Annotated in this window: 201 protein-coding genes and 2 pseudogenes (1 of these 203 only partly in view); 98 read left to right on the forward strand and 105 right to left on the reverse strand. The window is 73.5% G+C overall.

The window, feature by feature from the left end:
- Positions 1-94: 94 nt before the first annotated feature.
- The 6 genes from AB0K03_RS05735 to AB0K03_RS05760 all read right to left on the reverse strand — a co-directional run bounded on the left by AB0K03_RS05735 (position 95) and on the right by AB0K03_RS05760 (position 9,576).
- A complete protein-coding gene (locus AB0K03_RS05735; RefSeq protein WP_364680997.1) occupies positions 95-2,485 on the reverse strand; it encodes a nitrate- and nitrite sensing domain-containing protein in 2,391 nt (796 codons plus the stop codon).
- Between the two features lie 136 nt (positions 2,486-2,621).
- The gene (locus AB0K03_RS05740) at positions 2,622-3,410 is read right to left on the reverse strand and encodes a cellulose binding domain-containing protein (protein WP_364681000.1); all 789 of its coding nucleotides are present in this window, start codon (positions 3,408-3,410) and stop codon (positions 2,622-2,624) included.
- 17 nt (positions 3,411-3,427) lie between these two features.
- A complete protein-coding gene (locus tag AB0K03_RS05745; protein ID WP_364681002.1) occupies positions 3,428-3,862 on the reverse strand; it encodes a DUF742 domain-containing protein in 435 nt (144 codons plus the stop codon).
- Positions 3,855-5,873: a nitrate- and nitrite sensing domain-containing protein gene (locus AB0K03_RS05750; RefSeq protein WP_364681005.1), complete on the reverse strand. Its 2,019-nt coding sequence runs from the start codon at positions 5,871-5,873 to the stop codon at positions 3,855-3,857. Before AB0K03_RS05750 ends, AB0K03_RS05745 begins: the two co-directional genes overlap by 8 nt.
- On the reverse strand, positions 5,870-8,503 hold the full coding sequence (locus AB0K03_RS05755; RefSeq protein ID WP_364681007.1) for a LuxR C-terminal-related transcriptional regulator: 2,634 nt from the start codon (positions 8,501-8,503) through the stop codon (positions 5,870-5,872). The genes AB0K03_RS05750 and AB0K03_RS05755 overlap by 4 nt, the downstream gene beginning before the upstream one ends.
- Before the next feature lie 5 nt (positions 8,504-8,508).
- Positions 8,509-9,576 (reverse strand): hypothetical protein, encoded by a 1,068-nt coding sequence (locus AB0K03_RS05760; protein WP_364681010.1) that lies wholly within the window; start codon positions 9,574-9,576, stop codon positions 8,509-8,511.
- Between the two features lie 353 nt (positions 9,577-9,929).
- Between AB0K03_RS05760 and AB0K03_RS05765 the strand changes: the two genes are divergently transcribed.
- The 3 genes from AB0K03_RS05765 (at position 9,930) to AB0K03_RS05775 (ending at position 14,641) form a co-directional block, all read left to right on the forward strand.
- Positions 9,930-10,808: an IniB N-terminal domain-containing protein gene (locus AB0K03_RS05765; RefSeq protein ID WP_364681012.1), complete on the forward strand. Its 879-nt coding sequence runs from the start codon at positions 9,930-9,932 to the stop codon at positions 10,806-10,808.
- A 67-nt stretch (positions 10,809-10,875) separates the two neighbouring features.
- Positions 10,876-12,846 (forward strand): GTP-binding protein, encoded by a 1,971-nt coding sequence (locus tag AB0K03_RS05770; protein ID WP_364681015.1) that lies wholly within the window; start codon positions 10,876-10,878, stop codon positions 12,844-12,846.
- A gap of 343 nt (positions 12,847-13,189) precedes the next feature.
- On the forward strand, positions 13,190-14,641 hold the full coding sequence (locus AB0K03_RS05775) for a GTPase domain-containing protein (protein WP_364681018.1): 1,452 nt from the start codon (positions 13,190-13,192) through the stop codon (positions 14,639-14,641).
- 126 nt (positions 14,642-14,767) lie between these two features.
- On the opposite strand, the gene AB0K03_RS05780 is transcribed toward AB0K03_RS05775, so the two are convergent.
- The 4 genes from AB0K03_RS05780 to AB0K03_RS05795 all read right to left on the reverse strand — a co-directional run bounded on the left by AB0K03_RS05780 (position 14,768) and on the right by AB0K03_RS05795 (position 18,456).
- A complete protein-coding gene (locus tag AB0K03_RS05780; RefSeq protein ID WP_364681020.1) occupies positions 14,768-16,009 on the reverse strand; it encodes a saccharopine dehydrogenase NADP-binding domain-containing protein in 1,242 nt (413 codons plus the stop codon).
- Between the two features lie 39 nt (positions 16,010-16,048).
- Positions 16,049-16,579: an N-acetyltransferase gene (locus AB0K03_RS05785; protein WP_364681023.1), complete on the reverse strand. Its 531-nt coding sequence runs from the start codon at positions 16,577-16,579 to the stop codon at positions 16,049-16,051.
- Positions 16,580-16,621: 42 nt separating this feature from the next.
- A complete protein-coding gene (locus tag AB0K03_RS05790) occupies positions 16,622-17,203 on the reverse strand; it encodes a maleylpyruvate isomerase N-terminal domain-containing protein (RefSeq protein ID WP_364681026.1) in 582 nt (193 codons plus the stop codon).
- Between the two features lie 179 nt (positions 17,204-17,382).
- On the reverse strand, positions 17,383-18,456 hold the full coding sequence (locus AB0K03_RS05795) for a lytic polysaccharide monooxygenase (RefSeq protein WP_364681028.1): 1,074 nt from the start codon (positions 18,454-18,456) through the stop codon (positions 17,383-17,385).
- A gap of 236 nt (positions 18,457-18,692) precedes the next feature.
- On the opposite strand from AB0K03_RS05795, the gene AB0K03_RS05800 reads away from it, so the two are divergent.
- Positions 18,693-18,896: a hypothetical protein gene (locus AB0K03_RS05800; protein ID WP_364681031.1), complete on the forward strand. Its 204-nt coding sequence runs from the start codon at positions 18,693-18,695 to the stop codon at positions 18,894-18,896.
- A gap of 341 nt (positions 18,897-19,237) precedes the next feature.
- Entirely contained in the window at positions 19,238-20,695 is a 1,458-nt protein-coding gene (locus AB0K03_RS05805) for an amino acid permease (protein ID WP_364681719.1), read from the forward strand.
- A gap of 90 nt (positions 20,696-20,785) precedes the next feature.
- Here the strand turns inward: AB0K03_RS05805 and AB0K03_RS05810 are convergent, their stop codons facing one another.
- Positions 20,786-22,006: a hypothetical protein gene (locus AB0K03_RS05810; protein WP_364681034.1), complete on the reverse strand. Its 1,221-nt coding sequence runs from the start codon at positions 22,004-22,006 to the stop codon at positions 20,786-20,788.
- 211 nt (positions 22,007-22,217) lie between these two features.
- Here AB0K03_RS05810 and AB0K03_RS05815 point away from each other — a divergent pair, with 211 nt between their 5' ends.
- From AB0K03_RS05815 to AB0K03_RS05830, 4 genes are all read left to right on the forward strand, one after another.
- Complete coding sequence (locus tag AB0K03_RS05815; RefSeq protein WP_364681037.1) at positions 22,218-22,655, forward strand: CBS domain-containing protein; 438 nt, start codon at positions 22,218-22,220, stop codon at positions 22,653-22,655.
- A gap of 88 nt (positions 22,656-22,743) precedes the next feature.
- A complete protein-coding gene (locus tag AB0K03_RS05820) occupies positions 22,744-22,983 on the forward strand; it encodes a hypothetical protein (protein ID WP_364681039.1) in 240 nt (79 codons plus the stop codon).
- 184 nt (positions 22,984-23,167) lie between these two features.
- On the forward strand, positions 23,168-24,547 hold the full coding sequence (locus AB0K03_RS05825) for a hypothetical protein (RefSeq protein WP_364681042.1): 1,380 nt from the start codon (positions 23,168-23,170) through the stop codon (positions 24,545-24,547).
- 60 nt (positions 24,548-24,607) lie between these two features.
- Positions 24,608-25,657 (forward strand): aldo/keto reductase, encoded by a 1,050-nt coding sequence (locus AB0K03_RS05830; protein ID WP_364681045.1) that lies wholly within the window; start codon positions 24,608-24,610, stop codon positions 25,655-25,657.
- 3 nt (positions 25,658-25,660) lie between these two features.
- Here the strand turns inward: AB0K03_RS05830 and AB0K03_RS05835 are convergent, their stop codons facing one another.
- Together AB0K03_RS05835 and AB0K03_RS05840 are read right to left on the reverse strand one after the other, a co-directional pair.
- The gene (locus AB0K03_RS05835; protein ID WP_364681046.1) at positions 25,661-27,244 is read right to left on the reverse strand and encodes a serine/threonine-protein kinase; all 1,584 of its coding nucleotides are present in this window, start codon (positions 27,242-27,244) and stop codon (positions 25,661-25,663) included.
- Positions 27,245-27,285: 41 nt separating this feature from the next.
- Complete coding sequence (locus AB0K03_RS05840; RefSeq protein WP_364681049.1) at positions 27,286-27,489, reverse strand: hypothetical protein; 204 nt, start codon at positions 27,487-27,489, stop codon at positions 27,286-27,288.
- Between the two features lie 126 nt (positions 27,490-27,615).
- Between AB0K03_RS05840 and AB0K03_RS05845 the strand changes: the two genes are divergently transcribed.
- The 3 genes from AB0K03_RS05845 (at position 27,616) to AB0K03_RS05855 (ending at position 30,434) form a co-directional block, all read left to right on the forward strand.
- Entirely contained in the window at positions 27,616-28,845 is a 1,230-nt protein-coding gene (locus tag AB0K03_RS05845; protein WP_364681052.1) for a sensor histidine kinase, read from the forward strand.
- Positions 28,833-29,492, forward strand: coding sequence for a response regulator transcription factor (locus AB0K03_RS05850; RefSeq protein WP_364681054.1), 660 nt, complete (start codon positions 28,833-28,835; stop codon positions 29,490-29,492). The genes AB0K03_RS05845 and AB0K03_RS05850 overlap by 13 nt, the downstream gene beginning before the upstream one ends.
- A 156-nt stretch (positions 29,493-29,648) precedes the next feature.
- Positions 29,649-30,434 carry an ATP-binding protein gene (locus tag AB0K03_RS05855; RefSeq protein WP_364681057.1) on the forward strand — a complete coding sequence of 262 codons (786 nt, stop codon included), beginning with the start codon at positions 29,649-29,651 and terminating at the stop codon, positions 30,432-30,434.
- A 9-nt stretch (positions 30,435-30,443) separates the two neighbouring features.
- Here AB0K03_RS05855 and AB0K03_RS05860 read toward each other — a convergent pair whose 3' ends face one another.
- Together AB0K03_RS05860 and AB0K03_RS05865 are read right to left on the reverse strand one after the other, a co-directional pair.
- A complete protein-coding gene (locus AB0K03_RS05860) occupies positions 30,444-30,704 on the reverse strand; it encodes a DUF3040 domain-containing protein (RefSeq protein WP_364681059.1) in 261 nt (86 codons plus the stop codon).
- A gap of 60 nt (positions 30,705-30,764) precedes the next feature.
- On the reverse strand, positions 30,765-32,180 hold the full coding sequence (locus tag AB0K03_RS05865) for an alpha/beta fold hydrolase (RefSeq protein ID WP_364681061.1): 1,416 nt from the start codon (positions 32,178-32,180) through the stop codon (positions 30,765-30,767).
- Positions 32,181-32,227: 47 nt separating this feature from the next.
- On the opposite strand from AB0K03_RS05865, the gene AB0K03_RS05870 reads away from it, so the two are divergent.
- Together AB0K03_RS05870 and AB0K03_RS05875 are read left to right on the forward strand one after the other, a co-directional pair.
- Positions 32,228-32,818 (forward strand): HD domain-containing protein, encoded by a 591-nt coding sequence (locus AB0K03_RS05870; RefSeq protein ID WP_364681064.1) that lies wholly within the window; start codon positions 32,228-32,230, stop codon positions 32,816-32,818.
- A 247-nt stretch (positions 32,819-33,065) separates the two neighbouring features.
- Positions 33,066-33,533 (forward strand): hypothetical protein, encoded by a 468-nt coding sequence (locus tag AB0K03_RS05875; RefSeq protein WP_364681066.1) that lies wholly within the window; start codon positions 33,066-33,068, stop codon positions 33,531-33,533.
- A gap of 60 nt (positions 33,534-33,593) precedes the next feature.
- Here AB0K03_RS05875 and AB0K03_RS05880 read toward each other — a convergent pair whose 3' ends face one another.
- Positions 33,594-33,917: an STAS domain-containing protein gene (locus AB0K03_RS05880; protein ID WP_364681069.1), complete on the reverse strand. Its 324-nt coding sequence runs from the start codon at positions 33,915-33,917 to the stop codon at positions 33,594-33,596.
- A 277-nt stretch (positions 33,918-34,194) separates the two neighbouring features.
- Here AB0K03_RS05880 and AB0K03_RS05885 point away from each other — a divergent pair, with 277 nt between their 5' ends.
- From AB0K03_RS05885 to AB0K03_RS05895, 3 genes are read left to right on the forward strand one after another with little or no spacing between them, the layout of a single operon-like run.
- Positions 34,195-35,121 (forward strand): ABC transporter ATP-binding protein, encoded by a 927-nt coding sequence (locus AB0K03_RS05885; protein ID WP_364681072.1) that lies wholly within the window; start codon positions 34,195-34,197, stop codon positions 35,119-35,121.
- Positions 35,099-35,887, forward strand: coding sequence for an ABC transporter permease subunit (locus AB0K03_RS05890; protein WP_364681074.1), 789 nt, complete (start codon positions 35,099-35,101; stop codon positions 35,885-35,887). The genes AB0K03_RS05885 and AB0K03_RS05890 overlap by 23 nt, the downstream gene beginning before the upstream one ends.
- Positions 35,871-36,947 carry a helix-turn-helix domain-containing protein gene (locus AB0K03_RS05895; RefSeq protein WP_364681077.1) on the forward strand — a complete coding sequence of 359 codons (1,077 nt, stop codon included), beginning with the start codon at positions 35,871-35,873 and terminating at the stop codon, positions 36,945-36,947. Before AB0K03_RS05890 ends, AB0K03_RS05895 begins: the two co-directional genes overlap by 17 nt.
- 15 nt (positions 36,948-36,962) lie before the next feature.
- Here the strand turns inward: AB0K03_RS05895 and AB0K03_RS05900 are convergent, their stop codons facing one another.
- The 8 genes from AB0K03_RS05900 to AB0K03_RS05935 all read right to left on the reverse strand — a co-directional run bounded on the left by AB0K03_RS05900 (position 36,963) and on the right by AB0K03_RS05935 (position 48,372).
- Positions 36,963-37,313 carry a (2Fe-2S) ferredoxin domain-containing protein gene (locus tag AB0K03_RS05900; protein WP_364681720.1) on the reverse strand — a complete coding sequence of 117 codons (351 nt, stop codon included), beginning with the start codon at positions 37,311-37,313 and terminating at the stop codon, positions 36,963-36,965.
- Between the two features lie 138 nt (positions 37,314-37,451).
- The gene (locus AB0K03_RS05905; protein ID WP_364681080.1) at positions 37,452-40,322 is read right to left on the reverse strand and encodes a M36 family metallopeptidase; all 2,871 of its coding nucleotides are present in this window, start codon (positions 40,320-40,322) and stop codon (positions 37,452-37,454) included.
- A gap of 173 nt (positions 40,323-40,495) precedes the next feature.
- Complete coding sequence (locus AB0K03_RS05910) at positions 40,496-41,173, reverse strand: response regulator (RefSeq protein WP_364681082.1); 678 nt, start codon at positions 41,171-41,173, stop codon at positions 40,496-40,498.
- Complete coding sequence (locus AB0K03_RS05915) at positions 41,170-43,653, reverse strand: DUF4118 domain-containing protein (RefSeq protein ID WP_364681085.1); 2,484 nt, start codon at positions 43,651-43,653, stop codon at positions 41,170-41,172. Before AB0K03_RS05915 ends, AB0K03_RS05910 begins: the two co-directional genes overlap by 4 nt.
- Positions 43,654-43,656: 3 nt before the next feature.
- A complete protein-coding gene (locus AB0K03_RS05920; protein WP_364681088.1) occupies positions 43,657-44,502 on the reverse strand; it encodes a potassium-transporting ATPase subunit C in 846 nt (281 codons plus the stop codon).
- Between the two features lie 5 nt (positions 44,503-44,507).
- Positions 44,508-46,640 (reverse strand): potassium-transporting ATPase subunit KdpB, encoded by a 2,133-nt coding sequence (gene kdpB, locus AB0K03_RS05925; protein WP_364681090.1) that lies wholly within the window; start codon positions 46,638-46,640, stop codon positions 44,508-44,510.
- Entirely contained in the window at positions 46,637-48,283 is a 1,647-nt protein-coding gene (kdpA, locus tag AB0K03_RS05930) for a potassium-transporting ATPase subunit KdpA (protein ID WP_364681093.1), read from the reverse strand. The genes kdpB and kdpA overlap by 4 nt, the downstream gene beginning before the upstream one ends.
- Positions 48,283-48,372, reverse strand: coding sequence for a potassium-transporting ATPase subunit F (locus AB0K03_RS05935; protein WP_364681095.1), 90 nt, complete (start codon positions 48,370-48,372; stop codon positions 48,283-48,285). The genes kdpA and AB0K03_RS05935 overlap by 1 nt, the downstream gene beginning before the upstream one ends.
- A gap of 248 nt (positions 48,373-48,620) precedes the next feature.
- Between AB0K03_RS05935 and AB0K03_RS05940 the strand changes: the two genes are divergently transcribed.
- Positions 48,621-50,576, forward strand: coding sequence for an amino acid transporter (locus AB0K03_RS05940; protein WP_364681098.1), 1,956 nt, complete (start codon positions 48,621-48,623; stop codon positions 50,574-50,576).
- On the opposite strand, the gene AB0K03_RS05945 is transcribed toward AB0K03_RS05940, so the two are convergent.
- Genes AB0K03_RS05945 through AB0K03_RS05955 form a run of 3 tightly spaced genes read right to left on the reverse strand, consistent with a single transcriptional unit; the run spans position 50,564 to position 52,896 of the window.
- Positions 50,564-51,355, reverse strand: a complete 792-nt coding sequence (locus AB0K03_RS05945) for a MerR family transcriptional regulator (protein WP_364681100.1) — start codon at positions 51,353-51,355, stop codon at positions 50,564-50,566. The genes AB0K03_RS05940 and AB0K03_RS05945 overlap by 13 nt on opposite strands.
- Before the next feature lie 18 nt (positions 51,356-51,373).
- Positions 51,374-52,135: an ABC transporter permease gene (locus tag AB0K03_RS05950; protein WP_364681103.1), complete on the reverse strand. Its 762-nt coding sequence runs from the start codon at positions 52,133-52,135 to the stop codon at positions 51,374-51,376.
- Positions 52,132-52,896 carry an ATP-binding cassette domain-containing protein gene (locus AB0K03_RS05955; RefSeq protein ID WP_364681106.1) on the reverse strand — a complete coding sequence of 255 codons (765 nt, stop codon included), beginning with the start codon at positions 52,894-52,896 and terminating at the stop codon, positions 52,132-52,134. The genes AB0K03_RS05950 and AB0K03_RS05955 overlap by 4 nt, the downstream gene beginning before the upstream one ends.
- Positions 52,897-52,979: 83 nt before the next feature.
- Here AB0K03_RS05955 and AB0K03_RS05960 point away from each other — a divergent pair, with 83 nt between their 5' ends.
- Positions 52,980-53,183 (forward strand): SDR family NAD(P)-dependent oxidoreductase, encoded by a 204-nt coding sequence (locus AB0K03_RS05960; protein WP_364681109.1) that lies wholly within the window; start codon positions 52,980-52,982, stop codon positions 53,181-53,183.
- A gap of 24 nt (positions 53,184-53,207) precedes the next feature.
- Positions 53,208-53,753 carry a hypothetical protein gene (locus AB0K03_RS05965; protein WP_364681111.1) on the forward strand — a complete coding sequence of 182 codons (546 nt, stop codon included), beginning with the start codon at positions 53,208-53,210 and terminating at the stop codon, positions 53,751-53,753.
- Here AB0K03_RS05965 and AB0K03_RS05970 read toward each other — a convergent pair.
- The 4 genes from AB0K03_RS05970 to AB0K03_RS05985 are packed head-to-tail and all read right to left on the reverse strand — an operon-like array spanning position 53,737 to position 57,528.
- Positions 53,737-54,615 carry a universal stress protein gene (locus AB0K03_RS05970; RefSeq protein WP_364681114.1) on the reverse strand — a complete coding sequence of 293 codons (879 nt, stop codon included), beginning with the start codon at positions 54,613-54,615 and terminating at the stop codon, positions 53,737-53,739. The two genes, AB0K03_RS05965 and AB0K03_RS05970, sit on opposite strands and share 17 nt — an antisense overlap.
- A 41-nt stretch (positions 54,616-54,656) precedes the next feature.
- A complete protein-coding gene (locus tag AB0K03_RS05975) occupies positions 54,657-55,451 on the reverse strand; it encodes an ABC transporter permease subunit (protein WP_364681117.1) in 795 nt (264 codons plus the stop codon).
- Positions 55,452-55,457: 6 nt separating this feature from the next.
- Positions 55,458-56,348, reverse strand: coding sequence for an ABC transporter ATP-binding protein (locus AB0K03_RS05980; RefSeq protein ID WP_364681119.1), 891 nt, complete (start codon positions 56,346-56,348; stop codon positions 55,458-55,460).
- A 28-nt stretch (positions 56,349-56,376) separates the two neighbouring features.
- Positions 56,377-57,528: a site-2 protease family protein gene (locus tag AB0K03_RS05985; protein ID WP_364681122.1), complete on the reverse strand. Its 1,152-nt coding sequence runs from the start codon at positions 57,526-57,528 to the stop codon at positions 56,377-56,379.
- Positions 57,529-57,757: 229 nt separating this feature from the next.
- Here AB0K03_RS05985 and AB0K03_RS05990 point away from each other — a divergent pair, with 229 nt between their 5' ends.
- Genes AB0K03_RS05990 through AB0K03_RS06000 form a run of 3 tightly spaced genes read left to right on the forward strand, consistent with a single transcriptional unit; the run spans position 57,758 to position 59,847 of the window.
- A complete protein-coding gene (locus tag AB0K03_RS05990; protein WP_364681125.1) occupies positions 57,758-58,999 on the forward strand; it encodes an FAD/NAD(P)-binding oxidoreductase in 1,242 nt (413 codons plus the stop codon).
- Between the two features lie 7 nt (positions 59,000-59,006).
- The gene (locus AB0K03_RS05995; protein WP_364681127.1) at positions 59,007-59,321 is read left to right on the forward strand and encodes a TusE/DsrC/DsvC family sulfur relay protein; all 315 of its coding nucleotides are present in this window, start codon (positions 59,007-59,009) and stop codon (positions 59,319-59,321) included.
- Between the two features lie 13 nt (positions 59,322-59,334).
- The gene (locus tag AB0K03_RS06000) at positions 59,335-59,847 is read left to right on the forward strand and encodes a DsrE/DsrF/DrsH-like family protein (protein ID WP_364681129.1); all 513 of its coding nucleotides are present in this window, start codon (positions 59,335-59,337) and stop codon (positions 59,845-59,847) included.
- On the opposite strand, the gene AB0K03_RS06005 is transcribed toward AB0K03_RS06000, so the two are convergent.
- Positions 59,840-61,189: a HAMP domain-containing sensor histidine kinase gene (locus AB0K03_RS06005; RefSeq protein WP_364681132.1), complete on the reverse strand. Its 1,350-nt coding sequence runs from the start codon at positions 61,187-61,189 to the stop codon at positions 59,840-59,842. The two genes, AB0K03_RS06000 and AB0K03_RS06005, sit on opposite strands and share 8 nt — an antisense overlap.
- A complete protein-coding gene (locus AB0K03_RS06010) occupies positions 61,179-61,871 on the reverse strand; it encodes a response regulator transcription factor (RefSeq protein ID WP_364681135.1) in 693 nt (230 codons plus the stop codon). Before AB0K03_RS06010 ends, AB0K03_RS06005 begins: the two co-directional genes overlap by 11 nt.
- A 170-nt stretch (positions 61,872-62,041) precedes the next feature.
- Here AB0K03_RS06010 and AB0K03_RS06015 point away from each other — a divergent pair, with 170 nt between their 5' ends.
- Entirely contained in the window at positions 62,042-62,326 is a 285-nt protein-coding gene (locus tag AB0K03_RS06015) for a hypothetical protein (RefSeq protein ID WP_364681137.1), read from the forward strand.
- A 25-nt stretch (positions 62,327-62,351) separates the two neighbouring features.
- Here the strand turns inward: AB0K03_RS06015 and AB0K03_RS06020 are convergent, their stop codons facing one another.
- Both AB0K03_RS06020 and AB0K03_RS06025 read right to left on the reverse strand, forming a co-directional pair.
- Complete coding sequence (locus AB0K03_RS06020; protein WP_364681139.1) at positions 62,352-62,738, reverse strand: helix-turn-helix transcriptional regulator; 387 nt, start codon at positions 62,736-62,738, stop codon at positions 62,352-62,354.
- Positions 62,739-62,747: 9 nt separating this feature from the next.
- Positions 62,748-63,638, reverse strand: a complete 891-nt coding sequence (locus tag AB0K03_RS06025) for an alpha/beta hydrolase (RefSeq protein ID WP_364681142.1) — start codon at positions 63,636-63,638, stop codon at positions 62,748-62,750.
- 145 nt (positions 63,639-63,783) lie between these two features.
- Between AB0K03_RS06025 and AB0K03_RS06030 the strand changes: the two genes are divergently transcribed.
- Together AB0K03_RS06030 and AB0K03_RS06035 are read left to right on the forward strand one after the other, a co-directional pair.
- Positions 63,784-65,238, forward strand: a complete 1,455-nt coding sequence (locus AB0K03_RS06030) for a wax ester/triacylglycerol synthase family O-acyltransferase (protein WP_364681145.1) — start codon at positions 63,784-63,786, stop codon at positions 65,236-65,238.
- Positions 65,239-65,267: 29 nt separating this feature from the next.
- Entirely contained in the window at positions 65,268-66,770 is a 1,503-nt protein-coding gene (locus AB0K03_RS06035) for a long-chain fatty acid--CoA ligase (RefSeq protein WP_364681148.1), read from the forward strand.
- A gap of 49 nt (positions 66,771-66,819) precedes the next feature.
- Here AB0K03_RS06035 and AB0K03_RS06040 read toward each other — a convergent pair whose 3' ends face one another.
- Positions 66,820-67,671, reverse strand: a complete 852-nt coding sequence (locus AB0K03_RS06040) for a universal stress protein (protein WP_364681151.1) — start codon at positions 67,669-67,671, stop codon at positions 66,820-66,822.
- On the reverse strand, positions 67,668-68,543 hold the full coding sequence (locus tag AB0K03_RS06045; protein WP_364681154.1) for a universal stress protein: 876 nt from the start codon (positions 68,541-68,543) through the stop codon (positions 67,668-67,670). The genes AB0K03_RS06040 and AB0K03_RS06045 overlap by 4 nt, the downstream gene beginning before the upstream one ends.
- Before the next feature lie 193 nt (positions 68,544-68,736).
- Between AB0K03_RS06045 and AB0K03_RS06050 the strand changes: the two genes are divergently transcribed.
- The 9 genes from AB0K03_RS06050 (at position 68,737) to AB0K03_RS06090 (ending at position 77,983) form a co-directional block, all read left to right on the forward strand.
- A complete protein-coding gene (locus AB0K03_RS06050; RefSeq protein WP_364681156.1) occupies positions 68,737-69,159 on the forward strand; it encodes a hypothetical protein in 423 nt (140 codons plus the stop codon).
- An 88-nt stretch (positions 69,160-69,247) separates the two neighbouring features.
- Entirely contained in the window at positions 69,248-70,264 is a 1,017-nt protein-coding gene (locus AB0K03_RS06055) for a hypothetical protein (protein WP_364681158.1), read from the forward strand.
- Positions 70,265-70,282: 18 nt separating this feature from the next.
- Positions 70,283-71,173: an ABC transporter ATP-binding protein gene (locus AB0K03_RS06060; protein WP_364681161.1), complete on the forward strand. Its 891-nt coding sequence runs from the start codon at positions 70,283-70,285 to the stop codon at positions 71,171-71,173.
- Positions 71,170-72,792: an ABC antibiotics transporter gene (locus AB0K03_RS06065; RefSeq protein WP_364681164.1), complete on the forward strand. Its 1,623-nt coding sequence runs from the start codon at positions 71,170-71,172 to the stop codon at positions 72,790-72,792. Before AB0K03_RS06060 ends, AB0K03_RS06065 begins: the two co-directional genes overlap by 4 nt.
- 64 nt (positions 72,793-72,856) lie before the next feature.
- Positions 72,857-73,714, forward strand: a complete 858-nt coding sequence (locus tag AB0K03_RS06070; protein WP_364681167.1) for a slipin family protein — start codon at positions 72,857-72,859, stop codon at positions 73,712-73,714.
- A 160-nt stretch (positions 73,715-73,874) separates the two neighbouring features.
- Positions 73,875-74,534 carry a CBS domain-containing protein gene (locus AB0K03_RS06075; protein WP_364681169.1) on the forward strand — a complete coding sequence of 220 codons (660 nt, stop codon included), beginning with the start codon at positions 73,875-73,877 and terminating at the stop codon, positions 74,532-74,534.
- A gap of 84 nt (positions 74,535-74,618) precedes the next feature.
- Positions 74,619-76,211, forward strand: a complete 1,593-nt coding sequence (locus AB0K03_RS06080; protein WP_364681172.1) for an oleate hydratase — start codon at positions 74,619-74,621, stop codon at positions 76,209-76,211.
- A gap of 122 nt (positions 76,212-76,333) precedes the next feature.
- Positions 76,334-77,197 carry an alpha/beta hydrolase gene (locus AB0K03_RS06085; protein WP_364681174.1) on the forward strand — a complete coding sequence of 288 codons (864 nt, stop codon included), beginning with the start codon at positions 76,334-76,336 and terminating at the stop codon, positions 77,195-77,197.
- Between the two features lie 75 nt (positions 77,198-77,272).
- Positions 77,273-77,983 (forward strand): GAF and ANTAR domain-containing protein, encoded by a 711-nt coding sequence (locus tag AB0K03_RS06090; RefSeq protein WP_364681177.1) that lies wholly within the window; start codon positions 77,273-77,275, stop codon positions 77,981-77,983.
- 14 nt (positions 77,984-77,997) lie between these two features.
- Here the strand turns inward: AB0K03_RS06090 and AB0K03_RS06095 are convergent, their stop codons facing one another.
- The 3 genes from AB0K03_RS06095 to AB0K03_RS06105 form a co-directional block, all read right to left on the reverse strand.
- On the reverse strand, positions 77,998-79,224 hold the full coding sequence (locus AB0K03_RS06095) for a hypothetical protein (RefSeq protein WP_364681180.1): 1,227 nt from the start codon (positions 79,222-79,224) through the stop codon (positions 77,998-78,000).
- An 83-nt stretch (positions 79,225-79,307) separates the two neighbouring features.
- Positions 79,308-83,660, reverse strand: coding sequence for a S8 family serine peptidase (locus tag AB0K03_RS06100; protein ID WP_364681182.1), 4,353 nt, complete (start codon positions 83,658-83,660; stop codon positions 79,308-79,310).
- Between the two features lie 138 nt (positions 83,661-83,798).
- On the reverse strand, positions 83,799-84,989 hold the full coding sequence (locus tag AB0K03_RS06105) for an EAL domain-containing protein (protein ID WP_364681185.1): 1,191 nt from the start codon (positions 84,987-84,989) through the stop codon (positions 83,799-83,801).
- A 200-nt stretch (positions 84,990-85,189) separates the two neighbouring features.
- On the opposite strand from AB0K03_RS06105, the gene AB0K03_RS06110 reads away from it, so the two are divergent.
- On the forward strand, positions 85,190-87,124 hold the full coding sequence (locus AB0K03_RS06110) for a bifunctional diguanylate cyclase/phosphodiesterase (protein WP_364681188.1): 1,935 nt from the start codon (positions 85,190-85,192) through the stop codon (positions 87,122-87,124).
- Between the two features lie 3 nt (positions 87,125-87,127).
- On the opposite strand, the gene AB0K03_RS06115 is transcribed toward AB0K03_RS06110, so the two are convergent.
- The 4 genes from AB0K03_RS06115 to AB0K03_RS06130 all read right to left on the reverse strand — a co-directional run bounded on the left by AB0K03_RS06115 (position 87,128) and on the right by AB0K03_RS06130 (position 90,848).
- Positions 87,128-88,051, reverse strand: a complete 924-nt coding sequence (locus AB0K03_RS06115; RefSeq protein WP_364681191.1) for a hypothetical protein — start codon at positions 88,049-88,051, stop codon at positions 87,128-87,130.
- Between the two features lie 34 nt (positions 88,052-88,085).
- A complete protein-coding gene (locus AB0K03_RS06120; protein ID WP_364681194.1) occupies positions 88,086-89,672 on the reverse strand; it encodes a protein kinase domain-containing protein in 1,587 nt (528 codons plus the stop codon).
- 106 nt (positions 89,673-89,778) lie between these two features.
- Complete coding sequence (gene lepB / locus AB0K03_RS06125; RefSeq protein ID WP_364681197.1) at positions 89,779-90,513, reverse strand: signal peptidase I; 735 nt, start codon at positions 90,511-90,513, stop codon at positions 89,779-89,781.
- A complete protein-coding gene (locus tag AB0K03_RS06130; protein WP_364681200.1) occupies positions 90,510-90,848 on the reverse strand; it encodes a helix-turn-helix transcriptional regulator in 339 nt (112 codons plus the stop codon). The genes lepB and AB0K03_RS06130 overlap by 4 nt, the downstream gene beginning before the upstream one ends.
- A gap of 246 nt (positions 90,849-91,094) precedes the next feature.
- Between AB0K03_RS06130 and AB0K03_RS06135 the strand changes: the two genes are divergently transcribed.
- Complete coding sequence (locus tag AB0K03_RS06135) at positions 91,095-91,733, forward strand: VanZ family protein (protein ID WP_364681202.1); 639 nt, start codon at positions 91,095-91,097, stop codon at positions 91,731-91,733.
- A 15-nt stretch (positions 91,734-91,748) separates the two neighbouring features.
- Here the strand turns inward: AB0K03_RS06135 and AB0K03_RS06140 are convergent, their stop codons facing one another.
- Together AB0K03_RS06140 and ppdK are read right to left on the reverse strand one after the other, a co-directional pair.
- Positions 91,749-92,321 (reverse strand): DoxX family protein, encoded by a 573-nt coding sequence (locus tag AB0K03_RS06140; RefSeq protein WP_364681205.1) that lies wholly within the window; start codon positions 92,319-92,321, stop codon positions 91,749-91,751.
- A gap of 171 nt (positions 92,322-92,492) precedes the next feature.
- Positions 92,493-95,159, reverse strand: coding sequence for a pyruvate, phosphate dikinase (ppdK, locus tag AB0K03_RS06145; RefSeq protein WP_364681208.1), 2,667 nt, complete (start codon positions 95,157-95,159; stop codon positions 92,493-92,495).
- Positions 95,160-95,378: 219 nt separating this feature from the next.
- Between ppdK and AB0K03_RS06150 the strand changes: the two genes are divergently transcribed.
- Positions 95,379-96,032: an SRPBCC family protein gene (locus AB0K03_RS06150; RefSeq protein WP_364681211.1), complete on the forward strand. Its 654-nt coding sequence runs from the start codon at positions 95,379-95,381 to the stop codon at positions 96,030-96,032.
- Between the two features lie 13 nt (positions 96,033-96,045).
- On the opposite strand, the gene AB0K03_RS06155 is transcribed toward AB0K03_RS06150, so the two are convergent.
- The 5 genes from AB0K03_RS06155 to AB0K03_RS06175 form a co-directional block, all read right to left on the reverse strand.
- Entirely contained in the window at positions 96,046-97,494 is a 1,449-nt protein-coding gene (locus tag AB0K03_RS06155; RefSeq protein WP_364681214.1) for a DUF4389 domain-containing protein, read from the reverse strand.
- 103 nt (positions 97,495-97,597) lie between these two features.
- On the reverse strand, positions 97,598-97,846 hold the full coding sequence (locus AB0K03_RS06160; RefSeq protein ID WP_364681217.1) for an SHOCT domain-containing protein: 249 nt from the start codon (positions 97,844-97,846) through the stop codon (positions 97,598-97,600).
- A 93-nt stretch (positions 97,847-97,939) separates the two neighbouring features.
- Positions 97,940-98,902, reverse strand: a complete 963-nt coding sequence (locus AB0K03_RS06165; protein WP_364681220.1) for an Acg family FMN-binding oxidoreductase — start codon at positions 98,900-98,902, stop codon at positions 97,940-97,942.
- A 29-nt stretch (positions 98,903-98,931) separates the two neighbouring features.
- Positions 98,932-99,933 (reverse strand): Acg family FMN-binding oxidoreductase, encoded by a 1,002-nt coding sequence (locus AB0K03_RS06170; RefSeq protein WP_364681223.1) that lies wholly within the window; start codon positions 99,931-99,933, stop codon positions 98,932-98,934.
- Positions 99,934-99,987: 54 nt separating this feature from the next.
- Complete coding sequence (locus tag AB0K03_RS06175; protein WP_364681227.1) at positions 99,988-100,884, reverse strand: universal stress protein; 897 nt, start codon at positions 100,882-100,884, stop codon at positions 99,988-99,990.
- 148 nt (positions 100,885-101,032) lie between these two features.
- Between AB0K03_RS06175 and AB0K03_RS06180 the strand changes: the two genes are divergently transcribed.
- Complete coding sequence (locus AB0K03_RS06180) at positions 101,033-101,728, forward strand: CBS domain-containing protein (protein WP_364681230.1); 696 nt, start codon at positions 101,033-101,035, stop codon at positions 101,726-101,728.
- A 53-nt stretch (positions 101,729-101,781) separates the two neighbouring features.
- Here AB0K03_RS06180 and AB0K03_RS06185 read toward each other — a convergent pair whose 3' ends face one another.
- Both AB0K03_RS06185 and AB0K03_RS06190 read right to left on the reverse strand, forming a co-directional pair.
- Complete coding sequence (locus AB0K03_RS06185) at positions 101,782-102,084, reverse strand: hypothetical protein (RefSeq protein WP_364681232.1); 303 nt, start codon at positions 102,082-102,084, stop codon at positions 101,782-101,784.
- 127 nt (positions 102,085-102,211) lie between these two features.
- Complete coding sequence (locus AB0K03_RS06190) at positions 102,212-103,213, reverse strand: Acg family FMN-binding oxidoreductase (protein ID WP_364681235.1); 1,002 nt, start codon at positions 103,211-103,213, stop codon at positions 102,212-102,214.
- 199 nt (positions 103,214-103,412) lie between these two features.
- Between AB0K03_RS06190 and AB0K03_RS06195 the strand changes: the two genes are divergently transcribed.
- The 4 genes from AB0K03_RS06195 (at position 103,413) to AB0K03_RS06210 (ending at position 108,232) form a co-directional block, all read left to right on the forward strand.
- Positions 103,413-104,279 (forward strand): universal stress protein, encoded by an 867-nt coding sequence (locus AB0K03_RS06195; protein ID WP_364681238.1) that lies wholly within the window; start codon positions 103,413-103,415, stop codon positions 104,277-104,279.
- Between the two features lie 102 nt (positions 104,280-104,381).
- Positions 104,382-106,847 (forward strand): glycogen/starch/alpha-glucan phosphorylase, encoded by a 2,466-nt coding sequence (locus AB0K03_RS06200; protein ID WP_364681241.1) that lies wholly within the window; start codon positions 104,382-104,384, stop codon positions 106,845-106,847.
- Between the two features lie 89 nt (positions 106,848-106,936).
- Positions 106,937-107,377: a universal stress protein gene (locus AB0K03_RS06205; RefSeq protein ID WP_364681244.1), complete on the forward strand. Its 441-nt coding sequence runs from the start codon at positions 106,937-106,939 to the stop codon at positions 107,375-107,377.
- A 165-nt stretch (positions 107,378-107,542) separates the two neighbouring features.
- Positions 107,543-108,232, forward strand: coding sequence for a CBS domain-containing protein (locus AB0K03_RS06210; RefSeq protein ID WP_364681246.1), 690 nt, complete (start codon positions 107,543-107,545; stop codon positions 108,230-108,232).
- 70 nt (positions 108,233-108,302) lie between these two features.
- On the opposite strand, the gene AB0K03_RS06215 is transcribed toward AB0K03_RS06210, so the two are convergent.
- Positions 108,303-109,184, reverse strand: coding sequence for a universal stress protein (locus AB0K03_RS06215; protein ID WP_364681249.1), 882 nt, complete (start codon positions 109,182-109,184; stop codon positions 108,303-108,305).
- 357 nt (positions 109,185-109,541) lie between these two features.
- Between AB0K03_RS06215 and AB0K03_RS06220 the strand changes: the two genes are divergently transcribed.
- From AB0K03_RS06220 to AB0K03_RS06250, 7 genes are all read left to right on the forward strand, one after another.
- On the forward strand, positions 109,542-109,670 hold the full coding sequence (locus AB0K03_RS06220; protein ID WP_364681252.1) for a hypothetical protein: 129 nt from the start codon (positions 109,542-109,544) through the stop codon (positions 109,668-109,670).
- A gap of 29 nt (positions 109,671-109,699) precedes the next feature.
- Complete coding sequence (locus tag AB0K03_RS06225) at positions 109,700-110,005, forward strand: 2TM domain-containing protein (protein WP_364681255.1); 306 nt, start codon at positions 109,700-109,702, stop codon at positions 110,003-110,005.
- Between the two features lie 22 nt (positions 110,006-110,027).
- The gene (locus tag AB0K03_RS06230) at positions 110,028-110,540 is read left to right on the forward strand and encodes a DUF2202 domain-containing protein (protein WP_364681258.1); all 513 of its coding nucleotides are present in this window, start codon (positions 110,028-110,030) and stop codon (positions 110,538-110,540) included.
- 16 nt (positions 110,541-110,556) lie between these two features.
- On the forward strand, positions 110,557-111,054 hold the full coding sequence (locus tag AB0K03_RS06235) for a cyclic nucleotide-binding domain-containing protein (protein WP_364681261.1): 498 nt from the start codon (positions 110,557-110,559) through the stop codon (positions 111,052-111,054).
- 65 nt (positions 111,055-111,119) lie between these two features.
- Positions 111,120-111,266, forward strand: a complete 147-nt coding sequence (locus AB0K03_RS06240; protein WP_364681264.1) for a hypothetical protein — start codon at positions 111,120-111,122, stop codon at positions 111,264-111,266.
- 19 nt (positions 111,267-111,285) lie between these two features.
- Positions 111,286-111,918: a hypothetical protein gene (locus AB0K03_RS06245; protein ID WP_364681267.1), complete on the forward strand. Its 633-nt coding sequence runs from the start codon at positions 111,286-111,288 to the stop codon at positions 111,916-111,918.
- A 63-nt stretch (positions 111,919-111,981) separates the two neighbouring features.
- Positions 111,982-114,675 (forward strand): cation-transporting P-type ATPase, encoded by a 2,694-nt coding sequence (locus AB0K03_RS06250; RefSeq protein ID WP_364681270.1) that lies wholly within the window; start codon positions 111,982-111,984, stop codon positions 114,673-114,675.
- On the opposite strand, the gene AB0K03_RS06255 is transcribed toward AB0K03_RS06250, so the two are convergent.
- Positions 114,670-115,041: a hypothetical protein gene (locus AB0K03_RS06255; protein ID WP_364681272.1), complete on the reverse strand. Its 372-nt coding sequence runs from the start codon at positions 115,039-115,041 to the stop codon at positions 114,670-114,672. The two genes, AB0K03_RS06250 and AB0K03_RS06255, sit on opposite strands and share 6 nt — an antisense overlap.
- A gap of 275 nt (positions 115,042-115,316) precedes the next feature.
- Between AB0K03_RS06255 and AB0K03_RS06260 the strand changes: the two genes are divergently transcribed.
- Genes AB0K03_RS06260 through AB0K03_RS06270 form a run of 3 tightly spaced genes read left to right on the forward strand, consistent with a single transcriptional unit; the run spans position 115,317 to position 117,696 of the window.
- Positions 115,317-116,258 (forward strand): TerC family protein, encoded by a 942-nt coding sequence (locus tag AB0K03_RS06260; protein WP_364681275.1) that lies wholly within the window; start codon positions 115,317-115,319, stop codon positions 116,256-116,258.
- A gap of 13 nt (positions 116,259-116,271) precedes the next feature.
- Positions 116,272-117,375, forward strand: coding sequence for a hypothetical protein (locus AB0K03_RS06265; RefSeq protein WP_364681277.1), 1,104 nt, complete (start codon positions 116,272-116,274; stop codon positions 117,373-117,375).
- Positions 117,376-117,402: 27 nt separating this feature from the next.
- Positions 117,403-117,696 (forward strand): winged helix-turn-helix domain-containing protein, encoded by a 294-nt coding sequence (locus tag AB0K03_RS06270; protein ID WP_364681280.1) that lies wholly within the window; start codon positions 117,403-117,405, stop codon positions 117,694-117,696.
- Positions 117,697-117,771: 75 nt separating this feature from the next.
- Here AB0K03_RS06270 and AB0K03_RS06275 read toward each other — a convergent pair whose 3' ends face one another.
- Positions 117,772-118,641, reverse strand: coding sequence for a universal stress protein (locus AB0K03_RS06275; RefSeq protein WP_364681283.1), 870 nt, complete (start codon positions 118,639-118,641; stop codon positions 117,772-117,774).
- A 102-nt stretch (positions 118,642-118,743) separates the two neighbouring features.
- On the reverse strand, positions 118,744-121,944 hold the full coding sequence (locus AB0K03_RS06280; RefSeq protein ID WP_364681286.1) for a TIM-barrel domain-containing protein: 3,201 nt from the start codon (positions 121,942-121,944) through the stop codon (positions 118,744-118,746).
- A 203-nt stretch (positions 121,945-122,147) separates the two neighbouring features.
- On the opposite strand from AB0K03_RS06280, the gene AB0K03_RS06285 reads away from it, so the two are divergent.
- On the forward strand, positions 122,148-122,609 hold the full coding sequence (locus AB0K03_RS06285) for a peptidoglycan-binding protein (RefSeq protein WP_364681289.1): 462 nt from the start codon (positions 122,148-122,150) through the stop codon (positions 122,607-122,609).
- Positions 122,610-122,625: 16 nt separating this feature from the next.
- Positions 122,626-123,645, forward strand: a complete 1,020-nt coding sequence (locus AB0K03_RS06290; RefSeq protein WP_364681291.1) for a carboxypeptidase-like regulatory domain-containing protein — start codon at positions 122,626-122,628, stop codon at positions 123,643-123,645.
- A 7-nt stretch (positions 123,646-123,652) separates the two neighbouring features.
- Here AB0K03_RS06290 and AB0K03_RS06295 read toward each other — a convergent pair whose 3' ends face one another.
- Genes AB0K03_RS06295 through glgX form a run of 4 tightly spaced genes read right to left on the reverse strand, consistent with a single transcriptional unit; the run spans position 123,653 to position 130,037 of the window.
- Positions 123,653-124,258, reverse strand: a complete 606-nt coding sequence (locus AB0K03_RS06295; RefSeq protein ID WP_364681294.1) for a DJ-1/PfpI family protein — start codon at positions 124,256-124,258, stop codon at positions 123,653-123,655.
- Positions 124,259-124,269: 11 nt separating this feature from the next.
- A complete protein-coding gene (locus tag AB0K03_RS06300; protein WP_364681297.1) occupies positions 124,270-125,772 on the reverse strand; it encodes a GMC family oxidoreductase N-terminal domain-containing protein in 1,503 nt (500 codons plus the stop codon).
- Positions 125,769-127,940, reverse strand: a complete 2,172-nt coding sequence (locus AB0K03_RS06305) for an AGE family epimerase/isomerase (protein ID WP_364681300.1) — start codon at positions 127,938-127,940, stop codon at positions 125,769-125,771. The genes AB0K03_RS06300 and AB0K03_RS06305 overlap by 4 nt, the downstream gene beginning before the upstream one ends.
- Positions 127,941-127,964: 24 nt before the next feature.
- On the reverse strand, positions 127,965-130,037 hold the full coding sequence (glgX, locus tag AB0K03_RS06310) for a glycogen debranching protein GlgX (protein ID WP_364681302.1): 2,073 nt from the start codon (positions 130,035-130,037) through the stop codon (positions 127,965-127,967).
- A gap of 107 nt (positions 130,038-130,144) precedes the next feature.
- Here glgX and AB0K03_RS06315 point away from each other — a divergent pair, with 107 nt between their 5' ends.
- Positions 130,145-130,933 (forward strand): hypothetical protein, encoded by a 789-nt coding sequence (locus AB0K03_RS06315; protein ID WP_364681304.1) that lies wholly within the window; start codon positions 130,145-130,147, stop codon positions 130,931-130,933.
- A 110-nt stretch (positions 130,934-131,043) separates the two neighbouring features.
- On the opposite strand, the gene AB0K03_RS06320 is transcribed toward AB0K03_RS06315, so the two are convergent.
- Complete coding sequence (locus tag AB0K03_RS06320) at positions 131,044-131,415, reverse strand: hypothetical protein (protein WP_364681307.1); 372 nt, start codon at positions 131,413-131,415, stop codon at positions 131,044-131,046.
- A gap of 296 nt (positions 131,416-131,711) precedes the next feature.
- Here AB0K03_RS06320 and AB0K03_RS06325 point away from each other — a divergent pair, with 296 nt between their 5' ends.
- The gene (locus tag AB0K03_RS06325; RefSeq protein WP_364681310.1) at positions 131,712-131,933 is read left to right on the forward strand and encodes a hypothetical protein; all 222 of its coding nucleotides are present in this window, start codon (positions 131,712-131,714) and stop codon (positions 131,931-131,933) included.
- Between the two features lie 360 nt (positions 131,934-132,293).
- Here AB0K03_RS06325 and AB0K03_RS06330 read toward each other — a convergent pair whose 3' ends face one another.
- Positions 132,294-132,956, reverse strand: a complete 663-nt coding sequence (locus AB0K03_RS06330) for a helix-turn-helix domain-containing protein (RefSeq protein ID WP_364681312.1) — start codon at positions 132,954-132,956, stop codon at positions 132,294-132,296.
- Between the two features lie 366 nt (positions 132,957-133,322).
- Here AB0K03_RS06330 and AB0K03_RS06335 point away from each other — a divergent pair, with 366 nt between their 5' ends.
- From AB0K03_RS06335 to AB0K03_RS06345, 3 genes and pseudogenes are all read left to right on the forward strand, one after another.
- Positions 133,323-134,471, forward strand: coding sequence for an FAD-dependent monooxygenase (locus AB0K03_RS06335; RefSeq protein WP_364681315.1), 1,149 nt, complete (start codon positions 133,323-133,325; stop codon positions 134,469-134,471).
- Between the two features lie 269 nt (positions 134,472-134,740).
- Complete coding sequence (locus tag AB0K03_RS06340; protein ID WP_364681318.1) at positions 134,741-135,292, forward strand: DUF4241 domain-containing protein; 552 nt, start codon at positions 134,741-134,743, stop codon at positions 135,290-135,292.
- A 20-nt stretch (positions 135,293-135,312) separates the two neighbouring features.
- A pseudogene (locus tag AB0K03_RS06345) lies at positions 135,313-135,423 on the forward strand (VOC family protein); the annotation flags it as partial.
- On the opposite strand, the gene AB0K03_RS06350 reads toward AB0K03_RS06345, so the two are convergent.
- The 9 genes from AB0K03_RS06350 to AB0K03_RS06390 form a co-directional block, all read right to left on the reverse strand.
- Positions 135,392-135,580: a hypothetical protein gene (locus AB0K03_RS06350; protein ID WP_364681727.1), complete on the reverse strand. Its 189-nt coding sequence runs from the start codon at positions 135,578-135,580 to the stop codon at positions 135,392-135,394. The pseudogene AB0K03_RS06345 and the gene AB0K03_RS06350 overlap by 32 nt on opposite strands.
- A gap of 36 nt (positions 135,581-135,616) precedes the next feature.
- The gene (gene pflA, locus AB0K03_RS06355; RefSeq protein ID WP_364681320.1) at positions 135,617-136,423 is read right to left on the reverse strand and encodes a pyruvate formate-lyase-activating protein; all 807 of its coding nucleotides are present in this window, start codon (positions 136,421-136,423) and stop codon (positions 135,617-135,619) included.
- A complete protein-coding gene (gene pflB, locus AB0K03_RS06360; protein ID WP_364681322.1) occupies positions 136,420-138,657 on the reverse strand; it encodes a formate C-acetyltransferase in 2,238 nt (745 codons plus the stop codon). The genes pflA and pflB overlap by 4 nt, the downstream gene beginning before the upstream one ends.
- Positions 138,658-138,795: 138 nt before the next feature.
- Positions 138,796-139,806: an alcohol dehydrogenase AdhP gene (adhP, locus tag AB0K03_RS06365; RefSeq protein ID WP_364681325.1), complete on the reverse strand. Its 1,011-nt coding sequence runs from the start codon at positions 139,804-139,806 to the stop codon at positions 138,796-138,798.
- A gap of 56 nt (positions 139,807-139,862) precedes the next feature.
- The gene (locus AB0K03_RS06370; protein WP_364681328.1) at positions 139,863-140,456 is read right to left on the reverse strand and encodes a hypothetical protein; all 594 of its coding nucleotides are present in this window, start codon (positions 140,454-140,456) and stop codon (positions 139,863-139,865) included.
- Positions 140,457-140,467: 11 nt separating this feature from the next.
- Positions 140,468-141,883: an NAD(P)(+) transhydrogenase (Re/Si-specific) subunit beta gene (locus AB0K03_RS06375; RefSeq protein WP_364681330.1), complete on the reverse strand. Its 1,416-nt coding sequence runs from the start codon at positions 141,881-141,883 to the stop codon at positions 140,468-140,470.
- Positions 141,880-142,176 (reverse strand): NAD(P) transhydrogenase subunit alpha, encoded by a 297-nt coding sequence (locus AB0K03_RS06380; RefSeq protein WP_364681333.1) that lies wholly within the window; start codon positions 142,174-142,176, stop codon positions 141,880-141,882. Before AB0K03_RS06380 ends, AB0K03_RS06375 begins: the two co-directional genes overlap by 4 nt.
- Entirely contained in the window at positions 142,173-143,315 is a 1,143-nt protein-coding gene (locus AB0K03_RS06385) for an NAD(P) transhydrogenase subunit alpha (protein ID WP_364681335.1), read from the reverse strand. The genes AB0K03_RS06380 and AB0K03_RS06385 overlap by 4 nt, the downstream gene beginning before the upstream one ends.
- Before the next feature lie 154 nt (positions 143,316-143,469).
- A complete protein-coding gene (locus tag AB0K03_RS06390) occupies positions 143,470-144,057 on the reverse strand; it encodes a DoxX family membrane protein (RefSeq protein WP_364681338.1) in 588 nt (195 codons plus the stop codon).
- Positions 144,058-144,254: 197 nt separating this feature from the next.
- Between AB0K03_RS06390 and AB0K03_RS06395 the strand changes: the two genes are divergently transcribed.
- The gene (locus AB0K03_RS06395; protein ID WP_364681341.1) at positions 144,255-145,301 is read left to right on the forward strand and encodes an NAD(P)-dependent alcohol dehydrogenase; all 1,047 of its coding nucleotides are present in this window, start codon (positions 144,255-144,257) and stop codon (positions 145,299-145,301) included.
- Positions 145,302-145,339: 38 nt separating this feature from the next.
- Here the strand turns inward: AB0K03_RS06395 and nifJ are convergent, their stop codons facing one another.
- Positions 145,340-148,894 (reverse strand): pyruvate:ferredoxin (flavodoxin) oxidoreductase, encoded by a 3,555-nt coding sequence (nifJ, locus tag AB0K03_RS06400; protein WP_364681344.1) that lies wholly within the window; start codon positions 148,892-148,894, stop codon positions 145,340-145,342.
- Positions 148,891-150,528, reverse strand: a complete 1,638-nt coding sequence (locus AB0K03_RS06405) for an NAD(P)-binding protein (RefSeq protein ID WP_364681347.1) — start codon at positions 150,526-150,528, stop codon at positions 148,891-148,893. Before AB0K03_RS06405 ends, nifJ begins: the two co-directional genes overlap by 4 nt.
- Positions 150,529-150,729: 201 nt before the next feature.
- On the opposite strand from AB0K03_RS06405, the gene gap reads away from it, so the two are divergent.
- Both gap and AB0K03_RS06415 read left to right on the forward strand, forming a co-directional pair.
- The gene (gene gap / locus AB0K03_RS06410; RefSeq protein WP_364681350.1) at positions 150,730-151,743 is read left to right on the forward strand and encodes a type I glyceraldehyde-3-phosphate dehydrogenase; all 1,014 of its coding nucleotides are present in this window, start codon (positions 150,730-150,732) and stop codon (positions 151,741-151,743) included.
- A 4-nt stretch (positions 151,744-151,747) separates the two neighbouring features.
- Positions 151,748-152,359, forward strand: a complete 612-nt coding sequence (locus AB0K03_RS06415) for a CBS domain-containing protein (protein WP_364681353.1) — start codon at positions 151,748-151,750, stop codon at positions 152,357-152,359.
- A 48-nt stretch (positions 152,360-152,407) separates the two neighbouring features.
- On the opposite strand, the gene AB0K03_RS06420 is transcribed toward AB0K03_RS06415, so the two are convergent.
- From AB0K03_RS06420 to AB0K03_RS06440, 5 genes are all read right to left on the reverse strand, one after another.
- Positions 152,408-155,113, reverse strand: a complete 2,706-nt coding sequence (locus AB0K03_RS06420) for a GNAT family N-acetyltransferase (RefSeq protein WP_364681356.1) — start codon at positions 155,111-155,113, stop codon at positions 152,408-152,410.
- On the reverse strand, positions 155,110-155,994 hold the full coding sequence (locus AB0K03_RS06425; RefSeq protein ID WP_364681359.1) for a universal stress protein: 885 nt from the start codon (positions 155,992-155,994) through the stop codon (positions 155,110-155,112). The genes AB0K03_RS06420 and AB0K03_RS06425 overlap by 4 nt, the downstream gene beginning before the upstream one ends.
- A 304-nt stretch (positions 155,995-156,298) precedes the next feature.
- Positions 156,299-157,651, reverse strand: coding sequence for a nicotinate phosphoribosyltransferase (locus AB0K03_RS06430; RefSeq protein ID WP_364681362.1), 1,353 nt, complete (start codon positions 157,649-157,651; stop codon positions 156,299-156,301).
- A gap of 4 nt (positions 157,652-157,655) precedes the next feature.
- Entirely contained in the window at positions 157,656-158,828 is a 1,173-nt protein-coding gene (locus AB0K03_RS06435; protein WP_364681365.1) for a hypothetical protein, read from the reverse strand.
- Between the two features lie 33 nt (positions 158,829-158,861).
- The gene (locus AB0K03_RS06440) at positions 158,862-160,217 is read right to left on the reverse strand and encodes a wax ester/triacylglycerol synthase domain-containing protein (RefSeq protein WP_364681368.1); all 1,356 of its coding nucleotides are present in this window, start codon (positions 160,215-160,217) and stop codon (positions 158,862-158,864) included.
- A 164-nt stretch (positions 160,218-160,381) separates the two neighbouring features.
- Here AB0K03_RS06440 and AB0K03_RS06445 point away from each other — a divergent pair, with 164 nt between their 5' ends.
- On the forward strand, positions 160,382-161,308 hold the full coding sequence (locus AB0K03_RS06445) for a universal stress protein (protein WP_364681371.1): 927 nt from the start codon (positions 160,382-160,384) through the stop codon (positions 161,306-161,308).
- Positions 161,309-161,324: 16 nt separating this feature from the next.
- Positions 161,325-162,323 (forward strand): zinc-binding alcohol dehydrogenase family protein, encoded by a 999-nt coding sequence (locus AB0K03_RS06450; RefSeq protein WP_364681374.1) that lies wholly within the window; start codon positions 161,325-161,327, stop codon positions 162,321-162,323.
- Between the two features lie 25 nt (positions 162,324-162,348).
- Here the strand turns inward: AB0K03_RS06450 and AB0K03_RS06455 are convergent, their stop codons facing one another.
- From AB0K03_RS06455 to AB0K03_RS06465, 3 genes are read right to left on the reverse strand one after another with little or no spacing between them, the layout of a single operon-like run.
- Positions 162,349-162,864, reverse strand: a complete 516-nt coding sequence (locus AB0K03_RS06455; protein WP_364681377.1) for a flavodoxin — start codon at positions 162,862-162,864, stop codon at positions 162,349-162,351.
- Between the two features lie 10 nt (positions 162,865-162,874).
- The gene (locus AB0K03_RS06460) at positions 162,875-163,768 is read right to left on the reverse strand and encodes a fructose-bisphosphate aldolase (RefSeq protein ID WP_364681380.1); all 894 of its coding nucleotides are present in this window, start codon (positions 163,766-163,768) and stop codon (positions 162,875-162,877) included.
- Positions 163,769-163,809: 41 nt separating this feature from the next.
- Positions 163,810-165,306 (reverse strand): AAA family ATPase, encoded by a 1,497-nt coding sequence (locus AB0K03_RS06465; RefSeq protein WP_364681383.1) that lies wholly within the window; start codon positions 165,304-165,306, stop codon positions 163,810-163,812.
- 169 nt (positions 165,307-165,475) lie between these two features.
- Here AB0K03_RS06465 and AB0K03_RS06470 point away from each other — a divergent pair, with 169 nt between their 5' ends.
- The 6 genes from AB0K03_RS06470 (at position 165,476) to AB0K03_RS06495 (ending at position 170,050) form a co-directional block, all read left to right on the forward strand.
- The gene (locus AB0K03_RS06470; RefSeq protein ID WP_364681386.1) at positions 165,476-165,745 is read left to right on the forward strand and encodes a DUF1876 domain-containing protein; all 270 of its coding nucleotides are present in this window, start codon (positions 165,476-165,478) and stop codon (positions 165,743-165,745) included.
- A gap of 10 nt (positions 165,746-165,755) precedes the next feature.
- Positions 165,756-166,262, forward strand: a complete 507-nt coding sequence (locus tag AB0K03_RS06475) for a cyclic nucleotide-binding domain-containing protein (protein ID WP_364681389.1) — start codon at positions 165,756-165,758, stop codon at positions 166,260-166,262.
- 64 nt (positions 166,263-166,326) lie between these two features.
- On the forward strand, positions 166,327-167,232 hold the full coding sequence (locus AB0K03_RS06480; RefSeq protein ID WP_364681391.1) for a universal stress protein: 906 nt from the start codon (positions 166,327-166,329) through the stop codon (positions 167,230-167,232).
- A gap of 52 nt (positions 167,233-167,284) precedes the next feature.
- Entirely contained in the window at positions 167,285-168,286 is a 1,002-nt protein-coding gene (locus AB0K03_RS06485) for an Acg family FMN-binding oxidoreductase (protein ID WP_364681393.1), read from the forward strand.
- Between the two features lie 5 nt (positions 168,287-168,291).
- Positions 168,292-168,594: a hypothetical protein gene (locus AB0K03_RS06490; RefSeq protein WP_364681395.1), complete on the forward strand. Its 303-nt coding sequence runs from the start codon at positions 168,292-168,294 to the stop codon at positions 168,592-168,594.
- Positions 168,595-168,877: 283 nt separating this feature from the next.
- Positions 168,878-170,050 (forward strand): acyltransferase, encoded by a 1,173-nt coding sequence (locus AB0K03_RS06495; protein ID WP_364681397.1) that lies wholly within the window; start codon positions 168,878-168,880, stop codon positions 170,048-170,050.
- Between the two features lie 7 nt (positions 170,051-170,057).
- Here AB0K03_RS06495 and AB0K03_RS06500 read toward each other — a convergent pair whose 3' ends face one another.
- From AB0K03_RS06500 to AB0K03_RS06520, 5 genes are all read right to left on the reverse strand, one after another.
- Positions 170,058-172,301, reverse strand: a complete 2,244-nt coding sequence (locus AB0K03_RS06500) for an ATP-binding protein (protein ID WP_364681399.1) — start codon at positions 172,299-172,301, stop codon at positions 170,058-170,060.
- Positions 172,298-173,998, reverse strand: a complete 1,701-nt coding sequence (locus AB0K03_RS06505; RefSeq protein WP_364681401.1) for a S8 family serine peptidase — start codon at positions 173,996-173,998, stop codon at positions 172,298-172,300. The genes AB0K03_RS06500 and AB0K03_RS06505 overlap by 4 nt, the downstream gene beginning before the upstream one ends.
- Before the next feature lie 133 nt (positions 173,999-174,131).
- A complete protein-coding gene (locus tag AB0K03_RS06510; protein WP_364681403.1) occupies positions 174,132-174,515 on the reverse strand; it encodes a response regulator in 384 nt (127 codons plus the stop codon).
- Between the two features lie 40 nt (positions 174,516-174,555).
- Entirely contained in the window at positions 174,556-175,734 is a 1,179-nt protein-coding gene (locus AB0K03_RS06515) for a response regulator (protein WP_364681405.1), read from the reverse strand.
- A complete protein-coding gene (locus AB0K03_RS06520) occupies positions 175,731-177,254 on the reverse strand; it encodes an ATP-binding protein (protein WP_364681407.1) in 1,524 nt (507 codons plus the stop codon). Before AB0K03_RS06520 ends, AB0K03_RS06515 begins: the two co-directional genes overlap by 4 nt.
- Positions 177,255-177,429: 175 nt before the next feature.
- Between AB0K03_RS06520 and AB0K03_RS06525 the strand changes: the two genes are divergently transcribed.
- Together AB0K03_RS06525 and AB0K03_RS06530 are read left to right on the forward strand one after the other, a co-directional pair.
- Positions 177,430-179,601, forward strand: a complete 2,172-nt coding sequence (locus AB0K03_RS06525; RefSeq protein ID WP_364681409.1) for an ATP-binding protein — start codon at positions 177,430-177,432, stop codon at positions 179,599-179,601.
- On the forward strand, positions 179,598-180,791 hold the full coding sequence (locus AB0K03_RS06530) for an HDOD domain-containing protein (protein ID WP_364681410.1): 1,194 nt from the start codon (positions 179,598-179,600) through the stop codon (positions 180,789-180,791). The genes AB0K03_RS06525 and AB0K03_RS06530 overlap by 4 nt, the downstream gene beginning before the upstream one ends.
- On the opposite strand, the gene AB0K03_RS06535 is transcribed toward AB0K03_RS06530, so the two are convergent.
- Entirely contained in the window at positions 180,751-181,953 is a 1,203-nt protein-coding gene (locus AB0K03_RS06535) for an HD domain-containing phosphohydrolase (protein ID WP_364681412.1), read from the reverse strand. The two genes, AB0K03_RS06530 and AB0K03_RS06535, sit on opposite strands and share 41 nt — an antisense overlap.
- Positions 181,954-182,451: 498 nt before the next feature.
- On the opposite strand from AB0K03_RS06535, the gene AB0K03_RS06540 reads away from it, so the two are divergent.
- The 3 genes from AB0K03_RS06540 to AB0K03_RS06550 all read left to right on the forward strand — a co-directional run bounded on the left by AB0K03_RS06540 (position 182,452) and on the right by AB0K03_RS06550 (position 185,268).
- On the forward strand, positions 182,452-183,447 hold the full coding sequence (locus AB0K03_RS06540; RefSeq protein ID WP_364681414.1) for a right-handed parallel beta-helix repeat-containing protein: 996 nt from the start codon (positions 182,452-182,454) through the stop codon (positions 183,445-183,447).
- Positions 183,448-183,521: 74 nt separating this feature from the next.
- Entirely contained in the window at positions 183,522-184,484 is a 963-nt protein-coding gene (locus tag AB0K03_RS06545) for an arabinan endo-1,5-alpha-L-arabinosidase (RefSeq protein ID WP_364681416.1), read from the forward strand.
- A complete protein-coding gene (locus tag AB0K03_RS06550; RefSeq protein WP_364681418.1) occupies positions 184,474-185,268 on the forward strand; it encodes a PmoA family protein in 795 nt (264 codons plus the stop codon). Before AB0K03_RS06545 ends, AB0K03_RS06550 begins: the two co-directional genes overlap by 11 nt.
- Here AB0K03_RS06550 and AB0K03_RS06555 read toward each other — a convergent pair.
- From AB0K03_RS06555 to AB0K03_RS06575, 5 genes and pseudogenes are all read right to left on the reverse strand, one after another.
- Positions 185,225-186,436 (reverse strand): Gfo/Idh/MocA family oxidoreductase, encoded by a 1,212-nt coding sequence (locus tag AB0K03_RS06555; protein WP_364681419.1) that lies wholly within the window; start codon positions 186,434-186,436, stop codon positions 185,225-185,227. The genes AB0K03_RS06550 and AB0K03_RS06555 overlap by 44 nt on opposite strands.
- Positions 186,433-187,821 carry a mannitol dehydrogenase family protein gene (locus AB0K03_RS06560; RefSeq protein ID WP_364681421.1) on the reverse strand — a complete coding sequence of 463 codons (1,389 nt, stop codon included), beginning with the start codon at positions 187,819-187,821 and terminating at the stop codon, positions 186,433-186,435. The genes AB0K03_RS06555 and AB0K03_RS06560 overlap by 4 nt, the downstream gene beginning before the upstream one ends.
- The gene (locus tag AB0K03_RS06565; protein WP_364681423.1) at positions 187,818-189,104 is read right to left on the reverse strand and encodes an enolase C-terminal domain-like protein; all 1,287 of its coding nucleotides are present in this window, start codon (positions 189,102-189,104) and stop codon (positions 187,818-187,820) included. The genes AB0K03_RS06560 and AB0K03_RS06565 overlap by 4 nt, the downstream gene beginning before the upstream one ends.
- A complete protein-coding gene (uxaC, locus tag AB0K03_RS06570; RefSeq protein ID WP_364681425.1) occupies positions 189,101-190,528 on the reverse strand; it encodes a glucuronate isomerase in 1,428 nt (475 codons plus the stop codon). The genes AB0K03_RS06565 and uxaC overlap by 4 nt, the downstream gene beginning before the upstream one ends.
- A gap of 1 nt (position 190,529) precedes the next feature.
- A pseudogene (locus AB0K03_RS06575) lies at positions 190,530-191,802 on the reverse strand (Gfo/Idh/MocA family oxidoreductase).
- 176 nt (positions 191,803-191,978) lie between these two features.
- Between AB0K03_RS06575 and AB0K03_RS06580 the strand changes: the two are divergent.
- From AB0K03_RS06580 to AB0K03_RS06605, 6 genes are read left to right on the forward strand one after another with little or no spacing between them, the layout of a single operon-like run.
- Positions 191,979-193,019, forward strand: a complete 1,041-nt coding sequence (locus AB0K03_RS06580) for a LacI family DNA-binding transcriptional regulator (RefSeq protein WP_364681427.1) — start codon at positions 191,979-191,981, stop codon at positions 193,017-193,019.
- 16 nt (positions 193,020-193,035) lie between these two features.
- Entirely contained in the window at positions 193,036-194,382 is a 1,347-nt protein-coding gene (locus AB0K03_RS06585) for an extracellular solute-binding protein (RefSeq protein WP_364681429.1), read from the forward strand.
- 12 nt (positions 194,383-194,394) lie between these two features.
- A complete protein-coding gene (locus AB0K03_RS06590; RefSeq protein ID WP_364681431.1) occupies positions 194,395-195,366 on the forward strand; it encodes a sugar ABC transporter permease in 972 nt (323 codons plus the stop codon).
- Positions 195,366-196,196: a carbohydrate ABC transporter permease gene (locus AB0K03_RS06595; RefSeq protein ID WP_364681433.1), complete on the forward strand. Its 831-nt coding sequence runs from the start codon at positions 195,366-195,368 to the stop codon at positions 196,194-196,196. The genes AB0K03_RS06590 and AB0K03_RS06595 overlap by 1 nt, the downstream gene beginning before the upstream one ends.
- A gap of 5 nt (positions 196,197-196,201) precedes the next feature.
- Positions 196,202-196,822: a hypothetical protein gene (locus tag AB0K03_RS06600; RefSeq protein WP_364681435.1), complete on the forward strand. Its 621-nt coding sequence runs from the start codon at positions 196,202-196,204 to the stop codon at positions 196,820-196,822.
- Positions 196,762-197,499 (forward strand): DUF429 domain-containing protein, encoded by a 738-nt coding sequence (locus tag AB0K03_RS06605; protein WP_364681437.1) that lies wholly within the window; start codon positions 196,762-196,764, stop codon positions 197,497-197,499. The genes AB0K03_RS06600 and AB0K03_RS06605 overlap by 61 nt, the downstream gene beginning before the upstream one ends.
- A gap of 80 nt (positions 197,500-197,579) precedes the next feature.
- Here the strand turns inward: AB0K03_RS06605 and AB0K03_RS06610 are convergent, their stop codons facing one another.
- Positions 197,580-197,987 carry a hypothetical protein gene (locus tag AB0K03_RS06610; RefSeq protein ID WP_364681439.1) on the reverse strand — a complete coding sequence of 136 codons (408 nt, stop codon included), beginning with the start codon at positions 197,985-197,987 and terminating at the stop codon, positions 197,580-197,582.
- Between the two features lie 101 nt (positions 197,988-198,088).
- Between AB0K03_RS06610 and AB0K03_RS06615 the strand changes: the two genes are divergently transcribed.
- Entirely contained in the window at positions 198,089-198,814 is a 726-nt protein-coding gene (locus tag AB0K03_RS06615) for a spermidine synthase (RefSeq protein ID WP_364681440.1), read from the forward strand.
- Here the strand turns inward: AB0K03_RS06615 and AB0K03_RS06620 are convergent.
- On the reverse strand, positions 198,787-199,569 hold the full coding sequence (locus AB0K03_RS06620) for an alpha/beta hydrolase (RefSeq protein ID WP_364681442.1): 783 nt from the start codon (positions 199,567-199,569) through the stop codon (positions 198,787-198,789). The two genes, AB0K03_RS06615 and AB0K03_RS06620, sit on opposite strands and share 28 nt — an antisense overlap.
- Before the next feature lie 114 nt (positions 199,570-199,683).
- On the opposite strand from AB0K03_RS06620, the gene AB0K03_RS06625 reads away from it, so the two are divergent.
- Positions 199,684-199,944 carry a hypothetical protein gene (locus tag AB0K03_RS06625; RefSeq protein WP_364681444.1) on the forward strand — a complete coding sequence of 87 codons (261 nt, stop codon included), beginning with the start codon at positions 199,684-199,686 and terminating at the stop codon, positions 199,942-199,944.
- A 48-nt stretch (positions 199,945-199,992) separates the two neighbouring features.
- Here AB0K03_RS06625 and AB0K03_RS06630 read toward each other — a convergent pair whose 3' ends face one another.
- Positions 199,993-200,934, reverse strand: a complete 942-nt coding sequence (locus AB0K03_RS06630) for an LLM class F420-dependent oxidoreductase (RefSeq protein WP_364681446.1) — start codon at positions 200,932-200,934, stop codon at positions 199,993-199,995.
- A gap of 79 nt (positions 200,935-201,013) precedes the next feature.
- Here AB0K03_RS06630 and AB0K03_RS06635 point away from each other — a divergent pair, with 79 nt between their 5' ends.
- The gene (locus AB0K03_RS06635) at positions 201,014-201,637 is read left to right on the forward strand and encodes a helix-turn-helix domain-containing protein (protein WP_364681448.1); all 624 of its coding nucleotides are present in this window, start codon (positions 201,014-201,016) and stop codon (positions 201,635-201,637) included.
- On the opposite strand, the gene AB0K03_RS06640 is transcribed toward AB0K03_RS06635, so the two are convergent.
- Both AB0K03_RS06640 and AB0K03_RS06645 read right to left on the reverse strand, forming a co-directional pair.
- Positions 201,591-202,214, reverse strand: coding sequence for a GNAT family N-acetyltransferase (locus AB0K03_RS06640; protein ID WP_364681449.1), 624 nt, complete (start codon positions 202,212-202,214; stop codon positions 201,591-201,593). The two genes, AB0K03_RS06635 and AB0K03_RS06640, sit on opposite strands and share 47 nt — an antisense overlap.
- 41 nt (positions 202,215-202,255) lie before the next feature.
- Complete coding sequence (locus AB0K03_RS06645; protein WP_364681451.1) at positions 202,256-202,720, reverse strand: nitroreductase/quinone reductase family protein; 465 nt, start codon at positions 202,718-202,720, stop codon at positions 202,256-202,258.
- A gap of 128 nt (positions 202,721-202,848) precedes the next feature.
- On the opposite strand from AB0K03_RS06645, the gene AB0K03_RS06650 reads away from it, so the two are divergent.
- The 3 genes from AB0K03_RS06650 (at position 202,849) to AB0K03_RS06660 (ending at position 205,509) form a co-directional block, all read left to right on the forward strand.
- Positions 202,849-204,276 (forward strand): hypothetical protein, encoded by a 1,428-nt coding sequence (locus AB0K03_RS06650; protein WP_364681453.1) that lies wholly within the window; start codon positions 202,849-202,851, stop codon positions 204,274-204,276.
- On the forward strand, positions 204,273-204,698 hold the full coding sequence (locus tag AB0K03_RS06655) for a nitroreductase family deazaflavin-dependent oxidoreductase (RefSeq protein WP_364681455.1): 426 nt from the start codon (positions 204,273-204,275) through the stop codon (positions 204,696-204,698). Before AB0K03_RS06650 ends, AB0K03_RS06655 begins: the two co-directional genes overlap by 4 nt.
- A gap of 118 nt (positions 204,699-204,816) precedes the next feature.
- Positions 204,817-205,509: a DivIVA domain-containing protein gene (locus AB0K03_RS06660; RefSeq protein ID WP_364681457.1), complete on the forward strand. Its 693-nt coding sequence runs from the start codon at positions 204,817-204,819 to the stop codon at positions 205,507-205,509.
- Positions 205,510-205,733: 224 nt separating this feature from the next.
- On the opposite strand, the gene AB0K03_RS06665 is transcribed toward AB0K03_RS06660, so the two are convergent.
- The 3 genes from AB0K03_RS06665 to AB0K03_RS06675 form a co-directional block, all read right to left on the reverse strand.
- Positions 205,734-206,615, reverse strand: a complete 882-nt coding sequence (locus AB0K03_RS06665) for an LLM class F420-dependent oxidoreductase (protein ID WP_364681459.1) — start codon at positions 206,613-206,615, stop codon at positions 205,734-205,736.
- 70 nt (positions 206,616-206,685) lie between these two features.
- Entirely contained in the window at positions 206,686-208,248 is a 1,563-nt protein-coding gene (locus AB0K03_RS06670) for a GAF domain-containing protein (RefSeq protein WP_364681460.1), read from the reverse strand.
- A 302-nt stretch (positions 208,249-208,550) separates the two neighbouring features.
- Positions 208,551-209,288: an HAD family phosphatase gene (locus AB0K03_RS06675; protein WP_364681462.1), complete on the reverse strand. Its 738-nt coding sequence runs from the start codon at positions 209,286-209,288 to the stop codon at positions 208,551-208,553.
- A gap of 50 nt (positions 209,289-209,338) precedes the next feature.
- Here AB0K03_RS06675 and AB0K03_RS06680 point away from each other — a divergent pair, with 50 nt between their 5' ends.
- The 3 genes from AB0K03_RS06680 to AB0K03_RS06690 all read left to right on the forward strand — a co-directional run bounded on the left by AB0K03_RS06680 (position 209,339) and on the right by AB0K03_RS06690 (position 212,555).
- Complete coding sequence (locus tag AB0K03_RS06680) at positions 209,339-210,337, forward strand: ATP-binding protein (RefSeq protein ID WP_364681464.1); 999 nt, start codon at positions 209,339-209,341, stop codon at positions 210,335-210,337.
- 63 nt (positions 210,338-210,400) lie between these two features.
- The gene (locus tag AB0K03_RS06685) at positions 210,401-210,562 is read left to right on the forward strand and encodes a hypothetical protein (protein WP_364681465.1); all 162 of its coding nucleotides are present in this window, start codon (positions 210,401-210,403) and stop codon (positions 210,560-210,562) included.
- Positions 210,563-210,581: 19 nt separating this feature from the next.
- Entirely contained in the window at positions 210,582-212,555 is a 1,974-nt protein-coding gene (locus AB0K03_RS06690; protein WP_364681467.1) for an ATP-binding protein, read from the forward strand.
- 5 nt (positions 212,556-212,560) lie between these two features.
- Here AB0K03_RS06690 and AB0K03_RS06695 read toward each other — a convergent pair whose 3' ends face one another.
- Positions 212,561-213,724 (reverse strand): DUF309 domain-containing protein, encoded by a 1,164-nt coding sequence (locus tag AB0K03_RS06695; protein WP_364681469.1) that lies wholly within the window; start codon positions 213,722-213,724, stop codon positions 212,561-212,563.
- A gap of 144 nt (positions 213,725-213,868) precedes the next feature.
- Between AB0K03_RS06695 and AB0K03_RS06700 the strand changes: the two genes are divergently transcribed.
- From AB0K03_RS06700 to AB0K03_RS06725, 6 genes are read left to right on the forward strand one after another with little or no spacing between them, the layout of a single operon-like run.
- The gene (locus tag AB0K03_RS06700) at positions 213,869-217,528 is read left to right on the forward strand and encodes a nitrate reductase subunit alpha (protein ID WP_364681471.1); all 3,660 of its coding nucleotides are present in this window, start codon (positions 213,869-213,871) and stop codon (positions 217,526-217,528) included.
- The gene (gene narH / locus AB0K03_RS06705) at positions 217,528-219,195 is read left to right on the forward strand and encodes a nitrate reductase subunit beta (protein ID WP_364681473.1); all 1,668 of its coding nucleotides are present in this window, start codon (positions 217,528-217,530) and stop codon (positions 219,193-219,195) included. The genes AB0K03_RS06700 and narH overlap by 1 nt, the downstream gene beginning before the upstream one ends.
- On the forward strand, positions 219,188-219,808 hold the full coding sequence (gene narJ / locus AB0K03_RS06710) for a nitrate reductase molybdenum cofactor assembly chaperone (protein ID WP_364681475.1): 621 nt from the start codon (positions 219,188-219,190) through the stop codon (positions 219,806-219,808). The genes narH and narJ overlap by 8 nt, the downstream gene beginning before the upstream one ends.
- On the forward strand, positions 219,805-220,545 hold the full coding sequence (gene narI / locus AB0K03_RS06715; RefSeq protein ID WP_364681477.1) for a respiratory nitrate reductase subunit gamma: 741 nt from the start codon (positions 219,805-219,807) through the stop codon (positions 220,543-220,545). Before narJ ends, narI begins: the two co-directional genes overlap by 4 nt.
- Positions 220,546-220,549: 4 nt before the next feature.
- Positions 220,550-221,734: an MFS transporter gene (locus AB0K03_RS06720; protein WP_364681479.1), complete on the forward strand. Its 1,185-nt coding sequence runs from the start codon at positions 220,550-220,552 to the stop codon at positions 221,732-221,734.
- 11 nt (positions 221,735-221,745) lie between these two features.
- Complete coding sequence (locus AB0K03_RS06725) at positions 221,746-222,078, forward strand: LuxR family transcriptional regulator (protein WP_364681481.1); 333 nt, start codon at positions 221,746-221,748, stop codon at positions 222,076-222,078.
- Between the two features lie 4 nt (positions 222,079-222,082).
- Here AB0K03_RS06725 and AB0K03_RS06730 read toward each other — a convergent pair whose 3' ends face one another.
- Positions 222,083-222,760: a VOC family protein gene (locus tag AB0K03_RS06730; protein ID WP_364681483.1), complete on the reverse strand. Its 678-nt coding sequence runs from the start codon at positions 222,758-222,760 to the stop codon at positions 222,083-222,085.
- Between the two features lie 111 nt (positions 222,761-222,871).
- The gene (locus tag AB0K03_RS06735) at positions 222,872-223,408 is read right to left on the reverse strand and encodes a hypothetical protein (protein WP_364681485.1); all 537 of its coding nucleotides are present in this window, start codon (positions 223,406-223,408) and stop codon (positions 222,872-222,874) included.
- A gap of 90 nt (positions 223,409-223,498) precedes the next feature.
- Here AB0K03_RS06735 and AB0K03_RS06740 point away from each other — a divergent pair, with 90 nt between their 5' ends.
- Positions 223,499-225,007 carry a phthalyl amidase gene (locus tag AB0K03_RS06740; protein ID WP_364681487.1) on the forward strand — a complete coding sequence of 503 codons (1,509 nt, stop codon included), beginning with the start codon at positions 223,499-223,501 and terminating at the stop codon, positions 225,005-225,007.
- Here AB0K03_RS06740 and AB0K03_RS06745 read toward each other — a convergent pair.
- Positions 224,934-225,731 carry the 3' portion of an NAD(P)/FAD-dependent oxidoreductase gene (locus tag AB0K03_RS06745; RefSeq protein ID WP_364681489.1) on the reverse strand. 324 nt of this gene lie beyond the right edge of the window, so 798 of the gene's 1,122 nt are visible here — the last part of the coding sequence; its start codon lies beyond the right edge, outside the window — the gene reads right to left on this strand; it ends in the stop codon at positions 224,934-224,936. The genes AB0K03_RS06740 and AB0K03_RS06745 overlap by 74 nt on opposite strands.

A 225,731-nucleotide genomic window follows, 5' to 3' on the forward strand; every position in this document is an offset into this window, starting at 1 on the left:
GCGGTGGGCCTTGTCCGGCCGGCGGTGGGCCTTGTCCGGCCGGCGGTGGGCCTTGTCCGGCCGGCGGTGGGCCTTGTCCGGCCGGCGGTGGGCCTTATCCGGCCGGCGGTGGGCCGGGGGGCTGGATCTCACCGGTGCGCCCGGCGCGCCAGCCCTTCTGGTAGCTGGCCAGGCGGTTGCGAGCGGCCTCGGGCGAGTAGACGGGAGCCGCAGTCTGCGACGGTCCATCCGTCTCCTCGCGCAGCTGCGGCGCCAGGTGCTCCTGCGGGCGTCGTACGGGAAGCGGCGGCCGCCCGCTGCCCGAGCCGTTCGACGCGGGATTGCCGACCGGCGCCGGCGCGGTGGCGGCGCTCGTCACCGGCACCGGGGCGGACCGGGTGCGGACCGGGGCGGCCGGCTGCTCGACGGCCTGCGCCGGGACGCGCGCCGGGATCGCCGCCGTCGGCTCCTCCTCGAGCGGCATCGCGAAATCCGGCTCGACCGGGCGCCGCAGGTCGTCGGCGGCGTCCGGTTCGCCCGTGCCCCGCGCCTCCTGCCCCGGCGCCAGAGCGGTCGCGGGCAACAGCACGACCGCGAGCACCCCGCCGTACGCGGAGGTGCGCAGGGTGACCTGCATGCCGCCGCGCTTGGCCAGCTCGGCGACCACCCAGAGGCCGATCTGGGCGCCGCCCTTGAGCCCCGTGAGGTCGGGAGTGGGCGCGGTGGCGAGCAGCGTGTTGGCCTGCTCCATCGCCTCGTGCGTCATGCCGACGCCGGCGTCCTCGATCTCGATCACCACGCCGTGGTGCGCCTGGGTGCAGCTGATCCACACCTCGGAGTCCGGCGGGGAGAAGACGAGCGCGTTGTCGAGCAGCTCCGCCAGCAGGTGGGTGATGCCGGTGATGGCCGGGCCGCTGACCGCCACGTCGGGCGTGCGGCGCAGCGTCACCCGCTGGTACTGCCGGGTCTCCGCGATGGCGCCGAGCAGCACCCGGCGTACCGGCACCGGGCGGGAGAACCGCCGCCCGGTCTGGCCGCCGGCCAGGATGATGAGGTTCTCCAGGAACCGGCGGGTCTGGGTGAGCTGATGGTTGATGTCGAACAGCTCCGCGAGGATCTGCTCGTCACCGATCCGGTTCTGCAGCTCCTCGATCACCTTGAGCCCGTGCTGCAGCGGCCGCTGCGGGCGGCGGGCGACACCCATCAGCATCGCCATGCCGGCGGCGCGCGTGGTGGCCTCCTCGACGGCGGCGTCGACCGCGGCGTGCAGCGACTTGTTCAGCACCGTCGCCAGGTGGCCGATCTCGTCGCGGCCGTAGTCGCGGTTGGGCAGCTCCAGCGCGACGTCCACTTTCTCCCGTCTGCGCAACCGGGTGATGATCGCGGGCAGCCGCTCGTCGACGACCGCCACGGCGTCCTTGCCCAGCTGTGCGAGGCGCACCGACAGCGCCTGGTTGACCAGGATCTGCGACTGCCGGACGGCCGACACGATGGCGCCCACCGCGATGAGCAGCGCCACCGCACTGCCGATGGCCGCGGCCAGCAGCTGGTTGTTGCCGGTCCGCAGCGCCTGGATGGACACCCGGTCGGCCTGGGTGACCGTGAGCGCCACCAGCTGATCGGACACCGAGGCGGCGGCCGCGTCCCACTGGAGGCCGGTCAGCTGCAGCGACCGCGGCGCCTTGCCCTTCCACGCCCCGGCCGAGATCAGGACGTTCTCCGCGGCGGTCAGCGTCTTCCACTCGTTGCCGGCGGTCATGCGCTCGTACTGGGCGCGGGCCTCCGGCTCCAGCTGCGGCACCGCCGTCTCGAGCATCGTGTGGTATGCCCCGACCATCGTCACGAACCGCAGGTGGTCCTGCTGGCTGAGGGCCTGGGCGCCCAGGGCGCCGGAGATCAGCGAACTGGCCCGCGACATCATGTCGCCCGCGCGGAAGGTGTCGGTGGCGGTGATGCCGCCCTGCGTCGCCGTGGCGTCCGGCACGACCCGCGCCTGCGTGTCGAACAGGTCGATCGCGGAGTCCACCAGGTCGTTGTAGAAGTCGGTCGTCTGCTGCCGCAGCGCCCGGCCCGAGTCGATGGTGCTGCGTACCCCGGGCAGCCGGTCCAGCCGGTCCGAGAAGGCCTGCCAGCGTACGTCGATCGAGCGCGGCGCCTTGCTCAGCACGGGGTCGGCGGCCGTGCGCAGCTTCGCCACCAGATCGTCGGTCTCCTGCCGTTGCGCGATCAGTGACTGCAGGTCCCGGGCCGGATGCGACAGGTAGTTGATGCTGTCGCGGCGTTCGTGCTGGATGGCCGCGAGAGTGCGGACTGCGGGGATCGACACCTGCCGCACGCCGTTGGCCACCTCGCGGTCGTAGTAACCGTTGAACACGAGGTAGGACGACGTGGCCAGCCAGAGGACGAGGGCCGCGACGCCCGGCACGAGGATGAGCCGGGCGATGCGCCGCTTGATGGGCTTCTCCGGGCCGCGGAGAGCCTCGTCGGTTTCGGGTTTCTTGGTCACTGTGCTCGCGATCTTCAGTCGTCGGGGAGGGGTTCGTCCGGCGGTACGGGTTCGTCGGCTGGGCGGGTTCGTCAGGCGGGACCGGCTCGTCGGCGGGACGCCGGTGGGCCGGTAGGGCAGTCAGTGGCCGGGCCGGTCAGGCTGGTGGCGGGTCGTCCGGTCCGGCGCACCGGGCACCGTCGATGCGGCAGTCCTGCGGCGCGGCGTCGATCAGGGTCGCGCCCAGGACGTCGAACTCGACCACCACGGAACCGCCCGCGGGCACGGTCCGCGTGGCGTCGACCGGCTCGAACGTCCACGTCGAACCCGCCTGCCGGGCCGTCGCCCCGGACACCCCGGACACCTGCAGCGTCGGCCGGGGCAGGGTGAGCGTCAGCACCCACCCGCGCTTGCGGGCCGGGCCGGGGTTGGCGATGGTGACCTCGGCGCCGTACCCGAGCAGGCCCGTCCCGCCGCCGGGGAACCGGTACCGCGCCGCGAGCGGCGCCGCGGCCGAGGCCGACGACGGGGTCGCGGCCCCGGGTGGCAAGGGCGGAACAGCAGATCCGGGTACGGGCACAGCCGAGGCCGACGATGCCGAGGGTGACGTCCCGCCCGTGGTCACCGCCGAGGTCGGCGGCACGGTCGTGGACCCGGGAAGGAGGGTCGACGGCGCCGGCTCGGCCACCCGGGCCTTGTCCGGCGCGCGTGGCGGCAGCGACGCCAGGTCGCCGGGGCCGCGGATCACCGCCGCGACGACGACCGCGGTGCCGGCCACGGCGAGCAGCACACCCGCCACCATCCAGCCCACGGCGCCGCGGCGGCTGCGCCCGGCCGGCCGTACCTTGGGCTGCGGGCCCGACTGGGCGGCGATGGCCAGGCGCATCAGGGCGTCGAGCAGCATGACGGAGGGGGAGCGGCGTTCACGCCGGCTCGCTTCTGCCATCGGGGGCTCCTCCTCGGTCACAGCGTCAGCAACCCTTCGTGCAGCCGCTGCATGACGGCCAGGGACAGGTGGTCTTCCTCGGGCTGCTGCGGGACCCGGACCAGCCCGGCGCCGCGCAGGTCGTCGAGCAGCACCTGGACGGTCCCGAGCGGCAGCCTCAGGTACGCGGCGATCTCGGCGACGGACAGCGCCCGCGCACACAGCCGCAGGATCGCCGACTCCTCCGGGGAGAGCGCCGACGCGGGTGCCCGGTCCTGGGTGCGCTGAACGAGCGTGCTCATCGTGAAGCCGTGATCGCCGGGATGTGTGCGGCCGCCGGTCATCGCGTACAGGCGAACCACCGGGCCGGCGTTCTCGTCGTACCACGCGTCTTCCGGGCCGCCGCCGGGAAGCACCGGCGCGGTGCGAGCGCTGGCCATCGGCGGTGTGGGGTGGGTGCCGGCGCTAGTCATCAGTGCCCACTGTGGTCACACCGGCTTGCAGTCCCGGGTCCTGAGCGGATGTTGCGCCGGGATCCTGCTTGGCTTGCGGCGCCCGCTTGCCGGCGGGTGCGCTTCCGGGAGCCGGCCGGGCCGATCGGCGGGGGTTCTTGGCGGGTGCGGCGCCGCCGGCCGGACCGGTCGCCGAGGCCTTCTTCGCGGTGGCGCCGCTGCCCGGTGTGGCTGCCGGGCCTGCCTTCTTGGCGGGGGTTGCTCCCGGAGGAAGCCGTTGGGCCGGGATCTTCCTGGGACGCGGGGCGGGCGACACCTCCGGCGCCGGGACCGCGGGCGGCGGCAGGGCGGCGGTCACCTCGGTGGTGTCGGTCGTCTCGTGCAGCAGCGCGGCCGGTAGGCGTACCTCCGCGTGCAGTCCGCCGCCGTCGGCGTTGCGCAGGGCCACGGCGGCCCCGCACCGGTCGGCGAGGCGGCCCGCGGCGTACAGGCCGTCCCACGCGCGGGTCGCGGGGGGCACGGAGGTGGTGAGGATGTCGGCCGCGGTGCGCAGGTCGTCGTCCGTCATGCCGGGGCCGTGGTCGGCGACCGTGAGCACGTAGCCGTCCGCGTCCCAGGCGCCGCTCACCCGCACCCGGGTGTCGGCCGAGGAGAAGGTGGCGGCGTTCTCCACGAGCTCGGCGAGCAGGTGCATGACGTCGAGGACCGCCGTACCGGTCAGCGCGGCCGGCTGCACCTGGGCGGTGGAGACGCGCTCGAAGCCGGGCACCGCTGCCGCGGCCGCGCGGACCACCTCCGTGAGCGGTACGGGCGCAGTCCACCGGCGCCCGGGGGTGCCGCCGGTCAGCGCGATGGTCTTCTCGATGTTGCGCCGCACCCGGCTGGCGAGGTGGTCGATGCGGAACAGCTCGCCCAGGATGCCGTCGTCGTCGATGCGCCGCTGGAGAGCATCGAGCAGGCGCAGCTGCCGATGCAGCAGGGCCTGGTTGCGCCGATTCTGCTCCAGCACCAACTCGAGCCGGTGTGCGTCCGGCGCCGGGGTGGAGGCAGTCGTCACGCTCCGGCCGCGGGCCCCGGTGGGATTGCGCCGCAGCCGGACGAGCACGGCGATCACCGCGATCAGTCCGACGCCGGCGAGCAGTCCCGCGCCGGCCACCGTCGCCACGGCACCCGGCACGGCGTCCTCGCGGGCCCGCCGCACCGCCGAGACCTCCACGTCACGCAGCCGCGTGCGGTACGCGTCCAGCGCCGGTGGCGGCGTCGCGTCCCGGGCGGGGGTCCCGGCGATGAGGCGGTCCTCCCACGCCGCCAACGTGGTCGTCTCCGGCTCGGCGGCCAGCTTGTCGTACTCCTCGCGGGCGCTCGCGGGAAGCCCGTGCGCGCCCTCGGCCAGCAGCGTCCGGCGGGTCAGCGCCAGCCGTACGACCGCGGCGCGCACGTCGGCCGACCGCGCGCCGCGGGGGTCGCCGATCAATGCGGCGTCCTCCTGGGACAGGGTCTCCCGGGCTCGGCCCAGCCCCAGCAGCGCGGAGCCGGTGCGGGTGTCGCTGTCCGGCCACAGCCACGGCGCGCCCGCGAACGCGGAGGCGACGATTCCGGTGTATCCGTCGAGCACAGCGGTGACATCGGGGCGGCTGCCGTCCACTGTGGCCCGCAGACTCCGGCGCTCGTCCAGACGGCGTACCAGGTCGTCGGTGACCTCGGCCGACCGCGCCCCCGCAGGCCTGCGCCACATCGAGCCGGATGCGACGTCCTGGAGCCGGGTGCAGGCGTCGTCCGTACGCCGGCGCTGGGCGGTCAGGGCGTCCCGGGTCACCACACCGGCCAGGAAGCCGGCGGACAGCCGTCGTTCTTCCTGCAACTGGACGATCACCGCGTCGACCGGCTCACCCAGCTGCCGGGTGGCGGCGTGGGTGCGAACCACCCGGGCGGCGTCGAGGGTCAGCGGCACCGCGGCCGCCGCCCACAGCACGACGAGCAGCGCGCCGGCGATCCACGCCCACAGCCGCGCGCGGGTGCTCGTACCGGTCACGACAGTCTCCCCTCGGGGCCGTACGGTGCCTCCTGATCGGCCGGGACTCGGACGATCAGCCGCAGCTGAGCGAGCAGCTCGCCGCGGTCGGTGCTGCCCAGCCGCTGCCGGATGCGCGCCATGTGGTGCTCGACGGTCTTCGCCGAGATGTAGAGCCGGTCCGCCACCTGCTTGTACGTCAATCCGGCCAGCACGAGGGCGGCGACCTCCTCCTCCCGGTCACTGAGCACCGGGCGCGCCGTCTGACCCGGCCGGCCGCGGCGTCCCGATGCCGCGAGCCCGTCCGCGGGGGACTGCCGCGCCTGCAGTGAGCGGGCGCAGTCCAGCAGCACGGTCATCGCCTTGCGGTCCGTGGTGCGGATCGCCGCCTGTCCCGCGAGCCGGGCGCCGTCCCAGCTCAGCCCCAGCTCGGCCAGGCCACGGGCCGCGGCCTCGACGACGTCCGGCTCGATGCGGTCGGAGAGCATGTCCAGCCAGCACTGCCCGGCGGCGGCGAGCGCGCCCGCGTACGCGCTGTCGTCCCGGCGCTCCCGCAGCGCGCTTACGTGTCGCTCGACTGCGGGCCGCTCGTCGGCCAGGATCGCCGCGTGCAGCCGTGACCAATGCAGCGGTGCGCTCCACAGCACCGGCTCGCCGAGCCGGGCCAGCAGGTCGTCCGCGGCGAGCAGGGCCGGCTGCACCTGCCGGGTCTCGCCCAGCCGGGCCGCGGCGACGGCGATCTCGCCGAGCGGCAGCAGCGTGAAGAGGTCGACGGGCTGGCCGATGAGTGCCTGCCGGGCCTGCGGCCAGGAGGCCTGCAACCCGGCGATGTCGCTGGCGCGGCGCGCCAGGCCGGCGCGCAGGGCGGCGGCGTACACCAGGTCGCGGCCGGGCGCGCCGGCCGGTCCGGGGTCGGCGGCAGGGTCCGTGGGTACGCCGGCCAGCGCTGCCTGTTCCGCGGCGGCGGCGAGCCGGCCCTGCGCCATCGCCGTCCAGGCCAGCAGGAGGCGGTGCCGTCGGACGAACAGCGGGCCACCGAGGCCCGTCTCGACCGCACGCTCGAGCACCGCCTGTGCCGACTGGAACTCGGCGCAGTGCAGGGCCACCAGCGCGGCCAGCGCCGCGGGGCTGTCCGGCAGGAGCACGGCCGAGCCCGAGGGCTCCAGCAGCTGGGCGGCCTGCACCAGCGCGGACAACGCCGCCATCGGAGACCCCTGCACCGATTCGTACGCCCCGCGGGCCATCCCGGACGCGGCGGTGCTGAGCAGAGTCGGCGGCCCGGCCGACGGATCGTCCGGGGTGGCCGTCAGCAGCATGCCGGCCGCTTCCCGGTGCCCGGTCGCGATGAGGCCGACCGCGCCGAAGCCGGCCGCGAGCCGAGGCGTCGCCCACCGGTAGAGCTCGACCGCCCGGGCCAGCTGATTGCGGTGCGCGAGCGTCGCCGCGGCCACACAGGCGGCGTCCGGTCGCTGGCTCTCCGGCCCGGTGGCCAGCACCTGGTCGGCGAGCAGCGACGCCAGGTCGAGGTCGCCCGCCAGCGCGCTGGCCAGGGCCCGCCGGGCGCCGGCCGGACGACCCGCCCGCGACGCGGCGTCGAACAGCTGCGCGGCCAGGGCGGGATCGCCCTGCAGGGCCTCGTCTCCGGCGGCCAGGAACGCGTCGCCCAGCCCGGCGGCCTGGGCTCCGGGTGCCAGGGCCACCGCCGGCTCACCTTCCGGCGCCTCGGGACCGGCCTGCGGCAGGAGCGCCAGCAGCGGGCGCATCAGGGGCAGCACCGAGCCGCCCCGGGCCAGCTGCCATTCCGCCATGCGCCGGCGGATGTCGACGCGTTGCGCGACCGGCCCGTGCGCCGCCAGGGCCTGGCGTGCGACCGGGACCAGCGCGCCCGATGTGGCGAGCATGCCGGTCGCCTTCGCGGTGGCCAGCAACGCCGTGGCCTGCTCCGCGTCACGGTCGAGCAGGGCCGCGACCACGGTGAGCGAGAGCCCGGCGCCCGCCTCGACGGCCAGCAACACGGTGAGCGTGTCCGCGTCCAGGCCGTCGAGGTCGGCTGCGAACGGCGCCAGGGCCGCCTCGGGCGCCCGCTCCGGTGGCGTGCCGACCGGTCCGGAGCCGGTGGCCAGGCCGGTGATCAGCCGGTCCAGGTAGCGCGGGACGCCGCCGCTCTGCACGAGCAGGAAGCGGATCCACTCCGGTGGGACCGGGTGCTCCCAGACCTCCGCGCAGCGGGCGCGCACGTGCGCCTCGCCCAGCGGGGCCAGCGACACCGGGGTCTGCCGCCGCCGCAGCACGTCGGTCAGCGCCGCCAGCCCCGCGGGCCGCGGCCACGGCCGGTACGCGACCACGACGCGGGCCCCGGGCCGGTCGGCGAGCCGGACGAGGTCGCGCAGCCGGTCGTCGTCGACCAGGTGGGCGTCGTCCACGAGCAGTACGGGGTCGTCCGGGTCGCCGCCGGCCGGCTGCCACAGCGTGCCGACGGGAACCCCGGCGGCGCGGTAGCCCGCGGCGAGCTCGCGCAGCAGTGCCGTCTTGCCGTATCCGCCGGGGGCACAGACGGCAACGCTCAGCGGCGCGGACGGGTCGGCGTGCACCTGACCGATCAGGGCCGTCGCCTCGGGGCCGAGCAGTGTCGTGGATTGGGTTTCGACCATCGGGCTCATCGCCGCCCCGCCGGTGCCTCGGTGACGCGTACGGGCGGTCGCGGCGGCGGCATGGCCCCGACCGGCCCGGGTGGCAGCGGCTCCATCGCGGTGACCAGCGGCGCCTCGGCCGTCGGGTATTCCGGGAGTGCCGGGCCGGTGGCGGTCTCCGCCAGGCGGGTCCGGGGCCGCAGCGCCAGTGCGGCGCCGCACGCGACCGTCAGCCGCGGGTCGCCGAGCTGAAGGACGGGTGCCGGGAACGCCTGAGCGAGAAGATCGGTGAGCAGCGGATGGCCTGCCGCCGAGCCGGCGAGGAGCACCGCGGCGACCTCCGCGGCCTCGAACGCGCACGCCGCCGCTGTACGGACGGCGAGGTCCACCGCGGCCCGCAGCACGGCCCGCTGACCGGCAGGATCCGCGGCGTCCAGGACCGAGCCGGCGAGATCGGCGCACCACACCGACGTGATGAACTCGTACTGCCCGGTGGCGTGCGGGTGGATCAGGGAGATCTCGAGGCCGGCACCGCCGAGGCGCAGCACGAGCAGCGCGGCACCCGTCGCCGGCAGCCGCCCGGCCGCCTGGAACCCGGTGACGACCGCGCCGGCACGAGGCACCAGTGCCGGATCACCCAGTCCGATCTCCTCGAGGGCGGCGCGCACGAGACCCAGCCGGTACGGTCCCCAGCCGGTCGGATGCGCCACCGCGATGCGGTCCGGCGCCCTGCCCTGCAGCTGCCACAGCCGGCCCGCCACCCAGCCCACCATTCCGGCCAGGAGCGTCTCGGGCCGCACCGGCTCGCCGGCGAGCCGGACGGCCGTGTCGCCGCCGATCCGGTGCAGGAAGCCGGAGGCCCGCTGAGCCGCCGCGCCGGCGGTGCCGTCGGACGCGACGAGATCGCCGCCCGGCGACAGCGCGAGCGACGTCGCGACCACCGCCGCGGCGGCGCCCAGTGTCACGGGCTCGGCCGGGCCCCACGCCGTCTCGGCGGCGGACTGCGGCGCACGCCCGCGGGGCGGAGCACTCCGCCGGCACAGGGCTGCGGCCACAGTGGTCTCCCCGATCTCGATCCCCAGCAGGTACGGCACGAAGCTCACTTTCCGCCACCGGTGGCCGGCACCGATGGCGATCAATGGTGGATGGGCAGAACCCTAACGTTCGTACCAGACCGGGCATCGAAGATCGTCCCCCAACTTCGCCCTCGCGAATCCCCTAAGCCCCTAACGCTGCCCCGTGGGGAAACACCGGGTGCCGGACATCAGGAGGGGGTGTGCGCCCCGATGCCCCCGGAGCGATCCGATCTCTACCGTGAGCCCACGCCGGGTGACGATCCGGCCTCCCGACGCGGCCCCGGCCACCGCCGGCCCGCTGCCGGCTCGCCGCCGGTCCCCGGCCGCTGACGACCACGACCCATACGACCACCATGTAGGAGCAGGCCACCATGGATTCTTCCCCGACGTTGCAGGACTTCGTCCTCAACCTGATCTACGACCCGGTCGCGCGCTCGGCCTTCGAGCACGACCCGGAGGGCGTGCTGCAGGACGCCGGGCTCGAGGACGTCACCGCTGCCGACGTGCAGGAGGTCATCCCGCTCGTCGTCGACTTCGCCCCGCTCGCGGACGTCGCCGCGGTCACCGCGCCGCTCGGCGTCTCCGAGGTCACGAGCGAGGTGGCCGACGTGGACGTCACCGGCGCCGTGAACCACCTGCAGCTCATCACCGCCCAGCTGTCGACCGCGCACCCCGCCACCGAGCTGTCCGTGGCCGGCGCCGGCGCGGTCGTGGTCGCCGGCGACGGTCTGCTGCCGCAGGCCGCCGCCATCGGGGTCGGCGGCGTCGTCGGCGTCGAGGTCGAACAGGGTGCCACCGTGCACACGCCGAGCGTGCCCGCCGTGGACGACGCTCTGTCCGTCGTGCACGACCCGGGTCTCGGCTTGGACGCCGGGGTCTCCACGTCGACCGGAGTGGCGGCGACAGTCATCACCGACAGTGATCACCTCATTGCATCGACCGGGGTCGACGCGGGTGCCACTCTGGACACCACCGTCCACACCGTCACCGGCGTGACCTCGGCGATCGACGTCGCGCACGTCGCGGACCTTGACGTGGCCCACCTCAACCCGGCAGTCTCTTCGGTCGTCGGCTCGGTGACCGGATCCGACCCGCTCGGTGGCGTTTCGGACGACGCGGTGCACAGCGTCACCGGTATCGCCGACGGGGCCACCCACACGGTGGGCGGCCTGGTCGACGGGCTGGGACACCACACTGCTCCGGACGCCGGCCACGACGCTCACGGCGCCGTGACCGACCTGCTCTTCTGAGCACGGCGGGTCGGGCCTGATAGGCCGGCGTGGGCCAGGCACGACTCGGATGCGAGGGGCAGCAACGATGCAACGCTGGGAGATGGGGGCAACGGCGCCGGTCGCCGCCCCCATCTCACCGGTGCAACCCGACAGCCACGGGGACCTGCGCCCCGCGGCGCAGACGCCGGCCCAAACGTCGCTCTGGCTGGACGTGCTCGACGCCACCATCCAGATGAGTGCCGCGCACCACCGTGGCGACCTGCAGGAGTGGCTGTCCGGCCGGCGCGCTCAGCTGCTGCACCCGGACCTGCGAGTGCTCGTCACGGGTGCCGCCGGGCAGGGCAAGAGCCACCTGGTCAACGCCCTGATCAACGCGCCGGTGTGCCCGGTCGCCGGCGCCGCGCCCGCCACGGTCGCCACCGTCGTCCGGCACGGCGACACGCCGGCCGCCCAGCTCGTGACGCGCGCGGGCCCCACCGCCGCCTGGACGGCGCCGCCGGCCCCGCACGGGCGGATCGATCTGCCCACGGAGCGGCTGCCCGACGCCCTCGCCGAGGCCGTGCTGGCCCGGCCGCCGGCCGCCGCGCCGCTCCTGCACGCCGAAGTGGAGGTTCCGCGGGCGCTGCTCGCCTCCGGCCTGGTGCTCATCGACACCCCCGCGTTGCCCGGCCTGCCGGACGACGGCCGCGACGCCGTCGCAGACCTGCGCGGGCTGGTCACGTACGCGTGCGCCGACCTGGTCCTGTTCACCTGCGAGGCCACCCGCGATGTCACCGAGGCCGAGGTCGGCGTCCTCGCCGACCTCGCCCGGCTCTACCCGCACGTGCTCGTGGCGCTCACGAAGACCGACGTGGCCCCGCGCTGGCGCGACACGCTGGCGCACACCCGCGACCGGCTGGCCGCGGCCGGCGTCCCGGCGACCGTCATCGCCCTGTCCAGCACCCTGCGCGAGCACGCCGTACGGTCCGGCAGCCATCCGCTCAACGAGGAGTCCGGCTACCCGCACCTCATCAACCACCTGCAGCACTCGGTGAGCACCAAGCAGGACGAGTTCGCCCGTGCCACGGTCTCGCTGATCGCCCGCCTGGTCGCCGAGCGCATTGCGAAGCCGCTGCGCGCCGACCTCCGGCACAGCGCCGAGCCGTCCGATGCCGTCGCCCAGCTGCACGACGCCCAGCGTCGGCTCGAGGACCTGCGCCGCATCACCACGCGGTGGCAGAACTGCCTGGCCGACGAGAGCGGCGACCTCATGTCCGACATCGAGCACGACCTGCGCGAACGCAGCCGCGCGGTGCTCGCCGAGGCCGAGAAGACCCTCGACGGTGTGGACCCGGCGAGCGGCTGGGACGAGTTCGAGCCGTGGCTGCGCCAGGCCGTCCAGGAAGCGGCGGAGGCCAGCTTCGCCTGGCTGGCCGAGCGGGGGGAGTGGCTCGCGCACCGCGTGGCCGAGCAGTTCCCCGAGTACGCCGATCAGGTCGTCCCGCCCTGGGTCGCCGGCACCGTGGACGAGGTCCCCGACCGGTCCGGCAACCTCGACGCGCCGCCCGTCGAGCGCTTCACGACGACGCAGAAGCTCTTCACCGGCCTGCGCGGGTCGTACGGCGGCATCCTCATGGTCGGCCTCGCCACCAGCCTGGCGGGGATGTCGCTGATCAACCCCATCTCCATCGGCGGCGGCGCGATCTTCGGCGGCCGTACGATCCGCGAGGAGAGCAAGTCCCTGCTCAAGCGGCGGCAGGCCACCGCGAAACTCGCGGTGCAGCGGCACATCGACCAGATCTTCCTCGGCCTCGCCAAGGACGCGAAGGATTCCGTACGCCGCCTGCAGCGCACCCTGCGCGACCACTACAGCGGTGTCACCGAGGACATCCACGAGGCCATCATGGAGTCCCTGCGCAGCGCCAAGGCGGAGGCCGACCGCGAACTCGCCGCGCGCGCCCAGCGGGCCCGGCGCATCGAGCACGAGCTGGACCGCCTCGCCGAGCTGTACACACAGGCGGTGGCGCTCGCACCGGCCCGCAACCCGGCCATCACCCCCGGAACGGCGTCGGCGTGACCGCGCCGCGCGGCCGCGCCGCGGTGCCCGGAGCGGCTTTCGGCCCGGCCGCGCCGCGCCCCGCAGCGGGCCCGCGCTTTCTGGGTGGGCCGCGCTCCGTCGGTAGGCCGGGCTCCGTCGGCGGGCCGCGCTCCGTCGGTGGGCCGGGCTCCGTCGGCGGGCCGCGCTCCGTCGGTGGGCCGGGCTCCGTCGGCGGGCCGCGCTCCGTCGGTGGGCCGGGCTCCCTCCGCGGGCCGCGCTCCGTCGGTGGGCCGCGCTCCCTCGGCCGGGGGCACTTCCTTGCTGGGGCGCGCTTTTCAGGCGGGGTGCGCATTTCCGTCGCCGCGGCCCGGAGGGCGTCGGCGTGACCGAGCCGGGCGACCTGCCCACCCGCGTGCACGACCTGCTCGGCGAGGCGATCCGGATCTACCACGACAACCCGGCCGCGCGGGGGTGGCTCTACCGGCAGGCGGAACGGTTCGCCGGCCCGCTGCGGCTGGCCGTCACCGGAACGCCCGGCGCCGGTAAGTCCACGCTGGTCAGCGCGCTGGTCGGGCAGGGCGTCGCGCTGTCCACCGACGGGGAGGCCGGTCACCGGACGTGGTATTCGGACGGGCCGCAGCCGCGGGCGCAGGTCCGTCCGCTGCAGCGCGCACCGTACGAGCTGCCGCTGCACCGCGACGACCACGGGCTGCGGCTGATCGGCGTACCGGGGGATGCGCTGGAGATTCTTGTCGAGTGGCCGAGCCGGTCGCTGCGGCACACCCACCTGCTGGACACCCCCGGTCTCACCGCTGCCGATGCGGGGTGGCAGACGGCCGCGGAGCTGTGGCAGGAGGTGGACGCCGTGCTGTTCCTCAGCCGTACGCTCTCCGCGGCCGACCTGGGCCGGGTGCCGCCCGTGCGGGGCGGCTGGGCCGCGGCCACCGCGGCGCTGCACGTGATCGCCGTGCTGTCGCGCGCCGACGAGACCGTCGGCGGCCGGGTCGACGCCATGCTCGCGGCGAAGCAGATCGCCCGCCGGCGGCGGCGCGAGCCGGATGTGACGGTGATGTGTCAGGACGCGCTCGCGGTCTCGGGCCTTGTCGGGTACGCCGCCCGCACCCTGCGCCAGGACGAGTTTGACGCCGTGGCGACGCTGGGCACCCTGCCTCGCCCGGAGCTCGAGCCGTACCTGCTGTCCGTGGACCGGTTCCGCGCGGCCGGCGACGCGGTGGCTCTGCCGGCCGACCGCCGCGAACGGCTGCTCGGCCGGCTGGGGCTGACCGGGATCCGCCTGGCCACGACGCTGGTGCGTTCCGGGGCGCACGACACGGCGGCGCTGGCCGAGGCGCTGCAGCGGCACAGCGGGCTCGCGGAGCTGCAGGCGGCGGTCGCGGACCTGTTCTCGGCGCGCCGGGACGTGCTCAAGTCGCGGGTCGCGCTGCTGGCCGTGGAACAGATCGCGCACCGCGAGCCGGGGCCGCAGTCGGCGTACCTGCTGGGGCAGGTCGAGCGGGTGGTCGCCGGGGCGCACGAGTTCGAGGAGCTGCGCCTGCTGGCCGCCCTGCGCACCCGTCGCGCCGGCCTGCCGGGCGAGCTGGCGATGGAGGCGCGCCGGCTCGCCGGCGGAGACGGGCCGACGGTGTTCGAGCGGCTCGGCGTGCCCCCGGAGTCACCGATCGAACACCTGTGGGAGCACGCCGGCGCGGCCGCCGAACGGTGGCGGCACGAAGCCCAGCAAGCAGACCCGGCGGGCCGGCGGGCCGCGCAGGTGGTGCTGCAGAGCTGCGAGGCCATGCTCCAGCAGCTGACCGAGGGCGTTCCCACGACCTGAGAGCCGGGTCGCCCTCCAGGCTCCCGGACGACGCCGCTCAGTGCCGAGCCGACCCGCACGTCGCGGCGGAATCGGCCCGGTCCGGGCCGCGGCAGGTCGGTGCCGGGCCGTGGCAGGCGCGCCCGGTTACCGGGCGGCGTCCGTCAGCGCGCGGGCCGTGATCTCGACCCCCGCTGCCCGGAGCCGGTTCACCAGCGCGTCTCCGATGCCGGTCGCGGGCGTCAGCACCCCTCCCTCCGAGGGCGGCAGCGCCTCGCGGTCGTGGACCAGCGCGAGCGCCGCCTCGCCGAGCATCAGCGCCGTGGCCGCGTACCCGGGATCGCCCTCGGCCCGGAACCGGGCCGTGTAGCGCGCCCCCGTCGTGGTCCGGGTGAAGACGTCCACCGTGAAGTGTCCCTCGCGGCGGGTGCGTTCGTCCGGGCCCTCGCCGGGCTTGGGCAGCAGCCGGTCCAGCAGGAAGCGGGTGGGTGGCAGCCGCAGTCCGGCGACCATCGCGATCATGCCGATCTTCGTGCCGGCGGCGAGGATCGGGGACAGCGGCGACGTGCCGGTGCTCATCGCCTCGCGGTAGCGGAAGCTGCGGCCGTACGCGTAGCCGCGCAACGCGTTGCTGCGCCGTACGACGCGGGTGTTGTAGGAGGCCATGATGAACGGTGCGAGGCTGCCCCGCAGCGACGGGTCGACCTGGTCGCCGCGCAGCGACACCATGTCGTCCTGCCGGCCGAGGTCCGGTTCCGCGGCGCGGTCGGGGGTCAGCGAGTACGGGCCGGCCGCGACCCGCCGCAGCTCCCGGTCCTTGGCCACCGTGTCGAGCTGGTGCCGCATCGAGTCGATGGTGCCGCCGCTGAAGCCGCCCTTCACGGCGGTGACCACGAGCGTCGTGTCGGTGAGCTCGCCGGCGCCGTCGGCCTGGGCCCGCGCGTGCAGGACGTGTACGCCGATGTCGGACGGGATGGAGTCGAAACCGCACGAGTGCACGATCCGGGCGCCGGTGGTGCGCGCGAGCTCGTGGTTGGCGTCGATGCTCTCGCGCACGAACAGCACCTCGCCGGTCAGGTCGACGTAGTCGGTTCCCGCGGCGGCGCAGGCGTGGACGAGGGCCCGGCCGTATTTCGCGTACGGCCCGACGGTCGAGATCACGACCCGGGTGGAGGCGGCAAGCTCGGCCAGCGCGGCATCGTCGGCGGCGTCCGCGACGATGATCGGCCACTGCACGCCCAGCCGGCGGCGTACGGCCTCCAGCCGTTCGGCGGACCGCCCGGCCAGCGCGATGCGGGTCTGATCGGGCGCGTGGCCGGCGAGATGTTCCGCGACCAGCGCGCCCACGAATCCGGTGGCGCCGTAGACGACGATGTCGTGTGCCCTCATGGGCGTCGATTCTGCGGCATGGCGCCGCCGCGCGCGATCTCAGCGCAGCCCGACGCAGTCGTACTCCCAGAACGTGGCGGAATAGACCAGCGTGCCCGTCATCCACGGCTCGTACGCGGGCAGCAGCATGACCTGGAACGCCGCGTCCGGGATCCGCAGCGACGGTTTCCGGAACCCGCGCTCGCCGCCCGGCGTGAAGCCGAGGCGGGAGTAGTACGCCGGGTCGCCCTCCAGGAAGAGCAGCGGCACCCCGCGGGCCGCCACGGTCTCCGCCGCGGCCGCGACCAGCGCGGAGCCGAGGCCCTGCCGCTGGTGGCCGGGCAGCACGGCGAGCGGGCTGAGCACCTGGACGTCCACCAGCCGCGGCGGTGCGTCGAGCAGGCTGCGCGTACACATGACGTGCCCGGTGACCCGGTCGGCCTCGACGGCCACCAGCGACAACGCGTCGGGGTCGTCGCGGCGCAGGCCGTCGACGAGGGCTGCCACCACCGCACCCTGGTCGCCGAACGCGCGACGGTCGACCTCCAGGACGGCGTCGTGGTCGGACGGCTCCTCGCGGCGTATCTGCATGCCGCGGACCGTAGGGGCGTGACCGGTCGCCCGGCCACCGAATTACGACTCGGGGATGGCGGCGGACAGCACCCATGAGGTGCGGCGCGGCCGTCCCTGCAGAGCGATCCGGCCCGTGCACCACAGCAGCACCCGCCCGGGATCGCCCGGCGGCGCGTCGGGGAACAGGCGGTTCAGGACCGCGGCGGCGAGATCGTCCGGAGGCAGCCAGGTGAGGCCGAGGCCCTGGGTGATGTCGTACGTGTGGACGAGCGTCTCGGTGACGCCCAGCGCGGCGAACCCGCCGGCGTCGGCCGGACCCCAGTGCCAGGCCCGGGCGTCGGCGGGCGCCGCGGACACGACGGTGGCCAGCAGGTGACCGGCGGCGGCGATGACCTCGAGGATCTCCGCCGGTGGGGTGCCGGGCCGGACCTCGAGGTCCAGCGGCAGGTAGCGGCGCGGCTCGCGCGCCGCGAGCTGCATCGCGTACGCGGTGAGGTCGTGCGCGATGTGCGCGGCGGTGGTCCGGCAGGTCCAGGTCAGCGAGCCGGCGGCGGCTTCCCAGCCGGCCGATGTGTACGGGCTCAGCACCCGCAGCGTCTCGGCGACGGCCGCCTCGACGTGCCACCCGGTCATCGCGGTCATGGGGGCAGTGTGGCAGGGGAGTGGGGGACGAGGAGGGCGCCTCGTCCCCCGGGGACGGTGTGGGTTAGGGAGCCGGGTCGCGCGGTTGGTGCGTGGTGATCTCCTCAGGTCTCGGACGGACGGTCATGGGAGCGCTCCCATCGACGAATGTAACAGTCTTCACACGGCTGTGACAGAGGTCAGGTGGTCGCGGTGCATGTCAGGCTGGGCGTTCCCGGTGTGCCCGAGCCGATGAAGCCGAACGTGGTGCGGGATCCCGCGGCCACGGACCCGTTGTAGCCGGCGTTGGTCGCCGTCACCGTGGTCCCCGACGCGCTGACCGTGGCGTTCCACGAGTTCGTCACCGCCTGGGCGGAGCCGTACCCGAGGGTCACCTTCCACGACTTGATCGCCGTCGACCCGGCCGTCACGGTCACGTCGGCCTGGTAGCCGCCCTGCCACTGCCCGGTCACCGCGAAGCTCGCCGTGCAGCCGGCCGACGAGGCGGGAGGCGTGGTCGGCGGCGTGGTCGGCGGAGTCGTGGGAGGCGTGGTCGGGGGTGTGGTCGGCGGCGGGGTCGTGCCGGTGCCGCCGAACGAGACGTCGCTGCAGAAGTAGTACGACTGGTCCAGGTGGCTGGCCTGCCAGATCGTGTAGACCATGGCCCGTCCCGTACGCCCGGACAGCGCGACCGGGACGTCGATCTGGACGCCGCCGCTGACCTGGGTCCACCGAGCCGCCGGGGTGTTGCCGATCTGGCTCACCAGGTCGAGGTCGGACCATTTCAGCGCCTGGGTCACCGGGTTGAAGCCGGGCTTGGTGACGTACACCCGGATGTAGTCGGCGCCGTGGCTGGCGCCGTCGAACAGCCGCACGTTGAAGCTGTTGCCGACCGTGGTGGCCGTCCAGTCGCCGACCGCGTCCATCGCGTTGTAGCGGCCGCTCTGGGTGTGGCCGGCGCTGCACAGCTGGCCGTCGGGGATGGCGGCCTGGTGGTTGCCGGCGACACCCTCGCGGAACAGGCCGTTCCAATTCCACATGGCGTTCGGGTCGGCCTGCCACGCCTGCCAGCACATGGGGTCCTGGGTGGCCATGGCCGGGTCCTGGAACTTGCTGCCCCAACGTTCGTAGCAGCCGTAGTTGCGCGATGCGGGACCGGTGACGTTGCCGTGCGCGGCGGCGGGGCCCGACGGCAGGACCACGGCGAACGTCCCGGCGGCGAGCAGGCCGGCGAGCGCGCTGATGAGAAGTCGTGCGCGGAGGAATGAGGACATGCGGGCTCAGCACTCCTGAACTGGAGAGAAAGCGGTTCGGGGAAGGACGGGGACTGCCCTGGTCGCCCGTCGGCCGCGCGGCTCCGGCGGCTGTGCCGCACCCAGCCTCGCCACCCGATCCACAAAAGTCAATGTCCGTAACTTTCGATCCGCCGTCCGGGCGGGGGATGGGCGGGCGCCGGACGGGGTAAGCAGACGCAGGACACGCCAACCCGCTCACCCTGGAGACGAACGCCATGCTCTTCGCACTTCTGCGCCGATACGTCCTGATGGCCGTCGCCGTCCCGCTCGCCGCCGCGGGAGCCCGCAAACTCAGCGACGTGGTGGAGGCCAAGCGCGGCCCCAGCCGCGGCACCCGCCTGCTGCGCAAGGGCGCCGACACTCTGCAGGGCCAGTTCGGCCGGCAGAAGAAGCGCCGCCGGTTCGCCTTCGGCCGCTGATCAGCCGCTGACCAGCGCTGACCAGTGCTGACCAGTGCTGACCAGTGCTGACCAGCCGCTGACCAGCCGCTGACCAGCGCTGACCAGCCGCTACGGCTCCGCCGGCGGCCCGGCCCGCGGCGCCCGGGAGCCGACCGGCCGGGTACGTGCGGGCCGGCTGCGGCCGCCATCCGGGTCCGAGCCCGCGGCGAACCCGGCGGTCGCGTCGCCGGTCCACCGGGCCTGCGACGCGACCGCCCGGCCTCGGCCCGCCACAGCACATCCCTGACGTTACGGGTGCGTCCCGCGGGGGTACTCCCGCCCCGCCGGTGCCGCGGGACGAGGGAGACGACGTGTCGGTCATGCGTACCAAGCCGATCGAGGACGTCATCGCCCAGAGCGGCGACGACGAGGAGGGCGGCGGCCGCCGGCTGCGGCGCCGGCTCGGCCCGGTCGACCTCATGGGATTCGGCATCGGCATCGTCATCGGTACGGGCATCTTCACGCTCACCGGCATCGAGGCCCGCGACCACGCCGGTCCCGCCGTCATCGTGTCGTTCGTCCTGGCCGGCGTGGCGAGCCTGCTCGCCGCCCTCTGCTATGCCGAGCTCGCCTCGAGCGTGCCGACGGCGGGCAGCGCCTACACGTACGCGTACGCCACCATGGGCGAGATCATCGCGTGGATCATCGGCTGGGACCTCGTGCTCGAGTTCGCGCTGGGCGCCGCGGTGGTGGCCCGCGGCTGGTCCGGGTACCTCGCCGAGCTGCTGCACCTGCCGGCCTCGCTGTTCGGCGAGTCCAGCACCGTCAACGTGGGCGCGATCCTCGTCACCGTGCTGCTCGGCGCCGTCGCGACCGTCGGCATCCGGCAGTCGTCGCGGGTCACCAACGCGCTGGTGCTGGTGAAGGTGAGCATCTGCGTCTTCGTGGTGATCGTCGGCGTGTTCTTCGTCAAGGCCGCCAACCTCACCCCGTTCGTACCGCCCGCGCAGCCGGCCGGCGACGACACCTCCGGGCTGGCCCAGCCGCTGTCGCAGGCCCTGTTCGGCATCGAGCCGTCCATGTTCGGCATCGCCGGCGTCCTGACCGCGGCGGCCGTCGTGTTCTTCGCGTACACCGGGTTCGAGGCCGTCGCCAACCTCGGCGAGGAGACCCGCAAGCCGCGCCGCGACCTGCCGCTCGCGCTCTTCGGCACGCTGGGCGTCTCCGCGCTGCTGTACGTGCTGGTGTCGTTCGTGGTGGTCGGCATGGTCGACTACCGGCAGATCGACCCGGGCGCCCCGATCGCCTCGGCGTTCTCCGCCGTCGGCGCCGGATGGGCCTCGTCGCTGGTGTCGATCGCCGCGGTCGCCGGGCTCACCAGCGTCATCCTCGTCGACATCGTCGCCATCGGGCGGATCGGCTTCGCCATGTCCCGCGACCGCCTCCTGCCGCCGGTGGCGGGCGCGGTGCACCCCCGCTGGGGGACGCCGTACCGGATCACGATCGTGGTCACGGCCGGCGTCGCGCTGCTCGCGGGCTTCGTCCCGCTGTCGTCGCTGGCGAACCTGGTCAGCATCGGCACGCTGTTCGCGTTCGTGATCGTCTCGGTGGCCGTACCCGTCCTGCGGCGTACCCGCCCGGGCATGGACCGGCCGTTCCGGGTGCCGTTCTCGCCGGTGCTGCCGGTGGTGTCGGCGCTGGCCTGCCTCTACCTCATGACGAACCTGTCGGTGGAGACCTGGCTGCGGTTCCTGGCCTGGCTGGCCATCGGCATGGCGATCTACCTCGGGTACGGCCGCCGCCGCAGCCGGGTCGCCGAGCGCGAGAAGGTGTCCTGACCCGCCGCCGCAGCCGGGTCGCCGAGCGCGAGAAGGTGTCCTGACCCGCCGCGCATCGCCGGAGCGCCGGCATCACGACGATCGCCCGCGCTAGCGGGAGTCTTCGCCGCGCGGGGCTCCGGGGCTTCCCGGGCGGGAGCCGGCCGGCGCTGAGAGGTCGATGCGCCAGCTGTTGCGGCCGTTGCTGTCGACCAGCTCCACGTGGCTGATCTCCACCGGCCGCCGCGGGCCCGGCACCTCGGGGCCGGCGGCGCGGACCCCGTCGTCGCGGGTGTCGACGACGATCTCGTCCCAGGCGGGCGGGGCCAGGCCGGCGGCGGGCCGGCCGGGGACGTCCCACTCCTGCGGGAGCTGCGCCACGGCTGCGCGGAACGCCTCCCGCACCGCGCGGCCCTCGCGGGCGGCGGGGTCCAGCGGGCACAGGTACGCGGCCAGCGCGGCGCCGAGCCCGTCGTGCTCGCGCAGCGCCTCGTGGCAGGCGGGCATCGTGGCGATCCGGTGCACTGTGCTGTCCTCGTGGCAGAAGTAGACGAGCCGGCCGAGGAAGCCGGGCCGGACCTGCGGACCCGCCATGTGCAGCGGCTCGGCGGACAGGGACCAGCCGTGGTGGCGTGCCTCGGCGGCGACCGCCCGGCGCCGGGCCTCGTCCTGCGGCGCGGCCATCAGGGCGGCGATCGCGCGCCGGACGTCCTCGTCGAGGAGCACCTTGTCCAGGGGCGGTGCGGACTCCTCGCCGCGGGCGACGAAACGGTTGATCCACACCGTACGGTCATCGTCCGGACGACTCGTCCCGGAGAGCCGGATGCGGGCGTCCACGGCGGCCAGCAGCGCGCCGCGCCGCCCGGCGGCGTCCAGCTCGCCGGTGTCGCAGACCTCCAGGTCCAGATCGTGGTGGCCCGGTCCGATCGGGTCGGCGGTCAGCGTGATCCGCGGCGTGGCCAGCACGCCGCCGCCCGGTGCGGTGTCCACCTCGGCGCTGATGTCGGCCAGCGGGCGGATCACCGACCGCGCGATCTGCTCGCGCAGCGCCGGCAGCTCCCGGTCGGTGACGGCGGCCAGGAAGAACGGCCACAGCAGGAACGGCACGGGCTCGCCGGTGACGATGCGATGCCACTCCGGGGTGGAGTCCCGGAACGTGTCGGCGGCGGCCGCCTCCGGGGAGATCTTCTCCGTCCGCCAGAACTCGTCGGCCGTCCCGCCCGTGGCGCCGTGCCGCACCGTGCGGTGCAGCAGCAGCCAGCCGCCGGTGGGACCGTGCGGCACCCAGACGAACCGCGTCGTGACGGTCTTCGACCCGCTGCCCCGGCTCATCCGGTCTCCTTCGCCGACGCTGTGACTCACCGGAGCAACTTAGCGCCGGTGGGCGGCTCCGTCACCGATCGGCCACTGTTGATCTCCGCCGGTGTCGATGTGGATCTCTTCCAGCGGGTTTCCGGCGATGATCCGGCGCGAGCCGTACGGGAGAGCGTTCTCCCGTTTTAGGGTGAGCACGCCGGAACTTCCGCAGGACCCGGGAGGACAGATGCGCATCAACGACGTACTGCGCGACAAGGGCGACCGAGTCGTCACAGTGACCCCCGACCTCACCGTCCAAGGGCTGCTCACCACGCTCGCCGAGCACCGCATCGGCGCCGTCGTGGTGACCGCCGACGGCACCACCGTCGACGGCATCGTCAGCGAACGCGACATCGTCCGCGCGCTCGCCGAGCGCGGCGCCGCCGTGCTCGCCGAACCCGTCTCCGCGATCCAGACCACCCGGGTGCACACCGTGGCACCCGACGCCGACATCGCCGAGGTGGAACGGCTGATGACCGAGCGCCGGTTCCGCCACGTCCCGGTCGTGGCGGGCGGCCGTCTCGCCGGCATCGTGAGCATCGGCGACGTGGTCAAGAAGCGCATCACCGAGCTCGAGGTGGAACGCAGCGCGCTCAGCGGCTACATCACCGGCGAGCGGGCCTGATGATCGACGACACGGACCTGCGCCACCTGCGCCGCTGCATCGAGCTGGCGGCGCAGGGACGGTCTACACCTCCGGCGAGCACTGCCCGATGTTTGCCGCGGCGCACGGGTGGGTCGGCCTGGGCCGCATCGTGTCCGCGACCTCGTCGCAGCAACTGACCGGCTGGCGCGCCGAGCTGGGCCGCGCACCCGGGCCGGTCCGGCCGTTGAGCATCCGCGAGGTGGTCCCCGGCGCGGTGGTCGACGGCCCGGTCCCGGATCTCGGCGAGGAGGTACGCCGCCTGCACGCCGCGATGCCGGCGCCGGCCCGGACGACCGGCGCCGGGTGACGTCAAGGGGCAGGACGCGTACCGGACGCCGCGCGACCTCCCCGCGGTCCCATCGATGTCCTCACCGCCGGAGCCGCGACGCCGGCGTCGTTCTGGGCCCGGCTCGCCGCCGCGGAGAGCCCGCCGGGACGCGGCCGCAAATCCGATGGTTGATCAAGGTATTACAGGGGTACGCGGCCGTGCCGTGACGGACTTCAAAGACGTAGGAGCCCCCGCTGCCACGCGTGTGGTCTGCCCCGACAGCCCCGGACTCGCCTTCCTGGCAGCTGCGGCCCGGGCGGTACGCGGCCGGGACTGCCGCGGGCTGGACCGGGTGCCGACGCTCGGGCAGCGGCGGCCGGTGCGGGACGGACTGCGCTCGGAGACCCTCGTGTACGACGCGGCCGAGGAGGTGCTGCCGGTCGGGCTGGCCGCCCGGCTGGACGCCGACGCGGTGGCCGCGTGGATCACCGGGCACTACCCGGCGGACGACTACCCGGCCGTGGTGCTCGGCTCGGCGCACGGCGCGGCCGTGCATCTGGCGGCGGCGCTCGGCGCGCCCTGGCTGCCCAGCGGTTTCACCGTCACGGTGCCGTGGCCCGGCGGCAGCCCGGGGGACTGGGAGGGCGCCATGGACTGGGGCGGGGTGATCGCCGACGCGATCGTCGCCGCCAACCCGGCGGTCTCCGTACGCCAGGTCCACGACCCGTTGCTCCGCGGGCATCTGTGCGGGACCACGATCACCCTGCACGTGCGGTGGCGGACGCTGCCCCCGGCGTACCGGAGCTTCCTGGCCCGGCTCCGGCCGGGCGCGGGCGCGCTGATGGTGCGCGACATCCGCACCTGGCCGACGTTGGATCTCGCGCCGGGACACAGCTTCCAGCTGGGCAGCCCGGTGAGCGGGTGGGCGCCGGACGACTACACGATGGACAATCCACTGTTCCGCCGGACGCTCGCCGGGCTGGACGAGGGTACGTGGACCAGCCCGTACCTCGATGCTCCCCGGCGCTGCGCCGACCAGGCCGGGGAGGCGGGGTTCGATCACGATCTGCGCCGGCACACGGCCCCCGTGCACCGTGTCCTGTACGCGCGTCCGCAGGCGTTGAGCATCTTCGTCGCCGAGGTGTACCGGCGGTCGCTCGCCGGGCGTGCCGGCGGGCGGCACTGCGCCGTCACGTCCGGCACGCTGGTCGACCCGGGACGCGTGCTGGCCGCGGGGCTGGTGCCGTACTGGTGCGAGTCGGCGTCGCGGCAGGCGGCCGACGCGGCGGAATGGTGGCTCGCCGGCTCGGCCGCGTTCGACGCGGTCACGGTCGTGCCGCAGCCGCCCGGGCTGCGGTGCGAGGCGCACGCGGGTGCGCGGCAATGGCGGTCGGTCGCCGCGTTCGGGCGGCAACAGTCCACGGTGGACCCGGTCGCCATGGGCCGGTATCCGCTGTTCCCCCTGCCGACCTCGCACGCCACCTCGGCGCTCGCCGAGACGACGACGGGCGCCGACGTGGCCGAGCCGCTGCGGCTGACCACCGGCGACGTGCTGGATGCCCTCTTCGACACCGGGCCGACGCTCGGACTGCTGGTCAGCTGAGCGCACTCCGGACTGCCCGGGACGGCAGCGGGCCGGCCGGTCCGGGCATAGGTTGAGAGCATGGAATATCGCCAGCTCGGCCGGTCCGGCCTCCGCGTCTCCGTCCTCACCATGGGAACCATGACCTTCGGCGGAAAGGGCGACTTCGCCGTCGTCGGCGCCACCGACGTCACCGAGGCCCGCCGGCAGGTGGACCGCTGCCTCGACGCGGGCGTCAACCTCATCGACACCGCCGACGTGTACTCCGAGGGGCTGTCCGAGGAGATCGTCGGCGAGGTGCTCGAGGGCCGCCGCGACGACGTGCTCGTCGCCACCAAGGTGCGGATGCCGATGGGTCCCGGCCCCAACGACGCCGGCCTCTCCCGGCACCACGTGATCGCCGGGTGCGAGGCCAGCCTGCGCCGGCTGCGTACCGATCACATCGACCTCTACCAAGTCCACGAGTGGGACGGGCAGACGCCGCTGGAGGAGACCCTCGAGGCCCTCGACCTGCTGGTGCAGCAGGGCAAGGTGCGTTACGTCGGCGTCTCCAACTACGCCGGGTGGCAGCTGATGAAGGCGCTCGGCACGGCCGAGCGGATCGGCGCGCCGCGCTTCGTCAGCCAGCAGATCTACTACTCGCTGCAGGCCCGCGACGCCGAGTACGAGCTCATCCCCGCCGCCGTCGATCAGGGCCTGGGGGTGCTGGTGTGGAGCCCGCTCGCCGGTGGCCTGCTCTCCGGCAAGTACCGGCGCGGCCAGCAGCCGCCCGAGGGTTCGCGCCAGCTCACCGACTGGAACGAGCCGCCGGTGCACGACCAGGAGCGGCTCTACGACACCGTCGAGGTGCTCGTCGCCGTCGGCCGGGACCGGGGTGTGTCGGCGGCGCAGGTGGCGCTGGCGTACCTGCTCGGCAGGCCCGCGATCACCTCGCTGATCATCGGCGCGCGGACCGGGAAGCAGCTCGCGGACAACCTCGGGGCCGCCGAGCTCACGCTGAGCGCCGAGGAACGGGCCCGCCTGGACGAGGCGAGCGCGCTGCCGCTGCTGTACCCGTACTGGCACCAGGCCAAGACGGCCCGTGACCGGCTGTCCCCGGCCGACCTCACCCTGCTCGGACCGCACCTCTGAGCATCAGGCCGGCCCTCGGTCCACGAACGTGAAGGAGGTCCGCGCGTCGTCGTCATCCTTGCGGACGACGACGCGCGAGCTCTCCTGCGACCACTCGAGAGTGCCGAAGGCCGGATTGGCGATGTGGTACGCCGCGCGGCCCCGCGCGTCCTTCTTCCCGGTGGCGGTGAAGGTGAAGGCGGTGGCGTCGGTGCGACGGCAGGGGGCGGTCACCAGCACGCCGTCGGCCCCCGGGTTGACGCGCACGCCGAGGCACATCTCGCCGAAGTCGCCGGTGAGCCACTTGATCTGGTAGCCGGCGCCGTACGGCACGAGCGTGAAGTGACTCTCGCGCTCGGCACCGCCCACCTCGCCGGTCCGGCTCACCTCGCCGCCGTTCGGGAAGATCCACACGTCGTCGTCGACCTCGACCAGGTGCAGCACGCCGCGGCGCCCGGCCGCCAGGGGGCCCGGCGTTCTCGGAGCGGTGGTGGCCGCGGTGGCGTCGGTGCGCACCACCGCGGCGGGCTCACCGCCGTCCCCGGTCAGGGCGTTCACGGCGAGGCCGGCGCCCGCGAGCACCGCCAGCGCCGCGCCGGCCACGGCCGCCCGTCGCCGCCCGCGTGGCTTCCCCGCGATCCGATCCGGCGCCGGCGGGATCGCGTGCCGCTGGTCCGGCGCCGGCGGGATCGCGTGCCGCTGGTCCGGCGCCGGTGGGATCGCGTGCCGCTGGTCCGGCGCCGGTGGGATCGCGTGCCGCCGGTCCGGCGCCGGTGGGATCGCTTGCCGGGGGGTGTCGTTCACCAGCGTGTCCAGCACCTCGCGCGCGGCCGGGCGGTCGGCGGGGTCCTTGGCCAGGGTCCGTTCGACCAGGCCGCGCAGCGGTGCGGGCACGCCGGCCAGATCGGGCGGCTGGGTCATGATGCGTACGGCGGTGCCCGTGGCGGAGTCGGCGGCGAACGGCGTACGCCCGGTCGCCGCGTACGTCACGACGGCCCCGAAGGCGAACACGTCCGCGGGAAAACCGATGCGGCCGTCCGGGTCCGGCTCGAAGCGCTCCGGGGCCATGTACGCCACCGTGCCGATCATCTGGTCGGTGGCGGTGTGCCGGCTGGTCGCCTCCAGCGGCCGCGCGATGCCGAAGTCGATGACCTTGACGCCGCCCAGGCCGAGCAGGACGTTTCCCGGCTTGAGGTCGCGGTGGACCACCCCGGCGCCGTGGATCGCGGTCAGCGCGGTGGCGACGCCGATCGCGAGGCTCTGCAACGCCGTGCCGCTCAGCGGGCCCGACTCGCGCACGACCGTGGCGAGGCTGGGCCCGTCCACGTACTCGACCACCAGGTACGGCGGGTCGTGGCCGGCGTCGGCGTCGAGCACCTCCGCGGTGCAGAACGGCGGCACCTCCCGCGCCCGGTTCACCTCACTGCGGAAACGCGCCCGGTACGCCGGATCGGCGCCGAACTCCGCGCGCAGGGCCTTGACGGCGACGCGGCGGCCGTCCGGGGCGCGGCCCAGGAAGACCGTGCCCATCCCGCCCTGCCCGAGCCGGCCGAGCAGCTCGTAGCCGCCGAGACGGCCGGGGTCGCCGGGGCGCAGCGGCATGATCATCCGAGCCTCCCACCGGTGTCCGCGGCACGCGAGGAGGGACCCTACCGCGGACCCCGGCGCCGGTAGTGCTGGACCACCAGCCCGGCGGCGCAGGCGAGGGTGACGACGCCGAACGCGGCGCCGATGACGACGTGGTTCCCGGAGCTCGAGGCGATCGCGTTGGCGACGGCGCTGAGCACGAGGCCCACCCACAGCAGCGGGCGCAGGACACCGGTGTTCTCGTGGTTCTCGCTGTTCTCGGTCATATCCGGAAACCTACGGAGCCCCCGGGCCGGCGACGATCCCGCCAGCGCGCCCTTCGGGGTACAGCTGGCTGTACTTCTGACCGTACCCGTGGGCGCGCCCGGCCCCGCTGGCCTAGGGTTCTCGCCGTGAGATCGCCGATGCAGGTCCGGGCCCGTGCCATGCGCGAGGCCCTGGAGCACCTCGTCGGCGGCCTCGGCACGGCGTTCCTGGCGCTGGCGGCGGCGCTGTGGCTGCTCCTCGTGGCCATGGGCTGCCTGGTCGGCGTCGGGCTGCTGTTCGTGCCGACGGCCCTGCGCCTGCAACGGTTCGCCGCCGACCGCGAGCGCGCCCGGCTGTCGCGGTGGGGCACCGAGATCGTCGGGCCCGGCCCCGCGCCGGCGCGCTGGCGTGACGCGGTCCGCGACCCGTCGGTGCGCCGCGAATGGCGGTGGCTGGCCTGGCACGCCACCGTCGGCCTGATTGTGGGCATCCTCGGCATCACGCTGCCGCTCAACGCCGTCCGCGACGGCACGTTCCCGCTCTGGTGGAAGCTGCTGCCGCCCGGGGACGCCACCTCGTCGCTGGGCTTCCCGCTGGTCACCGACTGGGTGGGCGCCTTCGGCGTGTGGGCGCTGGGCATCGCCTGGATCGCCCTGGCGGTCGGCTTCGGCCCGGCGCTCGCCCGGTGGCAGGCCCGGCCGGGGCGCCGGCTGCTGACCCTGCCCGCCGACGTCGACCTCTCGCTGCGGGTTGCGGAGCTCACCGCGACCCGCGCGGCGGCACTGGACGCGCACGCCACCGAGCTGCGGCGCATCGAGCGTTCGCTGCACGACGGTACGCAGAACCGCCTCGTGGCCGTCACCGTCCTGCTCGGCGCCGCCCGCCGCGCCCTGGCCCGCGACCCGTCCGGCGCCGAGGAGATCCTGGGCCGGGCGCAGGACGCCGCCGAGCAGGCGCTGGCGGAGCTGCGTACGGTGGCCCGCGGGATCCTGCCCCCGGTGCTCGCTGACCGCGGCCTCGCGGGCGCGCTGGACGGCCTCGCCACCACCAGCGCCGTGCCGGTGCGCATCGACGTGGACGTGCCCGGCCGCTGTGCCGCGTCGGTGGAGGCCACCGCGTACTTCGTCGTCGCCGAGGCGCTGACGAACGTCTCCAAGCACAGCGGCGCCGACCACGCCACGGTGACCGTGCGCCGCCGCAACGACCGGCTGGCCATCGACGTCAGCGACGACGGCCACGGCGGCGCGGACGAGGACGGCGGGTCCGGCCTGACCGGCATCCGCCGTCGCGTCGACGCCCTCGACGGCACCCTGACCCTGACCAGCCCGCCCGGCGGGCCGACCACCCTGACCGTGGAGCTGCCATGCGGATCGTGATCGCCGAGGACGACTCGTTGCTGCGCGAAGGGCTCGCGCTGCTGCTGCGCGCCGAGTCGCTGGACGTGGTGGCCACCACCGACGGGCCCGAGGCGTTCCTGGCGGCGGTGGACGAGCACAAGCCCGACGTGGCGATCGTCGACGTGCGGATGCCGCCGACGCACACCGACGAGGGGATCACCGCCGCCGTGGAGGCGCGCCGGCGGCAGCCCGGGCTCGCGGTGCTGGTGCTCTCGGCGTACGTGGAGCAGGCGTTCGCCACCGAGCTGCTCAGCGGGGGAGCGGCCCGCCTCGGCTATCTGCTGAAGGAGCGGGTGGGCCGGGTGGAGGAGTTCCTCAGCGCGCTGCACCGCGTGGCCGAGGGCGGGACGGCCATCGACCCCGAGGTCGTGGGGCAGCTGCTCACCCGTACCCGTCCGGACGCGGCGCTGAACCGGCTCAGCCCGCGCGAACGCGACGTGCTCGCGCTGATGGCCGAAGGCCTGGGCAACACGGCGATCGCCGAGCGGCTCTTCGTCACCGAGGGCGCGGTCCACAAGCACATCCGCAACATCTTCTCGAAGCTGGACCTGCCGCCGGACGACCGCGCCGACCGGCGCGTGACCGCGGTGCTGCGCTATCTGGAGGACACCCAGCGGCGGGCGTGACCGCATCGAACTGCATCATGCCGCTTCCATCACCGCGTGCCACTTGTCCCTGGTCAGGGTGATGAAGCGGTTCGATGGTTGCCGCCGGGCAATGACCTGAGAAGACTCGCCGGGGTGGCCGCTGGTTCGGCGGCGGCCCCGACGAAAGGGCTGACGATGGAGGTGATTCCTCCGTACCTGTTCGGGCCCGCCGACCCGGACCGTGCCGGGCTGTCGGTCATCTGCGACCTCGACACCGGCATCCTCGACCTCGTCGTCCGGGGCCGCTTCGGCCGGCGCTCCGCCGCCGACACGTTCACCGGCTTGCGCAAGTGTCTGGCCGAGCACCCCGCGGCGATCGTCGTCGACCTGCTCGACTTCGACGACCCCCTCGCCGCCAGCGCGGCCATGTGGGTGGCGATCAACCGCAAGGCGGCCGCGCTGCACCCGCCGGTCCGCTTCACGGTGGCCGTCGCGCCCGGGACGCCGCTGCGGGACCGGTTCGCGCGGCTCGGCGTCGAACGCTACTTCCCGGTGCGGTCCACGCCGCAGCAGGCCCGCACCGCGGTGGCCGGCTCGGTGCCCTGGACGCAGCGGCTCCAGCTGATCCACCTGGCTCCGGACGAGCTGTCCGCCTGCGCGGCCCGCAACCTCGTCGGCGCGGCCTGCGAGGCGTGGCGGATGCCGGACCTGCTGCACCCGGCCCGGCTCATCGTCTCCGAGCTGGTGACCAACGCCGTCGAGCACGCCGGCACGGACGTCACCGTCACCGTCTGGCGTCGCGGCACCGGCCTGCACCTGTCGGTCCGCGACGGCGACCCGCGGCTCCCGCGGCTGCTCGACCCGTCGCCGGGCGGACGTGGCGCCGGGCTGCGCGTCGTCGGTGCCCGGGCCACCGCGTGGGGCGCCATGGCGACCCGGGACGGCAAGCTCGTCTGGGCCACCCTGCGCACCGCGCGGTGACGCGGCCGCTCAGCCCGCCGCCGGCAGGCGGCGGACGAGGACGATCAGCACCGCCAGGGCGAACAACAGCAGCGTCAGCACCGCCCCCGTGCGGCCGAAGAGGAACGCCACCATCGGCAGCGTCACGTAGAGCAGCATGCTGAGGAGCAGGATCGTCGGCAGCGGGCGCTCCGCGGGCGGCCCGCCCATCCGCGACGCGAAGCCGGGATCGTCACCGGCCAGGCCGCGCTCGATGTCCTGCAGGGCGTGCCGGTCCTGATCGCTGAGCATACGATCACCTCTTAACGGCGGCGTGCCTCACGCCCATCCTCACAGGACGCGGAGATCGATTCAATCGATCGGCAGCGATGCGGCGACCGGCCACGCGATCATCAGCGCGCCGGCCGGCACGGTCGCCCACCACGGCACGCCGGCCCGCCAGGCGAAGCCGCCCAGCAGCAGATACAGCACACCCAGCCCCGCCACCAGCGGCGTGACCAGCGCGAGGAACCCGGGCGCCAGGCCGATTGCCGCGGCCACCGGCAGCGGCGCCGAGACCAGGGCCAGAACCATGACACTGTACGGGGGCCCCGCCGCGGCGTGCGCCCCACCGAGCAGCAGGGCCACTGCCGCGGCCAGCAGGACGACGAGCCACGCGTGCGAGCCGTACGGGACCACCGACGTCAGCCCCGCGTGCACGGGCACGACCACGGTCGCCGTGCCGGCCACCGCGAGCGCGAAGCATGCGGCGAGCGCTCCGGCCCGTGGCCGCCGTACGGAGACTCGACGGCAACCGGCGGCGGCGAGCACAGCGCCCGCGCCGGCCGCGTACCCGATCAGATAGCCGGACACCGTGGACGGCAGCAACCGGGACGTCAGCGCGCCGCCGGCCAGACCCGCCACGGGAGCCGTGAGCGTCGCACCGGCCAGCCACCGCAGATCCGCGCCCCGCGGCGGCCCCGGCACGGCGAACGCGGACCGGCGGCAGAGGGACACGATCGCCAGCAGGAAGCCCACCAGCAGCAGGCCAGCGGGCGACAACCGATCCTTCGCCGCGATGACGTGGTGCTCCGGCCGGTGGCCGAGGACGTCGTCGAACCAGCGCGCGGCCTCCCGGTGCGTACGGTCGGCGAACAGCACCCCGGCGTGCTCGACGAGCGGCACCCGGACCAGCCGCCGGTCCTCCGGCTGCGCGGTGAACGCCTTCTCCGTCGCGTCCCGGATGCCGGCCGGCTCCAGTCCGCCCACGATCAGCAGCAGGCGCCGCGGACCGGGCCGTACGGGCGCCGCGTCGTCGCCCAGCGAGATCGCCACGGTCGCGGCGACGGCCGGGTCGGCGGCACCCGCGCGTACCACGGCCGCGGCACCCATCGAATGGCCCAGCAGCACGACCTTCGCCGGGTCGACGTCGGCCCGGCTGCGCACGTACCCGATCACAGCGGCCATCTCGGCGTCGATCTCGCCGGGCCCGCTCAGCGGGCGCGCGTTGCCGGCATGGCCGGCGAGATCCGGCAGCGCGACCACGAACCCGCGCCGCGCGAGCGTGTCGGCGAACGGCCGCATGAGCCGGCCGGAACCGGCATACCCGTGCGCGACGACGACGGCGGGCCGTCGCGGCGCCGGGCCGGCGGCACGGACCACCTCCACGGGTACGCCGCCGACGGACGTGACCTCGCAACGCAGCCCGCGGGTCGCCTGGTGCAGGCCGGAGGTGCCGGCGCCGAGCAGGACAAGGCCCAGGAGCAGCATTGCCCGCCACTTCCACACGCGCGCCACCGTAGCCGGTCCGAACCAGGCCTGGAGAATGGTTCCCCGTGCAGATACCCACGGACGACGAGATCCGCGCGCTCCACGAGCGCTTCGCCCCCACCCGCGAGGCCCTCGAGGTCGTCCACACCCACAGCGTGATCGTGTGCCGGGTGGCCGAACAGTTCCTGCCCGGCAGCGCCCTCGACGCCGACCTGGTCCGGGCCGGGTGCCTGCTGCACGACATCGGCGTGTACCGCCTCTACAGCCCGTCGGGAACCCTCGACCACGCGAACTACATCCGGCACGGCGTCCTCGGCCACGAGATGCTCCGCGACCTCGGCTTCCCCGAGATCCTGTGCCGGTTCTGCTCGCACCACACCGGCACGGGAATCACCCACGACGACGTCACCCGGCGGGACCTGCCCATACCGCCCGGCGACTACCTCGCGGACACCGGCGAGGAGGAGCTCGTCATGTACGCGGACAAGTTCCACAGCAAGAACAGCCCGCCGGTGTTCCTCACCGCCGCGTCCTACCGGGCCTCCGTACGCCGCTTCGGGGAGGACAAGGTGGCCCGCTTCGCCGAGATGGTGCACCGGTACGGCGAACCGGAGCTGACCGCGCTCGCCGCCGAGTACGGGTACCCGATCGTCTAGGACTCCGGCCAACCTCTCACCGATCGAGTACGCCGTAAGCGTTCGACGGCTCCCTCGTCAAGGGAGCTGGCACGCCCACGGCGGCAGCGGTAGCCCCGTGTCGCCGGCCTCGCAATTGCACAACGCTGAGGAGGCGACCTCACCCCACACGACCCCTCGCCACCTTCACCGCGGAGCCCGGATCGCGCGGACGGCCGGTCGGAGCCTGGCCTTCTGCGCCGTCCTGATCCCGGCGTCGCTCGTCACCGTGCTGCTGGCTTCGACCGGCCGGTCCGCGACGGCCGTACGGTGGTGCCGCCGGCTGCGCGTACGCGTGCTCGGCCGCTCCGACGTGGACGTGCCCCGGCATCCGAGGGCGGGACGTGTCCTCGGCCACGGGGTGATCAGCACCCTGCTCGGCGTCGCGGCCCTCGTTCCGCTCGGTGTCGAGGCGCTGTCCGTGCTGCGCGGGGCGCTGTACGGCTTCGTCGACCCGGGGCCGTACGACCACTCCTGGGGTGGCCCCGGCAAGGCGGGGGCGTGGGCCGTGCACTTCCTCGCCGGCCTGCTCCTCGCCCCGGCCGGGGTGCTCGTGATGGCGGGGATCGCGGCGGTGCAGGACAGGCTGACGCTGCGACTGCTGGGTCACCACGTCGGGCGCTGGGCGACGGTGGCCGCGACCGTCCTGACGGTGAGCGCGGTGACGCTCGCCGTCGCGTGGTCCCGGCAGATCTGATGGCGTCGTGCAGCGCCGGCCCTCGGCCCCCTGCCGTTGCGGGGTCGGCGGCTGACGTTGTCAGGATCTCGCTATCAGGTTCTCGAGTCCATGGCGGTGCAGTTGATCGCGCACCTCCGGTGCGGAGTGGACCACTGCCACCCGCGCCTCGGTGACGGCGGCCTTGTCGCATCCGGACCGCAGCGCCTCGACACCGTCCTCGGAGATCGAGGGGACGGCGCTGAGGTCCACGACGATTCGTTCCGGCCGGGTGGCCGCCAGAACCATGACGAAACGGTCGAGCAGCAGGCGGGCAGCCTTCTCGGAACGGAGCTCACCCTGCGGCTCGATCCCGATCGTCATGGCCGGCTCGGGCAACCGCCGCGTGTTGATCACGTAGGTCATCGGACATCCTTTCAGCTCGGTGGCCGCTGTGCCGGGCGACCGTCGTACCCCTCGCAGTTCCCAGCGTTTGTGACGATCAAGAATCAGAACCTCCGCACTCCTATGACAGACCGATTCGGCGAGTGCCCTCCCGGTGCCGGACGCGCGAAGCGCGTGTCCTCTCGGACAGCTGACGACGGACCGAGCCCTCTCATGCCGGATGTCAGCAACGAGCGGGCCCCGAAGCGGCCGGACCCCGACCTGGATCCCGCGGCATCCGATCGCCACGATAGGGCTCATGACGCCGGACACCGCCGTGCTGACCGAGGGCCTGACCAAGTTCTACGGTCCCCGTCGCGGCATAGAGGACCTCGACCTGGCCGTGCACGCCGGGGAGGTGATGGGGTTCCTGGGGCCGAACGGGGCCGGAAAGACCACGACGATCCGCCTGCTGCTGGACTTCCTGCGCCCGTCCCGGGGCAGTGCCCGGATCCTGGACCTGGATCCGCGCCGCGACAAGGCGGCCGTGCACCGCCGCGTCGGCTACCTGCCGGGGGAACTGGTGTTCCCCGGCCGCGAGCCGGCCCGCGACCTGCTGCGTTTTCTGGCCGACCTGCGCGGCGGCGTGCCGTGGGCGCGGATCGGTGACCTGGCTGACCGGCTCCAGGTGGATCTGTCGGCGCCGGTACGCACGATGAGCAAGGGCAACCGGCAGAAGGTCGGGCTGATCCAGGCCTTCATGCACGAGCCGGACCTGCTCGTGCTGGACGAGCCCACCAGCGGCCTGGACCCGCTGATGCAGCAGGAGTTCCTCGCCATGGTCCGGGACGCCCGCACCGGCGGGCAGACCGTGTTCATGTCCTCGCACGTGCTCGCCGAGGTGCAGGAGGTCGCGGATCGCGTGGCGATCGTCCGGGACGGGCGGCTGGCCGCCGTGGAACGCGTCGAGTCCCTGGGTCGCCGTGCCGTGCGCAGCGTGGAGATTCACTTCGCGGATCCGGTGGCGGCCGCCGAGTTCGACAGCCTGCCGGGGGTGAGCGGGGTGTCCGTATCGGGCCCGGTGCTGCGGTGCACGGTGGACGGCCGGCTCGATCCGCTCGTCAAGGCGGCTGCGCGGCACGAGGTCGTCGACCTGCTCTCCAGCGAGCCCGATCTCGAGGAGACGTTCCTGTCGTTCTACTACCACTCCGAAGGAGACCGTGATGGTGCCCGCGCTGATGCGTAAGACGTGGCGCGACGACCGTCGCGCGGTTCTGGGCTGGGCGGCCGGCGTCGCCGCGTTCACCACCGTCTACACGGCGTTCTACCCGCAGTTCCAGGGCGCCGCCGAGCTGAAGCAGGACGCGCTGCCCAAGGGGATGCTGGACTTCCTCGGCGTCGCGGACTTCCTCTCGCCGGCAGGTTACCTGCAGGCGAGCATCTTCAGCCTGATCGGCCCGCTGCTGGTGCTGATGTGTGCGACCACGATGATCGCGCGGACCATCGCCGCGCCGGAGGAGGGCGGGGGGATGGAGCTGCTGCTGGCCAACCCCGTGTCCCGGAGGACATTCGCGGTTCAGCGGCTGGCCGCCGCCGGCGCCGCGGTCACCGCGGTGGCGGCCGTCCCGTGGCTGCTCCTCATGATCATCGTGCCGGCCGTCGGCATGGACGTCCCGCTGTCGTCCGTGGCGGCCGCGGGCGCCGGCCTCGTCGCACTCACGTGGTGCTTCGGCGGTCTCGCGTTCCTCGTCGGCGGCGCAACCGGCCGGCGCGCGATCGTCCTGTCGGTCACGGGGATCATCGCCGTGGCGACGTACATGGCGAACGCCATCAGCGGCATGGCTCAAGGCTGGGGCTGGCTGCGCTGGTTGTCGCCGTTCCACTACTTCATCGGCACCGACCCGCTGCGTACCGGGTGGCATCCAGGGCACCTGCTCGTGCTCGTGGTGGCCGGGGCGGTGGCCGTCGTCGCCGGGGTGATGCTGTTCGACCGCCGTGACGTCGGTGTCTGAGCGGGCCGCGACGACCGAGGGCTGGCTCCCGGAGGCCTGCGCCGGCCTGCTGACCGGGCCCGGCGGCAGCGTCCGGGTCCGGGCCGCCGCGGCACTCGGGGCCAGGGTCGCCGACGCCGGCCTGCAGCTGCGGGAACTGGTCGAAGCGGTCATGATGGCGTCGATCGGGCACTGGGCGTCGGCCGCGCCGGCAGCCACCGACGTGCCGGACGCAGTGCATGGACGGGCGGCCGCGCTGCTCACGACCGCCCGGGAGACGCTCGCGGCGGCCGTCGACGGGTACAACCACCGGGCGCGCGGGGAACTGGACCGGCGCGACAGCGCCCGGGCCGCGTTCGTCACCGACCTGCTGACCGGCCGCGCCGACCCGGGCGACCTCGCCGAGCGCGCGCACCGCTACGGCATCCGGCTGTCGGCGGCGCACACCGTGCTGGTGGCTCGCGCGCCCGGGCTCACGGTCGAGGCCGCCCGCCGCGTCGACGCCGCGCTCGCCGCGCGGTTCGGGGAGGGCAACACCCTCACCACGCTGCGCGGCGACGACCTCGTCTGCATCAGCGCCGGCGGCCTGCGGGGGATCAGCGGGGAGCTCTCCCGGCTGCTGCTCGCCGAGATGGGTACGGCCGGCTGGCAGCTCGCTGTGGGCCGTACCCATCGGGGTCTGCAGGGCCTGGCCGCCTCCCTGGACGAGGCCCGCGGCGCGCTGGACCACGCCGTCAAGCTCGGGTTCACCGCGCCCGTGCTGTACGCGGCGGATCTGCTCGTCTTCCCGGTCCTGCTGCGCGACCGGGAGGCGATCATGGACCTGGTCACCACGGTTCTCGGACCGCTGACCGGGGCGCGCGGGGGAGCCGGACCCTACCTCGACACGCTCACGGCGTTCTTCGACAGCCAGGGCAACCACACGGCCACAGCCCGGCGGATGCACCTCTCGGTGCGGGCGGTGACGTACCGCCTGGACCGGATTCGCGACCTGACCGGCTACCACCCGGGCGAGCCGACGCAGCGGTTCACGCTGCAGGCGGCCGTGCTGGGAGCGCGACTGCTGAGCTGGCCCGGATGACCGGGCCCGCGGTGGTCAGGCGAGCTGCTCGCGGATGCGGCGCGGCGGGGTGACCTCGTACAGGTCGAGGACCGGCGGCAGGCCGGCCAGGCCGGGGCCGCCCGCGCGGATCCAGGCGGCGATGTCGGCGTCGGCGTCGTGGTCGTTGACCAGGCCGAGCCAGACCGGCCGGCCGCCGGCGCGGCGGCCCGCCGGGGACGGCTGGACCACCATGACGTTGGCGTGGGCGCAGGCGTCGAGGCAGTCGCTGACCCGCACGGTGGCTTGGTCCGCGACCGCCGCCCGGAGCCGGGCGAGCTGGCCGGCGTGGTCGAAGCGGGGGACGGTCCGCGCGGTGCCGCAGCAGCAGCCGCGGCACACCGTCACGGTGCAGCCGTCCGGGCCGGCGGGGGAGGGGCGACGGGTCACGACCGCAAACGATAGCGCCGGCCCCGAGCCCGGCGCGGCATGCGGTGGGCCCGGGCCGCGCCGGTCACGTCATGTGACCGGCGCGGCCCTGGGCCTTCAGCCGGCGGTGCCGTAGACGCCGACCTCGACGGTGTCGACGTAGTAGCAGCCGCTGTAGTTGCCCGGGCAGGTGCCGCCTTCCTCGGCGACCTGCGTGCCCAGCATCGTGTAGCGCAGGTAGTGCACGCCCGATGTGCTGCCCGCCGCCAGGGACAGCGGGTTCATCTTGTCCCGGTTGTCCTTGCCGAAGTGGCCCTGGGAGGCCACGGTCCAGGTCGTGCCGTCCGTGGACGTCTCGAGGCGGTAGTCGCCCGTCGACGAGCTCGGGTCGTCGCCGCAGCTGCCGGTCGGGTTGACGGCGATCGAACCGACGGTCACCGCCGCCGGGAGCTTGACCACGATGTGGCGCGGTTCGATGCCGCTGCCGGAGGCCGTCGCGTCGGTGCTCCAGCCGGTGCGCTGCGAGGCGTCCAGGGCGGCCTCGGGACCGCAGCCGATGAAGCTGTAGTCGTCGCCGTTGGAGTCGATCACCGAGCTGCCGCCGGCCGTGGTGGCCCAGTTGCGGCGCAGCGACCAGTCGGCCCGGTTGGGTCCGCGCCGCACCGGCAGGTCACGGAGCTGCGGGTCGTAGCCGGGCTTCGCGGCGGTCACCTCCGGGTAGGTGCCCGGCAGGACGTTGCGGATCGTGTAGTGGCCGGCGTCGTCGGTGACCGCCGTGTACGAGCCGCCGAAACCGGAGTCGTGCCCCGGGAAGGAGACCGTCGCCCCGGCCAGCGGCGCGTGCGTGTCGGTGTCGGTGATGTTGCCCTTGACCGAGGTCAGCGGCGCGCCGGGCGCGGGCGGCAGCGAGAAGTCCTCGACCGGCGTGTAGTCGTCCGCGTCGGTCGAGGCCGCGAAGAAGCCCATGCCGCGGGCGGCGAAGACCTTCCAGATGCGGTTCTGGTGTACGCCGCGGAAGACCACCCTGTCCGCCATGACGATCGAGTTGCGCATGTCGAGGAACGTCGGGTTCGCCGGCGACAGCTCCATCGCCCGGGTCACCAGGGACTCGGCGATCTTGGAGCCCAGCGCCGTACGCAGGTCCCACAGCGTCTCGCCCCAGATCTCGCCGTCGGCGTGCGACTCCGGAAAACCGATGATCTTGCCGTAGTCGCCGTACGTGTATCCACCCGGACCGGCGTCACCGGCGCCCGGGCACAGGGACGCGTCCGCGCCGACCGCGCAGTCGAGCGGCTGCGTACGGATGAGGTTCTGGTTGCGGCCGACGTAGCGGCCGACGAGCACCTCGCCCGGCGCGCCGGTGTCCTTCTGCAGGCCCTGGGCGGCCAGGTAGTCGAACGCGTACCAGTCGCTCCACGCCTCGCCCATCGCGTAGCCCTGCGCGCCGGTGAGCGTCGAGTTGCCGTCGGCGTCGATCACGAGCCGGTTGGACACGCCGTGGGTGTACTCGTGGTAGACGACGTCCGCCTCGTCGCCGGAGTTGCCCGGCAGGAACGGGTCGTCGGGCCAGCTCGGGTCGGAGAACAGGTACATCTGCATGCGGCCCGGCACGCCGTCCGGGGTGGGCAGCATGTTCGCGTTGTCGGTGTGGAAGAAGTCGGGGAAGCCGTCGGCGGTGTCGGCGCCGTCGAGCGCGTTCACCTCGATCGGGTCGCCGTCGGCCTGGTCGTAGTTGCCCGCTGCCCGGGTGAAGCCGATCGGGGACTTCTCCAGGTGGTCGTGGAAGTTGTTGGTGTACCAGAAGAGCTGCGCGGCGTTCTGCTTCGCGTTGTCCCGCCACGAGTACGCGACCTTGGGGTTCCACGAGCACTGCAGGCTGGGCGTGCAGGGTGCGCCGACCTCGGCGGTGAAGTCCTTGAACGGGAACCGCCAGGTGCCGGGCGCGTTCGGGGCGACCTCCTCGCCGGCGTCGGCCTCGTCGTTGTCGTTGAGGTCGAGGAACACGTGCGAGGACCGGCCGGACAGGGTCGTGGCGTCCGGTGTGATCCACTTCGCGAGCGAGCGGGGGTGCTGCTGCCCGCCGGCCTCCGCGCCGGGGTAGTTGGTCCAGGCCAGCGCGTTGGGCGCGTTGTCGGAGACGAGCAGGGACTGCCGGTACAGCACCCGTCCCGTGGCCGCGTCCAGCACATGCAGGTAGCCCTCGCGCATGGTGAGCGTCTGCCAGGCGAGGCGCATGCCGCCGGGTGTCGCGAAGGCCACCAGCTTCGCGCGGTCGCCGGAGGTGAAGACGGTCGCCCGGTCGGCGCTCGTCCCGGCGGTGGCCACGGTGGTCCGGGAGCTGCCGCCGGCGTCGCGCGCGGCGGCGTCGCGGGCCTGCGCGGCCGAGAGCTTCGCGGCACCCAGGCCGCCCGGGGTGCTCGCCACCGGCGAACCGGTGACCTGGATCAGTCGGCCGTCCTTGGCGACGTCGGCCCGTACGCCGTTGCCGAAGACCACGACGCCGTCGGCCAGCTGCTGGAAGCTGAGGTGGTGGGTGCCCGCCACGTCGACGTAGTCCTTGCGCAGCCGCAGCGCGGCGACCTCGTCGGCGCTGAGCCCGAAGATCTCCGGGTGGGCGGTGAGGTAGTCCTTGGCGATCGTGACGGCGGGCTTCGGGCTGGGGCCGGTGAGGAACCCGTCCAGCCGGGCGATCCGGCGAGCGGTCCGGGTGGCCGGGTCGATGTCCACGATGCCCTGCACGCCGAGGGACTCGTGGAGGGCGGCGACCGCGGCCGGCGTCGGCGTGGCCTGCCGGGTCGGGCGCCCGTCCGGGGTGGCGGCGCGGCGGGCGTCGAAGAACGGCTTGCGCGCGGGCTCGTGCCGTAACCGGGGCGGTGCGGGATCACCGGGCGGGGCGGGGGAAGCGAAGGCGGCGGGGGTGAGGGCGATGCTCAGCGCGGTGACGACGGCACAGCTGAGTGCGCGCCGAGCGGCAGGAGTGGGTTTCACGCGGCTCCCTACGGTCAGTCCTAAGGAGAGGGTTCGGGATCCCACGCAGCAGCATACTCACGAAAATCGATGGCACCAGCCGTCGGCGATGAATACACAATCGTCGAAACAGTGATTCCGTGGTTTAGAGAAATCCGCGAAAGACGAATGCGAGAATGGGCCGGTCGCCGGCGTCAGGGGCGGAAGCGGTATCCCATTCCGGGCTCGGTCAGCAGGTGGCGCGGGTGCGCCGGGTCGAACTCGAGTTTGCGGCGCAGCCGGGCCATGTATTGGCGCAGGTAGTTGGTCTCGGTGAGATACTGCGGTCCCCAGACGTCCTGCAGCAGCGCCCGCTGGGTGATCAGCTTGTCGGGGTGGCGCAGCAGATGCTCGAGCAGCTGCCATTCCGTCGGGGTGAGGTGGACCTCGCTGTCACCGCCGGTGACGGTGTGCGCGGCGAGGTCGACGGTGTGCGTGCCGATAACCACCGCCGGCGGGGCCTCGTCGGCCGGCTGGGCGCGACGGGTGACCGCCCGGATGCGGGCTAGCAGCTCGTCGACGCCGAACGGCTTGGTGACGTAGTCGTCGGCGCCGGCGTCGAGGGCGTCCACCTTGTCGCGGCTCTCGGCGCGCCCGGACAGCACGATGATCGGGACGCCGGTCCAGCCGCGCAGGCCCCGGATGACGTCGGTGCCCTCCATGTCGGGCAGGCCGAGGTCCAGCACCACCAGGTCGGGAAGGTGGTGCGTCGCGGCCCGCAGCGCGGAGGCGCCGTCGGCCGCGGTGTCCACGTCGTAGTGGCGGGCCCGCAGGTTGATGCTCAACGCCCGGACGATCTGCGGCTCGTCGTCGACGACGAGGATGCGGGTCATCGGGCGGGCGCCGCGGGGAGCCGTACGATCATGGTGAGCCCTCCGCCGGGCGTCTCCTCCGGCGTCAGGTCCCCGCCCATGGCCTCGGTGAGCCCGCGCGACAGCGCCAGGCCCAGGCCCACCCCGGTGTGGTTGTCCCGGTCGCCCCAGCGCTGGAACGGCAGGAAGACGTGATCCCAGCGGTCGGCCGGGATGCCGGGGCCCCGGTCGATGACGCGTATCTCCACGGATTCCCCCAGGGCGCTGGCGGTGATGACGGGTGGATCGCCCGGCGGGCTGTGCCGCAGGGCGTTGGCGGTGAGGTTGACGAGCACGCGTTCGAGCAGGCCCGGATCGGCGTGCAGGTAGGGCAGGTCGTCCGGGATGTGCACGCGTACGGTGTGCCCGGCCGGGCCGAGGTCGTCCAGCGCGCGGGGCACGATCTCCTCGGCCCCGACGTCGATCGGGGCGACGCCGAGCGCACCGGCCTGCAACCGGCTCATGTCGAGCAGGTTGGTGACGAGCCCGATGAGCCGGTCGATGGACTCGTCGGCGGTCTCGAGCAGCTCGGCGCGGTCGTGCTCGTCGAAGTGCACGTCGGCGCTGCGCAGGCCGGCGACCGCGGCCTTCGCCGAGGCGAGCGGCGTCCGCAGGTCGTGGCTGACCGCGGCCAGCAGCGCGGTACGCAGGCGGTCGGCCTCCGCGAGCGGCCGGGCGGCGGCGGCCTCGGCGCTGAGCCGCTCCTGCCGCAGCGCGACGGTGGCCTGGGCGGCGAACGCCTCGACGATGCGCCGGTCGCTGGCCTGCAGCGGTTTCCCCTTGAGTAGCACGACCAGATTCTCGTCGGCGACGACCTCGGCGTCGGCCTCGGCCGGCGACGTGCAGACCGGATGCCCGACCTCGGCGACGACGGCGCCCCGGTCGAGCACGGTGACCGCGTCGAGCCCGAGCGTCTCGCGGAGGCGCTCGAGCAACGCCGTCAGGGGCCGTTCGCCGCGCAGGACACTGCCGGCGACCGTGGCCAGGGTCTGGGCCTCGGCGCCGGCCTGCGCCGCCTGCCGGGTCTTGCGCGCGGCGGTGTCGACGACCCAGCTCACGGCGACCGCCACGACGACGAAGACCACCAGGGCGAGCAGGTTCTCGCCCTGGGCGATGGTGAACTCGCCCACCGGCGGGGTGAAGAACCAGTTCAGCAGCATCGAACCCGCGACGGCGGCGAGCAGCGCCGGCCACAGCCCGCCGATGAGCGCGACAGCGACCACGGCGGCGAGCAGCAGCAGGATGTCGGCGGCCAAGGAGAAGCCCGAGCCCAGCCGCAGCAGGGCGGTGAGCAGCGGCAACCCGAGCAGCACCACCAGGAATCCGGCGATCCGCCGGGACCGGGAGAGCGCCGCGGGCGGCCGGCGGGCCCGGCGGCCCTTCCCGGCCCGCTCGTGGGTCACCAGGTGCACGTCGATGGAGCCGGACAGGGCGGTGGTGGTTACCCCCACGCCCGCGGAGAACAGCTGGGCGACGCGGCCCCGGCTCGAGGCGCCCAGCACGATCTGGGTGCCGTTCACCGCGCGGGCGAACTCCAGCAGTGCCCGCGGCACGTCGACGCCGAGCACCTGGTGGTAGGTGCCGCCGAGGCTCTCCACCAGCACCCGCTGCCGGGCCAGCTCGGCGGGGTCGGCGCCGGCCAGGCCGTCGTTGCGGGCGACGTGCACCGCCATCAGATCCGCGCCCTTGCTGCGGTCGGCGATCCGGGCGGCCCGGCGGATCAGAGTGTCGCCCTCCGGGCCGCCCGTCAGCGCGACGACGACCCGCTCCCGCGCCTCCCACGTGGTGTCGATCCCGTGGTCCGCGCGGTACTTGCCGAGCTGGTCGTCGACCTTGTCGGCCAGCCACAACAGGGCCAGCTCGCGCAGCGCGGTGAGGTTGCCCGTACGGAAGTAGTTGCCCAGCGCGGCGTCGATCTTCTCGGGCTGATAGATGTTGCCGTGAGCCATCCGCCGGCGTAGCGCCTCCGGGGTCATGTCGACGAGCTCGACCTGCTCGGCGGCGCGGACCACGGCGTCGGGGACCGTTTCGCGCTGCTCGACGCCCGTGATCTGCGCGACCACGTCGTTGAGCGACTCCAGATGCTGCACGTTGACCGTGGTCAGCACGGAGATGCCGGCGTCGAGCAGCTCCTGGACGTCCTGCCAGCGCTTGCCGTTGCGGGAGCCGGGCACGTTGGTGTGCGCGAGCTCGTCGACCACGGCGACCTGCGGCTTGCGGGCCAGCAGCGCGTCGACGTCCATCTCGGTGAACGCGCTGCCGCGGTGGCGCAGCGTTCGCCGCGGCAGCACCTCGAGACCATCGAGCATCGCGGCGGTGTGCGCACGGCCGTGGGTCTCCACCAGGCCGACGACCAGGTCGGTGCCCCGCCCGGCGCGACGGTGCGCCTCCTCGAGCATGGTGTACGTCTTGCCCACGCCGGGGGCGGCCCCGAGGTAGATCCGGAGTTCACCGCGTGCCATCGTCTACTTTCCGTCGAGCGCCAGGTTGAGCTCCAGCACGTCGACGCCGGGCTCGCCGAGGAAGCCCAGGGCGCGGTCGTCGGTGTGCCGCCGGATCAAGGCTCGCACCCGATCGGGCCCGAGGCCACGTTCCCGCGCGATCCGGGGCACCTGAAGTTCGGCGTACGCCGGGCTGATGTGTGGGTCGAGGCCGCTGCCGCTCGCCGTGACCGCGTCGGCGGGCACCACCGGCCGGGCCGGGGCGTCCCCGCGGACCGGCGTGATGAGCGCGCCGAGCGCCCGGTAGTCCTGTCCCGGCGAGGCGGGCTCGACGGTCACACCCTCGTACGCGGCCAGGAACGGCGTGCCGGTCTCGTTGACCGAGACGACCCGGGTGACCGGCCCGGTCAGCCCGTCGCGGCGGAAGACGGCCAGCACCGCGCCGACACCGCCCGCCGTGCAGTACGGCCGCCGCCCGTCGACGCCCTCGAGCTCGCCCACCGCGCGACTGCGCGAGCAGACCTGGGTGAGCAGGCTCGGACGGGCCGCGGTGTCGACCACGTCCTCGGGCCCGAGGTTGCTCGCCGCCGTGGCGGTCGGGTCGTACCCGTCGCCGGCCGCGGACGGGCGGCTCTGGAAGTAGCGCGGGTCGGGGCGCCCGTCCGCGCCGGTGAACGCCTGGCCGATGAGCCGGCTGCCGACGGGGGCGCCGCCGGCCGTGACGAGGGAGCCGTCGGCCCGGCCGGACAGGCCGGGCAGGCGGCCCACTGCGACCATCGCCAGCGGGTACGCCAGCCCGAGCAGGACGGTCAGGGCGAGCAGGGCGCGCAGCGCCGCGAGGTGCTGGGCCAACCAGGAGGGCAGTCGCATGGTGATCAGATCCCGGGGATGAGCTGGACGAGCAGGTCGATGAGCTTGATGCCGGCGAACGGGGCGAGCACGCCGCCCAGGCCGTAGATCCACAGGTTGCGGCGCAGCAGCGCGCTCGCGCCGGCGGGGGTGTAGCGCACGCCGCGCAGCGCGAGCGGGATCAGCGCGACGATGACCAGCGCGTTGAAGACGACCGCGGACAGGATCGCCGAGCCCGGTGAGTGCAGCCGCATCACGTTGAGGGCGCCCAGCCCGGGGTACACCGCGGCGAACACGGCCGGGATGATCGCGAAGTACTTGGCGATGTCGTTGGTGATCGAGAACGTCGTCAGCGCCCCGCGGGTGATCAGCAGCTGCTTGCCGATCTCCACGATCTCGATGAGCTTGGTCGGGTCGGAGTCGAGGTCGACCATGTTGCCGGCCTCCTTGGCGGCCGACGTGCCGGTGTTCATCGCCACGCCGACGTCCGCCTGGGCCAGCGCGGGCGCGTCGTTGGTGCCGTCGCCGGTCATCGCGACCAGCCGGCCGCCCTCCTGTTCCTTCCTGATCAGGGCGAGCTTGTCCTCCGGTTTGGCTTCGGCGAGGAAGTCGTCGACGCCCGCCTCTTCGGCGATCGCGCGAGCGGTCAGCGGGTTGTCGCCGGTGATCATGACGGTGCGGATGCCCATCCGGCGCATCTCGTCGAACCGTTCCCGCATGCCCGGCTTGACCACGTCCTTGAGGTGGATGACGCCGAGGGCGCGGGCGGGGTGCCCGGCGACGTGCTCGGCGACCACGAGCGGGGTGCCGCCGGTGCCGCTGATCGCGTCGACGAGCTCGCCGACCTCCGCGGTCGGGTGGCCGCCGTGCTGCCGGACCCACTGCATGACGGCCGCGGCGGCGCCCTTGCGGATCCGCCGGTCGCCGAGGTCCACGCCGCTCATCCGGGTCTGCGCGGTGAACGGCACGAACGTCGCGTCGCCGATCAGGCCGGTCTCGCGCTCGCGCAGCCCGAACCCGGTCTTCGCGAGGATCACCACCGAGCGCCCTTCGGGCGTCTCGTCGGCCAGGCTGGACAATTGCGCGGCGTCCGCGAGGGTCGCGGCCGCCACCCCTTCCACGGGTACGAACTCAGCGGCCTGACGGTTGCCGAGCGTGATCGTGCCGGTCTTGTCCAGCAGCAGCGTGGCGACGTCGCCGGCGGCCTCCACGGCCCGGCCGCTCATCGCGAGCACGTTGCGCTGCACGAGGCGGTCCATCCCCGCGATGCCGATCGCCGACAGCAGCGCGCCGATCGTGGTGGGGATCAGGCACACGACCAGCGACACCAGCACGATGCCGGTGACGCCGTCGTCGGTGATCGCCGCCGTGTCCGGGGCCGCGGCCTGCCACTGCTTGGCGGACACGGCCAGCGGCTGCAGCGTGACCACCGACAGCAGGAAGATCAGCGTCAGGGCGGCCAGCAGGATGTTCAGGGCGATCTCGTTCGGCGTCTTCTGCCGGTCGGCGCCCTCGACCAGCGCGATCATCCGGTCGACGAAGCTCTCGCCGGGCTTCTGCGTGATCCGTACGACGATCCGGTCGGACAGCACCCGGGTGCCGCCGGTGACCGCCGACCGGTCGCCGCCGGACTCGCGGATCACCGGGGCCGACTCGCCGGTGATCGCCGACTCGTCCACGCTGGCGATGCCCTCGATCACGTCGCCGTCGCCGGGGATGGTCCCCCCGGCCTCGACCACCACGACGTCGCCCTGCCGCAGCTCCGGCGCCGGCGTGAGCCGCTCGACGCCGCCGACCAGCCGCCGGGCGACGGTGTCCTGCCGCGACCGGCGCAGCGCGGCGGCCTGCGCCTTGCCGCGCCCCTCGGCCACCGCCTCGGCGAGGTTGGCGAACACCACGGTGAGCCAGAGCCACACCGTGATGATCCAGGCCAGCGCGCTCGGATCCGTGACCGACAGGACGGTGGTGAAGAGCGCGCCGACCTCGACGACCAGCATCACCGGGTTGCGCCACAGCGTCCGCGGATCGAGCTTGGCCAGGGCGTGCGGCAGGGAGCGCCACAGCAGGGCGGGGTCGAGCAGGCCACCGCCGATGCGGCGGGCGCAGGCCGGGGCGGGCGCGGGGACGGCCGGTCCCTCGCGCAGGATGGGTGTGGTCATGAGAGGCCCTCCGCGAGGGGTCCGAGAGCGAGAGCGGGCAGGAACGTCAGGGCGACCAGGACGACGGTGACGCCGGCGAGCATGCCGACGAACAGCGGCCGGTGGGTGGGCAGCGTGCCCTCGGTCTCCGGCGCCGCCCGCTGCCGGGCCAGCGACCCGGCCAGCGCCAGCACGAGGACGATGGGCAGGAAGCGGCCGAGCAGCATCGCCAGCCCCAGCGCGGTGTCCCACCAGGGCGTGTTGACGGTGATGCCCGCGAACGCCGAGCCGTTGTTGTTGCCGGCGCTGGCGAACGCGTACAGGACCTCGGAGAGGCCGTGCGGGCCCACGTTGAGTGCCGTGGCGTTGTTGCCGGTCGCGAAGGCGGCGGCCGTGCCGGCCAGCACGAGGGTGGGGGTGACGAGGAAGTACAGCGAGGCGAGCTTGATCTCGCGGGCGCCGATCTTCTTGCCCAGGTACTCCGGGGTGCGCCCGACCATCAGGCCCGCGACGAAGACCGTGATCACGGCGAGGATCAGCATCCCGTACAGGCCGGCGCCGACGCCGCCGGGCGCGACCTCGCCGAGCATCATGTGGACCATCGGCATCATGCCGCCCAGCGCGGTGTACGAGTCGTGGAACGAGTCGACCGAGCCGGTGGAGGTCAGCGTGGTCACCGCGGCGTACGTGGCCGAGTTCGCGACGCCGAAGCGGACCTCCTTGCCCTCCAGGGCCGCCCCGGCCGCCTGGGGCACGGTGCCGGCGCCGTGCGTCTCGAAGCCGACGGTGAGGGCGATGGCGGCCACGGCGAGGATCGCCATCACGGCGACGATGGCGTACCCCTGGCGGTTCTGCCCGACCATGCGGCCGAACACCCGGGGCAGGCAGACCGGGATCAGCAGGATAAGGAACAGCTGCAGCCAGTTCGTCCACGCCGCCGGGTTCTCGAAAGGGTGCGCGGCGTTGACGTTGTAGAACCCGCCGCCGTTCGTGCCGATCTCCTTGATGGCCTCCTGCGAGGCGACCGGGCCGCCGGGGATGTGCTGGACGGCGCCGGTGAGCGTGGTGACGTCGGTGCCGCCGGAGAGGTTCTGCACCATGCCCGCGGCCACGAACACGACCGCCGCGAGCAGGCTCAGCGGCAGCAGGATCCGCAGCGTCACGCGGACCAGGTCGACCCAGAAGTTGCCCAGCTCGGGCGTGCCCCGGGCGGCGAGGCCGCGGACGAGCGCCACCGCCACCGCGATGCCCACGCTCGCCGAGACGAAGTTCTGCACCGCCAGGCCGGTCATCTGCGCCAGGTGGCCCATCGTCGACTCACCCGCGTACGCCTGCCAGTTGGTGTTGGTCACGAAGCTGACCGCGGTGTTCCACGCGACGTGGCCGGTCACCGGCGGCAGGCCCAGCGACAGCCACAGCCTGTCCTGCACGCACAGGAGCAGGTAGAGAAAGAGGACGGAAACCGCCGAGAAGGCGAGGACGCTGCGGGCGTACACGCCCCAGGTCTGACCGGCGGCCGCGTCCACGCCGATGAGCCGGTACAGGCCGCGTTCGGCGACGGTGCTGCGGGTGCCGGTCACGACCCGGTGCATGTAGTCGCCGAACGGGCGGTAGACCACTGCCAGGGCGGCCACCAGGGTGATGACGAACAGCCAGCCGGGCATCAGAACTTCTCCGGGAAGAGCAGGGCGGCGACCATGAAGGCGGCCAGCAGCAGCGCCACGGTCAGGCCGGCGAGGTTGACGGCGCTCACCGGCGTTCGACCGCCCGTACCAGCACGGTCAGCGCCGCGAACAGCGCCACCGTGAGACCGACGAATATGAGATCAACCATGGGACCCAGCACAGCGTCCGCGCCGCCCCGTGTCACCGGCGTTCACGCGATGATGACGCGCCCCCGCCCGGTTTTTGACGCGTTCTTAACGCCCGCGAGCGGGCACGCGGCGCCGTCGCGGATGAATACTCGCGGCAGGGACCACACATCGCCCCCGGGAGACCTCGCGTGACCGCAACGACCCGCGCACCAGCCGAGCAGCACGGCGTACGGGAATGGCTGCTGCAGGGCCTCAACGAGCACTCCCAGCGCCACCAGGGCCCGCACGCGCAGGCCCCGGAGCAGGAGAAGGCGCACTCGTGGTGGAAGGTCATGTGCCTGACGGGCGTCGACTACTTCTCGACCCTCGGCTACCAGCCCGGCATCGCCGCCCTCGCCGCCGGCGTGCTCTCGCCGATCGCCACGTTCGTCCTCGTGCTGGTCACCCTGCTCGGCGCGCTGCCGGTCTACCGCCGGGTCGCCACGGACAGCCCGCACGGCGAGGGATCGATCGCCATGCTGGTGCGGCTGCTGTCGTTCTGGAAGGGCAAACTGTTCGTCCTGGTGCTGCTCGGCTTCGCCGCCACCGACTTCATCATCACCATCACGCTGTCCGCGGCCGACGCCACCGCGCACATCGACGAGAACCCGTTCTGGCCGGCGTCGCTGCAGGGCCACGAGATCATCGTCACGCTCGTGCTCGTCGCCCTGCTGGGCGGGGTGTTCCTCAAGGGGTTCACCGAGGCCATCGGCATCGCGGTCGGACTGGTCGGCGTCTACCTGGCGCTCAACGTGGTGGTCATCGCCGACGGCCTGATCCGGGTCCTCACCCACCCCGGCCGGGTCGAGGACTGGACCACCGCGCTGACCACCCAGCACGGCAACCCCGTGGCCATGGTCGGCATCGCCCTGCTCGTCTTCCCCAAGCTCGCGCTGGGCCTGTCCGGCTTCGAGACGGGCGTCGCCGTCATGCCGCACGTCAAGGGGCGCCCCGGCGACGACCCCCGGCGGCCCGCGGGGCGGATCCACGGCGCGAAGCAGCTGCTCACCACCGCCGCCGGCATCATGAGCGTGTTCCTGATCAGCAGCAGCGTGGTCACCACCGTGCTGATCCCGCAGGCCGCCTTCGAGCCCGGCGGCCCGGCCAACGGCCGCGCCCTGGCCTACCTGGCGCACGAGAACCTCGGCGCGGCCTTCGGGACGGCGTACGACCTGTCCACGATCGCCATCCTGTGGTTCGCCGGGGCGTCCGCCATGGCCGGTCTGCTCAACCTGGTCCCGCGTTACCTGCCCAAGTTCGGCATGGCGCCGTCGTGGGCGCGGGCCGTACGCCCGCTGGTCCTCGTCTTCACCGCGATCGCGTTCCTCATCACGGTCATCTTCCGGGCCGACGTCGACGCGCAGGGCGGCGCGTACGCCACCGGCGTGCTGGTGCTCATCACCTCGGCGGCCACCGCCGTCACCCTCTCTGCGCGACGTCAGGCGCAGCACGGCCGGACGATCGCGTTCGGGGCCATCGCGCTGATCTTCACCTACACGACGATCGCGAACATCGCCGAACGGCCCGACGGCGTCAAGATCGCCGCCTGCTTCATCGCCGGCATCCTGGCGGTGTCGCTGTTGTCGCGCCTGTACCGGGCGTTCGAGCTGCGGGTCACCCACATCGAGACCGACACCGTCGCCGAGACGTTCCTGCGCGAGTGCGGTCGGCGCAACGTCCGGCTCATCGCCAACGAGCCGGACAACCGCGACGCGCGCGAGTACAGCGACAAGATCGCCCAGATCCTGGCCGACAACGACATGGCCGACGACAGCGACGTCATCTTCATCGAGGTCACCGTCACCGACGCCTCGGACTTCGAGACCGAGCTCCATCTGCACGGCGAGGTGCTGCACCACCGCTACCGCGTCCTGAGCGTCGAGAGCTCCTCGGTGCCCAGCGCCATCGCCGCGCTGCTGCTACACATCCGGGACGCCACCGGGCGCCGCCCGCACATCTATTTCGAATGGACCGAGGGCAATCCCGTCGCCAATTTCCTGCGCTATCTCATCTTCGGCCAGGGTGAGGTCGCGCCGGTCACCCGGGAGATGCTGCGCCAGGCCGAACCCGACCGGAGGCGCCGGCCGCACGTTCACGTCGGCTGACTCCGGGCCGGTGACTCCACCCGCTCCGACCTGTTCCAGCCCGACCAGCCGCGCTCGCGCATCAGGTCGCGCAGCCGCTGCGCCCGGGGGTCGGCCTCGTCGGCCAGCGCGTCGAGCAGGTCGAACGGCAGCTCGTCCTCGCCCTCCGGAGGTTGCGCGATCTCACCGGCGGCGTCCGCCTCCTCGGCCAGGGCGGCCATGATGTCGGCGGCCTCCGCCGCGAGCCGGTCGTCGACGGGGTCGCTGTCGAGCAGGTCGGACAGCACGCGGTAGAGGCGCACGATGCGCGGGTCGCCGAGCTGGGCGACCTTCGCGGGGATCCAGTCGCGGACCCGGTCCGGCCAGCGTGCCGTGATCAGGATCCACCCGTCCCGCTCGGCCTCCACCATCCGCTCGGACGCCCCGATCTCCCGGAGCATGCCGAGGTACGAGACCACTTCCTGCGGGAGTGCCGCGCTGTCGCCGGACGTGAGCTGGGCTATCTGCTTGCGGCTGGTCTCCAGCCGCTGGATCTCCTCGGACAGGCGCCGGTCGATCTGGTCGATCGTCGCGGCGAACGCGGTCGCGCCGGCGGCCAGCATCGTGCCGATCCGGGAGAGCGGCACGCCGGCGTCGGCGAGCGTACGGATCTTGATGAGCGCCACGACCGCCGTGGCGCCGTACCGCCGGTAGCCCGAGGCGTCGCGCTCGGGCTCCGGCAGCAGGCCGATCTGGTGGTAGTGCCGGACCGCGCGCACCGTGACACCGGCGTACGCCGCCAGTTGACCGATCGTCAGCATGCTCTCGATCCTGCCCGCTCAGGAGGCCCGGCGGCGGTAGGTGCGGGCGGCGAACAGCAGCGCCAGGACGAGGATTCCGGCGCACCAGGCCAGGGCGGTCCAGATGCCGCTGCCGACCGGCCGCTGGGCGAACAGGTCCCGGATCGTGTTCACGATCGACGTCACCGGCTGATTGTCGGCGAACGCCCGTACCGGGCCCGGCATGGACGCGGTCGGCACGAAGGCCGAGCTGATGAACGGCAGGAAGATCAGCGGGTACGCGAACGCGCTCGCGCCGTCCACCGACCGGGCGGTGAGGCCGGGGATCACCGCGATCCAGGTCAGCGCCAGCGTGAACAGCACGAGGATGCCGGCCACCGCCAGCCAGTTCAGCACGCTCGCCCCGGTCCGGAAGCCCATCGCGACGGCGACGAGCACGACGACCACGACGGAGATCAGGTTGGCGACCACGGACGTCAGGACGTGCGCCCAGAGCACGGCGGCGCGTGCGATCGGCATGGACTGGAACCGTTCGAAGATGCCGCCCTGCAGGTCGAGGAAGAGCCGGTACGCCGTGTACGAGATGCCCGAGGCGATGGTGATGATGAGGATGCCGGGCAGCAGGTAGTTCACGTACCTGCCCGAGCCGGCCTGGATGGCGCCGCCGAGGACGTACACGAACAGCAGCATCATCGCGATCGGGGTGACCGCGGTGGTGATGATGGTGTCCGGGCTGCGCGCGATGTGCCGCAGGGACCGGCCCAGCAGGACGGCGGTGTCGCCCACGAAGTGCTTGTTCATCGCTGACCTCCGTCGGTGCGGGCGCCGACCAGGCTGAGGAACACGTCCTCCAGGCTCGGCTGCTTCTCGACGTACTCGACCTTCGCGGGCGGCAGGAGCTTCTTCAGCTCGCCGAGCGTGCCGTCGACGATGATTCGGCCCTCGTGCAGGATCGCGATCCGGTCGGCGAGCTGCTCCGCCTCGTCCAGGTACTGGGTGGTGAGCAGCACGGTCGTGCCGCCCTCGGCGAGTTCCTCGACGGCCTGCCACACCTCGAGCCGGGCCTGCGGGTCGAGCCCGGTCGTCGGCTCGTCGAGGAAGACGACCGGCGGGTCGCCGATGAGGCTCATCGCGATGTCGAGCCGGCGCCGCATCCCGCCCGAGTACGTCGCCACACGCCGCGCTCCGGCCTCGGCCAGCGAGAAGCGCTCCAGCAGGGCGTCCGCGATCGCGCCGGCGTTCTTCAGGTGCCGCAGCCGGGCGACCAGGACGAGGTTCTCGCGCCCGGTGAGGATCTCGTCGACAGCGGCGAACTGCCCGGTCAGGCTGATGGACCGGCGGACGTCGGCGGCCTGGGTCGCGACGTCGAAGCCGTCGACCCGGGCGGTGCCGGCGTCCGCCCGCAGCAGGGTGGACAGGATCCGTACCAGGGTCGTCTTGCCGGCCCCGTTGGAGCCGAGAAGGGCGAAGATGCTGCCCCGTGCGACGTCGACGTCGACACCGCGCAGCACCTTCAGGTCTTTGAAGGATTTCTCGAGGCCTTGCACGTGGATCGCGCTCATGGCGGTCAGCATGGAGGGTTGACGCTGCGTCAGGGTCAAGCCCTCGCGTCGCTCACCTCTGCCGGGTACGGCATCGTGGGGGCATGGCGAAGATTCTGATCACCGGGTCGAGCGAGGGCATCGGGCGGCACACGGCGGCGACGCTGGCCGGCCAGGGGCACGAGGTGGTGCTGCACGGCCGCACCGAGCGCCGGGCCGAGGACGCGCGCGCCGCCGTGCCCACCGCGGCCGGGGTCGTCGTCGGGGATCTGACGTCCCTCGAGCAGACCCGGGACGTGGCCCGCTAGGCGGGCGCGCTCGGGCCGTTCGACGTGGTGGTGCACAACGCCGGAATCGGCGGGGGACAGGCCGCCCCGCAACGCACCGGCGACGGGCTCGAGCGGATCTTCCAGGTGAACACGCTGGCGCCGTACGTGCTGACGGCCCTGCTGCCGGCGCCGGCCCGGCTGATCTACCTCACGTCGGGGCTGGAGGCCGACGGCCGCGTACGCCTGGACGACCTGCAGTGGCAGGACCGCGACTGGGACGGCATGCAGGCCTACAGCGACTCCAAGCTGTACGACATCATGCTCGCCTTCGCGGTGGCCCGGCTGCGGCCCGGCACCCTGAGCAACGCGGTCGACCCGGGCTGGATCCGCACCCGCATGGGCGGCCCCGGCGCGACGGACGACCTTCCCGAAGGCGCCGAGACGCAGGTGTGGCTGGCCACCTCGGACGAGCCCGCCGCGACGGTGACCGGCCGCTACTTCAAGCGCCGCCGGGAGCTGCGCGCGAACCCGCAGGCCTACGACGAGGAGCTGCAGGACCGGTTGCTGGCGATCTGCGCCGACCTCACCGGGGTCACGGTGACGAGCTGACCCCGGTGTCGTGACGGGAGGGTTTCCCGGCCGCCTCGGCGGGATGCGAGCCGGGCAGGAGGTTGCGTACCACGATCACCGGCGACGGGGCGTGGTGCAGGAGGGTCTGGGTGACCGATCCGAGCAGCCCCTGGTACGGCCGCTGCCCGCGGGCTCCGACCACGACCAGCCCGGCGTCCCGCGACTCGCCCCGCAGCGCGGTCGTCGGGTCGCCCTCGACCATGCGAACGCGGACGGGTACGTCGTACAAGTCCGCCCTCGCGTCGACCAGCTTCCGCAACGCCGCCTCCTGCGCGACGGGGCCGCTGTCGTCCCCGTCCGCCGGCGCCCAGGCGTGGACCACGACCAGGTCCGCGCCCCGGCAGGCGGCGGCGTCGAACGCGAAGTCGAGCGCCTGCTCGGAGCCGGCGGAGCCGTTGACCCCGACCAGGACCGGGCCGGCCGGCGGCGGCGCCGCGCGGGTGACCATGACGGTGCACGGCGCCCGGGCGGCGAGCTGAACGGCCGGCGCCTCGCGCGCGAGGCACACCTCGGACTGCAGGCCGCCGTCGCCGATCACGATCATGGCCGCCGTCCGTGCCTTGCGCAGCAGCACCGCCACGGCGAAGCCCTCCAGGAACTGGGTGGTGATCGCCGAGCCGGGTACGAGCCGGGTGGCCTCGGCGACCGACGACCGCATGAGGTCCCGGGGTGCCGGGCGCTGGTCGTCGTCCGGCGTGCCGGTCAGCGTGGGCACCCAGTTGAAGCAGTGCACCAGGTGCAGGGGGCATCCGTGCATCGCCGCCTCCCACGCGGCGGCGGCCACGGCGTTGCGGCTGGCGGCCGAGCCGCTGATCCCGACGACGATCGGCAGGTCCGTCATGATCCGTCTCCTCCTGGTGGATGTGCTCCTCGAACTCCTCGTCAGTGCGCCACGGCGATGTCGCGGCGGGCGAACACCGGCATGGCCAGCGCCACGACGACGACGGCGAGCGCGGGCATCACCAGGTACGAGACCCGGAACCCGGCGCCGACCGGCCCGTCGCCGAGTACCTGGTAGAACGGCGAGAGCCGCTGCCAGGGCTGCAGCGAGGTGACCAGCTCGCCGGCCACGTACAGCAGGTACGCCGCGACCGCCGCCGCGGCGCTCACCCCGATCGCCACGCCGCGGCGCCCGGTGACCGCGCCGGCGGCGAGCGCCAGGCAGCCGAACTCGAACGCCTGGAGCACCGTGGCGAGCGTCGCCCACAGCAGGGCCACCGCGCTCACCCCCATGCCGAACAGCGCCGAGCCGAGGAGGATGGCCGCGTACAGCACGACGCCGAGGGTGAACACGCCGGCGAACAGCGCGGCGGCCTGTTGCAGCAGCAGCGACGCCGTGGTCACCGGCGTCACCAGCAGGACGTCCAGCGTGCCCGCCTCCTCCTCGCCGGCCACCGCGCGGGCGCCGCGGCCGATCGCGTACGTCAGGAACAGGACCGGGACGAGCGCGCTGAACAGCTCGGCGTTGATGAAGCCGGTGCCGGTGCCGAAGTCCTCCAGGTTGAACAGCTTGCGCATCGCCTCCGGGTAGTTCGCGAGGAACTGCTGGAGGTCGGGCATCTTGCCGATCGACGGCCACAGGGCCGTCTCGAGCAGCACCATCAGCGCCAGGCCGACACCCCAGCCGATCAGGGGGCGGCGCTGGTCATGAAGGGCCTTGGCGAAGACCGTACGCATCGCGGATCACCCCTGGGCGTCGTAGTAGCTGAGGAACACGTCCTCGAGGTCGGGCTCGTGCGTGACGATCTGCTCGACGCCGTACGGCGCGGCCACCCGCAGCAGATCGGTGGTGTGCCCCTCGACCACCACGTGCGCCGTGGCGCCGGAGACCGCGACGTCGCGGGCGGCGGCCACCCGGCGGAGCGCGTCGGCCGGGGGAGCGCCGGTGAAGGTGAGGTCGATCCGGCGGACCGCCTGCGCCTTCAGCTTCTCCACCGCCTCCACCACGGCGAGGTTGCCCCGTACGAGGATCCCGACCATGTCGGCGACGGCCTCCACTTCGTACAGGTTGTGCGAGGAGAGGAAGACGGTGCGGCCCTCGTCGCGCGCCTCGCGGACCAGCGTGAGGAACTCGCGCTGGATGATCGGGTCGAGCCCGGCGGTGGGCTCGTCGAGCACCAGCAGGGCCGGCGAGTGCATGAACGCCTGCACGATGCCGACCTTCTGCCGCGTGCCGTGCGACATGGCGCCGATGCGGACGCTCAGGTCCAGGTCCAGCCGCTCGGCCAGGGTACGGATGCGTGCCTCGTCGGGGCCGCCGCGCAGATGACCGAGATAGTCGAGGTAGGTGGCGGCCGTCAGCCGCGGATAGCCGGCGAAGTCGCCCGGGAGGTAGCCGATCTGCCGCTGGGCCTGCTCGCGCTCGCGGACGACGTCGTACCCGCCGATCGCGGCCCGGCCGCCGCTGGGGCGCAGCAGCCCGGCCAGCAGCCGGATCGTGGTGGTCTTGCCGGCGCCGTTCGGGCCGAGGTAGCCGAACACGGCATCGCGCGGGACGGCCAGGTCCATGGCCCGCAGTGCCGGCCGGCCGTGGTAGTTCTTGCTCAGCTGCCAGGTCTGGATCGCGTTCTCCACGACGTCCTCCCGGACGGGTCGGTTCGGGTCAGCCGGTCGCGCCGATCCCGTGGCTTCCGGCGGCGGAGCCGGCCAGCTGGGCCACGCCCAGCAGACGGCTGACGTCGCCCGCGGTGAGGACGCCGCACGGCCGGTCCCCGTCGACGACCACGAGCATCCGTGCCGACGTGAGCGCGCCGGCGACGTCGAGCAGCGCCTCGTCCGGGCGGGCGAGCCGCAGGCGCGAGACCGGCGCCATGACGTCGGCCAGGCGCGTCTCCGCCCGGCGCTGCGGCGGTACGGCGCCGAGGGCCGCCACGCTGACCAGGCCGGCGAGCCTGCCGTCGACGCCGGTGACCGGGTACGCGCGGTGCGGGCACAGCCGCGCGGTGCCGATCACGAACTCCGGGATGGTGTGCCAGGCGTACCCGCAGACCGCCGGGGTGGACATGGCGGCGCGGACCGGGAGGCCGCGTAGGTGCTCGGACAGGGCCGCGGCGGCGTACTCGCCCCGGGCGGCGAAGCTGAGGTACCAGCCGAGCAGGACGAGCCACAGGCCGCCGATGAGCCCGTACGCGAGGAGCAGCAGGGCGCCGGCACCGGCCATCAGGATGCCGAGCACGACGCCGGCCTGCGTCGCCGTCCGCCGTGCGGCGGCCCGGTCGCCGCGCAGGGCCCACAGGGCCGCGGCGAGGATCCGGCCGCCGTCCAGCGGCGCGCCGGGGAGCAGGTTGAACGCGGCGAGGACGAGGTTGGCCCCGGCGAGCCAGGTGAAGGCGGCCCGGGGCAGGTCGGCGCCCGCCATCCGGGCCGGCACCGACGCCGCGGCGAAGAGGCCGGCCGCGACCAGGCTGGCCACCGGCCCGGCCAGCGCGGTGAGCAGCTCCGCGCGCGCCCGGCGGGGCTTGTCGTCCAGCGTGGAGACGCCGCCGAGGGCCCACAGGGTGATCGACTCGACCTTGATCCCGAAGTGCTGGGCGGTCACCGCGTGGGCCAGCTCGTGCGCGACCAGGGCGCCCAGGAAGAGCACCGCGGCCCAGGTCGCGGTCAGCCAGTACGTGGCCGCGGCGTACCCGGGGACGACCGTGGGCAGCAGGCTCACGGCCAGACCGTCGGCGAGCAGGAACAGGATGATCAGGACCGACCAGTGCGCGCCCACCGGGATCCTGCGGACCGTGCCGAGGCGGATGGTCTGCCGCACGGCGACCACCTTCTTCCCGCAGTGCCGACGCCGGGGCGTACGTCTTCGATCCAGCCTGTCGCAGCCGCTGCGGTGCCGACAGGGCCTTAGGTCCCGCGGGGCCGTCGCGCCTGCCGGAGGCCGATCCCGGGACGAAGGTCCCCACCGGCCGGGGACCTCATTCCCTTCAGGCGCCGATCACGCAGGCATACCGTGGGGGGTATCTAGAGGAGAGGCGGAGGTGGCTGTGATGCGACAGCTGCTCGTGCTGGGCGCCGGTACGGCGGGGACCATGGTGGTCAACAAGCTGCGCCGCCGGCTCGCCCGTACGCAATGGGGCATCACCGTGGTGGAGCCCAGCGACCAGCACTTCTACCAGCCCGGCTACCTGTTCCTGCCGTTCGGGGCGTACACCGCCGACCAGGTCGTCAAGCCGACCAGGCGGCTCGTCGCCGACGGGGTGGAGCTGGTCCACGCCGAGGTGGAGCGGGTCGTGCCGGACGAGAACCGGGTGCTGCTCACCGACGGCCGGTCGCTGCCGTACGACTACCTCGTCATCGCCACCGGGGTGAGCCCGCGGCCGGACCAGACCCCCGGCATGCTGGACGGCGGCCACTGGCGGGAGAAGATCTTCGACTTCTACACGTACGACGGCGCGGTGGCACTGGCGGCGGCACTGGACCGGTTCGACGGCGGCCGGCTCGTCGTGCACATCACCGACATGCCGATCAAGTGCCCGGTCGCCCCGCTGGAGTTCGCGTTCCTCGCCGACGACTACTTCCGCAAGCGGGGGCTGCGCGACCGCGTCGAGCTCGTCTACGCCACCCCGCTGCCCGGCGCGTTCACCAAGCCGATCGCCGCGGCCCGGCTGGGCTCCATGCTGGACGAGCGCAAGATCGTCGTCGAGCCGGACTTCCTCGTCGAGCGCGTCGACGGCACCTCGCTGGTCTCCTACGACGAGCGCGAGATCCCGTTCGACCTGCTGGTGACGGTGCCGCTGAACATGGGCGCGGAGTTCGTGGCCCGCTCCGGCCTGGGCAACGAGCTGAACCTCGTGCCGGTGGATCGGTACACGTTCCTCGCGCGCGGCCACGACGACATCTTCGCCGTGGGTGACGCCAACGACATCCCGACCTCGAAGGCCGGGTCGGTGGCGCACTTCGCCGTGGACGTGTTCGCCGACAACTTCGTGGCGTACGCCGCCGGGCGGCCGATGACCGGCCGGTTCGACGGCCACGCCAACTGCTTCGTGGAGTCGGGCGGCGGCAAGGCCCTGCTGATCGACTTCAACTACGACACCGAGCCGCTGCCGGGCCGCTACCCGCTGCCCGGGGTGGGCCCGTTCCGGCTGCTGACCGACGCCGCCGTGAATCACTGGGGCAAGCTCGCGTTCCGCTGGATGTACTGGAACGTGCTGCTGCCCGGTCGCCCCGTCCCGTTGCCGGCGCACATGTCGATGGCCGGCAAGCACGTACCCACCGCAGAGGAGTGAGGCAGCCATGCCCGTCACCACCATCGCCGGCCGCGAGATCCACGTCGACGAGGAGGGTTTCCTGACCGTCTACGACGAGTGGGACCCGGACCTCGCCAAGGAGCTCGCCACCGGCATCGGCATCGACCTCACCGACGCGCACCGCAAGGCGATCGACTTCCTGCGCCAGGACTACGCCGCGCAGGGCGAGACCGCCACGCTGCGCCGCGTCTCCACCGTCGGCGGCATCCCCACCAAGGAGCTGTTCGCCCTGTTCCCGAAGAAGCCGGCGAAGAAGATGGCCTACATCGCCGGCCTGCCCAAGCCGCACGGCTGCGTCTGAAACGGAGCTGGCCATGACCACCGAAACCGCGCCGGCCCTCGTGCCGAACTTCGACGACGACGAGGCCGCCGGGCGCAAGCTCGCCATCATCTGCTCCAAGGGGAACCTAGACATGGCGTACCCGGCGCTGGTGCTCGCCAACGCCGCGCTCGGCGAGGGCGTGGAGACGCACCTGTTCTTCACGTTCTGGGGCTTCGACATGATCACCAAGGCCCGGATGGGCGACTTGAAGTTCACCATGCTCGGCAACACGGCGACGCACATGCCGCAAGGGCTGGGCGGCCTGCCGGGCATGACGGCGATGGCCACCCACCGGATGAAGAAGCAGATCGCCGGCATCGGCGTGCCGGAGGTGCCCGAGTTCCTCGACCAGATCGTCGCCTCGGGCGGTCACCTGTGGGCGTGCCGGATGTCCGCGGACATGATGCACGTGACCGAGGAGGACCTCTACGACGGCGTCGAGGCGATCATCAACGCCGCCGACTTCATCGAGAAGACCAACGGCGCGCAGCTGCTGTTCATCTGACCGTGCGCCGCAGCGGCAGCTGGATGGTGACGGTGACGCCACCGCCGGGCGGGGAGTCGAGGGTGGTGCTGCCGCCGTGGGCGGCGACCAGCTCGCGGACGACCGTCAGCCCGATCCCGGTGCCCGGGATGGCCTGGGCGTCCCGGCCGCGCCACATGCGATCGAACGCGTGCGGCAGCTCGTCGGGCGGGATGCCGGGACCGGTGTCGGCGATCCGCAGCACCGCGTGGTCGTCCCGCGCCGACGTGGCCAGACGGACCCGGTCGCCGGGCCGGCAGTAGCGGACGGCGTTGGCCAGCACGTTGGTGACGGCCTGGTGCAGCCGGTCCGGGTCGGCCCGCACCGGGGCCGGCCCGGACAGCTCGCTGGTGACCTGCAGCCCGGCCGCGGTGAGCAGCGGCTGCTGGGCGGCCAGCGCGGCGCGGGCGATCTCCGTGAGATCCGTGTCGACCGGCTCGAGCGACACGGTGGCGGCCTCCGCGGCGGACAGGTCGGCGAGATCCCGCACGATGCGGCTCAGCCGCAGGCTCTGGTCGTGCAGCGCGGCGAGCCGCGCCGGATCGGCGGGGCGCAGGCCGTCGCGCAACTCCTCCAGCCCCGCCTGCAGCCCGGCGAGGGGCGTCCGCAGCTCGTGCGCCACGTCGGCGGCGAGCCGGCGGCGGGTCGCGTCGGTGCGGACCACCTCGTCCGCCATGGCGTCGAAGGCGTGCGCGACCTCGCCCAGCTCGCCGGGGGCCGTGAGCCGTGCCCGGGCCGTACGCTCGCCGCCCGCGAACCGCCGCGCGACGGTGGCCACGGTGATCAGCGGGCGGGTGAGCCGGCGGGCGACGTACCAGCTGACGGCGACGGCGGCCAGCAGCGCGACGACCGCGGCGCCCGCCACCCAGGACCAGGCCACGCTGCGCCCGGAACCGCTCGAGGTGGTGAATCCGAGCCGCACGCTGCCCACCCGGCGGCCCGCGTCGGTGACGGGGGCCTCCAGGACCGTGCCGCCGCCGCGCCCGCCCATCATCCCGGGGCCCATGCCGCGTCCGGGCCACACCATGAGCCCTTGCGAGTCGCGGACGGACAGCTGCGCGCCGGCCGCGTCGGCCAGGCGGGACGCCTCCGCCAGATCCGCGCCGGGCCAGCCGCCGGCCCGCGCGTACGCCCCGGCGGCCGCCGCCGCGACCCGGTCCGCGACCTGCTGCCGTTGCTGCTGCTGGGCGCTGGCCAGGCCGCGGTCGGTGGCGACGAGCGCCGCGACGGTCAGCGCCGCCACCGAGGACAGCGCGACGAGCAGGAAGGCGGCGAGCAGTCGCCGGCCCAGCGGGCTCGACAGGTACGGCCGGTCACCGGTCACGCGGCCACCCCATCCGGTAGCCGACCCCGAGGACGGTCTCCACCAGGCCGCCCGCCCCCGGTCCGAGCTTGCGGCGGAGGTTCTTGACGTGCGAGTCGACGGTCCGCTCGTACCCCGGGAACTCGTAGCCCCGGATCCGGTTGATCAGCTCGTAGCGGGAGAACACCCGGCCGGGCGCGGCCGCCAGGGCGGTGAGCAGGCCCCACTCGGTCGGCGTCAGCTCGAGCCGTTCCCCGTCCAGCTCGGCCGAGTGACGTGTCTCGTCGAGGCGCAGCCGGCCGCCGCCGAACGTGTCCGCCCGCGCCGATCCGTCGCCGCCCCGGGTGCGGTGCAGCACCGCCTCCACCCGCAGCACCAGCTCGGTGGGGGAGAACGGCTTGGTCACGTAGTCGTCGGCGCCGCGGCGCAGCCCGTCGATGCGGTCCTCGACGGCGCTGCGCGCGGTGAGCACGACCACGGGCACCGCGCGGCCCTCCCGGGCGGCGGCCAGCACGTCGAGGCCGTCCACATCGGGCAGCCCCAGATCCAGCACCACGAGCTCCACGAGGTCCCGGGTCAGCAGGCCGATCGCCTCGGCGCCGGATCCGGTGGTGTGCACGGCGTACCCGGCGCGCTCCAGGTAACGGCGCAGCAGGTCACGCAGCTCCCGGTCGTCCTCCACGACCAGCACGGTGCCCGCCATGACCCCACCCTGCCCCGCCACCGGGACGCCGGCCAGGGCCGATGGTCTTGTCCGTGGGCGTGACGGTCCCGCCGGCCCGGGGCCGAGGACACCCGCAGCAGGGGGCGGCCGACTCTGCCGGTGTTAGCAGTCGCGGGCTAACGTGCTAATCAGGACAAGGGGAGGTTGCCATGACGACCACTACCACCGCCAAGCCGGCACGTGAGGCCCCTGCGGTCAAGCCGGTCACCCGTCCGGAAGCACGGCGTGAACGCACCCGGCGCATCGGCCGCGAAGTCGGGACGCTCGCGATCGACGCCTACGAGCGGGGCGTCGCGGACTTCGTCGCGTTCGAGAAGGACGCCGCGAAGATCGCGCCCTACCCGTGGGCCAAGTCGATGCTCACGCTGAGCGCCGAGCTCATCGAGGATGTCGGAGCCGCGTACGTCAAGACGGCACGGCACGCACTTCGGTGAATGATCCGACCGGCCCGGGGACCCCTCAGCCCCCGGGCCGGTCCCCGTCCGCCCGCCGGTCGCCGCGGCGCCGGCGGGCGATCGTCGTCTCCGTCAGGGCGGTGTAGACCTCGACCAGCGCCTGGCGCTGCCGGGCGGTCAGATTGGGATCCTGCGCGATCGCGGCGAGCACCGCGGGCGGGGCCTCCGGCGTGGCCTGTTCCACCAGCGCGTCGGCGGTGGTGCGCAACGAATCCGCGATCGCGTGCAGCACCCGCTCGGACGGCGCGCGCAGCCCTCGCTCGATCTGCGACAGGTACGGCCCCGAGATGCCCACCATCGTCGCCAGCTGGCGCATCGGCAACTCGGCCAGCTCGCGGCGCCTGCGGATGATCTCGCCGAGGTTGAGCGGCGGCCGCTGGTTCTCCGTCACGGCCGCAGCCTAACCCCGCCCCGCCACGCCGTCCCGCCATCGGGCCGCCAGCGCGCCGATCTCGCCGGCGATGGCGGGCTGCAACGCGGCCGGAAGGTCATGGCCCATGCCGGGATGCACGACGAGGCGTGCGCCGGGGATCGCGCGCGCGGTCGCCAGCCCGCCGCGCAGGCGTACCAGCGGGTCCGCGGCGCCGTGGACCACCAGGGCCGGCACCCGCAAGCGGCGCAGCGCCGGGCGCCGGTCCACAGCGGAGACGATCGCGGCGAGCTGGCGGCGTACCCCGTCCGGGTCGTGCGACCGGTCGTAGCTCTGCCGCGCCACGTCGCGCAGCCACTGCTCGTCGTGCGGGTACGCGGGCGAGCCGATCACCCGGAAGACGTCCACGATCTGCTGCGCCGCGGCCTCCCGGTCGGCGGCCGGGCGCCGCAGCAGAGCCACCGTCGCCCGCGGCCGGGGCCGCCCGATGCGCGGCGAGGGTGTGGACGAGATCGAGGTGAGGGAGCGCACCCGGTCCGGATGGCGGGTCGCCACGGTCTGCGCGATCATCCCGCCCAGCGACACCCCGGCCACGTGCGCGCTCTCCCAGCCCAGGGCGTCCAGCACCGCGACGGCGTCGTCCGCCATGTCGGCCAGCGCGTACCCGGGCCCGCGGCGCAAAGCCAGGTGCAGCGGCGAGGGCGGCCCCAGTTCGCGAAGGTGGGTGGACAGGCCGACGTCCCGGTTGTCGAAACGGGCCACCCGGAACCCCCGGCGGACCAGCTCGGCCCGGAAGTCCTCCGGCCAGAACAGCATCTGCAGGCCCAGGCCCATGACGAGCAGCAGCGGCTCGCCGTCGGGCGGGCCCTCCACCGCGTACGCGACGCGCACCGCACCGTGCTGAGCGATCCCTTCGAGCATGCCTCCAGCCTGCCGCGGGGACCGTCGCCGCGCCGAGGGCCGTACGCGTCCCGGGCGCGGGCCGTCCGACCCTGGCGCGCGGACGAGCCGTCATCAGATGGTGACTGGAGGCGACCATCGACCGCCCTCGACCGAGGAGGAAGCCGTGGAATATCTGAGCCCGCTGGACGCGTCCTTCCTCGACGCCGAGGACGGCGACCCGCACGCCTCGCTGGCCATCGCCTCGATCGCCGTCCTCGACGGCCCCGTACCGAGCCAGGCGGAGTTCGCCGCGCTCATCCGCGGCCGCCTGCCGCTGGTGCCGCGGTACCGCCAGAAGGTCCGCCGGGTGCCGTTCAACCTGGGCCGGCCGGTCTGGGTGGACGACCCCGACTTCGACCTCGACTTCCACCTGCGCCGCACCGCGCTGGCCGAGCCGGGCGGCGACGCCGCGCTCGAGCAGGTCGTGGCCCGCGTGATGAGCCAGCGCCTCGACCGGGAACGGCCGCTGTGGGAGGACTGGCTGATCGAGGGTCTGCCGGAGGGGCGCTGGGCGCTGCTGTCCAAGGTGCACCACTGCCTGATCGACGGCGTCTCCGGCAACCAGCTGTACCGGCTGATCTGCGACAGTGGATCCCGTACGCGCCACCCGGCCGAGGACCACTGGCAGCCGCGCCGGGGCGCCGACGCGATCGACCTGACCCTGGACGCGCTCGGGCAACTGGCCCGCACGCCGTTCGATCAAGCGCGCGTGATGGCCGGTGCGATGCGCTCACCCGCCGCCGTGGCCCGGTGGCTGCTCGCGACCACGCGCGGGCTGGGCACGCTCGCGGCGGGGTTCCTCCCGACCGCGCCGACCTCGCTGGCCGGCCCGATCGGCCGGGCCCGGCGCTACGCGGTCGCGCGTACCGCCCTGGCCGACATCGCCGCGGTCTCCGACGCCTGCTCGGTGACGATCAACGACGTCTACCTGGCCGCCGTGGCCGGGGCCTTCCGGCGGCTGATGCTGCAGCGCGGGGAGGAGCCCGCGGCTGACGCCGTACGCACCCTCGTGCCCGTCAACGTGCGCGCCCGCGACCAGGAGGGCCTGCTGGACAACCGGCTGTCCTCGATGCTGCTGCTCCTGCCGGTCGAGATCGACGACCCGGTGCGCCGGCTGCGGGCGGTGCACGAGCGCATCGGCGAGCTGCGCGCCAGCGGCGAGGTGGAGGCCGCCGCGGCCATGGTCGCGCTGGCCGACCGCGAGCCGTTCGGGCCGGTGTCCATGATCATTCGGACCGCGCTGCGCGTTCCGCAGACGGCGATCACCACGGTCACCACGAACGTGCCCGGTCCGAACCGGCCGCTGTCCGTGCTCGGCCGGCCGATCCGCGAGATCCTGCCGTACGTCCCGATCGCCGAGCGGCTGCGCATCGGGGTCGCCGTCTTCACGTACGGCGGCCAGGCGGCGTTCGGCATCACCACCGACTTCGCCTCGGTGCCCGAGGCGGACGAGTTCGCCGGGTTCGTGGTCGACGAGGTCAAGACCCTGCGCGACACCTGCCGCCCGGCCCGGACGGAGGCCGCCCAGCCGCGTCCTGCGCGCCGCCGTGCCGCCGCGCCCGCCGCGGCCTCGTCCTGATCCGCCCGTCGACCCGGAAGGAGCCGGCGATGCTGAACCTCGCTGTCATTCTGCGTGAGTCGGCGACGAGGCGTCCGACGGCGCCCGCGCTGACCTACGAGGGTGCCACCATGACCTACGCCGAGCTGGACACCCGCTCCGACGCCGTGGCCGCGGGTCTGATCGAGCGGGGCGTCCGCCCGGGGGACCGGGTGGCGCTGCAACTGCCGAACATCCCGGAGTACCCCGTCGCGTACTACGGGATCCTCAAGGCCGGTGCCGTCGCCGTACCGCTGAGCGTGCTGCTGAAGGCGCGGGAGGTCGCGTACGAGATCGCCGACGCGGGGGTCCGGCTGCTCATCACCTGGGTCGGTGCGGCGGAGGAGGCGGCCAAGGCCGCCGCCGACTGCGGCCTCACCGCCGTGCACGTCGTCGGGCTCGCCGGAGACCCGGCCCGCGCGTTCGCCACCCTGCAGAAACCGGTGAGCGGCCGGCTGCCGCTGCACGAGACCGAGCCGGGGGACACCGCCGCGATCGTCTACACCTCCGGCACCACCGGGCGGCCCAAGGGCGCCGAGCTGACCCACTTCCAGCTCTACATGAACGCCGACATCCCCGGCCGGCTGTTCCAGATCAACCCCGATGACGTCATCCTCACCGTGCTGCCGCTGTTCCACGTGTACGGCATGTCCAGCGCCATGAACATCGGCATCCGCTTCGGCGCCTGCCTGTCGCTGGTGCCGCGGTTCGACGCCGGGCGGGTCCTCGCCGCGATCGAGCGGGACGGGGCGACCATCTTCGACGGCGTACCCACGATGTTCGCGGCCCTGCTGGCCCACCCGGAGCTGGACCGCTACGACACGTCCACGCTGCGGGTCTGCGTCTCCGGCGGCGACTCGATCCCGGCCCGGGTGCTCGACGCCTTCGAGGCGCGCTTCGGCGTGCCCATCCTCGAGGGGTACGGCATGACCGAGACCGCCTCCACGATCACCTTCAACGAGGGCCCCGACGCCCGGCGCGTCTACAGCGTCGGCAAGCCGGTCTGGGGCGTCGAGGTGCAGGTGTGGGACCAGAGCGGGCACCCGCTCCCGCCCGGCCGCGACAACGTCGGCGAGCTCGTCACCCGCGGCTACCACACCATGCGCGGCTACCACGGCCGTCCGGCCGAGACGGCCGAGGCGTTCCGGGAGGGCTGGTTCCACACCGGGGACCTCGGCTACGCCGACGACGACGGGTACCTGTTCATCGTGGACCGCAAGAAGGAACTGATCATCCGCGGCGGCTACAACGTGTACCCGCGGGAGATCGAGGAGGTCCTGTACCGCCATCCCGCGGTGGCCGAGGCCGCGGTGGTCGGGGTGCCCGACGAGCGGCTCGGGCAGGAGGTCAAGGCGTTCGTCGTGCCGCGCCCGGGCAGCAGCCCGTCGGCCCAGGAGATCATGGAGTACTGCCGGGAGCGGCTGGCCGCCTACAAGTACCCGCGCGTCGTGGAGTTCCGCGACTCGCTGCCGCTCAGCGGGGCGGGCAAGGTGGCGAAGAAGGAACTCGTCTAGACCGTACGGCGGTGGGGCGTCCGGGCCGGCCAGCCCGGACGCCCGTGCGTCACGCCTCGATCCGGTCGTGCACGACGGCCACGGAGCACGGGGCGTGGTGCAGCAGGTGCTGGCTGATGGAACCGAGGACCATGCCGCGCAGGGCGCCGCGGCCGCGGGACCCGACCACCACGAGCTGCGCGGACGTGCCGTACCGCGTCAGGGCCGCCGCCGGGTGCTCGGCCAGCACCTCGGTGCGTACGGGCACCTGTGGGTACTTGTCGCGCCAGGGCGCCAGCACGTCCTCCAGCTGCCGGGCGAGCACGTTGAGCGCCGCCTGGACCACCTCGGGCTTCTCCACCCAGAACCCCCGCAGCGGCGGCCGGGCGCGGACGACCAGCAGTTCCGACCCGCGGGCGGCGGCGGTCTCCGCGGCGAAGCCGAGGGCGAGCTGGGCGGACGTCGACTCGTCGACGCCCACGACGATGCTCCCGGTACGCGCCGGGTCGCCGCGTACCACGACCACCGGGCAGTGCGCCTGCGCGCTGACCGCCAGGCTGACCGAGCCCAGCAGGTTCGCGACCGCGCTGTGCCCGCGGCTGCCCACGACCACCAGACCGGCCTCGGCGGACCGCTCGATCAGCGTGGTGGCGGCGGAGGCGTGCACGACCGAGGTCTCGATGTGCACCCCGGGATGCGTGGTGGCCGCAGAGGTCACTGCGTCGCGCAGCGCGTCCTGGACCGCGCGGTCGGTCTCTCCCTCGAGCCAGCCCGCCGGCGTGGGAACGCCGGCGACCGGCTCGTACGCGTAGAGGAACTGCACCGGCGCGCCGGTGCGGGCGGCTTCGTCGAGCGCCCAGACCGCGGCCGCCTCGGCCGCCGGCGACCGGTCGTAACCGACGATGATGCTGCGGGCTGTCATGACCGTGCTCCCTTCACGATCTGGACGGGGCAATCGGCGTGGTGCAGCAGCTGAAGGACGGTCGAACCCATGACCGCGCCGGCGAGGGCGCCGTGTTCCTTCGCGCCGACGACGGCCAGCTGAGCCTCGTGCGAGGCCCTCGTCAGCGCCGCCGCCGCGCTGTCGTGCGACAGCAGCGTCCGCATCGCGACGTCCGGGTACTTGGCGTGCCACGGTGCGACGAGCTGGTCGAGCCGGGCGCGTTCCAGCTCGTCCTCCTCCGGAGTCGCGATGTCGGTCGCCGGCACGCTGCTGCTCAGCCACAGCGGCACGGACGGCAGGTACGACCGCACGACGACGAGCGCCGCACCCCGGCCCGCGGCCGCCTCGAACGCCGTCTCCAGCACACGCTCGGCGGCGGGTGAGTCGTCCGCCCCGGCCACCACGGGCCCCTCGGTGGCGTCGCTGCGGCCGCGGACGATCACCACCGGGCACACCGCGCGGGTGGCGACCCGCTGGCTCACCGAGCCGAGCAGCAGACCGCTGAAACCTCCCCGGCCGCGGTTGCCGAGCACCATCAGCTCGGCGTCCGCCGCGATCTCGAGCAGCCGCGACGCCGCATGCCCCATCAGCGTGTCCATCGTGATCGGTACGTCCGTCGCGACGGCACGCGCCTCGTCGAAGCCGGTGGTGGTCACGGCCTCGGCCAGCTGATGGGCCAGGTCGACGTACCGGTTGCCGTGGTCGGAGCGGGCCTCGCGCCGCTCCCAGTCGTACGCGTGCACGATCCGCAGCGGCACCCCGCGCCGCTGCGCCTCCCTCGCGGCCCACCGGACCGCGGCCCGGCTGGGGGCCGTCCCGTCGGTCGCCACGATGATCGGCCTGGTCGTCATGTCGCTGCCTCCTCGGCGGTCGCGGGACTTCCCCCGATCGTCGGACCGGACGGCGGTCACGGGGCAGGGCAGAAGGTCCCGTCCGGGCGGGCGGGCCACGACGGGAGATCGTGCGCCGCGGGCGCAATCGGGCGTGGGCGTACGGGACCAAGGGCTCTGGGACGGCGGGCCGCCGGGGCGCTGGCATGGGACCATGACCCGCGCCCCCGTGCGCTCCGCCGGTGAGGATCTGGTGTTCCTGGCCCGGCGGGCCGATCTGACGTTCCGGTTCCTCACCGCGCTCGCCGAGCGCTACGCGGGCGTGCCCCCGGCGCTCGCCGCCCGGCAGGGACGCCAGTGTGCCGTGCTGCGGGAGCTTCTCCGCCGCCGCTACCCCGAGGCCACGGCGGACCCGGTCCCGGCCGACGACGCCTGGATCCGCGACCGGGTCTCGGTCGGGCCGGACGCCGGCGCCGACGCCGTCGACGCGCTGCTCGCGGACACCGTACGGGTGCTGGAAGCGGCGCTGCCCCGGATCGCGGACGCCGAGATCCGGGCGGCCTACCACCGGCTCTATGCCGACACGCTGCGGCAGGAACGCCTGGTCCGGTCCTGGGTACGGCACACCGCCGCGTGACCTGCCCGGTCGTCCGGGTCCTTCGTCCCTGCCGATCAACCCCGTGGCCGTGCTGCCGTCGAGGGACCGGCGGCGAAGGGAGCGGGACATGTCAGCGTGGACGACGGCCTCGTGGGCCGGGAGGCTGATGGCGGCGACGGCCGCCGGATCGCTGGTGGTGGCCGCCGGCCCGGCGGGACAGGCGGCGCCCCGCGCCGCCCGGCAGTACCGGGTGACCGATCTGGGCGTCACCGGTCAGGTCCTGGGCCTCGCCGACGCCGGGTACGCGGCCGGCAGCGGCGAGTTCACGCCCGGCCTCCTGCACCCGTTCCTGTGGCTTCACGGTCGGCTGCGCGACCTCGGGGAGTTGACGCCGACGGACGACGGCAGGGGTGAGGCGACGGACGTCAACAACCGTGGCCAGGTCGTCGGCTACAGCACCGTCGGCCGGAAGTCGCCCCCGGTCGACCGGCGCGCGTTCCTCTGGCAGGACGGCAGGATGACGGCTCTCGACCTGCCCGGGACGGACGCCCGGGCCGATGCCGTCAACGACCGCGGGCAGATCGCGGGGACGTACACGGTGCAGGGTGTGAACCACGCCTTCCTGTGGTGGCACGGCGTCGTCACCGATTTGGGCCGCGGCGACGCCGCCGGCATCGACGAGTGGGGACGCGTCGTCGGGGCGCGGCCGGGCCGGCAGGGTACGCCCGTGCCGTGCGTCTGGTATCGCGGGCACGTCACCGACCTGCCGCTGGGACCGGCGACGTCGGGCCGTGCCACCGCGGTGAACGACAGCGGCTGGGTCGTGGGCGATGTGATGTCCGAAGGGGACGGCGAGGTGGTGGAGTCCGCGTACCTGTGGCGCGGGGGAACGGTCACCGACCTCGGCCGGATCGGGGTGGGCGGCTCGACCGCCACCGGCGTCAACGACCGCGGGCAGATCATCGGCGTGACCGGGCTGACCAATTTCTCCGACCCGATCCCGTTCCTCTGGCAGCGCGGCCGCATGACGGACCTGCGCGACCGCGGCGTCGCGCAGGGCGGCGCGCGGACCATCGACGACCACGGGTGGCTGGGCGGCTCGGCGACCATCGGCGGCGAGTCCCGCGCCGTCCTCTACCGGTGAGCGGGCGAGGTGAGCGAGATGACCCCGACGATCACGGTGACCGGTCTGACGAAGACCTTCGGGACCGTACGGGCGCTGGACGGGCTGGACCTCACCGTCGCGGCGGGCCAGGTGCACGGGTTCCTCGGCCCGAACGGCGCCGGGAAGACCACCACACTGCGGATCCTGCTCGGGCTCCTGCGCCGCGACGGCGGCCGGGTCAGCGTGCTCGGCGGCGATCCGTGGCACGACGCGGTGGCGCTGCACCGCCGGCTGGCGTACGTGCCGGGCGAGGTGAACCTGTGGCCGAACCTCACCGGCGGCGAGGTCATCGACCTGCTCGGCACGCTGCGCGGCGGTTTCGACCCGGCCCGGCGCGCCGAGCTGCTGGACCGCTTCGCGCTCGACCCGGCGAAGCGGTGCCGCGCGTACTCCAAGGGGAACCGGCAGAAGGTCGCCCTCGTGGCGGCGTTCGCGTCCGATGTCGAGCTGTACCTGCTGGACGAGCCGACGTCCGGGCTGGACCCGCTGATGGAGACGGTCTTCCAGGACGTGGTACGCGGTCTGCGCCGCGCGGGCCGTACCGTGCTGCTGTCGAGCCACCTGCTGCCCGAGGTGGAGGCGCTGTGCGACAGCGTGACGATCGTGCGCGCCGGGCGGGCCGCCGAGTCGGGGACCTTCGCGCAGCTGCGCCACCTGCGGCGGACGATGATCGTCGCGGAGACGGCCACGGGTATCGACGGTCTCGGCGGCCTGCCGGGGGTGCACGACGCGCACTACGAGGACGGCCGTGTGCACCTGAACGTGGACGAGGACCAGCTCGCCGCGGTGCTGCGACGGCTGGCCGATCTGCGCGTACGCACCCTGGTCAGCTCGCCGCCGAGCCTCGAGGAGCTGTTCCTGCGCCACTACGGGGCAGGTGTGCCGTGAGCCCGCTCACCGGGACGGGGGCGCTGGTGGGGCTCGCCGTACGCCGGGACCGGGTGACCGTCCTGGCCTGGGTGGCCGGTCTGGCGTTCTTCGCCGCCGCCACCACGGCGCTGTGGGCCGCGGACTTCGGCGATCCGGCCGACCTGCTGCGCGAGACCCGGATCACGGCGACCAGCCCGGGGATCCGCCTGCTCGGCCTCGCCTCCGGCGCGAGCGTCGGCGCGTACGCGATGGTCCGCAACTTCGTCCTGCTCGCCGTGCTGGCCGCGCTGATGAGCATCTTCTCGGTGACCCGGCACACCCGGCAGAGTGAGGAGACCGGCCGGACCGAGCTGGTCCGGGCCGCGGTCGTGGGTCGTCACGCCGCCCTGGCCGCCGCGCTGATCGTGACCGTGGCCGCCGACGTCGTCCTGGCGTTCGCGCTCGGCGGGGCGCTGCTGCTCACCGGACGGCCGGTGGCCGGATCGTTCGCCGCGGGCTGCGCGGTCGGGGCCGTCGGCATCGCGTTCGCCGGGATCGCCGCCGTCACCGGGCAGCTCTCCGGCAGCGCCCGCGGCGCGAACGGCCAGGCCGCCGGCGTGCTCGGCGCCGCGTTCCTGGCCGCCGGCGTCGGCAACATGGCCGGCACGGTGGACCCCACCGGCCTGCGGGTGACCAGCGCCTGGCCGGCGTGGCTGTCCCCGATCGGCTGGGGCCAGCAGGTACGCCCGTTCGGCGGCGACCACTGGTGGCCGCCGGCCCTGCACGTCGTCGTGCTGCTCGGCGCCACCGCCGCGGCCGTGCTGCTCACCGAGCGGCGCGACTTCGGGCTCGGCGTGCTGGCCCAGCGGCCCGGCCCCGCCCACGCCGGCCCGGTGCTGCGCCGTACCACCGGGCTGGCGTTGCGGCTGCAGCGCGGCGCGCTCCTGGGCTGGTCGGCGGGCCTGCTCGGGTTCGGCCTGATCATGGGCGGCCTCATCGGCCAGGTCGCCGACGCCACCGGGACCGCCCGGGACTGGTACGTCCGGATGGGCGGCAGCGACGAGATCGTCGACGCGTACCGGGCGTCCATCCTGCAGATGGCGGCGATGGCCGCGGCCATGTACGCCGTGCAGGTCCTGCTCCGCCTGCGCGCCGAGGAGGCCGGCGGGCCGCTGGAGCCGGTGCTGGCGACGGCGGTGAGCCGGCTGCGGTGGACGGCCGGGCACCTGGCGGCCGCGGTCGCCGGCGTGGTGGTCCTGCTCCTGCTGTTCGCCGTCGGCGCGGGAGTCGCCGCGGGCGCCGTGCTGGGCGATCCGGCCGGACAGACCGCGACGCTCGTCTCCGCCGCCCTGGTGCAGATTCCCGCGGTTCTGGTGATCGCGGCTGTCGTGGTCGCCCTGTGCGGCGCACGGCCAGGGGCCGCCGCCGCGGTGTCCTGGGCGGCGCTGGTGGCAGCCATCGTGATCGGCCCGCTCTTCGGACCCACCCTGCGCCTCCCGCAATGGGCGCAGGACCTCTCGCCGTTCACCCACGCACCCCGGGCGCCGGCGCTTCCCGTGCCCGCGACGCCGGTGCTCGTGCTGCTCGCGGTCGCCGCCACGCTCACCCTGACCGGTCTGCTGACGCTGCGCCGGCGCGACCTCGTCCTGCCCGCCTGACCTGCCGGTACGGGCGGGACGTCCGGCCCTGCCGGCGGGCGTACGCGAGTCGCACGGTGGAGGTATGAACACACTCACCGTCACCCTGATCGTCATCGCAGCCGTCGTGCTGCTCGTGCTCCTGCTCGCCGTACGCATCGTCAAGCAGTACGAACGCGGCGTGCTGTTCCGGCTGGGCCGGGTCGTCGGGGTCCGCGACCCGGGCCTGCGGCTCATCATCCCGATCATCGACGTGCTGCACCGCGTCTCGCTGCGGATCGTCACCATGCCGATCCAGTCGCAGGGCATCATCACCCGCGACAACGTCAGCGTCGACGTGTCCGCGGTCGCGTACTTCCGGGTCGTCGACGCCACCAAGTCGGTCGTCGCCATCGAGAACGTGCACGCGGCCATCAACCAGATCGCGCAGACCACGCTGCGCAAGGTCGTCGGCCGGCATTCGCTGGACGAGACGCTGTCCGAGACGGACCGGATCAACGCCGACATCCGCGAGATCCTGGACGTCACCACCGTGGAGTGGGGTGTCGAGGTCACGCTGGTCGAGCTGAAGGACATCCAGCTGCCGGACGCCATGAAGCGCGCGATGGCCCGGCAGGCGGAGGCCGAGCGCGAGAAGCGAGCCAAGATCATCAACGCCGAGGGCGAGTCCCTCGCGGCGGCCGCCCTCGGCGAGGCGTCCGACACGATGATGGCCCACCCGCTGGCCCTGCAGCTGCGCAACCTGCAGTCGCTGGTCGAGATCGCCGTCGACAAGAACTCCACTGTGGTGTTCCCGGCCCCGCTGATGAGCACCATCGGCGAGCTCGGCAACTTCCTGACCCGTGAGGCTCGGGCCGCCGGCACGCGCCCGCCCGCGTCCGCCGCGGCGCCGGCCCCCGCCGCCACCGCGCTGACCAACGGCTCCACCGTTGCGGTCTCCTGACCCGGCCACCGGCCCGGCCCTGGCGGGCAGCGCCCACTAGGGCCGATCGGCCCTGGCCCCGGCCGATCGGGGCGACCTAGCGTCGGATCGCGAGCAGCCGGCGAGCACGTGCAGGACGCGGGCCGGGACGTGCGCGACGCGTTCAGAGCGGAGGTCCGTGATGAAGACGTGGACAGTCGACGACGTCATGACCGTGAAGGTGGTCTGCGCGCGGGTGGACACCCCGTACCGGGAGGCGGTCGACCTCGTCATGGGCCGCCATGTCGACGCGCTGCCCGTGGTCGACGAGCAGGACCACGTCGTCGGCGTCGTGTCCGAGGCCGACCTGCTGCACAAGATCGAACGGTCCGGCGTGGACGACCGGCCCCGGCTCTTCGAGAGCCGCCGGCACCGGGAGGAGCGGGCGAAGGCGGCCGCGCACACCGCCGGGATGCTGATGACCAGCCCCGCGGTCACCGTGCCCGCGGGCACGCCGATCGCCGCGGCGGCCCGGTTGATGGTGGCGGTGGGCGTGGAGCACCTGCCCGTCATCGACGACCGCGGGCACCTGGCCGGCATCGTGTCCCGCGGCGACCTGCTCAAGGTCCATCTCCGGCCGGACGCCGACCTCGTCGCCGACGTGTGGGAGATGCTCCGGCGGGTGCCGGGTGCGGACGAGAAGTCGGTGGAGGTCTCCGTCCACGACGGCGTGGTCAAGCTCAGCGGCCGCCTCGAACGCCGGTCCGCCACGCTGACCGCGGTGGCGCTGGCCGCGCAGATCCCCGGCGTCGCGGACGTCGCCGACGAGCTGGGCTACGAGTTCGACGACTCCGCCGTCTGACCGCGCGCGCCGGGGACGACCGGCCCGCCCGTACGAGCTGAGCGCCTCTGACCGCCGCCGGGCCCCCCGCCGAGGCTGGGAGGCGTGACGAACATCGACGAGACCCATGTCTGGATCGCCGGCGGTGGCATCGCCGGCATGGCCGCAGCCGCGTTCGCCGTCCGCGACGCCGGCGTACCCGCGGCGCACGTGCACATCCTCGAGGAGCTGGCGGTGGCCGGCGGCTCCCTCGACGGCGGCCGCTCACCCGGGGGCGGCGCCTCCTGGGTCACCCGCGGCGGCCGGATGCTCGAGGAGGAGGCGTACCGGTGCACCTGGGACCTGTTCTCCTCGATCCCCTCGCTGGAGGACCCCGATGTCAGCGTGCGCGACGAGATCGTCGCGTTCAACCGGGACGTACGGACCGAGGCGAAGGCCCGGCTGATCGGCTCCGGCGGCGAGGTCCTCGACGCGTCCGCGTACGGTTTCGACGCGCTCGACCGGCTGCAGCTGACGCGCCTGCTGGCCGTGCCGGAACGCGCGCTCGGCGCCCGCAGCATCGAGGACATGTTCGGGGAGCACTTCTTCACCACCAACTTCTGGAAGATGTGGCGCACCACCTTCGCGTTCCAGCGCTGGCACTCCGCGGCCGAGCTGCGCCGCTACTTCCTGCGCTTCGTGCAGGAGTTCGACCGCCTCCACACCCTCTCCGGCGTGCGCCGGACCAAGTACGACCAGTACGACTCGATGGTGGTGCCGCTGCAGCGGTGGCTCACCCGGCGCGGCGTCGACGTGCGCTTCGGCGTCCGGGTCGTGGACGCCGAGTTCAGCGACGACGCCGGCGGCCGGCGGATCACCCGCCTGCACGTCGACGATCCGCACGGGCCGTCGGTCGTCGAGCTCGGCCCGCACGACCACGCGCTGCTGACGCTCGGCTCGATCACGGCCGACAGCACGTACGGTGACAACGAGACCGTGCCCGAGCTGATCCGCGACCGCCGCGACGGGGGCTGGCAGCTGTGGGAGCGGATCGCCGGCCGCGGGGCGGACTTCGGTGACCCCGCCGTCTTCTACCGCGACGTCGACGAGCACAAATGGGAGTCGTTCACGCTGACGATGCACGGGGACGCGCTGCTGCGGCGCATCGTCGCGGACACGGGCAACGAGCCGGGCACCGGCGCGCTCATGACCTGGGTGGACTCCGGATGGCACCTGTCGATCGTGGTGCCGCACCAGCCGCACTTCCCGGATCTGCCGCCGGGCACGTTCACCCTGTGGGGTTACGGCTTCGAGATCGACGGTACGGGCGACCACGTGCGCAAGCCGATGGCGAGCTGCACGGGCCGGGAGGTGCTGCGCGAGCTCGCCGGGCATCTGGGCTGCGACGACATCGCCGGGGACCTGCTCGCCACGACCGATGTCACGACGGTGCTGATGCCGTACGCCTCGTCGCTGTTCGCCCGTCGCCGCCCGGGCGACCGCCCGAAGGTCGTGCCCGACCGCTCGCGCAACTTCGCGTTCCTGGGCCAGTTCACCGAGCTGCCCGAGGACGTCGTGTTCACGGTGGAGTACTCCGTGCACGGCGCCATGCACGCCGTGTACCGGCTGCTGGGCGTCGAGCGGCCGATCCCGCCGATCTACCACGGCCTGCTCGACCCGAAGGTGGGCGTCCACGCCCTCGAGGCGCTGCACAGGTAGTAGCGGGCCGTCGGACCGGGGGAAGAGGGGCCGGGCGGCCCTTGCGATGTTGAGCTACCCTCGGAAGATCCGGTACGCCAGAGCAGACTGCGCACGCCGGCGCCGCGAAAGGCGGCAGCGTGATGACGATCCGTCCGGACGACCGCCCCCGGCCCGGGGATCCCTCCCGCGGGGCCTGGACACCCGGCGCCGCCCATCCGGGACGCCCGCCCGAGCCCCATGAGGCACCCCCGCACTGGCTGCTGTTCGGCACCGATGCCGGCCGGGCGGTCGCCGAGGCCGGCCTGAGCGCTGTCGGCCGTGCCATCCTGCGGGCCGCGCCGCGCGGGGACGGCCACCCCGTCGTGGTCCTGCCGGGCCTCGGCGGCGGCAACTCCTCGACGATCGTGCTGCGGCACACGCTGCGCCGGCTCGGGTACGCCGTCCACGGCTGGAGCCTGGGCCGCAACCACGGCCCGACCGCCGACGTGATCGAACACGTTCCCGCCCTGGTCAGGGAGCTGGCGGACCGGTACGGCCGGCGGGTCAGCATCGTCGGCTGGAGCCTCGGCGGCATCTACGCGCACGCCGCCGCCCGGGCGAACCTGGACCGGGTCCGGCAGGTGATCACGCTGGGCAGCCCCATCCGGATGACGCACCCGGCGCAGACCCACGCGATGGGCTACTACAACCTGCACGCCCACCGGCACGTGCCCGAGCACCTGCTGCCCCCGTCGGAGGTGGACCAGCCGCCCCTTCCGGTGCCGGCCACGTCGATCTTCTCCCGCTGGGACGGCATCGTCTCGTACCGGGCGTCGATGCACCCGCCGTACGAGCGGCACGAGAACATCGCCACCGTGAGCAGCCACTTCGGCCTCGGGCAGCATCCCGCCGTGCTGTGGGCGGTCGCCGACCGGCTGGCCCAGCGGGAGGGGACCTGGCAGCCGTTCGAGCCGCCCACGATGCTGATGCCGCTCTTCCCGCCGCCGCCCCGAGCGGACGACTGACCGGAACCGGCGAGGCCTCCGCCTCTACCGGCGTGCCTCGCGGCCGCGGGACCGTGGTCGTGGGAGGGCACGGCTGTGGGCGTACACGAGGAACTGGCGGAGGCTTTCGCGAACCTTGCGCGGGATCTGGCCGTCCTCGGCACCGACGACGTCGCCCGGTGCGTGACGATCACCGCGCCGCAGCTCGTCCCGGGCTGCGAGGACGCGGCGATGTGCCTGCTGGACCGGCACGGCGGCACCGTGCCCCTCGCCGCCACCGGTGAGCGGGCCGCGCTCGCCGACCGGATCCAGCACGAGGCCGGCGACGGCGCCTGTCCGGCCGCGATCCGCAAGGGTGTGGCCCGGGCGGTCCCGGACCTGCTGGACGCCGAGGGGTGGCCGGTGACGGGCCGGCGCGTCGCGGACGCGACCGGCATCCGGTGCCTGCTCGCGCTGCCCCTCGTCGCCGGCACGGATCTCCTCGGCGCGCTCACGCTCTCCGGCGGGACGCCCGGTGTCCTCACCGCGCGCGGCGCCCCGGCGGCGCGGATCCTCGCCGTGCACGCCGCGCTGGCCCTCGCCGGCGCGACCGCCCGCCGGCGCACCGCCGAGCTCACCGAGGCGCTGCAGTCCAGCCGGTTGATCGGCATGGCGCTGGGCGTCGTCATGGCCCACCGCCGGTCGACGCCGGAGCAGGCGTTCGACGTCCTCCGCCGGGCCTCCCAGCGGAGCAACCGCAAGGTGCGGGAGGTGGCGGCGGAGATCGTCGAGACGGGCCAGGTGCCCGGCGGTCACCGGACGCGGTGACGGGATCGCTCACCTCACCGGCCGGTGAGCGCCGAGATCCGGCCTCCGGCGGAGCGGACCTGCACCAGCAGGGTGGTCGCGTGGCCGGTGAGGGCCACGCCGATCGGGCGTACGCCCCGGGCGTCCGGGCCGGCGCCGATCGTTCGCACGGTCCAGCGGCCGGCGGCCCGGGACGCCACGACTGCGGCGGCGCGGTCGGGTGCCGACCACGCGGCCGCGAGCCGTCCCGGCGCCGCGGCGAACACGGGCTCGCTGCCCGCGCCGGGGAAGACACGTACGGTGCGGGGGCCGGCTGCCGGGGCGCCGACCAGGACGGCGCTGTCCGGCTCCTCGTCGACGGCCATGCCGAGCCGCCGCCAGGCCACCCAGGTGCGCGGGCCGCTGGTGGCGATGACCGGGGACACCGCGGCGGGCTCCGGCGCGGCCGGGACGCTGACCCGCTGCGACCAGCGTCCGTCCGGGGTGGCGGCGCCGTACCGCAGCTCGTCGTTCTGGACTCCGGTGACCGCGCCGGCGATGTCCCGGGACCAGACCAGCATCGCCCCGGCGGGCGCTCCCGACCGGCCGGTACGCAGCGCCAGCGACGGGCGGCTCTCCTGCTGTGCGGGGGAGGCGGCGGTGATGCGCCGGGCGCTCAGGGCCCCGCCGATGGTCTTGGCCTGGAAGAGCGTGGTGGCCGGGGCCGACGACTGCGGATCGGGCAGCGCCTGCGCCCACACCGCCCACCAGCGCCCGCCCGAGGCCACCAGCGAGGCGCCCTGCACGCCGCTGGCCACTGCCGAGCCCTCCAGGCGGGACAGGGTGCGGGGTGCCGACCAGGCGCCCGCCGCCGAACGCCGGCCGAGCCGTACCTGGTCGTAGCCGTTCCCGCCGAGGAAGAGCACCCAGGCGCCGGTGCGGTCGGCCGCGGTCGCGAGGACATCGCCCCGGTACGGGCTCGGCTCGCGTGACCACCGCCGGCCGCTGCCGTGGAAGTACCACATCCCGGCGTCGGCGCAGGTGCCGCCGGAGAAGGCGGCGAATCCGTGCAGCTCGCCGCGGGGACCGACGGCCGCCGTGGCCGTGGAGAAGTCCGGGGCGCACGGTGGCTCCAGCACGGTCACCGGCGTGGACCATCCGGAGCGGGCGGCGATCGGCGCCGGCGGAAGGCTCCGGACCGCACCCGGCGCGGGCGCCGCGGCCGACACTCCGGCGAGAAAGGCGGTCGTCAGGGTGGCGAGAAGAGAATGCCGGATGAACATGGTCATCACCTCGTTCGCAGAGCAGGGATCGATCGCACCGCCGGTGGCGGACCGTCGTACGGTCCGCCACCGGTCTTGCGTGCTCAGCCGATCAGGTCCGGGCGCTCGGTCACCCGGATCGCGTTGATGATCGTGGCGCCCCTGCGGCTGACCAGCCGCAGGTTGAGCTGGCCGTCCGTCACCGTGACCGTCAGGTTCCGGTCGAGGGCGGTGAAGCTCCCGGCGCTGCCGGCCACGTCGAGGGCGGGCAGTTCCAGCCGGTCCTCGGCGATGACGTCGAAGAGCCGGGTGTTCGGCAGCCGCTGCTGGAGCTCGGCGAACTTCAGCTCGACGCGGTACGTGCCGTCCGGCACGTTGTCGAAGCGGTACTCGTACGCCCGTTCCCGCTGGTCGCGGTAGAGCTCCTGGTCGGCCGTCCCGGCGATGGGCCGCCGGGTGGAGCCGACCTGGTCCAGGTTCGCCAGGTAGCCGTATCCGCCGGGCGCGTACGCCCGGTCGGCCTCCCACCGGTCCTGCAGCGTGTCGGTGTACGCGCCGCCGCCGGCATTGAGGGCGGCCTGGTAGCGCGGCACGACGAGCTTCACCGCGACGGCGAGCGTCGGGTCGCGACCGCTGTCGCTCTGCACGAACACCGTGGCGCCGTAGCGTCCCGGTGCCAGCCCGGTGGTGTCGACGGCGACCGTGAGCTGCTGTGTCTGTCCCGGTGCCAGCGTGCCGCCGGCGGGCGTGACGGTCAGCCACGGCACGTCGGTGAAGTTGGGCAGCCCGCTGTCGATCAGCGAGACCCGCGACGGCGATCCCTGGGAGACGTACCACAGGTTGCCGCCCGGGTCCGTCTCCAGGCCCGCGCCCGTGTAGGCGTTGGTGTCCGGTGGCGCGAGCGTGCTGAGCGTCTCGCAGGTGTCCGGGTTCAGCGAGTAGATCCGGTCGCTGTCGCTGTTGGTGGCCATCCACAGCCGGCCGAACGCGTCGTTCCAGGCCAGGCCCGAGATCGTCGGGTCCGCCGGGGAGCAGCGTCCGATCAGCGCACCGGCGTCGGGATGCCCCGGCCCCTGGACGTGGTAGATGATCCCCTCGTTCCAGCCGCCGATGTAGAAGCTGTCGTCGTCGGCGCGGTAGGCCAGCCCTCGCTGCGAGGTGGAGGTCCAGCCCGCTCCGGTGATGTGCCGCTCCACGGCCCCGGTACGCGGGTTCCAGCAGTAGATGCCGTTGTCGCCGCCGACCGCCACCTGGCAGACGAGTTGTGCGTCCGGCACGTACGCCATGTCGGCCGCCCACTCGCCGGACCACGGGGTGGCCCAGGCCTCGCCGCGCGGGGTGCCGTCGGTGGTGTAGCTGCCGTTGCGGCCGCCCGGCGGGTCGGAGACCCAGATGACCGAGCGTTCCTGCCCGATGCCCCAGCCCAGTTGCTGGCCGGTCGCGGGCCACGAGCTCAGCACGTCGCCGGTGGCCAGCGTGCCGGTCGCCGGCGGGACGCCGGACGTCAGGCCGCGGCTGGTCCGGGCGTCGGCGTCGAAGCCCGGCTTGCGGTCGGCGCGGGTACGGGCCGGTGCCACGGCCGCGCCGCCGCCGGACTCCTTGATCGCCCAGTCGGTGGTCGCGGAGCCGGTGTTGCCCAGCGTCAGGGTCCGCTGCCGCTGCTGTCCGGCCGGCGCGACGATCTCGAGCTCGCCGGGCGTCACGGTCACACGGGCGGTCCGCAGCGCGAAGTCCTTCGCCACGATGCCGCCCTCACGATCGAGCGTCACCTGCGCCTGCGCGGTCTGGTAGTGCTCCCGCTCCACGCGCAGCGTGGCCGTCCCGACGTGTATCCGCACCTGGTAGCGACCGTCGCCGCCGGTCCGCGCGGTGCGGTCGGCCTGTCCCGCCTGGACGACGGTGACCTGTGCACCGGCAACCGGGGCGTTGTCGTTGGCGTCGGTGACCGTGCCGCCCACCAGGCCCGTGCCCGGCACGGTGATGAGGATCGCGGTGTCGTCGGCCAGCACCGGCTGGTCGGAGGAGTACTGCAGGGCCGACGTGCCCCGCTCGTTCTCGATGCCGACGGTGGCCGAGGCGCCGCGCTCCGCCGGGTCGTCGCCGATGCCGCGGTACTGCAGCAGCACCCTGCCGTCCTCGAAGAACACGATCTCCGCGGTCACCCGGGCGCTGGTGCCCACGCCGAGGATCCATGCGTCGCGCCACTCGACCGCGAAACGCCGGTCGGGGGCGGTGCCGGTGAGCCCGGTCCGCACGGTGGCGCCGTCGCTGACCACCAGGTCGTCCCAGAAGGCGTACACGGCGCCGTTGGGCTCGTCGGTGCTGGGGATGGGCTGGTTGCCCAGGAACGGCACGGACGACGTGAAGCTGACGAAGCCGTTGGTCGTCACGTACCCGGAGACGTGCTGCTGGTCGTACAGGGTGACCGGGAAGGGCAGGGTCAGCGGCGCGCTGGCGTCGTCGCCCTGCAGCGGCAGCACAGTGCCGGTGTCCACCCAGTCGGGTGTGACCGTCGTGCAGATGTGCCCGATGTCGTCGGAGCGGTGCGGCATCGTCGCGTCCGCCGTCACGTCGCCCTCCACGTGGACGTGGAGGTGCTGGGCCAGCAGGCACTGGCCGCGTTCGACGGCGAGGTCGTACTCGCCCTCCGGCACGTCGGTGATCCGGTATTCGCCCTGCGCGTCGGTGGTGACCGGCGGCAGCGGCGTGTCCAGGACCCGTACCGTGGCGCCGGCGACGGGTGCGCCGGTGTCGTCGCGGACGTGCCCGCTGATCACGTGCCGGGCTGAGACCTCGAGGTCGAAGTCCTGCGTCGTGGTGGCGTTCTCGGCGATGTCCACGCTCTCGTCGTGCGGGCGGTAACCGAACGCCCGTGCGGTGGCGGTGTACCGCCCGACGGGCAGGTTCGCCAGCGCGTACCGGCCGTCGGCGCCGGTTTGTGCCGTGCGCGTCTGCGGCCCCTGCACGGTGACCGTGGCGTCGGCCAGCGGCCGGCCCGCGGAGCTCACCGTGCCGGCCAGGCCGCCCACGGGTCCCCGCGGCGAGCGGGTGACGGCCTCGTACGCGTCCAGCCGGCCCTCACCGAAGACGTTGTTGTCCTGCGGGGTGCCGCCGCACTGCTGGTTGTCGGTGTCCACGGCGGTCTGGTCGAGCAGGGCCGTGGTGCCGGCGACGTCGCCGCGCAGCGCCCGGGCCGCCGACCACATGAGGGCGACGGTGCCGGTGACGTGCGGCGTGGCCATGGAGGTGCCGGACCACGACTCGTAGCGGCCGCCGGGCACGCTGGAGCGGATGTTGTCGCCCGGCGCGGTGACGTCCGGCTTGGTACGCCCGTCCAGGGTCGGCCCGCGCCCGGTGAACCAGGTGGCGGCGTTGCCGGAGTCGAAGGCTCCGACCGCGTACGTGTTCTCGTAGTCGCCGGGGGAGAAGGCCGTGTTGCAGAGGCCGTCGTCGTTGCCGACGGCGAAGGTGGAGAAGATGCCGGCGGCCCGCCAGGTGCCGACCATGTCGGCGTAGAACGGGTCACCCTGCACATTGGAGCCCCAGGAGTTGTTGATGATGTCCGGGGCGAGGTCCGGGCGCGGGTTGTTGCCGGACAGGTCCGTCGGCGCCACCATCCACTGGCCGGAGGCCAGAAGTGCCGACAGGGAACAGTCGTTGGTCTCGCAGCCCTTCGCGGCGATCCACTTCGCGCCCGGTGCGACGCCGATCTGGTTGCCCGCGCCGTCGTCGCCGAGGATCGTGCCGAGCACGTGGGTGCCGTGACCGACGTTGTCGCAGGGCGTCTCGGACGGGTCGCCGCAGACCTTCGAGGGGTCGAACCAGCTGTACTGGTGGTCCTGGGTCGTCGGGGTGCCCGGCGCGGCGGCGCCCCGGTACTGCTTCGCGATGGCCGGGTGGTCGTACTGGGCGCCGGTGTCGATCGTGCCCACCACGACGCCCTCGCCGCGGACGCCGTACGTGCGCCACACCTCGGGGGCGCGTACCCGGTTGATGTTCCACTCGGTGGCGGAGGTGCCGGCCGGCTTCTTGGCGATCGGCTGCACCACCCGGTAGCTGCGGTCCGGCACCACGTCACGGACCTCCGGCCGGCGGCGCAGCTCGGTCTGCAGCTCCTTGGTCCCGGTGACCTTGATGGCGTTGGTGATCCAGTACGGGGTGTACGCCGCCTTCCGCTCGTCGAGCAGGCGTCGTAGCCCCGCCTGGCTCGTGTCGGCGTTGGCCTTCGCCGTCCGGTAGACGTAGCCGGTGCGCCCGGCGTGATCCGCCCGCGCCGGCGCGCCGCTGAGATCGGGCCGGCTCTTGAGCAGCACGAAGAACGTCGACGTGGGGCCCGCCCGGGTCGGGTCCGGCGGGGCGGCCGCGCTGGGCTGTCCCGCCGTGAGCGGCATGGCCAGGAGCGCTGCCAGGGCCGCGGTCCAGGCCCACCGCCGCTTCGGTTGTGCGGTGAGTTCCATTTGCTGTCCCTTCCGCTCGTAACTTCCAACCCAGGGTTGGGACGTCACGGAGCGGACTGTAGGGACCAAAGACCGGTAAACCCGCCGATCTACTCGGTGGGTCGGAAAGGTGATTGAGGGTGCAAATAGGGCCCCCGGTCAGACCGGGCAGACGGCGTACGTGTCGCGCAGGTCTTCCGGTGCCATCGCCCGGCCGAAGTGCCATCCCTGGCCGAGGTCCACGCCGATGGTGCGCAGCGCGGCGGCGTCCTGCGCGGTCTCCACGCCCTCGGCCACGACTTTCGCGCCGGTGGCGCGGCCCAGCTCCACCAGCGCGTGGGTCACCACGGGCAGGACGGGGTCGGCGGCGACGCCCGTGACGATGCTCCGGTCGAGCTTGATGACGTCGGGAGCGGTGACGACAATGTGGCGCAGGGACGAGAAACCGGCCCCGACGTCGTCGATGGCCAGCCGCATGCCGGCCGCGCGCAAGGGCCCTAGGGCAGCCTTGAGCTCGTCGTAATCCTCCACCGGGTCGTGCTCCGAGAGCTCGAGCACGATGCGGTGCAGCGGCAGCCGGCCGAGGAGGTCCGTGCACTCGGGCGTCAGCAGCGTCGCGGGGGAGACGTTCATGGTCACGTACCCGCTCACCCGGGCGATGTGGCCGGCGGCGCGGTGCAGCGCGAGCAGTTCGAGGCGGTGGCCCTCGCCGATGAGGTGCGCGTCGGCGAAGCAGCGGTCCGGCGGCAGGCCCCACGCGGCCGGGAAGCGGCTCAACGCCTCCGCGCCGGCCCGCTCTCCGGTGGTGAGGTCGACGACGGGCTGCAGCAGCACGGCCGGGCCGCCCGTCTCGATCACCGGGAGGATCCGGGCCGCGATCTCCTGCGCCCGGGCCCGCCGGCGGACGTCCGGCTCGATGAGCAGCGAGGCGGCGTGCGACAGGACGTCCATCAACGCCTTGTCGCGCTTGGTGAGCTGTTTGTCGGCGAGGAAGCCGGCGGCGCAGAAGGTGCCGTACACGGTGCCGTCGCTGAGCACGACCGGTACGGACACGAAGCTGCGGATCCGCGGCATCCGCGCCGACGGCAGCTTCATGGCCTCCGGGAAGTCCTTGACGTCCGGCATGACCGGGGGCAGCTTCCCGTCCATGATCGCCTGGCAGAACGAGGTCGCCTGCGGTTGCGTGTTCCCGTCGCGGAACACCAGCGGCACGGACGACTCGACCACCTCGAGGTGCTGCGTGGTCCCGTCCATCCGGGTCATGAACGCCAGGCTCAGGCCCAGCGACTGCCGCGCGGTCTGCAGCAGCTGAGCGATCTGCTCGGCTGTCTCGGTGCGGTTCCTGCGCACGGCGTCTCCTTCGCGGCGGTGTCGACTCCCATCGACCGTGGCACCGCCCACCTGAGAAGGGGCTACCATATGCGGCGAAACGGACTTTCTGCGCGATGGTTCCTGCTACCGCGTTGCACCCGTCCCGGGCGGAGCCCGCTACCCGGGAACCGCACGATGAGGCACTGCCGAGCCGGTCGGACGAGCGGAAGGGGCCGATCATGTCGCCGACCCGAGCCTGGCGCGGCTCGCGCTGGGTGACCGGACTGCTCGGCACCCTGCTCGCCGTGCTGTCCGGGGCCGCCGTGTGGGCCAGCTGGCGGCAGACCGACACCGTCGCCGACGTGGTGGCCTCCAGCGCCGAGACCGACGCCTACCAGCAGGCGGCCTACCTCGCCGCCGACGAGATGGCGCTGCTGCAGGCCTCCTTCTGGGATCCCGGCGGCCCGGCGCGACGCCGGATACCCGAGGTCAACCGGCAGGTCGACGAGGCGATGGCGCGGATGGTCGCCGTCGACGACAGCTCGGACCGGCAACGGTCCCGGGTGCTCAAGCAGCAGCATCTCAACCTCGGGCCGGACATCGCGTACTACCTGCAGCAGATCGACCGGCACGACCAGGCGGGGGCGCGGCGCACGCTCAAGACCGTCATCGAGCCGTCGTACGCACGGATCACCAGCCGGCTCATCGCGGTGCAGAGCGAGCGGCTCGCCGAGGCCACCCGCAACCAGGCCGCCGCCCGCGACTTCTCCCGGCGGCTGCTCGCCGGCAGCATCGTCGTCTTCGCGCTCGGGCTGGCGGTGCTGAACCTCTTCGGATGGTCCGTACGCGCGCACCGCCGCCAGATGACCGCGCTGGCCGCCATCGACGCCCTGACCGGCCTGCCCAACCGGGTGGCGTTCCTCGCCGCGGCCGGGCTGGCACTGCCGGAGACGCCGGACGCCGACGGCGCGAAGGCGCCGCCGCCCACGGTGCTGCTGGTCAACCTCGACGGCTTCCGCGCGGTCAACGACCAGCTCGGCCACGGCATCGGGGACCGGCTGCTGATCGAGTCGGGCCGCCGGCTCACCGGCGCGGTCCGCGAGGGCGACTTCGTGGCCCGGCTCGGCGCGGACGAGTTCGCCGTCCTGCTGCGCGGCCGCTCGGACTCCGACGAGGCCCTCGCGGCCCGGCTGACCGCGGCCTTCGACGAGCCGTTCGCGCTCGACGACTTCACGGTCGACCTGGAGATCAGCATCGGCGCCGCCACCGCGCAGCCGGGTGACCAGGTGACCACGCTGCTGCAGCACGCCGACATCGCCCTGCACACCGCGAAGCTCGACCACACCGGATTCCACCGCTACACCTCGGCGGCCGACGACACCGCGGCGGCCCGGCTGAGCCTGCTCGGCGACCTGCGCCGGGCGCTCGACGACTCCGGCCAGCTGATCCTGCACTACCAGCCGCAGATCGACCCGGCCGACGGGTCGATCGCCGGCGTCGAGGCGCTGGCGCGCTGGCGGCACCCGGTCAAGGGCATGGTCAGCCCCGGCGACTTCATCCCGGTGGTGGAGAACACCAGCCTCATCCACCGCTTCACCGACCGGGTCCTGTCCCAGGCGCTCGCCCAGGCCCGGATCTGGCACGACAGCGGGTACCGGCTCTCCGTCGCGGTCAACATCTCCGCGCACAGCCTGCTCGACGCGCGCTTCTGCGATCGGGTGGCCACGCTGCTGCGCGAGGCCGGCGTGCCCGGCGAGATGCTCTGCATCGAGATCACCGAGAGCTCGGTGATGCGCGACCCGGCGGTCGCGATCGAGGCGCTGCGGCGCATCCGCTCCCTCGGGGTACGCACCTCGATCGACGACTACGGCACGGGCTACTCCTCGATGAGCTACCTCAAGCTGCTCCCGGTGAACGAGCTGAAGATCGACCGCTCGTTCGTCTGCGACATGGCCACCGACGCGAGCAGTCACGCGCTGGTGTGCTCCGCCGTCGAACTCGGCCACAACCTCGGCCTCACCGTGGTCGCCGAAGGGGTGGAGGACGCCGCCTCGGCCGACGCCCTGCGCGAGGTCGGCTGCGATCTCGCGCAGGGGTACCACTTCGCCCGGCCGATGGACGCCGACGCGCTGACCCGGCTGCTGCGGACCGAGGTGACGCGGCAGCCGGCGTGACGATCAGTCCACGTCGTTGGTGAGCAGCCCGTACGCGGCCGGGTCGAGCTGCGCGGCGTCCTTCGGGACGGCGGGCACGGCGGTGCTGCCGTACCCGGTGACGTTGATGACCAGCGGCGCGCCCGGCGCCTCCGTGGGGGCGTCCGACGGGATCGCCGAGGGCGCCGCCGAGGCGGGCGCCTGCAGCGCGCCGGGCACGTGCACGGTGATCCTCGTGAGCCGGCCCTGCCCGTCCAGGGCGGCCTCGAACGGCATCGCGCTCGCCCGCGGCCCGTAGAAGTAGTACGGGTCGTTCGCGAACAGGCCCAGCTCCGGGTCCACCTTCGTGCCGTCCAGCGTCCCGGTGACCGAGGTGCCTGTGCTCTCGGCTGACACGACGGCCCCGACCAGCGCCGAGACCCCGGTGACGTCGGGCTGCCCGGCGCTCGGCACCGGGGGCAGGGACTCCATGCCGCTCAGGTCGTCCTCGGCGGCGGCGGCCCGGAGGCGCTTCTCGTCCGCGTGGACCCAGTGCTTGCCGTCGAGCTGCGCCATGACCTTCTTGGCGGCCTTGATCTCGGCGGCCTGCGCGGCGGTGGCCTTGCCCGCGTACTCCTCGTAGAGCTGCCCGTACCGTTCGTAGCCATCGGCGTGGATGCGGTAGCGCATGTAGAACTCTTTGCCCGAGCGCAGGACCGTGGGGCCGTACGGCTGCTCCATCAGCGAGCCCTCCGGCAGGTGCACGGCCCCGCTGACGGTGCCGCCCTCCTGGGTCCGCGTGAACGTGTAGTTGCCGTCCTTGAACCCCTGCAGTGACTGCTGCAGGACCGGCTTGCCGTCGGAGGCGGCGCCGGCCTGCCCGGTAGGGGTGCCGTTGGCGCAGGCGGCGAGGGTCAGCGCGGCGGTGACGGCGGCCGCCGCTGGGGGGACGATCTTCCGGAGGACCATGGCGGGCACTGTAGGCGAGCGGATCAAGCGGTCCTCAGCGGACCTCCAGCTCGTACAGCGAGTAGCCGTACGTGCCCGAGCGCTGGGTGCCGGACACCCGGACGTAACGGGCCGGAGCCTTCCCGGGCCTGACCGTGACGGTCCCGCCCTCGCCGGCCGCGGTGCTGTACACGCGCTTCCAAGTGCTGCCGTTCGTGGAGATCTCGACGCGATAGGCGGTCGCGAACGCGTGCTCCCAGCGCACCGTGATCTCGGAGATCTGCCAGCGCCCGCCGAGGTCCACGGCGATCCATTGCGGGTCGCTCCACCCGCTGCTCCACCGGCTCTCCGGGTCGCCGTCGACCGCCTGCGACGGGCCCCACGGCGGCCCCTCCATGCTGGACGCGGTGGCGGTGCGGTGCAGCGCCAGGTTGCGCCCGGACGGGTTCGCCGACGCGCGGGGCGCCGCCGGCGAGCGTTTCGTAGCCGGCGCCGTCGACGGTGCGGCCGGGGAGGTGCCGCGGACTGCCGCCGTGGCCGGGTTCGGGGCCGTCGGCCTCCTGCTCGTCTCGGCGGGTGTGGGCCGCGGGACTGCGGCGCCGGTGTTGTCCGCGACCGCGGCCGGCGGGGCCTGCGCGGTGTCCGGCTCCGCGCGCACGACCAGCCCGGCGATGGTGACGCCCGCGACGATCAGCACGACGGCCAGCGATGCGAGCGCCCACCGCCGGGTGCGCCCGGCCCGGGCCGGGGGAGCGGCCACGGCCACTCGCCCGGCCCGGGCCGGGGGAGCGGCCACGGCCACGGGTACGGGACCGGCCGCCGCCGCGGGCCGCTCGTCCAGGAGCAGGTCGAGCAGCTCACGTGCGCTCGGACGCTCGGCGGGGTCCTTCGCCAGCGCCCGCCCCACGACGTCGCGCAGCGGCTGGGGCAGCCCGTCCAGCCGCGGCGGCTGGGTCAGGATCCGCGCGGCGGTCGCACCGGGGGAATCGCCCTCGAACGGCGTACGGCCCGTGCCGGCGTACGCGATCACGCATCCCCACGCGAACACGTCCGCGGACGGTGCCGCCGGATCGCCGGGCTCCGACGAGAACCGCTCCGGCGCCATGTACGCGACCGTGCCGACCATCTGATCGGTCCGGGTGTAGCGGCTGTGCGACGCCAGCGCCCGGGCGATCCCGAAGTCGATGACCTTCGGGCTGCCCGGCGCCAGCAGCACGTTCTCCGGCTTGAGGTCGCGGTGCACGACGCCCGCGCCGTGGATGCCGCTCAGCGCGGTGGCCACGCCGACGGCCAGCGAGTGCAGCGCCGCCGCGCGCAACGGCCCGCGCTCCTCGACGACCTCGAGCAGGCTGGGCCCGTCGACGTACTCCACGACCAGGTACGGCGGTTCGTGGTCGAGGTCGGCGTCGAGCACCTCGGCGGTGCAGAACGGCGGCACCTGGCGCGCCCGCTCCACCTCGCTGCGGAACCGGGCGCGGAACTCGGGGTCCCCGGTCAGCGCCGCGTGCACCAGCTTGACCGCCACGTACGTGCCGTCGGCGTCCTCGGCCAGATACACCACGCCCATGCCACCGGCCCCGAGCCGCCCGGTGAGCCGGTAGGGGCCCAGCAGCTCGGGATCGTCGCGGCGCAGCGGACTCACGCGGTACGCGGTGTCCAGTTCAAACTCCCCGGGAGGCGCGGCGGCGGAATGGGAACTGGTATATCAGGCCGCGGCCGATCGATCCACTTGGGCTGGTGGGGGCGGGTCAGTCCCGTATCGGCCAGATGCGGCCCACCACGCGCGCCTCCACGGTGTCCTCGTCGACGGTGCCGTACTCGCGGGAGTCGATGGACACGATCCGGTGGTCGCCCAGCAGGTAGAGCTGGTGCTCAGGAACGGTGACCGGGGAGCAGTCGGTGCGGTCCTCCTCAGGCCCCAGCGTCAGGTACGGCTCGTCCAGTGGGCTGCCGTCGCGCCACACCCGCCCGTCGCGGCACTCGATGGTGTCGCCGGGCAGCCCGATGACCCGCTTGAGGTTGGTGTGTGCGCGCGCTCCGGGCTCGATCGCCTTGGTGAAGGCGACGAGGTCGCCACGGCGCAGGCCGGTGGCCCGGAACGTGATCCGGTCGAGCAGGACCCGGTCGGAGATCTGCAGCGTCGGTTCCATCGACCCGCTGGGGATGTAGCCGACGCTCATCACGTACCGGCTGACGACGACCCCGGCGAGCAGGCCCACCACGAGCACCAGGACGGTGCCGCGGGCGAACCGGAGCGGGCGGGGCAGCTCCCGGGCCCGGCGCCGGCGTTCGCGCCAGACCGTCCGCAGCCCGCCGGCGGCCCAGCGGACGGCCTCCCAGTCGCCGCGGGTCTCGCCGAACTCCGCCAGCGCCGCCTCGCCCCACTCGCCGCCGCGTTCCCGCCGGCCGCGGACGGCCCTGGCCAGGACGGCGTACGCCACCCGCCGCAGCGCGGACTCGCGGACCCGCACCGGGGCGGTCACGCGGCACCCCCGGCCGTCCGCGTCTGCGGGATCGGACCGGCGCGCCGCGGTGCCTCGGCCGGTCGCCGTGCGGCCAGCCGCTGCTCGGCGAGCGTGACGCCGTCGGCGGTGAGGCGGTAGATGTGCCGGGGCGGGCGGCCGGGTTCCTCCGACGGCTCCCAGCCGGTCTCGAGCAGCCGCTGCTCGCTCAGCCGCATGAGGATCGGGTAGAGGGTGCCCGACGCGAGCGCGGTCTCCTTGCTCAGCTCGTACCCGTACCGCCAGCGGGCGGGATCGGCGAGCAGCGCCTCGAACAGGCGCAACGTCTGGGGTGACGCATGGGGCGGTCTCGGCATGGCCAAAACTCTACATAACTCGACTTAACCCGTCCAGGGAGTCGGGAGGCCGTACCGCAGGAGCATGGCGTTGTCGTGGAAACGGTCTGCGACGGCCGGATCGTGCGGAGCCGCTTCATCTTCGACCGGCTGCCGTTCCAGCAGGCCCGCGCGGCCCGGGGATGAGCGGGTACGCGCCGCTTTATCCCCGCCTTACGCGCCGCCCTGAAGGATCGGTCGTTCCCCACGGACCGCGAGGAGGCGGCGATGCGAGATCAGCTCGACCTGGCGCTCGCCCGGCCCGGCGCCGTCGTGCTGCTGGTGTGCTGCGCCGCGGCGGCCGCGGCGCTGTTCCTGCCGCTGGCCCGGCTGCTCGGGTGGCGGCCGGGATGGACGCTGCTCGCGCTGCTGTCCCTGGCGCCGATCCTCGTCTTCACGGTGCCCGTGGAGGCGCCGGGCTGGCAGGACGGGGCCGTGCACCGGCTCGCCGATTACGTGCGCTCGTACCTGCACGCGGCGACCTTCCACGCCGAGCTCGACGCACCCAGCGCGCCCGACGAGCGGACGGCCAACCTTCTGCTGTTCATCCCGTTCGGCTTCTTCGGCACCCTGGCCGCCCGGCGCGCGGTCACGACCGCCGTGGCGGGGGCGGCGCTGTCGTTCGGCATCGAGGGGTGGCAGGCGGTCAGCGGCGTCCGGGTCGCCACCGCGGCCGACTGGCTCTACAACAGCGGCGGCGCGCTGATCGGCGCGGCCGCGGGCCTGGTCGTCCTGGGCCTGATCCGGGTGGCGACCGCCGAGCAGAAGCAGCAGAAGCCGCCGCCCGCGCCGGGCCCGGACGAGACCACCGTGGACCTCATGCACACGACGAACGGCGGCACCCGGGTCGGGGTGCCGCCGTTGTGATCGAGCGGTGAGTGCTTACTTGAGCCAGGGCAGGCGCTGCACGATGCTCAGCTTGCTCCAGAGCTTGCCGAGGCCGAGGGTGTCGCCGGCCGCCGTGAGGGCCAGGACGATCAGCACGCCGGCGTAGACCAGGTGGTCGTCCATGAAGGGGTTGTTCTCCGGGGGCAGGACCGCGGTCCACATCGCGACCAGCAGGACCGAGCCGGCGACCGCGGCGATCCGCATGCCGACGCCCGCGATGAGCGCGACGCCGATGCCGGCCAGGCCGAGCATGAACAGCCAGTCGGCCCAGGCCGCACCGGCGAAGCCGTGGTAGAAGCTCTCGAACGGGCCGCTGACGGCCTTGCCGAGGAAGCCCTTGGTGGGGCTGCCGCCGTTGATCCAGGCGTTGGCCGACGGGGTTCCGTGGCCGAGGCCGAACAGTTTGTCGAGGAACGCCCAGAGGAAGATCCAGCCGAGCGCCAGCCGGAGGTAGGCGAGGACGTAGCGGGTCGCCTTCGCGGCGGTGGTCTCGCGAGCCGGGGTGACGGCCGGGCCGGCCGCCGGGGTCTCGGTGCGGTGGGGGGTGGGGTGGGTGGCGGCGGTCATGGCGTCCACGTCCTTCCGGTTCTCTTTGACATCTCCATCAAACGCCGGGGGCGGCGTCGTCGTGAGGGCCGCGGTGCCGCAAACGGAAGGACCTTGGACCTGTCCGATCCGGGACCAGCGACGGCGGCGGGCCCGGGCTGGTGCGCCCGGGCCCGCCGCCGTTCCCGCCGGTCAGCGGGTGTCGGAGCCGCCGGCGCCGGACACGGCGGCTCGGCCGCCCTCCAGGCGTGCCACCGGGACCCGGAACGGCGAGCAGGACACGTAGTCCAGCCCGGCGTCGTGGAAGAAGCGCACCGAGGCCGGGTCGCCGCCGTGCTCGCCGCAGACGCCCACGGTCAGCTCGGGACGGGTGGCCCGTCCGCGCTGCACGGCGATGCGGACCAGCTCGCCGACGCCGGCCGTGTCGAGCGTCTCGAACGGCGACGAGGCGATGATGCCCAGCTCCAGGTAGCGGCCGAAGAACGCGGCCTCCACGTCGTCACGGCTGAAGCCCCACGTCATCTGCGTGAGGTCGTTGGTGCCGAAGGAGAAGAACTCGGCGGCGTGCGCGATCTCGCCGGCGGTCAGCGCCGCCCGCGGCACCTCGATCATCGTGCCGATCCGGATCGGCGGGGCGCCCTCGACGCCGGCGAGGACCGACTCGGCCTCCCCGCGTACCGTCTCGAGCTCCTGGACGGCGCCGACCAGCGGAACCATGATCTCCGGGCGGGGGTCGCCGCCCGCGGCGACCCGCAGCGCGGCCGCTTGCGCGATCGCGCGCACCTGCATGGCGAACAGGCCCGGCACGACCAGGCCGAGGCGTACGCCGCGCAGGCCCAGCATCGGGTTCTGCTCGTGCATGCGGCGCACGGCGGCCAGCAGGGTGGCGTCGCGTCCCGGGTCCTCACCCAGCGCCTCGGCCCGGGCCACCCGGGCGGTGAGCTCCTCCAGCGCGGGCAGGAACTCGTGCAGCGGCGGGTCGATCAGGCGTACCGTCACCGGCAGCCCGTCCATCTCGGCGAACAGCTCGACGAAGTCGTCGCGCTGCAGCGGCAGCAGCGCCGCCAGCGCGGCCTCCCGGGCCTCGTCGTCCTCGGCGAGGATCAGCCGCTCCACCAGTTCCCGGCGCTCACCGAGGAACATGTGCTCGGTACGGCACAGCCCCACGCCGGTCGCGCCGAAGCGGCGGGCGCGCGCGGCGTCCGGGCCGGTGTCGGCGTTGGCGTGCACGCCCAGCCGGCGCACCTGGTCGGCGTGGGCCATGAGCCGCCCGACGGCGCTCAGCAGCGGGTCGCCGGCGGCCGTGAGCTCGCCCTCGAAGAACCGGACGACCGGCGAGGGCCGCACCGGCACCGAACCGGCGTAGACGCGCCCGCTGGTGCCGTCCACGGAGACGGTGTCGCCGGCGTGCAGGACGGTCCCGTTCACGCTGACGGTCTCCGCCTCGGTGTCGATGACCAGCTCCTCGGCGCCGCAGACACAGGTCTTGCCCATGCCGCGCGCGACCACGGCGGCGTGCGACGTCTTGCCGCCGCGGCTGGTCAGGATGCCCTGGGCCGCGATCATGCCGGGCAGGTCGTCGGGGTTGGTCTCGCGCCGCACGAGGATCACCGGCCGGTCCGCGGCCGCCGCGTGCGCGGAGTCGAAGACGATCTCGCCGACCGCCGCGCCCGGGGAGGCCGCGACGCCGGTGGTCAGCGGGGCGGGGGCCGCCGCCGTGTCGAAGCTCGGGAACATGAGCTGGGCCAGCTGCTCGCCGGTCACCCGGCGCAGCGCCTCGTCCAGGGTGATGAGCCCCTCGTCGACCAGCTGCGCGGCGATGACGAACGCGGCCGCGGCCGTACGCTTGCCGACCCGGGTCTGCAGCATCCACAACTTGCCGCGCTCGATGGTGAACTCGATGTCGCACAGGTCGAGGTAGCGGTGCTCGAGCTTGTCCATGATGGACAGCAGCTCGCGGTAGCTGACCGGGTCCAGGGCCTCCAGCTCGTGCAGGCCCACGGTGTTGCGGATGCCGGCCACCACGTCCTCGCCCTGGGCGTTGGAGAGGTAGTCGCCGTAGACGCCGCGCTTGCCGGTCGCCGGGTCGCGGGTGAACGCCACGCCCGTGCCCGAGTCGGCGCCGCGGTTGCCGAACACCATCGACATCACGTTCACGGCGGTGCCCAGGTCCTGCGGGATGCGTTCCTGGCGGCGGTACAGCACGGCCCGCTCGGCGTTCCACGACTGGAACACCGACGCGATCGCCAGGTGCAGCTGCTCGTGCGGCGCCTGCGGGAAGTCACGTCCGGTGTGTTCGGCGAAGGCCTTCTTGTACGCCTGCACCAGATCCTGCAGCTCGGCCACGCCCAGGTCGGCGTCGGACCGTACGCCCGCCCCCGCCCGGGCCGCGCTCAGCTCGGCCTCGAACTTCTCACCCGGCACGCCGAAGACCGTCTTGCCGAACATCTGGATCAGCCGCCGGTACGAGTCCCACGCGAACCGTTCGTCGCCGCTCTGCGCCGCCAGCCCCAGCACGCTGGAGTCGTTCAGTCCGATGTCGAGGATCGTCTCCATCATGCCGGGCATGGAGAAGCGGCCGCCCGAGCGCACGGACAGCAGCAGGGGGTCGCGCGCGTCGTCCAAGTTCTTGCCCATCCGCTGCTGCACGAGCCGCAGATGCTCCTCCACCTCGGCGAGCAACCCGGCCGGCAGGGACCCCGTACGCAGGTACTCACGGCACGCCTCGGTCGTGATGGTGAAGCCGGGCGGCACGGGCAGGCCCATCCGGGTCATCTCGGCCAGGTTGGCGCCCTTGCCGCCCAGCAGATCCTTGAGGTCCTTGTTGCCCTCGGCGAAGTCGTACACGTACCTGGTCATCCGGCTCACCCTCACTCGTTCGGTCGGCTGGTCCACCTGTGGTCGTACCGCCGCGCAGGTCCCGGCCAGTAGGGCCGCCCGGCCCGTAGCGGCCGGACACGGGCCGGACGGCCCTGCCCACCGGCCGGGACGGCCCGCTCCGGCGCCCCGCGCACCCGGGCCCTTCGGCCCTGCCCGGGACCGGGGCGGCGAGCGGAGGCTCTGGATCGAGGAGGCGTCATGAACAGGCACACATCGGGCCGGCACCTCGGGAGCGCGGCCCTGGTCGCCGCGTCGACAGCCGTGCTGTACTCACCGCCGGTGCGCCGGTGGAGCCTGCATCACGGCGCCACGCCGGAGGAGGCGCGGCGCGCGCTGCCCGGCGACGAGCTGCTCCCGGACCCGGATGTGGTCTCGACCCGGGCGATCACCATCACGGCCGGGCCGTCAGCGGTGTGGCCCTGGCTCGTGCAGATGGGCAGCGGGCGCGGTGGCGCGTACACGTACGACTGGATCGAGAACCTGTTCGGGCTGGACATGCACAGCGCCGCCGAGATCGTGCCGGAATTCCAGCACCTGGCGGTCGGCGACGTGCTGCCGCTGGGCCCCGACGGGCCGGGGATGCGCGTCGAGATCTGCGACGTGGACCGTACGCTCGCGTTCCGCTCCGAGGACGGCGCCTGGGTGTGGATTTTCGACCTGCGCGAGTACTGGCTCGGCACCCGGCTGATCAGCCGCAACCGGATCAGCCTGCGCGCGATGTCGCGTCCCGGGCGGCTCGTCAGCCGGCTCGTGGTGGAGCCGGGCAGCCTCGTCATGGAACGCCGGATGCTGCGAGGCATCAAGGAGCGCGCCGAGGCCTACGCCCCGGCGCGCCCGGTCATGCCGGTCTGAACTGTTCGGATTCTCAGGTGGAGGCCACCACGGGGGAGCGTGGCGCCGGCTGCGGCGGCGTTCCCGACGGCGGCGGGGGCGGCGGCGGCCCGGCGTGTCGGCGGCCCAGCCCGGTGCCGCCCAGGACGATCAGCAGGACCGCCAGGACGCCGAGGACGATCCCGCTCACGAGCAGCCCGGCGCCGAGGCCGGTCAGGTCGGGCACCTGCGCGGCGCCCCGGACGTCGGCGGAGACACCGGTGGAGCCGTCGGCGTTGGCGAGCACCACGGTGAAGTCGCCGTCCGTGACCCGCCAGGTCATCTGCGCCCGGGTGGCGCTGCTCGCCGAGGCCAGCCAGAAGTCCTGCGCGCCCGGCGCCGGCACGGAGCGCACCGCGCCCGTCGTGCGCTCGTACCGGGCCGTGGAGCCGTCCACGTCGGTGATCCGGTCACGGGCCGACCCGGCCAGCCACCGGTCCACGTCGGCGCGACGGCCGATCCCGACGAACACCGGCCGGCCCGTGAAGCTGTCGGCGGTGACGCGCACCCCGCCCACGTCGGCGAGCAGACGGGTCCACTCGTCGGCGTTGTCGATGGTGATGTCCTCCGTGGTCACCGCGGCGGTGGTGGTGCTGACCTGCAGGGCCGGCCCGGTCACGTACCCGGAGCTGTCCCGGGCGCTCTGGAAGGCCAGCAGGCCGACGCCGGCCACCCCGGCGCCCATCGCGGGCATCAGCAGGACCACGCCGGCCAGCAGGGCGATCACCGAGCCGGCGACCGACCCCTCGGCCGCGGGCCGGTGCGCCACGGGGGCGTCCGGCGGTCCGTCCGGGAGGTCACCCGGCTCCCGCTCACCCTGATCCAGCCGGAACGGCGGGTACGGCGTCAGCAGCGCAAGATAGGCGACCACCCGCAGGTTCCAGCGGGCGATGCCGACGAGCAGGTCGTACAGGCCCCGGGGGTAGCGGCCGGTGAACAGCAGCGCGAACCCGACGATGAGGACGGCGGCGCTCACCACACCGAGCGGCACGCTCCCGGTGGTCCGGTCGTTCTCGTAGATCATGAAGGCGGCCCCGGAGAACGCCCCGAGGATCGCGAGGTGCGGGATCGCGAACAGCCACGCGACCAGCGGCAGCCACCGCTGCGGCCGGGCCGGCTCGTCGAGGTGCAGCCGGGCCGGGTAGTCCGGCACGTCGGCCAGCGTGAACGGCGGGTACCGGTCGGTGCCCAGCGCCTGGTAGCCGTAGTAGTTGACGCGCCACGACCAGCGCAGCACGCCGGTGTTGTACGCCTGGATCGCGTGCGGATACCTGCCGGTGAACAGCACCGCGAAGTAGGCGACGAGGGTGAGCACGAGGAAGCCCACCCAGAGCACGGCGAGGATCAGGATGTGCGGGATCAGCAGCAACCACTTGACGAGCCACAGCCACCGGCTCGGCGGCTCGTCCCGGCGTGCCTCGACCCGCAGCGGATAGCGGTTCATGACACCTCCTGCAACGGTCGTCTCCAGCAGACCGCCGCCGCCGGTGTCCCCGGCAGAGCCGCACGTCCCGTCCCCGCCGGTCACCCGGCCGGGACGCGCGCCGCTACCGCCGCGCCGCCCGCAGCGTGTGCAGGCGCTGCTCGTACTCCGCGGTGTCGATGTCGCCGCGCGCCAGCCGGTCGGCCAGCACCCGCTCGGCGTCCGCGACCGGGTCGCGGGGCGCGGGCGGCGCGGTGTCGTGGCCGGAGAGCGGGCGCACGATGACGACGACCACGAGCGTCGCCAGCAGCGCCACGGTGAGCAGCATCAGGATCCAGCCTCCGGCACCCATGCCGTTTCCGTAGAACATCATGGTCCCGGTCCCTTCTGTGTGGCTGCGTCCATGCTGGTCCACGGTCCCCGCGGCGGCACGGGCCGAACGACCCGTTCCCGCGGGGACGTCCGCTCAGCCCACGATCAGGTCGTCCAGGTCGCGGCGCGGGGTGGGGCGGCCCGGGTCGCCGTACCCGATGCGCAGCGCCATCTGCGGCGTGCCGGAGCGGCGCAGCGACTGGCGCAGGTGCTCGCGGGCCGCCGGCACCTCGATGGGCTGCGAGATCATCGAGCTGGCCAGCCCGGCGTCCGTCACGGTCAGCAGGACCCGCTGCAGGATCTGTCCGGCGGCGATCTGGTCGACCGGCCGGTTCCCGTTCGTGCCCAGCACGGCGATCAGCGGCTCCGCCTCGTAGTCGTGCCCGGGCGCGCGGCGGCGCTCGGTGAAGGGCCGCTGCGGCAAGAGGTCCTGGGGTTCGGGGACGGGCGCGCCCGCGGTCGCCGGCACCCCGTCGGGGGCGGCGTCGGCGTGCGTCCAGGTCGCCATCTCCGACCGGTACGCCGGGTCGCGCCGCAGCACCCGGTCGGCGCTCTGGGCGATCTGCGCGAACCCGCTGAGCGCGGTCATCCCGACGAGCAGGTCCAGCCAGCCGCCCTCGGCGTGCGCGGCGTCGATGATCCGGATGCGGGCCTCGGACGGCACCGGGTCCGGCCAGAACGGACGGCGGTTGCTGTGGCGGCGCGGAACGGCGGCGAACAACTCCTGCTCGGCGTACGTCGGCGGCCGCGGCACAGCGGGGGTCAGGCGCGCCATGATGTGCGGCTCGGACGCGTACGGGCGCAGCTCCACGCGTGCCGGCGTGCCGTTGACCGCGAGCGCCAGCTGGGCGTTGTACGCGGCCGCCCCGCAGGCGATCCGCACCGCCCAGCCGGTGCTGTCGGCGATCGCGAGCTGTCGCGCGGGATCGCTGAGCACCTCGATGCCGCCGTCGCGCAGCTGGAACAGCCAGGGCTGGCTGTTGTGCAGCGACGGCGCCCGGACCGCGGCCGCGGCGGCGAGCCGCAGCGTGGCTGCGTCGTACGATGCGGTGGTCATGGCTGGTGCTCCTTCGCGGCCGCAGCCGCTCATGTCTCGCTGATCTCGATGACGTCCTCGGCCCGGCGGCGCGGCGCGGGCGGCAGCGGCTCGGTGGTGTCCCTGTAGCCCAGGCGCACGACGACGTACGGCACGCCGACGCCGGCGAGCAGGTCGGTGAGCAGCCGGCGCGGCCACTCGACCTCGATGGTGTCGCTCAGCGGCGCGGTGGCCAGGCCCTCCGCGGTGGCGCCCAGCAGCAGCGCCGACAGGGCCTCCCCGCCGCGCAGCAGATCCTCCGGCCGCTCGGTGAGCCCGAACAGCACGACGTACGCCGCACCCAGGTCGAAGCCCTCGCCGACCGGCAGCCCGGGGGTCTCGCCGGGCGCGTAGTCGCGCACCGGCACCCGGCGGGGTCCCTGCTGGACCGCGGTGGCGGCGGGCACGCCGTCGCCGCTGCCCTGCGGCCGGTGGGTCCACCGCTGCAGCTCCGCCCGGTACGCCGAGTCGTGCAGCTCGGCGTCCGCGGCGTGCGCGGTGGAGGTCGCCAGCATCGGCATCTGGTCGCGCCGCACGACGTGCAGGTACGCCCCCTCGGCCTCGACCGAGCGGCGCAGGTCGTTCAGGGTCTGCTCGGGCACGCCGCGCTCGGAGAACGCGCGCCGGTCGGTGCGCCGGCGGGGCACCGCCCCGGCCAGGCGCTGCGCCTCGTGGTCGGGCGCGTGCCGGCCGGTCACCGTGACCAGCGCGAGCAGGTCGGGGTCGCCGCCCTCGGGATGACGGACGACGTGCGCCGTCCAGCCGGCGGCCGCCAGGGCCACCCGGGCGTGGTGCAGCGCGGCGCCGCAGCTGAGCATCAGCAGCCGGCCGTCGGGGTCGGTGGCGCTCAGGGCGCGGGAGGTGTCGGCGTACAGCGCGAGCGTGTCGCCGCTGAGGCGCCAGCGCCAGGGCTGGGTGTTGAAAACGGACGGGGCGTGCAGGGACACGCGGGCCGCGGCCGCGAGCGCCTCGGCGGCCTCCGATCGGGCCGGCCGGTCGTTTCGGGTGGTCATGGTGGGAACCTCCTGCCTTCTTCTCCCACGGTGCCGGGGCGTCGACCCGGCAGGTCAGGGCCGAAAGTCCCGCGATGACGGGTCCTTGCCGCGGGTACGCACCACCAACACCGGGCAGTCGGCGTGGTGCAACAGGTACAGGCTCGTCGAGCCGAGCAGCGTGCCGGCGACGGTGCCGTGCCCGTGGCTTCCCACGACGAGCAGGCGCGCCTGCTGCGACGCCGCGACCAGGGCGCTCGCGGCCGGCTGGTGCGACACGCTGACCGTGGTGCCGACCTGCGGGAACTTGTCCTGCCAGGGTCCCAGGACGGCGTGCAGGCGGTCCCGCTCGCCGTCGTCGTCGAAGTACGCGGGGGCGGCCGCCGGGGCGGCGCCGACCCACGGCGAGACGGCCGGGGTGAAGCTGTGCACCACCCGCAGGTCGCAACCGAGCGCCTCCGCGGTCTCGTACGCCTGCTGCAGCACCGTCTCCCCGCGCGCGGAGAGGTCCACCCCGGCGGCGACCGGCCCGTCGCGGAGGTCCCCCCGGCCCCGTACGACGACGACCGGGCAGGAGGCGTGCACGGCGACGCGCCGGCTCACCGAGCCCAGCAGCAGACCGGCGATCCCGCCCCGCCCCCGGCTGCCGACGACCACGAGGCTGACGGTGTCGGAGAGCTCGACCAGGTGCGACGCGGGGTCGCCGATCAGCGCGTCCGCCTCGAGCCAGATGCCCGGCGCGACGGCGCGGGCCTGGTGCAGGGCGGCGGTCGTGACCGCGTCGGCCAGCTGCCGCGCGGCGTCGGCCGATCCGCTGCTGCAGCCCTGCCGCGAGGAGTCGTAGTCCCAGTCGAAGCAGTGCACGATGCGCAGCAGGACGTTGCGCCTGGCGGCCTCCGCGGCCGCCCACCGGACCGCCGCGGCCCCGGCCATCGTGCCGTCGGTGCCCACGACGATGTCGTTCCGTGCCATGGCGTGCTCCTTTGTGCCTGCTTCCCTCATCGTCGCCGCGCGGCGCGCCGGGGGACAGGGGCAGCCGGTCCCGCCGCCACGGGCCGCACGGCCCTGACGGCTGTCACCCGGCGGCCGTAGCGTCGGACGTGGAGAAGAAGGAGGGGCCATGAGACTGTGGCGGGTCGACGACGTGATGACCAGGGATGTCGTTGCGGTCCAGACCGATACGCCGTACCGGACGGTGGTGGATCTGCTGATCAGCCGGCGGGTGAGCGCCGTGCCGGTGGTCACCCGCTTCCAGCGGGTCGTCGGGATCGTGTCGGAGGCCGACCTGCTGCACAAGGTGGAGGCGGCCGGCACCGACCAGCCGCGGCTCGTCGTGGGGCGCCGCCGCCGCGCCGAGCAGGCCAAGGCCGCGGCCAGGACGGCCGGTGACGTGATGACCAGCCCCGTGGTGACGGTCCTGCCGTCGCTGTCCGTGGCCGCCGCGGCTCGCCGGATGCACCACGCCCAGGTCAAGCGCCTGCCGGTCGAGGACGAGCTGGGCCGGCTGGTCGGCATCGTGACCCGTGGCGACCTGCTGAAGGTGCACCTGCGTACCGACGAGGACATCCGCCGCGACGTGGTCGACGAGGTCCTGCCGCACGCGCTGGGCACCCCGGACTCCACGGTGCGCGTGGAGACCAGGGACGGCGTGGTGACGCTGCGCGGGCGGGTGCACTTCCGCTCGGCGGCCGAGCGGATCGCCACGCTGGCCCGCCAGGTCCCCGGCGTCGTGGACGTCGCCGACGGGCTCACGTACGACGTGGACGACAGCATGATCGTCGGCTCCGACCTGGGCACGCCGTTCGGCGTCGCCTGAGCGGTGCACGACGAACGGGAGGCCGGCAACGGTGCCGGCCTCCCGTTCGTCCGTCAGTCCGCCCAGCGGCGGTCGCGGAGTTCGCGGCGCGCCTGATGGCGGCTGCGGCGGCGCTCCGTGCGCTTGATGTGACTCCACTCGCGGTATCCGTCGTCGTCGTACCGGCGGAACCAGTTCGTGGCGGTGGCACCCCAGTGACAGCGGCCGCCGAGCGGATCGCGCGACATGCTCTCCGGGGTGACCTGCTCCGGCAGGGTGCACGGGCCGTACCGATGATCGTGGCGGGGAACGCACGTCACCATCGGCTCGTCGGCCAGCTGCACCCACCGGGGCCGGGTCTTGTCGGTCCTGCTCATACGGGCACCTTCCGGCTCCGTGACGCCCCGGGCCGGGGCCGTCATCAGATCGGGTGCACCGTGATCACCTCCAGGTCGCGCCGAGACCGCCGCAGGAACGGTACCGCGGCCCCGCCACCGCCATCGATCACCGGATCGGGACGTCCGGGACGGCGACGATCACCTCGGACGCCGGCCGGCGCGGCACCGGGGGCAGGTCGAGGTCGGCCGCGCGGTGGCCGAGCCGCACGACGAGGTACGGCTCGCCCGGCCCGCCGAGCATCCCGCGCAGCAGGTTCCGGGGCCAGCTGACCTCGACCGCGTCGCTCAGCGGCGCGGTGGCCAGCCCGCGGGCGGTCGCCTCGAGCAGCAACGCCGACAACGCCTCGCCGCCGCGCAGCAGGTCCAGGGGGCGGTGCGCCAGCCCGAACAGCAGCGCGTACGCGGCGCCGCGGTCGGTGCCCGGGCCGGGCTCCAGGTCCGCACCGCCGTCGGGGTCGAAGTCGCGGACCGGCACCGGGCGGCGGGTCGGGTGCACCGAGGTCGCCGCCGGGACCCCGTCGCCACTGCCCGGCGGGCGGTGCGTCCACTCGTCCAGTTCCGCCCGGTAGTCGCGGTCGGACGTCTCGGCGTCGGCGGCCAGTTCCTCCGAGGCCGCCAGCAACGGCACCTGGTCGGGGCGGACGAGGTGCAGGTACGCCCCCTCGAGCCACACGAGCCGGCGCAGGGCCGTCAGCGTCTGCCGCGGGACCGGCACGTCACCGAAGGGGCGCCGGTCCGTCCGGCGGCGCGGCATCGCCTCGGCGAGCGTATGGGCGTGCGGATCCGGCCTGCCCCGCTCGCCGATCTGCACGACGGCCAGCAGATCCGGGTCGCCGGGATCGGGCAGCCGGCGCACGACCGGCGTCCAGCCCTCGGCGGCCAGCGCGGTCCGCGCGTGGTGCAGAGCGGCGCCGCAGCTGAGCAGCAGCAGCCGTCCCTCGGGGTCGGTGTCGGGCAGCTGCCGGCTGTGGTCGGCGCGCAACGTGAGGGTGTCGCCGGAGAGCAGCCACTGCCACGGCTGGGTGTTGAAGACCGACGGCGCGAGCAGCGCGGCGCGGGCAGCCCTGCCGAGAGCGGTACGGACAGCGGTACCGGACGTGGCCATCATCGCCGCCTCCTTGGTTCGTTCTTCCGGTGTTTCGCGACGTTCTGCCGTCAGCCTCGCCGTCGCGGCTTCCTGGAGATCAGAGTCGTCCGGCCCCTTCCGGCGGGACCAGCGGTGTGCCCGCGCGACCGGGCCGCGGGCAACGGTCCTGACGGACTTTCGGCCCTGGGCTCACCGGCGTCGCGCGAGCCAGGCTGGAACCATGACCGGACATGCGGCTCGACTCATCCTCGGCTTCGACGGCTCCCCGGCGGCGACCGCCGCGATCGACGCGGCAGCGGCGCTGTTCCCGGGCGCGCAGGCCGGCATCGTCCACCTGTGGACGCCGCCGTTCGCCAGCGACACGCTGCGGCGCCGGCTCTGGAGCGGCACGGCCGGGGTGGACCGGTTCGTCGAGGCGGTCGAGCGCGAGGGCGCCCGCGAGGCCGAGCGCGTCGCCGGCACCGGGGTCGTACTCGCCCGGGCCGCCGGGTGGCAGGCCGAGGCGGTCGTCGAGCGTACGTACGGCGGCGACGGCGTGCAGTTCGCCGAGCTGGCCGAGAAGCTCGACGCCGAGCTCCTGGTCGTGGGATCGCGCGGGCTCGGCGGCACCAAGGCGCTGCTCGGCAGCGTGTCGGACATGGTCGTGCACTACGCCCGGCGGCCGGTGCTGGTGGTCCCGCACCCGCTGCTGGAGGCCGAGTCCGCCGCGCTGGCCGCCGGCCCGATCGTGACCGGCTGGGACGGCTCCGCCGGGGCGCACGCCGCGCTGGTCGCCGCCGGGCGCCTGTTCGAGGGCCGGGAGATCATCCCGGTCACCGTGGAGGACGGCACCGGGCACGGGCCCGAGGTGAGCGGCCGCGCCGTCACGGTCCTGCACCGCGACGGCCTGCTGCCCGGCACGGGCCGGTCGACGGCCGGGGCGCTGTGCTCGTACGCCCGCACCCGCGACGCGGCGGTCGTCGTCGTGGGCTCGCGCGGGCGGTCGGCGGTCGAGGAGATCGTGCTGGGGTCCGTGGCGATGGCGACGCTGCACCACGCGTACCGGCCGGTGCTCGTCGTGCCCCGTAGCACGCCACGCGGGCGGTAACAGAGGTTTCACCGCAAAGCGGTGTATCGGTGGCCGCCACCATCGATACTCGGAGACGGTCGCCGGGGTGGCGACGTACACCAGCGGGGAGAAGGTTCGTTCGTGACCGACGTACGTCCGGCAGGGGAGAAGCAGCGCGACTGCACCACGCCCGGCGAGTTCCAGCGGGAGTTGCTGCGCAACCTCTACTACCAGCGCGGCACGGCCATCCAGTCGGCGAGCGCGCAGGACGTCTACCAGGCGCTGGCGATGACGGTCCGGGACCGGCTCGTGGAGCGCTACATGCGCACCACCGCCACGTACTACGAGACGAATCCCCGCTTCGTCTACTACCTGTCCGCCGAGTACATGCTGGGCCGGCAGCTGCGGCAGAACCTGCTCTACTCCGGCACGCTCGGCAGCGCCAGGGCGGCCCTGGACGCGCTCGACCGCGACGCCGACGAGGTCGGCGGCCTGGACGTCGAGCCGGGGCTCGGCAACGGTGGCCTGGGCCGGCTGGCCGCCTGCCTGATGGACTCGCTCGCCACCGGCGACATCCCGGCGGTCGGGTACGGCATCCGCTACGACTTCGGCATCTTCAAGCAGGAGTTCGCCGGCGGCGCGCAGGTGGAGCGGCCGGACGACTGGACGTACTACGGCAACCCGTGGGAATTCCACGCCCCGGACGACCAGCAGCCGGTCGGCTTCTACGGGCACACCGAGCCGGCCGGCGGTCAGCGCGCCCGCTGGACGCCCGGCGAGGTCGTGCTCGGCGAGCCGAGCCACATGCTGGTTCCCGGGTACGGCACCGGCACGGTCAACATCGTGCGGCTGTGGAAGGCCCGGGCCGGGCGCGAGTCGTTCGGCCTGTCGCTGTTCGGCGCGGGCCGCTACGGCGAGGCCGTCGAGCAGATGGTCCGCTCGGAGAACATCAGCAAGGTGCTCTACCCGGACGACAGCACCGCGCTGGGCCGCGAGCTGCGGCTCAAGCAGCAGTACTTCCTCGTCTGCTGCTCGCTGCGCGACATCGTGCGCCGCTTCCGGCTGCGCAACCAGGGCTGGGACACCTTCACCGACAAGGTCGTCATCCAGCTCAACGACACCCATCCGGTGATCGCGATCGCCGAGCTGATGCGGGTCCTCGTCGACGAGGAGGGGCTGGACTGGGACCGGGCCTGGCAGATCACCCGGCGCACGTTCGCGTACACCTGCCACACCCTGCTGCCCGAGGCCCTGGAGACCTGGCCGGTGCCGCTGATGCAGCGGCTCCTGCCGCGGCACATGGAGATCATCTTCCTGATCAACCACCTGTTCCTGCAGGAGGTGGCGGCCCGCTTCCCCGGCGACGTCGACCGCCTGCGCGCCCTGTCGATCATCCAGGAGGGCGACGAGCAGCGGGTACGCATGGCGCACCTCGCGGTGGTCGGCAGTTTCGCGGTCAACGGGGTGGCGGAGCTGCACTCGCGCCTGCTCACCGAGACGACGCTGCACGCCTTCGCCGAGCTGTGGCCGGAGCGCTTCCACAACGTCACCAACGGCGTCTCGCCGCGGCGCTTCATGCTCATCGCCAACCCGGGGCTGACCGACCTGATCACCTCCCGGCTGGGGGACCGGGCGTGGCTGCGCGACCTCGACCGGCTCGCCGAGCTCGAGAGCGCCGCCGACGACGCGGCTTTCCGGGACAGCTGGCGCGCCGTCAAACGCCGCAACCGGCAGGACCTCGCGGTGCACGCGCTGACCGCGACGGGCGTGAGCCTGGACCCGGACGCGCTCTGCGACGTGCTGATCAAACGGTTCCACGAGTACAAGCGCCAGCTCCTGCGGGTGCTGCACGTGGTCACCGTCCACCATCGCATCAAGGCCGGGGACCTGAGCTCGGTCGTACCCCGGTCGGTGATCTTCAGCGGGAAGGCGGCCCCCGGCTACCAGGCCGCCAAACAGATCATGCACCTGGCCAACACGGTCGCCTCCGTCGTCAACGCCGACCCGGACGTCGCGCCGTACCTGAAGGTGGCGTTCCTGCCCGACTACAACGTGAGCCGGGCCGAGCTCATCATCCCGGCCGCCGACCTGTCCGAGCAGATCTCGCTGGCCGGCAAGGAGGCCTCCGGAACCGGCAACATGAAGCTCGCGCTCAACGGCGCGCTCACCATCGGCACCCTCGACGGCGCCAACGTGGAGATCCGCGACCGGGTCGGCGCGGAGAACTTCTTCCTCTTCGGCATGGACGCGGCGCAGGCGGCCGAGCTGCGCGCCGGTCCGTACGATCCGCGCGCCCACTACGAGGCCGACCCGGAGCTGCGGGCCGCGGTCGACGCGATCGCCTCCGGCCCCTTCGCCGGCCCCGGCAGCGCCGCGGTGGTCGCCGATCTGCTGGGCCGCGACGAATACCTGACGATGGCCGACTACCGCTCGTACGTCGACTGCCAGGACGCCGTGGCCCGGGCCTGGCGCGACGAGGACGGCTGGACCCGGGCGTCCATCCGCAACGCCGCGCGCAGCGGCTTCTTCTCCTCCGACCGTACGATCCGCGACTACTGCCGCGACATCTGGCGTGTCGACCCGCTCCCCGTGCCGGAGCAGGGCTGACGGTCGCCCGGCGACGGGCCCTCCGGCCCTGACCGCCGCCCGCCGCCCGGCTCACACTTCAGGTGAGAGCCGGTACGGAGGTGAGCGGCATGACCAGGGAGTTCGAACCCGGCACGCGGCACGACATCGTGGTCGGCGTGGACGGTTCGCCGGCGTCGGTGACCGCGTTGCGGTGGGCCCTGACGCAGGCGCGGCTGACGGGTACGGGGATCCACGCCGTCACCGCCTGGGAGTTCCCGCCCGTGTGGGGCTGGGGACCGCCGGCGGTGCCGTACACCGACATCGAGGTGACGGCGAAGGAGATCCTCGAGACGGCGCTCGACGAGGCGTACGGCGACGACCCCGGCGTCCCGCTGCACCGCAGCGTGGTGGCCGGGCACCCGGCACAGGTCCTGCTCGACGCGGCCCGCGAGGCGCCGCTGCTCGTGGTGGGCAGCCGGGGACACGGCGGGTTCGCCGGGACGCTGCTCGGCTCGGTGAGCCAGCGCTGCGCCCAGCACGCCCGTTGCCCGGTCGTCATCGTGCGCTGACGCCCCACCCGGACCGGACGGCCGTCCCGGCCGTCCGGTCCGTCGTCGTGGTTGCGACCGATGTGCCCGGCGTGCTCGAGGTCCCGGGGGTATGGGACTGTCGGCCCTGACCCGCTCGTCCCGGTCCTCCTACCGTCTGAGGTGACGCGACAAGGAGGTCTCGTGATGAAGAACTGGCATGTGGACGACGTGATGACCACCTCGGTTGTCACAGTTCCCGAGGACGCGCCCTACCGGACGGTGGTGGACCTGCTGATCCGGCATCGGCTCAGCGCCGTGCCGGTGGTAGACGACTTCCAGCGGGTGACCGGCGTGGTGTCGGAGGCCGACCTGCTACGCAAGATCGAGTACGCGGGTGGCGAGAAGCCGCGGCTGTTCGAGGGACGCCGCCGGCGTGGCGAGCGGGTCAAGGCCGACGCCCGGACCGCCGCGGACCTGATGAGCATCCCGCCGGTGACGGCCCTGAAGGGTACGCCGATCGCGGCCGCCGCGCGGCTGATGGATCGCGAGGGCGTCAAGCGGCTGCCCGTCATCGACGACCTCGGCCGTCTCGTCGGCATCGTGTCCCGCGGCGACCTGCTCAAGGTGCACCTGCGCCCCGACGACGACATCCGCCGCGACGTCGAGGAAGGCATCCTGCGCATCTACCTCGCCGACGACGCGCTGACCGTCAAGACGATCGTGCAGGACGGTGTCGTCACGCTCAAGGGTCACGTGGACCGCTGGTCCACTGCGGACATCGCGAAGCGGCTCACCCGGCAGATCGCCGGCGTGGTCGGCGTCGTGGACGAGCTCGAGTACGACTACGACGACAGCAACGTGCTCGGCACCGGCATCGCGTACGGCATCGCCTGAATCGCCGGGCCGGAAACGGCTGGTGACGGCCGTGGGGGTGGCCGTCACCAGGATCGGGGCGCGGCGCCGGTCACGGTGCCGCGCGGACCACGGCGACCGGGCAGGCCGCGTGGTGGATGAGGTGCTGGCCGACCGAGCCGAGCAGCAGGCCGGGGAAGCCTCCGTGCCCGCGGCTGCCGACGACGACCAGCCGGGCCCGCCGGGACCAGCCCAGCAGCGCCCGTGCCGGGGTGCCGCGGTGCAGGTCGCGCTGGACCCGGACGTCCGGCCACCGGTCCGCGGTCCCGGCGAGGGACTCGGCCAGGAGCCGCTCCTCCTCCGCGCGCGCCGCCGCCAGCTCGTAAGCCAGCGGCACCAGCTCGCCGGCCGCGACCGTGGGCGGCAGGCCCCAGGCGTGCACGGCGACCAGGTCGACGCCCTGCAGCGAGGCCTCGCGCGCGGCGAACTCCAGCGCGCGCTGCGACGCCTCGGAACCGTCGATACCGACGACGACCGGGCCCGCCGCCTCACGCCGGCGCCGGGCGATCAGCACCGGGCAGAAGGCGTGCGTGGCCGTCTGCACCGCCACCGATCCGACGACCAGCCCGCGGAAGCCACCGGACCCGCGGTCGCCCACGACGAGCAGGTCGGCGTGCCGGCTCTCGGTCAGCAACGCCGGCACCGGCAGATCGGTGATGATCTCGGTGGTGACGTCGGTGCCGGGCGCCACCTTCACGGCCAGCCGTTCGGCGTCGGTGAGCAGGCTGCGTGCCTCGTCGCGGAAGGCGTCCAGGGCGGGGTACGGCGACGCCGGCGGCACGCCGAGACGGGCCAGGGGCCACAGGAACGCGTGCACGATCCGCAACGGCCGGTGGCGCAGGGCCGCTTCGGCCGCCGCCAGTTCCACGGCGTCGTTGCTGCGGGGCGAGGTGTCCACCCCGACGACCACGGGAGCGCCGGTGACGCTCTCCATCGCGTTCACCTTCTCTCCGTCCGGTGTGGACGAGACGCCACCGGGGCCTCGTTCCGCAGCGGCCGGACCAGGTTCCCGTCCTGACGACGGTGGGTCTGGTGGCGCTACGGCCATCCGCTGTCTCCTCGGCCCGGTCGCTGGGTCCGGTCCCCGGTGGCGTCAAGGCCAGCATCGCTCCGCCCGGGCGCGGGCGACAGGGCCGATGGTCCCCACAAGGCGGCCGTGCCCCGGGCCCGTCCGGCGGACGGAGGTCCCGCCCGCACCGGACTCCCGACTCTGTCCGCGGGCGCGGAGCACCGGAGACCATCAAGGCACGGGACGCGTGGTTCCCGCGCGACGCCGAGGGAGTTGAGTGCGATGTCGTGGCTCATCGTCGTGATCCTGGCCGTGCTGGCCCTGCTCATCGTGGCCGGACCGGTCCTGGAGGACCTGATCGACCGCATCCTGCCGCCGCAGCGGCGCACCGCCCGTCACGGCCGGCGCTGAGACGCCCACCGCCTCGAAAGGAGGACGCCATGAGCACCACCTTCCACCCCACCGGGATCACCCCGGAGGACGACACCGCCGAGCTGCGGCAGCTCGCCGTGACCCGGTTGCGCAAGAAGCGCGAAGTGCAGGCGCACGTGCTCGCGTACGTGCTGGTGAACCTCTTCCTCAACGGGATCTGGCTGGTCACCATGCCGGGCGGCTTCTACTGGCCGATCTTCCCGTTGTTCGGCTGGGGGATCGGCGTCGCCTTCCACATCTGGGACGTGTACGCCCCCGAGAACCCGCCGGAGGAGCGCATCCGGCGTGAGATGGACCGCCTCAGCCACGGCTGAGCCCGACCCACCGGAGGACCCGATGCCGACCGCCACCCCGAGCGAGGCCTGGCGCGACCGCGCCGGCTTCTGCGCCCCCGACCGGGCCGTCGCGCCGAGCGGCCCGGTGACCGCCGGGCAGGTGACGCTGCTGCTGGAGCTGGCTCAGCGCACGAAGCTGGGCCACGACCTGCTGGCTGCCTTCGCCGACCGGTACGCCGCCTTCCCGCGGACGGCGCCGGCGCAGACCCGTGAGCTGACCGCCCTGCGCGAGCTGCTCGACCGGCACGGCCTCGCCGATCCGTCGGCGGGCCTCGGCGCCGGGGTGTTCGCCGACCCGGGGGTGCAGGCCCGCTACGACCAGTGCCTGGCCGAGGGCCGTACGGGGCGCGCCGCGGCGCTGGCCGTGGTCCGGCGTGCCGCCGCGGAGGTGGTCCGGATGCTCGAGGACGTCCTTCCCGGGCTCGCCGCGCCCGACGTGCGGCAGGTGTGCCTGCACATCCTGCTGGCCGCCCACCGGCAGATCCGGGTCGCCCAGGCCTGGAGCTCGCATTAGCGCACGGAGGACACCGATGGCCCCCCTGACCGTCTTCGACCGTCTCGCCCTGCACCCCTTCGTCGGCGACCTGCCCACGAACTGGCTGCAGAAGCTGGCCGCACTCGGCCGCCCGGCCCTGCGTCATCCCGGGTACCGCCTTTTCCACGAAGGGGCGCCGGCGAACACCTTCTGGCTGCTCACCTCCGGGGCGGTCGCCCTGGACTTCCAGGTGCCCGGCCGCGGCAGCATCGTCATCGAGCGCATCGAGTCCGGCGCGCCGGTGGGCTGGTCGTGGTTGCTGCCGCCGTACCGGTGGTCGCTGGGCGCGGTGGTCGCCGACGAGTGCCACGCCATCGAGTTCGACGCCCCGCAGGTGCGCCGGCTCATGGCCGAGGACGCCGACCTGGGACGTGAGCTGGCGATGCGGTTCCTCGGGGTGCTCGCCGACCGGCTCACCGCGGCGCGGGTACGGCTGGTCGAGCTGTACGCGTACCCCTCGGGCCCGGAGCAGGCGGAAAGGCCCGTGACCTGAGGTCCTGCGCCCCTCCAGGCGGGGTCCGCGGCGGCGTTGGATGGAGGCGGGAAGAGGAGGAAACCATGACGAAGCGTCGGATGATCGCGCTGGGCGGGTCCACTCTGCTGCCGTTGACCGGGCTCGTCCTGGCCGTGGTCGGCTCGGCCGTGACGGCGGCGGTGGAGACGATGGCGCACCACCCGGTGGGCGCCGCGCCGCGCCGCCGCTGAGACCTCACGGGTGAGCGGCATGACGACGTCGGCGGCCGTGCACGTGCTGAACCGCGCGGGCGTGTTCCGCGCCTGGTTGCGTACCGTCACGGTGGCGGAGTTCCTCGGCTTCCTGGCGCCGGCCTTCGCGGGTGCGCTGCTGGCCGACGCGGACGCCGCCGTGGCGATGCCCGTCATCCTGGCCGCGGGCGCCGTCGAGGGCGCCGTGCTGGGCACCGGCCAGGCCCTCGTGTTGCGCTGGGCACTGCCGCGGTTCCCCCGGCGCCGCTGGGTCGCCGTGACGGCCGTTGCCGCGGTGGTCGCGTACCTGATCGGCATGTCGCCGTCGACCTTCTCCGGGGTCTGGCAGAGCTGGCCCGTGGCGGTGACCGCCGCCGTGGCGGTGCTGCTCGGCCTGCTGCTGCTGTGCTCGATCGGGATCGCCCAGTGGACCGTGCTGCGCCGCTTCATCGGCCACGCGGGCTGGTGGATCGCCGCCACCGCCGTCGCCTGGCTCGCCGGGCTGGCGGCGTTCCTGCTCGTCACCATGCCGCTCTGGCACCCGGGGCAGGCGATGATCCTCGTCGTCGCCGTCGGGATCGCCGGCGGTCTCGTCATGGCCGCGACGATGGCGGCCGTCACCGGTGCGGCGGTGCGACGCCTGTTGCCGTAGGGCCGCACCGTGCGGGCCCATCGGCCCTGTCCGGCCCGCGTACGCGGTGGAAAGCCTGGAATCATGACGCAGACGACGACGGTACCCACCCCGGTCGACGAACGGCGTCCCCCCGTCGAACTCTTCCGGGATCTGCGGACCGGTCCCGCCGGGCTCGGCACGAGGGAGGCCGCCCGGCGGCTGACCGTGTACGGCCCGAACGAACTCTCCCGCCGGGAGCGGCGACGCTGGCCCCGCGAGCTGCTGGCCCAGTTCACCCAGCCGCTCGCCGTGCTGCTCATGGTGGCCGCTGGGCTGGCGTGGCTCGGCGGCACCTCCGCGCTCGCGCTGGCCGTGGTGGCGGTGATCCTGCTGAACGCGGCGTTCGCCTTCGCGCAGGAGATGCAGGCGGAGCGGGCCGTCGAGGCGCTGGCGGCGTACCTGCCGGTGTCGGCGCGGGTGCTGCGCGACGGGGCGCTGTGCGACGTGCCGGCCCGGGAGCTCGTGCCCGGCGACGTCATGGTGGTCGCGGAGGGGGACCGCATCTGCGCCGACGGCCGGCTGGTGGACGGCGCGCTGTCGGTCGACCTGTCGGCGCTCAACGGCGAATCGGTGCCGGCGACGCGGTCGGCGGACGCGGAGGTCGTGGCCGGCCCGCTGCTGGAGGCCCGCGAGATGCTGTTCAGCGGTACCGTCTGCACCGCGGGGGAGGGCCGGGCGGTGGTCACCCGCACCGGCATGCACACCGAGATCGGCCGGATCGCCGCGCTCTCGCAGCGCGGCCGGGGCGAGCCCAGCCCGCTCGAGCGCCAGGTACGCCGGGCCACCTGGATCATCGCCGTCGTGGCGGTCGCCGCCGGGGTCGCGTTCCTGCCGATCGGGGTGGTGGCCGGGCTCGGCTGGGCCGCGGCCATCAGCTTCTCGATCGGGCTGATCGTGGCCAACGTGCCCGAGGGCCTGCTGCCGACCATCACGCTCGCCCTCGCCGTCGGCGTGCGGGAGCTGGCCCGCGTCGGCGCCGTCGTGAAGCGGCTGTCCGCAGTGGAGACGCTCGGCTCGACGGCGGTCATCTGCACCGACAAGACGGGGACTCTGACCGAGAACCGCATGCGGGTGGCCCGGGTGTGGCTCTACGGATCCGAGATGGACGCCGCTACCGCGCGCGGCGACGGGCGGGCGCGCGAGCTGGCCACGGCCGCGGCCCGCTGCACGACGGCCCGGGTGGCGGGGGACGGCGCTCCGCACGACACCGGCGATCCGATGGAGCTGGCGCTGCTGCGTTTCGCGGACCAGCTCTCCGTGCCGGTGCACGCCGCCGAGCGCGACGCCGAGCGCACCTTCCTGTACGCGTTCGACAGCCGTCTCAAGCGCATGTCCACCGTGGACGGCGCACGGGTGCACACCAAGGGAGCCGTGGAATCCGTGCTGCCGCTGTGCGACCGGGTCGTCGGCCGGGACGGGCGCAGCGTGCCGCTCTCCGCCGAGGTGCGGACGGGTTTGCAGGCCGCGGTCGACCGGTATGCCGCCGCCGGCCTGCGGGTGCTCTCCGTGGCCTACGGTTTCGTCGGCGCCGGCCGTACGGCGCCCGAGCGCGACCACGCGGAGACCGGCCTCACGCTGCTCGGGCTGCTGGCGCTGGCCGACCCGCTGCGCGCCGGGGTGGCCGGAGCCGTGAACAGCGCCCACCGGGCCGGGATCCGTATCCACGTCATCAGCGGCGACTACGGGCCCACGGCGGCCGAGATCGCCCGGCAGGCCGGCATCGGCGGCGGCCGCGTCGTCACCGGCACGGAGCTGGAGGCGATGAGCGAGGCGGAGCTCGACCGGCTGCTCGGCGGGACCGAGGAGATCGTCTTCGCCCGCTCCACGCCGGAGGGCAAGCTGCGCATCTGCGAGGCGCTGCGGGCGGCCGGGAGCATCGTGGCGATGACCGGCGACGGGGTCAACGACGCCCCGGCCCTGCGGCACGCCGACATCGGCGTCGCCATGGGCCGCTCGGGCACGGACGTCGCCCGGGAGGCCGCCACGATGGTGCTCACCGACGACAACTTCGCCACCATCGTGCGGGCGGTGCACGCCGGGCGGCGCGTCTTCGACAACGTCCGCAAGTTCGTGCTGTACATCTTCGCGCACGCCGTACCGGAGGTCGTGCCGTTCCTGATCTTCGCGCTCTCCGGCGGGGCCGTGCCGCTGCCGCTGACCGTGCTGCAGATCCTCGCCATCGACCTGGGCACCGAGACGCTGCCCGCGCTGGCGCTGGGCCGCGAGCCGGCGGAACCGGGGCTGATGCGCCGGCCGCCGCGCTCGCCGGGGGCCGGTGTCATCGACCGCCGGCTCCTGCTGCGCGCCTGGGGGCTGCTGGGCGTCGTGTCGGCGGTCCTGGTCATGGCGGGGTTCTTCTGGTCGCTGTGGCGGGCCGGCTGGCAGCCCGGCGCGGCGACGGGACCGAGCTCCGCGTTGCACGGCGCCTACCGCGAGGCCACCACCATGACGTTCGCGGGCATCGTCGCCTGCCAGATCGGTACGGCCTTCGCCGCCCGCACCGACCGCGCCTCGCTGCGCTCGATCGGGCTGTTCACCAACCGGCTGCTGCTGGGCGGGATCGCGTTCGAACTGGTCTTCGCCGCGGCCGTCATCTACCTGCCGCCGCTGCAGGCGCTGTTCGGGACCGCGTCGCTGGGCCCGGCGCACCTGGCCTTCCTGGCCCCGTTCCCGCTGCTGGTGTGGGGAGTGGACGAGCTGTACCGCCGGCGCCGGGCGGAACGGTGGACGTCATGAGGGCCGGTGCGGCGGCTGCATGTAGCCGGCGTGGTCGAGCAGCTGGGTGCCCCACGTCAGCAGCACCATCGTGATGAAGGCGCCGAGGAGCAGCTGCCCGAGGGGCGTGTCGCCGAGGACGATCGTGACGACGCCGAGCACCAGCGCAGCGCCGGCGAAGCCGATCTCCACCCGGCCGATCAGCGTCCGGACGGTGATCCCGCCGGCCACCACGAACACACCGGCTGCGACCGCCAGCGACAGCGCCGCCATGGTCGCCACGTTCGCGACGTACGGCGCCCGGCCGCGGACCAGGAGCGTCGCGTACGGCGTCAGGATCACTCCCATCATCAGCGCGGCGACGGCGTCGCGCAGGCTCAGCCTCATGACCGCCATCCCTTCCGGGTGTCCCCTTCCAGCCTGCTCCGGGCCCGCGTCCGCGGTAAAGGGCCGGAGGTCCCCGGAGGTTGAAGTACGACATGTGTTTCGGGTATTATTGGTCGTACATCGAGGGGGAGTACCCGAGCTCGACGCGGCGTCGTCAGTACGGAACCGGCCATCCGGGTCCCGGCGCCGCGGCCACCGCCGGTGGTCCGGGGAGACCGTCGACCATGTGCCGCGCAAGCCCCTGCCCGGGGTCGCGGCCGGTCGGAGGGAGTCCCGTGTCCGCACCCTGGTGGGCCTGGCTGGCGGTGCTGGTCGCCGTCGCGCTCATGCTGGCGATCGACCTGTTCCTGCACCGCGACAACCACGTCGTGGAATTCCGCGAGGCCGCCGTCTGGTCCGCCGTGTGGATCGCCGCCGGGCTGGCCTTCGGTGGCTTGCTCTGGCTGTGGCAGGGCGGTGAGGTCGCCGGCACGTACTACGCCGGGTACCTGATCGAGAAGGCGCTGTCCATCGACAACGTCTTCGTCTTCGCCCTCATCTTCACCGCGTTCGCCGTCCCGGCCGGTGTGCAGCACAAGGTGCTGTTCTGGGGCGTGGTCGGCGCGCTGGTCTTCCGGCTCGTGTTCATCTTCGTCGGCGCGGAGCTGCTCGAGACGGTCTTCTGGACGGCGTACGTGTTCGGCGCTTTCCTCGTCTACACCGGATACAAGATGGCCTTCCGGCACGGCGAGCAGACACCACCGCACCAGAACCCGGTGGTACGCCTCGTCCGCCGGATCGTGCCGACCGACCCGGCGTACCACGGCGCTCGGTTCTTCACCCGCATCGACGGCAAGCGGGTGGCCACCCTGCTGTTCGTCGTGCTCGTCGCGGTCGAGGCCACCGACCTGATCTTCGCCGTCGACTCGGTGGCGGCGATCCTCGCCATCACGACCAGCACGTTCCTCGTCTGGACCGCCAACGCGTTCGCCATCCTCGGCCTGCGCAGCCTCTACTTCTGCCTCGCCGGGCTGCTGCGGCGGTTCGTGCACCTGCACTACGGGCTGGCGGTGCTGCTGGTCTTCGCCGGCGTCAAGCTGATCCTCTCCGAGACGCCGGTCGGCAAGCTGCCCGTCCCGCTCACGCTCGGGGTCATCGTCGCCACCATCGGCGCCTCTATCGCCTGGAGCCTGCTCTCCACCCGCCCCGCCCGCCGATCGACATCCATCCGTACGTGAAGGAGGAAGCCCGATGCCGTCCACCGTCCCGTTCGCCGCCGTACCGGCCCCGGCGCAGGTCACCGCCCTGCAGCAGGTCCGCGACTACCCCGCCATCTCGGTGCTGCTCAGCACCACCCCGGCGGCCGAGCTGCACACCGCCGATGCCCTGCGCCTGGACGCTCTGGCCGGCCAGGCCGTGGCGCGGGTCCGTGCCGAGCTCCAGCCCGCCGCGGCCGCCCCGGCGGTGCGCCGCCTCGCCGCCCTGGTCGAGCAGGCCCGCCGCGGCCCGGCGGGACGCGCCCTCGCCCTGTACGCCAGCGCGTCCTGCGAGGCGCTGCTCCGGCTGCCGATCGGCGTACGCGACCGTGCCGTCGTCGACCCCACCTTCGCCACCCGCGACCTGGTCCGGTCCCTGCACCGGACCCCGCGTCACCTCGTGCTGGCGCTCAACACCCGGCAGGCCCGGCTGTTCGACGCCGCCGCCGACAGCCTCCTGCCGGCGCTGACCTCCGCCTTCCCCCTGCACGCCCCGGCCCGCACACCGGCCCGGGGCAGGGGTCGCGCCGACCGGCCCGCACGCGACTCGGATCCGCTGGAGTTCTATCGCCAGGTCGATGCGGCGCTGGGCGCGTACGCCCGGGTCCACCCGGCGCCGCTGGTGCTGGTCGGCGACGAGCGGGCCACGGCCGCCTTCCGCCGGATATCGGTCAACTGCGCCCGGCTCGCCGGCACCGTCCGCGGCAACCTCACCGCGGCCGCCCCCGCCGAGCTGACCTCCCGCATCCGGGCGGTGCTCGACGCGTACCTGCACCGCCGTGAGCGCGACGCGCTCGCCCTCATCGAGCAGCGCACCGCGGCCGGCCGGGTCTACTCCGGCATGCCCGCCGCGTGGCGGGCCGCCCGGAGCCAGCGCCCGGAGATGCTCGCGGTCGACGAGACGCTGTACTACCCGGCCAGGATCGGCGACGACGGCGACACCCTCGTGCCGGCGGCCGACGTGGACCACCCCGACGTCATCGACGACGCGGTCGACGACCTCATCGAGCTGGTGCTGCTGCGCGGCGGCTGGATCGCGTTCACCACGCCCGGCGTGCTCGACCGGCACCACGGCGTCGCCCTGACCGTCCGGCGGTGACGCGGTCCTCGCGTAGGATGGGAGCCCGTGCCGGATTGGACGTTCCTCACCAACCATGCCCACGTGCTGCTCTGTGTGGCCCGCGACCCCGGCCTCCGGCACCGGGACCTGGCCGCCCAGGTCGGCATCACCGAACGGGCGGCGCAGCGCATCGTCGCGGATCTCGTCGAGGCCGGCTACCTGACCAGCACCCGCGACGGCCGTCGCAACCGGTACGAGCTGCATCGCGAGCTGCCGCTGCGGCACCCGCTCGAACGCGAGCACCAGATCGGCGAGATCCTGGCCGTGCTCGAGGGCAAGCCCGCGCCGCCCACGGCGTAGCCGGCCGTGGCGCGGGCTTGCCGGGACAGCGCGACGCCGGGCCCGCGGGGTGCGGGCCCGGCGTCACCGTACGGCTCAGCTTCCGGCGACCTCGCGGACGATGGCCACCGTGCAGGCCGACTGCCGCAGCAGGTGCTGGCTCACCGAGCCGAGCAGCATCCCGCGGAACGCGCCGCGGCCCCGCGTGCCCACCACGAGCAGCTGCGCGGTGGTGCTCGCCGCGGCCAGGGCGTGGGCGGGGTGGTCCACGACGGCCTCCGCGCTGACCTTCACCTGCGGGTACTTCTCCTGCCATGCGGCGACCAGCTCGTCGAAGGGACGGCGTTCCTCGGCCGTGACCGCGCGGCTGACCAGCGGGCTGTCCTCCCAGATGCCGGAGACGGGCCGCCAGGCGTGGATGACCCGGACGGGCACGCCGCGCTCGGCCGCCTGGTCGAGGGCGAAGGTCAGGGCGAGCTGGGCGCAGGGCGAGTCGTCGACGCCGACCACCACGGGCCCGGTGGGCTCGGTGTGGCCCCGTACGACGATGACCGGGCAGTGGGCGTGGGCGCTGACCGCCACGCTGACCGAGCCCAGCATGCCCGTCACCGCGCTGTGGCCCTGGCTGCCCAGCACGATCAGGCTGGCCTCGGCGGAGCGGTCGATGAGGGTGAGGGCGGCGCTGGCGTTGACGATGGACACCTCGGTGCGCACCTGCGGATGGGTCTGCCGGGCCTTGACCACGGCGTCCTGCAGCGTGCCCTTGATGGCGCGGTCGGTCTCACCGTCGGGCCAGACCGCGGGGGACGGCACCGTGGACGCCGCCGGCGCCCAGGTCGGCCACTCGTACGCGTAGAAGAACTCCACCAGCGCACCGGTGCGGGCCGCCTCGTCCAGCGCCCACGCCGCGGCGGCACGGGCCTCCGGAGAGCGGTCGTAACCGACGATGATCTTCTTGGCGGTCATGGGACTCTCCCTTCTCCCCCCATCGTCACGCCGGTCGATGGGGGGTGACAGGGCGGCAGGTCCCGGACCGGTGGGCCCTGTGGCCCACCGGTCCGTACCGCTTCATCGGAAGCTGACGGTCACCGCCCGGTGGACCGGCCGGTGGCCGGCGTGCACCGTGAGGGTCCGCGTCTGCGCCGAGTACGACCACGCCGAGCGGGCGAGGACGCGGCCGTCGACGCGTACGGTGCGCGGCGCGTCCGCCCCGGTGAACGCGACCGTCCAGTCCCGCTCGCCCACCCGACCGGGGTAGCCGCCGCGGAGCGGCCCGGCCACCAGCGTGTGCGAGCCGTCCCGGTACGCCAGCGCAGTCGTGGCGTGGCGGGCGTGGTTCGTGCCGTCGTCCTCGTACAGCTCGGCGCGCCCGTCGTCGCCGGTCGCGACGGTGACGGTGGCCGCGTCCAGCGGGTGACCCGCGTCGGTGCCGACGTCGTTCGTCCGGGTCACCACGATGCCGCCGGAGCGCACGAACACCGGCATGGTGTCCAGCGTGGTGGTGATGTCGGCGCTGGTGCCGCCCTGGTACGTCACCCCGGTGAAGTAGTCGGTCCAGGTGCTGCCCGGCGGGAACCACACCCGCGTGGTCGCGCCGGCGCCCGGCTCGGTGACGGGTGCGACCAGCATGTCGGGGCCGTACAGGTACTCGGCGCCGGCGGTCGCGTACGCCTCCTGCTCGCCCGGGTACGCCAGGTACAGCGGCCGCGCCATCGGCAGCCCGTCGCGCGTGGCCTGGGCGGCCGCGGTGTACGTGTACGGCATCAGCCGCTCCCGCAACCGCAGGAACTCGGCGGCGGAGGCGTTCGCGGCCGGGCCGTACTGCCACGGCAGCCGGTCGCTGTGGTTGGAGTGCAGGCGGTCGATCGGCTGGAACGTGCCCAGCTGCACCCAGCGGGCGTACAGATCGTCGGGCAGCTTGGTGCTGCCCGGCTCGCTGCCGGGCTCCTGCAGGCCGCGGGTGTGCCCGCCGATGTCATGGCTGACCGCGGCCAGCCCGGTCGCCGCGGACTCGCCCGGCGCGTAGCCGACCTCGTAGCGCAGCGTCTCCCAGTTGGACACGGTGTCACCGGTGAAGTGCAGCGTGGTCCGCTTGTCCGCCCACGGCCCGGTGGGCACGGAGGTCGGGTTGGCGTAGCCGCCCGCCTGCAGCGAACCGTACGCCCGGGAGAAGGCGAAGCCGTTCTCGGCCGCATAGTTCAGGTTGATCCACGCGTCCGGCGTCACGCCGGCCAGGGTGGACCTGGAGTCCTCGCAGCACCAGTCCAGCCACCAGAAGTCGATGCCCAGGTCCTGCAGGTCCTTGTGCAGCCCGAAGTACGCGGCCAGCTGGTCCGGGTCGCCCCAGTCGAACGTGTAGCAGTCGGCGCCGCTGTTGCAGCCGGTGCGCTGCAGCTTTCCCTTGGCGGTCTCCTGCGCGGCGGGGAACTTCGGATCGTTACCGAGGATGCTCGGGTGCACGTTCCACGTGGTACGCAGGCCCTGCGCGTGGAGCCAGTCGAGGAACGCTTTCGGGTCGGGGAACCGGGACGGGTCGATCTCCCACCCGTTCCACTTGTTGGCGGCCTTGAAGTCGGTGTCCACGACCAGCACGTCCAGGGGAACGTTCTCGCTGCGGAACCGCTCGACGATGTTCTGGAAGTCGGCCGCGGTCCGGTCGTAGTACTCCGAGTACCACACGCCGTACGTCCAGCGCGGCAGCAGCTTCGTCGGGCCGGTGAGCACGGACAGCTCCCGCAGCGCGCGGGCGTAGTCCTGGCCGTACGCGAAGACGTACCCGTCCTGGTAGCCGCCGGTGTGGGCGGGCTTCTGGGTGACCTTGCTGGTCTTCGGGTCGAACAGCGCCGACGCGGTGTCGTCGAGCAGCGACCAGCCGTCGGTGTAGAGCAGGCCGGGCGCGGTGAGCGCGCCGCCGTCCACGTTGTCCAGCGAGCGGCGGTAACCGCCCAGCGGGGCGTGCGGGGCGAGCAGCGGCGCCCCGGCGGTGGTCAGCGCGACGGTGTCGACGTTGACGTTGCAGCTGTCGTCGGTGGGGCAGCCCAGCGTGACCGTGTTGGTCCCGGCCGCGAGCGTGACGGGCGTGCTGACCGTACGCCAGTAGTCCCAGCCGCTGGTGGTCGGCAGCTCCACCGAGGTGGCCGCAGCGGAACCGACCTGGACGGACATCGTGCGGGTACGGGCCGGCTGCGCGCCCGGACGCGAGTTGGCGTAGCGCAACTGCAGCCTGTACTCGCCCGCGGCCGGCACGCCGGTGACCGTGAGCGTGTCGCTCGCGCCGGTGCGCTCGAGCCCGGCGAGGAAGCCCTCACCCGAGTAACCGTTGTGGTCGCGGGCGAGCCGCGCGCCGCCGGCCAGGGCGCCGGTGTCCGCCTCGCAGAGCGTCCCGAAGGCGCATTCCTGCGCAGCCGGCGGAACAGGCTGCGGGTACGCGTCGCCGGGGCGGACGAGGGCGACGCTGTCGATGTTGACGTGACCGGAGTCGGCCGGGTCGCGCCGCACCGCGATCTCGTGACGTCCCGCGGTCAGGGTGACGGCGGTGCCGGCCTGCTTCCACGTGTCCCACGAGCCGGTGCTGGGCAGGGACAGCTGGGCCGCCGAGGCGCCGTCGACCGCGACGGTGAGCGTCCGCGTGACGTCCTTGCCGTCGCCGCCGGTGCTGTTGGCGTAGCGGGCGTCGTACTCGTAGGTCCCGGCGGTGGGGACCGTGACGGTGAAGGTCAGCGAGTCGTCGGCGCCCTCGAACCCGGCCACGAATCCCTGGCCGGTGTAGCCACGGTGGTCGGTGGCGACGCCGAGCCCGCGCAGGGCCCCGGCTTCGGCCTCGCACAGCGCGCCGACCGCACAGTTCGGCGGGGTGTGCCCGGCCCAGGGTGCGGCCTGGACGACCTGCCGGCCGGACGTCAGCCGTACCGTGAGGTTGTCGTCGGTGAACGGCCCGGACCCGACCCGGTAGCGCATGGTGACGGATCCGGTGTCGATGGTCAGCCAGCCGTCGCGGGTCCGGCTCGTGAAGCGCGGCGCCGGGAAGCCGGTACGGTGCACCGCGTTGAAGGTGCCGGCATCGACGAAGCGCGAGTCGCCGGCGTACTCGGTGCGGATCAGCGTCGGCGACAGCACCTGGAAGCGGGCGTTCCCGGAGACGACTGTGGAGCGGTCGGCGCCGGCGTGGGTGGCTTGCGCCGGCGATGAGGGAACGAGAAGGGTGGCCGGTCCGGCTAGCAGGACCGCCGCCGCGGCGACGATCCGCCGGGTGGGGGCGCCATGGCGCATGGTGTTTCCTTCCGTGCGATATCCGTCGATGCATGAACGGACGTGCTCACTCTTGTTGCTGGAAGGTTTCTTGACAATGCCCTCGAGGGCACATTCCCCGGTTTTTGCGGGCCGGATGTCCCGGCACGCCGAGGGGGACTTTCGGCTCTACTGACCTTCGCCGGGCCCGGCCGACCCTGGGCCGAAACGGAGGGAGACAGACCATGGCAGGCACGTTGAGCCCCTGGCCGCTGACCAAGCAGGGGGCCAAGGAACACCCCGTACCCACGTTGCAGTACCTGCTGCGGGCGCGCGGCCACAGCGTCGCGGTGGACGGCATCTTCGGACCGAAGACCGACGCCGCGGTGCGCTCGTTCCAGCGGGACGCCGGCCTCGCGGTCGACGGCATCGTCGGCCCGCACACCTGGAGCGCCCTGATCATCCAGGTACGCCGCGGCTCCGAGGGCGACGCCGTCCGTGGCGTGCAGGAGGAATTCCAGTTCCGCAACCTCTCCGGCGACCCGTCGAAGGGCCTCGCGGTCGACGGCGTCTTCGGACCGAAGACGGAGGCCGCCGTACGAGGCTTCCAGAGCGCGCTGCACGCCGACATCCCGTCCGTGACCGTCGACGGCATCGTCGGCCCGATGACCTGGCAGGCCCTGATCAGCGGCATGCTCTCGTTCTGAGCCGGACGGCGCGGGGATGAGAAGCCGGCTCCTGTCCGCCGCCGCGTGCTGCGCGGTGGCGGCGGGATCTCTGTCACCGCAGGCGCCGGCGGCCGCCGCCGGGCCCGCACGCATCACCACGGTGGTACGGGACGCCCGGACGGGAGTCCCGGTCCCCGGCGTGACCGTGCACGCGATCGCCGCCCAGGACCGGTTCGCCGACCTGTGGGGCGCCCGGGCGAGCTCCGACGGCGCCGGGATCGCCACCTTCGACGGGCTGACGCCGGGCCGGTACTCGTTCTTCGTCCAGCCCGGCGACGCCGAGCACGGCATGCAGTGGCTCGGCGTACGCGGCGGCACCGGCGACCGGGACGCCGCGCTCGTGGTGGACGCGCCGGCCGCCGGGGTGCTCACCCTGCCGGACGTGCGGCTCGACCCGGCGGGGACAGTGACGGGGACGCTGACCGAAGCGGCCACCGGTGCCCCGGTCACGGCCCAGGTCTCGGTGGCCTCCATGGATCCGCTGTGGCAGGAGACCACCCCGAACGTCGTCGGCGCGGGCCGCTACACCTTCCCGGCGCTCGGACCGTACGGATGGAAGCTGTTCGTCATGCCCGACGGCACGGCGGGCCCCACCGGCCGGGTCGCGGCGCAATGGTCCGGCGGCGCCACCGACCGCCGCCGCGCCCACCGCATCCGGGTCGTCGCCGGGCGCACCACCGTGGCCGACCAGCGGCTGCGCGTGGGCACGGTCGTCTCCGGCAACGCCGTCGGCGGCACCCCGGACCAGCCGGTGACCGGCCCGGTGTACGCCCTCCACGCCGGCACCCACGAGATCATGGCGGTCAGCGACACCCCGGACAGCACCCGCTACGTCGTACGCCTGCTGCCGGGCCAGCGGGTGAAGCTGTGCATCGGCCGCACCTGGTGCTACCCGGGCGGTGCCGACCTCGACCACGCGACGGCGATCCCGATCGGCCGGCGTCCGTTGGTGGTCGACTTCCCGGGGCTGGGCGGTCCAGTGCCGCAACTGTCACGTGCCGGGCCTGTGCTGTGACCCTCGCTCAGGACGCGACGGCCGCCGCCCCGCTGGTGATCTCCGACAGGAAGGCGGCCATGAAGCGGTCGGTGACCTCGGGGTGCCGCGCCGAGACGAGGTTGCCGTCGATCACCAGGTCCGCCGTCGACCGCCCGGCGAACTCGACGATGCCGCCGGCGTTCTCGACATCGCACACGATGTTGTGGGCGCACGTCACCCGGCGGCCGCGGATCAGGTCCGGATCCGCGCAGAACAACCACAGCGAGTGGCAGATCGTCCCGATCCGCAGGTCCGGCGTGGCCACCGCCCGGCGGAGGAACTCCACCGCGGGCGCTCCGTTGCGTGCGCCGGGACCGGCGATCTCCGTCTGGTAACGCAACCGGTCCATCGCGTACGCGCCGATCAGGATGATCCCGGCGTAGTCGGCGGGATCGGCCGTGGCCACCTCGGCCGTCACCGTGACGTGCTCCTCGACGGTGCCGTCGTCGGGGTTGCTGCCGAACGTCAGCTGCGGCTGTCCCCACAGGTGCGACAGGTACTCGACTTCGAAGCCCTGCTCGGGGAAGTAGCGGTTGAACGCGCGGTACTCGGTCTGGTCGAAGTGGTCCTCGATCAGGACACCGATCTTCATGACTGTCCCCTTCAGTTCCGGAGCCACTCGGCGGCCCGCTCGCCGATGACGAAGCAGGTGAGGTTCGGGTTGGCGCTGACGTGGGCGGGCATCACCGAGGCGTCCGCCACGCTCAGGCCGTCCAGGCCGTGCACCGCGAGGTGCTGGTCCACCACGGCGTCCGGATCGCCGGAGCCGCCCATCCGGCAGGTGCCGACCGGGTGCCACAGCGTCGCGGAGTGCTGCTTGACGTACCTCAGCAGCGCCTCGTCGTCGTCCAGCTGCCGCTCGGTGAGCGTGTCCGCGAGACCCGCGGAGAGCTCGGCGATCGGTTTCGACGTCGCGATCTCCCAGCACAACCGGACGCCGTCGAGGGCAACCTTGCGGTCGCTCGCCTCGCCGTACGAGTTGAGGACGATGTCCGGCTGAATGTGCGGGTCCGTCGTGGTGAGCGAGACCCGTCCCCGGCAGTCCGGCTTCTGCAGCACGCTCATCACGCTGATCGGCCGGTGGGTGATGGGTACGTACCGGCTGACGAAGTACAGCTGCATGTTGTTGAACTGCTCGGTGCCCGGCGCGGTGTAGCGGGCGAGCACTTGGACGTCCGGGTCGGTGGGCTGGGCGACGCCGTCCTTGGGAATGATCCCCACCGTGATCTGCTGATGTTCGATGAGGTTCGCGCCGACGCCCGGGCGATCCAGCACGACCGGGATGCCCAGCTCCTCCAGCTGCGCCGGTGGGCCGACCCCGGAGCGGAGCAGGATCGCCGGCGTGTTGATCGCGCCGGCCGACAGCGTGACGTGGCGGGCGTGCACCTTCTGCAGCACGCCGTCGACCTCGGCCTCCACGCCGACAACCCGGGTTCCCTCGAACAGCACCCGGTGCACCAGCGTGTTCGGCCGGACGGTCAGGTTCAGCCGGTTGCGGGCCCGGCTCAGGTACGACACGGCCGTCGAGACGCGCAGCCCGCCGCGCCGGTTCATCGGGATGGGGCCGACACCGGTGCTGGTGGGATCGTTGTGGTCCGCCACGTAGCCGAAGCCGTGGTCCAGGCAGGCGTCCAGGAACGATTTCTGCAACGGTACGAGTTCGTCGTGCTTGAACCGCACGACCGGGGTCGGTCCGTTCCTGCCGTGCAACGGGCCCTCGATGTCCTGGTCGTTCTCGATCCTGAGGTAGTACGGCAGGACGTGGTCCCACGACCAGTCGTCGTTGCCGAGCCCGGACCACTCGGCGAAGTCGGCGGGCAGGCCGCGCAGCGCGATGGCCCCGTTGACCGCGGAACAGCCGCCGGTGACCTTGCCGCGGGCGTACTCGATGGTCCGGCCGGGAACCGCCTCGGCGCGGTAGCCCCAGTCGTGGTCGACGACCGACACCGTCGCCGCTGAGGCGAGATCCGACGGGAGCAGGTCGAGGTCCGGGAAGTCGGGGCCCGCCTCCAGCAGCAGCACCGAACAGCCCGGGTCCTCCGACAGCCGGGTGGCGAGAACGGTGCCGGCGGAACCGGATCCGACGACGATGTGGTCGTAGTTCACGAGGCACTCCCGGCGAGCTCCTGGTCGAGCTCGCTGGCCGTCAGCTCCTCGGCCACCTGGCCCTGGGCGCCGGTGACCGTCAGCTGGAAGTCGCGGTGCTGCTTGGCGGTCGCGAGGTAGCGGACCGCCTCCGGGTCGAGGTAGACGAGGTCACCCGCCTCCAGGACGACGGTCCGGGCCCCGGCGTCGAGCGCCTCGTCGACCTGGCCGCGAAACACGCCGACCTGTGCCGCGCTGAGCGATCCGGCCAGCGAGATCCGCGCGACGCCGTCCGAGACGCCGAGCGTGTCCGCGCTGAACGTGCAGCTCGCGGGCGCGAGACGGACGCGGATCTGCTGGGGCTCGGTGCTGTGCGGAAGCGTCACCGTGAGCGCCTCGGCGTCGAAGTCGGCGTGCTCGTGGCCGTTGATCCAGACCTGCATGATCTTGTGGGTCTTCGGCGGCAGCAGGTCCGGCGCGACGCGCAGAACCCCGCCGAAGGCTCCGGGCCCGGGGGAGAAGAAGAGGTCCATCGGGTGTTGCCGGCTCTCCAGATCGGAGTACACGGCGGCGAGATAGCACAGCTCGGCGCTGTGGTACATGGCCATCGAGTGGGAGCCCTTGCTGCGCTCACCGCCGAGCATGAACGGGTTCCCGTTCGCCAGCACGTTGAAGTAGACGCCGCCGGCCTGGGTGTCGAGCATCCAGGCGTTGTAGAACGCGGAACTCTCCCGGGCGTACTTCGCGTACAGCGGATCGCCGTAGACGGCGTTGAGGATCTGGTAGGCGAGAATGCCCTGCTCCTGCTGCCACCACGCCTTGCGGTCGTGCCAGACCAGCCGGTGGAAACGCTGCCCCGGACCGGTGTGCCGCTCCATCATGTCGTACCAGCCACCGCGCTGCGGATCCATGCCGACCCCCGGCATCAGCCCCGCGATCTTCTTCGCGAACGCCACGTACTCCGCCTTGGGCCGTAGGTTGTTCACCCGGGTCAGATTCCACGCGATCTTGAGGTTGTGCCCGATGATGGCGCGGTCCTGCTGCTGGCCGTAGTGGCGGTCCGGGCTCCAGTCGCCGAAGAACTTCTCCTGGACGAACGGGCTGCTGTCGTAGTCCGGGAAGTGCTCGGTGATCTGGTCGCACAACGACTCCAGCTCGTCGGCGTACTGCTGCTCGCCGGTGGCCAGGAAGAGGTTGATCAGGTACGCCGGGATGTGGTCGCCGACCGAGTTCCAGTTCTTGCGGTCGCGGTTGGACCGGATCCCGTCGTCCAGCGCCGGGCTCAGCGGGTCGAACGTGACCGGGTCGATGTGCGAGTAGTAGCCCCGGCGCGGCGTACCGTCCGGATAGCTGGTCTTGTCCTCGAAGTAGCGATGGAACATCGCGATCGTCATGTCGATGATCTCGCGCAGCTTCGGGTCGCCGGTGATCCGGTACACCTGGGTGAGCCCGGCGAGCGCGTAGATCTGCTCGTAGCACGGGATCGCGTCGAAGTCGTCGCCGAACTCCGAGGCGAAGACCTTCACCTCGGTCCCGTCCGGGCGCAGCACGAGCGCGTGGTACCAGTAGGCGATCTGCTCGGTGCGGTCGACGAAACAGAGGTGGTCGATGAGGTACCGCGCACCGGCCACCGCGGCGTCGCGGTACCGGGGATCACCGTGCATCAGGTAAGCGGTCGCCAGGCCGTACACCAGTCTCGAGATGGTGTCGGTCTCCTGGCGCATGGTGGAGGTCTTGGCGCCTTCCATGGTCAGGTCGGTCGTGTAGGCGCGGTAGTCGAACGTCGTCGACCCGATGCCGAACTCACTGTCCAGATAGAAGTCGGCGAGCCTGCGGATCTGCTGGCTCCACCAACTCGGCGACTCGAACTTGAGCTCGTCGGCCGCCTTGCCGAACAGCAGCACGTGCTTGGCCTCGAAGGCGGTTCCCGCCTCGGAGTCGGACGGATAGAACACGCCGTACGCGTGCAGCAGCCGGCCGTGCTCCAGCATCCCGGGCAGCTGCGCGGTGGCGTCGACGTACGCGTCGCCCAGGTTGCGCAGCATCTCGGCGGTGGTGGTCGGGGTGAGCTGCACGACGAACGGCCGCCCGTCGGAGGTGTTCATCTCGAAGCGCCCGTTCTCCGGGTCGGCGCTGATGACGTACCCGGCGACGAGGTCGGAGAACGTGAAGTCGAGGTTGTTCGGCACAGTGCCCTCTTTCAGCGGGTCCGCTCAGGCGGACGGACGGGAGACCAGGACGATGACGCTGCGTCCGGGAGCGGTGCAGGTCGCGGTCTCCACGACCGGCTCGGCGCCCGGCTCGGCCACGTCGGCGCCGGTGGGCAGCGACGTGTCGACCGCCCGTGCCCAGACGACTCCCGGCAGAGCCGGAAGCTCGAAGTCCAGCGGCGCCCAGTACATGTTCGCGATGATGTGCAGATCGGCGTCGCCGTCGACCCCGCTCAGGGTGCAGGCGAGCGCGCGTGCGTCGGGGTCGTTCCAGCACGGCTGGTCGAGCCGGGTGCCGTGCCAGGCGACGCTGGGCCGGTCGTACGTCGGTTGCCGCAGGCTCGGATGGGCCTGCCGGAAGGCGATCATGCGCCGCCAGAACGCCAGCAGCTCCGCGTTCGTCTCGACCAGCGACCAGTCCAGCCAGCTGATCTCGTTGTCCTGGCAGTACGCATTGTTGTTGCCCTGCTGGGTGCGGCCGATCTCGTCGCCGGCCACCAGCATGGGCACACCGCGCGACAGCAGGAGGAGGCCGGCGAAGTTCTTCATCTGGCGTACCCGCAACGCCTGGATCTCCGGGTCGTCGGTGGGTCCCTCGGCGCCGCAGTTCCAGCTGGCGTTGTCGTCGTTGCCGTCGCGGTTGCCCTCACCGTTGGCCTCGTTGTGCTTGCCGTCGTACGACACCAGGTCGGCGAGCGTGAAACCGTCGTGACAGGTGATGAAGTTGATGCTGTTGATCGGCCGGTGCCCGCGCGGCTGGTAGAGGTCGGCGCTGCCGGTCAGCCGGGTCGCCACGTCGCCGACGATTCCGGGATCCCCTTTGACGAAGCGGCGCATCGTGTCCCGGAACCGGCCGTTCCACTCGGCCCAGCGGTACCCGGGGTAGCGGCCCACCTCGTACGCGCCGGCGGCGTCCCAGGCCTCAGCGATGATCTTCGTGTCGGCGAGCGTCTCGGACAGCTCGATCTGCCACACCACGGGCGGCTCGTCGAGCACCTCGCCGCGGGCGCCGCGGGTGAGCACGGCGGCCTCGTCGAACCGGAAGCCGTCGACGTGCATCTCCCGTACCCAGTACTCCAGGCAGTCCACGATCATCTTCGTGACGATCGGGTGGTTCGCCATCAGCGTGTTGCCGCAGCCCGAGTAGTCGTAGTAGAACCTGGGATCACCGGGGTCGAGGTAGTAGTAGTTCGGGTTGTCCAGCCCGGCGAAGGAGAACAGCGGCCCGAGCTGATTGCCCTCGTCGGTGTGGTTGAAGACCACGTCGAGGATCACCTCGATGCCGGCCGCGTGCAGGGCCTTGACCATGTCGCGGAACTCCCGCACGTGACCACCGGCCTCGGGCGCCACGCAGTAGCCCGCGTGCGGGGCGAAGTACGCGGCGGTGCTGTAGCCCCAGTAGTTCGTGTGCCCGTCGCTGTCGTCGAAGTCGAAGACCGGCAGCACCTCGACCGCGGTCACGCCGAGCTCCTGCAGGTACGGGATCTTCTCCACCACCGCCGCGAACGTGCCGGGCTGCCGGACCCCCGAGGACGGCGAACGCGTGAAACCACCGACGTGGGTCTCGTAGATGACGAGGTCCTCCATCGGCCGGCGCAGCGGCTCGTCACCCTCCCAGTCGTAGCCGCCGGTGTCCACGACCACCGAGCGCAGTGACAGCGTCGTGTTGTCGCCGGGCCGGCAGGCTGCCCCCCGATCCCACAGCGTGCGGCTGATCCCTCGCGCGTACGGATCGATGAGCACCTTGTCCGGGTCGAAACGCATGCCCGGGACGTCGGCCGGGCCGAAGACCCGCAACCCGTAGAACGCAGGAGCCCGGAGCCCCTCGACCCGCACGTGCCACACGGCGAAGGTCCGGTTCTCCTCCGGATCGAGCGTGATGATCTGGTACGGCTCCGGCGAGTCGTGCCGCTCGAAGAGCAACAGCTGCATCGCGGTGGCGTGCTCGGAGAAGACGGCGAAGTTCACCCCGCTGTCGTCCGGCCGGGCACCCAGCGGATGATGCCTTCCCCGGGAGGTGCGGTGGAGCCCGGAATCGACCGGGCTCGGCTGCCACCCCGCAGCTTGCACGCTCATCGTGACCTCCTCGGGCGAGCACGACCGACCGTAGCAACGCCATCACGTTCCGTTTCGGCGTTTCGGGTATTCGGCCGCGGACCGGCCCGCGTGCATACCGTGAGCGCATGGAACTGTGGCTTGTACGCGACGTGCCGGCGTGGCTGGTGGGAACCGTGTTGATCATCGCGCTGCCCGCCGTCACCCTCGGCCTGGACCGGCTGATCCGCCGTACCCTGCCGCACAAACGGCTGGGGCCGCACAACGAGGTCACCGGCGTCATCGTCTCGGTCGTCGGCGTGGCGTACGCGATCGTCATCGGGCTCTGCGTGGTCTCCCTCTGGGAGGGCTACACCGACGCGAAGGACAACTCCCGCGACGAGGCCGCCAACCTGGCCGCCCTCATCCCGGCCGGCGCTGTCTTCGGCCCCGCGACCCAGCAGAAGATCACCGACGACGTCATCCGCTACGAGAGCGACATCGTCGCCGACTGGCACACCCGCCGTGAACAGGGCCCCGAGCGCCGGCGCACCGCCGACCTGGACGAACTGACGGCCACCGTCGGCGCGCTCCAAGCCACCACGGAGGCACAGCGAGCCTTCGTCCTCGACGCCGTCGAACGCATCGGCCGGGCGGAGGCGTACCACCACGACTCGGATGCCGAGGCGGACGACCAGCGGATGTCCGACGTGATGTGGCTCGGTGTGCTGCTGTCCACGGCTGTCATCATCGCGATGAGCCTGTTCTTCGGGCTCGACGACAACATGCTGCGCCGCATCCTGCTGGTCCTGTGCAGCGCCGTGATCGCCACCAATCTGTTCCTCATCATCGAGATGAACTACCCGTACTTCGGGTCCTTCGCGGTGACCCCCGACGCGTACGAGCAGGTCATCGCCGACCTGCGGACAGGCAGGTAGCGGCCCGGATCCGCCGGCGACCCGATGGGGACCACCGATCACCCATCGACCACACCCGGGGATCTAAGGCCGCGGCCTCTGCCGCGCCGATCCGGAGCGGGCCGGTGGTTTCACCTTCCCGTTCGTCGAGGGCCCGGTCGCCGATTGCTACGCCCGGGTCCGGACTTGCGTGGCCGCGACGGCTGATCAGCCGGGCCGTCGACGGCACCGGGGCTGGAGAATGACACCGACGGCGCCGCAGGCCGGGACGACGCAGGTGGTGGCCATTGCGACGCCGTGATCTGCGCTGCGGTGACGGGTGGGGTGGGCGAGATCTGGTCGAGCAAGCGTTGGGCCATAGAGGCGTCGATCTCGAGGTCAGCGCTGATACGGATATCGGCGGCGGTCGCCAGGTCCACGACGTCGTCGCTGGTGATCGCTTCAGCTCCGAGAGTGCTCAGCCGCCGCGCGAACTCCTGCATGTCGATCATCTGCAGCCTCATCCTCGGGTTGCTATTGATCCACCGTAACCCCCGCCTCGGTCGGCGGTTCCCCAACCACCGCCCGGGCCGCCGCTGCCGACAGCGATGCCAGCTGCTCGGCGATCCCCTCTCTCCGGCGAACCCATCCGGCGAACCCATCGCGCACGGAGACCGGCAGGGCCGTCACACTCTGCGCAACCCATGCCGGCCCGCGACTCGCGGAACTGCCGAGATGTGCGCACCCGATCACGGCGGCAGCGCGTGCGGGCCGTGGGGCACTGGTCGCCGGGATCGCCCTCGTGCCACCATGGTGCGCCATGGATCATCAGGGGCGGTTTCGTGATGCGGTGCTCGCGTCGGGCATCCCGGACGACGAGGTCAGCCGGTTCATCGAGCACCTCCGTTTGTCGATCCGGTTGAGCGGGGGATCCGGCGGTGTGCCGGTCGGGCAGTTCGGCGGGTTGCCCCGGCTGCCGGTGGGTATGGACTGGCCGTCCGACGGGGTCAGTCCGTTGCCGTTCATCTTCTCGGTCGACTGACGAGTGAGTGGGTGTCGCTCGCTCGCTTTCCCGTGGACAACGAGTTCTATTACCGAAGTGCCGGAGGTTTCGTGATCCGTCACGACGACCTGGCCGCTGGCCGGCTGCATGAGGCGCTTTCCGTGGCTGAGTCGATCCCATAGAACAGCGGCAACGCCGGATACGGCCACAATCGGCGGCGATGCCGACGATGCCGACGTCAGATGCTGGGTCCGCTATTGCCGATGACATTGAGTCCCGACGAAGCGGTCGCCTGGCGCTGGCCGCGAGGCAGGACCGGAATCTATGGGCCATGGCGGTTCCTCCTCAAGAGCTGCCGGTCGTCGAGCCCTGGATGCCCGTCATCCAGAACTCGAACACTCAGCTGGAGGCGTACTGGGTGGGGGTTTGGTCGTAGCGCTTGCGGAAGGCGCGGATGAAGTGGCTACTGTCGGCGAACTGCCACCGGGCCGCGACCTCAGAAACCGTGTAGCCGGCAGTCAGGGCTCTCCGTGCCTCCTCCAGGCGGCGGCGCCGGATGTAGCCGGCCGTCGTCTCCCCGGTGGCGGCGAAGGCGCGGCTCAGCGTGCGTACGGAAACGTGCAACTCGCGTGCCAGCAGCCCGGGCGTCAGCTCGTGGTCGGTGAGCCGGTGGTCGGCAAGCTCGCGGGCAGCCCGTGCCAGGGCGGGTGCCAGGGTGGGCTGGGTGTCGTCGACGTATTGGCGTACGACGCCCCGGGCGAGCTCGATCAGCGCGTTCCGGGCCGCCGACAAGCCGGCGACCTCCAGGTCTTCGACCGTGTCGTGCAGCAAGCTCGCGTGCGCCAGCAGGAGCCGCACCTCGGGTGCGGTGGCCGGTCCGGCCACCGGCGTGTCACCGTGGTGGGCGCCGATCTCGGCGATCGGGATCCCGATCGTCCGCCCGGCGGTTTGTGGGTCTGCGTCGAAGCCGACCAGGCCGCCGGCGCGATGGATCATGAACTGGCCGACCCGGACCGGGAGCACCGCACGGTCGTAGCGCAACGTCCAGGTACCGCGGCGCACCGCGTACAACCGGAGCTCCGTTTCGTCCTCCGGAAAGGTCTGCGCTCGCATCCCCGTCGGGGTGTGGAAGTCCGTGACCACAACATCCCGTGCTCGTGCGTCACGGCTACGAACACGCGTGCCGACGGCCGCACCCTGATCGGCTGCCGGCGGCGGCGCGCAGCCGTGCGCCCGCGCCGTCGTGCCGACCTGCCCGGGTCGTTCCGCATGCTGGCGGGAAGCGTTCATTCACCCATCGAACCACCTGTCCCGGAAGTCCCACCGGCTGGCTCGCCTGTCCAAGCGACGCAGGATGTGCGCTCGTAAGTTAGGCGGGCAAGCCAGCCGGCAACGAGGAATGGCGGGGAAATGGCGGCCACAAGACACGTGACGATTGTCGGGGGTGGGCTGGGCGGCCTGGCTCTGGCCCGCATCCTGCACCTGCACGGGATCCCTTCGACGGTTTACGAGCTTGACGCGTCGTCGCGGGCCCGCGACGCGGGCGGCACGCTCGGCCTGAACGCGGACTCAGGCCAGCGAGCGCTCGCCGACGCCGCCCTGTTCGAGGAGTTTCGCTCGATCTCGCGGGACGCAGGGGAGACGACACGCCTTCTCGACAAGTTCGGGACCGTACATTTCGACCTGGCGTACGAGGGCGGTGCCGGCGTACGGCCCGAAGTGGACCGCGGCGACCTGAGGCGCCTGCTGGTCGAATCGCTACCCGAGGGTGTGATCCGCTGGAACACGAAGGTGACCTCGGTGACGAGGCCGGGCGGCGGGCGGACGGAGCTCGCCTTGGGCAACGGTGAGATCGTGGAGGCCGAGGTCCTGGTGGGCGCCGACGGCTCCTGGTCGAAGGTGCGCCCGCTGCTGACGGACGCCGTTCCCCACTACTCCGGCGTGTCCTTCGTCGAGGATCTTCTGTCTGATGTCGATGCGACGCATCGCGAGGCGGCGAACCTGGTCGGGCCGGGGTCGATGTACGCCTTCGCGGAAGGCCACGGGATCATCGCCCAGCGCAACGGTGGCGGCATGATCAGAACGTATTTCGCGGTCCAGAGCGACGAGAACTGGGCCCGCAATCTCGTGGATCCCACCGACCCGGCCGGCACTCGCCAGCGGCTGTTGGAGATCTTCCACGACTTCGCGCCCGGCCTCCGCGCGCTGATCGGCGAGGGTGAGGGGCCCCTGGTTCCGCGCCCGATAAACGCTTCTCCGGTGGGGCTGAGGTGGGCACGGACCGCCGGCGTGACCGTGCTCGGCGACGCGGCGCATGTGATGTCCCCGTTCGCCGGGCAGGGAGCGAACCTCGCGCTGCTCGACGCCGCGGAACTCGGCGCCGCGTTGGCGGAACACTCCGACGTGGAATCCGCGCTCACCGCGTACGAAACAGCGATGTTCTCCCGTGCCGAGGCGGCCGGCCGGGCGTCGGCGGACAATCTCGTCGCCAGCTTCGCCCCCGATGCGCCGCAACAACTGGTCGACCAGGCCAGGACCTGGATGCAGCGAAAGGCCGAACGCGACGGCCCTGCCTAGACGATTGATTCCTGGTTCGACGTCTCAGCGGAAGGCGCCGATGGTGCGTGCGGCCCACTCGGCGAAGGGCCGCGGGGGACGGTTCAGCACCTCCGTCACGTCCGGGCTGATTCACTGCTCGCGTCCGATGGTGTGCAGCGCGGCGTGCGACGCCGCCCCCGGCCGTGTGCCTACGGCTTGTGAGGATTGCGACGGGAGCCGGCCGGCGTCCTGCAGCAGACGCTGCGGTTCCCCGGGTGCCTCTTGACAGCGCCAGGAGCATGGCACGCATGAGTCTCGACTTGGACAGGTCCATCGCCGGCGCTGTGGTCACTCCCGCCGCGCGACTGATTCTGCCGAGCGGCCGGCTCATCGCCGCTGAGCCAGGCACCGGCTTTCCTGCTGGTGAGGCCGCCCGGTGGGCGTTCTCCGAGACTGTTGCACCCGGCGCCTACCCCGTCGAGATCCTGCACCGCGACGGCCTGGTGATCGCGGCCCGGGTCGTCGTGCGTCCCGAACCGGTCGCCGGCTGGCGACCGGGCCGGCGCAACGGAGAGCCATACGTCTATCCGGTCGACGGCGGCGCCGGGTCGTTCGGTTCGCCGGAGGTGTTCGAGGCCCTGACCGATGACGAGGCCCGGGAAGACCTCATCGCCGACCTGTCATTCGACAGCGACGAGGCTTACGGCGTCTACACCGACCCAGCCGGCGGCGCGAACCTCGTCGCCTTCCGGCTTGGTGCAGACGGACGTTATCTGACCTGGGCCGGCTACACCGCCGACGACGACATCGCCTGTTTCCTCACCGACTTCGGCGACCTGAAGCACCAGGCGCGGCACTGAACCGCTGAACACATGCCGTGATGGTCGACGAGTACGACCCTGCCATCGCCTTCTTCACCGGCGTACTCGGCTTCGAGCTCGTCGAGGATTCGTCCTCGCTCACCGATGACGGGTGGCCCAAGCAGTGGGTGGACCACCGCAGGTGCGGACGATCACCGCCTCGGGGAGGAAGACCTGCCGCAGCGCGTCGAGCCGGGCCGCCAGATCCGGACCGGACGTGAAGGCGGCGAAGAACGTCCGGACGATGGCCGCGATCTCGTCGCGGTCGTGTCCCGCTTCGCCGCCCACCTCGCCACCCTAGCGCCGGCTCGGCGCACACGAAGGTCAGTAGACGGTGAGGCCGCGCTCGCGGAACTGGTTCCTCACGCGGTCCAGCAGGGCCGCGTCCGGCGCCTCCGTGGCCGCCAGCGGGAACGGCTCGCCCAGCTGGGCGTACTTGTTCGCGCCGAGCCGGTGGAACGGCAGGACCTCGACCCGTTCGATCGTCGGGACCCCGGCCGCGATGTCCGCCACCGCCGCGACGTTGGCCGGGTCGTCGGTGAGGCCCGGCACCAGGACGAAGCGCAGCCAGATGGGCTTGCCCAGGGCGCCGAGGCGGTGGGCGAAGCGGATCGTCGGTTCGAGCGCTCCCGTGCGGGTCACCGTGCGGTACGTGCCCGGGAGGCCGGATTTGATGTCGAGCAGCACCAGGTCGGTGACCGCCAGCAGGGCGTCGTCGGCGCGGTCGCCGAGGAAACCGCTGGTGTCCAGGGCCGTGTGCAGGCCCATCTCGTGGCAGCCGGTGAGGATCTCGCGGACGAAGGCGGGTTGCTGCAGGGGTTCGCCGCCGCTGATCGTCACGCCGCCGCCGGCGACCTTGATGAAGCGTTCGTAGCGGCGGATCTCGGTGAGCAGCTCGTCCACCGTCGTCGGGGTGCCGCTGCGCCGGTACCACGTGTCCGGGCTGTGGCAGTACTGGCAGCGCAGCGGGCACCCGGCCAGGAAGGCCACGAACCGGGTGCCCGGGCCGTCCACCCCGGTCGAGATGTCGAAGGAGTGGACGGCGCCGGTGACCGGCGGGGCCGCGGTCTCACCGGGAGCGCACCGCGGCGGCTCCGCGTGATGAGGCCGGGCTACGGCGGTCAGGCTCACAGCGCACCGTGGAAGGTCCGCGCGATGACGTCGCGCTGCTGTTCGGTGGTGAGCCGGACGAAGTTCACGGCGTAGCCCGAGACGCGGATGGTCAGCTGCGGGTACTTCTCCGGGTGGGCCATCGCGTCCTCCAGGGTGGCGCGGTCCAGGACGTTGACGTTGAGGTGGAAACCGCCGCCGTCGGTGTAGCCGTCCAGCACGCCGACCAGGTTGCCGATCCGCTCCTCGCGGGTGCGGCCCAGACCCTCGGGGGTCACGGTGGTGGTCAGCGAGATGCCGTCGCGGGCGCAACGGTACGGCAGCTTCGCCACCGACAGCGCCGCGGCGACCAGGCCGCGCCGGTCGCGCCCGTTCATCGGGTTGGCGCCGGGGGCGAACGGTTCGCCGGCGCGGCGCCCGTCCGGGGTGTTGCCGGTGTGCTTGCCGTACACCACGTTGGAGGTGATGGTCAGCACCGACAGCGACGGTTCGGCGTCGCGGTAGGCGGGCTGCCGGCGGATCTTGGCCATGAACCGCTCGACGAGCTCCACCGCGATCGCGTCGGCCCGGTCGTCGTTGTTGCCGAAGGCCGGGAACTCGCCGTCGATCGTGTAGTCGACCGCCAGGCCGGTGGTGTCGCGCAGCACCTTCACCTGGGCGTACTTGATCGCCGCGAGGCTGTCGACGGCCACCGACAGGCCCGCGATACCGGTCGCGAGGAAGCGGTGCACCGGGTGGTCGTGCAGCGCCATCTCGAGCCGCTCGTACGCGTACTTGTCGTGCATGTAGTGGATGACGTTGAGCGCCTCCACGTAGGTCTCGGCGAGCCAGTCCAGCATCCGGTCGTACGCGTCGAGGACCTGCTCGTACTCCAGCACGTCGGAGGTGATCGGGGCGTACGCCGGGGCCACCTGCTCGCCGCTGATCTCGTCGCGCCCGCCGTTGATCGCGTACAGCAGCGCCTTGGCGAGGTTGGCGCGCGCGCCGAAGAACTGCATGTCCTTGCCGACCCGCATGGCCGACACGCAGCAGGCGATCGCGGTGTCGTCGCTGTACGCCGGGCGGATCAGGTCGTCGTTCTCGTACTGAATGGCGCTGGTGTCCATCGAGACCTGCGCGCAGAACCGCTTGAAGCCCTCGGGCAGCCGCGGCGACCACAGGACCGTCAGGTTCGGCTCGGGCGCCGGGCCCAGGTTGTAGAGGGTCTGCAGGTAGCGGAAGCTCGACCGGGTCACCAGCGGGCGCCCGTCGGCGCCGACGCCGCCGATCGCCTCGGTCACCCAGGTCGGGTCGCCGGAGAACAGCTGGTCGTATTCGGGGGTACGCAGGAAGCGGATGATCCGCAGCTTCATGACGAAGTCGTCGACCAGCTCCTGGGCCTGCTCCTCGGTCAGCGTGCCCTCGGCCAGGTCCCGCGCGACGTACACGTCCACGAAGGACGAGGTGCGTCCCAGCGACATGGCCGCGCCGTTCTGCTCCTTGGTGGCGCCCAGGTACGCGAAGTACACCCACTGGATCGCCTCGCGGGCGGTGGTGGCCGGCACCGAGATGTCGTAGCCGTAGCCGGCCGCCATCTCCTTCAGCTCACCCAGGGCGCGGATCTGCTCGGCCAGCTCCTCGCGCTCGCGGATGACCGCCTCCGACGACCGCTGCGCGTCCAGCGCGGCCTTCAGCTCGCGGCGCTCGGCGATGAGCCGGTCGACGCCGTACAGGGCGACGCGGCGGTAGTCGCCGATGATGCGGCCGCGGCCGTACGCGTCGGGCAGGCCGGTGATGATGTGCGAGCGCCGGGCCGCCTTGACGCCGGCCGGGTACGCGTCGAACACGCCGTCGTTGTGGGTCTTGCGGTAACGCGAGAAGATCGCCTTCACCACGGGGTCGAGCGTGTAGCCGTACGCCTTGAGCCCGTTCTCCACCATGCGCAGCCCACCGGCCGGCATGATGGCCCGGCGCAGCGGCGCGCTGGTCTGCAGGCCGACGATCAGCTCGTGGGAGCGGTCGATGAACCCGGGCGCGTGCGAGGTGATGGTCGACGGGGTGTGGGTGTCCACGTCGTAGACGCCGCGCTTGCGCTCCTCGACGAACATGCGCTGCAGTTCGCGCCAGAGCCGCTCGGTGCGGTGGGTCGGCCCGGCCAGGAACTGCGCGTCACCGTCGTACGGCGTCACGTTGTCGTGGATGAAGCCGGCGACGTCGATCGCGTCGCGCCAACCCGTCCCCGTGAAGCCGCGCCAGGCGTCCTTGCGTGTCTGCATGATTCCTCCTCGCTTCTGTCTCCAGCTTCCCGTGCCTTGATCGGCCCGTTCAGGGCCGTAGGTCCCGGACGGCGGGGCCGTCCGGGACCTACGGGTGCGGGCGCGCCGCAGGCGGCGTCGGCCCTGAAGGGGCGCAGGTCAGGGCATGAGCACCAGGCGGGCGGGAACCCGGCCGGCCAGCACGTCGGCGATCGCCTCGTTGATGTCGTCCAGCCGGCGCGGCTCGAACAGCACCCGGGTTCGCCCGGAGGCGTGCAGCCGGAACACCTCGGCCAGGTCGGCACGGGTGCCGACGATGGAGCCGATGACCCGGATGCCCTTGAGCACGGTCTGGAAGATCGGCAGCGACATCGCGTTGTCCTTCGGCAGCGACACCAGGATCAGCCGGCCGCCGCGGCGCAGGCTCGCGTGGGCCTGCTCGATGACGCGCGGGCTGGCGGCGAGCACCACGGCCACGTCGGCGCCGCCGAGCGCCTCGATCGCCGCCACCGGGTCCTCCTTGGCCGCGTTGACGACGTGCGCCGCGCCGAGCTGCTTGGCGAGGGCGAGCTTCTCGTCGGTGACGTCCACGGCGATCGTCTCGCCGCCGAAGATCTGTGCGTACTGCTGGGCGAGGTGGCCCAGGCCGCCGATGCCGAAGATCGCGACCCGGTCGCCCGGGGTGACCCCGCCGACCTTGACCGCCTTGTACGTGGTGACGCCCGCACAGGTCAGCGGCGCGGCCTCGGCCGGGTCGATGCCCTCGGGGACGCGGACGACGTACCGGGCGTCGGCGACGGCGAACTCGGCGTGGCCGCCGTCGACGGAGTAGCCGGTGTTCTGCTGCGACTCGCACAGCGTCTCCCAGCCGGTGAGGCAGTACTCGCAGGTCCCGCAGGCGGACCCGAGCCACGGGATCGCGACGCGGTCGCCCGGGGCGTGCTGGGTGACGCCGGTGCCGACCTCCTCGACGATGCCGACGCCCTCGTGGCCGGGCACGAACGGCGGGTTCGGCTTGACCGGCCAGTCGCCCTGGGCGGCGTGGATGTCGGTGTGGCACAGCCCGCTGGCCTCGATCCGGACGAGCACCTGCCCGGCCGCCGGCGCGGGCTTCGGCACCTCCTGGATCTCGAGGGGCTTGTCGAAGCTGGTGACGACCGCTGCTCGCATGGCTTCCTCCGTATCTGTGGCCGTGCTTCCAGCCTCACCGGCGGCGCCGTGGATGATCAGAGCCGGGGGTCCCGATCATCCGGGACCTCCGGCGTCCCGGCCTGCAGCAGCGCCGCGACGTAGTCCCGGGCGTCCCGGTCGATCGCGTGCAGCGTTCCCTCGTCGAGCTGGTGGTCGAGGCGCATACGCGAAGCCAGGATCGCGACGGGGTCGTCCCCGGGGTCCGCGGCCCGCAGCGTGAACCGGCACGCGGGCAGGCCGCCGCGCACGGCGGCGAGGCCGGCCCCGGCCGTCCGCGCGATGGCCTCGACGTCGGCGCTGTCGACCGGGGCCTGCGCCGGCGGAGGTGGGATCGGCGGCACGTGCCGGGCGCGGCAGAACAGCACGCCGGGCCCGGCGCCGGAGTCCGCGAGCTCGACGGCGAGAACGCCGGTCGCGATCGGCGCGGTGGTGATCCGGCCGCCGAACAGCAGCGCGAGCGGCCACCCGGTGCGCGGGCACACCAGCGTGTCGCCGGCGCCGAGCGCGCTGACCACGCCCGCGGTCAGGGCCTCGTCGTGGGCCGGCTGGTCCAGGCTCGCCTCCAGGTGCCGCACCAGCAGCATGCGGTGCAGCAGCTCGGTGCGCCGGGCGGCCGGCGGCAGGACCATCGGGCGCCTCCTCATGCCGCGTACGCCCGCACCCCGGCGAGCAGGTCGGCGAGGCCCTTCTTCGCGTCGGCGAACAGCATCGCGGTTCCGGGGCGGGTGTACAGCTCGTTGTCGATGCCGGCGTAGCCGTGACCCAGCGAGCGTTTGATGACGATCACCGTCCGGGCTTTGTCCACGTCGAGGATCGGCATACCGGAGACCGGGTTGCCCGGGCGCCGGGCCGCCGGGTTGGTCACGTCGTTGGCGCCCACCACCAGCGCCACGTCGGTGCCGGGGAACTCCGGGTTGATCTCGTCGAGATCCTTGAGCTGCTCGTACGGCGCGTCGGCCTCCGCCAGCAGCACGTTCATGTGCCCGGGCATGCGGCCGGCCACCGGGTGGATGCCGTAGCTGACCTGCACCCCGCGCTCGGTCAGCGCGCGGGCCAGGGCCACCGTCTCGTGCTGCGCCTGCGCCGCGGCCAGGCCGTACCCGGGGACGATGACGACCTTGTGGGCGTACGCCAGCTGCAGCCCCGCGTCCTCGGCCGTGATCGACCGGACGGGCGCGCCGGCGCCGACGGCCGCGGCCGGGCCGCTGTCGCCGGTGCCGTACCCGCCCGCGATGATCGCGCCGATCGAGCGGTTCATCGCGTCGGCCATGAGCTTCGTGAGGATCGCGCCGGCCGCGCCGACGAGCGCGCCGGCGATGATCAGCGGGCTGCTCTCCAGCACGAATCCGGCCATGGCGACCGCGGTGCCCGTGCAGGCGTTGAGCAGCGAGATGACCACCGGCATGTCGGCGCCGCCGATGGGCAGGGTGAGCAGGACCCCGGCGACGAGCGCGGCGGCGGCGATGCCGGACAGGCCCAGCGCGCCGGTCCGGCCGGCGACGAAGAACCCGGCGAGCCCGGCGGCGGTGAGCGCGAGGAGGACGGTGGCCCACCTTCCGCCGGGCACGGTGACCGGCCGGCCGGGCACCAGGCCGGCGAGCTTGCCGGAGGCCACCAGCGACCCGCTCAGCGTGACGCCGCCGATGAGCACGTCCAGCACGGTGGTGACCGTGGTCTGCACGCCCGGCGTGGCGGCCTCGTGGCTGCGCTGCACGGCGTCGCCCAGCGCGATCAGCGCGGCCGCTCCGCCACCCACGGCGTTGAACAGGCTGACCAGCTGGGGCATCGCGGTCATCGGCACGCGCCGCGCCGTGACCAGACCGGCGACGGCTCCGGCCGCGGCACCGGCGGTCAGGGCCGCGACGGCCCAGGCGGTCATGCGGTGGTCGTGCACGAGGACCGCACCGGTGGCGATCACGGCTGCGGCCATGCCCGCCGCGGACAACCGGTTGCCGCGCAGGGCGGTGCCGGGGGAGTTCATCAGGTGCAGCCCCAGCACGAAGCAGGTCGCGGCGGCCAGGTAGACCAGGTGGACGACGGTGTCGAAGGTCGTCACGGCTTCACCTCCCGGTGCGGGCGGAACATCGCCAGCATGCGTTCGGTGACCACGTAGCCGCCGGTGACGTTCATGGCGGCGAACGCGGCCGCGATCAGCACCAGCACGTACCCGGTGACGGTGGTGGCCGTGGCGGCGAGCAGCATCACGCCGACGATCACCACGCCGTGGATGGCGTTCGCGCCGGACATCAGCGGGGTGTGCAGGGTGGCCGGCACCTTGCTGATCACCTCGAACCCCACGAGCAGGCTCAGCAGGAAGACGGTGATGTCCGCCATCAGCAGCGGGCTCATGAGGGGACCTCCTCGCTCGTGGCGGCGCGTACCCGCGGGTGCACGACCTCGCCGTCGCGCGCCACGACGACGGCCGCGTGGATCTCGTCCTCCGGGTCGATCGCCACCTCGCCGTCCCGGATCAGGCCGGCCAGCAGCGCGCACAGGTTGCGGGAGTACGCGCTCGACGCCGCCTGCGGCACCCGGGCGGGCAGGTCCGCCGCGCCGATGACGGTGACCCCGCGGGAGCTCACGACGGTGCGGCCGGGCTCGGAGCCCGCCACGTTGCCGCCGAGCGGGCCGGAGGCGGCGTCGACGACCACCGAGCCGGGGCGCAGCGCCTCGAGGGCGGCGGCCGTGACGAGCAGCGGCGGACGGCCGTCGGGGACCTGCGCGGTGGTGATGACGATGTCGAACCCGGCGACCGCCGTGTCCAGCGCCTCCTGCTGCGCCCGCGACTCGTCCTCAGAGAGCCGGCGGGCGTATCCGCCCTCGCCGGTGGCGGCGGGGACGTCCAGGGTCAGCACGGCGGCGCCGGTCGAGGCGATGTCCTCCCGAGCCGCCTCGCGGACGTCGTAGCCGGTGACGGCCGCGCCGAGGCGCCGCGCGGTCGCTATCGCCTGCAGGCCGGCGACCCCCGCGCCGAGGACGAGCACCCGCGCGGGGCGGGCCGTGCCGGCGGCCGTCATGAGCATCGGCAGGTAGGCGTCGTACGCGTCCGCGGCGACCAGCGCGGCCTTGTAACCGGCCACGTTGGCCTGCGAGGTGAGCGCGTCCATGGCCTGGGCCCGGCTGAGCGTACGGGGGAGCAGGTCGAGGCTGACCGCGGTGACGCCCGTCGCGGCCAGTTGCCGGCAGCGCACCGGGTCACGCAGGGGTGCGAGGAGCCCGACGAGCGTCTGGCCGGTGTGCAGCGCGTCGACGTCGTCCGGCGGCGTCACGCACAGCAGGATGTCGCTGTCGGCGTACACCTGCACGCGGCTGGTGACCGTCGCGCCGGCGGCCGCGTACGCCGCGTCCGCGTACCAGGCGCCGGCGCCGGCGCCGCACTCGACGACGACCTCCAGGCCGTCGCGGCGTAACCGGCCGGCGTCCTCCGGGACCAGGGCGACCCGCCGTTCCCCGGGAGCCGTCTCACGGACCACACCGATCGTCGTCATGCGTCCTCTCCGTCCCCTCGCTCGGTCACGTGCCGCGCCGAAGTCACGCCGCGGGAAAAGCCGCCCGGCCGGGTCGACCGCCGTGAGGCCCCGGCCGGACGGCTGCTCGTACCGTCCGATCTAGCGCCGGCGCCGGTCCCGGCGCCGGCCCGCGTCAGATCAGCCAACGGTTGCGCTGCACGAAGGGCAGCTGAGCCCACCAGCGGCCCAGGCCCCAGGTGTGTCCGGCGTACGTCACGGCGGCGACGATCGCGCCGAGGGCGTACATGAAGTGGTAGTCGGTGATGGGGTTGTTGGAGCCGCTGGGCTCGCCCGCGCTGTTGTGCTGCGCCAGCGGGAACTCGGCGAACCACATGAACGCCATCATCAGGGTCGCGGCGCCGGCGGCGATGCGCATGCCGATGCCGAGGATGAGAGCCAGCCCGATGCCGAGCATGCCGAGCATGAACAGCCAGTCCGCCCAGGTGTCGCCGGCCATCGAGTTGAACGTGCCCTGGAACGGGCCGAGGTCCACCGAGGACAGGAAGCCCTTGGTGGGGGAGCCGCCGTTGATCCAGGCACGCGCGGACGGGGTCGCGTAGTTCCATCCGAACGTCTTGTCGAGGAACGCCCACAGGAAGACGAACCCGAGGGAGATGCGGAACACGGCCAGCGCCCTGGCGGCCGTCTTGGTGAGCATGTGACCGGGGGCCTCGACGTTCTCGAGGTGGTGAGCCGCCGCTCCGCGGCCGATGGTCGTCATGGTGTCCTCCTCATTCGATGTCCTGATCTGACGATGCACCGCTCGCCGGGCGGGCACCCGGGCCTGACCGCCCGACCCTGGCGGGACTTAGGTCCCGATCGATGAGGCGGCATCCGTGACAGGACGTTCGCCTCGTGTGTGCCGGGACCGGCGGCCTGACGATGGACAGACGACAGACGAGTGGGAGGAGGACGCCGATGCGTGCTCTCAGACTGCTGGAATGGAAGAAGCCCGCCGAGCTGGTGGAGGTGCCGCGGCCCGTGCCGGGTCCCGGCCAGGTCGTCATCAAGGTCGGCGGCGCCGGGGCGTGCCACTCGGACCTGCACCTCATGCAGGACTTCCCGGTGGGGCAGGTGCCGTGGCAGCCGCCCTTCACCCTCGGGCACCAGAACGCGGGGTGGGTGCACGCGACCGGCCCCGGCGTGACTGGGCTGGCCGAGGGGACGCCGGTCGCCGTGTCCGGCGTGTGGGGCTGCGGCGACTGCGAACGGTGCCGGCTCGGCAACGACGCCGCCTGCGACCATCTGACGGCGGCGCACGCCCCCGCCGGTGGCTGCGGCCTCGGCAAGGACGGGGGCATGGCGGAGTACATGCTGGTGCCCGACGCCCGCTACCTTCTGCCGTTGCCGGCCGGGCTGGACCCGCTGGATGCGGCGACGCTGACGGACGCCGCGCTCACGCCGTACCACGCGATCCGCCGGTCCTGGCCGAAACTGACCCCGGGCAGCACCGCGCTGGCCATCGGTGTCGGCGGCCCCGGGCACCTGGCGGTCCCGATCCTCAAGGCGACCACAGCGGCGCGGGTCATCGCCGTGGACGTGCGCAAGGACGCGCTGGATCTGGCGCAGGAGCACGGCGCCGACGTCGTGGTGTCCGCAGAGGACGACCCTGCCGCGGCCGTCCGCGAGGCGACCGGCGGCCACGGCGCGGACGTGGTGCTCGACTTCATCGGCAGTGACGACAGCCTCGCGCTCGCGGCGGGCAGCGTCCGCAGCATGGGTGACCTCACGGTCGCCGGGATGGCGGGCTGCGCCGCGCCGCTGACGTTGCCCTCGGTGCCGTACGAGATCAGCGTCCAGACCACGTACCGGGGCACGCGGCCGGAGCTCGCCGAGGTCCTCGACCTGGCGGCCCGCGGGCTGATCACCCCGCACATCTGCCGGTTCGGCCTGTCGGAGGCGGTCACCGCGTACGACGAGATGCAGGCCGGCGAGCTGCAGGGAGTCGCCGTCATCGTGCCGTGAGCGCACCCCGCAGGGGCCCCGCGCGGGGCCCCTGCGGTTCAGCCCGCCGCCGCCGGGAATCGCTCCGGCCCCCGCGCGGCCATCTCCTCGTAGACCTGCCAGTGCCGGTCCACCTCCTCCTGAGCCAGCACGGCCAGCCGCTCGGCCTCCACCGGATCGATCCGCTCGAGCTGCCGGAACCGCAGCTCCCGCTCGGTGTACGCGCTCAGCGGCAGCCGGGGCCGCGGCGAGTCCAGCAGGAACGGGTTCTCGCCGGCCGCCCGCAGCATCGGGTCGTAGCGCATGAGCGGCCAGTAGCCCGACGCCACGGCGCGGTGCTGCTGATCCATGCCTTTGCGCATGTCGATGCCGTGGGCGATGCAGTGCGCGTACGCGATCACCAGCGACGGCCCGGGATAGGCCTCCGCCTCGCGCAGCGCCCGCAGGGTCTGCTGCGGGTCGGCGCCCATGGCCACGCGCGCCACGTAGACGTTGCCGTACGCGATCGCCTGCAGCGCCAGATCCTTCTTCGGCGTCCGTTTGCCGCCGGCGGCGAACTTGGCGACCGCCGACAGCGGGGTGGCCTTGGACATCTGCCCGCCGGTGTTGGAGTACACCTCCGTGTCCATCACCAGCACGTTGACGTCGCGCCCACTGGCCAGCACGTGGTCGAGGCCGCCGGCGCCGATGTCGTACGCCCAGCCGTCCCCGCCCACGATCCACACGCTGCGCCGCACGAGGTGGTCCAGCACGCTGCGCAGATCGGCCACGGCGGGATCGGCCGGGTCCAGGCCGGCGAGCCGGTCCTGCACCTCGGCGAGCCGGGCCCGTTGCGCGGCGAACTCCGACTCGCGCCGCTGCGGGGCGTTCAGGACGGCGTCGACCAGGCCGGGACCGATCCGGTCGCGCAGTTCGGTGAGCCGGGTGGCGGCGAGGCCGTGGTGCAGGTCGGCGGCGAGGCGGAAGCCCAGCCCGAACTCGGCGTTGTCCTCGAACAGCGAGTTCGACCACGCCGGGCCGCGCCCCTCGCGGTTGCGCGTCCACGGCGTCGTGGGCAGGTTGCCGCCGTAGATGGAGGAGCAGCCCGTGGCGTTGGCGATCTGCAGCCGGTCGCCGAACAGCTGGGACAGCAGCTTCAGGTACGGCGTCTCGCCGCAGCCGGCGCAGGCCAGCGAGAACTCGAACAGCGGCTGCAGGAACTGGGCGCCGCGTACGGTCTCGAAGTCCACCCGCGAGCGGTCGGCCATCGGCAGCGTCTCGAAGAACGCGATGTCCTCGCGCCCGTGCCGCAGCTCCGGCTCCCGGGGCCGCAGGTTGATGGCCCGGTGCTCCGGGTCGTCCGGGGCGGCCACCGGGCACGCCTCGACGCACAGCCCGCAGCCCGTGCAGTCCTCGAGGTAGACCTGCAGGGTGAACTGCGCGTCCGGCACCCCGCGCGCGTTGAGCGGCGCGGAGGCGAAGCCGTCGGGCGCACCGGCCAGCTCCTTGAGGTCGTAGAACGTGGAGCGGATGACGCTGTGCGGGCAGACGATGCTGCAGGTGCCGCACTGGATGCACAGGTCCGGGTCCCAGACCGCCACGAGGTCGGAGACGTTGCGCTTCTCGTACGCGGTCGTCCCGCCCGGGTACGTGCCGTCCGGCGGCAGCGCGCTCACCGGCAGCCGGTCGCCGTGCCCCTCCATCATCGCCGCGGTGACCGTCCGGACGAACGGGGGCGCGTCGGCCGGCACCACCGGCGGCCGGTCGCGGGTGGCGGTCACCGAGCCGGGTACGGGCACCTCGTGCAGGGCCGCCAGCGCGCGGTCCACGGCGGCGTGGTTGCGCTCGACCACTTCCGTGCCGCGCCGCTCGTACGTCTTCGTGATGCTCTGTTTGATGCGCTCGATCGCCGTCTCGCGGGGCAGCACGCCGGAGATCGCGAAGAAGCAGGTCTGCAGGACCGTGTTGGTCCGCCCGGGCAGACCGGCCTCGGTGGCGACCCGGTCGGCGTCGACGGCGTACACGCGCAGCCGCTTGCCGATGATCTGTTCCTGCACCGGCCGCGACAGCGAGTCCCACACCTCCCGCGCCGTGCCGGAGGTGTTGAGCAGCAGGGTCGCGCCGTCGGCCGCCGGGGCTAGCACGTCGGCGCGGTCCAGCAGTCCCATGTGGTGGCAGCCGACGAAGCCGGCACGGGTCACCAGGTACGGCGCCTGGATCGGCGCCGGACCGAACCGCAGGTGGGACACGGTCATGGAGCCGGACTTCTTCGAGTCGTACACGAAGTAGCCCTGGGCGTGGGTGTGCGGGTCGGCGCCGAGAATCTTGATCGTGTTCTTGTTGGCGCCCACCGTGCCGTCCGAGCCGAGCCCGAAGAACACCGCCGACACCGTGCCGGGGGGCTCGATCTCGAGCTGCTCGTACGGCAGGCTCGTGCCGCCGACGTCGTCGATGATGCCCACCGTGAACCGCCGCCGCGGCTCCTCGCGGGCCAGCTCGGCGAAGATTCCGGCCACCATGCCGGGCGTGAACTCCTTGGAGCCCAGCCCGTAGCGGCCGCCGATGACCGTGGGCAGCCGGCCGGGACCGTGTTCGGCCAGCGCGGCGATCACGTCGAGGAACAGCGGTTCGCCCTGCGACCCCGGTTCCTTCGTCCGGTCGAGCACCGCGATCCGGCGCGCCGTCGGGGGCAGCGCGGCGGCCACCTCGGCGGCCGGGAAGGGTCGGAACAGACGTACCTGGACCACGCCGACGCGTTCGCCGCGGGCAGCCAGGTGCAGCGCCGTCTCCGCAGCGGTCTGCGCGCCGGAGCCCATGACGACCAGCACCCGCTCGGCTCGCGGATCGCCGTGGTAGTCCACGATGCCGTACCGGCGCCCGGTGCGGCGGGCCAGCGCGTCCATCGCCTCCTGCACCGCGTCCGGCACCCGCGCGTAGTACGGGTTCACCGTCTCGCGGCCCTGGAAGTAGACGTCCGGGTTCTGGGCGGTGCCGCGGATGAACGGGCGCTCCGGCGACAGCGAACGGCCGCGGTGGGCGCGGACGAGTCCGGCCGGGACGAGCGCGCGCAGGTCGTCGTCGCCGAGCAGCTCGACGGTGTTGAGCTCGTGCGAGGTCCGGAAGCCGTCGAAGAAGTGCACGAAGGGCACCCGCGTGCGCAGCGTGGCGGCCTGGGCGACCAGCGCGAGATCGTGGGCCTCCTGGACCGACGCGGAGGCCAGCAGCGCGAATCCGGTGGCGCGGACGGCCATCACGTCGGAGTGGTCGCCGAAGATGGACAGGCCCTGCGCGGCGAGGGACCGGGCCGCCACGTGCAGCACCGCGGGGCTCAGCTCGCCGGCGATCTTGTACATGTTCGGGATCATCAGGAGCAGGCCCTGCGAAGCGGTGAAGGTGGTGGTGAGCGCGCCGCTCTGCAGCGCGCCGTGCAGGGCCCCGGCCGCGCCGCCCTCGCTCTGCATCTCCACCACCGTCGGCACCGAGCCCCAGATGTTCGGCCGCCGCGCGGTCGACCACTCGTCGGCGAGCTCGGCCATCGCCGAGGACGGCGTGATCGGGTAGATGCAGCACACCTCGTTGAGCCGGTACGCGACCGACACCGCGGCCTCGTTGCCGTCAATGGTCGTGCGCGTCATGGGAGGACCTCCGGGATCATCTCGATGGCGTGCACCGGGCACTGCTCGAAGCAGGTGGCGCAGCCGGTGCACCGGCTGTCGTCGATGCGGTAGCCCAGGCCCGGGCCCAGCTTCACGATCGCCTGCTCCGGGCACGCGCCGAGGCACCCGTCGCACTCGAAGCACGTCCCGCAGGACAGGCAGCGGCCGGCCTCGTACCGGGCCGCCGTGGCGTCCAGCCCGCCGACGACCTCGCTGAAGTCGGCGATGCGCGTGGTGACGTCGCGCTCCGGCTGGGCGCGGCGCCCGGTGTCGCCGAAGTACCAGGGATGCAGCAGGTCGAAGGAGGCCACGGCCGGTGCGGCCGGCTGGTCCTCCAGGGCGCCGCGCAGGTACGCGTCGATGTGCTGCGCCGCCTGGCGGCCGTGGCCGACGCCCACGGTGACGGTGCGCTCGGCGGGCACCATGTCGCCGCCGGCGAAGACGCCCGGGCAACCGGTCATCAGCCCCGGGGTCACCACCACGGTGCCGTCGGCGGCGAACTCGACCCCGGGCACGTCGCGCAGGAACGCGGTGTCGCACCGCTGGCCGAGCGCCAGGATGACCGTGTCGGCCTCCAGGGTCTCGGTGCGGCCCGTCGGCACCGGGCGGCCGTCCTCGTCGAGCTCCATCACCTCGACGGTGAGCTCGCCGGCGTCGAACGCCTGGATCGTGCGCAGCCAGTTGATCGTGATGCCCTCGCGCTCGGCCTCGTCCGCCTCCTCCGGGTGCGCGGGCATCTGGCCGCGGGTCCGCCGGTAGACGATGAGGGCCTCGTCCGCGCCGAGCCGCTTGGCGACGCGTGCGGCGTCCATGGCGGTGTTGCCACCGCCGTACACGGCCACCCGGCGGCCGATGACCGGTCGCTCGCCGGAGGCCACGCTGCGCAGGAACCCGACCGCGTCGACGATGCGCCCGGCCTCGCGGGCGGGGATGTCGACGCGCTTGGACAGGTGGGCGCCGACCGCGACGAACACCGCGTCGAAGCGACCGGCGGCCCGTTCGGCGGCCAGGTCGTGCACCGGCCGGCCACTGCGGATCCGGACGCCGAGCGCCTCGATCCGGGCGATCTCGGCGGCGAGGACGTCGCGGGGCAGGCGGTAGGCGGGGATGCCGTACCGCATCATGCCGCCCGGCTCCGGGCCGGCGTCGTGGATCTCGACCTCGTGCCCCAGCCGGGCCAGGTGGTACGCGGCCGACAGCCCGCTCGGGCCCGCCCCGATCACCAGCACGCGCCGGCCGGTGGGCGCCGGCGGCGGGTCGAACGCCCAGCCCTGCTCGATCGCGAGGTCGCCGAGGAAGCGTTCCACCCCGTGGATCGACACGGCGGAGTCCAGATTGGCGCGGTTGCACGCGCTCTCACAGGGGTGGTAACAGACCCGGCCGTGCACCGCGGGCAACGGGTTGGCGGCCACCAGCAGGCGCCAGGCGCGCTCGTGGTCCCCGGCGCGGGCCGCGGCCAGCCACCCCTGGACGTTCTCGCCCGCGGGGCAGCCGGCGTCGCAGGGCGCGGTCAGGTTGCGATAGACCGGCTTGCGGTCGCGGACCGGGCCGCTGCGGGCACGGTCGTGCACAAGGTCGGGAAGCGGTGTCAGGTCGCGCGGCCTCGGAGTCATTCCGGTCTCCTCCCGGGCGGTTACCGCGAGCGTGCGCGGCCGCGGCGGCGAACCTAAGGGGCGATGGTCCCGACCCGGCCGGGCAAGCGGTCACCGGGTCGTGCCGCGGGCCCAACACCCCCGGGCCGCGGGTCGTTCGGCCCTGCCCCCGCCGCCGCGCCCGCGACAGGCTGGAGGCGTCACCAAGGCTGGAGGCTGACCATGACCTACCGCATCGCGATCAACGGCTTCGGCCGCATCGGCCGTAACTACCTGCGCGCCCTGACGGACAAGAAGCTCGCCAACGCGGGCCTTCAGGTCGTCGCGATCAACGACCTCTACGACTCGGCCATGCTCGCCCACCTGCTCGAGTACGACTCCACGTTCGGCCGCCTCGACGCCCAGATCAGCTACGACGACGAGGCCCTCACCGTGGGCTGGCACCGGATCCCGACGTTCTCCGAACGGATCCCGGACGCGCTGCCGTGGGGTGACCTGGGCGTGGACCTGGTCATCGAATCGACGGGCAAGCTGCGCAAGCGCGAGGACGCGGCGCTGCACCTCAAGGCGGGCGCCGGCCGGGTGCTGATCTCCGCGCCGGGCAAGAACGTCGACGCGACCCTGGTGCCCGGGGTCAACGCGCACTCCTACGATCCCGACCTGCACATGGTCGTCTCCGTCGCGTCGTGCACCACGAACTGTGTGGCGCCGCTGCTCAAGGTGCTGCACGAGGCGTTCACCGTCGAGGCGGGCTACCTGACGACGGTGCACGCGTACACGAACGACCAGAACGTCCTCGACGCGCCGCACAAGGACCCGCGCCGGGCCCGGGCCGCCGGGGTCAACATCATCCCGACCAGCACCGGCGCCGCCAAGGCGGTCGGCGTGGTCCTGCCCGAGCTCGCGGGCCGGCTCGACGGCGTCGCCCTGCGCGTGCCGGTCGTCGACGGCTCCATCAGCGACCTCACGCTGCAGTTCGCCACCGAGGTCGGCGCGGAGCAGATCAACGCCGCCGTCGCGGAGGCCGCCGGTGGCCCGCTGCACGGGATCATCCGCTACACCGAGGCGCCGATCGTCTCCAGCGACATCGTGGGCGACCCCGCCTCCTGCGTCTTCGACGCGAAACTGACCCAGGCGAGCGGGCGCCTCGCCAAGGTGTTCGGCTGGTACGACAACGAGTGGGGTTACACCAACCGGCTCGTCGACCTCACCCAGCAGATGGCCACCCGGAGGTGACGTCATGCGCGCCAAGGACATCATGAGCAGCCCGGTCCACGTGATCTGGCAGAACGCGCCGGTGGAGAGCGCCGCGGAGCTGATGGCCGCCAAGGCGGTGACGGCCCTGCCGGTGGTCGACGCGGACGGGCTGCTCGTCGGCATGGTGAGCGAGAGCGACCTGCTGTGGCACCGGGTCCCGTCCGACCCCACCGCGCATCTGGCCCGGCACCTGGACACCGACCCGTCGCGCCGTCCCGGCATGGTGGTCGAGGTCATGTCCCCGTTCCCGCTCACCACGACGCCGGACGCGGACGTCGCCGAGGTCGCCGACACGATGCTGCAGCACGACGTCCGCAGCATGCCGGTCCTCGAGGGCCGGGACGTGGTCGGGGTCATCAGCCGCCGCGACATCCTGCGTGCCATGGTGCGCAGCGACGAGGTGCTGGCCAAGGAGGTCCAGCACCGCCTCGACGAGTACGCCGACGGCCAGCACCGCTGGACCGCGGTCGTGGAGGGCGGCGTGGCCACGGTGGAGGGCCGGTTCGCCAACGACACCGAACGCGCGGTCGTCGAGGTCCTGGCGCGTACGGTGCCCGGCGTGGCCGCGGCGAGCGTCAAGGTCGTGACGTCGTAGCGCCGGCCCGCGAGGGGCTGCCCCGGCCGGACCGGGGCAGCCCCTTCGTCAGCCGCACTCGCGGGCGCGCAGCGTACGCAGGGTCGCGTCGGGCTCGGCGCCGACCGGGGCGAGCCGCAGCTTCACATCCACCGCCAGAACCCCGTCCGGGCCGGCGAAGACCGGGTTGAGGTCCAGCTCGGCCACCTCCGGATGGTTCTCCGCGAGCCGGCCCAGCCGCAGCAGCAGATCCTCCACCGCGGCGGTGTTCACCGGCGGCGCCCCGCGGTAGCCGGTCAGCAGGGGAGCGGCGCGCAGATCCCGCCACATCCGGGCGGCGTCCAGATCGGTCATCGGGACCAGCCGCAGCGAGCGGTCGCCGAGCAGATCGGTCTGCACCCCGCCGAGGCCGAGCAGCACCACCGACCCGAAGAGCGGGTCGTGCGCGATACCCGTGACCAGCTCCACCGGGGCCCGTACCTGGCGTTGCACGACGGCTCCCGTGCCCGGCGCGCCGGCCGCCGTGACCGCGTCGAACGCGGCGCGGACCGCGGCCGCCCCGGTCAGGCCCAGGCGTACGCCGCCGGTGTCGCTCTTGTGGACCAGGGCGGGATCCGCCGACTTGACCACGACCGGGAAGCCGACACGCTCGGCGGCGGCCACCGCGTCCGGACCGGTCGTCACGTGCTCGGCGGGCAGGACCGGGATCCCGTAGCGCTGCAGCAGCGCGGTGGCCCGCTGGTAGGTGAGCCAGCCGGCGCCGTCGGCGAGCGTGTGCTGGATCAGCATGCGGGCGCCCTCGGCGTCCACGCCGGGCAGCACCGGGCGGGTGCCCAGCGGCTGGCGTCGCCAGGCGGCGTACGAGGCGGCGTGCGCGAGCGCGGTGACCGCCTGCTCCGGCAGGTCGAAGACGGGCGCGCCGCGCTCGCCGAGGGACGGGCCCGCGGTGCCCCGGCCGACCAGGACGGCGGCGACGGGCATGCCGGGCCGGTCGTCGACGACGGCGCCCAGCGCCGACAGGATGGCGGCCGGCGCGTTCGCCCGCGTGCCGACGACCACGAGCAGCAGGGCGTCCACCTCACCGCTGTCGGCCATGACCGCCGCCACGTCCGCGAACGTCGCCGGCGAGGCGCCGGCACCCAGATCCACGGGATTGGCGGCGCCGGCGCACACCGCGGACACCGAGACGATGTCCCGGCGCAGCCGCTCGCTGAAGGGCTGTACCTGCAGCCCGCCACCCTCGGCGGCGTCGGCCGCCAGCACGTTGAGGCCGCCCGCGTTGCCGAGAATCCCCAGGCGGTGCCCGGCCGGCAGCGGCTGGCCGCTGAGCATGCGGGCGGCGTCGAGCAGCTCGCCGAGGGTGCCGGTGCGGATCACGCCGGCCTGCGCGAAGAGCGCGTCGACCGTCGCCGCCGGCGCCGCGGCCGCCGCGGTGTGCGACAACCCGGCGCGCTGCCCGGCGTCGGACCGCCCGCTCTTGATGGCCAGCACGGGTTTGCGCCGCGACAGGGCGCGCACCGTACGGGCGAACTTGCGCGGATTGCCGAACGACTCCAGGTAGAGCACCACCGCCCGGGTCGCCGGATCGTCGTACCAGTACGCGATCAGGTCGTTGCCGCTGACGTCCGCCTTGTTGCCCAGCGAGACGAAGGACGACACGCCGCACCCGGTCTGGATGGCGTTGTCCAGCAGGGCGATCCCGACTGCCCCGGACTGCGCGGCGATCGCCAGGCCGCCGGCCGGCGGGGGAGCGGGCGCGAAGCAGGCGTTGAGGCGTACGGCCGGGTCGGTGTTCAGGATGCCCAGGCAGTTCGGGCCGACCAGCCGCATGCCGTGCGCCCGGGCGATCTGCAGGATCTCCTGCTGGCGCCGCCGCCCGGCGGGCCCGTCCTCGCCGAAACCGGAGCTCAGCACGACCACGCCGCGCGCCCCGGCGGCCGCGGCGTCGCCCATGACGGCCGGCACGTCCTCCGCCGGTACGGCGATCACCACGAGGTCGACCGGCCGGGTCAGCTCCCGCAGCGAGCGGGCGCCCGGTACGCCGTCCACGGCCGCGCCGGCGCAGTTGATCGCGTACACGCGCCCGGGGAAGCCGTACTCCCGCAGCGCGCGCAGCGTCTCGTGGCCGACGCCACCGCGGGTGTGCCCGGCGCCCACCACGGCCACGGAGCGGGGGGTGAGCAGGGCCCGCAGGGACGCCCGTTCGGCGGTCCGGTCCCGCGCGTCGATGATCGGCTCGGCGGCCTCGTCGTCGCCGGTGTCCACGCCGATGTCCACGATCCCGCGGTCGAACCGGGTCCAGGCGTGGGCGCTCAGGTCCCGCGCGACCTGCAGCATGCCGAGGTTGCCGGGGAGCACCTCGCCGGTGAGCTCGGTGACACCGAGCGGCCGGGCGCGGGCGGCCATGTGTTCCAGCAGCAGCGTCCCGATGCCCCGGCCGTGCTGGCCGTCGGCGACGAAGAGGGCGAACTCGGCGCGCGGCGCGGTGTCGTCCGCGCGCTCGCACGACGCCACGCCCACGATCCGCCCCGCCTCGGTGGCGACGACGGCCACGTGCCGCGCGTCGTCCGGGCGGCACAGCCGGTCGATCTCGGCGCTGATCGTCGCGGGGCTCGGCAGGGCGAAGAAGCGGAGCCGCAGGTTCTCCTCGGAGGCGGCGGCGAACAGCCTCGACAGCGCCGGCCGGTCGCCGACGGCGACCGGCCGGATGGTGACGATCCCGCCGTCCGAGGTGAGCGCGTCGGCTTCGGGCGCGGCCGGGACCGGGGCGGTCACGGCGTCCGCTTTTCCGGGCTGCGCACGATGTGGACGGGGCAGTCGGCGTGGTGCAGCAGCTGCGTGGTCGTGGAGCCGAGGAACGTGCCGGCGACGACACCGTGGCCGTGCGTGCCGACGACGACGAGCTGGGCGCCGTGCGACACCCCCACGAGGACCGCGGCGGCGCTGTCGTGCGACAGCATCGTCTCGACCGCGACGTCGGGGTACTTCGCCTGCCAGGGCGCCACGAGCTCGTTCAGGCGGGCGCGTTCCGCGGCGTCGGCCTCGGGCGTCACCACGTCGGTGGCGGGCACGGTGCTGGCCAGCCACAGCGGTACGGGTGGCAGGAAGGAACGGACGACGGCCAGCGCGCTGCCCCGGCTCGAGGCGGCCTCGAAGGCGGCGCCCAGGACGTGCTCGGCGGCGGGGGAGTCGTCGACGCCGGCCGCGACGGGGCCGTCGATGACGTCGCCGCGGCCGCGCACGACCACGACGGGGCAGGCGGCGTGGGTGGCCACCCGCTGGCTCACCGAGCCGAGCAGCAGGCTGGCGAAGCCGCCGCGGCCGCGGCTGCCCAGCACCATGAGCTCGGCGCCCTCGGCGGCGGCGAGCAGGCGTGCGGCCGCGTGCCCGATGAGCGCGTCGGTCTCGATCCGTACGGCGGGAGCCACCTCGTGCGCCTGGTCGACACCCTTGGCGGTGATCGCCTCCGCCATCCGGCGTGCCGCGTCGACGTACTGGTTGCTGTAGTCGAAGCGGGCCTCCCGCCACTCCCAGTCGTACACGTACGTGATGCGCAGCAGCACCCCTCGGCGTTCGGCCTCGCGTGCCGCCCACTGCACCGCGGCCTTGCCGTGCGCGGTCCCGTCTGTCGCCACGATGATCGCCCTCGTCGTCATGGTTCCTCCCCTCGTCCCTCCCCCGATCATCGGCCGGGGCCGATGGGCCGGGCAGGGCAGAAGGTCCCGAACCCGCGGGCCGGCCCGGGCGGCCGGCGGCGGAACGGGACCAACGGCCCTGGAGTCCGTACCGGCGCCGGAGCACGATGAAAGAGAACCCACCGGTACCGGGGTGAAAGCCTCGGGTGGCGGAGGTGATGACGAGACCACGGCTGCGAGTCCGCCGATGGCAGTCGTCTTTCCCGCCGCAGGGCTCGAGGAGCGCCCGCCGGTGGGTCCGCCGTGTCCGGCACCCCGCGCCGGGTCAGCGCCACGGCGCCCCGTCGCCGCCGCGGCGGAACGCGGCCCGCACGTCGTCGCGTACGGCGCGCAGGGCGGGACTGAGCACCGCTTCCGGGGCGACCGGGTCGTCGAGCCGCAGCGCCTCCGCGGGCAGCGACCGCACGTCGGCCGCGCAGCGCTCCCGGGCCCGCTGGACCTGGGACGCCTCGTCACCCGTCAGCGTCGGCACGCCGTTGCGCATGACCGGCACGAGCAGCGGCGTACGCCCGTCCGGCGCGGCCTCCGCGCGCAGCCCCAGCACGTCCGTGGCGGCGCAGGTGCCGTCGCGGAACACCTGCTTCGCCCCCGGCAGGGTGGCCTTGCCCGGCGACTGCTTCGCCACCGGCCGCGAGTCGAACGCGACGAGCTTGTAGACGCTGTCGAGGGACGGCGCGTCCCAGGAGACGCCGAGACGGGTGCCCACGCCGTACGCGTCGATCGGCGCGTCCGCCCGCACGAGCGCGGCGATGCGGTCCTCGTCGAGCCCGCCGCTGACCACGATCCGCACCCGGCTGAGCCCGCCGGCGTCGAGGATGCGCCGGGCCCGCGCGGACAGGGCGGCCAGGTCGCCGGAGTCGAGCCGGACGGCGGCCGGGCGGTCCGGGCACGTCTGGCGGATCACCGCCATCGCGGCGTACAGGCCGCCGATCGTGTCGTAGGTGTCCACCAGCAGTGTCGGCGCCTGCGGATGGTCCAGGGCGAAGGCCCGGAACGCCGACTGCTCGTCGGGGAAGGCCTGCACGAACGAGTGCGCCATCGTGCCGGCCGGTCGCAGCCCGTAGCGCCGCGCGGCGGCCACGTTGCTGGTGGCGTCGAAGCCGCCGATCGCGGTCGCCCGGGTCACGCCGTCGGCCGCCGCGAGCCCCGGGGCCCGGCGCATCGTGAAGTCGATCAGCTGTGCCCCGCCGGCGGCGAGCCGGCACCGCGCGGCCTTGGCCGCGACCGAGGTCTGGAACGTCACGACGGACAGCAGGGCGGTCTCCACGAGCTGGGCCTCGGCCGCCGGGGCAGTCACCTCGAGCAGCGGCTCGCCGGCCAGCACGACCCGGCCCTCCGGGACCGCCCAGACGTCGCCGGTGAAGCGCACGCCGCGCAGCAGGTCCGCGCCGGCCGGGTCCAGCTCCGCCACATCGCGCAGGTAGGCCACCTCGTCGTCGTCCATGCGGAAGCCCTGGAGAAAAGCCAGCGCGTCGGCCAGCCCGGCGGCCACCAGGAAGCCCCGCCGGTCCGGCAGGGCGCGCGCGTACAGGCTGAACGTCGCCGGGCCGGTCATGCCCCGGCGCAGGTACGAGGCGGCCATGCGGGCCTCGTACAGATCCAGGTCCAGTCCGTTCACGGCGTCAGTCCACACTGCCCACGATCGCGGCGTCGGAGTTGTCCCAGGGCACGGCCTCGCTCAGGTACGAGCCGTCGCGATCGGTCCCGGTCGCCTCGACGTGGATCGTCCCGGTGGTCACGGCCGCCGGCGCCCGGAACGCGAACCGGTACGTACGGCTGCCCTGGTCCGGAGGCGGTCGCAGCGTCACGCGGAACGAGGTCGGGTCCACCGTGACCGGTGGCCAGCTCGTTCCCGCCCGCTCGAGTCCGGCGGACGGGCGGAACCACATCGTCAGGTGCGCCGGCCGGTAGCCCCAGCCGTGCGTGACCGTCACGGCGAGGGTGCCGTACCGGTAACCGGAGACGGCCGGGCCGAGGGTCAGATCACCGGCGTGCACCGTGGTCTGCGTGACCGACGGGTTGGGTGTCATGACGGTGGGCCCGCTGACCTGGCGGAAGGTGCCGTGCCGGAGGGCGTACCCCCGGATCTGCCACTTCTGCGGCGTCTGGTCGTCGCAGCACCGCTGGAAGTCGCCGACGCGCGCGCGGACCACGCCGTTCACGACGGTGGTGCCGTCGTCGCTGATGTCGCGGAGCTCGCCGGTGGTCGCCACCACCTGCCCGAGCGTCACGATGTGGCCGGCGGCGTCCCGGTCGAACGCGACGAGCTGCTTGCTGCCGCCCTCGATGAAGCATCCGATCCCGGCGACGGTCTCGTCGGCGCCGTCACGGTCGACGTCGCCGTACGTCACGCCGAGCAGCACCAGCTCCCTGCCGTCTGGTGGTTCGTTGTAGGCCCCGATCCGTTCAGGCAGGTTCACCATGCCGTCGTGGAAGTGCTGCTTGCCGGAGGGTCCTCGGACGTTGTCGGCCGGCCACGGCGGGATGTCCAGGACGGAGTTGCCGAGCTCGCGCGCGCTGATCCGGCCGTTCGGCGCGCCCGGCGGCGTGCTGGTGCCCGGGCCGGAGGGCGACGGGGAGGCGCCCGCCGGTGGGGTGGCCGAGGTGGTGGCCGGCGCGGGTACGCCGGGCTGGGCGGACGGCCCGGTGTCGTGCCGCAGCAGCAGGTAGAGCCCGACCGGCAGGACCAGGACGAGGGTGGCGACCGCCGCGATGAGGGCGACCTGCCAGGGCCGGCGGCGCCGCGGGCCGGGCTCCGCGGCCGACGGGAACTGCACCGTCGGTTGGTCGGACATCGTCCACCTCCAGCATCAGGGCGGCCGATGACCTCACTTCGACTGTGCGCGCGCATCCCGGGCGCTGCCAGGGCCGATGGTCGCATCCGGCGGCCCGGGCGGCCCCGCCTGCGCGCCGCCGAGCCGCGTCAGCTCCTCGGCGAGGTACGCGCCCAGCACCGGCAGATCCGGGCAGGTCTGCGGATCCGCCACCGCGGTGACGGCGAGCGTGCCGGCGTACGAGATCGCCTGGAACGCCACGGTCACGTTGGTCTCGCCGCCCACGACCAGCGGGATCAGCCGGCGGATCGTGGCGCCGCCGAACCGCAGCGGCCGCTCGGGCCCGCGCACGAAGCTGACCAGGGTGTGCAGCCGCCGCTGCCGGCGCATGTACCAGGCGTAGCCGCCGAGCCGGGCGATGAGGCGGAACGGCCGGCCGGCCACGGCGATGGGCGCGAGCCCCGCTGCCAGGGCACGACGCCGGCGCACCGCCTCCGCCACCGCGTGCAGCCGGTCACCGACGGGCCCGTCCGCCGCGACCGTGATCAGCATCGGGCTGGCCACGGTGCCGGGCGAGCCGGGGCCGTCGTGGTCGCCGGCCACCGGGACCGCCATGACCACCGATCCGACGCTCTCGCCGCGCCGGGCGAGGACCCGGTGCAGCGTGCTGGCCACCGCCACCAGCAGAGCGGCGTGCACGGTGGCGCCGTGCCGGTGCGCGGTCGCCCGCAGGCCGGGCACGCCGGCGGTGACCACGGCGGCGCGGCGGTGCGGACCGGTGCGCCCGGTCAGGGAACAGGGCTCCGCGCGTTCCGGCGCCAGCCCACCGGCTGCGACCGTCGCCAGCACCAGCCGGCGCAGCCGCGCGATGCGGCGCATGGGCGGCGACGGCCGGGGCGGTGCCGCCGGGGGCGGCGGCGCGGGCCGCGGATCCTCGCCGGCGGCGAGCCGGTCGGCGAGCCGGCCGAGGATGGTCATCCCGTTGATGCCGTCCGCGACGACGTGGTGGACGACGATGATCAGGGCGCTGCCCCCGCCGGCCAGCCCGTCGACGATCGCGGCCCGCCACAACGGACGGTCCCGTGGCAGCCGGCGCAGCAAGACCTCCATGGCCAGCGCTGTTAGGGCCGGCTCGTCCCCGGGTGGGGGACAGTGCCGCAGCTCCAGGTGGCGGGCGACGTCGAAGGACTGGTCGTCCTGCCACACCGGACGCCGCAGCGGTCCGCGCGCGGTGATGTGCTGCCCCAGCCGGGTACGCGGCACCCGCTCGGCGAGCAACCGGGCGGCGAGCGCGGGGTCGATGCGCCGGTCCAGCTCCAGCACGGCCGCGAACTGCACGGGCACGGCGCCGGTGTCCATGGCCAGGAAGGCCAGGTCGGCGTCGTTGACGGGCTCGGCGTTCACGGCCATGGCGTCAGTCTCGCGGCGGGCCGGGCGCCGGGGTCAGGGCCACCGGACCCGGCGGGGCGTGCCGGGCAGCAGGGCACAGAGGCGGCGCGAACCTGCCGAAAGACCCGTATCACACGGTCCACCGGCCGTGCCGCCGTCACGCGGCACGAGCCTACGGTCCGGATATGCACAGCGTCGTGTCGTCGAAGCGAGACCTACCCGTGGTGGTCGGCATCGACGGGTCGCGCTCCCATCCGGAGACCGTCGATCTGGCCGCCGACCAGGCAGCCCGCCTGCGCGCGCCGTTGCTGATCGTGCACGTCTGGCCCGGCCACTACTCCGGCGCGTTCCGGATCCGTGGCGCGATCCCGACGCAGGACGACGGGAAGCACCTGCTGGACCTCGCGGCACGCCGGGCGCAGCTGCGGATACCGGATCTGGACGTGAGCACGGAACTGGCCGACGGCAGCGCCGCGCAGGTGCTGGTCGAGCGTTCCGAACATGCCCGGCTGCTCGTGGTCGGGCACCGCGACGTCATCCTCACCCGGCCCAGCTGGGGTTCCACCACCGCGTACCTGGCCCATCACGGCTCCTGCCCGCTGCTGGTGCACCGGGGTGTCGTGCCCGGGCGCGGCCCGGTGGTGCTCGCGGTCTCCACGCGCGACGGTGCGGCCGCCACGATCAGGTACGCGTTCGAGGAGGCAGCCGCCACCGGCAGCCGGCTGGTGGCGTTGCACGTGTGGACGTACACCGGACCGGGGCCCGCCGGTGGCACGCCCGCCACCGGTTTCGCGGTGGCCCGGCGCGAGGCCGACGCCCGGCTCGCGGAGGCGATGGAGGGCTGGGACGCGCGGTTCCCCGACGTCGACATCGAACGGCTGCTCGTGCACGACGTCGACATCGGCTACACCCTCGAACGGGCGTCGCGGCGCGGACGGCTCCTGGTCGCCGGCATGGGGCGCAGCGGACGCTTCGTGGAGCTGCTCTACGGCTCGCTCGGCGGGACGCTGCTGCGCCAGACGGCGTGCCCGGTCCTGCTGGTCCCGCCGGGCTGGACCGTACCCAAGGCGGCCCGTGCGGCCCGGCGGCCCGCGGCGGCGCGCCGGCACTGACCTGGCGGAGGTGCCCATGCTCGGCTGGCAGGTACGCGAACCCGGTTCCGATCCGCGGCGGGCGCTGCGGCGGGTGCCGATGCCGGTTCCCCGGCCCGGCCCGGGCGAGCTGCTCGTGGCCGTGGACGCGTGCGGGGTGTGCCGCACGGACCTGCACGTCACCGCCGGTGAGCTGCCCGTGCACCGCCCCGGCGTCGTGCCGGGCCACGAGATCGTCGGGCACGTGCTCGAACTCGGGGAGGACGTCACCGGTTTCCGTCCCGGCGACCGGGTGGGCGTGGCCTGGCTGCGGGAGACCTGCGGCGAGTGCCGCTACTGCCGGTCGGGCGCCGAGAACCTGTGCCCGCGGTCGCGCTACACCGGCTGGGACGCCGACGGCGGGTACGCGGACTGCACCACCGTACGGGCGGATTTCGCGTACGTCCTGCCCGGCGGCTATCCCGTCGCCGAGCTGGCGCCGCTGCTGTGCGCCGGCATCATCGGCTACCGCGCGTTGCGTCGCGCCGAGCTGCCGCCGGGCGGGCGGCTGGGCATATACGGCTTCGGCGCCTCCGCCCATCTGACCGCCCAGGTCGCGATGGCGCAGGGCGCGCGGGTGCATGTGCTCACGCGTTCCGTGGCGGCGCAGAAGCTGGCGCTCGAGCTGGGCGCGGCCTCCGCCGGCGGCGCGGCCGACGAGCCGCCGGAGCCGCTGGACTCGGCGATCCTGTTCGCGCCGGCGGGCGAGCTGGTGCCGGTGGCGCTGCGGGCGCTCGACCGCGGCGGGACGCTGGCCGTCGCGGGGATCTACCTCACCGACATCCCGGTGCTGAACTACGACCGCGAGCTGTTCCGGGAACGCACGCTGCGCAGCGTCACCTCGAACACCCGCGCGGACGGCCGTGAGCTGCTCGCGTTCGCCGCCGCGCACCACCTGGCCGTCTCGGTGAGCCCGTACCCGATGGGCGAGGCGGCGACCGCCCTGAGCGACCTGGCCGCGGACCGGGTGACCGGGGCGGCGGTGCTCATCTGCTGAAGCACCGCCGCCCGCGCCGGAATGATCACACCTTGTGGCTCTGCGCCGCGGCCGCGGCCGCCAGCGCGACGCCCCACTGCCGGGCACGCTCGCGCTCACCCTCCACCAGCGGGCCGGTCGTGTCGGTGACGAGGAAGTTCTCAGCCGGCAGCACGATCCGGCAGCCGAGCCGGCGCAGCTCCTTCTGCGCCTTGCGGGCCGCCGAGCCCGGGAGCAACGGCTTGTTGACCTTGGTGTCGAAGGCCGCCGCCGGGATGCCGTGCAGCACCGGCGAGCAGTCGAAGTACTCGCGCAGGCCGGCCGCCACCGAACCCTCGCGGACGGTGCCCTTGCGGGCCGCGTCCTCGCGGGTGGACGCCCTGCTCATGCTGAACGCGTGGGTCGGGCCGCCGACGACCAGCAGGTCGACGCCGTACGCCCGGGGCATCCCGGACACGTCGGCGATGCTGACGTCGTACGTGTCCTGCAGGCCCTCGGCGATCGCGCAGGCGATGGACTGGGTGTTGCCGAACATCGACTCGAAGATGATGAGCGCTTTCATGCCGGCCTCCCTACGGCGTCGGGTACTTGGCGAGGATCTCGCGCAGCCGGTCGACGAAGCGCAGCGACTCGTCGTGCTCGCGCTGCCAGACGTTGCGCCCGAAGATCAGCCCGGTGGCGCCGGCCGACATGGACTCCTGGGCCTTCTCGATCATCACGTCGTCGCCGGCCCGCGATCCGCCGGAGACCAGCACCATGGTCCGGTTGGCGGCCCGCACGACGGCGTCGATCGCCTCCTGGCTGCTGTAGTCCGCCGCGTACGCCGCCGGCACGTCGGTCTTCTTCTCCGGGTGCGGGAAGTTGACCTTGACGACGTCGGCGCCGAGCTCGCTGGCGGTACGCGCGGCGTAGTGCACGGCGTAGAAGGAGTCCTTGCCGCCCTTGTGCTCGATCGCCTCGCCGCGCGGGTACGCCCACACGATGAGCGGCATGCCCAGCCGCTGGGCCTCCTGCCGCACGACGCGGTACTGGGCGAAGTCGGCGTCTTGGGCGGGGCTGCCGACGTAGAGCGTGTAGCCGACGGCGTCCGCGCCGAGGCGCACGGCGTCCTCCACGGAGGCGTGCAGCGGCGACAGGGCCCGCTCGTCGGAGGGGATGTCGGTCTTGCCGTTCAGCTTGAGGATCAGCGGGACCTCGCCGGCGAAGTCCCAGAAGAACTTCTCCGCGAGCCCGACCTGGATCGCGATGCCGTTGAACCCGCCCTCCACGGCCAGCTTCACGATGTACCGGGGGTCGGCGGCGATCGGGTCGGCGAAGAAGTCCCGGGGCCCGTGCTCCAGGCCCTGGTCGTAGGGGAGGAACAGCGCCGTGCCGTTGCCGAGTCCGTGCTTGTAGAGGATCCGGTGCAGGCGGGCCTTCTTGCCCGCGCTGAGCCCGCAGTTGGCCAGCCGCAGCCGCGTTGTCATGGCGGCCTCCTTTCCTTGCGTTCACCCTCACCCCGGAAGGCTCAGCGACCCCAGAGTCCAACGGCCCGCGCGGGCGGGCAAAGCCGTCCGCCGCCGCCGCGGATCGCGCCGATCGCGGCGTCCAAAGCCGGCTCCGGGCCGTCGGTCCGGATCGGACAGGCCTCGGGCCAGGCGTCGCCGTCGGCGGCCAGGGCGGCCGCGATCGCCGCGTCGGCGTCGGACGCGCCGGGGGTACGTCGGGCCAGCCGCGCCGACACCGTCGCGGGGGCGGCCGTGCACCGCAGCTCGGTGAGCCCGGCCCGGGCGGTGCCGGCGAGGAGGCGGGCGGCCGCCCGGTGCGCGTCGCGGTTCCACGAGGCGTCGAGCACGACGCTCTCGCCCATCGCCAGCAGCGACTCCGTCCGGCGCAGCATGGTGGCGTACACCTTCTCCGTCCAGGCGGGGGAGTAGATGCCCTGCTCGTACGCCGCGGCCGCCCGGGTCTGCGGTGGCAGGCCGGCCAGCTCCTTGCGGAGCGGGTCGGAGCTGATCAGCACCGCGCCGAGCCGGTCGGCCAGCGCGCCCGCGAGCGTCGTCTTACCGGTGCCGGGCGTGCCGCCGGTGAGGATCAGCCGTACGGCGCCGGCCCGCAGGTGGCTCAGGGTCAGCTCCGTGTACGCCGTGACGTCCGCGGCCGCCGCCGGATCGCCCTGCTCGTGCCGTACACAGCCCACCTTGGCCCGCACGAACGCCCGGTACGCGACGTAGTGGTGCAGCAGCGCGGCGGGAGCGGGATCGCCGCTGAACTCCGCGTACGTGTCCAGGAAGGCCCGCGCCTCGGCCGCGGCGCCCAGGTGCTCGACGTCCATCGCCAGGAACGCCACGTCGTCCAGCACGTCCACGTAGCGCAGCTTGTCGTCGAACTCGAGGCAGTCGAGGATCCGCGGCCCGTCGGGCAGGCAGAAGATGTCGTCGGCGATGAGGTCGGCGTGGCCGTCCACCACGTGCCCGCCCGCGATGCGCCCGGCGAACAGCGGCTCCCGCCCGGCGAGGAAGTCGTGCGTACGCCGCTCCACCTCGGCCGCCGCGTCCGCGTCGAGGACACCGCCGTGGAACGGGCGCAGCTGCGCGAAGGTCGCGTCCCAGCGTCCCAGCAGCGCGTCCCGGGTGCCCTCCGCCGAGACCTCCGGGCCCCGGCGGGCGGTGGCGTGGAAGGCGGCGAGCACCCGCGCGAGCCGGCGCAGCTCCGCGCGGACGTCCTGGCCCGACCGGATCAGCGTGGACAGCCGCCGCTGCGCCGGCATGCGCCGCATGACGACGAGGTGATCGCAGATCACGCCGCCGGGACCGCGCACGTCGGCGACGCCCAGGTACACGTCGGGCGCCAGCCGGCGGTTGAGGGCCACCTCCCGATGGCACACGGCTTCCCGGTCCGCCCGGTCGCGGAAGTCCAGGAACCCGAGGTCGACCGGCTTCTTGAGCTTGTACGCCCGGTCGCCCACGAAGAACAGCACGGCGGCGTGCGTCTCGGCGACGGCTGCGGGACCGGATGCTGTCATGACTGACCTCGCCGGGTCCGGTGGCTGGTGCCGTCCTCCACGCTCGTCGCCCCGCCGGCGCGCCGCCAGGGAGAAACGGGGGGCGCTACGGGGACCAATGGCCCTGGGGCCGGGCGCGCCCGCGCGCTGGGATGGAGGCAAACGCACCACGACCGACGGAGGTGCCGCCATGACACACGTACGGACCTGGACAGTCGACATCAACATCAGTGAGCACGAGGACGAGCGCCGCACCCACGCCGACGCGATCCTGCGCGGCGCGCGTACGGTGTGCGGCCGTGGCGAAGCCCGCCGCCGGCCGTCCGACCAGGAGGTGCCGGAGATCGGCGACGAGCTCGCCACCGCCCGTGCGCTCGCGGACCTGGCCTACCAGCTGCTCGACGTGGCCGCCGGCGACATCGAGCAGTTCACCCACAAGCCCGTGCACCTGAGCTCCTGACGGGCCGGCCGTGTCCTCGCTGACCGTCTTCGACCTGCTGGTGCTGCACCCGTTCCTGTCCGGCATGCCGGGCGCCCGGCTGCAGCAGGTCGCCGCGTACGGCCGGCCGGTGGTGTGGCCGCCGGGCTACCGGGTGTTCCGTGAGGACGCCCCGGCGGTGAACCTGTGGCTGCTGACCGCCGGCGAGGTGAGCCTGGACTTCCACGTACCCGGGCGCGGTGAGGTGGTCGTCGGCCGGGTGGGCGGTGGCGGGCTGCTGGGCCTGTCCTGGATCCGGCCGCCGTACCGCTGGTCGGTCGGGGCGGTGACCACCGCGCAGTGTCACGCCGTCGAGCTGGAGGCCCGCGGCCTGCGCAACCTCATGGCCGAGGACTGCGCGACCGGGACCGACCTCGCCCAGCGCTTCCTGCGGGTGCTGGCCGAGCGGCTCGACGCGGCGCGCCGCGGTCTCATCCCGCTGGGCGCGGCCCCCGACGGGGTCGCGGGGACCCTCAGCCGTGCCGTCGGGGACGAATGACCCTGGAGCGCGGGCCGCCGCGGAGTTGTGGTGGAGGTAGGCGAACGCACTCCGGGAGGCCGCCATGAGCCAGCTCGACGACAGAAGGACGGAAGCCCAGGCCCGCCACGGCATGGGCACGACGGCGCCGACCCGCTACGGCCAGGTCATCAACCGTTACCTGGGGGCGACCGGGTACCGCGAGACCGCCACCGGCACGCCGGCGCGGACCCGGGCCTCGACCGGGGTGGTGCTCGTCGGCGTCGACGAGACGCCGGCCAGCTACACGGCGGTCGATCATGCCGCCGTCGAGGCGGAGCTGCGCGGCTGGAGCCTGCGCATGATGCACGTCCAGCACTCGTACGAGCTCAGCGAGGCCTCCCGGGGCGCCGCCGCGCGCCTGCTGGAGCACATGACCGACCGGGTGCACGCGTACTCGCCGGGCGTGCCCGTGACCAGCCGCATCGCCATCGGCTCCGCCGCGCCGCTGCTGCTCTCGAACGCGCACGACGTGAGCCTGATCGTCGTCGGTCACCGGCACCGGGCGACGGGGACCGCGTTCGGGCTCAGCGTGGCCGACCGCGTGGTCTCGCACCACGCCGGCCCGGCGATGGTCGTCCGCGTGCCCGGCTGGCCGCCCGGACCGGACTTCGGCGCCCGGCCGATGGTCGTCGGCGTCGACGAGAAGACCGGGCCGGAGGTCACCCGGTTCGCCCTGGAGGAGGCCCGGGTCCGCGGCTGCGAGCTCATCGTCGTGCACGCCGGGACCGCCCCCGTGGCGGCGGGACACCTGGACGAGCCCGGCGGCGTCGTCGTCCACGAGCGGCTCGTCTCGGGCGACCCCGCGGCCGCGCTCATCGACTTCTCGGGCCGCGCGGCGGCCGTCGTGGTGGGCCGGCGCGGCCCCGGCGGGCTGGCCGGCGCGCTGCTCGGCTCGGTCAGCCGTGCCATGGTCCATCGGGCCCAGTGCCCGGTGTTCCTGGTGGGCTGACCGTTCCGGCATCCGTTTTCCGTTTTTCCGAGACAGAAGGGGAGGTGCGGCGATGACCGGCACCGTCACTGCAGGCAACCGGAACTTCGTGGCGGCCGGGACGCTGTCACGCGCGGTCCTGTCCGAGTGCGTCCGCACGGCCACCGCCGCGCCCTCGCTGCACAACAGCCAGCCGTGGCGCTTCCGCATCGGCGACGAGCACGTCGACGTGTACGCCGACCGCACCCGGCAGCTGACGGTCCTCGACCCTGCCGGGCGCGAGCTCCTGATCAGCGTCGGCGCCGCGGTGTTCACCCTGCGCCTCGCGATCCGCGACGCCGGCTGCCTGCCCGTGCTCGAGCTGTTCCCGGAGCCGGGCGAGCCGGACCTCGTGGCCCGCGTCTCGGTGGGGCGGCGTGCGGCCTCGACGCCGGGGGTGGCCTCGCTGGCCCTGGCCGTCGGGCGCCGGCACACCAACCGCTACCCGTTCGCGGACACCGCGTTGCCGGCCGACGCCGTCGAACGGCTCGTCACCGCCGCCCACCTCGAGGGCGCGGCGCTGGCCGTGGCGAGCCCGGTCGGCCGCGACGCCATCCTGGGCATGTCTCGCGCCGCGGACCGGCGCCTGCGCCACCGCGACGGCTACGACGACGAGCTGGCCCGCTGGACCCAGCCGGGCCGGAGCCGCCGCGACGGCGTGCCGGTGACCGCGATCGGCCCCTGGGACGCCCTGGAGATCCTGCCCGTCCGCGACTTCGCGCTGCCGCGCCGCGACCGCGACCCGCTCACCGCCGAGTTCGAGCCGCATCCGGCCATCGTCGTGCTCGCGACGCGCGGCGACGGACCGGCGGAGTGGCTCAAGGCGGGGCAGGCCCTGCAGCGGGTGCTGCTCACGGCGACCGCGCTGGGCCTGGCGACCACGCCGATCAGCCAGCCGGTCGAGCTGCCGGCGGTCCGGGCGCTGCTCACCGACACCGGTACGGGCACATGGGCGCAGATGGTGCTCCGGGTCGGATACGGCCGCCCGGTGCCCGCCACGCCGCGCCGCCCGCTGAAGGACGTCCTGCTGGGGTGATGGCCGTGAACACGCTCGTCGTCGTGGTGTGGGTGCTGATCGGGATGCACCTCGTGGCGCTGGCCTTCGCGCCGCTGCTGACGCCGAAGGACCCGCCCGGCCGGGGGGCGCGTGTCGACCCCTGCCTCGGTCCGGTCATCGGGCTGCCGCCGGACCGTCCCGCTCCGTCGCCCGTCCGCGATCCTTCGCCGGACGGGGTCCTTCAGGCGCAGCTGTTCTCCGGGGAGATCAGCCGGGACGAGTACCGGGCCGCGATGGCGCGGCTGGCCGAGCAGGACGAGCGCGAGCACCCGGTGCCGTTCGCCTGAGGTCGGTGTCCCGCGTCCAGCCCCGCTTGCTCTCCGGGCGTTGAGAGGCCCACCGGCAGATCTGACGGCGAATTTCAGGTGCGACCGTTGATGACCAGTCAGCGTGTCGCTCCGCCGCCCGAGGTTCCCATCCCAGTGCCGGTGGGCTCCCGACCAGCGTCGCTCCGCCGAGGGGACGGCGGACAGGGCCGAAGGTCCCGCATCGCGCCCGGCGCGCCGACCGGTGCGAATATTCCAGCCGTTCGGCTCACGGCGTCCCGATCATGATCCGCTACTTTGTGTGATGTCCGATAGGCCCGACGACTGTGGGAGTTCCCTGGTGGTTGACGTGACGAGCGCACAGGCGCCCGCCCGGGATCGCTATTTCGATACTCTCCGTGCATTGGCCATCGTTCGGGTGGTGGCGTACCACGCGTTCCACTACGCCGTCCTCGCCCTGCTCTTCCCCTCGATGGGCGTGATGTTCGCCCTCGGCGGCTCGCTGATGGCGAAGTCCCTCGACCGCTCGCCCGGCACGAAGGTCATCCGCAGCCGCGTCCGCCGGCTGCTGCCCGCCCTGTGGGTCATGGGGCTCGTGCTGGTGCCGCTGATGCTCGCCGCCGGCTGGGCCCGCCACCCCGCCTGGCCGGACTTCCTGCTCTGGGTCGTACCCCTGGCCACCCCGCCGGCCAGCCACGGCCTCGGCGACGTCGGCGCCGAGGGGGCCGGAGTGCTCTGGTACCTGGCCACTTACCTGTGGCTGGTGCTGCTGTCCCCGCTGCTGCTGCGGCTCTACCGGCGCCGGCCGCTGCTGACGATCGCCGTGCCGCTGCTGATCCTGGCCGCGCTGCACAGCCAGCCGATCGTCACCGGCAACAACGCCGTGCAGACCGCCGGGTACGTGCTGACGTTCCTGCCGTGCTGGCTGCTCGGCTTCGCTCACCGCGACGGCGACCTGCGTAAGCTCAAGCCCGCCCTGGTCGCCGCCATCGCCGGCGCGCTGACCGTGGTGAGCCTCGGCTGGGTGGTCGAGCACCCCGGCCCCGGCGGCCTGGACCTCGTGCCGTTCCCGCTGGCCCACGCCCTGTACTCGATGGGCTTCGTGCTCGCCCTGCTGCGCCTCGACCCGGACATGGCCTGGCTCGGCCGGCTGCCGCTGCTGCAGCGCCTGGTGGCCGCGCTCAACAACCGGGCCGTGACCATCTACCTGTGGCACAACGTCGTCATCACGGTGGCCATCATCGTGGGCGACCGGCTGCGGCTCTGGGACGTGCATCAGGGGCTGATCGTCTACCTGGCGTTCTCCGGCATCGCGCTGTCCATGCTGCTGTTCGCGGTCCTCGCGGTCGGCTGGGTGGAGGACCTCGCGGCCCGCCGCACGCCGCGGCTGCGGCCGTGGCCGGTCCCGGCGCCCCGGCACGCCGCCGGCCGGGGGCCGGGCATGGAGCGCCGTTCCCGGGTCGGCGCCGCGGCCTGACCGCGGGTCAGGACGCGGGCGGCAGGGAGAGCGTGAAGACCGATCCGACGTTGACGGTGGACCGCAGCGTGACGTCGCCGCCCATGGCGCGGGCCAGATGGCGTGCGATGAACAGGCCGAGGCCGGTGCCGCTGGTGCTCATGGTCATGGGGTCCTCGACGCGGTGGAACTTCTCGAAGACCTTCTCCAGCGAGTCCGACGGAATGCCGCGGCCCTGATCCCGGACGTCGACGTGCAGCCGGCCGTCGTCGCGGCGGAGCCCGACCCGGACCGTGCGGTCCTCGGCGGAATACTTGAGACCGTTCCCGATCAGGTTCGTGAGCACCTGGACCGTACGGCCGCTGTCGCAGCGGGCCGGCCAGGCGCCGTCCGGCTCGGTCAGCACGACCCGGTCCGAGCCGAGGTCTCCGACGGCCTGCCGCACGATCGCGGCCAGGTCGTGCGTGCCGACGTTCACCTGCAGCGCGGCCTCGTCGGGGTGGTCGCCGACCCGCGAGGCCAGCAGCAGGTCCTCGACCAGCCGGGACAGGTGGGCCGCCCGGTCCCCGATCAGCGCCAGCGCGTCGGCGCGCTTCTGCGGTGTCATCCGCTCGCCACGGGTACGCAGCAGGTCGACGTACCCCATGATCGGCGTGAGCGGCGTACGCAGCTCGTGCGACACCATCGCGATGAAGTCCGACTTGAGCCGCTCGGTGCGGTACTCGCGGGTCAGATCGCTGATGACGACGACGTCGCGGACCAGCTCGCCAACCGCGAAGATGGCCGAATGGGCGAGCCGCAGCCGCCGCTGCTCACCGTCCGGGCGCCGGACCGTCAGTTCGGTCGCGACCCGCGGTGTCTGCACGGAGACGGGCAGCAGCAACGCCTGCTCCTCCGCGGCGGGCACCTCGAGCAGGGCGCCGAGCGGCCGGCCGGTCGCCTCCGCCGCGGGGACGCCGACGATCTCGCTCAGCGCCTGGTTCCAGACCTGGACCAGCCCGGCGCCGTCGATGACCATGATGCCCTCGGCGGACTGCTCGACGACGGCCTGCAGCTTGCTGCGCTCCTCGGTGAGCCGCTCGAGGTGCTCCGCGCCGCGGATGGCCACCGCCAGCGCATTGCCCAGCGAGGCCAGCAGGGTGACGTCGCCGGTGGACATCCGCCGGCGGCGGCGGGTGGCGAACGCCGCCGTGCCGAACCGGCCGCCGCCGCCCTCGACCGGGACGACGACGGCGTGCCGCAGGCCCAAGGGCAGGTTCTCGGTCAGCTGCACCGCCGCGTCGGTGTCGCGCAGGCCGGCGAGGTACGCCGGCGCCGGCCCGGTGCGGACCTCGGACGGCTCGCCCGACTCGACCGACAGGGCCGCCTCGGCGTCGCGCAGCACGATGACGCCCACGTCGGCGTCGAACGCCTCCCGGACCAGCACGAGGAACCTGCGGACGACGTCCTCGCGCCCGGCGAGCGCCTCGGAGAGCAGCAGCAGGGCGGACGAGCGCGACCGCTCCTCCGACTCGCGGGCGGCGGCCCGGTACGCGTACGTGACGGCGAGGGCCGGCATGGCCATGAACGGCAGCAGCACCGGTGCGTGCAGCGCGATGGCGGTCGTTATGAGCCCGGTCGCGACGGTCCCGATCGCCATGTAGACCGACAGCCGGGCCTCGTCGCGCACGATCGACCACGCCGGCGCGCCGTTGATGACGGCGAGGATCTGGGCCAGGCAGCACAGGTTGACCATCGTGAAGGCGAGCGTGCCGATCAGGACGCCGGCCAGCACCCGGACCGTCAGGGCGCCGCCCGTGCCGCCGATCAGCTGGGCGAGCAGGACGAGCACTGACACGGCCGCGGTGTACGTACCCAGGTTGAACAGCGCCTTCACGGCCGGGCGCCGCTGCACCACGCTCGCGAGCACCAGGCCGGCGACGGCGGCCAGCAGGGCGTGCCGCGGCGGCAGCAGCAGGACGTCGATGATCAGGGCGGCCTCGTAGAGGCTGAGCTCCTCCACCGCCTCGCCGTGGCGCAGCCGCACCACCGTGATCTCGGCCAGGCAGGTCAGCACGATGAGGCCGGGCACCAGCCACGCCGCCGGCACGCCGGCGCCGGCCAGCACGCTCGCGCGGCCGGGCAGGGCGACGACCACGACCGAGCCGAGGGCGGCGCCCAGCGTCACGACCGCCGTGACCCTGCGCAGGATCGGGTCCCCGGCGTACCCGCGCACGGCGCCGGCCACCCGCTGCGGGAGCGGGCGGCCGGCGCCGGGCGACGGGGCGGTCACGACTGCGGCAACCAGGCCCAGGACGAGGCGCTCCAGCGGTCGGCGGCCCAGGCCCGCGCGGCCCAGTCCTCGCCGGCCCACGCGCGGGCGGTCCAGTCCTCGCCGGCCCAGGCACGGGCGGTCCAGTCCTCGCCGGCCCAGGCACGGGCCGCCCAGTCCGTGGACGCCCAGGCCCGCGCCGCCCACGCGCGGGCGGCCCAGGCACGCGCCGCCCAGCCGTCGTCCGCGCCGGCCCAGGCCCGGGCGGCCCACGCCCGCGCCGCCCAGGCCCGGGCGGTCGGGTCGAGCTGCGCCCACGCCCGGGCGGCCCAGTCCCGCGACGCCGGGGTCAGCTGCGCCCAGGCGCGCTCGGCGGACTGCCCGTCGCCGGCCACGATGGCCCGGGTGAAGGCGGACCAGCGCTTGGCGTCCCGGCGTACCGTCTCGGTGTCCTGCTCGTAGCGGCTCTGCGCCTTGCTCGTACGCCACGCCGGGGCGGCGGCGAGCGCGCCCGGGACGTCGAGGCCACCGGCGCCCCCGCCGGCGGCGGCGGTCAGGCCCGCGCTCGGGTAGGCCGTCTCGATCAGCAGGTTCTTGACGGCGTCGGGGCCGAGCTTCGGCTGCACCGCCAGCGTCGCGGCGACGGCGCCGGAGGTGACCGCGGCGGCCATCGAGGTCCCGGACCCGCGGAAGTACGCGTCGTCCACGCGGGCCGACGGGTTGCCCCGGTCGACCGCGCTGCCGGGCGAGCGCAGGCTCACCACGTGCCCGCCGGCGGCGACCAGGTCCGGCTTGGCGTCGCCCTGCGAGGTCGGGCCGCGCCCGGACCAGACCCCGACCACGTCGTCGCCGCGGCCGGCGGTACCGGCCGCGTCCAGCCCGCCCGTGGTGAGCAGGACGGGGTCGTTGCCGGGGGCCGTCACCGAGCCCGTGCCCGGGCCCTCGTTGCCGGAGGGCACCACGACCGTGACACCCTGGCGCCACAGCGACTCGAGAGCCTGGTTCAGCGGGTCCACCTGGTACGGCAGCGGGCTGTCCGAGGACAGGGAGAGGTTGAGGACCTGGACGTCCTTGCGGTGGTCGCTGACCCACTGCAGGCCCCGCAGGACGGTGACGAGGTCGGTACGCCCGTCCGCGTCGGCGACCTTCACGTCGACCAGGTCGGCGCCGGGGGCGACCCCCCGGTACGCGCCGCCCGACGCGGCTCCCGAGCCCGCGATGAGCCCGGCCATGAAGGTGCCGTGGCCGTAGCCGTCACCGCCGCCCGTACCGGTCAGGTCCACGCGGGCCGCCACGCGCCCGGTGAGGTCGGCGACGTCCGCGATGCCGGTGTCGACCACCGCCACGGTCACGCCCCGGCCCTCGTCGCCGCGGGCGGGCATGCCGAGCATCTGGCGGACGGTCGTGGCGCTGCCGGCGCCGTCGGACGTGGCGCCGGCGACGGTGAGCTCCCGTTGCGGCGCGACCGTCCACCCGGGTCCCAGCGCCGCGCCCTGCGGCAGCAGCGCCGCGACGCCCCGGGCCAGTGGCAGGCGCGCCACCACGCGGCCGCCGGCCGCCTCGACCGCGCCCGCAGCGGCCTCCGAGCCGGCGCCGGTCACCACGACCTCGTGCCAGGAAACCGCGAGCGGCTGCGCCACCGCGGGTACCGGCAGGGTGATCATGGTGACAGCGGCGGCTGCGGCCAGCCCTATCCGGCGGCGACGGTTGTTCCTCATGAGCCACACACCTCGTTTGTCGGCGGGACGTCTTCGTCTGGCGCGCCGGCCCGCGGAGCGGGTGCCGGCGCGTGGAAGAGCATCGGCGCCGAAGCGGAGGACTTGAGCTGAAATTGAGGTGGGTTCCGCGCGGTCACCGGTCGCTCACCCGGACCTGATCGCCGAGCACACCGTCGATCAGGTCGAGGACGGCGTCGGCGGTGAACGGCTTGGCCAGGTAGTAGTCGACACCGCCGGCCCACGCGCGTGACCCGGTGCCCGGCTCGGCCGCCGCGGTCAGCATCAGCACCGGGACCGGTTCGCCCGGCAGGGCGCGGATCGCCTCCAGCACGGCGAAGCCGTCCAGGCCGGGCATCATCACGTCGAGGATGACGAAGTCCGGGCAGACGGCCTCCACGGCCTGCACGGCGGCCAGGCCGTCCACCGCCACGCTGACCTCGTAGTCCTCGAGCTCCAGCACGTCGGTCAGCAGGCTGCGGATTCCCGGGTCGTCGTCGACCACCAGGATGCGTGCCATCGGTGCCATCCTCTCGGCGTCCGGCCGGCGGCGGACGCGGTCATGACGCGGCGCTGCAGGCCGTACGCCCGGCCTGCGCTTGCGCCTCCTCGGCCGCCTGGACCCAATCGATCGGGTGTGCCTGCAGCTGGGGGTGAGCCAGCAGCAGCGCGAGTTCCTGCCGGTCCGCGACGGGCAGCGAGCCCGCCTCGGCCTGAGTCACGAGCAGGTGTGCGGTGCGCAAGGCGCCGGCTACGCCCAGGCCCGAGGGGTCCGGCCGGTGCGGGGTGTCGCGCTGCGCGACGGCGACCACGACGGGCGGCGGCACGCCCCACAGGTGCAGCAGCTCGACGGCCACGTCGCGGAACGGCACGCCGTCGCGGGTGCCGGCCTCGAGGTCGGCGGCGGCGTCCGCCCCGGCGAGGCAGATCAGGTGCCCGACGTCCTGCAGCAGCGCCGCCGCCTGCGCGTGCGGCCGGTTCGCCGGCGACGCCACCTGCTCCACCAGCAGCGCGGTCGCCCGGGCGTGCCGCCACGTCGCCGCCAGCAGCGGTTCGCTGCCCGGGTACCAGCCGGCGGGGGACCAGGACCGGTGCCCGGCGTCGGCGACGGCCTGGACCATCGGTACGCCCATCGCCCGCACGATCGACTCGATGGAGTAGTTGCGCGGGCGGGCGCCGAAGAACCGCGAGCCGGACAGCTGGAGCAGCTTCGCGGCGAGGCCGACGTCGCAGACGGCGGCGTGCACGGCAGTCTCCACGGTCGCGTCGGGGGCGAGCAGCGCGGCGACGCTGTCGGCGTGGCCGGGCGACTCGGGGATGGACAGCACGGCCCCGGCGAGGCGGCGGGCGAGGCTCGGACGGGAGGCGCAGGTACGCAGCAGGAGCTGGTCGATCACGGCGGTCAGGCTGTCGGCGTCCGAGGGCTTGGTGAGGAAGCGGTGACCCGCCATCGCCACCTTCACGATCACCTCGGGCTCGATGTGGCCGGAGAGCACCACCCGGGCCACCCCGGGGTGCGCCCGCCCCGCCTCGGTGAGCAGCTCGGCGCCGTCCATGCCGGGCATCCGCATGTCCGAGACCACGACGTCGTACGGCGCGCCGGCGAGCGCCTCCAGCGCCTGGGCGCCGGAGGTGGCGAAATCCATGTCCCAGTCGTACCGGCGGGCGCGCAACGACCGGCGCAGCCCGTCGAGGATGCGCGGCTCGTCGTCGACGAAGAGGATCCGGGGCAGGCTCATGCGTCCTGGCGCCCGTTCACCGGCAGGTGCAGGGTGAAGGTGGTGCCCCGGCCGGGCGCCGATTCCACGTCGATCGATCCGCCGTGCCGGTCGACGACCGCCCGGGCCAGGGCGAGGCCTTGGCCGGAGCCCTTGCCCACGCCCTTGGTGGTGAAGAACGGGTCGAAGATGGACTGGCGGATGTGCTCCGGGATCCCGCTGCCGTCGTCGGTGACGCGGATGACGACGTCCGGCCCTTCCAACCGTGTGCTGATCAGGATGCGGCCGCGCTCGTCCCGGCCCTCCATCGCGTCGGCCGCGTTGACCAGCAGGTTCAGGAAGACCTGGTTGAGATCGCCGCGGTGGCACAGCACCTCGGGCAGCTCGGCCAGGTCCAGGGTGACGTCGGCGACGTACTTGACCTCGTTGCGGGCCACCGTCAGGGTCGTGCGGATCGCCTCGTTGAGGTCGGCGTACGACTGCTCGACGGTGTCCTTGTAGCTGAACGACTTCATCGCGCGCACGAGCGACGCCACCCGCTCGACGCCGTCGAGGGTCTGCCGCACCGCCGCCGGGATCTCGGCGACGAGGTACTCGACGTCCGCCTTCTCCTCGGCCTCGCGGGCCCGGGCGGTGCGCTCGTCCCACGCCACCTCGCCGAGGTCCGGGGCCAGGCACTCGCGGTAGACCATCAGCAGCTGCCACATGTCCTGGTAGGCGTCCGCGAGGAACCGGGTGTTGTCGCCGACGAACTGGATCGGCGTGTTGATCTCGTGGGCCAGCCCGGCCGACAGCCGCCCCAGCGACTCGAGCTTCTGATCGTGGTGCGCCTCGAGGTCGGCCTTCCGCGCCGCGGTGACGTCGCGGAAGGTCACCACCGCCCCCGGGTCGCCGGCGCCCTCGTGCAGCGGCGCGACGGAGCACATCACCTGGAAGGAACTGCCGTCCTTGCGGACGAAGACCTCGTCGGTCATCGCCGCGGGCCGGCGCAGGGCGCACTCGTCGACGCCCGCCGGCCCGCCGGGCCGGTGCACGAATTCATGCACACTGCGGCCGAGCAGTTCGCTCTCGGCCCACCCGAGCATCTGGGACGCGGCCCGGTTCATCGACGTCAGCCGGCCCGTACCGTCGACGGTGTAGAGGCCCTCGGCCATGTCCCGCATGAGAGCGTCGCGCAGCGCCGCGGCCGTTTCCTGCTCGGTGACGTCGGACAGGAAGAGGCAGACGCCGTCCGGGGTGGGCGCGCAGTCGGCCCGCCACCTCCGCCGCCGGCCGCCCTGCGTCGCGTCGATCCGCAGATCCGCGACCGGGGATCCCGTCTCGCGGACGTCTCGCAGCGCGCGGACGAGCTCATCGGCGCCGGGTAGCGCGTCGGCCGCGGTCCGCCCGGCGAGCGAGGCCGCCGGCTCGCCGGTGATCGCCTCGAACGCCGCGTTGCACCGGACGAACCGCAGCTCCCCGTCGAGGAAGGCGATCCCGGCCGGCGCTGCCGCCTCCGCCGCCCGCAGCAGGGCCGAGGCGTCGGTCCGGTCTTCTCCCACGGCTCACCCCTTCGCGGCCCGCGGCGCGGCATGCTCCCTTTCCTGCCCATCGGCACCACGACGGCGCATCTGAGGTGAAACACGTGTTGCCGGATTTGCCGGAAATCTGTACCGACGACCGCGGACGCCGATAGGGATGGAGTAGCGCAGACCCCACGCGGCCGGGAGTCATGAGATGGACAGCATGCCGATAGCGGTACGGCGGTGGTTCCGGCGGACGGACACCATGCTGGGCCAGGTCCGTACCCTCTTCCTGCTCTTCGTCCTGATCTGGCCGTTCTTCGGTCTGTGGGGCGTACGCCGCGCCCCGGCGCCGCTGGCGGTGGCCGCCGTGGTCGCGACGCTGTGCCTGGTGGGCTGGCTCGTCCTCGGCTACCGGCGGCAGCGGTTCCCGGTCTGGAGCTGGGTGGTCGAGGGGATGGGCGTCGCCGTCGTCGCCGGCGCCTCCGGGTACGGCACGACCATCGGCGTGTGCTTCCTGTGGATCAACTTCCGCGCCCTCTACGGCTGCCTGCGCGAGAAGCTGGTGGCCGTCGCCACGCTGACGGGGATCATGGCCGTCGGCATCACGGTGTTCCACGCCTCGGCCGAGGCGGTCGTGTCGCTGCTGATCACGGCGTTCCTCGCGCTGGTGGTGAATCACGTCCTCGCCCGGGCGGCCGCGGCGCGCGACCGGGCCGCCGCCCGGGAACGCGCCGCCGCGTCGGCCGGCGCCGGCCTGGTCGCGTCGACCACCCGGCAGGACGCCATGGACGTCACCCTGGGCGCCGCGCTCAGCATGGACGGGCAGGTGAGCGCCGCACTGGTGGTCACCATCGCCGGTCCGGCCCTGCACGTCGTCGCGGCGGCAGGGGAGATCGGCGTGGAGGCCGCCGGCTGGGTCGTCGAACGTACGGCCCTGCCCGACGAGGCCGGGGCGGCGCTGGTGCCGGGCGGCTTCGTGCAGCTCACCGGCGACGCGGCGCAAGAGGCCAGCGCGGTGTTCCGGCTCCGGCCGCACCCGGTCGTCGTCCTCGCCCCGCTGGCCGTCAACGGCTCCTGTTTCGGCCTGCTGGTGCTCGCGCTGACCCGGCGCCCGCAGGACGACCTCTCCTCGTCGGTCACGACGCTCGCGGACGAGGCGGCGCTGACCCTGGACCAGTTGCTCAGCCGGACCCGGCTGAAGGCCGTGGTGGACCATTCCCCGGACGCACTGGTGCTGGCGAGCGAGGCGGGCGTGATCCGGTTCGTCAACCCGGGCACGGAGAAGCTGCTCGGCGTCACGGCATCGAGCCTGACCGGCCGCGATCTCTGGTCGCTGCTGCACCCCGACGACCGCGACGGGGTCCTCGCCGCCGCGGCCGGCCCGGAGCCGCCGGCGGCTCGGCCGTGCCGGCTGCGGATCGGCGACGAGGCGCAGTGGACCAGCGTCGAGGCGGTCATCGACTACGTCAACGAGCACGACGGGTCCCGCAGCATCGTGTTCAACGCCCGGGACGTCTCCGAGCGCCAGCGGCTGGAGCTGGACCTGCGGCACGCGCAGAAGCTCGAGTCGGTGGGGCGGCTCGCGGCCGGCATCGCCCACGAGATCAACACGCCGATCCAGTTCGTCGGCGACAACGCCCGGTTCCTCGAGACCGCGTTCGCCGACCTCAACCGGCTGCAGGAGGCGTACCGGGAGCTCATCTCGGCGACGCGCGGCGAGGCTCGCCACGCCGATCTCGTCGCGGACGTCGAGCGGATCGCCGACGAGATCGACATCGAGTTCCTCCTCGAGGAGGTGCCCATGGCGCTGCAGCAGAGCCTCGAGGGCATCAACCGCGTCGCCGGGATCGTGCGGGCCATGAAGGCCTTCGGCCACCCCGGCAGCGAGGAGAAGACCCAGGCCGACCTCGGCGAGGCCATCGCCAACACGCTGATCGTGGCGAACAACGAGATCAAGTACGTGGCCGACGTGGTCACCGACTTCGCGGAGCTGCCGCTGGTGCACTGCCACCTCGGCGACATCAACCAGGTGGTGCTGAACCTCGTGGTCAACGCGGCCCATGCCATCAGCGCCGCCGACCGCGGCCGGGGCACGATCACCGTCCGTACCCGGCTGGCGGACTCCCAAGTGGTGATCGAGGTGGCGGACACCGGTACGGGCGTACCCCCGGAGATCGCGGACAAGCTGTTCGACCCGTTCTTCACCACCAAGGAGGTCGGCACCGGAACCGGTCAGGGGCTGGCGCTGGTCCGCACCCTGGTGGTGGACCGGCACGGCGGCGAGGTCGACTTCACGAGCGAGCCGGGTGTGGGCACCGTGTTCACCGTCCGGCTCCCCGCGGACCTGGCGCAGGGCAGCGACATGGCGGAGGTGGGCGCATGACCCGGCGGCCGCACATCGTGTTCGTCGACGACGAGCCGCGCATCCTCAGCGGCCTGCGGCGCATGCTGCGGACCCATCGCGACCAGTGGGACATGTCGTTCGTGGAGGGCGGCCAGGCGGCGCTGGAGACGTTGCACAGCCGGCATTGCGACGTCATCGTGACGGACTACCGGATGCCGGGGATGGACGGCGCGCAGCTGCTCGAACGGGTCCGGGCCGAGTTCCCCGCGATGGCCCGGGTGATCTTGTCGGGGCAGGCCAACGAGGACAACCTGATGCGGATCATGGTGCTGGCGCACGAGTTCCTGCACAAGCCCAGCACTCCCGACCAGATCGTCCGGGCGGTGCAGCGGCTCATCCCGGCCGACCCGTCGGCCGCCGAGGAGGCGGTCCGGCGCGACGTGGCGGTCATCGAGTCGCTGCCCAGCCCGCCGCGGACCCTGGCGGAGCTGACCAGCGCCCTCGCGGCGGAGGACGCCTCGGCGCAGTCGGTCGGGCACGTGCTCGAGCGCGACCCGGCGGTGGCCGCCAAGGTGCTGCACCTGGTGAACTCCTCGGCGTACACGACGGGGCACAAGGTCAACGGCGTGGTGCAGGCGACCGCGTTGCTGGGGGTGCCGACCGTACGCGGCCTGGTGCTCATGCACGACCTGGTGCAGATCTTCGACCCGGACGGCGCGCTGCCCGCCGCCTGGATCGAGGCGCTGACGGAGCACGCGGTCGAGACGTCGCGGCTGGCGGGCCGGCTCGCCGCCGGACGGGAGTGGGAGGGCCACGCGTTCACCGCGGGCCTGCTGCACGAGGTCGGGCAGCTGGTGCTGGCGTCCTCGCGGCCCGCCGAGTTCGCGGCAGTCCTCGGGCAGTGGCGCGACCGGCAGGAGGCGACGCTCTGCCAGGCCGAGTCGGAGGCGTTCGGCCTCGACCACCGGCAGATCGGCGCGCGCCTGCTGCGGCTGTGGTCCCTGCCGGAGCCGGTGATCGAGGCGGCGGCCGCGCACCAGGAGCCGGTCGCCGGCGCGGACGTCGCCGACGCCGCCACCGCGGTCGCACTCGCCCATCACCTCGCCGAGGCGGAGTTGGGATTCGTCTGCGGGTCGCCCGAGGCGCCGACCGGCATCGAGGATCTCGGCGGGCCCGTACGCGAAGCGGTCAGCCGCTGGCAGCGGGAGCTGGCCGCGCGGGCGCGCTGACGCCGCCCTCCGTCACGATCACCGGCTCGGCGACGCCGTCCTCCAGCGCGGCGAAGTTGCGCAGCCGGGTGAGCAGGCCCACCGTGACCTCCTGGCCGGCGCTGACCAGCCGGACGTGCGATCTGCTGGTGACCGGGGCGGCCAGCACCATGCCGGGCCGCAGGTCCTGCAGCGCGACCGCGCGGACGGTCTCCTCGCCCGAGGCCGCGGCGGCCGTGCCGAGCACGGCGGCGAGCGCGGGGTCGTAGGGCCCCTGCCGGGAGCCGAGCGTGGCCGCGGCGGCGGCCGGCGTCGCGCCCTCGGTGAGGAGCTGGTCGTAGTCCTGCACGAGACGGATCAGCCGGGCGCCCAGCGGGATCGCCGGGCCCGCGACGTCGTCCCCGGGCGGGCCGGAGCCGTCGAAGTCCTTCCGTGAGTAGCGGATGGCCTCGGCGACCGGGGCGAGCCGCGGGATGGCCGAGACGAGTTGCACGCTCACGTCCGGCAGGGCGTCCACCATGGCCTGCTCGGCGCCGGTCAGCTCGTCCCCGGCGGCGAGCTTGCCCGCCACGGCAGGCGGCAGGGAGACCACGCCGAGCTGGGACATCATCACCGCCAGCTCGGCCGCCCATCGGTCCTGGACCTCCTCCTCGAGCGCGTCCAGGATCCTCGCCGCGAGCCTCGCCATGCGGTTGGCCCGGCCGAACGCGTCCGGGCTGGACAGCGCGAGCACGTCGGTCAGCGCCTTGACACTGCCGTTGAGGGTCTGTTCCAGCAGCTCCCGCTCGGCGACCACGAGCCGGTGCTGGGCCACGCAGTCGCGCAGGGCGGCGCTCATGGTCTCGGTGTCGACCGGCTTGAGCAGCATCCGGAAGACCTGGCCGCGGTTGACGGTCGCCGCCGCGTCCTCGAGATCGGTGTGCCCGGTCAGCAGCATCCGGGTGGTGTCGGGGGCGACCTTGCGGGCCGCCGCGAGGAACTCCGCGCCGTTGATGCCCGGCATCAGGAAGTCGGAGACGATCACCTCGAACGGCTCCGGCTGGCGCAGCGCGAACAGGCCCTTCGCGGCGCCCACGGCGGTCTCCACGTCGAACTCGCGGCGCAGCTGCCGGCGCATGCCGTCGAGCAGGTTGGCCTCGTCGTCCACGAGCAGAACCCGTGGCCGCTTACCGGAAACCGTCATCGTCGCCCCCATCACCCGCGATTATCCCCGGCGAGGGCCGGTCGTCCGGGTGATACACGTGATCTGCCCCGATTTCGGTGACGGGGAAGGCGTGGCCGTCGCAGCCGCGGCCGCCCGGTCCTGCAAACAACCTGCAAGCGGTTATGTCTTCACATCGACATCCGTCTGTGTTGTCCTGGTACCAGGAAAGCGCTTGCTTCAGGGCAAAGCGGGCGTGGGAGCCGGGCTTTCATCGCACACGCCGACACCGCCGGCCGGCCGCCGCGGGGTCCACGTGCCGATCCGGCGTACTCCCGTCCTCCGATCCATCGCCGCAAGGCGTCACCGGTACGGCGCGAGCCGGCCGCAGCGACGCCGATCCCGGCGACCCGGGCAGACCACCGCGGTGCACCGCGCGCTGCCCACCGCGAGCCGCCACTCGCGGCACCACACCGACAGCACCCGCCGCCGCGGTCCGTCGCGCGGCGGCACCCGAACCCTGGAAAGGGAGAGAAGACCATGCGCACGAAACTGCTCGGCGCCTCCGCCGGCGCGGCCACGCTCGTCCTCGTCGGCGCCGGACTGGCCGGCGCCGGTTCCGCCTTCGCCGCCGACCGGCCCGCGGCCGCACCGGCCGCCGCGCCCCAGGCCGCGGCCGTCACCGATCTCGTCGGGTGGGCCACCCAGAACGGCGGGACGACCGGTGGCGGCAACGCCGCGGCCACGACGGTGACCAGCGCCTCCGCCCTCACCTCGGCGGTCGGTTCCAGCTCGGCGGCGGTCATCCGGGTGTCCGGCACGATCAGCTGCTCCGGGATGCTGCGCGTACGATCCAACAAGACGATCATCGGCAACGCGGGCGCGACGATCGTGGGCTGCGGCCTGAACGTCAACGGGGACCGCAACGTCATCATCCGGAACCTGACGTTCCGCGACTGGAACGACGACGCGGTCAACGTGCAGTCGTCGGCCACGAACATCTGGATCGACCACAACACCTTCAGCAACGGCCACGACGGCGCCGTCGACATCAAGCGCGGGTCGGACTTCGTGACCGTGTCGTGGAACCGGGTGTTCAACCACGACAAGTCGATGCTGCTCGGGCACAGTGACAGCAACGGCAGCGAGGACACCGGGCACCTGCGGGTGACGTACCACCACAACTGGTTCGACGCGTCGACGCAGCGGCACCCGCGGGTGCGCTTCGGCAACCCGGTGCACGTCTACAACAACTACTACTACAAGAACAGCGGGTACGGCGTGGCGTCGACCGAGGGCGCCGGCGTGCTCGTCGAGAACAACTCGTTCGAGGGCGTCCCGGACCCGTACCACCTCGGTGAGGCCGACTCGGGCCCGGGCACGCTGGTGGCACGGGGCAACCTGCTCGTCAACTCCGGCGCCGGGCAGACCGGCGGCAGCGTCAAGAGCATCCCGTACGCGTACACCGCCGACGCGGCGAGCAGCGTGAAGTCCATCGTCACGGCGAACGCCGGGGCGGGACGCATCTCCCTCTGACGCCCACCGGGTCCCCGCCGTGCCCGCGGCGGGGACCCTCCCGGGTCTCGGCGAGGACGGAAGGAGGAATCGGGATGAGGACATGGACAGCGGTGGCCGTCGTCGCGGTGCTGGCGGCCGCGGGCGGGCTGCCGGCGGTACGGGCGGAGGCCGCCGACTACCCGAACCCCGGGCGGGTCACCGGAGACACCGGCATCCACGACCCGTCGATGGTGAAGACGCCGGCCGGGACGTACCTCGCCGCGTACACGGGGGACAACGTCCAGCTGAAGACGTCGGCGGATCGGACGGCCTTCCGCAACGCGGGCGCGGTCTTCCCGGGCGGCGCGCCGTGGACCACCGCGTACACCGGCGGCAGCCGCAGCCTCTGGGCCCCGGACATCTCGTACCGCAACGGCCGCTACTACCTCTACTACTCGGCCTCGACCTTCGGCTCGAACCGCTCGGCGATCTTCCTGGCCACCAGCACGACCGGCGCGTCGGGCTCATGGAGCAACGACGGCCTGGTGATCGAGTCGTCGAGCGCGAACGACTACAACGCCATCGATCCGAACCTGTACGTGGACCCGCAGGGCCGCTGGTGGCTCACGTTCGGCTCGTTCTGGTCGGGGATCAAGATGGTGGCGCTGAACCCGGCGACGGGCAAGCGCTCGGACTCCACGATCCGGTCGGTGGCCGGGCGCGGCGGCGGGGCGATCGAGGCGCCGTACCTGACCCGGCGCGGCTCGTACTACTACCTCTGGGTGTCGTTCGACCGGTGCTGCCAGGGCGCGGCGAGCACGTACCGGATCATGGTCGGCCGGTCGGGCAGCGTGACCGGCCCGTTCGTCGACCGCAACGGCACGGCGATGACCGCCGGCGGCGGTACGCAGGTGCTGGCCGGGCACGGCTCGATCCACGGGCCGGGTCACCAGGCGGTCCTCGCCGACAGCGACTCGGACGTGCTGGTGTACCACTACTACGCCGACAACGGCGCGCCGTACCTCGGCATCAACCTCATCGGCTACGACTCGGCGGGATGGCCCTTTGTCCACTGAGCACCGGCTGGTCGTGGGCGGCGTGCAGGTCGCCCGCTACGTCGCGGCGCCCGAGCTCGACATCCGGCTCGGGCCGCGGCCGTACCTGCACCCCGTCCGCACGCTGGCCGGGGTGCCGGTGACGGACGCGCTCTGCTTCGACCATCCCTGGCATCTGGGCGTGTCGGTGGCCGTGCAGGACGTCGACGGTGTGAACGTGTGGGGCGGGCGCACGTACCGGCGTGGCGAGGGCTATGTCTGGCTCGACGACCACGGCCGGGTCGCGCACGCCGGGTGGCTGCCCGCCGGCGACGGCATCGGGCACCTGCTGCGCTGGGAGGATCAGGCCGGGCGGGTCCTGCTCACCGAGCGCAGGCGGATCGCGGCCCGGCTCGCGCCCGGCGGATGGGAGCTGCGTTTCGCGTACGCGCTGAGCGCCCCCGCCGGCCGCGACGTGACCCTGGGCAGCCCCGCCACCAACGGGCGCACCGGCGGCGCCGGGTACGGCGGGTTCTTCTGGCGCGCCCCGGACGGCGACGCGGTGGCGTACACGGCCTCGGCCGAGGGGGAGGGCGCGGTCAACGGCAGCGCGGAGCCGTGGCTGGCGGTCACCGGCGGGGACGCGTACACGCTGGTCTTCCGGGGTCTGCGCGACGCCGACCGCTGGTTCGTTCGCACGGGCGGCTACGTCGGGGTCTGCGCCGCGCTCGCCTTCGAGCGGCCGCTCACCATCGCGGCCGGCACCACCCTGGAACGCGACCTCACCGTGCTGGTGGCCGACGGTACGGCGCTCCCGCCCAGGTGACGCCGATCTCGGACGGCAGCGCCATCTCCTCGGCCGCCCGCCGCAGCACCGCGTCGACGCCCGGGATGACCCGCACACCGGCGTGGTCCTCGACGTGCCGGGCATCGAGGAGCACGGGCGGCGGCACGTCCGGTCCGGTCAACCATTCCACGACCGTGGTGAACGGCTCGGTGCGCGACAGCGGGGCCAGCAGCGGCACCGACGGGTCCGCCCGGTGCGCGACGAGGTTCTCCAGCAGGCCGGTGCGCCCGGGGACTTCCCGCAGCTCCGGCTCGCCGGGCAGCGCGAGCCGGTCGGTCGGGTACTCGAGGACCGCGCGGCCCGCCGTACCGTCCACGATGATCTCGCCGGCGATGTACTCCTCGCCGGCCAGCGTGACCGCGGCGAGGATCCGCAGGCCGCCGTCCAGGGTGAGCCGGGCGAAGGCGGTGTCGTCGGCCTCGATCGGCCGCGTCCGGTACCGCTCGGCCTCCAGCGCGACCGGCGCGCCGGCCCCCGCGGCCGCCGCGGTGGCCAGGCACTGCATGACCGCGTGCGCGAGCGGGTTGACCAGCGCGCCGTCCACGACGGGACGGCCGCCGAGGCTGCGCCGCCCGGCCCACGGCGCCCGCGCGTAGTAGGCGTCGTCGCGCTGCCACGACGCGACCGCCGCGATCCGGGTGACCTCCTCGCGCGCGACCGCGTCCCACAGCCGGGCGGCGGCCCGCGAGCCGAGCGCCTGGAAGCCGACCTGGCAGGCGCGTCCCGTCTCGCGGACGACAGCGGTGAGCGCGCGGTGCTCGGCGAGCGTCTGCACCGGCGGCTTCTCCAGCAGCACGTCGCATCCGGCCCGTAGCGCGTCGGTGGCGATCGGGAGGTGCGTGTGCGGCGGCGTGCAGATCACGGCCACGTCGGGCCGGGCCGCGGCGAGCAGCGCGCGGTGGTCGGTGAAGACCTGCACGCCGTCGGGCACCGGCGGGTCCGGCTCGACCGGGCGGGGGTCGGCCAGCGCGACGAGGCGTACGCCGGGGAGCGCGGCGAGGTGCCGCCGGTGGTGCCGCCCGTGCCCGTTGGCCCCGATCAGCGCGACGGTCGTCGTCACGCTGAACCCCATTGGCATGCCCTCCTGGCCCTCACGCTCGCGGCCGCGGGCGACGAACGCCGGCGGAAGCTCGGTGCAGTCGCTCATGCCGCGCCCGCCACGGTCGCCTCGACGCCGTGCTTGCCCAGCGCCGTCAACCAGTCCACCAGCAGCGCCCGCACCACGTCGTCCTCCGCCAGGTCCGCGGGGAAGATCGCGCGGAGCCCGAGCAGTGCGTCCACCACGCCCTCCGGGGTGCCCGGCGCGGCGGCGAGCCGGTCGCGGATCTCGTCGGCCATCGGGTCGTCGAGCGGCAGCTCCCGGTCGTCGTCGGCGCGGCCCTGCACGAAGCGCATCCACGCGGCGACCACCAGGACGGCCCAGCGCGGGATCGACCCGGCCGCCCGGCGGTCCTGGATCGTGTGCAGCACCCGCTGCGGCAGCTTCTGCGAGCCGTCCATCGCGACCTGGACCGTACGGTGACCCAGCGCGGGATCGGCGAAGCGCGCGAGGACGGACTCGCCGTAGCCGGCCACGGTGATGCCGTCCGGCGGCTGCAGGCTGGGCGCGACGTCCTCGGCGATGAGCCGGGTCAGCAGCGCCCGCAGGCCCGGCATCGTGAGCGCCTGCGCGATCGTCTCGCACCCGGCGAGCGCCCCGAGGTACGCGATCGCCGAGTGCACGCCGTTGAGCGAGCGCAGCTTCAACCGCTCCCACGGCCGGGCGTCGGTGGTCAGCACCGCCCCGGCCCGCTCCCACGCCGGGCGCCCGCCGGGGAAGTCGTCCTCGATCACCCACTGACGGTACGGCTCCCCGCTCACCGCCGCCCGGTCCTCCACCCCCAGCGCGTCGGCGGCGACGGCGAGGGTGCGCGCGGTGGTGGCCGGCACGATCCGGTCGACCATCGTGCCGGGGAACGTGACCTGGTCCGCCAGCCACTCCCGGGCGTCGTCCCCGGCCGCCCGGTGCACGATCCCGCGCAGGTGCCGGCCGTTGGCGGGCAGGTTGTCGCAGCTCAGCACGGCCATCGGGCCGGCGTCGGCGCGCCGCCGGGCGAGCAGCCCGCGCACCAGCAGGCCCATCGCCGCGGAGCCGGGCGCGTACCCCTTCTCCGTGATCGTCAGCGTCACCACCCGGACCGCCGGGTCCGCGAGCAGCCGGACCACCGCCTCCGGGTCCGAGGCCGCGTGCACGAGCGCCGAGAAGGCGCTCACCACGTGGGTGGCGCACCCGCGGGCGGACACACTGGTGACGCTGAACAGGCGGTCCTGCTCGCGCAGCGCGTCGATGACGGTGACCGAGCGGGGCGCGACGGCCGCGATGCCCCAGTCGCCGCCCGCGGCCGCCACGGCTTCCTCGGTGTAGACGGCCTGGTGCGCGCGGTGGAACGCGCCGATGCCGAAGTGGACGATGCCGGTCGGCACGGATCCCGGCGTGACGAGCGGACGGCATTCCTCGGGTACGCGGGCCAGCGCCGAAACCCCCAGCCTCATCGCCACACCGGCCCGTCGGGGAACCGGAACTCGGCGACGGACTCCGGTTTCATCGTGGCGCTGTATCCGGGCCGGTCGGGGAGCACGTACCGGCCGCCGCGGGTGCGGACCGGGTCGGTGAAGTGCTCGTGGAGGTGGTCGACGTACTCCACCACGCGGCCCTCGAGGCTGGTGCCGACGCGCAGGTAGTCGAACGCGAACAGGTGCTGCACCAGCTCGCACAGGCCGACCCCGCCGGCGTGCGGGCACACCGGGACGCCGAACTTAGCCGCGAGCAGCAGCTCGGCCAGCACCTCGGGGACGCCGCCCACCCGGCACGCGTCGATCTGCACCACGCGGACCGCGTCCGCCTGCAGCAGCTGCTTGAAGATGACGCGGTTGGCGGCGACCTCGCCGGTCGCCACGCGGATCGGGGCGACGGCCCGCTGGATCCGCGCATGGCCCAGCACGTCGTCCGGGTGCGTCGGCTCCTCGATCCAGTACGGGTCCGCCGCCGCGAGCGTGGCCATCCGGGCGATCGCCTCGTCGACGTCCCACACCTGGTTGGCGTCCATCATGAGCAGCGCGTCCGGTCCGATCTCCGCGCGGATGAGCCGGGCCCGCCGCTCGTCGTCGGCCGGATCGCCGCCCACCTTCATCTTCATCGCGCGCCAGCCCTCGGCGTACGCGGCCCGCGCCAGCTCCCGCACCTTGTCGTCGGGATAACCGAGCCAGCCGACACTCGTGGTGTACGACGGCAGCCCGTCGCGCCGCAGCTCGGCGCGGCGTTCCTCGAGCCCGGTCAGGCCCTTGTCGAGGATGGCGGCCGCGTCCTGCGGGGTGAGCGCGTCGGTGATGTGGTGGAAGTCCACGCAGGCGACCAGCTTCTCGGTGGGCAGCTCGGCGAGCAGCTGCCACAGCGGCTTCCCGGCGGTCTTGGCGTGCAGGTCCCACACGGCGTTGACGATCGCGCCGGTGGCCATGTGGATGACGCCCTTCTCCGGCCCCAGCCAGCGCAGCTGCACGTCGGCGCTCAGGGACCGGGCGAACCCCACCGGGTCGGCCCACAGGTCGTCGAGCAGCCGGCCCTCGGCGTGGTGCGCCAGTGCCCGTACGGCGGCGCAGGTCAGCTCGTTGCCGCGCCCGTTGGTGAAGGTGAAGCCGGCGCCGATGTGCGGCCCGTCGGTGCGCAGCTCGACGTACGTGGCGGAGTAGTCGCCGCGGTTGAGTGCGTCGGAGCCGTCGCCGGCCGCCGCGGTGGGGAACCGCACGTCGTGCACGTCCACGCCGGTGATGCGGGTCATCGGGCCTCCTCGCGGTCCAGACGGAAGATGCGCTTGGGCAGGTGGTAGGCCAGGTCCGCGATCGTCTCCACGGCCTCGTCCATCGGCAGCCGGTCCTGCACGACCAGCCCGGCCAGGTACGCCGCGTCGGCCCGCCGGGCGATGTCGTGGCGCACGGGGATCGAGCAGAACGCGCGCGTGTCGTCGACGAACCCGGCGGTGTTGTAGAAGCCGGCCGTCTCGGTCACCGCCTCGCGGAAGCGCCGCAGCCCGTCCGGGGAGTCGAGGAACCACCAGGGCGCGCCCAGGTACAGGGCCGCGTACCCGCCCGCGAGCGGGGCCAGTTCCCGGCTGAACGTGTCCTCGTCGAGCGTGTAGAGCACGATCCGCAGCCGCGGGTCGTTGCCGTACCGGTCCAGCAGCGGGCGCAGCGCGTGCACGTAGTCGGTGGCCTGCGGGATGTCGCCGCCGACGTCGCGGCCGTGCGCCTCGTGCAGCCAGGTGTTGTGGTTGCGGACCGCGCCGGGGTGCAGCTGCAGCACCAGTCCGTCGTCCAGCGACATCCGGGCGAACTCCATCAGCATGTGGCCGCGGAACGTCTCGGCGTCGGCGGCCGACGCCTCGCCGCGCAGACCCCGGCTGAACAGCGCGGCGGTCTCGGCCCGGCTCAGATCGACGGTACGGGCGGTCAGGTGCCCGTGGTCCGACGAGGTGGCCCCGGCGGCGATGAAGGCCTCCCGGCGCAGCCGCAGCGCGGCCAGATAACCGTCGTACGTCCCGGTGTCCTCGCCGGTGAGCTCGCCGAGGCGGGCCACCGACCGCGTCCAGCCGGGGAACTCCATGTCGGCCACGTCGTCGGGGCGGAACGTGGTGATGACCCGCCCGCCCGGTCCGCCCCAGCCGTCGGCGGCCAGCTTCGCGTGCCGGGACAGGTCGTCCAGCGGGGACTCGGTGGTGGCGAGGACCTCGATGCCGAAACGCTCGAACAGCGCCCGAGGGCGGAACGCGGGCTCGGCCAGCCGCGCGGCGATCGCGTCGTACACCTCGTCGGCGGTCGCGGCGCTCAGCCGGGTGCCGATGCCGAACACGGTCTCGAACGTGCGCTCCAGCCACAGGCGGGACGGCGTACCCCGGAAGAGGTGCCAGTTCTCCGCGAGGAGCCGCCAGATCGCGCGCCCGTCGGTCTCCGCCGGCTCACCGCTTCGTGACGGCACGCCGAGGCGCGCCGGGGCGATGCCCTGGCTGAGCAGCATCCGGGTGACGTAGTGGTCGGGCACGACCAGCAGCCGGGCCGGGTCGGGGAACGGCCGGTCCTCGGCGAGCAACCCGGGGTCGACGTGCCCGTGCGGGCAGATCAGCGGCAGGTCGCGCACCACGGCGTGCAGCTCGCGGGCCACGTCGCGCTGCCGGGGGTCGGTGGCGAAGACGGGATCGGGCACGGTCACCTCAATCAAGGTCGAGCAGGCCGGCGACGCGTACGGGCGTGCCGGTCTGCAGGCTGCGGTTGGCGGCGAGGCCGGTGAGCAGCGCGAGGGCGCCGTCGCGGGCGGTGGCCGAGCGGTTCATCGGGTCGGTCCGCGCCGCCGTGCCCGCCGCGCTCGCGGGCCGGGAGCGGGATCTCGTGCGGCGGCTCCCAGAACGGGTGCAGGGTGAGGCGGGCGTGGCCGCGCTCGGGGTTCTCGGTGACCCCGTGCACGGCGGCGCCCTTGAGCTCGCCGGCGGCGGCCGGGCTGACATGGTCGTTCTCGACGACCTCCAGCTCGAGGCGGCCCCGGCTGCCGTTGACCATCAGCCGGTAGCCCTCCCACGGCGCGTACGCGCTCAGGTGGTAGGTCATCGTGGCCCCGGAGTCGTAGCGCACCAGCACCGCCATGTCGTCCTCGATGCTGACGCCGGGGGCGAAGACGTTGCGGTCGCGCACATAGCCGTCCTCCTTCTCGGCGTCCAGGTAGAGCGCCCGCAGCCGGGGGTTGCCGGCCAGGTGCAGGGCGAACGGGTCGTCCTCGGCGGCCGCGCTGTCGTGCACCCGGTCGTAGTCGCGGGCGTAGCCGTGCCGCTGGCCGTTCTCGCCGTAGAAGAACAGCCGGCCGGCGGCGTACACCTCGGCGGGCGCGGCGGCGAGCCACCAGTTGACCAGGTCGAAGTGGTGCCCGGCCTTGTGCACCAGCAGCCCGCCGGAGTGCGCCTTGTCGCGGTGCCAGCGGCGGAAGTAGTCGGCGCCGTGGCGCACGTCGAGCAGCCACTCGAAGTGCACCGAGCCGATCTCGCCGACCGCGCCCTCGGCCAGCAGGCGGCGTACCTGCTCGTGGACGGGGTTGAAGCGGTAGTTGAAGGCGACCGACACCCGCTTCCCGCTGCGCGCCTGCGCGTCGAGGATGCGCCGGCAGCCGTCGGCGTCGACGGTCATGGGCTTCTCGGTGATCACGTCGCAGCCGGCCTCGAGCGCGGTCACGATGTGCCCGGCATGGGTGTCGTCCACGCTGGTCACGATCAGCACGTCGGCCCGCTCGCGAGCCAGCATCGCCGCCAGCTCCGCGGCCGCGTACGCCGGCACGGGGGAGTGCCCGGCCGCCCGCAGCCAGTCGTTGTGCACCCGGATCCGGTGCGGGTTGGTGTCGGCGAACGCCACGAGCTCGGCCGGGCCGGCGTGGTCCTGGAGCGCTCGGACGAACATCTCCGCGCGGGCCCCGGTGCCGACCAGGGCGAAGCGTCGGGTCATGCGGACCTCCGCACTACAAACGTTTGCACAATAGTTAGACATGTCGATGCCTGCGCGTCAACCAACGTGTGTGTCAGGTTCGGATCCGGCCATTGACAGTCCTGCAACCGCTTGCATTAATAGTCGAACGCAGTGACGGTCATCACTGTCCCGAACGAGGCGTAGAGGAGGCGGGCGTGCCGGCCACGATCCGCGACGTCGCCCGGGCGTCCGGGGTGCACATCTCCACCGTGTCCCGGACCTTCTCCGCCCCGCACCTGGTCAACGTGGAGACCCGCACCCGCGTGCTGGCCTGCGCCGAGCAGCTCGGCTACCGGCCCAACCGGGCGGCCCGCGCGCTGATCACCGGCCGCACCTTCAACATCGGGCTGATCGTCGCGGACATCGCCAACCCGTTCTTCCCGCCGCTCATCAAGGCCGCCGAGAGTCAGGCCCGGCGGCACGACCACCACGTCTTCGTCGCCGACACCAACGAGGACGCGGCCGCCGAGGAGGAGCTCGTCCGGGCGCTGGCCAAGCAGGTCGACGGCATCCTGCTGTGCAGCCCGCGCATGAGCAACAGCCTCATCGAGCAGCTCAGCCGTGAGGTGCCGCTGGTCGTCGTGAACCGCCAGATCGCGGGCCTGCCGGCCGTGGTCATGGACGTCGCCCAGGGCGCCCGTCTGGCCGTCCAGCACCTCACCGGACTCGGGCACCGCACCCTCGCCCTGGCCGCCGGCCCCCGCGGTTCCTGGACCAGCAAGGAGATCCGCCGCTCGGCGTCCGCCGCCGCCCGCGCCGCCGGCGCCGAGCTGACCGTGCTCGGCCCCAACCCGCCCACCGAGGAGGGCGGGCTCGCCGTCGCGGACCACCTGCGCGCCGGCGTCACGGCGGTGCTGGCGTACAACGACCTGATGGCCCTCGGCCTCATCGAGGGACTGCAGAAACGTGGCCTGCGGGTCCCTGCGGACGTCAGCGTGGTCGGCATCGACGACATCATGCTGAGCCGTCTGACCCGCCCCAAGCTGACCACGGTGGCGACCCCCACCGCCGCCGCCGGTCGGGCGGCCGTCGACATGCTGCTCGCGCACGGCGACGACCGCCGCACCACCGCCCTGGTGAATTTGCAGACCGAACTGGTCATCCGCGACTCGACGGGGCCGGGCCCGGGCCCGCACTGCCCTGCGGACCCGGGCGACGTGGTCGCCGTCCCGGCCCCCGGCGTCGCCTCCCACTGACGAGGAGAGAAGTGCCATGTCTCGCACCACGACCCCGCGGGGGGACGCGCGGCCCACGCGCGCTCACCGTACCCCGCCGCCGGCCGCGCACACCTCGCGGCGGCGCCTGCTCGCCGCCGCGCTGACGGTGCCCCTGCTGCTCGGCGCCGCGGCCTGCGGCGACGACTCGTCCGGCGGCGGCAAGACCGAGCTGTCCGTCTTCTGGTGGGGGGCCGAGGCCCGCGCCGGCCTCACCGACCAGGCCCTCGACCTCTACGCGAGAAAGCACCCCGGCGTCACGTTCAAGAAGACGTGGCAGGCCAACCAGGGCTACTTCGACAAGCTCGCCACGCTCACCGCGGGCGGCAACGCCCCCGACATCTTCCAGATCGACGACAACTACATCGCCGAGTACGCCACCCGTAACGTCACGCTGGACCTCATGCCGTACAAGAACGACGGGCGCCTCGACGTGTCCAAGTTCCCGGAGAGCCTGTGGCAGTACGGTGTCGTCGACGGCAAGCTCGCCGGCGTCGCGTTCGGCGAGAACACCCAGGGGCTGGTCTTCGACAAGACGCTGCTCGACAAGCACAAGCTGCCCGCGCCGACCACCGGCATGAGCTGGGACGCGTTCATCGCGTGGGCCGAGAACGTCTCCAGGACCACGAAGGTGCCCGGCACCCAGGATCCCAGCGCCGACTACAAGGCGTTCTGGGTGTGGTTGCGTCAGCAGGGCAAGGACCTCTACAAGGGCAAGGAGCTCGGGTTCACCGAGCAGGACGCCGCCGCGTGGTTCGAGCTGTGGAAGGGCGCCCGCGAGCGCGGCGCCACGCCGACCGCCGACGTCATCCACGAGGGCAACGTCACCGACGTCAGCAAGCAGCTCGTCGTCACCGGCAAGGCGGCCACCAGCTGGGTGTGGGCCAACCAGATGCCCGAGCTGAAGAAGAACACCGCCGACGAGCTCGGCGTGGTCGCGTACCCGGGCGACCCGAGCGCGCAATGGGCCCGCGCGTCCATGTACTTCTCGGTCTTCCGCGGCAGCCCGCACAAGGACGTGGCGGTCGACGTCATCAACTTCCTCGCCAACGACCCGGAGGCCGGCAAGATCCTCGGCACCGACCGTGGCCTGCCGTCCAACCTCGACGTGCGCAAGCAGGTGGCCGACTCGGTCACCGACCCCGCGATGAAGCAGTCGATCGCGGTCGAGGCCGAGCTCGTCACCGAGTTCGGGCCGCCGCCGGTCGTACCGCTGCCCGGGCACAGCGAGGTCAAGACCGAGCTGACCAAGGCCGCCGAGGAGGTCCAGTACGGCCGCCAGACCCCGGCCGCGGCCGCCACCGCGTTCCACGCCGCCGCCAAGGCCGCGATCGGTCAGGGCTGAGCCTTGACCGCGGTGCACACTCCCGCGCGCACCGAACCGCCCGCGCCCCGGGGACCCGCCGCCACCCGGCGGGGCCCCGGCCGGGTCCGGCGGCGCGAGAACCTGCCCGGATACCTCTTCCTCAGCCCGTGGCTGCTCGGGCTCACGGCCATCACCGCTGTCCCCATGCTGCTCTCGCTCTACCTGAGCTTCACGGACTACGACGTGCTCACGCCGCTGTCCGAGGCGCGCTGGGTGGGCTGGGCCAACTACGAGCGGATGTTCACCTCGGACCCGTCGTACTGGCACGCGGTCCGGGTCACCGTGACGTTCGCGCTGATCGCCGTACCGTTGAAACTCGCCGCCGCGCTCGGGGTCGCCCTCCTGCTCAACCGCGCGTTCCGCGGCGTGGGCCTGTTCCGCGGACTCTTCTACCTGCCGTCGCTGCTCGGCGGCAGCGTCGCCCTGGCCATCGTCTGGGTCAGCATGTTCAACCGCGACGGCGCCTTCAACTCGCTGCTCGCTCTCTTCGGCATCCAGGGCGCGCCCTGGGTCAACGACCCGAAGTGGGCCCTCGAGACCCTCATGCTGCTGGCGATCTGGCAGTTCGGCGCGCCGATGGTCATCTTCCTGGCCGGGCTCAAACAGGTCCCCGCGGAGCTGTACGAGGCCGCCTCGGTCGACGGCGCCGGCGCGTGGCGGCGGTTCGCGCACATCACGCTGCCGATGCTGTCCCCGGTCATCTTCTTCAACCTGGTGCTGGAGACGATCCACGGCTTCCAGGGCTTCACGTCCGCGTTCGTGCTCAGCAACGGCACCGGCGGCCCGGTCGACTCCACGCTGATGTACACGCTGAACCTCTACATCAACGGCTTCGTCCGGCTCGACATGGGCTACGCCTCGGCGATGGCCTGGGTCTTCCTGCTGGCCATCGGCCTCATCACGGTGGTGCTGTTCCGCACCGGCCGCTTCTGGGTGCACTACTCCGACAGCGAGGGACACTGATGCGCCGCCCGCTGCGCTACGCCGCGCTGATCCTCATCGTCGCCGTCGTGCTCTACCCGCTGGTGTGGATGGTGGGCACGTCGTTCAAGTCGCCCGAGGAGATCGTCAACAACATCGGGCTGATCCCGCAGCACGTCACGCCGGGCAACTTCACCGAGGGCTGGCACAAGTTCGACGTCGGCTTCGGCCGGTTCTTCCTCAACAGCGCCATGGTGTCGCTGCTGACCGTGACCGGCAACGTGGTGTCGTGCCTGCTGGCCGCGTACGCCCTGGGCCGCCTGCGGTTCCGGCTGCGCGGCGTGTGGTTCGCGGCGATGATCGCGACGCTGCTGCTGCCCGGGCACGTGCTGATCATCCCGCAGTACATCCTGTTCCGGAACCTGGGCTGGGTCGGCGGGGACTGGCCGTACCTGCCGCTGCTCGTGCCGCACTTCCTGGCCACCGAGGCGTTCTTCGTCTTCCTCATGGTCCAGTTCATGCGCGGCATCCCGCGCGAGCTCGACGAGGCCGCCATCATCGACGGCGCATCGCCGTACCGGATCTTCCGGCACGTCATCCTGCCGCTGAGCCGGCCCGCACTGGTGACCACCGCGATCTTCTCGTTCATCTGGACCTGGAACGACTTCTTCCGGCAGCTGGTCTACCTGTCCGACCTCAAGGACTACACCGTCCCCGTGGCGCTCACCCTGTTCATCGACTCCACGAGCGAGAGCGCGGTCGGCCCGATGTTCGCCATGTCGCTGCTGTCGCTCGTACCCGTGTTCCTGTTCTTCGTGGCCTTCCAGCGCCTGCTGGTCGAGGGCATCAACACCAGCGGGCTGAAGGGGTGACCGGCATGGAGCACGGCTGGCGCGACACCGTCCGCGCGGCGGCGGACCTGGCCGTGCTCGGCTTCCTCGTGGCGATGGCGGCATTGCCGCTGGTCACGGCGGGCGCCGCGGTCACCGCCGGCAGCGCCGCGATCCGGCACCACCTGGACCACGACGGCTGGCCGCCGCCGCGGACGTGCCTGCGGATCTTCCGGCGGGCCCTGCTGCCCGGCCTGGCGGCCACGGCCGCCGTCCTGCTCGTCGCGGCCCTGGTGATCGTGGACCTCCTCGCGCTGCGCGCGGGAGCCGTCCCGGGCGGCCCGGCGCTGACGGTCACGCTGCTCGCCGTGGCGGCGGTGGGCCTGGGCTTCGCCGGCCTGCTCACCGTCGCCGCGCCCGGGCCGCGCCCGTTCGCCACGGCACGCGCCCTCGCCCGCCCCGCCCCGCTCGCCGCGGCGACGGCGGTCGTCGTGCTGACCCTGCTGCTGGCTGCCCTGGTGCACCCGGTCCTGGTCCCGCCGCTCCTCGGGTACGGGCTGTTCGCCCTGCACGTCCTGGCCCGCCGGGCCGGCGCTACCGTGCCGGGATGCGAACAGCCGGCGTCGACCTCGCCGCGGAGCCCGACGGCACCGCGGTCGCACTCCTGACCTGGACGGCCACCGGCGCCGAGGTGACCGGCCTGGTGTGCCCGGCCGGCGACGACGCCGTCGCCGAGGCGGTGCGCGGCGCGGCGAAGACCGGGATCGACTGCCCGCTCGGATGGCCGGACGCCTTCGTGTCGTTCGTCGGCGCGCACCGCACGGGTCCCGTGCCCGTCCCGCACGGGCCGGCGGACCGGGCCTGGCGGCGCGGCCTGGCGTGGCGGCACACCGACGAGGTCGTGCGCGAGCGGACCGGCCTGGTCCCGCTGAGCGTCTCGGCCGACCGCATCGGCCACACGGCCATGCGTTGCGCCGCCCTGCAGGCGGTGCTGGCCGCGGACGGCATCGACGTCGACCGTACGGGCGCGGGCGCGATCGCCGAGGTCTACCCGGCGGCGTCCCTCAAGATCTGGGGCCTGCCCTGGCGCGGCTACAAGACGGCCCGCAACCGGCAGGCCCTCGGCGCGGTCGTCGACGGCCTCCTCGCCACGGCGCCGTGGCTGCGGCTGGGCGAGCACGAGGCGCTGTGCCGCCGCAGCGACCACGCGCTCGACGCGGTGGTGGCGGCCCTGGCGGCTCGCGCGGTGGCTCTCGGGCGCGCCACGGTGGCGGATCGCGACGTGGCCCGGACGGAGGGCTGGATCGCCCTGCCGACCGGCCCGCTCGGATCACTCCTCGGTTGACGACGGGCGCAGGCCGTCGAGGATCACCTTGCGCAGGCGCGGCGCCCGCACGTCGCCGCGCGGCCCGTCGCTGTCCGCGGTCAGCGGCGGTGCCAGAGCTCGCGGGCGTACAGCAGCAGGTGCTGCTCGATCCACGGGGTGGCCAGGACGGCCATCGGCTCGGGCCGGCCGTGCGGGCCGCCGCGGACCAGGATGTCCGCGTCGTAGTCGCCGACCTTCGCCCGGACGATCCGGTCCTGCCCGTCCGGGAGTACCAGACCGGCCGGCAGCAGGATCTCCTGGGCGATCTCCTCGGTGGTGGCCGCCAGGGCCAGCACCGTGACGCGGCCCTGCGGCGTCGCGGAGCCGACGACGGCGACCTCGGCGTCGCCGAGCACGCCGCGCTGCAGCGTCATCAGCTGCCCGGGCACGCGCAGCCTTTCCCGCAGGTACGGCCACAGCCGCCGGTCCTGCTCCCGGAGGCCGATCGCCGACACCGAACCGCACACCCGGTAATCATGCGTCCGCCGGCCGCGCGGTGGCGCCGAAAGAGCCGATCGTGCCGCCGTGGCGGACGGCGCCGGCGCCGCCGGGGGAGGAGCATGGCGTCATGAGCGTGCGGTTCGAGGAATTGGCGTGGCGCGACACCCCGATGGGTGAGATCAGTCTGCGCCGGCGGCGGGATCCGATGCTCGGCGCCGAGGTGTACGAGGTGAAGCTCGGCGACGAGTTCCTCATGTCGAGCCTGTTCACCGTCGCCGAGATCGAACTCGCCCGCCTGGGCCTGCATGAGGTCGCGGACATGGCCGAGTTGGACGTGGTCGTGGGCGGGCTGGGGATGGGGTACACGGCCCGTACCGTCCTCGCCGATCCGCGGGTGCGTTCGGTGCTGGTGGTGGACGCGCTGGAGGAGGTCATCTCGTGGCACCGGCGGGGGCTGCTGCCGTTCGCCGAGGCGGTGGCCACGGATCCGCGGTGCCGCCTGCTGCACGCCGACTTCTTCGCCGTGACCGCCGATCCCGCCGGGTACGACCCCGAGGATCCCGGCCGGCTGGTGCACGCCGTGCTGCTCGACATCGACCACAGCCCGAGCCACCTGCTGCATCCGGCGCATGCCGCGTTCTACACCGCGGACGGCCTGCGCCGGCTCGCGGCGCACCTGCATCCCGGCGGGGTGTTCGGGCTCTGGTCGAACGATCCGCCCGACGACGCCTTCACGGCCCTGCTCGGTGAGGTTTTCGCGACGGCCCGTGCCGAGGTGGTCGCCTTCCCCAACCCGTTGCAGGGGCGGACCTCCACCAACACCGTCTACATCGCGCGGGCGGCGGGCGCCTGAGGGGCGGCCCGCACCCGCGCGAGCCATTCCACGAGCAGGGCGCGCAGCAGGGCCGGTTGCTCGTGGGGCAGCGCGTGGCCCGCGTTGTCGAGCACCGCGAGTGTGGCATGCGGGTGCCGGGCGGCGAGGTCCGTCGCGGCGGCGTACCCGACCGTCGAGTCCAGGCGCCCGGCCACGACGACCGCCGGGCCCGGGTAGGCGGGCGCGTCGTCGGGAGTCAGCTCCCAGCGTTCGCCGATCCGTTCCAGCGCCTCCTGGTCGGCCAGGGCCGCGGCCGGGGCGACGTGCCGCTCGTAGCGCTCGAGCATCTCCGGCGTCTGGACCACGAAGTAGTCCCGGAACGCCTCGTCGCCGAGGTCGCCGGGCCCGGCGACGACGCGGTGCTCCGGGACGTCGCGTACGTCCGGCGACAGAGGGCAGACGAGCGCCAGGCCGGCGACCTGTGCCGGGCGCCGCGACGCCATCGCCGCCGCGTAGTAGGCGCCGGCCGAGTGACCGATGAGGACGTACGGGTCCCCACCGGTGACGTTCTCGGCGAAGGCGAGCAGCGTGCTGAGGACGTCGTCCGCGCTGCGCAGCCGTGCGGGGGCGGCCGTGCGTCCCATGCCCGGCAGGTCGGGGTAGATCCGGCGCAGTCCCGCGACCCCGTCGAGCGCCTCCTCGAAGCACGCCTCAGCCTCACGGTGGTCGACGCCCGCACCGTGCAGCACGAGCACGGGCCGGCCGGTTCCGTGCTCCACGTAGTGCACCCGCATCCGACCAGGCTAACGGCGGCCGGCGCGCCCGTGGGGGACAGCGGAATGCATCGATCTTTGGTAGCGTCCCGCCTCGAGCGGCTGTCCGGGCCGCCGGATCCACGGGGGAAAGCCATGCACCGTACCCATGTCGTGTCGCTCGCGGCCGCGATCGCGGTCGGGGCGGGCGTCGCCGCCACCGCCTGGCCCGCGTTCGCGGGCACGACCCCGCCGCCGGGCCGCCCGCCCGCGGTGCAGAGCAGCGACGACGTGCCGCTGCCGCCCGGGCATCCGATCCCGTCGGGACCGGTCACCGGGACGCCGCCGACCGCCGACCCTTCGGTCACCCCGCCGCCGTGGCCGTCGTTCCCGCCGGACGACCCCGAGGACGTCTGAGCGCCACGCGGCCGGAGGGTCCGTACCGTCCGGCCGCGTGGCGGTGGGTCAGCCGGCCACCAGGGGCTTGAGGGCCTCACCCACCCGCGTGACGACTCCGGGCCGGTGGCCGTTGCGGATGAGGTTGATGGTGATGCCGTCGATCCCGGCGCCGAGCACCTTCTCCCGCAGCTGCTCGGCGACCTCGTCCGGGGTGCCGAGGAAGGCCCGGTTGCGGCGGTCCTCCGGAATGGTCTCGCCGAGCTCCTTCGCCTCCTGCGCGGTCTCGCCCACCATGCCCATGACCAGGTAGCTGGTCTTCAGCGTGGCGGGGTCGCGGCCGATCTCCGCGCAGCGCTCGCGCAGCACGGCGACCTTGCGCGGCAGGTCGGCGATGTCGCAGATGATGTTCATGTGGTCGGCGAAACGCGCCGCCAGGCGGAACGTCTTCTGCTCGCCGCTGCCGCCGAGCATGATCGGGACGGTCGGGCGCAGCCGCGGGTTGTTCATGGCGCCGCGCGCGGTGTACCACTTGCCCTCGAGCGACGCCTGCTCGCCCCTGAGCATCGGAGCGATGATCGTCAGGGCCTCCTCGAGCCGCTCGAAGCGCTGGCCGAAGGTGCCGAACTCGAAGCCGTAGTCGTGGTGCTCACGCTCGAACCACCCCGCGCCGATGCCCAGGATCGCCCGCCCCTTCGAGACGACGTCCAGGGTGGTCACGGTCTTCGCGAGCAGCGCCGGATTGCGGTACGTGTTCCCCGTGACCAGCGTGGACAGCTGGATCGTCGAGGTGGCCGACGCGAGCGCTCCGAGCGTCGTGTACGCCTCCAGCATCGCGTTCTCCGGCGCGCCGATGCCCGGTAGCTGATAGAAGTGGTCCATCACCAGGACGGTGTCGAATCCCGCCGCCTCCGCGTCCCGGGCCTGCGCGGCGACGGTGTCGAAGAGCTTCTCGACCGGGACGCCGGGATGGGTGAAGTTCGGGATCTGGTAACCGAGCCGGATGCTCACAATGCCTCCGCCGATGTAAGAGGGCTATCACCTGTTAATGTAAGACTCCACTAACATGCGGGCAAGCGGGAGCGTGAGCGTGTCGGCGGAGCGCGGCTACCACCACGGCTCGCTGCGCGCCGCCCTCGTGCGGGCCAGCTTCGACCTGCTCGCCGAGTGCGGCCTGCACGGCTTCTCGGTCGCCGCGGTCGCGCGCCGGCTCGGGGTGAGCTCCGCGGCGCCGTACCGGCACTTCGCGGATCGTGCGCACCTGCTCAGCGCGGTCTCCGCCGACGCCGCCCGGGACCTGCGGGCGGCGATCATCGCGGCGGCCGGTGCGGCCGGCCCGGACCCGGCCGCGCGCCTGGCCTCGGTCGCCGGCGCCTACCTGCGGTACGTGATCCGCACCGGCGCCGGCTTCCAGATCATCTATGCCGCCGAGCTGTACGCCGTGCCCGACGACGCCCGCCGGGAGCAGACCCGCGCGCTCATGACGACCCTGCTCGAGCTGGCCACCGCGACCGGCTCGGCGTCGTACCAGGAGGCCGTCCTGCTCGTCGAGGAGACGATCGCCGTGGCGCACGGCTACACGTCGCTCGTGCAGGACGGCTTCTTCTCGCGTGCCTCCACCAGCGTCGACGCGATCGCGGCGCGTGCCACCGAGGCGGCGCGCGCGCTCATCGCGGCTGCCGGCCGCCCGTCGCCGCCCACGTCTCCCGGGTGATCTCGTACTCGACCTCGCCCTCCTCGGAGCCGGGCAGGGGCTCGTCCCAGGCGGGGAAGAAGGTCCGCACGTAGCGCATGCCGACCGCCGCCATGACGCCGCGCGAGCCCCGGTTCACCGCCATGGTCTGCGCGATCACCCGGCGCTGCCCCACTGTCTCGAAGGCGTGCCGCAGCAGGACCCGGGACGCCTCACTGGCCAGCCCCTGCCGCCAGAAGCGGCGGGCCAGGCGGTACCCCAGCTCGGCCACCTCGGGATCGTCGGGCTGGTCCGGGCCGTGCGCCGGCGGCAGCATCATGAGCCCCACGAACTCCGCACCGTCCTCGCTCTCCGGGGCCGTGGAGCCGGGCCGGCCGCCGCCGGAGCCGAACGCCATCCAGAAGCCGAGACCGTCCACCTTGAGCGCCGAGGCCATCCGCCCGGCGTGCGAGGCGAGCACCTCGTCCCTGGTCCGCGCCCGGGGGAAGAGGTGACGCAGCACCTCCGGGTCGGAGTCGAGCCCGACCTCCAGCTCGAGGTGCCGGTCCGCCAGCGGGGTCAGGAGCAGCCGGGTCGTACGCAGAATCGGTTGTGGCATCCCGCCACCCTCACACGACGGCTTCCCGGCGGGCGACGCCTTTACCGCGGCGTCAGCACCACCACCGCGGTCTGCGACGGGCGCAGGGCCGCGTACTCGTCCAGGTTCGCGTCGATCTCCCGCCAGCGGTCCCACAGCCGGTCCCGCTCCTCGCCGGTGGCGGCGTGCGCGCGCACGGGCCGGCGCACGCCGACCAGCTCCACGGTGGCGTCCGGATCGGCCTGCAGGTTGAGCCACCACGCCGGCTCGCCCGGCCCCCAGCCGTTCATGGCCAGCGTGACCAGGTCGGAGCCGTCCTCGAAGTACCCGAGGATCACGCTGCGCGGCCGGCCGCTGCGACGCCCGGCCGTGGTGAGCCGCAGCGCGCCCCAGCCCTTCTTCCGGGGCCGCCAGAGCCCCAGCCGGCCGCCGGTCACGCGGTACAGGAACCGGTGCACCGACCATGCCGACCGGACGATCCAGCGGGGCGGGACCCGCGCGCCCCGCGTCTTGCGCTCGACGGACATGGTGGCCTCCCGTGTAGCTCGCGATCCGCGCCGGACGGCTGGCACGATAGCCATGCCCCGCCAGCTGAACCAGAGCCGAAGGACCCGCGGGTGGCGCGCCGCCCCGCGCATCGGGCAGAGTCAGCGGGGTGGAAACGGCGACACAGCGGCTGCACCGGCTGACCTCGTACGAGCCCTCCCGGTCCTGGACCGACCCGGCCGACGACCCGGCGCTGGTGCAGGACCTCGAGGTCAACGATCTGAGCCGGCTGCCGTGGTTCGTCAAGCGCTATCCGGACGGCCTGCCCCGCGCCGACCTTCCCCGGGACCTGCCCGCCACCACCGCCCCCGCCGTCGCCGTGCTCGCGGGCACCGCCGCGGTGCAGCCGTCCGCCCTGAGCCTCGCCCATCTCGCGCGGATCCTGTTCCTGTCGGCCGGCGTCGTGCGCACGGCCGAGCGCACGTACGGCACCCATCCGTTCCGTGCCGCCGGTTCCGCCGGCGGCCGGTTCCCGCTGGAGCTGTATGTCGCGGTCCCGGACGGGGGAGAGCTGCCGGCCGGCGTGCACTGGTACGACCCCGCCGGGCACGCGCTCGTCCAGGTGGGACCCGCTCCCCGCGGCGGGGACGTGGCCGTGGTCGCGACCGGCGTCCCGTGGCGGACGGGCTGGCGCTACCGCGAGCGCGGATACCGGCACATCTACTGGGACCTCGGCACCATGCTGTCCCAGCTGACCGGCGCCGCGGCCTCGGCCGGCATCCCCGCGGCGCTGTACAGCCGGTTCCCCGACACCGCAGTAGCGGAACTGGTCGGTGCCGACGGTGTCCAAGAATTCCCCGTCGCCGTCGTCTCCCTCGGCGGGCAGGAGCCCGCGCTGCGGCCGGCCGGCGCCGCCGTCGCCGGCGAGGTCGACGCGGCGCCGCTCGAGTTCCCGCTGGTGACGGCGGCGCAGCGGGCGAGCTCCGGCGACGCGCTGGGTCCGCCGTGGGAGCCGGGCGTCGCGGTCCGCGTCTCCGGCGAGCAGCGCGACCCCGTCGAGACCGTGGTGCTGGCCCGGGGCTCGCAGCGGCTGATGGACGCGAGCCGCGGGCTGCCGGAGCACCTCATGCGCGACAGCGTCGCCGTGGCGGTGCGCGGCGTCGACCTTCCCCACTTCGTGGTGGTGCACGATGTGGACGGGATGGAACCCGGTCTCTACCGGTGGCCGGAGATGGACAAGCCGGTGCGCGCGGGCAATCTGCGCGACGAGCTGTACCGGGTCTGCCTCGAGCAGGCCCTCGCCCGCGACGCCGCCTTCGTGGTCGTCACCGCGGCCGACGTGTCCGCCTTGGACGACGCCGGCTACCGCGCCGCGCAGCTCGCGTCGGGCCTGGTGGAGGGGCGGTTGCATCTGCTCGCGTACGCCATGGGAGCCGGCGCCAGCGGGATGACGTTCCTGGACAGCGAGATCCCCGCGCTGCTGGGGGAGCCGCTGGAGGCGATGCTGTTCACCTGCGTCGGCGTGCCGGCGTACCGGTCCGCCAAGGGTGGCCCGCCGGGACGGCCGACCAGCGTCAGACCGGTGTCGCCCCGGTGACCGCCGGCCGCCGCGGGCGGGTCGCGCGTGCCTGGTTCCGGGTGCTGAACGCTACGCTGAACCCGGTCGCCGTACGGCTGGCCAGGTCGGGGTCCGGCCGGTTGTCGCTGATCCGGCACACCGGGCGCCGCTCCGGCCGGACGTACGAGACGCCGATCCTGTTGGCCCGCGACGGCCGCGACTTCGTCGCCGAGCTGACGTACGGCCCCGGCGTCGACTGGTACCGCAACGTGGTCGCCGCCGGTGGCTGCGTGGTGGTGCACGGCGGCACGGAGCACCGGATCGCCGGCGTCGAGCCGTACCCGGAAGCGGCCGGCCTGGCGGCGTTCGGGCGTCCCGCGTCGCTGGTGCTCCGGCTGCTGCGGCGGCGCGAGTTCCGGCTGCTCAGGACGGCCGGGACGACGCCCGCGCCACCGGGGTGATCACACTCACGCTCCGCGCTCGCGGGCGTTGCATAGGATCGACCCCCACGACCGAGGCCCACCCTGTGAACCAGACCCACCCTGTGAACCAGGGCCACTTTGTGAATCGAGGAACGCAATGCCGCTCACTCCGGCGGACATCCACAACATCGCCTTCAAGAAGCCCCCGATCGGCAAGCGGGGCTACGACGGGGACGAGGTCGATGCCTTCCTCGACGAGGTGGAGCAGGAGCTGACCCGCCTGCTGGAGGAGAACGGCGCGCTGCACCAGCAGGTCCAGCGTGGCGGCCCGGGCGGTCCCGGCTCCGCCGCGTCCACCATGGTGCTCGACTCCGAGTTCGCCGACGTCGCCGCCCGCCTGGAGCGCCTCCAGGAGGCGCGCGCCCGCGCCGAGCAGAACGCCCGCAACCTGCAGGCCGAACTGGAACGTGCCCGCAGCAGCGCCAGGTCCGCCCCGCCGCCCGCCGCGCCGGCCGACGACGAGCGCACGGCCCGGGTGCTGATGATGGCCCAGCGCACCGCCGACGACCACATGCGCGACGCGCAGCTGGAGAGCGAGGCGCTGCTGAGCGAGGCCCGCGACAAGGCCGGCCAGATCACCGGGGAGGCGCAGCTCAAGGCGGGCACGATCGAGGGCGACGCGCGGCGCAACCACGCCGATGCGATGAACAGCCTCGGCACGAAGCGCGCGGCGCTGCTCGACGAGATCGAACGGCTCGGCCAGCTCGCGCAGAGCTACCAGGCCGCCCTGCACAGCCACGTCACGCACCAGCTGCAGGATCTCGACAGCGACCCGCAGCCCAACGACTGAGGGCCCTCGTCTCCGCCGTCCTGATGCTCACCGGCGTGAGCGGGTTCCGCACCAGGCTGAGCGCCGAGGTGATGGAGGCCACGTTCCGCACCGCGGACGGGGCCGGCAGCCCGGGTACGCGTCCGACCGACCGCGCCCGCCTGCAGCGGTCTGCCGCTCGCGGTCCGGTGGCGGGGCGGCGAGCGTGCAGACGGTGCCCGCCGCCCGGGGGCGGCGGGGACACCCTAGGCGAACTGCGGGATGACCTCCTGCGCGAAGCGCAGCATCGGCTCGTGGTCGTACGCCACCCGCGGGACGTAGACGATGACGTAGTCGGCGCCCGCCTCGACGGCCCGCTCGACCCGTCCGGCCGTCTCGGACATCGGCTGGGCGAGGTCCATCTCCAGGCTCGTCGACTTGATGATGCTGTCGTAGTCGCGGCCCAGCTTGTCGCAGTGCCGGCGGAGCACGCTCAGCTTGTGGCGGATGATGTCCGGGTCGGAGCCGCCCACGTTGCAGGCGTCCGCGTACTGGGCGACGAGCTTGAGCGTCACCCTCTCGCCGCCGCCGCCGAGCCAGAACGACGGGTGCGGCTTGCGGACGCCCTTCGGCTCGTTGATCGGGCCGTCGATCGAGTAGTGACGGCCCCGGAACACCGGCCGCTCCTCGGTCCACATGCGGTGGACGATCTCCACGGCCTCGCGGAACTCGCCCATGCGCTGCGGGACCTCCTTCCACTCGTAGCCGTACGCCTTCCACTCGTGCTCGTACCACCCGGCGCCCAGCCCGGCGTAGAGGCGCCCGTGGCTGGCCACGTCGACGGTGGACGCGATCTTGGCGTAGAGCGAGGGCTGGCGGTAGCCGTTGCAGCCGACCATCTGCCCGATGTTGACCCGGCTGGTGTCCCGGGCCAGCGTCGACGTGACGGTCCAGCACTCGAACGTGGTGTTGACGGTCGGCTCGGGCACGGTGTGGAAGTGGTCGTACACCCACACCGAGTCCCACGGACCGGCGTCGGCGGCCTTGGCGACCGCCGTCATCGCCTCGTACTGCTCGACCGGGTCGGCGATCTCGACCAGGTCCATCTTCCAGCCCTGCGGCACGAACACCCCGAAACGCACACTCATATCCGCAACGTACCGGATCTTGTGTGCGCCGCACGCCCGGCGGCCGGGCCGGGCGTGCGCGACCGGATGCTCAGGCCTGCGCTCCCACGATGTCGCGGGTCACGGCCGCCTGCTCGGTGAGCACGCTGCTGATCATCGTCTGGGTCTCGTTGATCTCACCGACGATGTCGCCGATGGCGCCCAGCGCGTGCACCACGTTGCCGGCGTCGTTCTGGATCGCGGCGATGAGCGTCGTGACGTCCTGCGTGGCGCGTGCGGTGCTCTGCGCCAGCTCCTTCACCTCGGTGGCGACCACGGCGAAGCCCTTGCCGGCCTCGCCCGCGCGGGCCGCCTCGATGGTCGCGTTCAGCGCGAGCAGGTTGGTCTGCCCGGCGATCGAGGTGATCACCTTGACCACGTCACCGATCTTGTTGCTGGACCGCGACAGCCGCCCGACCACGACGTTCGCCTCGCCGGTGACCTCGGTGGCACGCCCGGCGACGAGGGTCGCCTGCACGACGTTGCGTTCGGCCTCCTCGATGGAGGTGACGAGCTCGGCGCCGGCCGCGCTGAGGCGCCGGCTCTCACGGATCCGCTGCACCGCCTGCGCGATCAGGAAGGCGGTGTTGCGCAGGGCGCTCGACCTGCTCTCGGACAGCGACTGCCGCTCGGTGGCGAAGAAGTCGAGGGTGCCGATCACGGTGCCGTGCACGATCAGGGGCAGGCACACGCCGGACGTGACCCCGGCGCGCTGGGCCGCGGGGGCCCGGACGCAGTCGGTCACCGTGCCGAGGTCCTCGACGAAGATCATCTCCTGGGTCCGCCAGGTGCGGCCGGCGAGCCCGACCCCCGGTGCGAAGGTCGCCGAGCGGGTGACCCGGCGGAACTCCTCGCCGGCGTCGCCGGACTCGACGCCGAACGTGAGGACACCGCGCGCGTCGTCGACCGGCCAGAACGATCCGTACGCCCAGCCGAACCCCGTACGGACGGTGTCGAGCGCCTCCCGGATGGCGTCGGACTCCACGGTGGCCTGTGACAGGTGGCGCAGCACCGTGTTGACCGCGGCGACGTCGGCGGCCGCGTCCGCCTGCCGCTCGGCGGCGCCGACCCGTTCGAGGGCCTGCGACACCAGCAGGCCCACGCTGCGCAGGGTCTCGAGTCGCTGCTCGGAGGGTGCGAGCGCGGTGGTGGCGAAGAAGTCCATCGTGCCCACCACCCGGCCGTCCTCGGTCAGCGGGAAGCAGATGCCGCTCCGCACGCCGACCTTCTGCGCCACGGGCGCGCGGACGCAGTCGTGCATCTGCCCGAGGTCGGGAACGAAGATCAGGTCCTGGGCACGCCATGCCCGGCCGGAGAGCCCCACCCCCTCGGCGAAGGAGGCGGCCAGGGTGACCTCGCGGAACTCCGGACCGGCGTCACCGGACTCGACCGCGAAGCGCAGCACGCCCGCGGCGGGGTCGACGCGCCAGTAGGAGCCGTACGCCCAGCCGAAGCATTGCCGTACCGCGTCGAGCGCCGCCCGGGCCGCCTCGGCGGGGCTCGTGGCTCCCTGCAGCGCCCGTACCACCGTGCTGACCGCCGCGGCGTTCTGCCGTGCCTCGGATATGGCGCTCTCACCGGCGGCATCGGAGGTACGGCTGCCGAACAAACCCATGATCGTCGCTCCTTCTGTCGGACCTTTCGGGCCCCGTCGCTTGTCGGGGGCGCCATCGACCGGCACCCGACGGGCTTGATCGCAGGCCGCGAAACGCACTGGAGCGCTCACCACGCCGGTTGCCGCCCGGTTGCCGTGCCGCAGTCCGTACCGGCAGCGGAGCAAGCATGGGTTGCCACCACGGTGAGTAACCGGCTCGGCGTGACGGATCGCTCCACGACGTCCGGGGGCCGTGGTCGTCGACATCATCGCCGGCGCCGGCGCGGCCGGGATCACCGAGATCAGTGACGGTGGGTAGCGCTTTAGCCCTCGGGGTCGAGGCCGAGCAGCATCGCGGCCAGCTCGTCCCAGGACTCGACGACCTCCGCGACGCCGGCCTCGGCGAGGCGGCGCCGGCGTTCGGGGCGGTCCTGCGGGGGTACGAACGTGAGGTTGCCGACCGTGACGATGCCCGCGGCGACGGCCGACCGGGCGCCCGGCAGGGAGTCCTCGACCGCCAGCGCCCGCCCGGCCGGCACGCCGACCTGCTCGGCGGCGTACCGATAGATCGCCGGGTCGGGTTTGCCCGCCGGTGCGGGCAGCGAGTCCTCCGCGCTGAAGCGCGCCTCCGGCGGGATCAGGTCGCTGAGGCCGGCGGCGCGGAAGCACTCGTCCAGGCGCGACAGCGCGCTGGAGCTCACCGCCGCGAGCCGGAACCTGCCGGCGAGGCGGCGCAGCGGTCCCAGCACGCCCGGGTCGGGCCGCAGCACCCGGCCGAGGTAGGCGCTGACGACCTTCTTCTCCTCGGCGACCCAGTCGTCGAGGACGCCGGGGGCGACCGTGACGCCGTGTGCCCGGGCCAGGTCGGCGGCGGTGGTCCGGAAGGTCTGCCCGGTGGCGGTGGCGAGCAGGCGCTCCGGTGTGTACGTGGCCCGTACCCCGAGCGAGGCCAGGAACCGGTTCGTCACGTCCGCGGAGGCGGCGAAGGCCGGCGCCTCGGAGGGGAAGAGGTTGCCGTCGGCGTCCAGCAGCAGGCACCGCAGGTCGCGAGGCGCGGGCATGGCGGTCATCGTACGGCCCCGGATGCGAGTGGGCGGTGTAGCCGGACGCGGTGGGGGTATCGAACGTGGTCATGGACGAGGGTGACGGCTCGTTCCGGCACGCCGCGGTGATCACGGGCTCGGACGACGAGCTGGTGGCCGCGCTCATGCCGGAGCTGCGACGCTCGGCCGACGCGTACGACGAGGTTCTGATGGTGGTCGGCGAGCGCCTTCGCGGGCTGCTCACGACAGCGGACGGTGACCTGGCGGGCGCGTTGCGCTGGGGTGATCACACCGCGTTCTACCAGCGGCTCGGCTTCGCGTACGAGGGCTTCCGGCGCTACCTGGCCGAGCAGCACGACGCCGGGCGGCGCGTCCACGTCGTGGCGGAGCCGGATCTCACCGCCGGCGCCGTGCCGGACCGCTCGGTGGCGTACCTCGCGTACGAGGCGGCGTGCAACGACGTGTACGCCCCGTACGCCTGCCCGGTCACCTGCATCTGGGACAGCCGGCACCACGCGCAGTCCGTCATCGACGGGGCGCGGGCGGCGCACGGGCACCTGATGACCCCGGAGGGCGTCCGGCCCTCCCCGCAGTACCTGGCGCCAGAGCGTTTCCTGTCCGCACGGCGCGATCCGCCGCTGCCCGCCCCGCCGGGCGCCATCGATCACGACGTGGTGCTGCACGAGGTCGAGGACCTCGGCCCGCTCCGGTCGCTGCTCTGCGGATGGGTCGCCGCGCACGGCTTCGCGCCGGCGGCCGCGGAGGACGTCGTGGTCGCGGTGATGGAGATCGTCACCAACGGGTTGCGCCACGGCCGGCCGCCGGTGCGGGTCCGCGCCTGGCATGAGGCGGCCACGCTGATCGTGCAGTGCGACGACGCCGGTGGCCGGCGCATCCCGCCCGGCGCGGGGTTCCACCGCCCGCGGCTCAGCGGCGCCACCCCGGGCGGGCGAGGGCTGTGGCTGGCCCGGCAGCTGGCCGACGTCGTCATGATCGAGTCGGCCGCCGGGCGGACCACCGTACGGCTGTCCTTCCCGTACGAGCCCCTGCATCGCGCCGAGAACTGACGTCCCGGGCGGGGGCCCGTGCCGCCATGCATCCTCACGGGCCGGATCAGTGGATCACGGCTGGTGGCGATGCACGGCGACCGGGAGAAGAGCATCGACTCCGGGGCCGGCGACTACGTCACCAAGCCGGTCGACGCGGAGGACCTGCTCACCTGCATCGAGCGGTGGCTGACGCAGAAGGGGCGTCCTGACGAACTCCGCCGTTCGGAAGCGGAGTCCCTTTAGTCCGTTTTAGGCTGTCGAGATGGCAGCCGTGCTCGTCGTGGAGGACAACCCTGACCATCAGCACGCCATCGCCGAGGTCGTCCGCCGGCTGGGTCACGAGGTCGTGCTCGCCGACGACGGGCGCGCCGGGCTGGCGGCGGTGGCCGAGCACCGGCCGGACCTGATCGTGGCCGACGTCGACATGCCGTTCCTCAACGGGCTGCAGATGTGCCGCATGCTGCGCGAGGTCCCGGAGTTCGCCGGCATCCCGGTCGCCCTGGTCACGGCTTACCTGCCGCCCAGCGATCCGCGGCTCGCCTCGACCGGCGCCGTGGCGGTGGTGCCCAAGCCGTTCACGATGCAGGAGCTGACCGGGGCGCTGCTCCCGTACCTGTCCGGCGAGCAACCCCCGGCGCCGTTCCCCGCGCCGGACGACGCCGCGCCGGCCGGCTTCGCGGACGCGCTGCTGCACAGCCTGGACGTCGGCGTCGCGGCCTGCGACGCCTCCGGCCGGCTCGTGGTGCTCAACCGCGTCATGCGGGAGATCTTCGGCGACGCCAGCGGCGAGGTGCCGCTGACCGAGTGGCCGCGGGAGTTCGTGCTGCGCCACCACGACGGCGCCCCGATCACCGCGGACCGTCTGCCGCTGGTGCGGGCGCTCGCCGGTGAGGAGGTCCGCCACGCCGATGTCCTGACTCACGACCGGGCCGGCCGGCGCCGCTGGCTGGACATCAACGCCCGCCCGGTGCGCGCCGGCACCGGGACCGTGCTCGGCGCGGTCGCCGCCGTGCACGACGTCACCGGCGAGCATCGCTCCCGGCAGTACGAGCGGTGCAAGACCAAGGTCCTCGAGATCCTCGCGGCGAGCCCGGACACCGACACCGCCGCGGACAACCTGGTGCGGGCGATCGGGGAGAGCCTGGAATGGCCGTACGTGCGCCTGTGGCTGATCGACGAGGTGAGCGCGCGGCTGCGGTCGGCCGCCACGTACGCCGCCCCGGGTGAGCGGCCGTTGCCCGTGCCGGCCGGTTTCGCGTGCGGGCAGGGGCTCGCGGGTCAGTGCTGGGAGCAGGCGCAACTGGTGTGGGTGCCGGACATCCACGCCTCCGCCTCGCCGGTGCTGCCGGACGTCGCGGCCAGTGCCGGCTACCGGGCGGCCGTGGCCGTGCCGGTGCGCAGCGGCGACCGCGTCACCGGTGTGCTGACGATCTTCAGTCACTCCCTGCAGGAACCCGAGCCGTCGCTCACCGTGCTGCTCACCGGCATCGCCGGGAACGTCGGCGCCTACCTGGAGAAGCGCCGCGCCGAGGACCTGAGCAGGCACCTCGCGGCCGCCACCGACGAGTACATCGCCCTGGTGGGGCACGAGCTGCGGACGCCGCTGACGTCCATCGGCGCCTACACGGAGCTCATCATGGAGTCGGACGACGCCACCCCGGTCGGCGAGATCCGCCCGCTGCTGGAGATCGTCGAGCGCAACAACGTCCTGCTGCGCCAGCTCGTGGAGAATCTGCTCGACCTGGCCGCGCTCGAGTCGGGCCACGCCGGCCTGACCGTCGCCGACGTCGACCTCGTCGCCGTCGTTTCCGCCGCCGTGGAGGCCGTCGCGCCCGCCGCCCGGGAACACCGGATCACCGTCGCGCCCGGCGTGCCGGAAAGCCTCACGATCACCGGGGATCGCCGCCGGCTGGGGCAGGTGGTGGAGAGCCTGCTCGACAACGCGATCAAGTTCAGCCCGGACGAATCGACCGTACGGGTCGAGCTGGCCGCCGACGGCGACGCCGCCGTGCTGGCCGTGTCGGACGCGGGCATCGGGGTGCCACCCGAGGACCAGCCGCGCGTGTTCCGGCGCCTGTACCGGGCCGGCAACGCTCGGCACTCCGCCGTCCGCGGCGCAGGGCTGGGCCTGGCGCTCAGCCGCGCGGTGGTGGAGCGGCACCACGGCACGATCGTGCTCAACTCGCGGCCGCCCGCGGGCACGACCGTCACCGTCCGCCTGCCGCGGCGGTCCTGACCTCGTCAGATCGTGAGGCGTACCGGCGGCTCCTGCGCCGCGTCGCCGTTCTGCAGGCGGTCGGCCAGCGCGGTGGCCCAGGCCGACACGCCCGCCGCGTCGATGGCGTGCGGGGCGCGGCCGGCGTACCCGGCGATCCGGTCGGCCGCCCGGCGCAGCAGCCGGGCCGCACCCGTGTCGTTGCCCCGCGCCCGGTGGGTGACGCCGACGGCGAGCTGGGCGAGGCCGCGCCACAGCTCCCGTTCCGGCTCCGGCGCCTGCTTCCACGCGCCCTCCAGCACCTCGTGGGCGTGGAAGGGGCGGCCCTCGTCCAGCAGGCGCTGGGCCTCCTCGAGCGCCTCGGCCGGGCTCAGCAGGACGTCCTCCGGCGTGGTCGGCACGCCGGGCACCCCGTACGGCAGCGGCCGGCCCAGCTCGTCGCGGGGCCGGGAGTTCTTGGCCCGCCCCGCGCCGTCGCGGTCCCGGGTGAAGCCGGTGGCGTCCATGGGTTTCCTCTCGTCGGGTGGGGTGCGTTGCGGGCCGCCCGCGCGGAAGCGCACGATGCAGCCGTCGGCGTCGGCGAAGGGTTCCAGCACGGCGGTGTCGTCGGGGGCGCCGCTGTGCTGCAGCGCCCCGCGGATGACCCCGGCGTGGATCCGGCACATGGCGTCCGGGTGGTCCCGGACCAGCGCGAGGTACGGGCACGTGGTCAGCCGTACCTGCGTGGTGTCACCGGCGTCTCCGCGCTCGGCCACGCGGGGTGCGAAGCCCAGCGCGTCCAGGACCTCGACGAGCCCGTCGACGGCGTCCCGGTCGCCGTCGCGCGCGCCGGCGAGCAGCCCGCCCCAGTGCCGCCCCAGCCGGTCGGCGACCGCGCGGTCCGCGGCCTCGCCGCCGAGCTCCTCGAGCACCGCGGCCAGCAGCACACCGTACGCCGACGACGCCGGATCCTCGGCGACGGCGCGGTACCGCCACGCCGGGCGGTACGGCATGCCGGCGTTCGCCCGGGCCTTCACCAGCAGCCCCGCCTCCACGAGCCCGTCGAGATGATCCCGTACGGTCGAGCCGGGCAGCCCGGTACGGGCGGCCACATCCGCCGCGGTGAGTCCGCCGCCCGTGGCGCGCACCAGCTCGAGGACGGCTGCTCGGTCGACCGGGGCAGGGCTCTGCGAAGGCGGGGACTCTGCCATGCCCCGACCGTATATCCGCCGCCGGCGTGTCCCCTTCCCGGGGACATAGGGACTTTAGTCCCGGGTTTTTGCCGTTGTACGGGGCCAAACTTTGATCGAATCGGACCTGCAGGCAGGGAAACGGCGAAGTGGGGTTGGTCGGCGATGGCAGACGCGGCCGGAGCGGCGGGACGGGCCCTGCTGGGCGTCGGAGGACTGGTGCGCCGGGCCGAGGTGTCCCCGGACGGCCGTGCGCTCTACCAGATCGGCGGCCGGGAGGCCGACGCCTTCTACCGCGACCGCTGGTCCTACGACAAGGTGGTGCGCTCCACCCACGGCGTGAACTGCACCGGCTCCTGCTCGTGGAAGGTGTACGTCAAGGACGGCATCATCACGTGGGAGCAGCAGCAGGTCGACTATCCCAGCGTCGGCCCGGACCGCCCGGAGTACGAGCCCCGCGGCTGTCCCCGCGGCGCCGCCTTCTCCTGGTACACGTACTCGCCGACGCGGGTGCGGTATCCGTACGCGCGCGGCGTGCTGGTGGAGATGTACCGCGAGGCCAAGCGGCGCCTGGGCGACCCCGTCGCGGCGTGGGCGGACATCCAGAACGATCCGGAGCGGCGCCGGCGCTACCAGAAGGCCCGCGGCAAGGGCGGCCTCGTGCGCGTGACGTGGGACGAGGCGCAGGAGATCGCCGCCGCGGCGCACGTGCACACCATCCAGCGGTACGGGCCCGACCGGATCGCCGGCTTCTCGCCGATCCCCGCGATGTCGATGGTCTCGCACGCGATCGGCGCCCGGTTCATGTCGCTGCTCGGCGGCTCGATGCTGTCCTTCTACGACTGGTACGCCGACCTGCCCGTCGCCTCCCCGCAGGTGTTCGGCGACCAGACCGACGTGCCCGAGTCCGGTGACTGGTGGGACGCCTCGTACCTGGTCATGTGGGGCTCGAACGTGCCGGTGACCCGTACGCCGGACGCCCACTGGATGGCCGAGGCCCGCTACCGGGGGCAGAAGGTCATCGTGGTCAGCCCGGACTTCGCCGACAACGTCAAGTTCGCCGACGAGTGGATGCCCGCGCAGCCGGGCACCGACGGCGCGCTGGCCATGGCCATGGGCCACGTCATCCTCAAGGAATTCTTCGTCGAGCGCCGTACGCCGCGCTTCGTGGACTACGTCCGCAAGTTCACCGACCTGCCGTTCCTCATCACGCTGGAGCCGGACGCGGACGGCACGTACCGGCCGGGCAAGTTCCTCACCGCCGCGGACCTGGGGGACAGCGACAAGGAAGCCGCCTTCCGCACCGTGGTGTGGGATTCCGCCACGGACGCGGCCGCGGTGCCGCGCGGCTCGCTGGGGCACCGGTGGGGCGAGAAGCCGGGCCAGTGGAACCTCGACCTGGGCGACCTCGAGCCGGCGCTGACCTGTCTGGGCGCGGGCGACGGAGTCGAGGTGGCGCTGCCGCGCTTCGACACCGACACCCCGGGGGTGCTGCGCCGCGGGGTGCCCACCCGTACGGCCGGCGGCAAGCTCGTGACCACGGTGTACGACCTGATGCTGGCCCAGTACGGCGTGGCCCGCGACGGCCTGCCGGGGCAATGGCCGGGCGGCTACGACGACCCGGAGGTGCCGTACACGCCGGCGTGGCAGGAGCCGATCACCGGCGTGCCGGCCGCGCAGGTCTCCCGGGTGGCGCGCGAGTTCGCCGACAACGCGGAGCGCTCCGGTGGCCGCTCGATGATCCTGTTGGGGGCGGGCACCAACCACTGGTTCCACTCGGACACGACGTACCGGGCGATCCTCGCGCTGGTCACGCTGACCGGGTGCCAGGGGGTCAACGGCGGCGGCTGGGCGCACTACGTGGGTCAGGAGAAGTGCCGCCCGGTGACCGGCTGGGCGCAGCTGGCGTTCGGCCTCGACTGGGTACGCCCCCCGCGCCAGATGATCGGCACCGCGTTCTGGTACACCCACACCGATCAGTGGCGCTACGACACGTACTCGGCCGACGTGGTGTCGTCGCCGACCGGGACGGGCGCGTTCCGCGGCAAGCACACGATGGACCTGCTGGCGCAGTCGGCACGCCTGGGCTGGATGCCGTCCATGCCGACGTTCGACCGCAGCCCGCTGGATCTCGCCGACGAGGCCGTCGCCTCCGGGGACCCGGCCGGCTACGTGGCCGGCGAGCTGCACGCCGGCCGCCTGCAGTTCGCCTGCACCGATCCCGACGACCCGCAGAACTGGCCGCGCGTGCTGACCGTGTGGCGGGCCAACCTGCTCGGCTCGTCCGCGAAGGGCAACGAGTACTTCCTGCGCCACCTGCTCGGCACCGACTCCAACCTGCGCGCCGAGGAGGCGGAGCCGCAGCTGCGCCCCCGCGACGTGGTGTGGCCCGAGCAGGCCCCGGAGGGCAAGCTCGACCTGCTGGTGAGTCTCGACTTCCGGATGACGTCGACGACGCTGTTCTCCGACATCGTGCTGCCGGCGGCGACGTGGTACGAGAAGCACGACCTCAACAGCACCGACATGCACCCGTTCGTGCACGCGTTCACCCCGGCCATCAACCCGCCGTGGCAGACGCGTACCGACTTCGACGCGTTCCACGGCATCGCCAAGGCGTTCTCCGCGCTCGCCAAGGACCACCTCGGCGTGCGCAAGGACCTGGTCGCCGCGCCGCTGCTGCACGACACCCCGGACGCCATGGCCACCCCGCACGGGGTGGTGCGCGACTGGGCCGAGACGGGGGAGATGCCGGTACCGGGCCGGACGATGCCGAAGATCGTCGTGGTGGAACGCGACTACGGCGTCGTCGATCAGAAGCTGGCCGCGCTGGGGCCGCTGCTGGACACATTGGGCACGACCGGCAAGGGCGTCGCCGTCGACGTCAATCCCGAGATCGACTACCTGCGGCGCAAGAACGGCGCCGTGCGCGGCGGGGTCGCCGACGGCCGGCCCGCGCTGGCCAGGGACGTGCACGCGTGCGAGGCGATCCTCGCGCTCTCCGGCACCACGAACGGCCGGGTGGCCACGGCCGGCTTCCACGACGTCGAGAAACGCACCGGCGTGCGGCTCGCCGACCTGGCCGCCGAGCACGAGGGCAAGCAGATCACCTTCGCCGACACCCAGGCGCGGCCCGTACCCGTGATCACCAGCCCGGAATGGTCCGGCAGCGAGCATGGCGGCCGGCGTTACTCGCCGTTCACGATCAACACCGAACGGCTCAAGCCGTGGCACACGCTCACCGGCCGGCAGCACTTCTTCCTGGACCACGACTGGATGCACGAGGCGGGGGAGGCGCTGCCGATCTTCCGGCCGCCACTGGACATGCACAAGTTGTTCGGCGAGCCGCGGCTCGGGCCGCACGGGGAGCTCGAGATCACCCTGCGCTACCTGACCCCGCACTCGAAATGGTCCATCCACTCCGAATACCAGGACAACCTCATCATGCTGACGCTCTCGCGCGGCGGCCCGACGATGTGGATGAGCGAGTCCGACGCCGCGAAGATCGGCGTCCGCGACAACGACTGGATCGAGGCGGTCAACCGCAACGGCGTCGTGGTCTGCCGGGCCGTGGTGACCCACAAGATGCCCGAGGGCACCGTCTACATGTACCACGCCCAGGAACGCGTCATCGACGTGCCGAAGGCGGAGCGCACCGGCCGGCGCGGCGGCATCCACAACTCGCTGACCCGCCTGCTCGTCAAACCCACCCACCTGATCGGCGGGTACGCCCAGCTGTCGTTCGCCTTCAACTATCTCGGTCCCACCGGCAACCAGCGCGACGAGGTCACGGTCATCCGCCGCCGCTCGCAGGAGGTGCAGTACTGATGCGCGTGATGGCCCAGATGGCGATGGTCATGAACCTCGACAAGTGCATCGGCTGCCACACCTGCTCGGTCACGTGCAAGCAGGCGTGGACCAACCGCTCCGGTGTGGAGTACGTCTGGTTCAACAACGTGGAGTCCCGCCCTGGGCAGGGATATCCGCGCACCTACCAGGACCAGGAGAAGTGGCAGGGCGGCTGGGTGCGCACCCGCTCGGGCCGGCTCAAGCCGCGCGCCGGCGGCCGGGTGAAGAAGCTGTTCAGCATCTTCGCCAACCCCAAGCTGCCGGCCATGCAGGACTACTACGAGCCCTGGACGTACGACTACGAGCACCTGCTCACCGCGCCGGCCGGCGACGACACCCCGGTGGCCCGGCCGAAGTCGCTGCTCACCGGGCAGGACACCAAGGTCACGTGGTCGGCGAACTGGGACGACTCGCTGGCCGGCGGCAACGAGATCGCGGCCGGCGACCCGGTGCTGCAGCAGGTGTCGGACCGGGTCAAGCAGGAGTACGAGAAGTCGTTCCTGTTCTTCCTGCCGCGCATCTGCGAGCACTGCCTGAACCCGTCCTGCGCGGCGTCGTGCCCGTCCGGCGCGATCTACAAGCGGGCCGAGGACGGCATCGTGCTCGTCGACCAGGACCGCTGCCGGGGCTGGCGCATGTGCGTGACCGGGTGCCCGTACAAGAAGGTGTACTTCAACCACCGCACCGGCAAGGCGGAGAAGTGCACGTTCTGCTTCCCGCGCATCGAGATCGGCCAGCCGACCATCTGCTCGGAGACGTGCGTGGGCCGGCTGCGCTACCTCGGCCTCATGCTGTACGACGCCGACGCGGTGGAGAAGGCGGCGTCCGTCAAGGACGACAAGGACCTGTACGCGGCCCAGCGCTCGGTCTTCCTCGACCCGCACGACCCGCAGGTGGCGGCCGCCGCGAGCCGGGCCGGCATCCCCGACGACTGGATCGAGGCGGCCCGCCGCTCCCCGATCTGGGACCTCATCATGAAGTACGAGGTGGCGCTGCCGCTGCATCCGGAGTACCGGACCATGCCGATGGTCTGGTACATCCCGCCGCTGTCGCCGGTCGTCGACGTGCTGCGCGACACCGGCCACGACGGCGAGGACGTGCACAACCTCTTCGGGGCCGTCGACGCGCTGCGCATCCCGCTCGAGTACCTCGCCGGCTTGTTCACCGCCGGCGACCCCGCGCCGGTGCGCGGCGTGCTCAACCGGCTCGCCGCCATGCGCGCCTACCAGCGCCGGATCAACCTCGGCGAGGAACGCGACGAGTCCATCGCCGCCGCCGTGGGGCTGAGCGGGCAGCAGATGGACGACATGTACCGGCTGCTGGCCATCGCCAAGTACGACGAGCGCTACGTGATCCCGGCCGCCCACGCCGAGGACGCCCACAAGCTCGAGCAGATGGGCACCGAGTGCAGCCTCGACTTCGAGGGCGGCCCCGGCATGTACCAGACCGGGCCGTTCGGCGAGGCCTCCGGCACGGCGGCCCCCGTACAGGTCGAGACGTTCCACATGCTGCGCGAGCGGCAGACCGCCGACGCCTTCACCGACCCGGGTGACGAGCCGCGCCGGGTGAACCTGCTCAACTGGGACGGCAAGGGCCGGCCCGCCGGTCTCTTCCCGCCGCGCAAGGACGGAGCCGCCGATGAGTGAGCCGACCTGGCGGGCGGTCGCCGCGCGCGCCGCCTCCCTGCTGCTGCGTTACCCCGACGAGCCGGTCCTGGCGGCGCTGCCCACCGTGCGGGCGGCGCTGGACGAGCTGCCCGCCGAGATCGCCGGCCACCTGCGTCAGGTCGCCGCGCACCGCGCCGGCACCGAGCCCGGCCGGCTCGCCGCCGAGTACGTCGAGCTGTTCGACTTCCGCCGCCGGTGCGCCCTGCACCTGACCTACTACAGCTGCGGCGACACCCGCAAACGCGGGGAGGCGCTCGTGCGGTTCGCGGCGGCGTACAAGCACGCCGGGCTCGAGGTGATCGACGGCGAGCTGCCCGACCATCTCCCCGCGGTGCTCGACCTGGCCGCGGCCGACGACGGCGGGTGGCGGCTGCTGCGCGACAACCGCGTCGGCCTGGACCTGCTGGACGAGTCGCTGGCCCGCGAGGGGTCGGTCTACCGGCACGCGGTCGCGGCCGTCCGCGCCATGCTGCCGCCGCCCGGGCCGGACGAGCTGCGCGCCGTCGCCACGCTCGCCCGCACCGGGCCGCCGGCCGAGCTGGTCGGGCTGGAACCGTACGGGCTCGTCGACACCACCGGAGGCCGCCGATGAACGTCCTGCTCTGGGTCGTCTACCCGTACCTGGCCATCGCGGTGCTGGTGGGCGGGCTCATCTGGCGTTACCGCTACGACAAGTTCGGCTGGACCACCCGCTCCTCCCAGCTGTACGAGAGCGCCGTGCTGCGCTGGGGCAGCCCCATGTTCCACTTCGGTGTGCTGATGGTGCTGGTCGGGCACATCGGCGGGCTGCTGATCCCCAAGTCCTGGACCGAGGCCGTCGGCGTGACCGAGCACACCTACCACCTGATGGCCGTGTTCATCGGCACGGTGGCCGGGTTCTGCACGCTGATCGGCATGGCCATCCTCATCGCCCGCCGGCGCCTGACCGGGCCGGTGTTCGCCGCGACGACCAAGAACGACAAGGCCATGTACGTGGTGCTCGCGGCCGTCATCGTCATGGGGCTCTGGGCCACCCTCAAGGCGAACGTGGCCGGGGACGGCTACGACTACCGCGAGACCGTCTCGCCGTGGTTCCGTTCGCTGTTCTACCTGCAACCCGACCCCGACCTCATGGCCGGGGTGCCCACGACGTTCCAGACGCACGTGATCGTGGCGTTCGCGCTCTTCGCGTTCTGGCCGTTCACCCGGCTCGTGCACGCCTTCAGCGCCCCGGTCGGCTACCTCACCCGCCCGTACGTGGTCTACCGCTCCCGCGACACCCGGCCCGGCCTGCGCCCGAGCCGGCCCGGCTGGGAGGGGCCGCCGACCGTACCCACGACCCGGCGGTAGCGTCATGGCCGCCACCCCGGCCGGAGCGGGCCGCAACCTGGTCCTCGCCACGATCGGGTTCACCGTCAACTTCTGGGCCTGGGCCCTGCTCGGGCCGCTGGGTCCCGGCGTCAAGGAGCGGCTCGGGCTGAGCTTCGCCGCGCAGTCGCTGCTGGTCGCCGTGCCGGTCGTGGTCGGCTCGCTCGGCCGGATCCCGGTCGGCGCCCTCACCGACCGCTACGGCGCCCGGGTCATGTTCCCGCTGATCAGCCTCGTGACGATCGTGCCGGTGCTGACGCTCACGGCGGTGTCCTCGTACGCGGCCCTGATCGTGACCGGCTTCTTCCTCGGCATCGGCGGCACCGCGTTCGCCGTGGGCGTGCCGCTGGTGTCGGGCTGGTATCCGCCGGCCCGCAAGGGCTTCGCCATCGGCGTGTTCGGCGTCGGCATGGGGGGCACCGCGATCGCCAACTTCACCACCGTGCGGCTGGCCGACGCGTACGGGGAGAACACCCCGTTCCTGCTCGTCGCGGCCCTGCTCGCGGTCTACGCGGTGGTCGCGTTCCTGCTGGTGCGCGACGCGCCGGACCGGCAGCGCCCCGCCGGGTCGGCCTGGTCGCGCACCCTGGACGTCAGCCGTCTGACGGTCACCTGGCAGCTCTGCTTCCTGTACGCGATCGGCTTCGGCGGCTTCGTGGCGTTCAGCGTCTACCTGCCCGCCTACCTGCGCACCGCGTACGAGCTGACCCCCGACGACGCCGCGCTGCGGACCGCCGGTTTCGTGGTGCTGGCCGTCATCGCTCGGCCCACCGGCGGGTGGCTCTCCGACCGGCTGCACCCCGTACCCGTGCTCGTGTGGTGTTTCGCCGGCACGGCGGTCTTCGCCGTGGCGCAGGCGTTCCAGCCGGGCCTGGTGCCCGTCGCCACCATCTGTTTCCTCGGCATGGCGGCGCTGCTCGGCGCTGCGAGCGGGGCCGTGTTCGCGCTGGTCGGCAAGGTCGCTCCGGCCGACAAGGTGGGTACGGTCACCGGCGTCGTCGGCGCGGCCGGCGGCCTCGGCGGCTTCGTCCCGCCGCTGATCATGGGCTGGGTGTACGGCGTCGAGCACTCGTACGCGATCGGCCTGATGCTGTTGTCCGACATGGCCCTGGCCGCTGCCGTCTTCACCGCGGTGAAGATGAGTGGCCTCGCCACCCGCCGCACCGCCTGACGGAGGCCACCGTGGATGCCCTCTCCCTGCCCACCCTGCTGGACCACCATTTCGACGTCGCCCGCGGGCAGGCCTCCGGGCGCAGCGCGCAGACCCTGGTCGGCGGCCGCGACCGGCTGCTGCGGCAGACGGTGCTCGTGTTGCTCGCCGGGCAACGGCTCGACGAGCACGACAGCCCGGGGGAGGCCACCCTGCAGGTGCTCCGGGGCCGGGTCCGGCTGGCCGGCGGCGGGCACACCGCGGACGGCGGCCCCGGCGACCTGCTCGTCATCCCGGACGCCCGGCACAGCCTCGAGGCCCTCGAGGACGCGGCGGTCCTGCTCACCGTCGCCAAGGCGGCCTGAGCGGTCAGGCCGGGGCCGTGCGGCCCCGCCGGGTGCGCAACCAGGGACCGAGCCCGTGGCCGTCCTCGGTGGCGATGAACGCGGCCCGCGCGTGCATCAGCGCCTCCTCGGAGTGCGCCAGGCAGCCCCACACGGTGTCGCCCCACGGGTCGGCGAGCTTGACCTCGGCCGGCTCCGGGCACGGGCTGCCGTCGGTGAGCCCGATCTGGCAGGCCGCGGGGGCGCCGCCGCGGCGGCGTACGGCCTCCGCCGCCTGCTGGATCAGCGAGAACTCGGCGGCCGACCCGGTCGGCTCCGCCCGCTCGCCCGGGGCGACGGCGACCCGCTGGCCGGCGAGCACCACGTTGCCGTCCGGGTCCACGGTCCGTGCCTCGCCGCCGGGAGCGTGATCGGGGTAGCCGACGAGCTCCCACGGCAGCCCGGCCGCGCGGACCCGCTCGCCGACGAGCGCCAGGTCGTCGACGTACAGGTAGATGAGCAGCGGCAGCTCGACCTGGATCAGCGGCGGCTGCACGCACGCCAGCAGCAGCGTCTGGTCGCCGCTCTGCACGTACGACCAGCGGCCGTCGCCGTCGCCGCCGCGGCGCACCTCGGCGAAGCCGAAATGGGCGTAGAAGTCCCGGCTGAGCTCCAGGTTCTTCACGTAGCACACCGGCACGGCGGCGGAGACCCTCGGTTGCATCCCGGGAACCTACAACACCATCGGACCGGCCGCCGCCGTGGCTCGCGCGCCGGCGTGGCTCACGGCTTGACGGCGACGCCGGCTCAGCTGCACGCCGGCGTCCGGGCGCCATCACCCGGGCGGTTGCAGACCCGGGAACGTCCCGTACGGCCCCAGCTCCCCGAACGCGAGCGTCAGGTCGAGCTCGCCGACCGGCACCTCGCCGAGCTCGGGCAGCCGCGGGCGGCCCGAGCTCACGCCGAGCGTGACGTGCGGCCGGAAGTCGGCCCCGGCGGCGCCGAGCGGGCTGCCGCCGGCCTCGCGGATCCAGCCGAGCACCTCGGTGTGCAGCGCGTCCAGCCCGGGCCGGCGGACGACCTCGAGCCCGAAGTAGACCCCACCGCGTGGCACGTAGTAGTCGCCGGCGGGCAGCACCGCGTACAGCAGGCCGATGATCTTCACGCGCGTCGCCGGCGCAGGGTGACCCTGCGTGCGGGCCCGTACCGCGGCCGCCCCGGCCTCGCCCGCGTCGAAGTGCGCCACCGACACATGCGCCGGCGCGTGGTCGCCGAGCATGTTCTGCGGCGTCGGACCGGCGATCTCGGCCGCCAGCCTGGCGAGCCGGTCGTGGGTCCGGCGGCCGGGCAGCAGCACCACTCCGTACGGCATGCCGACATGCTCGCACGCGGCCCGGGTTCCGGACCGTCCACCTTGACAGCCGCCGGGCCGGATCGTTGGATGTTACCGGGAGGTAACGCCATGGCCGTGACCCGCAGACACCTGGCACTCTTCCTGGCCGCCGTGCTGGCGTGCGGAACGGTCGCGACCGCCGGGGCGGTTCCGGCCGCGGCCGCGCCGCCGGTGTGCGACACGCCGACGCCCAGCACCACCCAGCCGGGCTACCTGGTGGCCGACCCCGACTGTGATCCCGGCGGCACGCCGTTCGTGGCCCTCGCCGACGCCTCCGGCGCCCCGTCGTCGCGCGTGTACACCGGCATCCGCGAAGGTGCGGCGTGGCGCGTCGAGGTGCCGCTGCGCTGGAACGGCGACCTGGTGGTCTATGCGCACGGTTACCGCGGCACCGGCACGACCGTGTACGTGGACAACCCCGCGCTGCGCGCCCACTACATCGCCGAAGGCTTCGCCTGGGCCGCCTCCAGCTACAGCACCAACGGGTACGACGTCGGCCAAGGGGTCCGCGACTCGTACCCGCTCATCGACCAGTTCCGCCGGGTCACCGGCCGGCCGGCCCGCTCGGTCTACATGACCGGCGCCTCCATGGGCGGGCAGATCACCGCCGTGGCCGTCGAGAAGCATCCGCGCGCGTTCGTGGCGGCGATGCCGTACTGCGGGGTCCTCGGTGACACCGAACTGTACGACTTCTTCCTCGACGCGAACGTGACCGCCGCGGCCCTGGCCGGCGTCCCGGTGGACTTCCCGCTGCAGCCGCCGGCCGGCTACCCCGACCGATGGCGGGCCCGCGTGGCCCGGATCCTGCCCGCGCTGGGGGTCACCGCGGGCGCCCCGCCGGCCCTGACCGCCGCCGGCCGGACCTGGTCCGACGTCGTCGAGCGGCGCAGCGGCGGCGAGCGGCCCGGATTCGACGGGGCCTTCGCCTACTGGAACGCGGCCCGCTCGCTGGCGCCGCTCAACGACCTGCCGTTCCTCTTCGGCCTCTATCCCGGCCTCTCCGGCGGCACGGGCGGCATCGCGGACGGCAACGTCACCGACAACAGGTTTACGGTCTACCGCAGCACCGACCGGTGGTGGCCGACCCCCGCGGAGTGGCGGCTGAACGCCGAGGTGCTGCGCGTACGGCACACCGCCGAGGCGAGCCGCGGCCTGGACGGCATCCCGCGCGTGAACGGCAGGCCGAGCGTTCCGGTCCTGTCCCTGCACGACATCGGCGACCTCTTCGTGCCCCTCTCCATGGAGCAGGTGTACGCGAGGCGCGCCGCCGCGAACGGCAAGTCCCGGTTGTTCGTCTCCCGGGCGATCCGCGGCGTCGGCCACTGCGACTTCACCGCCCCGGAGCTGCAGCAGGGCTTCGACGACCTCGTGACCTGGGTGCGCGACGGCCGCCGTCCGGCGGGCGACGCCATCCTGGACCGGCGCGCGGTCGCCGCCCCGGCGTTCGGCTGCCGCTGGACGGTCGGCGTACGCCCCGCCTTCGCCGCCCAGCCGTGCCCGGCGGTCAGCGCGCCGGCCACTCCCGCAGGGGCCCGTACGCGGCCCGGTAGCTCGCCCTCCCGCCCAGCGGCGCGGTGATCGCGCGGACCCAGCCGGGCACGGCCGCCGTCCGCGAGAACCGGTCCGTCTGGGTCTGCACGTGCGTGACCCGCGGGCGGCGGACGCGCTCGTACTCCGCGGCGGCCGCCGGGGCGTCGGCGCCCGCGGCGAGCAGACCGGCCAGCACCTCCGCGTCCTCGAGGGCCAGCGCGGCCCCCTGCGCCCAGACCGGCGCGGTGGCGTGGGCGGCGTCGCCGATGAGCACGGCCCGGCCGTGCGCCCAGCGGGGGACGCGGACCTCCTCGATGGGGGAGTGGTAGAGCTGCGCGGGATCGGCGGTCGCCGCCTCGACGGTCTGGCGCACGGGCTCGGGGAAGCCGGCGAACGTCTCGGTCAGCCACGCCGGGTCGGGCTCGGCCGGGCCGCCGCGGGTGGCGCACGCGAAGCCGTACACCTCGGCGGGGGAGACGGGGATGAGCAGGTACGTGCCGTAAGTGCCGGCCCAGACCGCCCAGCAGTCCACGCCGGGGTTGGGCGCCATGAACCGGAAGCTCGCGCCGGAGAGCAGGGCGGCGCGCACCCCGTCGTCGCCGAACGCCGCCCGGCGCACGGTGGAGCGGACGCCGTCGGCGCCGACCACGAGGCTGCCGCGCACCGTCGAGCCGTCGGCGAGGTCGATCTCGGCGGCGCCGGGGTCCTGGCGTACCGCCGTCACGCCGGCGCCCTCGTGGACGGTGCCGTCCGGCAGGCCGTCGCGCAGGAT

The sequence above is a fragment of the Actinoplanes sp. NPDC049316 genome (assembly GCF_040677315.1).
Lineage (GTDB): Bacteria > Actinomycetota > Actinomycetes > Mycobacteriales > Micromonosporaceae > Actinoplanes.

Bases quoted from the DNA above. Each gene is read 5' to 3' on its own strand.
- AB0K03_RS05990 (WP_364681125.1), top strand. From the start codon at position 57,758: ATGCGACAGCTGCTCGTGCTGGGCGCCGGTACGGCGGGGACCATGGTG.
- AB0K03_RS06115 (WP_364681191.1), bottom strand. From the start codon at position 88,051: ATGGTCCTCCGGAAGATCGTCCCCCCAGCGGCGGCCGCCGTCACCGCC.
- AB0K03_RS06255 (WP_364681272.1), bottom strand. From the start codon at position 115,041: ATGAGGCTGAGCCTGCGCGACGCCGTCGCCGCGCTGATGATGGGAGTG.
- AB0K03_RS06505 (WP_364681401.1), bottom strand. From the start codon at position 173,998: ATGAGGAACAACCGTCGCCGCCGGATAGGGCTGGCCGCAGCCGCCGCT.
- AB0K03_RS05815 (WP_364681037.1), top strand. From the start codon at position 22,218: ATGCGCATCAACGACGTACTGCGCGACAAGGGCGACCGAGTCGTCACA.
- AB0K03_RS05910 (WP_364681082.1), bottom strand. From the start codon at position 41,173: ATGACCCGCATCCTCGTCGTCGACGACGAGCCGCAGATCGTCCGGGCG.
- AB0K03_RS06230 (WP_364681258.1), top strand. From the start codon at position 110,028: ATGCCGACCGCCACCCCGAGCGAGGCCTGGCGCGACCGCGCCGGCTTC.
- AB0K03_RS06170 (WP_364681223.1), bottom strand. From the start codon at position 99,933: ATGACCACCCGAAACGACCGGCCGGCCCGATCGGAGGCCGCCGAGGCG.
- AB0K03_RS06075 (WP_364681169.1), top strand. From the start codon at position 73,875: ATGAAGACGTGGACAGTCGACGACGTCATGACCGTGAAGGTGGTCTGC.
- AB0K03_RS05850 (WP_364681054.1), top strand. From the start codon at position 28,833: ATGCGGATCGTGATCGCCGAGGACGACTCGTTGCTGCGCGAAGGGCTC.
- adhP (WP_364681325.1), bottom strand. From the start codon at position 139,806: ATGCGAGCAGCGGTCGTCACCAGCTTCGACAAGCCCCTCGAGATCCAG.
- narI (WP_364681477.1), top strand. From the start codon at position 219,805: ATGAACGTCCTGCTCTGGGTCGTCTACCCGTACCTGGCCATCGCGGTG.
- AB0K03_RS06565 (WP_364681423.1), bottom strand. From the start codon at position 189,104: ATGACCCGCATCACCGGCGTGGACGTGCACGACGTGCGGTTCCCCACC.
- nifJ (WP_364681344.1), bottom strand. From the start codon at position 148,894: ATGACGCGCACGACCATTGACGGCAACGAGGCCGCGGTGTCGGTCGCG.
- AB0K03_RS06735 (WP_364681485.1), bottom strand. From the start codon at position 223,408: ATGCCGTACGGAGTGGTGCTGCTGCCCGGCCGCCGGACCCACGACCGG.
- AB0K03_RS05740 (WP_364681000.1), bottom strand. From the start codon at position 3,410: ATGGCAGAAGCGAGCCGGCGTGAACGCCGCTCCCCCTCCGTCATGCTG.
- AB0K03_RS06555 (WP_364681419.1), bottom strand. From the start codon at position 186,436: ATGAGCGACTGCACCGAGCTTCCGCCGGCGTTCGTCGCCCGCGGCCGC.
- AB0K03_RS06530 (WP_364681410.1), top strand. From the start codon at position 179,598: ATGACCCGGCGGCCGCACATCGTGTTCGTCGACGACGAGCCGCGCATC.
- AB0K03_RS06385 (WP_364681335.1), bottom strand. From the start codon at position 143,315: ATGACGACGATCGGTGTGGTCCGTGAGACGGCTCCCGGGGAACGGCGG.
- AB0K03_RS05805 (WP_364681719.1), top strand. From the start codon at position 19,238: ATGCGTACCAAGCCGATCGAGGACGTCATCGCCCAGAGCGGCGACGAC.
- AB0K03_RS06695 (WP_364681469.1), bottom strand. From the start codon at position 213,724: ATGGCAGAGTCCCCGCCTTCGCAGAGCCCTGCCCCGGTCGACCGAGCA.
- AB0K03_RS06535 (WP_364681412.1), bottom strand. From the start codon at position 181,953: ATGACGGTTTCCGGTAAGCGGCCACGGGTTCTGCTCGTGGACGACGAG.
- AB0K03_RS06455 (WP_364681377.1), bottom strand. From the start codon at position 162,864: ATGAAAGCGCTCATCATCTTCGAGTCGATGTTCGGCAACACCCAGTCC.
- ppdK (WP_364681208.1), bottom strand. From the start codon at position 95,159: ATGACCAGGTACGTGTACGACTTCGCCGAGGGCAACAAGGACCTCAAG.
- AB0K03_RS05960 (WP_364681109.1), top strand. From the start codon at position 52,980: ATGGCGAAGATTCTGATCACCGGGTCGAGCGAGGGCATCGGGCGGCAC.
- AB0K03_RS06140 (WP_364681205.1), bottom strand. From the start codon at position 92,321: ATGACCGCCGCCACCCACCCCACCCCCCACCGCACCGAGACCCCGGCG.
- AB0K03_RS06295 (WP_364681294.1), bottom strand. From the start codon at position 124,258: ATGAAGATCGGTGTCCTGATCGAGGACCACTTCGACCAGACCGAGTAC.
- AB0K03_RS06450 (WP_364681374.1), top strand. From the start codon at position 161,325: ATGCTCGGCTGGCAGGTACGCGAACCCGGTTCCGATCCGCGGCGGGCG.
- gap (WP_364681350.1), top strand. From the start codon at position 150,730: ATGACCTACCGCATCGCGATCAACGGCTTCGGCCGCATCGGCCGTAAC.
- AB0K03_RS05840 (WP_364681049.1), bottom strand. From the start codon at position 27,489: ATGACCGAGAACAGCGAGAACCACGAGAACACCGGTGTCCTGCGCCCG.
- AB0K03_RS06380 (WP_364681333.1), bottom strand. From the start codon at position 142,176: ATGAGCCCGCTGCTGATGGCGGACATCACCGTCTTCCTGCTGAGCCTG.
- AB0K03_RS06605 (WP_364681437.1), top strand. From the start codon at position 196,762: ATGCGAACAGCCGGCGTCGACCTCGCCGCGGAGCCCGACGGCACCGCG.
- AB0K03_RS05880 (WP_364681069.1), bottom strand. From the start codon at position 33,917: ATGACCTACGTGATCAACACGCGGCGGTTGCCCGAGCCGGCCATGACG.
- AB0K03_RS06045 (WP_364681154.1), bottom strand. From the start codon at position 68,543: ATGACGACCAGGCCGATCATCGTGGCGACCGACGGGACGGCCCCCAGC.
- AB0K03_RS06190 (WP_364681235.1), bottom strand. From the start codon at position 103,213: ATGATGGCCACGTCCGGTACCGCTGTCCGTACCGCTCTCGGCAGGGCT.
- narJ (WP_364681475.1), top strand. From the start codon at position 219,188: ATGAGTGAGCCGACCTGGCGGGCGGTCGCCGCGCGCGCCGCCTCCCTG.
- AB0K03_RS06245 (WP_364681267.1), top strand. From the start codon at position 111,286: ATGACGACGTCGGCGGCCGTGCACGTGCTGAACCGCGCGGGCGTGTTC.
- AB0K03_RS06110 (WP_364681188.1), top strand. From the start codon at position 85,190: ATGTCGCCGACCCGAGCCTGGCGCGGCTCGCGCTGGGTGACCGGACTG.
- AB0K03_RS06160 (WP_364681217.1), bottom strand. From the start codon at position 97,846: ATGATGTTCTACGGAAACGGCATGGGTGCCGGAGGCTGGATCCTGATG.
- AB0K03_RS06195 (WP_364681238.1), top strand. From the start codon at position 103,413: ATGACCGGACATGCGGCTCGACTCATCCTCGGCTTCGACGGCTCCCCG.
- AB0K03_RS06465 (WP_364681383.1), bottom strand. From the start codon at position 165,306: ATGACAGCATCCGGTCCCGCAGCCGTCGCCGAGACGCACGCCGCCGTG.
- AB0K03_RS05860 (WP_364681059.1), bottom strand. From the start codon at position 30,704: ATGCTCAGCGATCAGGACCGGCACGCCCTGCAGGACATCGAGCGCGGC.
- AB0K03_RS05975 (WP_364681117.1), bottom strand. From the start codon at position 55,451: ATGCGTACGGTCTTCGCCAAGGCCCTTCATGACCAGCGCCGCCCCCTG.
- AB0K03_RS06280 (WP_364681286.1), bottom strand. From the start codon at position 121,944: ATGCGCCATGGCGCCCCCACCCGGCGGATCGTCGCCGCGGCGGCGGTC.
- AB0K03_RS06415 (WP_364681353.1), top strand. From the start codon at position 151,748: ATGCGCGCCAAGGACATCATGAGCAGCCCGGTCCACGTGATCTGGCAG.
- AB0K03_RS06320 (WP_364681307.1), bottom strand. From the start codon at position 131,415: ATGAGGCTGCAGATGATCGACATGCAGGAGTTCGCGCGGCGGCTGAGC.
- AB0K03_RS06290 (WP_364681291.1), top strand. From the start codon at position 122,626: ATGAGAAGCCGGCTCCTGTCCGCCGCCGCGTGCTGCGCGGTGGCGGCG.
- AB0K03_RS06740 (WP_364681487.1), top strand. From the start codon at position 223,499: ATGGCCGTGACCCGCAGACACCTGGCACTCTTCCTGGCCGCCGTGCTG.
- AB0K03_RS06060 (WP_364681161.1), top strand. From the start codon at position 70,283: ATGACCCCGACGATCACGGTGACCGGTCTGACGAAGACCTTCGGGACC.
- AB0K03_RS06560 (WP_364681421.1), bottom strand. From the start codon at position 187,821: ATGAGGCTGGGGGTTTCGGCGCTGGCCCGCGTACCCGAGGAATGCCGT.
- AB0K03_RS05995 (WP_364681127.1), top strand. From the start codon at position 59,007: ATGCCCGTCACCACCATCGCCGGCCGCGAGATCCACGTCGACGAGGAG.
- AB0K03_RS05790 (WP_364681026.1), bottom strand. From the start codon at position 17,203: ATGACCGCGATGACCGGGTGGCACGTCGAGGCGGCCGTCGCCGAGACG.
- AB0K03_RS06645 (WP_364681451.1), bottom strand. From the start codon at position 202,720: ATGTCCGTCGAGCGCAAGACGCGGGGCGCGCGGGTCCCGCCCCGCTGG.
- AB0K03_RS06515 (WP_364681405.1), bottom strand. From the start codon at position 175,734: ATGAGCCTGCCCCGGATCCTCTTCGTCGACGACGAGCCGCGCATCCTC.
- AB0K03_RS06660 (WP_364681457.1), top strand. From the start codon at position 204,817: ATGCCGCTCACTCCGGCGGACATCCACAACATCGCCTTCAAGAAGCCC.
- AB0K03_RS06615 (WP_364681440.1), top strand. From the start codon at position 198,089: ATGAGCGTGCGGTTCGAGGAATTGGCGTGGCGCGACACCCCGATGGGT.
- AB0K03_RS06730 (WP_364681483.1), bottom strand. From the start codon at position 222,760: ATGCAACCGAGGGTCTCCGCCGCCGTGCCGGTGTGCTACGTGAAGAAC.
- AB0K03_RS06100 (WP_364681182.1), bottom strand. From the start codon at position 83,660: ATGGAACTCACCGCACAACCGAAGCGGCGGTGGGCCTGGACCGCGGCC.
- AB0K03_RS06095 (WP_364681180.1), bottom strand. From the start codon at position 79,224: ATGTTCATCCGGCATTCTCTTCTCGCCACCCTGACGACCGCCTTTCTC.
- AB0K03_RS06540 (WP_364681414.1), top strand. From the start codon at position 182,452: ATGCGCACGAAACTGCTCGGCGCCTCCGCCGGCGCGGCCACGCTCGTC.
- AB0K03_RS06675 (WP_364681462.1), bottom strand. From the start codon at position 209,288: ATGCCCGCGCCTCGCGACCTGCGGTGCCTGCTGCTGGACGCCGACGGC.
- AB0K03_RS06205 (WP_364681244.1), top strand. From the start codon at position 106,937: ATGACCAGGGAGTTCGAACCCGGCACGCGGCACGACATCGTGGTCGGC.
- AB0K03_RS06700 (WP_364681471.1), top strand. From the start codon at position 213,869: ATGGCAGACGCGGCCGGAGCGGCGGGACGGGCCCTGCTGGGCGTCGGA.
- AB0K03_RS05830 (WP_364681045.1), top strand. From the start codon at position 24,608: ATGGAATATCGCCAGCTCGGCCGGTCCGGCCTCCGCGTCTCCGTCCTC.
- AB0K03_RS06285 (WP_364681289.1), top strand. From the start codon at position 122,148: ATGGCAGGCACGTTGAGCCCCTGGCCGCTGACCAAGCAGGGGGCCAAG.
- AB0K03_RS05950 (WP_364681103.1), bottom strand. From the start codon at position 52,135: ATGAACAAGCACTTCGTGGGCGACACCGCCGTCCTGCTGGGCCGGTCC.
- kdpB (WP_364681090.1), bottom strand. From the start codon at position 46,640: ATGACCACACCCATCCTGCGCGAGGGACCGGCCGTCCCCGCGCCCGCC.
- AB0K03_RS05945 (WP_364681100.1), bottom strand. From the start codon at position 51,355: ATGCTGACGATCGGTCAACTGGCGGCGTACGCCGGTGTCACGGTGCGC.
- AB0K03_RS06525 (WP_364681409.1), top strand. From the start codon at position 177,430: ATGGACAGCATGCCGATAGCGGTACGGCGGTGGTTCCGGCGGACGGAC.
- AB0K03_RS06155 (WP_364681214.1), bottom strand. From the start codon at position 97,494: ATGAACCGCTATCCGCTGCGGGTCGAGGCACGCCGGGACGAGCCGCCG.
- AB0K03_RS05835 (WP_364681046.1), bottom strand. From the start codon at position 27,244: ATGATCATGCCGCTGCGCCCCGGCGACCCCGGCCGTCTCGGCGGCTAC.
- AB0K03_RS05765 (WP_364681012.1), top strand. From the start codon at position 9,930: ATGGATTCTTCCCCGACGTTGCAGGACTTCGTCCTCAACCTGATCTAC.
- AB0K03_RS05800 (WP_364681031.1), top strand. From the start codon at position 18,693: ATGCTCTTCGCACTTCTGCGCCGATACGTCCTGATGGCCGTCGCCGTC.
- AB0K03_RS06390 (WP_364681338.1), bottom strand. From the start codon at position 144,057: ATGACGACCATCGGCCGCGGAGCGGCGGCTCACCACCTCGAGAACGTC.
- AB0K03_RS06510 (WP_364681403.1), bottom strand. From the start codon at position 174,515: ATGGCACGCATCCTGGTGGTCGACGACGACCCGGGAATCCGCAGCCTG.
- AB0K03_RS06185 (WP_364681232.1), bottom strand. From the start codon at position 102,084: ATGAGCAGGACCGACAAGACCCGGCCCCGGTGGGTGCAGCTGGCCGAC.
- kdpA (WP_364681093.1), bottom strand. From the start codon at position 48,283: ATGCCCGGCTGGCTGTTCGTCATCACCCTGGTGGCCGCCCTGGCAGTG.
- AB0K03_RS06025 (WP_364681142.1), bottom strand. From the start codon at position 63,638: ATGCTCGAAGGGATCGCTCAGCACGGTGCGGTGCGCGTCGCGTACGCG.
- AB0K03_RS06625 (WP_364681444.1), top strand. From the start codon at position 199,684: ATGCACCGTACCCATGTCGTGTCGCTCGCGGCCGCGATCGCGGTCGGG.
- glgX (WP_364681302.1), bottom strand. From the start codon at position 130,037: ATGAGCGTGCAAGCTGCGGGGTGGCAGCCGAGCCCGGTCGATTCCGGG.
- AB0K03_RS06720 (WP_364681479.1), top strand. From the start codon at position 220,550: ATGGCCGCCACCCCGGCCGGAGCGGGCCGCAACCTGGTCCTCGCCACG.
- AB0K03_RS06595 (WP_364681433.1), top strand. From the start codon at position 195,366: ATGCGCCGCCCGCTGCGCTACGCCGCGCTGATCCTCATCGTCGCCGTC.
- AB0K03_RS06600 (WP_364681435.1), top strand. From the start codon at position 196,202: ATGGAGCACGGCTGGCGCGACACCGTCCGCGCGGCGGCGGACCTGGCC.
- AB0K03_RS05755 (WP_364681007.1), bottom strand. From the start codon at position 8,503: ATGGTCGAAACCCAATCCACGACACTGCTCGGCCCCGAGGCGACGGCC.
- AB0K03_RS06050 (WP_364681156.1), top strand. From the start codon at position 68,737: ATGACCCGCGCCCCCGTGCGCTCCGCCGGTGAGGATCTGGTGTTCCTG.
- AB0K03_RS05820 (WP_364681039.1), top strand. From the start codon at position 22,744: ATGTTTGCCGCGGCGCACGGGTGGGTCGGCCTGGGCCGCATCGTGTCC.
- AB0K03_RS06000 (WP_364681129.1), top strand. From the start codon at position 59,335: ATGACCACCGAAACCGCGCCGGCCCTCGTGCCGAACTTCGACGACGAC.
- AB0K03_RS06130 (WP_364681200.1), bottom strand. From the start codon at position 90,848: ATGCCGAGACCGCCCCATGCGTCACCCCAGACGTTGCGCCTGTTCGAG.
- AB0K03_RS06070 (WP_364681167.1), top strand. From the start codon at position 72,857: ATGAACACACTCACCGTCACCCTGATCGTCATCGCAGCCGTCGTGCTG.
- AB0K03_RS05795 (WP_364681028.1), bottom strand. From the start codon at position 18,456: ATGTCCTCATTCCTCCGCGCACGACTTCTCATCAGCGCGCTCGCCGGC.
- AB0K03_RS06545 (WP_364681416.1), top strand. From the start codon at position 183,522: ATGAGGACATGGACAGCGGTGGCCGTCGTCGCGGTGCTGGCGGCCGCG.
- AB0K03_RS06235 (WP_364681261.1), top strand. From the start codon at position 110,557: ATGGCCCCCCTGACCGTCTTCGACCGTCTCGCCCTGCACCCCTTCGTC.
- AB0K03_RS05955 (WP_364681106.1), bottom strand. From the start codon at position 52,896: ATGAGCGCGATCCACGTGCAAGGCCTCGAGAAATCCTTCAAAGACCTG.
- AB0K03_RS06175 (WP_364681227.1), bottom strand. From the start codon at position 100,884: ATGGCACGGAACGACATCGTCGTGGGCACCGACGGCACGATGGCCGGG.
- AB0K03_RS06440 (WP_364681368.1), bottom strand. From the start codon at position 160,217: ATGGCCGTGAACGCCGAGCCCGTCAACGACGCCGACCTGGCCTTCCTG.
- AB0K03_RS06425 (WP_364681359.1), bottom strand. From the start codon at position 155,994: ATGACGACGAGGGCGATCATCGTGGCGACAGACGGGACCGCGCACGGC.
- AB0K03_RS06470 (WP_364681386.1), top strand. From the start codon at position 165,476: ATGACACACGTACGGACCTGGACAGTCGACATCAACATCAGTGAGCAC.
- AB0K03_RS06445 (WP_364681371.1), top strand. From the start codon at position 160,382: ATGCACAGCGTCGTGTCGTCGAAGCGAGACCTACCCGTGGTGGTCGGC.
- AB0K03_RS06225 (WP_364681255.1), top strand. From the start codon at position 109,700: ATGAGCACCACCTTCCACCCCACCGGGATCACCCCGGAGGACGACACC.
- AB0K03_RS05855 (WP_364681057.1), top strand. From the start codon at position 29,649: ATGGAGGTGATTCCTCCGTACCTGTTCGGGCCCGCCGACCCGGACCGT.
- AB0K03_RS06315 (WP_364681304.1), top strand. From the start codon at position 130,145: ATGGAACTGTGGCTTGTACGCGACGTGCCGGCGTGGCTGGTGGGAACC.
- AB0K03_RS05745 (WP_364681002.1), bottom strand. From the start codon at position 3,862: ATGACTAGCGCCGGCACCCACCCCACACCGCCGATGGCCAGCGCTCGC.
- AB0K03_RS06135 (WP_364681202.1), top strand. From the start codon at position 91,095: ATGCGAGATCAGCTCGACCTGGCGCTCGCCCGGCCCGGCGCCGTCGTG.
- AB0K03_RS06405 (WP_364681347.1), bottom strand. From the start codon at position 150,528: ATGACTCCGAGGCCGCGCGACCTGACACCGCTTCCCGACCTTGTGCAC.
- AB0K03_RS06395 (WP_364681341.1), top strand. From the start codon at position 144,255: ATGCGTGCTCTCAGACTGCTGGAATGGAAGAAGCCCGCCGAGCTGGTG.
- AB0K03_RS06275 (WP_364681283.1), bottom strand. From the start codon at position 118,641: ATGACCGCCAAGAAGATCATCGTCGGTTACGACCGCTCTCCGGAGGCC.
- AB0K03_RS06370 (WP_364681328.1), bottom strand. From the start codon at position 140,456: ATGGTCCTGCCGCCGGCCGCCCGGCGCACCGAGCTGCTGCACCGCATG.
- AB0K03_RS06640 (WP_364681449.1), bottom strand. From the start codon at position 202,214: ATGCCACAACCGATTCTGCGTACGACCCGGCTGCTCCTGACCCCGCTG.
- AB0K03_RS06485 (WP_364681393.1), top strand. From the start codon at position 167,285: ATGACCGGCACCGTCACTGCAGGCAACCGGAACTTCGTGGCGGCCGGG.
- AB0K03_RS06055 (WP_364681158.1), top strand. From the start codon at position 69,248: ATGTCAGCGTGGACGACGGCCTCGTGGGCCGGGAGGCTGATGGCGGCG.
- AB0K03_RS05890 (WP_364681074.1), top strand. From the start codon at position 35,099: ATGGTGCCCGCGCTGATGCGTAAGACGTGGCGCGACGACCGTCGCGCG.
- pflB (WP_364681322.1), bottom strand. From the start codon at position 138,657: ATGCAGACACGCAAGGACGCCTGGCGCGGCTTCACGGGGACGGGTTGG.
- AB0K03_RS05770 (WP_364681015.1), top strand. From the start codon at position 10,876: ATGCAACGCTGGGAGATGGGGGCAACGGCGCCGGTCGCCGCCCCCATC.
- AB0K03_RS06015 (WP_364681137.1), top strand. From the start codon at position 62,042: ATGACGACCACTACCACCGCCAAGCCGGCACGTGAGGCCCCTGCGGTC.
- AB0K03_RS05785 (WP_364681023.1), bottom strand. From the start codon at position 16,579: ATGCAGATACGCCGCGAGGAGCCGTCCGACCACGACGCCGTCCTGGAG.
- AB0K03_RS06240 (WP_364681264.1), top strand. From the start codon at position 111,120: ATGACGAAGCGTCGGATGATCGCGCTGGGCGGGTCCACTCTGCTGCCG.
- AB0K03_RS05885 (WP_364681072.1), top strand. From the start codon at position 34,195: ATGACGCCGGACACCGCCGTGCTGACCGAGGGCCTGACCAAGTTCTAC.
- AB0K03_RS06215 (WP_364681249.1), bottom strand. From the start codon at position 109,184: ATGGAGAGCGTCACCGGCGCTCCCGTGGTCGTCGGGGTGGACACCTCG.
- AB0K03_RS06010 (WP_364681135.1), bottom strand. From the start codon at position 61,871: ATGGCGGGCACCGTGCTGGTCGTGGAGGACGACCGGGAGCTGCGTGAC.
- AB0K03_RS06585 (WP_364681429.1), top strand. From the start codon at position 193,036: ATGTCTCGCACCACGACCCCGCGGGGGGACGCGCGGCCCACGCGCGCT.
- AB0K03_RS06690 (WP_364681467.1), top strand. From the start codon at position 210,582: ATGGCAGCCGTGCTCGTCGTGGAGGACAACCCTGACCATCAGCACGCC.
- AB0K03_RS06670 (WP_364681460.1), bottom strand. From the start codon at position 208,248: ATGGGTTTGTTCGGCAGCCGTACCTCCGATGCCGCCGGTGAGAGCGCC.
- AB0K03_RS06085 (WP_364681174.1), top strand. From the start codon at position 76,334: ATGACGATCCGTCCGGACGACCGCCCCCGGCCCGGGGATCCCTCCCGC.
- AB0K03_RS05970 (WP_364681114.1), bottom strand. From the start codon at position 54,615: ATGACGGACCTGCCGATCGTCGTCGGGATCAGCGGCTCGGCCGCCAGC.
- AB0K03_RS05780 (WP_364681020.1), bottom strand. From the start codon at position 16,009: ATGAGGGCACACGACATCGTCGTCTACGGCGCCACCGGATTCGTGGGC.
- AB0K03_RS06035 (WP_364681148.1), top strand. From the start codon at position 65,268: ATGCTGAACCTCGCTGTCATTCTGCGTGAGTCGGCGACGAGGCGTCCG.
- AB0K03_RS06165 (WP_364681220.1), bottom strand. From the start codon at position 98,902: ATGACCACCGCATCGTACGACGCAGCCACGCTGCGGCTCGCCGCCGCG.
- AB0K03_RS06265 (WP_364681277.1), top strand. From the start codon at position 116,272: ATGCCGTCCACCGTCCCGTTCGCCGCCGTACCGGCCCCGGCGCAGGTC.
- AB0K03_RS06220 (WP_364681252.1), top strand. From the start codon at position 109,542: ATGTCGTGGCTCATCGTCGTGATCCTGGCCGTGCTGGCCCTGCTCATC.
- AB0K03_RS05915 (WP_364681085.1), bottom strand. From the start codon at position 43,653: ATGGCACGCGGTGAACTCCGGATCTACCTCGGGGCCGCCCCCGGCGTG.
- AB0K03_RS05810 (WP_364681034.1), bottom strand. From the start codon at position 22,006: ATGAGCCGGGGCAGCGGGTCGAAGACCGTCACGACGCGGTTCGTCTGG.
- AB0K03_RS06435 (WP_364681365.1), bottom strand. From the start codon at position 158,828: ATGTCCGACCAACCGACGGTGCAGTTCCCGTCGGCCGCGGAGCCCGGC.
- AB0K03_RS06180 (WP_364681230.1), top strand. From the start codon at position 101,033: ATGAGACTGTGGCGGGTCGACGACGTGATGACCAGGGATGTCGTTGCG.
- AB0K03_RS06495 (WP_364681397.1), top strand. From the start codon at position 168,878: ATGTCCGATAGGCCCGACGACTGTGGGAGTTCCCTGGTGGTTGACGTG.
- AB0K03_RS06210 (WP_364681246.1), top strand. From the start codon at position 107,543: ATGAAGAACTGGCATGTGGACGACGTGATGACCACCTCGGTTGTCACA.
- AB0K03_RS06620 (WP_364681442.1), bottom strand. From the start codon at position 199,569: ATGCGGGTGCACTACGTGGAGCACGGAACCGGCCGGCCCGTGCTCGTG.
- AB0K03_RS06150 (WP_364681211.1), top strand. From the start codon at position 95,379: ATGAACAGGCACACATCGGGCCGGCACCTCGGGAGCGCGGCCCTGGTC.
- AB0K03_RS06040 (WP_364681151.1), bottom strand. From the start codon at position 67,671: ATGACAGCCCGCAGCATCATCGTCGGTTACGACCGGTCGCCGGCGGCC.
- AB0K03_RS06665 (WP_364681459.1), bottom strand. From the start codon at position 206,615: ATGAGTGTGCGTTTCGGGGTGTTCGTGCCGCAGGGCTGGAAGATGGAC.
- AB0K03_RS06250 (WP_364681270.1), top strand. From the start codon at position 111,982: ATGACGCAGACGACGACGGTACCCACCCCGGTCGACGAACGGCGTCCC.
- AB0K03_RS05920 (WP_364681088.1), bottom strand. From the start codon at position 44,502: ATGCGACTGCCCTCCTGGTTGGCCCAGCACCTCGCGGCGCTGCGCGCC.
- AB0K03_RS06480 (WP_364681391.1), top strand. From the start codon at position 166,327: ATGAGCCAGCTCGACGACAGAAGGACGGAAGCCCAGGCCCGCCACGGC.
- AB0K03_RS06325 (WP_364681310.1), top strand. From the start codon at position 131,712: ATGGATCATCAGGGGCGGTTTCGTGATGCGGTGCTCGCGTCGGGCATC.
- AB0K03_RS06340 (WP_364681318.1), top strand. From the start codon at position 134,741: ATGAGTCTCGACTTGGACAGGTCCATCGCCGGCGCTGTGGTCACTCCC.
- AB0K03_RS06460 (WP_364681380.1), bottom strand. From the start codon at position 163,768: ATGACAACGCGGCTGCGGCTGGCCAACTGCGGGCTCAGCGCGGGCAAG.
- narH (WP_364681473.1), top strand. From the start codon at position 217,528: ATGCGCGTGATGGCCCAGATGGCGATGGTCATGAACCTCGACAAGTGC.